The 230,686-nt window shown below is 53.7% G+C and carries 163 protein-coding genes, 2 tRNA genes and 2 CRISPR repeat arrays (2 of these 167 running past the window's edge); of the genes, 79 read left to right on the top strand and 86 right to left on the bottom strand.

The features are described 5' to 3' along the window. The 3 genes from PLF13_05015 to PLF13_05005 form a co-directional block, all read left to right on the top strand. Positions 1-2,034 carry the 3' portion of a glycyl radical protein gene (locus tag PLF13_05015; protein HOP06636.1) on the top strand. It extends 327 nt beyond the left edge of the window, so the window shows 2,034 of its 2,361 coding nt (coding positions 328-2,361); its start codon lies beyond the left edge, outside the window; the stop codon is at positions 2,032-2,034. A gap of 72 nt (positions 2,035-2,106) precedes the next feature. Continuing rightward, complete coding sequence (locus tag PLF13_05010; protein HOP06635.1) at positions 2,107-2,616, top strand: peptidylprolyl isomerase; 510 nt, start codon at positions 2,107-2,109, stop codon at positions 2,614-2,616. Positions 2,617-2,864: 248 nt separating this feature from the next. Then, positions 2,865-5,552 (top strand): PAS domain S-box protein, encoded by a 2,688-nt coding sequence (locus tag PLF13_05005; protein HOP06634.1) that lies wholly within the window; start codon positions 2,865-2,867, stop codon positions 5,550-5,552. 140 nt (positions 5,553-5,692) lie between these two features. Here the strand turns inward: PLF13_05005 and PLF13_05000 are convergent, their stop codons facing one another. Continuing rightward, positions 5,693-8,107, bottom strand: a complete 2,415-nt coding sequence (locus PLF13_05000; GenBank protein ID HOP06633.1) for a hypothetical protein — start codon at positions 8,105-8,107, stop codon at positions 5,693-5,695. Positions 8,108-8,548: 441 nt separating this feature from the next. Between PLF13_05000 and PLF13_04995 the strand changes: the two genes are divergently transcribed. From PLF13_04995 to PLF13_04975, 5 genes are all read left to right on the top strand, one after another. Next, on the top strand, positions 8,549-11,275 hold the full coding sequence (locus PLF13_04995) for a PocR ligand-binding domain-containing protein (GenBank protein ID HOP06632.1): 2,727 nt from the start codon (positions 8,549-8,551) through the stop codon (positions 11,273-11,275). A gap of 635 nt (positions 11,276-11,910) precedes the next feature. Continuing rightward, a complete protein-coding gene (locus PLF13_04990) occupies positions 11,911-15,009 on the top strand; it encodes a PAS domain S-box protein (protein HOP06631.1) in 3,099 nt (1,032 codons plus the stop codon). Then, complete coding sequence (locus PLF13_04985) at positions 14,969-15,412, top strand: response regulator (protein HOP06630.1); 444 nt, start codon at positions 14,969-14,971, stop codon at positions 15,410-15,412. The genes PLF13_04990 and PLF13_04985 overlap by 41 nt, the downstream gene beginning before the upstream one ends. Positions 15,413-15,418: 6 nt before the next feature. Beyond that, entirely contained in the window at positions 15,419-17,392 is a 1,974-nt protein-coding gene (locus PLF13_04980) for a response regulator (protein HOP06629.1), read from the top strand. A gap of 322 nt (positions 17,393-17,714) precedes the next feature. After that, complete coding sequence (locus tag PLF13_04975; GenBank protein HOP06628.1) at positions 17,715-19,805, top strand: cohesin domain-containing protein; 2,091 nt, start codon at positions 17,715-17,717, stop codon at positions 19,803-19,805. Positions 19,806-19,894: 89 nt separating this feature from the next. Here the strand turns inward: PLF13_04975 and PLF13_04970 are convergent, their stop codons facing one another. Further along, entirely contained in the window at positions 19,895-21,466 is a 1,572-nt protein-coding gene (locus tag PLF13_04970; protein HOP06627.1) for an OmpA family protein, read from the bottom strand. Between the two features lie 184 nt (positions 21,467-21,650). On the opposite strand from PLF13_04970, the gene PLF13_04965 reads away from it, so the two are divergent. The 5 genes from PLF13_04965 (at position 21,651) to PLF13_04945 (ending at position 33,440) form a co-directional block, all read left to right on the top strand. Further along, a complete protein-coding gene (locus PLF13_04965; protein ID HOP06626.1) occupies positions 21,651-23,264 on the top strand; it encodes a phosphoenolpyruvate carboxykinase in 1,614 nt (537 codons plus the stop codon). A 229-nt stretch (positions 23,265-23,493) separates the two neighbouring features. Further along, positions 23,494-25,854 carry a response regulator gene (locus PLF13_04960; protein HOP06625.1) on the top strand — a complete coding sequence of 787 codons (2,361 nt, stop codon included), beginning with the start codon at positions 23,494-23,496 and terminating at the stop codon, positions 25,852-25,854. A 101-nt stretch (positions 25,855-25,955) separates the two neighbouring features. Further along, complete coding sequence (locus tag PLF13_04955; GenBank protein ID HOP06624.1) at positions 25,956-30,554, top strand: PAS domain S-box protein; 4,599 nt, start codon at positions 25,956-25,958, stop codon at positions 30,552-30,554. Next, positions 30,551-31,924 (top strand): sigma-54 dependent transcriptional regulator, encoded by a 1,374-nt coding sequence (locus PLF13_04950; protein HOP06623.1) that lies wholly within the window; start codon positions 30,551-30,553, stop codon positions 31,922-31,924. The genes PLF13_04955 and PLF13_04950 overlap by 4 nt, the downstream gene beginning before the upstream one ends. A gap of 499 nt (positions 31,925-32,423) precedes the next feature. Continuing rightward, the gene (locus PLF13_04945; protein HOP06622.1) at positions 32,424-33,440 is read left to right on the top strand and encodes a hypothetical protein; all 1,017 of its coding nucleotides are present in this window, start codon (positions 32,424-32,426) and stop codon (positions 33,438-33,440) included. Here the strand turns inward: PLF13_04945 and PLF13_04940 are convergent. The 7 genes from PLF13_04940 to PLF13_04910 all read right to left on the bottom strand — a co-directional run bounded on the left by PLF13_04940 (position 33,406) and on the right by PLF13_04910 (position 42,459). Next, entirely contained in the window at positions 33,406-35,409 is a 2,004-nt protein-coding gene (locus PLF13_04940) for a hypothetical protein (protein ID HOP06621.1), read from the bottom strand. The two genes, PLF13_04945 and PLF13_04940, sit on opposite strands and share 35 nt — an antisense overlap. Next, positions 35,406-37,250 (bottom strand): transglutaminase-like domain-containing protein, encoded by a 1,845-nt coding sequence (locus tag PLF13_04935; protein ID HOP06620.1) that lies wholly within the window; start codon positions 37,248-37,250, stop codon positions 35,406-35,408. Before PLF13_04935 ends, PLF13_04940 begins: the two co-directional genes overlap by 4 nt. A gap of 260 nt (positions 37,251-37,510) precedes the next feature. Next, positions 37,511-39,181 (bottom strand): FAD-binding protein, encoded by a 1,671-nt coding sequence (locus PLF13_04930; GenBank protein ID HOP06619.1) that lies wholly within the window; start codon positions 39,179-39,181, stop codon positions 37,511-37,513. 33 nt (positions 39,182-39,214) lie between these two features. Further along, positions 39,215-39,967 (bottom strand): 4Fe-4S dicluster domain-containing protein, encoded by a 753-nt coding sequence (locus tag PLF13_04925; protein HOP06618.1) that lies wholly within the window; start codon positions 39,965-39,967, stop codon positions 39,215-39,217. A 49-nt stretch (positions 39,968-40,016) separates the two neighbouring features. Further along, positions 40,017-40,898, bottom strand: a complete 882-nt coding sequence (locus tag PLF13_04920) for a CoB--CoM heterodisulfide reductase iron-sulfur subunit B family protein (GenBank protein ID HOP06617.1) — start codon at positions 40,896-40,898, stop codon at positions 40,017-40,019. Positions 40,899-40,905: 7 nt separating this feature from the next. Then, complete coding sequence (locus PLF13_04915) at positions 40,906-41,313, bottom strand: 4Fe-4S dicluster domain-containing protein (protein HOP06616.1); 408 nt, start codon at positions 41,311-41,313, stop codon at positions 40,906-40,908. A gap of 675 nt (positions 41,314-41,988) precedes the next feature. After that, positions 41,989-42,459 (bottom strand): transposase, encoded by a 471-nt coding sequence (locus tag PLF13_04910; protein ID HOP06615.1) that lies wholly within the window; start codon positions 42,457-42,459, stop codon positions 41,989-41,991. A 726-nt stretch (positions 42,460-43,185) separates the two neighbouring features. On the opposite strand from PLF13_04910, the gene gmd reads away from it, so the two are divergent. From gmd to PLF13_04895, 3 genes are read left to right on the top strand one after another with little or no spacing between them, the layout of a single operon-like run. Continuing rightward, a complete protein-coding gene (gene gmd / locus PLF13_04905; protein ID HOP06614.1) occupies positions 43,186-44,181 on the top strand; it encodes a GDP-mannose 4,6-dehydratase in 996 nt (331 codons plus the stop codon). After that, positions 44,151-45,134: a GDP-mannose 4,6-dehydratase gene (locus PLF13_04900; protein HOP06613.1), complete on the top strand. Its 984-nt coding sequence runs from the start codon at positions 44,151-44,153 to the stop codon at positions 45,132-45,134. The genes gmd and PLF13_04900 overlap by 31 nt, the downstream gene beginning before the upstream one ends. Before the next feature lie 18 nt (positions 45,135-45,152). Continuing rightward, complete coding sequence (locus PLF13_04895; GenBank protein ID HOP06612.1) at positions 45,153-46,499, top strand: nucleotide sugar dehydrogenase; 1,347 nt, start codon at positions 45,153-45,155, stop codon at positions 46,497-46,499. A 734-nt stretch (positions 46,500-47,233) separates the two neighbouring features. Here PLF13_04895 and PLF13_04890 read toward each other — a convergent pair. Then, positions 47,234-48,004, bottom strand: a complete 771-nt coding sequence (locus PLF13_04890) for a hypothetical protein (protein HOP06611.1) — start codon at positions 48,002-48,004, stop codon at positions 47,234-47,236. Between the two features lie 175 nt (positions 48,005-48,179). Continuing rightward, a complete protein-coding gene (locus PLF13_04885) occupies positions 48,180-48,716 on the bottom strand; it encodes a transposase (protein HOP06610.1) in 537 nt (178 codons plus the stop codon). Between the two features lie 242 nt (positions 48,717-48,958). Here PLF13_04885 and PLF13_04880 point away from each other — a divergent pair, with 242 nt between their 5' ends. Both PLF13_04880 and PLF13_04875 read left to right on the top strand, forming a co-directional pair. Further along, the gene (locus tag PLF13_04880) at positions 48,959-50,917 is read left to right on the top strand and encodes a HEAT repeat domain-containing protein (GenBank protein HOP06609.1); all 1,959 of its coding nucleotides are present in this window, start codon (positions 48,959-48,961) and stop codon (positions 50,915-50,917) included. Beyond that, the gene (locus tag PLF13_04875) at positions 50,914-52,353 is read left to right on the top strand and encodes an HD domain-containing protein (GenBank protein ID HOP06608.1); all 1,440 of its coding nucleotides are present in this window, start codon (positions 50,914-50,916) and stop codon (positions 52,351-52,353) included. Before PLF13_04880 ends, PLF13_04875 begins: the two co-directional genes overlap by 4 nt. Here the strand turns inward: PLF13_04875 and PLF13_04870 are convergent. Together PLF13_04870 and PLF13_04865 are read right to left on the bottom strand one after the other, a co-directional pair. Further along, on the bottom strand, positions 52,350-53,000 hold the full coding sequence (locus PLF13_04870) for a DUF5683 domain-containing protein (protein HOP06607.1): 651 nt from the start codon (positions 52,998-53,000) through the stop codon (positions 52,350-52,352). The two genes, PLF13_04875 and PLF13_04870, sit on opposite strands and share 4 nt — an antisense overlap. 3 nt (positions 53,001-53,003) lie before the next feature. After that, positions 53,004-53,915, bottom strand: a complete 912-nt coding sequence (locus PLF13_04865) for a diacylglycerol kinase family protein (GenBank protein HOP06606.1) — start codon at positions 53,913-53,915, stop codon at positions 53,004-53,006. 145 nt (positions 53,916-54,060) lie between these two features. Here PLF13_04865 and PLF13_04860 point away from each other — a divergent pair, with 145 nt between their 5' ends. Genes PLF13_04860 through PLF13_04845 form a run of 4 tightly spaced genes read left to right on the top strand, consistent with a single transcriptional unit; the run spans position 54,061 to position 57,374 of the window. Beyond that, complete coding sequence (locus PLF13_04860; protein ID HOP06605.1) at positions 54,061-54,912, top strand: exosortase/archaeosortase family protein; 852 nt, start codon at positions 54,061-54,063, stop codon at positions 54,910-54,912. Continuing rightward, a complete protein-coding gene (locus tag PLF13_04855) occupies positions 54,909-55,550 on the top strand; it encodes an EpsI family protein (protein HOP06604.1) in 642 nt (213 codons plus the stop codon). Before PLF13_04860 ends, PLF13_04855 begins: the two co-directional genes overlap by 4 nt. 37 nt (positions 55,551-55,587) lie before the next feature. Beyond that, on the top strand, positions 55,588-56,460 hold the full coding sequence (locus PLF13_04850) for a decaprenyl-phosphate phosphoribosyltransferase (protein ID HOP06603.1): 873 nt from the start codon (positions 55,588-55,590) through the stop codon (positions 56,458-56,460). A gap of 8 nt (positions 56,461-56,468) precedes the next feature. Further along, the gene (locus tag PLF13_04845; protein HOP06602.1) at positions 56,469-57,374 is read left to right on the top strand and encodes a hypothetical protein; all 906 of its coding nucleotides are present in this window, start codon (positions 56,469-56,471) and stop codon (positions 57,372-57,374) included. Between the two features lie 94 nt (positions 57,375-57,468). Here PLF13_04845 and PLF13_04840 read toward each other — a convergent pair whose 3' ends face one another. The 5 genes from PLF13_04840 to pgsA form a co-directional block, all read right to left on the bottom strand. After that, positions 57,469-58,824, bottom strand: coding sequence for a multiheme c-type cytochrome (locus PLF13_04840; GenBank protein HOP06601.1), 1,356 nt, complete (start codon positions 58,822-58,824; stop codon positions 57,469-57,471). Positions 58,825-59,557: 733 nt separating this feature from the next. After that, entirely contained in the window at positions 59,558-60,133 is a 576-nt protein-coding gene (gene thpR / locus PLF13_04835) for an RNA 2',3'-cyclic phosphodiesterase (protein ID HOP06600.1), read from the bottom strand. Next, positions 60,130-61,371 carry a competence/damage-inducible protein A gene (locus PLF13_04830; protein ID HOP06599.1) on the bottom strand — a complete coding sequence of 414 codons (1,242 nt, stop codon included), beginning with the start codon at positions 61,369-61,371 and terminating at the stop codon, positions 60,130-60,132. The genes thpR and PLF13_04830 overlap by 4 nt, the downstream gene beginning before the upstream one ends. 17 nt (positions 61,372-61,388) lie before the next feature. Continuing rightward, entirely contained in the window at positions 61,389-61,853 is a 465-nt protein-coding gene (locus PLF13_04825; protein ID HOP06598.1) for a phosphatidylglycerophosphatase A, read from the bottom strand. Continuing rightward, on the bottom strand, positions 61,854-62,441 hold the full coding sequence (gene pgsA / locus PLF13_04820; GenBank protein ID HOP06597.1) for a CDP-diacylglycerol--glycerol-3-phosphate 3-phosphatidyltransferase: 588 nt from the start codon (positions 62,439-62,441) through the stop codon (positions 61,854-61,856). Between the two features lie 213 nt (positions 62,442-62,654). Between pgsA and PLF13_04815 the strand changes: the two genes are divergently transcribed. Together PLF13_04815 and PLF13_04810 are read left to right on the top strand one after the other, a co-directional pair. After that, the gene (locus PLF13_04815) at positions 62,655-63,473 is read left to right on the top strand and encodes a hypothetical protein (protein HOP06596.1); all 819 of its coding nucleotides are present in this window, start codon (positions 62,655-62,657) and stop codon (positions 63,471-63,473) included. Between the two features lie 178 nt (positions 63,474-63,651). Then, a complete protein-coding gene (locus PLF13_04810; GenBank protein ID HOP06595.1) occupies positions 63,652-64,599 on the top strand; it encodes a hypothetical protein in 948 nt (315 codons plus the stop codon). Between the two features lie 301 nt (positions 64,600-64,900). Here the strand turns inward: PLF13_04810 and hprK are convergent, their stop codons facing one another. The 4 genes from hprK to PLF13_04790 all read right to left on the bottom strand — a co-directional run bounded on the left by hprK (position 64,901) and on the right by PLF13_04790 (position 69,938). After that, positions 64,901-65,872, bottom strand: coding sequence for an HPr(Ser) kinase/phosphatase (gene hprK / locus PLF13_04805; protein ID HOP06594.1), 972 nt, complete (start codon positions 65,870-65,872; stop codon positions 64,901-64,903). Positions 65,873-65,977: 105 nt separating this feature from the next. Continuing rightward, positions 65,978-67,108, bottom strand: a complete 1,131-nt coding sequence (locus tag PLF13_04800; GenBank protein ID HOP06593.1) for a hypothetical protein — start codon at positions 67,106-67,108, stop codon at positions 65,978-65,980. Positions 67,109-67,168: 60 nt separating this feature from the next. Then, on the bottom strand, positions 67,169-68,146 hold the full coding sequence (locus PLF13_04795) for a hypothetical protein (protein HOP06592.1): 978 nt from the start codon (positions 68,144-68,146) through the stop codon (positions 67,169-67,171). 736 nt (positions 68,147-68,882) lie between these two features. Continuing rightward, positions 68,883-69,938 (bottom strand): PDZ domain-containing protein, encoded by a 1,056-nt coding sequence (locus PLF13_04790; GenBank protein HOP06591.1) that lies wholly within the window; start codon positions 69,936-69,938, stop codon positions 68,883-68,885. A 346-nt stretch (positions 69,939-70,284) separates the two neighbouring features. Here PLF13_04790 and PLF13_04785 point away from each other — a divergent pair. From PLF13_04785 to cas1, 10 genes are all read left to right on the top strand, one after another. After that, positions 70,285-70,357: transfer RNA gene (locus tag PLF13_04785), tRNA-Asn, on the top strand. Positions 70,358-71,100: 743 nt separating this feature from the next. After that, complete coding sequence (gene cmr1, locus PLF13_04780; GenBank protein ID HOP06590.1) at positions 71,101-72,507, top strand: type III-B CRISPR module RAMP protein Cmr1; 1,407 nt, start codon at positions 71,101-71,103, stop codon at positions 72,505-72,507. 370 nt (positions 72,508-72,877) lie between these two features. Continuing rightward, positions 72,878-74,389 (top strand): type III-B CRISPR-associated protein Cas10/Cmr2, encoded by a 1,512-nt coding sequence (gene cas10, locus PLF13_04775; protein HOP06589.1) that lies wholly within the window; start codon positions 72,878-72,880, stop codon positions 74,387-74,389. Further along, on the top strand, positions 74,386-75,579 hold the full coding sequence (gene cmr3, locus PLF13_04770; GenBank protein ID HOP06588.1) for a type III-B CRISPR module-associated protein Cmr3: 1,194 nt from the start codon (positions 74,386-74,388) through the stop codon (positions 75,577-75,579). Before cas10 ends, cmr3 begins: the two co-directional genes overlap by 4 nt. After that, entirely contained in the window at positions 75,576-76,496 is a 921-nt protein-coding gene (gene cmr4 / locus PLF13_04765) for a type III-B CRISPR module RAMP protein Cmr4 (protein HOP06587.1), read from the top strand. Before cmr3 ends, cmr4 begins: the two co-directional genes overlap by 4 nt. Beyond that, a complete protein-coding gene (cmr5, locus tag PLF13_04760; GenBank protein ID HOP06586.1) occupies positions 76,489-76,878 on the top strand; it encodes a type III-B CRISPR module-associated protein Cmr5 in 390 nt (129 codons plus the stop codon). Before cmr4 ends, cmr5 begins: the two co-directional genes overlap by 8 nt. Continuing rightward, positions 76,868-77,989, top strand: coding sequence for a type III-B CRISPR module RAMP protein Cmr6 (gene cmr6, locus PLF13_04755; GenBank protein HOP06585.1), 1,122 nt, complete (start codon positions 76,868-76,870; stop codon positions 77,987-77,989). Before cmr5 ends, cmr6 begins: the two co-directional genes overlap by 11 nt. Beyond that, complete coding sequence (locus tag PLF13_04750) at positions 77,986-78,936, top strand: hypothetical protein (GenBank protein ID HOP06584.1); 951 nt, start codon at positions 77,986-77,988, stop codon at positions 78,934-78,936. The genes cmr6 and PLF13_04750 overlap by 4 nt, the downstream gene beginning before the upstream one ends. Before the next feature lie 9 nt (positions 78,937-78,945). Continuing rightward, positions 78,946-79,197 carry a CRISPR-associated protein Csx3 gene (locus PLF13_04745; GenBank protein HOP06583.1) on the top strand — a complete coding sequence of 84 codons (252 nt, stop codon included), beginning with the start codon at positions 78,946-78,948 and terminating at the stop codon, positions 79,195-79,197. Between the two features lie 250 nt (positions 79,198-79,447). Continuing rightward, positions 79,448-80,230: a CRISPR direct-repeat array (repeat unit 20 nt; unit sequence ACCAAACATGGTATTGAAAC). A 57-nt stretch (positions 80,231-80,287) separates the two neighbouring features. After that, entirely contained in the window at positions 80,288-83,218 is a 2,931-nt protein-coding gene (cas1, locus tag PLF13_04740; GenBank protein ID HOP06582.1) for a CRISPR-associated endonuclease Cas1, read from the top strand. A 500-nt stretch (positions 83,219-83,718) separates the two neighbouring features. Beyond that, positions 83,719-84,223: a CRISPR direct-repeat array (repeat unit 35 nt; unit sequence GTGTACTGGCCAAATCAACCAACTGGTATTGAAAC). Positions 84,224-85,083: 860 nt separating this feature from the next. On the opposite strand, the gene PLF13_04735 is transcribed toward cas1, so the two are convergent. After that, positions 85,084-86,895 carry an FG-GAP-like repeat-containing protein gene (locus tag PLF13_04735; protein ID HOP06581.1) on the bottom strand — a complete coding sequence of 604 codons (1,812 nt, stop codon included), beginning with the start codon at positions 86,893-86,895 and terminating at the stop codon, positions 85,084-85,086. Between the two features lie 220 nt (positions 86,896-87,115). Between PLF13_04735 and PLF13_04730 the strand changes: the two genes are divergently transcribed. Together PLF13_04730 and PLF13_04725 are read left to right on the top strand one after the other, a co-directional pair. After that, complete coding sequence (locus PLF13_04730; GenBank protein ID HOP06580.1) at positions 87,116-87,802, top strand: DinB family protein; 687 nt, start codon at positions 87,116-87,118, stop codon at positions 87,800-87,802. After that, complete coding sequence (locus tag PLF13_04725; protein ID HOP06579.1) at positions 87,799-88,434, top strand: hypothetical protein; 636 nt, start codon at positions 87,799-87,801, stop codon at positions 88,432-88,434. Before PLF13_04730 ends, PLF13_04725 begins: the two co-directional genes overlap by 4 nt. 210 nt (positions 88,435-88,644) lie before the next feature. Here PLF13_04725 and PLF13_04720 read toward each other — a convergent pair whose 3' ends face one another. After that, a complete protein-coding gene (locus PLF13_04720; protein ID HOP06578.1) occupies positions 88,645-89,955 on the bottom strand; it encodes a sigma 54-interacting transcriptional regulator in 1,311 nt (436 codons plus the stop codon). A gap of 299 nt (positions 89,956-90,254) precedes the next feature. Continuing rightward, a complete protein-coding gene (locus PLF13_04715) occupies positions 90,255-91,283 on the bottom strand; it encodes a DUF1847 domain-containing protein (protein HOP06577.1) in 1,029 nt (342 codons plus the stop codon). Between the two features lie 524 nt (positions 91,284-91,807). Between PLF13_04715 and PLF13_04710 the strand changes: the two genes are divergently transcribed. The 12 genes from PLF13_04710 to PLF13_04655 all read left to right on the top strand — a co-directional run bounded on the left by PLF13_04710 (position 91,808) and on the right by PLF13_04655 (position 102,019). Further along, on the top strand, positions 91,808-93,250 hold the full coding sequence (locus PLF13_04710; GenBank protein ID HOP06576.1) for a (Fe-S)-binding protein: 1,443 nt from the start codon (positions 91,808-91,810) through the stop codon (positions 93,248-93,250). Between the two features lie 14 nt (positions 93,251-93,264). Beyond that, positions 93,265-93,963 carry a hypothetical protein gene (locus PLF13_04705; GenBank protein ID HOP06575.1) on the top strand — a complete coding sequence of 233 codons (699 nt, stop codon included), beginning with the start codon at positions 93,265-93,267 and terminating at the stop codon, positions 93,961-93,963. Continuing rightward, a complete protein-coding gene (locus PLF13_04700) occupies positions 93,963-94,739 on the top strand; it encodes a 4Fe-4S dicluster domain-containing protein (protein HOP06574.1) in 777 nt (258 codons plus the stop codon). Before PLF13_04705 ends, PLF13_04700 begins: the two co-directional genes overlap by 1 nt. Then, positions 94,732-96,687: a polysulfide reductase NrfD gene (nrfD, locus tag PLF13_04695; GenBank protein HOP06573.1), complete on the top strand. Its 1,956-nt coding sequence runs from the start codon at positions 94,732-94,734 to the stop codon at positions 96,685-96,687. Before PLF13_04700 ends, nrfD begins: the two co-directional genes overlap by 8 nt. Before the next feature lie 90 nt (positions 96,688-96,777). Further along, the gene (locus PLF13_04690) at positions 96,778-98,112 is read left to right on the top strand and encodes a sigma 54-interacting transcriptional regulator (GenBank protein HOP06572.1); all 1,335 of its coding nucleotides are present in this window, start codon (positions 96,778-96,780) and stop codon (positions 98,110-98,112) included. 189 nt (positions 98,113-98,301) lie between these two features. Further along, positions 98,302-98,712 (top strand): NifB/NifX family molybdenum-iron cluster-binding protein, encoded by a 411-nt coding sequence (locus PLF13_04685; GenBank protein ID HOP06571.1) that lies wholly within the window; start codon positions 98,302-98,304, stop codon positions 98,710-98,712. Further along, positions 98,712-99,074 (top strand): NifB/NifX family molybdenum-iron cluster-binding protein, encoded by a 363-nt coding sequence (locus tag PLF13_04680; protein ID HOP06570.1) that lies wholly within the window; start codon positions 98,712-98,714, stop codon positions 99,072-99,074. Before PLF13_04685 ends, PLF13_04680 begins: the two co-directional genes overlap by 1 nt. A gap of 83 nt (positions 99,075-99,157) precedes the next feature. Continuing rightward, complete coding sequence (locus PLF13_04675) at positions 99,158-99,517, top strand: DUF5320 domain-containing protein (GenBank protein ID HOP06569.1); 360 nt, start codon at positions 99,158-99,160, stop codon at positions 99,515-99,517. Between the two features lies 1 nt (position 99,518). Further along, complete coding sequence (locus tag PLF13_04670) at positions 99,519-99,812, top strand: hypothetical protein (GenBank protein HOP06568.1); 294 nt, start codon at positions 99,519-99,521, stop codon at positions 99,810-99,812. A 4-nt stretch (positions 99,813-99,816) separates the two neighbouring features. Continuing rightward, a complete protein-coding gene (locus tag PLF13_04665) occupies positions 99,817-100,704 on the top strand; it encodes an ATP-binding protein (protein HOP06567.1) in 888 nt (295 codons plus the stop codon). Next, positions 100,676-101,602 (top strand): ATP-binding protein, encoded by a 927-nt coding sequence (locus PLF13_04660; GenBank protein ID HOP06566.1) that lies wholly within the window; start codon positions 100,676-100,678, stop codon positions 101,600-101,602. The genes PLF13_04665 and PLF13_04660 overlap by 29 nt, the downstream gene beginning before the upstream one ends. Positions 101,603-101,632: 30 nt before the next feature. Beyond that, the gene (locus PLF13_04655; GenBank protein HOP06565.1) at positions 101,633-102,019 is read left to right on the top strand and encodes a NifB/NifX family molybdenum-iron cluster-binding protein; all 387 of its coding nucleotides are present in this window, start codon (positions 101,633-101,635) and stop codon (positions 102,017-102,019) included. A 758-nt stretch (positions 102,020-102,777) separates the two neighbouring features. Here the strand turns inward: PLF13_04655 and PLF13_04650 are convergent. Next, complete coding sequence (locus PLF13_04650) at positions 102,778-106,209, bottom strand: T9SS type A sorting domain-containing protein (GenBank protein ID HOP06564.1); 3,432 nt, start codon at positions 106,207-106,209, stop codon at positions 102,778-102,780. A gap of 756 nt (positions 106,210-106,965) precedes the next feature. Between PLF13_04650 and PLF13_04645 the strand changes: the two genes are divergently transcribed. The 3 genes from PLF13_04645 (at position 106,966) to PLF13_04635 (ending at position 113,294) form a co-directional block, all read left to right on the top strand. After that, positions 106,966-108,252: a Glu/Leu/Phe/Val dehydrogenase gene (locus tag PLF13_04645; GenBank protein HOP06563.1), complete on the top strand. Its 1,287-nt coding sequence runs from the start codon at positions 106,966-106,968 to the stop codon at positions 108,250-108,252. Positions 108,253-108,351: 99 nt separating this feature from the next. Then, a complete protein-coding gene (locus PLF13_04640; GenBank protein HOP06562.1) occupies positions 108,352-110,103 on the top strand; it encodes a PEP/pyruvate-binding domain-containing protein in 1,752 nt (583 codons plus the stop codon). Between the two features lie 2 nt (positions 110,104-110,105). Next, positions 110,106-113,294, top strand: a complete 3,189-nt coding sequence (locus PLF13_04635; protein ID HOP06561.1) for a PEP/pyruvate-binding domain-containing protein — start codon at positions 110,106-110,108, stop codon at positions 113,292-113,294. A gap of 211 nt (positions 113,295-113,505) precedes the next feature. Here the strand turns inward: PLF13_04635 and PLF13_04630 are convergent, their stop codons facing one another. From PLF13_04630 to PLF13_04590, 9 genes are all read right to left on the bottom strand, one after another. Further along, a complete protein-coding gene (locus PLF13_04630; GenBank protein HOP06560.1) occupies positions 113,506-114,000 on the bottom strand; it encodes a hypothetical protein in 495 nt (164 codons plus the stop codon). A 151-nt stretch (positions 114,001-114,151) separates the two neighbouring features. Continuing rightward, positions 114,152-114,430 carry a hypothetical protein gene (locus PLF13_04625; GenBank protein ID HOP06559.1) on the bottom strand — a complete coding sequence of 93 codons (279 nt, stop codon included), beginning with the start codon at positions 114,428-114,430 and terminating at the stop codon, positions 114,152-114,154. Positions 114,431-114,709: 279 nt separating this feature from the next. Beyond that, a complete protein-coding gene (locus PLF13_04620) occupies positions 114,710-118,834 on the bottom strand; it encodes a sigma 54-interacting transcriptional regulator (GenBank protein HOP06558.1) in 4,125 nt (1,374 codons plus the stop codon). A 438-nt stretch (positions 118,835-119,272) separates the two neighbouring features. Continuing rightward, entirely contained in the window at positions 119,273-121,513 is a 2,241-nt protein-coding gene (locus PLF13_04615) for a SulP family inorganic anion transporter (protein HOP06557.1), read from the bottom strand. 91 nt (positions 121,514-121,604) lie between these two features. Next, complete coding sequence (locus PLF13_04610) at positions 121,605-122,036, bottom strand: response regulator (GenBank protein ID HOP06556.1); 432 nt, start codon at positions 122,034-122,036, stop codon at positions 121,605-121,607. A gap of 45 nt (positions 122,037-122,081) precedes the next feature. Then, positions 122,082-122,762, bottom strand: a complete 681-nt coding sequence (locus PLF13_04605) for a hypothetical protein (protein HOP06555.1) — start codon at positions 122,760-122,762, stop codon at positions 122,082-122,084. Beyond that, positions 122,746-123,126 carry a response regulator gene (locus PLF13_04600; GenBank protein ID HOP06554.1) on the bottom strand — a complete coding sequence of 127 codons (381 nt, stop codon included), beginning with the start codon at positions 123,124-123,126 and terminating at the stop codon, positions 122,746-122,748. Before PLF13_04600 ends, PLF13_04605 begins: the two co-directional genes overlap by 17 nt. Before the next feature lie 15 nt (positions 123,127-123,141). Further along, positions 123,142-124,857: an ATP-binding protein gene (locus PLF13_04595; GenBank protein ID HOP06553.1), complete on the bottom strand. Its 1,716-nt coding sequence runs from the start codon at positions 124,855-124,857 to the stop codon at positions 123,142-123,144. 20 nt (positions 124,858-124,877) lie between these two features. Further along, a complete protein-coding gene (locus PLF13_04590) occupies positions 124,878-126,098 on the bottom strand; it encodes a response regulator (protein HOP06552.1) in 1,221 nt (406 codons plus the stop codon). Between the two features lie 177 nt (positions 126,099-126,275). Between PLF13_04590 and PLF13_04585 the strand changes: the two genes are divergently transcribed. Then, on the top strand, positions 126,276-127,277 hold the full coding sequence (locus tag PLF13_04585; protein HOP06551.1) for a DUF3187 family protein: 1,002 nt from the start codon (positions 126,276-126,278) through the stop codon (positions 127,275-127,277). A 76-nt stretch (positions 127,278-127,353) separates the two neighbouring features. Here the strand turns inward: PLF13_04585 and PLF13_04580 are convergent, their stop codons facing one another. The 3 genes from PLF13_04580 to PLF13_04570 all read right to left on the bottom strand — a co-directional run bounded on the left by PLF13_04580 (position 127,354) and on the right by PLF13_04570 (position 134,926). Further along, positions 127,354-128,421 carry a site-specific DNA-methyltransferase gene (locus PLF13_04580; GenBank protein ID HOP06550.1) on the bottom strand — a complete coding sequence of 356 codons (1,068 nt, stop codon included), beginning with the start codon at positions 128,419-128,421 and terminating at the stop codon, positions 127,354-127,356. Positions 128,422-128,857: 436 nt separating this feature from the next. Beyond that, on the bottom strand, positions 128,858-132,904 hold the full coding sequence (locus tag PLF13_04575) for a carboxypeptidase-like regulatory domain-containing protein (protein ID HOP06549.1): 4,047 nt from the start codon (positions 132,902-132,904) through the stop codon (positions 128,858-128,860). A gap of 24 nt (positions 132,905-132,928) precedes the next feature. Continuing rightward, a complete protein-coding gene (locus PLF13_04570) occupies positions 132,929-134,926 on the bottom strand; it encodes a hypothetical protein (protein HOP06548.1) in 1,998 nt (665 codons plus the stop codon). A gap of 322 nt (positions 134,927-135,248) precedes the next feature. Between PLF13_04570 and PLF13_04565 the strand changes: the two genes are divergently transcribed. Further along, positions 135,249-135,797 (top strand): GNAT family protein, encoded by a 549-nt coding sequence (locus PLF13_04565; GenBank protein HOP06547.1) that lies wholly within the window; start codon positions 135,249-135,251, stop codon positions 135,795-135,797. Positions 135,798-135,881: 84 nt separating this feature from the next. Here PLF13_04565 and PLF13_04560 read toward each other — a convergent pair whose 3' ends face one another. The 16 genes from PLF13_04560 to PLF13_04485 all read right to left on the bottom strand — a co-directional run bounded on the left by PLF13_04560 (position 135,882) and on the right by PLF13_04485 (position 160,026). Next, a complete protein-coding gene (locus PLF13_04560; protein ID HOP06546.1) occupies positions 135,882-139,319 on the bottom strand; it encodes a M56 family metallopeptidase in 3,438 nt (1,145 codons plus the stop codon). Between the two features lie 6 nt (positions 139,320-139,325). Continuing rightward, a complete protein-coding gene (locus tag PLF13_04555) occupies positions 139,326-139,703 on the bottom strand; it encodes a BlaI/MecI/CopY family transcriptional regulator (GenBank protein ID HOP06545.1) in 378 nt (125 codons plus the stop codon). Positions 139,704-140,831: 1,128 nt separating this feature from the next. Continuing rightward, a complete protein-coding gene (pyrF, locus tag PLF13_04550) occupies positions 140,832-142,079 on the bottom strand; it encodes an orotidine-5'-phosphate decarboxylase (GenBank protein HOP06544.1) in 1,248 nt (415 codons plus the stop codon). Further along, positions 142,079-142,996: a dihydroorotate dehydrogenase gene (locus PLF13_04545; protein ID HOP06543.1), complete on the bottom strand. Its 918-nt coding sequence runs from the start codon at positions 142,994-142,996 to the stop codon at positions 142,079-142,081. Before PLF13_04545 ends, pyrF begins: the two co-directional genes overlap by 1 nt. Then, positions 142,993-143,787, bottom strand: coding sequence for a dihydroorotate dehydrogenase electron transfer subunit (locus tag PLF13_04540; protein ID HOP06542.1), 795 nt, complete (start codon positions 143,785-143,787; stop codon positions 142,993-142,995). Before PLF13_04540 ends, PLF13_04545 begins: the two co-directional genes overlap by 4 nt. Continuing rightward, on the bottom strand, positions 143,784-145,937 hold the full coding sequence (locus PLF13_04535) for a hypothetical protein (GenBank protein HOP06541.1): 2,154 nt from the start codon (positions 145,935-145,937) through the stop codon (positions 143,784-143,786). The genes PLF13_04540 and PLF13_04535 overlap by 4 nt, the downstream gene beginning before the upstream one ends. 57 nt (positions 145,938-145,994) lie before the next feature. Next, the gene (locus tag PLF13_04530; GenBank protein ID HOP06540.1) at positions 145,995-146,735 is read right to left on the bottom strand and encodes an NAD-dependent deacylase; all 741 of its coding nucleotides are present in this window, start codon (positions 146,733-146,735) and stop codon (positions 145,995-145,997) included. 75 nt (positions 146,736-146,810) lie between these two features. Then, on the bottom strand, positions 146,811-149,000 hold the full coding sequence (locus tag PLF13_04525) for a DUF1926 domain-containing protein (protein ID HOP06539.1): 2,190 nt from the start codon (positions 148,998-149,000) through the stop codon (positions 146,811-146,813). Between the two features lie 4 nt (positions 149,001-149,004). Further along, entirely contained in the window at positions 149,005-149,907 is a 903-nt protein-coding gene (locus PLF13_04520; protein ID HOP06538.1) for an MlaD family protein, read from the bottom strand. Between the two features lie 58 nt (positions 149,908-149,965). Next, positions 149,966-150,874, bottom strand: coding sequence for a ribosome small subunit-dependent GTPase A (rsgA, locus tag PLF13_04515; protein ID HOP06537.1), 909 nt, complete (start codon positions 150,872-150,874; stop codon positions 149,966-149,968). Positions 150,875-150,931: 57 nt separating this feature from the next. Beyond that, positions 150,932-153,778 (bottom strand): M28 family peptidase, encoded by a 2,847-nt coding sequence (locus PLF13_04510; protein HOP06536.1) that lies wholly within the window; start codon positions 153,776-153,778, stop codon positions 150,932-150,934. 439 nt (positions 153,779-154,217) lie between these two features. Then, a complete protein-coding gene (locus PLF13_04505) occupies positions 154,218-154,427 on the bottom strand; it encodes a zinc-ribbon domain containing protein (GenBank protein ID HOP06535.1) in 210 nt (69 codons plus the stop codon). Positions 154,428-154,603: 176 nt separating this feature from the next. Further along, positions 154,604-156,037: a S8 family serine peptidase gene (locus PLF13_04500; protein ID HOP06534.1), complete on the bottom strand. Its 1,434-nt coding sequence runs from the start codon at positions 156,035-156,037 to the stop codon at positions 154,604-154,606. Positions 156,038-156,058: 21 nt separating this feature from the next. Continuing rightward, a complete protein-coding gene (locus PLF13_04495; GenBank protein ID HOP06533.1) occupies positions 156,059-158,818 on the bottom strand; it encodes a CHAT domain-containing protein in 2,760 nt (919 codons plus the stop codon). Beyond that, positions 158,815-159,405: a hypothetical protein gene (locus tag PLF13_04490; GenBank protein ID HOP06532.1), complete on the bottom strand. Its 591-nt coding sequence runs from the start codon at positions 159,403-159,405 to the stop codon at positions 158,815-158,817. The genes PLF13_04495 and PLF13_04490 overlap by 4 nt, the downstream gene beginning before the upstream one ends. A 48-nt stretch (positions 159,406-159,453) precedes the next feature. Further along, positions 159,454-160,026, bottom strand: a complete 573-nt coding sequence (locus PLF13_04485; protein HOP06531.1) for a sigma-70 family RNA polymerase sigma factor — start codon at positions 160,024-160,026, stop codon at positions 159,454-159,456. Between the two features lie 429 nt (positions 160,027-160,455). Here PLF13_04485 and PLF13_04480 point away from each other — a divergent pair, with 429 nt between their 5' ends. The 6 genes from PLF13_04480 (at position 160,456) to PLF13_04455 (ending at position 170,040) form a co-directional block, all read left to right on the top strand. Continuing rightward, a complete protein-coding gene (locus PLF13_04480; protein HOP06530.1) occupies positions 160,456-162,936 on the top strand; it encodes a methyl-accepting chemotaxis protein in 2,481 nt (826 codons plus the stop codon). Between the two features lie 96 nt (positions 162,937-163,032). After that, positions 163,033-164,394 carry a sigma-54 dependent transcriptional regulator gene (locus PLF13_04475; GenBank protein HOP06529.1) on the top strand — a complete coding sequence of 454 codons (1,362 nt, stop codon included), beginning with the start codon at positions 163,033-163,035 and terminating at the stop codon, positions 164,392-164,394. A gap of 289 nt (positions 164,395-164,683) precedes the next feature. Beyond that, positions 164,684-165,247: a hypothetical protein gene (locus PLF13_04470; GenBank protein ID HOP06528.1), complete on the top strand. Its 564-nt coding sequence runs from the start codon at positions 164,684-164,686 to the stop codon at positions 165,245-165,247. Between the two features lie 53 nt (positions 165,248-165,300). Beyond that, positions 165,301-166,374, top strand: coding sequence for a tetratricopeptide repeat protein (locus tag PLF13_04465; protein HOP06527.1), 1,074 nt, complete (start codon positions 165,301-165,303; stop codon positions 166,372-166,374). Further along, the gene (locus tag PLF13_04460) at positions 166,364-168,268 is read left to right on the top strand and encodes a tetratricopeptide repeat protein (GenBank protein HOP06526.1); all 1,905 of its coding nucleotides are present in this window, start codon (positions 166,364-166,366) and stop codon (positions 168,266-168,268) included. Before PLF13_04465 ends, PLF13_04460 begins: the two co-directional genes overlap by 11 nt. Before the next feature lie 527 nt (positions 168,269-168,795). Then, entirely contained in the window at positions 168,796-170,040 is a 1,245-nt protein-coding gene (locus tag PLF13_04455) for a leucine-rich repeat domain-containing protein (GenBank protein ID HOP06525.1), read from the top strand. 332 nt (positions 170,041-170,372) lie between these two features. Here PLF13_04455 and PLF13_04450 read toward each other — a convergent pair whose 3' ends face one another. The 4 genes from PLF13_04450 to PLF13_04435 all read right to left on the bottom strand — a co-directional run bounded on the left by PLF13_04450 (position 170,373) and on the right by PLF13_04435 (position 173,251). Next, positions 170,373-170,885 carry a GNAT family N-acetyltransferase gene (locus tag PLF13_04450; GenBank protein ID HOP06524.1) on the bottom strand — a complete coding sequence of 171 codons (513 nt, stop codon included), beginning with the start codon at positions 170,883-170,885 and terminating at the stop codon, positions 170,373-170,375. 4 nt (positions 170,886-170,889) lie between these two features. Further along, a complete protein-coding gene (locus PLF13_04445; protein HOP06523.1) occupies positions 170,890-171,531 on the bottom strand; it encodes a LysE family transporter in 642 nt (213 codons plus the stop codon). A gap of 391 nt (positions 171,532-171,922) precedes the next feature. After that, positions 171,923-172,705 carry an enoyl-CoA hydratase-related protein gene (locus tag PLF13_04440; GenBank protein HOP06522.1) on the bottom strand — a complete coding sequence of 261 codons (783 nt, stop codon included), beginning with the start codon at positions 172,703-172,705 and terminating at the stop codon, positions 171,923-171,925. A gap of 69 nt (positions 172,706-172,774) precedes the next feature. Further along, the gene (locus tag PLF13_04435; GenBank protein ID HOP06521.1) at positions 172,775-173,251 is read right to left on the bottom strand and encodes a GNAT family N-acetyltransferase; all 477 of its coding nucleotides are present in this window, start codon (positions 173,249-173,251) and stop codon (positions 172,775-172,777) included. A gap of 208 nt (positions 173,252-173,459) precedes the next feature. On the opposite strand from PLF13_04435, the gene PLF13_04430 reads away from it, so the two are divergent. Continuing rightward, complete coding sequence (locus PLF13_04430) at positions 173,460-174,662, top strand: acyl-CoA dehydrogenase family protein (protein HOP06520.1); 1,203 nt, start codon at positions 173,460-173,462, stop codon at positions 174,660-174,662. A gap of 366 nt (positions 174,663-175,028) precedes the next feature. Next, complete coding sequence (locus PLF13_04425; protein HOP06519.1) at positions 175,029-176,618, top strand: thrombospondin type 3 repeat-containing protein; 1,590 nt, start codon at positions 175,029-175,031, stop codon at positions 176,616-176,618. 99 nt (positions 176,619-176,717) lie between these two features. Here PLF13_04425 and PLF13_04420 read toward each other — a convergent pair whose 3' ends face one another. From PLF13_04420 to PLF13_04400, 5 genes are all read right to left on the bottom strand, one after another. After that, a complete protein-coding gene (locus PLF13_04420) occupies positions 176,718-177,467 on the bottom strand; it encodes a class I SAM-dependent methyltransferase (protein HOP06518.1) in 750 nt (249 codons plus the stop codon). Between the two features lie 80 nt (positions 177,468-177,547). Next, positions 177,548-178,627 (bottom strand): mechanosensitive ion channel, encoded by a 1,080-nt coding sequence (locus PLF13_04415; protein HOP06517.1) that lies wholly within the window; start codon positions 178,625-178,627, stop codon positions 177,548-177,550. 755 nt (positions 178,628-179,382) lie between these two features. Continuing rightward, positions 179,383-181,209 (bottom strand): glutamine--fructose-6-phosphate transaminase (isomerizing), encoded by a 1,827-nt coding sequence (glmS, locus tag PLF13_04410; GenBank protein HOP06516.1) that lies wholly within the window; start codon positions 181,207-181,209, stop codon positions 179,383-179,385. Positions 181,210-181,221: 12 nt separating this feature from the next. Further along, entirely contained in the window at positions 181,222-182,580 is a 1,359-nt protein-coding gene (gene glmM, locus PLF13_04405; protein ID HOP06515.1) for a phosphoglucosamine mutase, read from the bottom strand. A 117-nt stretch (positions 182,581-182,697) separates the two neighbouring features. Next, the gene (locus tag PLF13_04400) at positions 182,698-185,619 is read right to left on the bottom strand and encodes a fibronectin type III domain-containing protein (protein HOP06514.1); all 2,922 of its coding nucleotides are present in this window, start codon (positions 185,617-185,619) and stop codon (positions 182,698-182,700) included. 214 nt (positions 185,620-185,833) lie between these two features. Here PLF13_04400 and PLF13_04395 point away from each other — a divergent pair, with 214 nt between their 5' ends. After that, positions 185,834-186,178, top strand: coding sequence for a GIY-YIG nuclease family protein (locus PLF13_04395; GenBank protein HOP06513.1), 345 nt, complete (start codon positions 185,834-185,836; stop codon positions 186,176-186,178). A gap of 22 nt (positions 186,179-186,200) precedes the next feature. Here the strand turns inward: PLF13_04395 and PLF13_04390 are convergent, their stop codons facing one another. From PLF13_04390 to PLF13_04365, 6 genes are all read right to left on the bottom strand, one after another. After that, positions 186,201-187,043, bottom strand: coding sequence for an inositol monophosphatase family protein (locus PLF13_04390; GenBank protein HOP06512.1), 843 nt, complete (start codon positions 187,041-187,043; stop codon positions 186,201-186,203). Between the two features lie 146 nt (positions 187,044-187,189). After that, on the bottom strand, positions 187,190-188,986 hold the full coding sequence (locus tag PLF13_04385) for an ABC transporter ATP-binding protein (protein ID HOP06511.1): 1,797 nt from the start codon (positions 188,984-188,986) through the stop codon (positions 187,190-187,192). Further along, complete coding sequence (locus tag PLF13_04380; protein HOP06510.1) at positions 188,983-190,752, bottom strand: ABC transporter ATP-binding protein; 1,770 nt, start codon at positions 190,750-190,752, stop codon at positions 188,983-188,985. Before PLF13_04380 ends, PLF13_04385 begins: the two co-directional genes overlap by 4 nt. Positions 190,753-190,814: 62 nt before the next feature. Continuing rightward, the gene (locus PLF13_04375) at positions 190,815-193,052 is read right to left on the bottom strand and encodes a hypothetical protein (protein ID HOP06509.1); all 2,238 of its coding nucleotides are present in this window, start codon (positions 193,050-193,052) and stop codon (positions 190,815-190,817) included. A gap of 1,022 nt (positions 193,053-194,074) precedes the next feature. Then, positions 194,075-194,860, bottom strand: a complete 786-nt coding sequence (locus tag PLF13_04370; protein HOP06508.1) for an electron transfer flavoprotein subunit beta/FixA family protein — start codon at positions 194,858-194,860, stop codon at positions 194,075-194,077. A 149-nt stretch (positions 194,861-195,009) separates the two neighbouring features. Then, positions 195,010-195,405, bottom strand: coding sequence for a hypothetical protein (locus PLF13_04365; GenBank protein ID HOP06507.1), 396 nt, complete (start codon positions 195,403-195,405; stop codon positions 195,010-195,012). A 345-nt stretch (positions 195,406-195,750) separates the two neighbouring features. On the opposite strand from PLF13_04365, the gene PLF13_04360 reads away from it, so the two are divergent. From PLF13_04360 to PLF13_04315, 10 genes are all read left to right on the top strand, one after another. Further along, the gene (locus PLF13_04360; protein HOP06506.1) at positions 195,751-196,284 is read left to right on the top strand and encodes a DUF177 domain-containing protein; all 534 of its coding nucleotides are present in this window, start codon (positions 195,751-195,753) and stop codon (positions 196,282-196,284) included. A gap of 3 nt (positions 196,285-196,287) precedes the next feature. After that, positions 196,288-196,473 carry a 50S ribosomal protein L32 gene (rpmF, locus tag PLF13_04355; GenBank protein HOP06505.1) on the top strand — a complete coding sequence of 62 codons (186 nt, stop codon included), beginning with the start codon at positions 196,288-196,290 and terminating at the stop codon, positions 196,471-196,473. Between the two features lie 44 nt (positions 196,474-196,517). Continuing rightward, a complete protein-coding gene (gene plsX / locus PLF13_04350; protein ID HOP06504.1) occupies positions 196,518-197,612 on the top strand; it encodes a phosphate acyltransferase PlsX in 1,095 nt (364 codons plus the stop codon). After that, the gene (locus PLF13_04345) at positions 197,545-198,534 is read left to right on the top strand and encodes a beta-ketoacyl-ACP synthase III (protein HOP06503.1); all 990 of its coding nucleotides are present in this window, start codon (positions 197,545-197,547) and stop codon (positions 198,532-198,534) included. Before plsX ends, PLF13_04345 begins: the two co-directional genes overlap by 68 nt. A 6-nt stretch (positions 198,535-198,540) precedes the next feature. Beyond that, a complete protein-coding gene (gene fabD, locus PLF13_04340) occupies positions 198,541-199,473 on the top strand; it encodes an ACP S-malonyltransferase (protein ID HOP06502.1) in 933 nt (310 codons plus the stop codon). A 10-nt stretch (positions 199,474-199,483) separates the two neighbouring features. After that, entirely contained in the window at positions 199,484-200,218 is a 735-nt protein-coding gene (gene fabG / locus PLF13_04335) for a 3-oxoacyl-[acyl-carrier-protein] reductase (GenBank protein ID HOP06501.1), read from the top strand. Between the two features lie 38 nt (positions 200,219-200,256). Continuing rightward, complete coding sequence (gene acpP, locus PLF13_04330; GenBank protein ID HOP06500.1) at positions 200,257-200,493, top strand: acyl carrier protein; 237 nt, start codon at positions 200,257-200,259, stop codon at positions 200,491-200,493. Positions 200,494-200,539: 46 nt separating this feature from the next. Then, on the top strand, positions 200,540-201,787 hold the full coding sequence (gene fabF, locus PLF13_04325; protein HOP06499.1) for a beta-ketoacyl-ACP synthase II: 1,248 nt from the start codon (positions 200,540-200,542) through the stop codon (positions 201,785-201,787). Beyond that, positions 201,788-202,540 carry a ribonuclease III gene (gene rnc, locus PLF13_04320; GenBank protein HOP06498.1) on the top strand — a complete coding sequence of 251 codons (753 nt, stop codon included), beginning with the start codon at positions 201,788-201,790 and terminating at the stop codon, positions 202,538-202,540. It begins immediately after the preceding gene. A gap of 133 nt (positions 202,541-202,673) precedes the next feature. Then, on the top strand, positions 202,674-203,108 hold the full coding sequence (locus PLF13_04315) for a hypothetical protein (protein HOP06497.1): 435 nt from the start codon (positions 202,674-202,676) through the stop codon (positions 203,106-203,108). A gap of 210 nt (positions 203,109-203,318) precedes the next feature. On the opposite strand, the gene atpC is transcribed toward PLF13_04315, so the two are convergent. The 10 genes from atpC to PLF13_04265 all read right to left on the bottom strand — a co-directional run bounded on the left by atpC (position 203,319) and on the right by PLF13_04265 (position 210,785). After that, a complete protein-coding gene (atpC, locus tag PLF13_04310) occupies positions 203,319-203,738 on the bottom strand; it encodes an ATP synthase F1 subunit epsilon (GenBank protein HOP06496.1) in 420 nt (139 codons plus the stop codon). Between the two features lie 6 nt (positions 203,739-203,744). Next, complete coding sequence (gene atpD, locus PLF13_04305; GenBank protein HOP06495.1) at positions 203,745-205,151, bottom strand: F0F1 ATP synthase subunit beta; 1,407 nt, start codon at positions 205,149-205,151, stop codon at positions 203,745-203,747. A 44-nt stretch (positions 205,152-205,195) separates the two neighbouring features. Further along, positions 205,196-206,074 (bottom strand): ATP synthase F1 subunit gamma, encoded by an 879-nt coding sequence (atpG, locus tag PLF13_04300; GenBank protein HOP06494.1) that lies wholly within the window; start codon positions 206,072-206,074, stop codon positions 205,196-205,198. 58 nt (positions 206,075-206,132) lie between these two features. Further along, positions 206,133-207,647, bottom strand: a complete 1,515-nt coding sequence (gene atpA / locus PLF13_04295; GenBank protein ID HOP06493.1) for a F0F1 ATP synthase subunit alpha — start codon at positions 207,645-207,647, stop codon at positions 206,133-206,135. Positions 207,648-207,848: 201 nt separating this feature from the next. Then, positions 207,849-208,397, bottom strand: coding sequence for an ATP synthase F1 subunit delta (gene atpH / locus PLF13_04290; GenBank protein HOP06492.1), 549 nt, complete (start codon positions 208,395-208,397; stop codon positions 207,849-207,851). Between the two features lie 6 nt (positions 208,398-208,403). After that, positions 208,404-208,898, bottom strand: a complete 495-nt coding sequence (gene atpF / locus PLF13_04285) for a F0F1 ATP synthase subunit B (protein HOP06491.1) — start codon at positions 208,896-208,898, stop codon at positions 208,404-208,406. Positions 208,899-208,959: 61 nt separating this feature from the next. Continuing rightward, a complete protein-coding gene (atpE, locus tag PLF13_04280; protein HOP06490.1) occupies positions 208,960-209,196 on the bottom strand; it encodes an ATP synthase F0 subunit C in 237 nt (78 codons plus the stop codon). Positions 209,197-209,258: 62 nt separating this feature from the next. Then, positions 209,259-210,110 (bottom strand): F0F1 ATP synthase subunit A, encoded by an 852-nt coding sequence (atpB, locus tag PLF13_04275; protein HOP06489.1) that lies wholly within the window; start codon positions 210,108-210,110, stop codon positions 209,259-209,261. Continuing rightward, a complete protein-coding gene (locus PLF13_04270; protein HOP06488.1) occupies positions 210,110-210,532 on the bottom strand; it encodes a hypothetical protein in 423 nt (140 codons plus the stop codon). The genes atpB and PLF13_04270 overlap by 1 nt, the downstream gene beginning before the upstream one ends. Then, positions 210,522-210,785, bottom strand: a complete 264-nt coding sequence (locus tag PLF13_04265; protein ID HOP06487.1) for an AtpZ/AtpI family protein — start codon at positions 210,783-210,785, stop codon at positions 210,522-210,524. The genes PLF13_04270 and PLF13_04265 overlap by 11 nt, the downstream gene beginning before the upstream one ends. A gap of 469 nt (positions 210,786-211,254) precedes the next feature. On the opposite strand from PLF13_04265, the gene PLF13_04260 reads away from it, so the two are divergent. Both PLF13_04260 and PLF13_04255 read left to right on the top strand, forming a co-directional pair. Further along, on the top strand, positions 211,255-211,638 hold the full coding sequence (locus PLF13_04260) for a response regulator (protein HOP06486.1): 384 nt from the start codon (positions 211,255-211,257) through the stop codon (positions 211,636-211,638). A 98-nt stretch (positions 211,639-211,736) separates the two neighbouring features. Next, positions 211,737-214,121, top strand: a complete 2,385-nt coding sequence (locus PLF13_04255) for an ABC transporter substrate binding protein (GenBank protein ID HOP06485.1) — start codon at positions 211,737-211,739, stop codon at positions 214,119-214,121. A 98-nt stretch (positions 214,122-214,219) separates the two neighbouring features. On the opposite strand, the gene PLF13_04250 is transcribed toward PLF13_04255, so the two are convergent. Further along, the gene (locus PLF13_04250; GenBank protein HOP06484.1) at positions 214,220-216,733 is read right to left on the bottom strand and encodes an OmpA family protein; all 2,514 of its coding nucleotides are present in this window, start codon (positions 216,731-216,733) and stop codon (positions 214,220-214,222) included. 319 nt (positions 216,734-217,052) lie between these two features. Here PLF13_04250 and tadA point away from each other — a divergent pair, with 319 nt between their 5' ends. The 4 genes from tadA to PLF13_04230 all read left to right on the top strand — a co-directional run bounded on the left by tadA (position 217,053) and on the right by PLF13_04230 (position 219,722). After that, a complete protein-coding gene (tadA, locus tag PLF13_04245; protein ID HOP06483.1) occupies positions 217,053-217,556 on the top strand; it encodes a tRNA adenosine(34) deaminase TadA in 504 nt (167 codons plus the stop codon). Next, on the top strand, positions 217,553-218,014 hold the full coding sequence (locus tag PLF13_04240) for a hypothetical protein (GenBank protein HOP06482.1): 462 nt from the start codon (positions 217,553-217,555) through the stop codon (positions 218,012-218,014). The genes tadA and PLF13_04240 overlap by 4 nt, the downstream gene beginning before the upstream one ends. Next, the gene (locus PLF13_04235; GenBank protein HOP06481.1) at positions 218,011-218,526 is read left to right on the top strand and encodes a hypothetical protein; all 516 of its coding nucleotides are present in this window, start codon (positions 218,011-218,013) and stop codon (positions 218,524-218,526) included. Before PLF13_04240 ends, PLF13_04235 begins: the two co-directional genes overlap by 4 nt. A gap of 1,111 nt (positions 218,527-219,637) precedes the next feature. Continuing rightward, positions 219,638-219,722, top strand: a tRNA-Ser gene (locus tag PLF13_04230). A 200-nt stretch (positions 219,723-219,922) separates the two neighbouring features. On the opposite strand, the gene PLF13_04225 is transcribed toward PLF13_04230, so the two are convergent. From PLF13_04225 to PLF13_04215, 3 genes are all read right to left on the bottom strand, one after another. Beyond that, positions 219,923-220,402, bottom strand: a complete 480-nt coding sequence (locus PLF13_04225; GenBank protein ID HOP06480.1) for a hypothetical protein — start codon at positions 220,400-220,402, stop codon at positions 219,923-219,925. A gap of 120 nt (positions 220,403-220,522) precedes the next feature. Further along, positions 220,523-222,175 (bottom strand): tail fiber domain-containing protein, encoded by a 1,653-nt coding sequence (locus tag PLF13_04220; GenBank protein ID HOP06479.1) that lies wholly within the window; start codon positions 222,173-222,175, stop codon positions 220,523-220,525. 1,261 nt (positions 222,176-223,436) lie between these two features. Further along, entirely contained in the window at positions 223,437-224,984 is a 1,548-nt protein-coding gene (locus tag PLF13_04215) for a T9SS type A sorting domain-containing protein (GenBank protein HOP06478.1), read from the bottom strand. 779 nt (positions 224,985-225,763) lie between these two features. Between PLF13_04215 and PLF13_04210 the strand changes: the two genes are divergently transcribed. Further along, complete coding sequence (locus PLF13_04210) at positions 225,764-226,447, top strand: methyltransferase domain-containing protein (protein HOP06477.1); 684 nt, start codon at positions 225,764-225,766, stop codon at positions 226,445-226,447. Between the two features lie 146 nt (positions 226,448-226,593). Here the strand turns inward: PLF13_04210 and PLF13_04205 are convergent, their stop codons facing one another. The 3 genes from PLF13_04205 to PLF13_04195 all read right to left on the bottom strand — a co-directional run. Then, positions 226,594-227,313, bottom strand: coding sequence for a hypothetical protein (locus PLF13_04205; GenBank protein ID HOP06476.1), 720 nt, complete (start codon positions 227,311-227,313; stop codon positions 226,594-226,596). Positions 227,314-227,317: 4 nt separating this feature from the next. Then, positions 227,318-228,121 (bottom strand): hypothetical protein, encoded by an 804-nt coding sequence (locus PLF13_04200; GenBank protein HOP06475.1) that lies wholly within the window; start codon positions 228,119-228,121, stop codon positions 227,318-227,320. Between the two features lie 71 nt (positions 228,122-228,192). Next, a protein-coding gene (locus tag PLF13_04195) for a right-handed parallel beta-helix repeat-containing protein (GenBank protein ID HOP06474.1) crosses the window boundary here: on the bottom strand, positions 228,193-230,686 show its 3' end. 5,453 nt of this gene lie beyond the right edge of the window; the window shows 2,494 of its 7,947 coding nt (coding positions 5,454-7,947); the start codon falls outside the window, past its right edge; the stop codon is at positions 228,193-228,195.

Here is a 230,686-nt window from a genome sequence, read left to right as displayed (position 1 = left end):
CGTATTCAGAAAGAGCAAATAATTCCGTTCTGGTCGGGACGCTCGATTCGCAACCGTATTTTCGAGCAGGTTGACAATGACTGGAAGGATTGCTATGAAGCCGGCGTATTCACCGAATTTCAGGAGCAACGCGCTCCCGGCCATACGGTCCTTGACGACAAGATTTATCGCAAGGGTATGCTCGATTTCAGAGCCGATATCGCCGCCTCGCTCGATAAAATAAACTCAAACGATATCGATGCCGAGTCCCGTCGAGCCGAACTGCGAGCGATGGATATAACCGCACAGGCTCTCATACGCTTTGCCGAACGATATGTCGATGCCTTAACACAACTCGCCGAGCAGGAATCCGATCCCGACCGTCGGACTGAACTTGAAACGATGGCGGCAATCTGTCGCCGGGTGCCGGCCCACGCCCCGGAAACATTCTGGGAGGCCTTGCAGTATTATTGGTTCGTGCATCTCGGGGTAATAACCGAGTTGAACACCTGGGATTCGTTCAATCCGGGTCGGCTCGATCAACATCTTCTGCCGTTCTACCGTCGCGATCTTGAGGCCGGTCGACTGACCGAAGAACGCGCGCGGGAATTGTTGCAGGCTTTCTGGATTAAGTTTAACAACCAGCCGGCTCCCCCAAAGGTAGGCGTTACGGCTCGTGAAAGCGCGACATACACCGATTTTTGTCTGATCAACGTCGGGGGGGTAACTCCAACCGGCGAGGATGGCGTCAACGAAATGACGTTTATGATCCTCGACGTGATCGAGGAAATGCGGCTGTTACAGCCCTCGTCCATGGTCCAGATCAGCAAAAAGAATCCCGACCGGCTGATCAAACGGGCGCTGAAAATAATCAAGACCGGCTACGGACAGCCCTCGCTGTTCAACACCGATGCTATCATCGCGGAGTTGCTGCGGCAGGGGAAATCAATCACCGATGCCCGCCAGGGGGGATCGAGCGGCTGTGTCGAAACCGGAGCGTTCGGTAAGGAAAGTTATATTTTGACCGGTTACTTCAACCTGGTCAAGGTGCTGGAGATAACGCTGCACGACGGAATCGATCCCCGCACCGGTAAACGACTGGGACCGGCAACCGGTTCGACCGAGCAGCTTGAATCGTTCGAGACGTTGATGGCGGCGTATCGGACACAACTGAACCATTTCGTAGAGATCAAACTCAAGGGGAATCGACAGATCGAACGACTCTGGGCGGAGATTCTCCCGGCGCCGTTTTTATCGCTGTTGATCGATGACTGCATCGTGCGCGGGCGCGACTACAACGACGGCGGCGCACGCTACAACAGCTCTTACGTACAGGGTGTCGGGGTCGGCTCATTGACCGACTGCCTCTCAGCCGTCAAGTATCATGTTTACGATCATAAGTCGTTGAGCCTGACGGAACTGATCACGATAACCGACAGCAATTTCGCCGGTGCGGACAGCCGGCGCGAGCGGTTGTCGTACGAAACGCCGCGTTACGGCAACGACGACGATTATGCCGATGATATTCTCCGGCAGATTTTTGAGATGTACTTCGAGGCAATCGACGGTCGCCCTAACACCAAGGGCGGGCATTTCCGGATCAACCTCCTCCCCACCACCAGCCACGTTTATTTCGGCAGTGTGGTCGGGGCGATGCCGGATGGTCGCCTGGCCGGGGAGCCTTTGTCGGAAGGTATCTCACCGGTGCAGGGGGCGGATCGGCTGGGACCGACGGCGGTGCTCAAGTCAGCGGCCAAAATCGACCATCTTCGAACCGGCGGGACATTACTGAATCAGAAATTCACTCCGCACCTTTTAGCCGATGACAACGGTCTGACAAAAATGATGCATCTGGTGCGGACATATTTCAAGCTGGACGGGCACCATATCCAGTTCAACGTCGTTACCGCCGAGACCCTGCGCAAAGCCCAGGCCGAACCGGAGAAATATCGAGACTTGATCGTGCGGGTAGCGGGCTACAGCGATTATTTTATCGACTTGAGCCCGGAGCTGCAGAATGAGATTATTAAACGAACCGAACAGGGAAGTTATTGACGCAGCTCCCGGATAAAATGATTCGCCCGGATATATGGCAAGAAACGAGCATTAGTTCATAGACAAGGAGGTATGAAAAAAGTGCAGGCTACTATCAAAACCAACAAGGGAAACATCAGGCTCATCCTGCATGACGATAAAACCCCGTTGACAGTGGCGAATTTCGTTAATTTGGCCCAGCGCGGTTTTTACGATGGGCTGAAATTTCATCGGGTAATCGAAGAATTTATGATCCAGGGTGGTTGCCCGCTCGGTACCGGCACCGGCGGTCCGGGATATCGGTTCGAGGATGAATTCGTACCCGAGTTACGTCACGACCGGCCGGGAATTCTCTCGATGGCCAACGCCGGCCCCAACACCAACGGCAGCCAGTTTTTCATAACCCATGTAGCGACTCCCTGGCTCGATGACCGCCATTCGGTTTTCGGCCATGTCGTGGATGAAACCGATCAGGACGTGGTCAACGACATCCGCGCCGGGGATCAGATCGAGAAAATCGTAATCGAGGGAGATACAACCGAGCTGTTTGAGTCGATGGCCGACCGGCTGGAGCAGTTCAATAACACTCTCGACAAGCGATAGAAGACTATTCCTACCGATATTATCCACAGGAGCGTTCTTCCGAACGCTCCTTTTTATTTCCACCTTCATGCCGTCTTCTCTTTAGACTAGTCTAAACCAGAAAACTTTACGGCCGATATTAGAACCAAGAGAATTCTGACCTTCAATAAAAGCGGGGATAGTTTACGAAGCCGCAGCATTGGTCAATTAACACAACAAGTTTTGGCATACTTAGCGACCATTCAACGTTGAGCGGGGCACAACCGTAAATGAGAATTATCAGCAGGCTATCGATCAAGCAGAAACTGGTTTGGATCGTTTCGACCGCCATCTGTGCTGCCCTGGCTCTATCCGGATTGCTGTTTATTCTGGACGACCGTCAGGCTACCAGGGATGCCATGATCTCCGAGGCCCGCGTCCTGGCCGACGCTATCAGTGCTAATTGCGCTTCCCAGTTACCCAATCGGTCACGTCTCGAAGTAGAGCATGCCCTGGAAGCTTTTCGCAATCAATCTACCGTAATGCTGGCCGTCATCAGAGATAATAACGGAAATTTAGTGGCGTCTTATTTCCGGGACAGTGTCAAAGAATCACACGGAGCCATTACCACCCAACCCGCCGTAACGCGGCCGGTGATGATCAATGGACAAAAACTCGGTCAACTGGAAATCGTCATGGACTTGTCTGATCTCAACGCTCGTCTTCGTAAGCGAGCCATGACAATTTTCGGAACAACCGCTCTTTCCCTGCTGCTCGGCTTCCTTGTGGTCACCCGTTTGCAGCGTTACATCGTTATCCCTTTACAGCACCTGGTTAAAACGGCGGAAAAGGTTTCCTTAACGAAGGATTTCTCTATCAGGGCGCGCCGGTTCAGTGATGATGAGATCGGGGTTCTGACCGACACCTTCAACAACATGCTGGCACAAATTCAGGAAGGTGATATCCGCCTCAAGGATGCTCAGGAGAATTTGGAAAAACGAGTTCGTGACCGTACGGCCGAGTTGGAACGACAAATAGAGGAAAACAAGCGAGCTGTTCGAGCCCTGGGCGAATCGGAACAAAAGCTCTCGCTTTTCCTGCAACAGACACCACTGGGAGCGATAGAACTCGACCTTGAAGGCCGGGTAGTGTTTTGGAATCCGGCCGCTCAGGACATTTTCGAATACCGTCCGATGGAGGCGACCGGGCATATTCTATCCCAACTTATCGCCTCGGAGTGCCCGTCTGTCCGCGGAACGCTATTCTGGGACGATCTGCTCAACGGCGATGAAAGCATACACGGCATCAGCAGCCATTGTACGAAATACGGACAGCCCTTGATCTGTGAATGGCACAGTGCGCCGTTGTTTGACCTGGACCACCATAAATTCGGTATGGTCGTCCTGGTTCAGAACGTTACGGAGCGAATTCACAGCGAAGAACAAATAGCTCGCATGGCGGCGATTGTCGAGTCCTCATCCGATGCCATCATCGGCACCGATTCCACCGGGCGCATTATTAGCTGGAACCCGGGCGCCGAGCGCATGTTCGGATACACCTCCGCAGAGATGATCGGTGATCTGGTCGATCGTCTCATCCCCGATGAACGCCTCCATGAATGGTATCAGTTGTCCGCCTCGACTCGGGCTTCACTTCACGTTCGCGGCGGCCGAGAAACGATCTGGGGTGATCGCAACGGCAATGCCGTATTGTTGTCGTTGACGGTATCCCCCATTGAGAGCGGCTCCGATGAAAACACCGGCCTGGCTATCATAGCTCGCGATGTCAGCGAAAACCGGCGTCTGCAGGAGTTCGCCGATCGCGCCCAACGTCTCGAAACAGCCGGGCGTATCGCCGGTCAGGTGGCTCATGACTTCAACAACCTTCTCGGCCCGCTGGTGGCATATCCGCAGTTCATACGCGAAGAACTCCCATCGGACCATCCCGCCCAGGAGTTACTGGGAATCATGGAAAAAGCCGCCGAGCAAATCGCCGATATCAACCAACAGCTTCTTACTTTGGGACGGCGCGGACATTATACTCAGGAACCACTCTGTATCAACGATGTGGTAAAACAAGCACTTAAACAGATGGGACCGTTGTCAAACGGCGTCAGAACTGTCCTCAACCTGGAACCGAACCTGATGAACGTACGTGGTGGTGCTTCCCAATTGATGAGAATAATCCTCAATCTGGTCCACAATTCCAGTGATGCCATGCCCAAGGGCGGTACAATCACGATCCGCAGTGAAAATTTCTATGTCGACAGCCCCTTCGGACAGATAATCGATATCCCACACGGTGAATATATCAAGCTGACTATCGCCGATACCGGCAGCGGAATTGCCCCCGAGATTCTTCCCCGGATTTTCGATCCGTTTTTCACCACCAAACAAACCGACCGCCGTCGCGGCTCAGGACTCGGACTCAGCGTCGTCCACGCCGTGGTGAAAGATCACGAGGGCTATATTGACTGTGATTCGAAAGTAGGGATAGGAACCACCACTTATATTTACCTGCCAATTACTCGTGAAGCTACGACAACCGAACAGGTATCAAACTGTGTCGGCGGCAATGAAACCATTCTGGTAGTTGATGATGATCACACCCAACTCGATGTAACGGCGCGTTTGCTCAACAGCCTGGGCTATAAAGTCGAGACCGTTCAAAGCGGAGAGGATGGCCTGCAAAGAGTAAAAGAAACTGAATTCGACCTCGTTCTGCTTGATATGATCATGCCGGACGGCATCAACGGAGCCGAGACATTGGACCGCATGCAAGCGATTCAACCCAATATAAAAGCTATAATCGTAAGTGGTTATGCTGAATCTGAGAGCGTTCAGCGGGCTTTGAAATTAGGCGCTTTGTCCTTCCTGCGTAAACCCCTTACGATGAACCGACTGGCCAACGAAGTACGTCTTCGCCTTGACACCCCCTCGAAGAAATCTGAAAAAGAAACAAACGTCGGCGTTTGTTAAATACAACGGCCATACCGGCGATAGAAAACTACCTGTTTCGTTACTCGAAGTCGTGCTATAAAGACAAGCAGTCTTTATTTTGCCTCAAGATTAAAGTCCCACCCTACGGAGTAAGAGCACTTTAATGCTACCCTGTCTCATTACCAGGCAGAGCGGGCGCGGTACAAACCGAAGGCGATCAGATAGCATCCCCCGGCCAGAAGCAGAGCTATATTGAATCCATATAGAATCGCCACCAGCACCACCAGCGTTGAGCCCAGCATCGAGGCTGCGCCGTTAATTGCAAATCCCCAATCGATCAGTTCACCCACTCGTCGGGTTGCTTTCGGGAACGGCATCCCCATAAAAAAGCCCAAAGGCGCCACGATGAGTGCCGAAACCGACACTCTTGCGATCACAGGTAATACCGCGAGTCCGGCAGCGATATTTTCGAACAACAACACATCCAGCACCAACCAGATGAGAATACCGGGAAACACGATCTTCGATGAGATTCTCCAGGAGAATCGGCTGCCTATCCCCGATGCAAGCAGAAGTGTCAGTAATACGGTCGCAATCGAATAAACCGAAGCCCCAATAAAGAGTGCATATTGCTGGATCAGGACCACCTCGATCATCATGAATCCGGCCCCAATGGCAAAGAAATAAAGCCAGGGAGCCGCACGCATTTTCTCGCGACTAAAAATAAAAGGTACAAGATTAAGGGGCACCAGCAGCACCAGAACCACAGCCACGATGATCACGATCGTCAGCGTTGAGAGCGGAAAACCGGTGAACTCGGCATATAAATTGATTTTATCTAATTTGTCCGACGTAAGATTTTTCCACATACCCATCTGGGCCACGAACGGGCGATTGTCATCCGCCGGTGAAAGATCGACCGCAATCGTGTCCTGGATCGAACGCCAGCCGTCACGTACGATCAGATCATAGACATTCTCCTCGGCTGTATCGGGCCGGGGATAAAGCAGGTGTATGTCCTGATATCGTTCCGGAGTAAGCGGACCATAAGCATAGTATCGAAGCGAATCGGTCAACGGCTGCCTGGAAAGTAAAAGTAATTTACGCCGCATATTGGGAAGAGCATAGATCGCAAAATGGTCCCTGGGTTCAGCTACCCCCTGATTCTCAAGAGCCGTAATTACCTCACTGACCAGGCGAGGCATGTAGACCTGATGTTCCATCGAAAGAAAGCCGCTGTCGGAAAGAGCTCGCCAGTAATCCTCGAACGCCTCGGTGGTAAAAATGTAATTTTCTGCCAGAGCAAACGATCCCGAACCGAGTGCTGCCCAGGTATTGGAGCTGACCGAATAGATAATATCGAATTTACTCCGAAAGCGCCGCACGTAGGTTCGGGCATCCTCGGTCACCACGCGCACTCGTGGATCGAGATAAAGCCCTCCCGAATACTCAGCGAGAGTAATAATTTTACCGGTGGGATCACGCAACTGCGGTGGTGGCGGAGGTGGTGGCGTGGCCGGTATCGCAGCGCTGTCGGCCGACAGGGCGCTGTCAGAGATATGATCACTCGAATCCGGTACGTTTATTTCGGGTTCCTCCCGGACAACAGAAAAGGTATCAATATACCCCGGGCTGTCTCCGTGGAGCATCATGTCATTAATATGACCGTTGACCTCAACCGCGTGGATCTCGGTTGCACCCTGTTCGATAGCCTGAAAGACATCCATACCGCCGCCCGCGCCCAGCGAGAGGAAAACACAGGAATCAAAACGGTCGACCAGATAGCCGACATCAATATCCCAGGATTCATCGGTGGTATCGTAGACAGACCAGTCCCCGTCAAACGGAATGACAGGTGAATTGGCGACATTATCTATATTCAATCCGCGATAATAACCGCCGAAATCGTACATCTTGATTTTGGATATGGCGTCCCAATGCTTGTATATCACCGGCGCTCGTTCCTGAACTTCCCGCTCCAGCAGGTCCGGAGCGTATGGAGTTAGCAAGATGACAACCAGCGCCAGTATCGCCGGAAAGACTTTGAGGGCTTTACGGCAGGTAATAATCGCGGCAATCAGCGTCGGTAGTACAATCACGAAAGCCGCATAGGGAGTCTGAATGATGTTCATCAGCAGAACGGCTGCCACAACACCTGCTGCGGCGCCGATAAGGTCGGCCATGTACAAGCGCGGCATCTGTTCATGGCGATAGCGAAACAAAAAAGACAGAGCGATTCCCCCAAAAAAGAACGTTCCGGACAGCAATAATACCGCTATCAGGAACAAACCGACCATACTCACGCTGGAAAACAGCACCGAGAAATCCAGTCCAAGAGCAAACACCAGCGGTGGTCCCGCAACGGCCAGACCGCTGCAAATAATCAGCGACAGACTCAACCAGTACCCGCGACTGAGACCGGGAATAAGCCGGAGCGCCAAAGCTCCCATACCCAATCCCATGACAGCCAGAGATAGTGTCAGAAAAGCAAAAGTATAAAAGAACTCCGCTGAGAAGATTCTAGTCCAAATCATTTCCAGGCCGACAAGAGTGATTGATAGAAGAGCAATCACGAGATATTCTGAGCGCTTCATTAAAATCCTTTCGAACGCGTTCCCAAAATCCGTTGAAAAGCTTCATTGGCCCGGATTACGAACGTAATACAGAGATATATGGCCGTTTTTTACGCGAAGTCAGAGCTGCTTAGCTTCATAACAACAGGGGATGTTTCCGTCGTTTGTTTCAACAAGTCACGAGACGGGTATGCCGGTTCAATCGAGTCAACGGTTCTATCTTATTATTCTCATTGCTTTTATGCTTCCTCTGAAGGACGGTTGCCGGGGCAATATGTTTCAAGGAATGTTAAACCTTCTCCCGACATAATCCCTGTTCAATTTCTGCACAGCTTCAATAAGAGTGGCTCAGATCAAGTTTAACGAGGTATTGTCGATTATAAGACAAGAGCTTAGAGAATGGACACCGTTTAGCCCCATATCGTGCAGCGAGACACATTGTCTTGGCAGAGGATCGAAATAGTGGCGTATGATGTGGATCAACATATAGAACTAGATTCCGAATTTTTATCGTTAACCGACCTGGTCGAAATCGAGAGTCTTCAGCTCATCCAGGACTCATTCGCGGAAGCCACCAATGTGGCTTCACTCATTACCGACGTTAACGGCGAACCGATAACCAAACCGAGTAATTTCTGTCGCGTCTGTCAGATCATGCGAGCGACGGATCGAGGCAGTCGGCAATGTGTTCATTCCGACCGCATGCTCGGCGAACGCTCTTTCCGCCAACTCGAACCGGTTATCGATACATGTTCTAATTGCGGGCTGGTCGATGCCGCAGCGCCGATCGTTATTGAAGAACGTCACCTGGGGACCTGGTTGATTGGCCAGGTTAACGTGGGTGATATCGATAAGGATCGCATTCTTTCCTGCGCGCAAGAAATCGGAGCCGACCCGAATGAGATATTGACGGCATATAAGGATATGGAATGCCGATCGCTTGAGTCATTTCAGCAGGTATTGGGATTGCTGAAGGTGTTGACCCGGCAGATATCCGATATCGGTTTTACCAACTTGAGGCTGGGACGGGAGATGTCCGATCGGAAACGAGCCGAGGATCGCAAATTCGCTCGATTCCACCGTATTCAAAAACAACACCGGGCGATGATCCAGATGATGAGTCATCAGGTTCTAATCCGCGGAGAGTTACAATCCGCGGCCCGTATGATCGATGAACTGGTAGCCGACACCCTCGATGTCGACCGGGTGAGTATCTGGCTTTTAGATGATGACGGCACTAAGCTGCGTTGTATCGACCTGTACGAACGCGGCCAGAAAAAGCATTCACGCGGCATGACGCTTGATACTAATTTCTTCCCGGCTTATCTCGATGCTTTACAAAACGATCGTGTCGTCGCCGCCAACGACGCCACCACCGATCCACGTACCAGAGAATTTTCCGAGGGGTACCTGAAACCGCTGGGCATCATGTCGATGCTGGAAGGAGGAATCAGGTTCGCGGGGCAGTTGATCGGTGTAATATGCAACGAGCATATCGGCGATGTGCGGATGTGGACTCAGGATGAGGTAGCGTTCATAGGTGATGTCTCCAATCAGGTAGCACAGACGCTGCAGAATCGCGAGCGGGAAAAAGCTGAAAGACTGGCGCGGGAATCGGACGAGCGGTTCCGGGTAGTCAGTTCTCAAACCGGACAGGTGATTTATGACCTCGATGTCAGCACCGATAAAATCGAATGGGTCGGCGCCATCCAGGAGGTCACCGGATATACGCCCGAAGAATTTCAGGAAATCGACCTCACCGGCTGGGAAAACCTGGTGCATCCCGAAGACCAGGGGATGGCTACCCGTATGCGAAATCGAGCTTCGGAACCCGAAGGTCGGTACCGAACCGAATACCGCATGCAGCGCAGGGACGGCAGCTACGTCGAGGTCGAGGAACAAGGCGCCTTGATTTTCGACGACTCCCGAAGACTGGTGCGTGTTCTCGGAACGATAAAAGACGTTTCGGAGCGCAAACAAGCCGAACGCAAACAACAGCGATTACAGGAAAGTCTCGAAAAAGCCAAACGTATGGAATCGTTGGGGCTGTTGGCCGGAGGAGTGGCTCATGATCTCAATAATATGCTCGGGCCGTTGGTTGGATATCCCGACCTGCTGTTAATGAAGCTCCCCGAGGACAGTCCGATGCGCAAACAAATCGAGCGGATCGGCATTTCGGCCAAACATGCCGCCGATGTCATACAAGACCTGCTGACTCTGGCCCGTCGCGGTCGCTATGACATGGAACCAACCTCGCTCAACCAGGTGATTGAAAGCTACCTCGATTCGGTTACCTTCACCAAGCTCAAGGAAGATCACCCCGAGGTGGAAGTCCAACTGGACCTCGATCCGAAACTGCCGACCATCGCCGGGTCCACACCCCACCTGACCAAGATCATCATGAATCTGACCGTCAACGCCTTCGATGCCATGCACAACGGCGGCAAACTCAGAATCGTGACTCAACATCAGCATCTGGACCGATTGCCCAGCGGATATGCCGGCGTGGTCGCAGGAGAATATGTTACACTAAGAGTTGTTGACTCCGGGATTGGTATTGCTTCTGAGAATATCGAGAAACTGTTCGAACCATATTACTCCAATAAAAAGATGGGGCGAAGCGGGACCGGACTGGGCCTGGCGGTCGTGTATGGCATTCTTAAGGATCACAAAGGGTATTACGATGTGTTCTCGCGCGAGGGACAAGGGACCGAATTCGTGTTGTTTTTCCCGGCTCAGAAGGAGGAGATAAGACAGCGCGAAACCAACCAGGAAGATTATAGCGGTACTGAAACAATCCTCGTTGTCGACGATGAAGCCAGCCAGAGAGAAATAGCCGGTGACCTGCTTGGCAGTTTCGGCTACAACGTTCAGACAGTCTCAAGCGGGCGGGAAGCAATAACGTTTCTGAAAGAGAATAAAGTAGACATAGTGATTCTCGATATGATCATGGAGGCCGACTTCGACGGTCTCGATACTTATCGCGCCATTGTCAAAATTCATTCGGGGCAAAAGGCAATAATCGCCAGCGGTTTCTCAGCTACGGATCGGGTTGAAGAATTACAAAAACTGGGAACCGGAGCTTACATCAAGAAACCGTATACACGTATGACAATCGCCGCTGCCGTACGCAAAGAACTGGATCGCGACGTCACGGAAGAAATCCCCGAGAAGGACAAACAATCTTGATCCCCGGTTAACCGCACGGATTAACAAATATCAGAAAAAGGCCCTCATGTAAGAGGTCCTTTTTTTTACCATATTTACGGTTCGAAGTCTTCGGTATTATGTCTACCATCGGAGCGGTCCTCAGCCGGTTCGGACGGCCCGAATCAACACACCTCTCCTCCGGGGAAAATCCTCCCGTATCACGACCAACAGAACAAGCGGAGAGCAGGAAATTCTCCGTCCCACCATAACGGATTGGCCCGCACCTCGTTATAAGTAGTCATCGCTATTATGTGGATTATTATTATGCCCAAAGACATATTTGGGACAATCCCACTTGTAAGCAGGCATACGTTTCAAACCGGGATTTGAGCCCCCCCCCTTACCAAGAAGCCGACACAGCACCTTTATGGAATAAGCTTGCCTCTTTGTATCAAACCACCTATTATTACTCTTGTTATTTGCCCCGATATCGAATATAGGCTTGAAGTCTGAAGAAACGGTTGAAAATTACCGATACTTCATTCGACAACTGCGGGCGGCCGGGAGTTACAGATGCAGACCAATTTAGCGGGTATTGAACTACCATATTAGGTAGCAAGACAACAACGCTAGTGTTCGGTATTTGATATTGTGCTCATCCTGGAGGAATACTTTTGGGATTCCTGTCAACAACCTCAGTAAAAACAAAGCTGGTATTACTGGTACTGAGTGTAACCTCACTTACCCTTGGTGTTGGGGCTACTCTAAGCCTGGTTAATGAACAACATGATCAGGAGCGGGAACTTCTCAAGGATGTCGGTGTTGAAGTTCGTCTGTTGGCAACGGAGTGCGCCATCGCCATGGCTCACGGCGATCGCCAACAGATTTCAGAACTTTTTGAAAACGCCGTTTTCTCCAGCGACATCGAACATGCCGTAGTTTTTTCAGTCAGCGGTGAGCACCTGGCGGAATTCGGGAGTTCAATGCCCGATGAGCATTATCGCAATCTCGAACCTGAATTTGCCGGTACACGCCGAGTCGGCGACCATGTGGTGGCAGTTTATCCGGTGACATTGAACGGGGAACTTTTTGGTTATGTGCATCTGCACACCTCAGTAGATCGTTTGGAACGGCGGATATCTAAACAAGCCAGGTTAGTTTTACTGGCGCTGGCAGCCCTCATTTTAATAGCGCTGGTTGTGGCGACTTACATGCAGAAAGTGATATCACAACCTCTGATCAATCTCTCCAGAGTTGCACAACGAGTAGCCCGGGAAGGCGATTTATCGGTCGTTATTAGCCCACCGACCTCAGGTGATGAAATCGGTCAATTGCATGAATCGTTCCGAGAGATGATTGCCATACTCCACGAACGTGAAGAATCTCAAAAACACATCGAGGCGAAACTGCATCAAAGTGAAGAGAAATTCCGCCAGTTATTTACGGAGTTGAATTCAGGCTTTGCATTACATGAGATGATTTATGACGATCAGGGACACGCCTGTGATTTCCGTTTCCTGGATGTCAATCCGGCTTTTGAGCGACAAGTTCATTTAAAACACCATGAAATCGTAGGCAAAACGGCTCGCGAGTTAATTCCCGAAGCCGAGGCAGCATGGATTGATCGATTTGCCCGGGTTGCCGCGACCGGCAATCCCGACAAGTTCACTTATACTATGGCTCCATTGGAACGAAGCTATCACATCACCGCATTTTCACCGAGAGCGAACCAGTTCGCTGTTATTTTCGACGATGTCACTGACCGCGTTAACGCCGAACGTGAAACGCGTCTATTCAAGACCATGTCCGACAATGCCGGCTATGGAGCACTATACACCGACATGGAAGGCAATCTACTCTACATAAACAATGCCTACCTCCGTATGCTCGGTTATACGAAAGATGAGGTCCTGGGTAAAAGCGCCCTGAATTTTCACCCTTCGGATATACAGCCTGCACCCGAATACTTGCTGTCCATTCTTTTAGAAAAAGATTCAATAACCGCTCTTCGCAGAACCCATTTACGGAAGGATGGCTCGGAAGTCCCGACTCTGATGAACCTGGTGTTGTTGCGCGATGAATCAGGTCAGCCCGAATATATCGCGTCTACGGTTATCGACATCACCGAATTAGCCGAAGCCGAGCAACAGATTCGCGCAGAACGCGATCTGGCCCAGAAGTACCTCGATGTCGCCGCTACGCCCATGGTGATAATCGGAACCGATCAGTGTATTTCCATAATCAACCGCGCCGGTTACAATTTGCTCGGTTATGAGGAACAGGAGTTGATCGGGAAAAACTGGTTCGACACCTGCCTGCCTCAAAACGCCAGATCATTTCCTCAAGAGGTATTCGAGAAATTCATGTCCGGCGAACTCAAAACGGCAGGCTACTTCGAGTATCCAGTTCTCACTAAATCAGGCAATATCCGGCAATTGGGTTGGTATCGCACGATTCTTCACGACGACCGCGGAAATATCACGGGAACATTGAGCTCGGGGATCGATCTGACCGACCGCAAGTGGGCCGAAGAGGTCATGAAAACGATCGTTGAAGGAACTTCCGGTTCGGTTGGCGAGGATTATTCTCGCCATCTGGTCAGTCGTCTGGCATCGTCATTCGGGTGTCGGTATGCTATGGTGGGAAAACTGTGCGGTAATAATAATTCACGAATTCGCAGCCTGGCCCGGTGGGTGAACGATGACTTCGGACCAACCATCGAGTACGATTTGGAGGGAACACCCTGTCGTGAGGCAATCGAATATGGACTGTGTTACTACGATAAAGACATTCGAAAAAGGTTTCCACAATCCCAACTCCTGAGAGAATTCGATGCCAATTGGTATATGGGCATACGACTGGAGGATTCCAGCGGATCACCCATTGGTGTCATAATCCTTCTCGGGGATCAACCCTTGAGCGATCCCGATATGGTCAAATCGGTACTGCGGGTGTTCGCCCTTCGGGTGACCACCGAAATCGAACGCCAGCGGGCAGAAGCTCAGCGCGAGGCTTTGGTCGCGGATCTCGAAACGAAAAACGCTGAACTGGAGCGGTTCACCTATACGGTATCGCACGATCTTAAAAGCCCGATTATCACCATTCAAGGTTTCCTCGGTTTGCTCCAGGAAGATTTATCAGCCGGAAACGGTGATCGCATTCAGCAGGATATCGGTCGTATTTCCAATGCCGCGACCAAAATGCAGCGACTGTTGGAAGAGTTACTTAGACTGTCCCGTATCGGTCGCCAGGTTAATCCGACCGAAAACGTATCGCTCTATGAAGTAGCACGTGAGGCTGAAGAGTTGTTGTCGTCTCAAATCACGACTGCCGGTGCACACATAGAGATCAGTCCGGATCTGCCGACGGTACCAGGGGATCGTCCCAGATTGCATGAGGTTCTGCAAAACCTCCTCGACAACGCTCTCAAGTATCGAGGTGACACCAAAGACCTGGTTGTCCGTATCGGTGTAGACAACCGCAAAGGGCAACCAGTGTTATTCGTCGAAGACAACGGGATGGGAATTCCACCCGAATATCAACATACGGTATTCGGATTATTCGACAAGCTGGACATTCACAGTGAGGGCTCCGGAGTCGGATTGGCGTTAGTTAAACGTATTGTCGAGCTTCACGGCGGCCACATCTGGATCGAATCCGAAGGACTCGGAAAAGGCAGCCGTTTCTGTTTGACATTGAACATGGGAAATCAACAAAACGGGAGAACAGAATATGATGGGCGAACCGTTACAGATTCTATTGGTCGAGGATAACCAGGACCATGCGGAACTGATTCTGCGAGGTCTTGTCAACCACCGCGTGGCGAACAAGGTACACCATGTCGTTGACGGAGAAGCGGCTCTCGATTATTTGAACCGGCGCGGCCAATACGGAGATGAAACCATGTATCCCATGCCCCATCTCATTCTTCTCGATCTTCGCTTGCCGAAAATCGACGGCCTTCAGGTTCTACGGGAGCTCAAGGAACAGGAGAATCTTCGGCGCGTGCCGGTTGTCGTGCTAAGTACGTCCAAGGCCGAACAGGATGTCGCCAAAGCGTACGATTATCATGCCAACAGCTATCTGGTTAAGCCGGTAAATTTCATAGATTTCACCAAACTCATGGATGATCTCGGTTTCTACTGGCTGGCCTGGAATATAAAACCGAACCTGTAGGATGCCATGTCGCAAGGCCAGAGCACATCCGAGACCGAGATGCCGATCAAGCGCATTCTCCTTGTGGAGGATAACGAATCTCACGCTCTATTGATTCAGCGTTCATTCGAATCCTTTACGAATGTGTTTGAAGTGCGCCTGGCCGGATCACTCGCCGAAGCGCGATCATTGATCCAGTCATACGCGCCTCATCTCGTCATCGCCGATATGTTTCTTCCCGACGGCAAGGCGATCCAGTTAATTCCCGACCTGGCTGATAAAATTCCGGCAGTGGTTATCACCTCGCAGGGAAACGAACAGATGGCCGTGGAAGTCATGAAGGCCGGTGCGCTGGATTACGTGGCCAAGAGCGAAGAATGTTTTAAAGCTCTCCCGCACGACGCGGAACGGGCATTGCGCGAATGGAACCATATCGTTGAGGCACGTGAGGCTCTCAGCGACCTCAGTCGCAGCCGCGAGATGTACCGCGCCCTCGCCGAGCATTCATCCGATGCCATCTTCCGCTATGACCATCGTCTTCAGATTTCGTACGCCAACGCCACTTTCGAAGATATCACCGGCGTTGCGCCGGAGGATGCCATCGGTCAATCGATGACTGAACTGGGTATGCCGGAATCGTTGGTGCAAAGGCTCAGCGATGCCGCTCTGCGTGTTTTCAGATCGGGGAAGCCATTCGATATCGAGTTGAAAGTAGCTTCACCGACAGGCGAAAAATATCTGACTTGTCGCTGTGTGCCGGAGCATTCATCGGCCGGATTGGTCGAGTCGGTGCTGGCCACGGCTCGCGATATCACCGATACTAAAAAGCTGCAGGAATTCGTCGGTCGAGCGGCACGACTCGAAACGGCGGGTCGAATCGCCGGCCAGGTGGCTCACGACTTCAACAATCTCCTCGGACCGCTGGTGGCCTATCCTGATTTCATCCGTGATGAACTCCCGGACGATCATCCCGCCCTGACATTCCTTGACGGCATCGAGCAGGCGGCTCAGCAAATGGCCGATATCAACCAGCAACTTCTCACTCTAGGCCGGCGCGGCCATTACAACCTGGATACGATCGACCTCAACACCATCGTGCGGCAGGTGGTGGCATCACTCAGCGGCATTCCTTCCACCCTCATTATTAAAACTGAACTGGCCGAAAATCTCATGTCGATCAGGGGCGGGACGGCTCAAATCAGCCGGGCGCTGCTGAACATGATTAACAATGCCCGCGACGCCATGCAGAATATCGGCTGGCTGACTATCCGCACCGAAAATTACTACGCCGATGATTTCATCGGGGCGTTCGGCCAGATCCCTCAGGGGGAATACGTCCGCCTGACAGTCGAGGATACCGGCTGCGGTATAGACGACAACGTACTTCCGGAAATTTTCGAACCGTTCTTTACGACCAAATCCGCCGACCAGAAGCGTGGTTCCGGTCTGGGTCTCAGTGTCGTGCATGCGGTCATAAAAGATCACAGCGGCTATATTGACGTAGTTACAACCGTCGGTGAGGGCTCGCGCTTCATGGTCTACATCCCCATAACCCGGGATAAATACGAAGCGGCCGATAATATCTCTCAGTACGGTTACGGCGAGACGATCTTAATAGTCGATGATGACGAAGTCCAGCGTCAGGTTACGTTACACATGCTGAAGAAACTCAATTACAAGGCGTTTGTCGCTGATTCCGGTGAGGCGGCTCTGGAGATGGTGCAACGGACATCGTTTGACCTGGTCATTCTCGATATGGTCATGCCGGCCGGAATGGACGGCACCGAAACTTATCGTAAGATCCTTGCCATCAATCCGGATCAACGGGCGCTAATCGTCTCGGGCTATGCCGAAACCCAGCGGGTAGAACTGGCCATGAGTCTGGGAGCAGCAGCATTTCTACGTAAGCCCTTGACATTCCGGTCACTCGCTTCGACTATCCGAAAAGCTCTTTCCGATCAGAAAATTCCCCAGGAACATCCCGCACGTGACGATGTCTGAGGCTGCCGAGCTCCTTGCCTGGGGGAGTGTTGAAAAAGTCCTACGCTCGGACATTCGCACAAATCATGGCGGAAGTGCTGGCGACGCAAGGCCGCCGGCTACGCGAGGTAATGGCTCTTTATCGCGTAGCCGGGGGGCTTGTCTCCCCGGTTATGAGCGGAACTCAATAGACCTTGACACAAAACGGCCGGCCGGTTATAATTCTTTTAGTAGTACGTCAATTGATACTCATCAAAAGGTTCCGACTTATTTTAGATATCATCGCTAACGTTTAGACATAGTTACCAGGCATCCGCTAACCCAAGCAGGAGGTTTTGTGTCAATGCGTAGCGTCCTTTTCTCTTCACCAAACTTGGTGCGATTATTTTCGGCTCTCGCGGTTTTATGCGGTCTGTTGTTGCTGCTTCCTCATACGGCGGGAGCGACTTCGATCACACTCGATAATGTGACCGAAGTCCCCCTGGGCAGTACCGTTATTTTGTCGTTGTCGGTCGGCGATGTAGACCAGGGGCATATCTTAAGCGGTTTCGATTTGTTGATTGCCTTCGACAACACTTTCTCGCAACTCGACGATGTTCAGCCGGGGGAGCTTCTAACGAATTGCGGCTGGGAGTATTTTTCGTACCGCTCCGATATCTCCGGCCAGGTTCGCATTGTCGCCCTGGCTGAAACCAACAACGGCGACGTGCATCCATCCTGTTTGATCGATGGAACCGGCGTGTTGGCCGAGTTGAACTTCGCCGTCAGCACTAATCCGGATTACAGGTGTTATCTGCTGCCGGTACGATTCTACTGGAACGACTGCGGCGACAATGTCTTCTCTTCGGAATCAGGCGACAGTCTTTACATCTCGGATCGGATTTATGATTTCGGCAACGATATTACCGGCAACGAGGCTTTCCCTACTTACGCCGGAGCCAACAATGATTGCCTGATCCCGGACAACATTTTCCGTGGTATCGACTTCTACAACGGCAGCATCGAACTCTCGTGCGACAGTACGACAACCGGTAATCCCCGCATCAGTCTTGATCAACGAGCCGGTACAACCATGGGTGAGATAATGCCGATCAGCATCCGACTCAGTGATCTGGATGAAATCGAGGCCGGCGGCTTCGATTTCCTGATTGGCTATGATCCGGAAATCATAACCGCCGTAGATGCAACTCCCGGTGAATTGTTGTCGGCATGCGACTGGGAGTATTTCAATTACACGGTATCCGATCTGCCGGAATGCGACGGTACGGAATGTCCCGAGGCGGCGATTCGCATCGTAGCCGTAGCCGATATCAACGACGGTCCCAACCATCCATCCTGTTATGCCGCCGACAGCGGTCAATTGGCCAGTATCAACTTCGCAACCATCGTGAACCAGGAACATATCGGCATCTGGTATCCCTTGAGCTTCGTCTGGCTTGACTGCTCCGACAACGTGCTGTCGTCGGTTTCAGGCGATAGTTTGTTCTTGTCGCGCAACGTCTACGACGTTGGCGGTCTACCGATTCTTGCCGATGATGTCTTCCCCACCATCTCGGGCGCTCCGGATGAATGTCTCAGTGAGGGTATGGCTTTACGCCGGGCGGTTGATTTTTACGGCGGCCGTTACAACCTCATTCCCCCGGAAATTGACGACAGGGGTGACCTGAACCTCAACGGCATCGCTAATGAACTGGCCGACTATCAGATCTATGTCCTGTATTTTATTTATGGTCTGTCTGCGTTTCAGATCGATGTCGAACACCAGGTCGCAGCATCCGATATCAACGCCGATGGTATCACCCTTTCTCTCAGCGACTTGTTCTATCTCTATCGGATCATCGTCGGTGATACTCAGGTGAATCCTGTCAAAGATATCAGGGCGGTCGACACGGTGATACTTATCCAGGACACTGTTGCCAATACCGTATCGCTTCAAAGTTCGGGCAATATCTCGGCGCTTTATTTCATGTTCGACAGCGACGTTATGACCGTCACGACCGAACTCGAGGCTTACCAGGTCACCTATGGACCGGACAGCTCGGACACTCGTGCGCTGTTCATGCCTACGTTCGAAAACTTCACCGGCTTACAACCGTTACCGGCAGGTGAACTCATGAGTTATACCGCTCCGGGTAATATCACTTACGCCACGGGCACCTGGGACGGCACAGCCTCCGTTCAGGTGTTGATCGAGAAAATCGGAGAAGGCGGATGTTGTCTCGTGCGCGGGAATATCGACCATTCCACGGATGGTTCGATAAACATCAGCGATCTGATTTATCTGGTACAATGGGCTTTTGGGGGCGGTCCGGAACCACCCTGCATGGATGAAGCCGACGTGGACGCCGCCGGCGACGGCACCACGATATCCGATGTGGTTTATCTCGTGAATTACATGTTCATGAACGGTCCGGAGCCGGCCGGATGTGAATAAGAATCTCGAATCCTGAAACCGTAGTACATTCAACGGCGGGACGTCTTAGGATGTCCCGCCGTTCCCTTTTTCATCGACGAGCATTGGGCTCACTCGGTCGCATTCACTTCGATAATGCGGAACTCAACGCGCCGATTCTTTTGGCGACCTTCCTCGGTGCCGTTGTCCGCGACCGGCTCTCCCTCGCCGTATCCGCGCGGAGTCAAACGGGGCTTCCCAATACCGTGAGAAACCAGGTAATCGACCACCGCTCCGGCTCGTTTGCCTGAAAGCTCCAGGTTGTAAGTTTCGCTGGCGATGCTGTCGGTATGGCCGGCGATTTCCACGGTCATACCCGGATATTCGTTCATCAACTCGATCACGCGGTTCAATTCGTATTGGGATTCATCGAGCAGCCGGTACTTGTTGAATTCGAAATAGATATTGTTGAGCGTGATTTGCACTCCGGCGGCGATTCGTTCGAGGAAGATATCCTCCTCCACCGCTTGGTAAGCCAGGAGCCCGGTGAGATCGAAATGAGTCGAATAGAAGGTGTAACCTTCGGCCGTAACGGAGATATCATAAGTCTGCCCGGCGTTGAGAATAACCATATACTTGCCGTCGCCGTCATTACTGTACACGACCGTGGTATCGACACCGCTGCGAGTGTCGATGGCGGTAATCCTGGCCATGATCGGATTCAGGCTGTCGGCATCGAGCACCTGCCCGGTTACGGTCACTACCGGCATCGGACGAATGCCCGGCGGGATCGGCACCCAGTATAAATCCCCGTGTTCCGGCTCACCGGAGGTGAAATACATGATATCCCCCGAGGCCGGAATCGAGACAGTCTGATCGTGTCGTTTGGTGTTGATAAAACTACCCAGGTTAACCGGCTCACTCCAAGTACCGTCCTGCTGCCGTTCGGATTTATAGAGATCGAAGCCGCCGAAGCCGCCGGGCCGGTTCGACGAAAAAATCAGGGTGCGACCATCGGCAAGTATGACCGGGTCGGTTTCACAGTATTCGGTGTTGATCGGCTCAGGCAGCGGTTTCGGTTCGCTCCAGCGGCCGTCCTTTTTCTCGGAATACATGAGGGTGTTGTTGAGGTAATCCATATCGCAGCCGGACTCACGACCGGCATAACGCTGGAAATAAAGCGTTTTACCGTCGGCCGTCATCGAAGCAAAACCATCGTAAGCAGCGCTGTTGATCGGGGCTCCAAGGTTAACCGGCGTTTCCCAGGTCATGCCTCGGCGGCGGGAAATCCAGATGTCGGTCTGCCCCAATCCACCGGGTCGGCGCGAGGAAATAAGCAGGTGGTTTTGATCGTACGTCAGAAACGGGGTGCCGTCGAACGATCCGGAATTGATATTTTCCAACGGCTTCGGCTCAGTCCAGCCGCTGGGTGTCAGGTAGGTGATAAACAGCAGCCAGGAACGCTTATCGAGCCGATTGGATTGAAATACCAGCGTTTTTCCATCAGCCGAGACCGACGGAGAATACTCACCGGCGGTGCTGTAGATCGGCTTGCCGAGAAGGGTGGCTTCGGTTAAACCGAACTGCTCAAAGCGGGCTTCCTGCTGCTGTCGAGCCTGCGCCAGACGGTTACAGGCCTCTAAACCGGTTATTAGTCCTGCCGCTAAAAGCAGCAGAAGAAGAAAACTGTATCTGCGAAACACTTTATATCTCCGTGCGAATTGGTCCTGAACTTGTATAAGAATACTACACGGGGCTTTCTATAGAATCAACTTTGATCTTAGACCGGCTCAGTCGGTTTAGAAACCCTCCGATACTGTCGATAACATGAAGGAGTCAGTTTTTCATCCATCTTGAAAACACCATCCATAAAGGGAGTTAGGAAATATGGCAGTCAAACGAATTAAAAGCTCTTATGGTATTGAGAACCACGGCCTGGTCAATGTCGGCCGAGTTCATTGGAACCATAACACGCCTCTTCTCTACGAAGAGATCATCAAGCGGGACGAGGGAGTCATGGCTCATCTCGGGCCGATCGCTGTCCGTACCGGTCATCATACCGGTCGCGCCGCCAAGGATAAATTCATCGTTGATGAAGCCGGGTCGCACGATCTGGTCTGGTGGGGTAAGATCAATAAGCCGTTCGAGGTCCAGCGCTTCGACCTGATGTTTCGGCGTCTTCAGGCCTATTTGCAGGGACGGCCTTTGTTCGTGCAGGATTGCTTCGCCGGATATGATCCCAAATATCGCCTGCCGATTCGTATCATAACGGAAACTGCCTGGCACAACCTGTTTGCGCGCAATATGTTTATCCAGGCGACACCTGAGGAACTGGCCGATCACAAACCGGAGTTCACGGTCCTGCATGTGCCGAATTTCCATGCCATTCCCGAAGTGGACGGTACCAACTCTGAGGCTTTCATTCTGCTTAACCTCAGTCGCAAAATGGTTCTGATCGGCGGTACGGCTTACGGCGGGGAGATTAAAAAGTCGATCTTCACCGTACTTAATTATTTGCTGCCCCAGAAGAAGGTGCTCTCGATGCATTGCAGCGCCAATGTCGGTCAGGAAGGGGATGTTGCCCTGTTCTTCGGTCTTTCCGGGACCGGTAAAACCACGCTTTCGGCTGACCCACAGCGTAAACTGATCGGCGACGACGAACACGGCTGGAGCGCCGACGGTGTCTTCAATTTCGAGGGTGGCTGCTATGCCAAGGTGATTCGTCTCTCCAAAACATCAGAACCGGAGATTTATGCCACGACTCGTCGTTTCGGAACGATCCTCGAAAACGTCGGGATCGATCCCATTACCCGTCGTCTCGATCTGGATGACGACAGCCTGACCGAAAACACTCGCGCCGCTTACCCCCTGTCACATATTCCGAATGCTCTCCGCGAAAGTAAAGCGGGCCATCCGAAAAACGTGATCATGTTGACCGCCGATGCTTTCGGTGTCATGCCGCCGATTTCACGGTTGACTCCGCAGCAGGCGATGTACCATTTCATCTCCGGCTATACCGCTAAGGTAGCCGGGACCGAAGCCGGAATTACCGAACCCCAGGCTACCTTCTCCGCCTGTTTCGGAGCTCCGTTCATGGTTCTGCATCCGTTCCGGTATGCCGAGTTGCTGGCCGAAAAGATCAAAAAACACCAGGCTACCTGCTGGCTGGTCAACACCGGCTGGTCGGGTGGACCTTATGGCGTCGGCAAGCGGATGAAAATCGAATACACGCGGGCCTTATTGAACGCCGCTCTTCACGGCAACCTGAACGATGTTCCGTTTGAAACCGATCCGGTATTTGGAGTTGAAGTCCCAACCGAATGCCCCGGCGTACCGAGCAACATCCTGAAACCACGTCAGACCTGGACCGATCCTGAGGCTTACGACCGCCAGGCCGCTAAACTGGTGGGCCTGTTCCAGGATAATTTTGAGCAGTTTGCTAGCGATGTTTCACCCGAGGTAGCTGCCGCCGGACCATCCGGCGCCGTCAAAGTGCAATAATCCATCTCAGGATATAAAACGAATCGGCGTCTGGGTTTTGCCCGACGCCGATTCCTTTTTCAGGCAAGTTACAGTATCACAACAAGCTGCCGATAATACCTCTAAGACATTTAAGGGGACAAACATGGGGGCGCCGGTAACGATTATTCATAACAAGCGGACAGATAGATACCGGCGTCAATAGTTAAGGCCGGAATCAAAGACAATAAACCGATTGCTGCGAATTTGCATGAGCAGACTCTCACTCAAATCACAGATTCAACTCTTGATCCTGGCTGCGGTGATTATCGTTACCACCGTGCTGGTGACTCAGACGATCATCCAATTTCGAGCTCAATTTGAACGTTCCAGCCTGCGGATGGCCTCATTCTACGCCGGAGCATTGGCCGAAACCGCTTCACCGCTAGTCGTATCAGGCGATCAGAAGCAACTCAACAGCCTGGCTCAGCGGGCCTTAATGGATCGCAACATCGTCGGTATCTGCCTTCGAGATCAAAACGGAAAGATCCTGACCAGTGTATCCGACCAGAAACTCCCATCATCTCTAAGCGGCTTTTGTATGACCGATAACGGCCATCATTCGATTACTGTCGACGATGGGATTATCATCAGTCGCTCGATCTGGTCCGATCAGACGGAAGTGGCACAATTGTCCCTTGCCGTTGCAACGGACTTCAACGGCTTACTGATACAGAAGCGGATCGAGACGATTCTCATAACGGCCGTGTTTATATTGTTGATAATGACTGTTCTTGGAACCTGGGTCGCCGGACGGATCGTTCAGCCGATAGAAACCTTACGTGAAGCGGCCGGTTGCCTGAGTGAAGGGAATTTCGATATCGATCTGCGGCAGCTCGGTATAACCGGAGATTTCGCGCCGCTGGCGGCAGCCTTCATCGATATGCGCAATCGACTCAAGACTGCCTTCTCGGAATTGGCTCGAACCCGCGACCGCCTTGAGGATGAGGTAATGCAGCGGACGATGGAATTGAACGAGGAGCTGACCGAACGCTGTCAGGCCGAAGTTGCCCTGAAAGAATCGGAGAAGCTCTATCGTACCCTGTTTGAATGCGCCAACGACGCCATTTTCATCATGCAAGCCGACCGGTTCATCGACTGCAATGCCCGTACCCTGATCATGTTCGGGTGCACACCGGAGCAGATTATCGGACAACCTCCCTATCGCTTCTCTCCGCCGACTCAGCCCGACGGCAGCGACTCACGAGAAAAGGCGATGGGAAAAATTAACGGCGCCCTCAGGGGTGAGTACCAGTTTTTCGAATGGCGCCATTGCCGCTACGACAACACACCGTTCGAGGCGGAAGTAAGCCTCACCGGTCTCGATGCCATGGGTGAGAATTACATTATTGCTATTGTCCGCGATATCACCGCTCGCAAACAGGCGGAACAACATCGCATGGCCCTGCAGGAGAAACTTGAACGGGCGCAGCGGATGGAATCACTCGGAGTCCTGGCCGGCGGAGTCGCTCACGACCTGAACAACATGCTCGGACCGCTTGTCGGCTACCCCGACTTGATGTTGACCAAACTCCCCGAAGACAGCCCCTTACGTCGCCCCATTCGCCGGATCGGTGAATCGGCACAACAGGCGGCTAACGTGATTCAGGACCTGCTTACCCTTGCACGCCGCGGTCGTTGTGATATGATCCCGGTCAACCTGAACGAGGTAATCTCGGAATATATGGACTCAACCAGCTTTCTCCATCTGGCCGAACAGCGACCCGAGATCATCTTAAAAACCGACCTTTGCACCCAATTGCCGTCGATCAACGGCTCTGCGCCGCATCTGAACAAAGTGATCATGAACCTCGTGGTTAACGCCTACGACGCCATGCTGGACGGCGGCACGATTGAGATCTGCACCGAATGTCGACGAATGAATGAACTGATCAGCGGTCAGCGTAAGGTGGCCGACGATGATTATATTTTATTGCGAGTAAAAGACAGCGGCATCGGTATCCCGAAGGATGCCTTGCCCAAAATTTTCGAGCCGTATTTTTCGCGCAAGGAGATGGGACGCAGCGGCAGCGGGCTGGGGCTCTCGGTCGTGTATGGCACCGTCAAGGATCATCGCGGCTTTTATGACGTCTTCTCGGAAGAAGGTCGCGGCACTGAGTTCGTGTTGTATTTCCCCGCAACGCATGAGTCGGTTGATTCACAAACCGACGAATCCGAGCCGATTACCGGTAGTGAATCGATCCTGATAGTGGATGATGTCGCCGAACAACGAGATATCGCCTGCGAACTGCTCCAGTCGCTCGGCTTTAAAACCAAAGCGGTCGAAAACGGCCATGCCGCGGTCGAGTATCTCAGGGAAACACGGTGCGACCTGATTCTTCTCGACATGATCATGGAGCCGGGGTTCGACGGCCTGGACACCTACCGTGAGATTCTGACCATTCACCCGACTCAAAAGGCACTTATTGTAAGCGGTTTTTCGGCCACCGACCGTGTCCAGGAAGTTCTCAATTTAGGGGCCGCCGGTTATGTCAAAAAACCATATACGATGGATGTACTCGGTCGCGCCGTACGTCAGGCGCTGGACCTTGTTCCGGCCGAGGTAGTTTGACAAAAAGCAGCACTCGCTGATTCGCTTGTTAATTGAGCCGCCGCGGACTATCTTCATATCAGCTTATGTCACCCTTTGCAGCGGAAAAATACATAATCAGGGTGACCGCTCTCGTTATCATAGCGGCAACCCTGACGATGATCGTCGCCTCCTGTCATAGAGCCGTCGTCGAAGACGGGTATGTACAGATCGAACCAGTTGACGATCCCGGGAATCTCCCTTACAAGTTCAAGGGCATTCTGCGCGTTCCCATTGTCGACAGCAACGACAAACCTGTCCACGGCCAGATAGTGTTGTACGATTCCACCTGGCCCGGTCCGACAGCAATGTGTATCGTGGCCGATTCCTGGAATCGAGACGATAGTCTCTCGGCGCTGGTTTTTTACGGCGACCTGGAACGGCGTAACACGGTCTCACATATCAATATCCGAGCCGACGCCATAGATCATGCAAAGCTGGTTGACTATAACGAGGATCATTATCCTGATCTGGCCGTAGTCTACAGCTCCCATGATTCGCTCTTCCTGCAATTTCTGAACGAGAAGCAATCCCTTCTCCACCGGAGCCTTCTGCTGACAGGAGAAGACCGCAACGGAAGCGGTCGGTGGGACGGCCGGGCTAGAATCATGGGAGCATACGATCTGAACCGGGATGGACGCGCCCGCGAACTGCTCATTGCCGTGGATGTCGGTTACGATCTTTACCCGCGATGTTTGATTTGCTTCGATATGGACGCCGACACGACCGTTTGGTCTTTCCCCTACGCCGGTACCATTTCGTATGATCACTTCTATGTGCGGTCAATGACTCCCGATGCTCCCCCCAGCATTATCTTCGGCCTTGCCTCCAAGGGAAACGCCGCCACCACCGACCTCATGGACGACAAACATGCCTATGTGGTTTCGCTCAACGCCCACGGCCAACTTAACTGGATCCGGCCGGCCGGTTCTATATTTCATGCGGCATTGCCGCTGGTTTTTGACTATGGAGACGACGGTTCATGGGACATCCTGTCGCCGCATCGGATAAACGATGATTCCGATTCAGTGCACAGCCGCACGGTCCTGGAGATTATAGATAACTCCGGGAATCTTATAGACAGTCTCAGGATGAACGGCTCGAGCTATGTCAATTATGCACTTACCGCCGACCTCTTCGGAGATCGTCATGACGAGATCGTTTTATCAATGTCCGACGGTCGTCTGCTCGTTCTCAACCAGAGCCTTCAGCAAATCCGTAAAAGCAAGTTCTACTCGCCGGCCTATCTGTGCGGCATTAACGATTTCCTCGAAGCCGACGGTTTGGAACTCGCGGTTATAACCAACGACCAGCGATTATGGATTGTCAACGCCGATCTCCGACCAATGGCGACAATAGGAGATTTGGGTAAGTTCAATTTCCAGGGTAGTTTTCTGTCAAAATCAAAGGAAAGCGGCGAGCCGGTTTTATTCGTCGCGGTAGACGGTCATCATTGGTATTACACCTACAGCCTGGTCAAGACTGCCTGGACGAGCATATTCACCCGCCATCCTTCATTGGCGTTTTTGCTGGCCTTCGTCCCCATGGCGCTGGTCATTATCACCATCGTCGTTCTTTGGCGGCGGACGCGTCATCAGTTCAGCACGATCGTGCGACAGAAGGAACACCTGGATAAAACCCTCAGGGATCTTCGCGAGGCCCGCAAAGAGTTGGTCGAGGCGGACAAATACAGACAAACTCGGGAAGCATTGCTGGCCTCGGAACAACGTTTTCGCGAGTTGTCTGACCTGCTTCCACAAACGGTTTTTGAATACGATCACGAGGGGCGCCTTACATATCTGAATCGTCAGGGGCTCCTGGCAACCGGGTACAGCCTGGCCGAAATGGCCGATGGCTTGTACATTCATGATCTTATTGAACCTGTCGACGGTCGTACAGTCGATGATATCGTAAAACAGCGTCTGAGCGGTACCGCTCCCGAATCATCCGAGTTTTTTCTCGTCCGCAAGGACGGTCATAAATTCCCGGCCATGTCCTATGCCACGACGATTGTTCAGGATGGAGTGCCGGTCGGCATTCGCGGCATATCGATCGATATGACCGATCAAAAAGAAGCCGAGCGCGCCCTGACGGAGAGCGAAGAACGCTATCGCAACCTGGTAGAGTCGGCCGGCGATCCGATCTTTACCGTTGATCGGGATGGCTGCTTTTTATTTATGAACAGCGTTGCGGCGACTCAGATAGGAGGCCGGGTGAAAGAGCTGGTCGGGAAAAACATGCACGACATCTTCCCACCGGAAGTAGCGGCGGCTCAAATGGTATCGATCCGCCAGGTATACGATTCCGGCAGCGGTAATACATTCGAATCGACTACCACCATCCAGGGCAAGGACGTTCATTATCGGACCAGTCTGGAACCGGTACGCGACGCCAACGGAGAAGTTGTCGCCGTGCTGGGAATAGCCAGAGACATTTCAGCCATCATCAACATGACACAAGCTTTGCGAGCCGAACGCGATTTCAGCCGAAGTCTGCTCGCAACGGCCAACAGTGCCATTGTCTGTTTCGATGAGAATCAACGCATCACCGAACTTAATTACGAATGTGAACGGTTGCTCGGAGTGAGTCGAGTTGATGCAATCGGACAACGCTGGACAGACCTCCCGTACACGAATGAGTCGGAAAAAGATCGCGAGGCGTTTACCGACTGGATAACCGACAGTTCCAGCCGGCGCTACGAAGGAATCCTCCACACGGCCGATAACGACAGTGTTACCCTGCTCTGGGCTAAGTCGGTGCTCGCCGTAGCCGGATCGGAAGACCATACGATAACCATTGCCGTGGGCCAGGACATTACCGACCTGAAACAGGTCGAGGCCGCGTTGGCTTCGAGCGAAGAGAGATACCGACGCATCTGGGAAACTTCCGGACAGGCAATAAGCCTCACCGATGAAAACGGCATTCTTCGTTTTGTCAATCCCGCTTATTGTCGCTTATTCAAATACACCGAGGAGGAATTACTCGGTCATTACTACGGCGATGTGGTACTGCTGGACGGGTCCCTCGAATTAATAAAAGAACAATACCAGGATGTGTTCCATTCGGATGAGCGTTTCTCCGCGGTCGATTTTAATATGCGTGACAAGCACGGCAACAGACTGTGGGTAGAAATGAGCGTCAGTCACATTGTCCTGAACGATGACCGTTACCTCGTTACGATGATGACCGACGTCACGTCACGCCACGAAGCCAGGCAGGCTTTGCGGGAAAGTGAGGAACGATTCCGGACTATCGCCGAAGTTTCGGCCGTTGCGATTATTATCGCTCAACCGGAAGACGGCATGGTTTACTACGCCAATCGTGCATCCTGTGAATTGTTTGGTTATTCCATCGAAGAACTCCACGAGCTCAACACCATGGCTCTATATGATAATCCGGACGATCGCACCCGGGCAATCGAGCGATTACGGTCAGGAATCGATGTGAACAACGTCGAAGTTATAGCTCGACGCAAGAACGGAGAACGTTTTTGGGGATTACTGACGATACGACCGTTGACCGTGGACGGCCGCCCCGGACTTATGGGCAGTCTGGTGGATATCACCGAACGGAAGAAGATGGAAGAGGCTCTTCGAGAAAGCGAAGAGCGTTTCCGCACCATTGCCGAAGCGACACCGATCCCGGTGGCTATCACCCGGTTCCCGGACGGTGAAATAATCTACGCCAATCCATCCTTGGGACCGACCTTCGGATATGAATCCGAAGAAATGGTCGGTCTTAAGGCTCATAAGCTCTATGACGACCTCAAGGATCGCGAGCGGCTGTCTGAGATGCTTACTCGTGACGGGCGGGTGAATAACTATGAGTTGGTAGGAATAAAAAAGAACGGCTCCCGCTTCTGGGCGCTTTTGAGCCTTCAAATCATCCGATTCCGCGGCGAAATGGCCATATTCGGCGGTTTTATCGATGTAACCGAGCGAAAAGAAACTCGTTTACGCCTGGAGCAGGCGGCCCAGGAACAATACGATCAGATCAAGCGGGTAGCGGGAAGTCTCGCTCATGAAATTTATAACGCTCTCTTCCCGGCCACCAGTTCGTTGGACAAACTGCGTGATCGCCTTGAACTACAAGAACAAAATGAGCTGGAACGTAATCGCCGATTGCTGGACCTGGCGGAACAAGCGGTGCATCGAGCAATCGATATGACCGGCCTCGTTAAGCAATACAGCAGACTGGAAACAGAAAAGAAACTCGAATCGGTGTCGCTCTCTGATGTGATGAACGAAGTAATTCAGGCTAACGCCGAAGCTCTCGCAGAAGCCGATATTACCGTTAAAAACGAGTTGCCCGATGATCTGCGCGTGAACATGTTCCGCTTGCACGCTTACAGCCTGCTGAACAATCTGACTACGAATGCTGTTTCAGCTTTGTATGGCCAGCCGGTCAGGATTATTACCATTTCCGTTCTTTCACGAACGGAGAAAGAAGTCAAGATCGTTTACCGTGACACCGGTCCCGGTATCCCGGCGACGGCGCGAGATTCGGTATTCAAAGCGTTCTACTCAACAAAACCCAGTAGTGGAACCGGACTCGGTCTGGCTATGGTACGACGAATAGTTGAATTGTATGGTGGTTCGATCACCTTGGCAGACCACATTGACAACGGCGCCGAATTCGTTATATTATTGCCGTTCAACGAAGATAACCGAAGCGGAGATTGAGCACGACTGTGGATAAAAAAGGTCGCATACTTATTGTCGATGACGATCCCCTCAACCTGGCGGCACTCGTTGAGGTGTTTGTCGATGATTACGAAGTGGTGACGGCAACTTCAGGTATGGAAGCGATCGACAAGGTCAAGACCGTGACCGATATCGATACGATCATCCTCGATATCCGCATGGCCGAGTTGGACGGTCTTAAAACGGCCCGCCTGATTCGTGAAATCGACTCCGACATTCCCTTGATTTTCCATACCGCCTATCCCGGCGATTACTCCGAAGAAGAGGTTGAACAGGATCATAAACCCTATGACTATGTCGGTAAAAACGAACGCCCTTCCCGACTGATCCGTTCGGTTCGCAACGCCGTACAATTTAACCAACTTCGCACCAAAAACGACGTCATTGTCGATCTGGCCCGGCAGGAATACGGCATGATCGGCCGCTCCAAGGTTATGTGCGATGTCTATCGACTCATCGAACAGATAGGACCCAAGGACGGCAAGGTGATGATCCTGGGACCGACCGGCTCCGGCAAAGAACTGGTGGCGAAAGCACTTCATCGCCGCAGTCGCCGTTCGGATAAAGTTTTCAACACCTTCAACTGCAACCATCGAACCCCGGACCTGGTTGAGAGTGAGTTGTTCGGCCACAAACGCGGCGCGTTTACCGGTGCGATGGCTGACCGTGAGGGTTTGTTACAGGCAACCGACGGCGGTACTTTATTTCTCGATGAAATTGGCAACCTCGATCATACCACTCAGGGGAAACTTCTGCGAGTGCTGGAATACGGTACTTTCTCACCGGTCGGTGAAAACCGGGTGATCAAAGTCAATGTCCGCCTGTTCTGTGCCACGAACGCCGATCTCGAAGAAATGGTAGCCCGAGGAACGTTTCGTGAGGATCTCTATTTCCGCCTTAAAGGAGTGTCTATCCGTCTCTCTCCCTTAAAAGAACGACGTGAAGATATCCCCGAATTGGTTCGATATTTCGCCGATATTCACTGTAAGACTGAGTCTTTGGAACCGCGAGTTTTTAGCCCTGAAGCGTATGACCTGTTGATCGAGTTCGACTGGCCCGGCAACGTCCGCCAACTTAAGGATACGGTCGAATCTCTTATCGACTTGTCTCCATCGACCCTGATCACTCATAATGAAGTCAGAGACTTCCTCAAGTTCGAAGGGATCAACCTGCCCCCAACCAACACCCTGTCGGATAAAGTACGCGAGTTCAAACGTATTGAGGTCATCAAAGCGATATATCATCACAAATCGAATAAAGGCGACATTGCCGATGCTCTCGGAATTCACCGCGCTAATCTGAAACGCCTTCTCGACGATTTAAATATCGATATTAATCAATTTGATTAAAGCCAGCACAATCATTTCTAATCAATAATATACCAGCAACAGGCCATCAGCAATCGCTGATAATTATTAAGTTGCTGTAATTCAACGGAATCCTTCGTCAATTTTAATCTGTTCAACTTTTGGGCACACAAATTGTTTATTACATAAGTGCAACCGGCGGTTTGCCTGCCACTTTCAAAAAAGCGTGACCTTAAACGCATGGCGTAAAAAAAGAAATCTTGTGGCAGGACCCGCAATGAGGGGGATTTTTCGCTGGTCTAGGAGGGCCCATCTCACAAACCCTGTTCCGACAGGGATGAAGCCCAAAGGGGCAGCAAGCATGGACTCGGTGGTGATCGTGCTCACATCGCCGGGTCCACTTCTTTTATATCACTCCCGTTATCGCTTGTCTTCAGTCACCGATTTAATGTTGCCCGTTGTAATCATATCGCTTTAGCTTGCCCATCAGGTGAACCACTTACGGTCGCTTATTATCTGTATTTGTGGAGAGAAAAAGATCGTGCGCTTAAAAGTCACACCGATTATCGTTTTATTCGTTACCGCAATCACTCTGACCGGCCCCGCTTGCATCCGCGAGAAAACCTCCGACCGTATCGACAGTCCCGGTCCTTATCTGGCTCAGCCGCTTCCCGGAGAATTGCCGGAGCTTTTCGCCAGGGATAAAGTCAGTACACAGTTTGATGAGCGCGATGCCTGTTTCAGCGCTGACGGACTCGAATTCTACTACACCCTGATGGGACCGGAGCGACCGGCAATCCTATGTATAACTCTTGACGATGAGCGCTGGACGCGTCCACGGGTAGCGGCTTTCTCGGGACGGTATCCCGATCTCGAACCGGCTTTTTCGCCCGATGGATCGAGGCTCTATTTCGCCTCAAAACGGCCGATGACCGGACAACAGCCCCCAAACTGGGATATCTGGTACACCACTCGCTCCGATTCCGGCTGGAATCAACCGATCAACATTGATGCCCCGATCAACAGCGGGGGTGATGAATTTTATCCCTCACTCGCCGCCAACGGTAATCTTTATTTCACGGCTGAACGTCCCGAAGGACTCGGCAAGGAAGATATCTATCGCGCTCGGATGATCGACGGGCTCTGGTCCGCTCCGGAGAACCTGGGAGCGAGCATCAACAGTGAAGGCTGGGAGTTCAACGCCTTCGTGGCTCCCGATGAAAGCTATCTGATTTACACGGCAGTAGGACGCGATGACGATCTGGGAAACGGCGACCTCTATATAAGTTTCGCCGACAGCAGCGGCACCTTCGGTCCGGCCGTCAACATGGGACCGACCGTGAATTCCACCAGTCTCGACTACTGCCCTTACGTGACACCGGACGGTCGCTTCCTGTTTTTCACGAGTCGACGTTTATCTCCGATGGCTGACGATTCCACTCGCCTCAGCTACGATGATATTTTACAGTCACTGCGAACGGCCGAGAACGGCCGCGGCAATATCTACTGGATGAGTACCGCGATCATTGATTCGCTTCGTCCGCGCCAGGTCCGCTAAGTCGCGAAAACACAATCGTCGGGACATTCAACTCGGAGCCCTCTCCGATCAGTTTCACCAACTCCGGATAGCTTTCCTTAGGCTGTTGAGTGGGAGTGAGTACGAGGCGCTGGTCAATTGTCAACAGCCCGGTGTCGGCGACATAAGTCGCTTGTGAATTACCGAAAGCGTTGGAGTAGTCGAAATTTTCGAAAGTCGTGCTAAGCGTCCAGTCCGAGGGAAAATGCAGCCGGACTTTTTTGACATGATCCTGCTCATAGCGAACCAGCACCGGATTTTTTCGATCGCCCTCTTCGACTCGGTATGCAGAAAGAGAGATCGGTGACAATAATCCGCTGGTTTGGAAAATAACTTCTTCCGGAGTCACCATGCAGACGTTGTCCAATCGATAGCCGGTTACGAATATCAACGGAAGCGTATCATTGTCAACGTTGGTCAGTTCAAATTCAAGATCGTTTACTTCCCCGCCGGTATAAGTAAGAATATCGCGAATCATATCCTCGTACTCGGCTTCCTGGAGATCATTGATACCCTCACGAAAGGCATAGGCAAAAGTGCCGCGCATTGTTTTGGTTTCTTTGACCTCAACTGAGCCGCCGGCCTCAATTGTCACATCGTACTCTTCCTCGAACAGGTCCTCAGAGACATCTCTGATTGGCATAACGGTGAAATGTACTATGTCTTCCGACATTACAATGGCCGTTTGTCCGCGATATTCACCCGGGATGAATTCAATCGGCATATCCTCAATCCACGGGAACGTCACGTAGACTTTATCCTCGATCTGAACGTACATTGCCGGAGTGTAGAACTGGCTGTAATTGACATAAGAACGATCGCAATAACCATCGTCGCTCGAATGAATTACTACCCATTGCGGATCCAAACCGAGGTGGCGAGCCAGAAAGAAAGCCAGGCCGGTCAGATCGAATGAGTTACCGGAATGCTCGGCAATTACTTTCTTATAAACGCCCTCGTGATAAGCCCAGGAACCGGCAAAGCCTTCCTGCACATACTGAACGACAGCTCGCAACCTGTCTACCGGTGATTCATATATCGCGGCGAGAGAATCTCCTATCACTCCTATCGCCTGGAGGTCGGATGAACTCGGTTTCAGATACTCTTTACGAGCAGCTTCAAAACATTCCGCCCAGGTCATACGCAGATTGAGCTGGGTTAGCTCCATGCTCAGATCAACCACCATCATTTGGAGATAGGTTGCCAGCTCACGGTAAGATGGAGAATAAGCTTCTTCGGTCACAGCCTCGATATCGGTAGCCCGATAGTTGATCACCTGCATGTGATGTTCAGAATCTCTGATGATTTCTACGGGAGGAAGTTCGTTATCGTTTATCTTCTTCAACTGCAACTCCCACCAATCGGGGCAACTGAAATTAACGACAAGCTCATTGCAGGGGATCGGGAACTCAAGCGGGATATCCCATTGCAGCGGGGGAGCGGTCTTGGAAACACGGGAACTGTACTCAAAAACAGCGTCTACAATGGTACCCGGCTGCACATCCGGAAAAACCAAACGATAGACTTCACCATCCGGGGTTTTCTCTTTTTTAAAATCCTTTAAGCCGTAGAGCCGGGAGATACCTTCCGGTGAAGTGACTCGAGCATAGTAAGCGCTTGGCTTGTTGTAGAATTCGCTATAGGTGTAATAAGTTACCTCCGGGTCGATAATCATATATCGTTCATGAATAAGCTCAACATACTGCCAGGAACTGCCCTGGGCACCAAACAGGGCGCCTCCGAAAGAGAGGGACTTGGATCCGGAATGTTCGATTGACTGCTCATAGCTCAACATCACCGCGGCATATTCACGGTATTCCTCAAGCATCGATTGCACCGCTTGTAAACCAAGATTCACCTCCGGCGGCACGGTGATATAGGTATTACGAGGGGCGCTGATACAACCTACAACGGTGAGCATTAAAGCTAAAAGCAGAATAACTTTCTTCATTCCTGAAGTCCTTCCCTTTTCAAGGTAATCATATCCGATCGGGAGGTTGCCTGGCGAGCATTAACCTCGAGCACCATCCGGCGGTCGTCTCCTTCCAGAACCTTTCGGGCCACAATCACCGAATATGAACATTTAACGACACCCTTTTCCGGGCTGAAAACACGGAGAGAAGAATAGGCGGATTTGGGATTGCCGGTCTCTTCGAACAGACTATCCGTGATTAAACTGTCGCCGTGTAAGGTCAGCTCGAAATCAAGCGACAGGCGTTCTGCCAAACATATCGGCCAGGAATCATTTTCACGTTCACTCATTTCACTGGTGTTCCAATTCATTACCGATTTCGGCAAATATGAATACCGCATCCCGTTCACTATAAACCTGCTCATATCGAGATGAGCGGTGTAGTCGAGCGAACAGGAGTCCTCACCAACCGGTTGAAAATCACTGAATATCATTTGCTGAAAATAACCGGATACCGAAGACGACAGCAACTGCTCCATATCGGTTGCGTTCAAATGCCCTCGCTCATACTGCATTTCATTAGCGACGGCATTATTCAATCGGACTTGGGCGCCGGCATTGTCGAGCGAATCGATATTCACCTCGGTCGTAACAACAATCCCCGGAAGCGCCTCAGGTTGCTCCAGCCGGACCAGTTCGGGTTCGAATGGATCGAAGATCAAAGCGTAATGGTCAATAATCTCCTCGGGAATAAAACCGAACGTTACATGTTCGGCGGTCGGGTCACAGAAAAGCCAATGCTCGCCTTGTCGATAGGCACAGATAACATGGTTGAAATCATTGCCGGTGGGAACATCGAACAGTTGGTAAGGTTCGGCCGTTACCACCGCGGCATAAAGGTCGATACCCTGTCGGCGAGCAAAAGCCGACATCAGAAATGCCCGATCTTTGCAATCACCATAACGTCGTTCGTACACAACCTCCGGCTTATGGGGAACAATACCGCCTTTGGGGTCGTCCACCTCATAGATATAGCGGATATTATCCGCAATCCATCGATTGATTGCCGCCAGCTTCGGCACCGGGTCGGTCAAACCGGCGAGTTCGTCAACCGGTAAATCTTTGTATGAATCCGGGAATACCGGTTGAAGCGGCGTAAGTTCTCCGTACCATTTCACGAACTCGGCCACGGATGCCGGTGTGACGTGTTCCTCCCCGCGTGTAATGTTAACCTTGATACTCCCGTGAGAATCATCGATACAGAGGTATGGTTCCGGTTTGTGGTAATCCACATCCCGCAGTATCAACCTCGTTTCCTTTTCAGAATCATGACTGATAATCACCGGGATCGAATCATGCGTGAAATAGAAATCGAAACCGATCGCGACATCCCTGGGATGCTGGAACACCAATTCCAGTTCCTTGAGACGGTTAATATTGCTGATAGAAATTTCCGGGAAATCGGCGATATCGGCATACTCCGTCTTATATTCGATCTTTGCCTCGGCTCCCTGTTCGATATAGCGATCAAAATCGATTTCAATAATCCGGGAGAACGAATTAAAAGTGCTGTATCCCGAGGCCTGGCTTATCACGAATTCATTCTTGTCAATTACCTTGTCTCCGACCCAGGCTTTGACATCTTTCACCCGGGATAGAGCATTGTCATGGATATAAAACTGAGTCGATGATACCGATCGGGCCGAGAGGTATTTTTTAGTTCTCAACGTATTCGAGGTGAGCTTGTAACTCTTCCCCTTGGGCTTAATCGTAAAAACGATTTTTTCAGAATAGTCTACGTCAGGCTCAAGTTCGACCGACCATACGGAACCGATTGACAGAAACGCTGCCACACAGGTGAGAAATCTAAGAATATTCAACAAAAGCCCTTCCCATCATACCTCTTGATCCTGAAAATGCGACGCACACGACTCGAAGTCAAGACAAAGCCGACTGATAAACAGCATTATCCGTCATAGCATTAGCTATATCAAAAAGACTTTGACGAACCGACTGTGTTTAAACTATACCTCCCTATTCCCTTGCAAAAGAAAACCGCCGAGCCCAAGAACTCGGCGGTCGAAATGTAGATACAAGGGCAGGTCTCGGCGAGACCTGCCGCTTAACCGACAGTAGAATACTACCGGAGCGTACCGACGTAGTGCGTCGTCAACTGACGGTTGCGTACGCGCGGATCGGTGTAATCTGGAAGGATCATCGGAGCCACGCGGTCTTCGGCCGTACCGGCCGCGTCGACTTCCTGATTGTACTTGACCACATGGTCGAGCGAGAGCTTGCCGTCTTTGGCATCGGTCTTGACATATTTGCCCGCCGCCTCACCGGCAATGCGGCCGTAGACCATGATGTCAAGCAGCGAGTTGCCCATCAGGCGGTTCTCACCGTGCGTACCGCCGCCGACCTCACCGCCCAGGAACAGACCGGGCACACAAGTCGAGCCGTCCGGCTTGAACTCGAGGCCGCCGTTCTGGTAGTGCAGCGTCGGATAGATAAGCATCGGTTCCCTGGCGATATCGATCCCGAAGCGCTTATAAAGAATGAACTTGCCCGGGAACTCGCGTTCGACCGTACCCTCACCGGAGAGCATATCGATCATCGGCGAATCGAGCCAGATGCCGAGCTTGCCGGTCGGAGTAGGAATACCCATACCGCGTGATACACACTCACGAATGATCGAGGATGCCTCCACATCGCGCGGCTCGCGCTCGTTGACGAACTGGTTCCCCTCGATATTGACCAGATTGGCGCCGCTGCCACGGAACTTCTCGGTAATCAGGATGCCCTCGGCTTGTTCCGGGAACACGATCCCGGTCGGGTGGTACTGCACGGTGTGCAGGAAACAGACCGGAACACCGGCCCGATAACCCATGACGATACCGTCGGCGGTCGCACCGTAATGGTTGGTCGTCATGAATCCCTGAATGTGAAGCCGTCCGCAGCCGCCGGTGGCCATTACCACCGCCTTGGCTTTGACAACCATGTACTCTTCGGTCTCGAGATTATACAGCACCGCTCCGGCCGCCTGGCCGTGCTCGTTGAGGATCAACTCAACGGCGGGTGAAAATTCGACCACCTGAATATCTTTAACGCGGTTGCGGCATTCATCGCGAATCGTACGCATCATTTCGGCGCCGGTGATATCGGCCGCGAAATGCATGCGCTTGCGGGAAGTACCGCCGCCGTGGATGGTCTTGAGCGTGCCGTCGGGATATTTCGAGAAATTACAACCGAGCCCCTCCAGCCATTGGATCACACTCGGAGCTTTATTGCAAAGCGTCTCGACCAGATCCGGGACATTCTTGAAATGCCCGCCGCCCATGACGTCGAGGTAATGATAGTACGGGGAATCCTTGTAACCTTTGGTCGCGGCCTGAATTCCACCCTCGGCCATCATGGTGTTGGCGTCGCCGTGACGCAGTTTGGTAGCGATAATAACCTTCGCTCCCTGCTCCTGAGCCAGCAGCGCTGCGGCAGTGCCGGCACCGCCGCCGCCGATCACGAGGATATCGGTCTCGTAATCGATTTTGGACAGGTCGACCAGGGACGGATCGACACGGCTCTTCGCTTCGAGCAGGTTGCACATTTCATGGGCGATGCGGTAGCCCTTGTTGGGACCGACCGATAATTCGCGGCGGCCTTCTTCTTTGACATCGGGATGGAACTGCAGGATATCCGTGCGCTCATCGAGCGACATAAACGGAACTTCCTGATTGTTCTTTTTGCGCTCCACCCGTTCCGCGCGTGTGCTTTCAACAACTTTGATCAGTTGTTTTAGTTCTTCCGGGTATGGCATCGATAACCTCTATCTTCAGCAATAATAATCGGTTTATAGGCCTTTGTTGCTCTGCGGCGTCCAGTCGTCGCCGGCCGTGGCCGGTTCCAGTTCGCGCTCGGTGTAGGTCTTTTTGAGCGTTTCCACGTCCATCGCCTTGAGCTCCTGAAGTACCTTGACATAACGACCGGCCTCGATATTGGCCACCATCGTCTGCAAATGCTCCGCCTTCGGCGTGAGGTAAGCGCCGTTGATTCGACGAACCAACTGCGCGATATGATACTGCGGCAGCTCGCCCATACAGCGGCTGGCGCAGAGGCCGCACTGGATGCAGTCGAATGAGATTTCAGCCGCCGCTTTGAGATCACCACGCTTGATCGCTGCGATATAGTCCATCACCTCGACATCCATAGGGCAAACTTTGGTGCAGGCGTTGCAGGCCACACAGCGGAACACCTCGGGATACAGAGCGTGGACTTCTTCGGCCTCACCGTGCAATTCGGAGAAATCGTAAGTAGCCCGGATGGCGGGATAAAACGGCAGTTGGGTCAGATACATGTTCGGCTCGACTACCGTCTGGCAGGCCAGGCCGGTGTATATCTTGTAGTCACCCGGTTTGCGGTAGACCGTGGCGCAGGCGCCGCAGATGCCGCCGCGACAGCCGCAGCCGCGAATGTACTTGTACCCGGCGTACTCGATCGCCTTCATGATCGTCAACTCCGCGGGCACTTCGTATTTCTTCCCCATAATGTAGACGGGGATCATTTTGATCTCGACCGCGGGTTTTTCATCGGTTACGGTACTCATTGTCACCTCTATCGAATCTATTCACATAAACATTCTTGCTAACTTACGCTCAGGCTGAAATCAGGTTGTTGGCCTGAAGCAACTTGAGCGAACTCTCGCGGTTCAGATCGAAATCGCATTCTTCGGCGCCGATTCCGAGGGCTATCGCCAGAAGCTGGGAGACGTAATAAATCGGCATCTCGGGCATGTTCTCGAATTTCGATTTCATCTGATCCTGCCGCTTACCGAGGTTGTAGTCGCACAGCGGACAGGCCAGAGCCATGGCGTTGGCGCCGTGATCGACGGCGTCGGTGATAATGCCGTGCGATACATCGAGCGCCGCTTCCGGATTACCGAGCACCTGGTAAGTGCCGCAGCAGGTGGTGGCGGACGGGAACTCGATCACTTCGGCCCCGAGCGTTTCCATGAGTTTCTGAAACAACTCCGGCTGGTCGGGCTTATCCAGCGCCACTTCACGCGGACGGAGCAACGTGCAGCCGTAATACGGAGCCACTTTGATACCCTTGAGCGGCTTGACGACCTTTTCCGCGAGTTTTTCGAAACCGTAGTCATCGCGGATATAGTCCAGCAGGTGGACCACTTTAACCTCACCGAAATAGTCCGGCTCTTCGTCCATGAAGCGGTTGATCGTGTCCCTCTTTTCCTCGTCGTTTTTCATCAGGTCGTTGGCTCGGGCGAGGGTGTTATAGCACATCGCACAAAGCGTCAGGACCGTTTCGGCTCCCTGCTGTTGAGCGCGTACGAGGTCGCGAACCGGGGCGACGATATGAATCAGGTCGTCGTCGGCCAGCGAGTAAACCGCTCCGCAGCAGTTCCAGCGAGGCAGTTCCTCTACCTCGATACCGAGAACTTTGAAACTGGCCAGGGCGGCTTTTTCGAGATTACGAGCTTTCGTTTTGAGCGTACATCCGGGGTAATATGCAATCTTCATGGTCACCTCACGACGTCAGTTTGCGGAATCCGGAGACCATGGCGATCTGCGGCAGGTCGATAATCTCTTCCGGCTGCAGATTGGAGGGCTCGATCTCGTTGACGTTTTGGCGCAGCTTGAGCAGGCGGATCGCTTCCATTACCTTGGGGATATCGATCCCGCGCGGGCAGCGAACCATGCAGGCATGGCAGGAGGCACAGACCCAGGGGGTGTTGGCCTCAGCCAGCCCCTCGATATGCCCGAGTTGTGCGAGGGCCATGAGCTTGCGCGGGAAACAATTGATGTGGGCAATCATCGGGCAGGAGCCGGAGCAAGTGCCGCACTGATAACACTTGCCGATATCCTGGCCGGAAATTTCCACAATCTTTTTTCGAAGCGCTTCGCTGGTGGTGCGTTGTGAAATGTTTAACGGCATCAGTACCTCGTATATCTGAAACAATTCGTTATGAGCTTGTCGGGCAGCGGCTTAGCGAGTGAGGGCCGGTTATGGTCATTGGCCATTATGGGTCCACGTTCGACACTGCGCAACCGCCTCTCAGAATCATGCATAGTGAACTTTTTCACAATACTTAACCGGTGAATATAAGATAAAACAGCCTGATTCGCAACCGCCTCAAACTGATTTGGGGGTATTTTTTTAGGGTTTTTTGAAAACGGGCCGGGACGCCTTCGCATCACAGGCCGGGGTCACCGAGGTCTTGGCCATCGAAGAGCAACTCTGACCGGGCGGGATCACAGGGATCCCACCCTACGGAGATTAACGGAAACATCGTAGGCCGGGAGCCCTGTGGTCCCGGCCTTGAGGCGATACATTTGCATTGCATTATTACTCGTCAGACGCATGCTACTTCTGCCAGAACTCATAACGAAGAGCAACTCTGACCGGGCGGGATCACGGGGATCCCACCCTACGGAGATTAACAGAAACATCGTAGGCCGGGAGCCCTGTGGTCCCGGCCTTGGGGAAGCGAATTCACTTCTCATAATCTCACACCCAGGAATGCTCCTGTTTTGTCATAGCGTTCCCAAAAAGAAGATTGTCCAAACCGGGCGGGATCACGCCCTACGGACGGTTCGGGATTTAGCCATATTATTGCGCTCCCCAATCTTCCTGATAATGCCCGGATTCGAGAAACGCCTTTGCTGATGAATGCTCCCAATCGAACGGACTCTTACACAAGCCATGCTTAACCGGATTGCGGTTGATATAATTTATCCGTTGTTCAAGATCATGCTGATCTCGTACCATGTGATCCCAATACCGGTCTTGCCAGATCTTCCCCTTCCGTAGATCGTGTTTTCTTCGGTAACGTTGTCCGAACGAAAGTTTGATGCAGTGAACGATGTCAGGGATGTTGGCATGATCTGAGGATATAATTGCATGCAGATGATTGGGAAGAATTGCCCATGCGATTACAGTGAATTCAAGACGCGTTCGTGCTACGGCAATAGCCTCATGGAGCAATTCGACATTATCAACGAGTACAGGTAAGCGTTCATGAGTAACGAGGGTTATAAAACACGGATAGCCGTCTACGAAATGTCGTTTTAGCCTTGTCATAATTCTATTTCCAGCATGGGAAAGTAGAAAATTTCGTAGGCCGGGAGCCCTGTGGTCCCGGCCTTGAGGAAGCGAATTCACTTCTCATAATCTCACACCCAGGAATGCTCCAGTTTTATCATAGCGTTCCCAACAAGAAGATTGTACAAACCGGGCGGGATCGCAGGGATCCCACCCTACGGAGATTAACAGAAACATCGTAGGCCGGGAGCCCTGTGGTCCCGGCCTTGGGGAAGCGAATTCACTCCTCATAATCTCACACCCAGGAATGCTCCAGTTTTATCATAGCGTTCCCAACAAGAAGATTGTACAAACCGGGCGGGATCGCAGGGATCCCACCCTACGAGACTCCATCAATCTCAAGTCACCCATCAATGATATCAGTTGGATGATAGAACTCCCCTCCCCCACCTGCCCTCCCGCATCGTGATTGACCGGAACGGTCCAATGGGATAGGTGTAATTATCCAAGAATATAGAATCTCCCGGGCGGACTGTCAATTAGGCGGAAATCACATTCTATACTGCCGCAGGATGGTTCCATAAACCGGTCTCATCGAAATGACAAGACAACCACCACAACTGTCCAAACCGGGATCGCGGGGGATCCCCTTTTGTTTATGTTTGACCCGCTATGTGGGCGGGTCTATATTGCCGCCGTTGAGGGGCGGTGCGTAATGAACCACCGCACCCGGGATCGACCGAACCTCACGGAAGAGAGGATGTCATGCGTGCATTAATCACCGGCATTACCGGTCAGGATGGATCGTACCTGGCCGAGTTCCTGCTCGATAAAGGCTATGAGGTTGTCGGCATGGTCCGTCGCGCCTCGAACGAGTCGTTCGACCGCATCAATCACATCCGCAGTCGCATCGAGTTAGCCCAGGCCGATCTGCTCGATCAACTTTCGTTGATTACCATCCTCGAAGAATACAAACCGGACGAGGTCTACAATCTCGCGGCGCAGTCATTCGTCCCCACTTCCTGGCAACAACCGGTACTGACCGCCGAGTTCAACTCGATCGGCGCCACCAGACTGCTCGAGGCGATCCGCCTGGTTAACCGCAAAACCCGTTTCTACCAGGCCTCCTCATCCGAAATGTTCGGTCGTGTGCGAGAAACACCGCAGAACGAAAACACACCGTTTTATCCCCGCTCGCCGTACGGCGTCTCCAAAGTCTACGGCCATTTTATCACGGTCAACTATCGCGAAAGCTACGGCATCCCGGCCAGTAGCGGCATCCTGTTCAACCATGAATCACCCCGCCGCGGACTGGAGTTCGTGACGCGCAAGATCACCGACGGTGTCGCCCGAATCAAACTCGGCCTGACCGAGAACCTCGCCCTCGGTAACCTCGACGCCCAACGCGACTGGGGCTACGCCGGTGATTATGTCAAGGCGATGTGGCTGATGCTTCAGCACAACCCGGCCGAGGATTTCGTTATCTCCACCGGCCGGACGCATTCGGTCAAACAGTTCGTCGAAGCCGCTTTTGGCCGGGTCGATCTGGACTATCACGACTACGTTGTTACCGATCCGAGATTCGTGCGCCCGGCCGAAGTCGACCTGCTGCTGGGTGATGCCTCCAAGGCCCGCACCGTCCTCGGCTGGGAGCCGGAAGTGTCATTCAAAGAGCTGGTAGAAATGATGGTCGATGCCGACCTGGAACGTCTTGCGAAAACTCCGTCCTTATGTCACGATCTCGTCCAATCGGATTCATAACCGGCATTGCCGGTTTTGCCGGATCACACCTGGCCGAACTCCTCCTGAGTAAGGGCTTCCGCGTTTACGGCGGACTCCACCCCCGCGAACGGCTGGACAATATCGCCCATCTCAAGTCCGACCTGGAACTGCTGCGGTTTGATATCCAAAACACCGAACGTTGCGAGCGGGCAATCGACCGAATCAGGCCGGATTATATCTGGCATCTGGCCGCGATGGCTTCGGTCTGGCGTTCGTTCGAGACCGAACAACAGGTCTACCGGGTAAATTTCGAGGGAACTCTCAACCTGCTCCAGGCGGCCAAACGTGACCGGCGCCTGAAAACGTTCGTGTTCGTCTCCTCGGCCGACTGTTACGGAATTTTCAAACCGAAAAGCCTGACTCTGACCGAAGAGCAACCGCTCAATCCGATTTCTCCTTATGCCCTGTCGAAAGCGCTGGCGGAACAGGCTTGTCGTTTTTACCATACCCGCTATGATTTGCCGGTGGTGATTGCTCGCTCTTTTGCCCATTGCGGGCCGCGCCAGTCGGCTGATTTCGTAGTGGCGGCGTTTGCGCGGCAGGTGGCGTTGATCGAGGCAGATCGGCAGCAACCGGTCATCCGGGTGGGCAACCTGTCACCGAGACGTGATATGTCCGATGTCCGCGATATTGTGGACGGTTATCGCCGTTTGGCGCTCAAGGGCCGACCGGGACGAGTTTATCAGCTCTGTTCCGGTAAGGCCGTTAAAATAGAATCGATTTTGAAACAGCTCTTGAATCTCTCTCAACGTTCTATTAAAGTCAGGATTGATCGGGAACGATTCCGCCCGGTAGACGTACCAGTTCAACGAGGAAACAACGAACGAGCGGTTCAAGAAGTTGGTTTTGTTAGTCGATATACCCTTAAGACAACGCTCAAAGACACGCTGGACTACTGGCGTGACCAGGTCCGCGGAAAGCATACCGGGTAACCGGCAGGAGAGGCAATCATGGCCAGGAAACCAAAGACAGAAAAAACACCCACTAAATACAACGAACTGATCAAGCGGATCAGGGACCGCAACGCCCGAGTCGGCGTAGTCGGCCTCGGTTATGTTGGTCTGCCTTTGTCGGTAGAGTTGGCCAAGGTCGGGTTCAAAGTCACCGGCTACGACATTTCCGCCGCCAAGGTCAAGCTGCTCATGAGCGGCAAGTCCGATATCGACGATATCTCCGACGGGGTCGTCAAGGAGATAGTCGACTCCGGCCGGTTCGTCGCTACCAGTGATCCCAAGCAGTTCGCCGACATGGACACGATCTCGATTTGCGTCCCGACGCCTCTTTCCAAAACCAAGGATCCGGACGTAAGTTACATTCTGGCGGCCGTGGAGTCGATCAAGCAGTATATCAAGAAGGGCACTCTGGTAGTGCTCGAATCGACCACTTACCCCGGCACGACCGAGGACTTGATTCTGCCGTTGCTGGCCGAGGGCGGCATGAAGGTCGGTGAGGATTTCTTCCTGGCTTTCTCGCCGGAGCGTGTCGATCCCGGCAACGTCAAATACACGACCAAGAACACCCCGCGAGTCGTCGGCGGAATTACTCCCTCCTGTACTAAAGTGGCTAAAGTTTTTTACGAGCAGACAATCCCGAACATCTACGCCGTCTCATCGACTCAGGCGGCAGAAATGGTCAAACTACTGGAAAATACGTTTCGATCTGTCAATATCGGCCTGGTGAACGAAGTCGCCCTGATGTGTGACCGGCTTGGGCTGGATGTCTGGGAGATTATCAACGCCGCGGCCACCAAGCCGTTCGGCTTTATGCCCTTCTACCCCGGTCCCGGTCTGGGGGGGCATTGTATTCCGATCGATCCGCATTACCTTTCCTGGAAGCTCAAGTCGTTGAATTATTATGCCCGCTTTATCGAGCTGGCCGGCGATATTAACAGTCACATGCCGGAATGGGTGGTGGAACGGGTCAGCCGCATGCTCAACGAGCGCTTTGCCCGCTCTATTAACAAGTCGACCATCGTGGTGCTGGGTGTCGCCTACAAACCGGACATCAAGGACACCCGTGAATCTCCGGCGCTCGATGTGATCAAACTGCTGGCTGACAAGGGAGCCAGGATCCAATATAACGATCCCTACGTCCATACCATCGACTGGAATCATACCAAACACACCTCCAGGCCGTTGACCGAAGCAATGATGAAGAAGGCTGATCTGACGGTTATCCTGACCAATCACAGCAGCTATGATTATCAATGGGTGGTGGATCATTCCAAGGCGGTGTTCGATGCCCGCAACGCCACGCGAAAAGTCAAGCGTGGCCGTCAGAAGATAGAACTTCTGTAGGGATCAAACAGACTGCAACAAAGCCCGCCGGCAACCCACCGGCGGGCTTTTTCGCTTTGGCGGTATAGACTTGTTTAACCTCATCCTTCGGCGCAGGTAAAAGGGTGGCCCGGGGCTACGGAGGTTCTTGTGGGCGGCAGACGTCTGCCCCGGCTTCTGCTTCGTTGCGCCAACATGTGTGGTCGGGTGTCTCTGCCTTTGATTAGTCTGGTGCGGTTACTTCCCTGGTCCGGTGGCCCACTCGTCCACAGGTGGAAGTATGTGGCTATGGGAAACGGTTCCGCCAATATCCGGTGGTCCATCCGTTCAGAAGTAAGGGACTCCGAAGAATCGCAGGCCGGGATCCCCGCGATCCCGGCCGATTCCTGAAAGGTTGAATTCGACGGGTGGCATGGCTCAATCGTCGGAAAGCGGAGCCTTACGGGTTTATTGAAAAACCACAATCGCGGCGGAGACAAGCCCCGCCGCTACGCGCTAAAGAATCCTAACCTCGCGTATCGGGCGGCCTTGTGGCGCCCGCATTATGGATATAGTTTGCAGAATATCTGCGCATATGTATTTTCCAACTATCCCAGCGCCTCGGGCCACCCATACCCGGACCAAACGGCGATCCCGTGTCTCATTTCACCTCCCCGATTCAACCTGACCCTTTGAATACAGACGCAAGACAACGCCCGATCGTCATAGATCAAGTTTACAGCAACCGAAAAGCAGAACAACGCCCCCTATGTAACCTACTCGTCAGAACTGTCTTTGGTCACGATGGTGCTGTCCTGCCCACCATAGAAGAACCCGAGTAGCCCTCGGCCCGTCGTCGCATCAACCACGATTCTTTTGTCTGTCCGAAACGGTGGCGAGATGCGGCCTATCGGCGGCATTCCCAGCATACAAATTACCCAGGCCGGTCGAGCATCCAACGTATCGAGGGAATACACAACGTACCAAGCCTCAACCTTGCGGGCCTCAAGCGGATAGAACCTATCCTGGCCTAAGGCTTGTATCAGAGACAGAGCCGGTGCTTGGTCCGGGACACCGAGAAATGCTTCCTTGAACATTGTCATCTGCGCCCTAACACTAGACGAATCTACACTCATAGCAGAGGCGTTCTTACAATCGGAGCGGACCAACTCTGCTTTAAGAAACGCCCCTGTCGCCGAATCAATATAGACCGTTGCGTTCTTTGGGAACTCAGGATTCGGAGAGTTCAGATTGAAGAGTAATCCCTCCATCTCGACTCTCCAGACAGCTCCGCCGCCCGAGATCACGGTGGTGCCGATCAACGAAGAGTCGCTGTACAAAACGCTCGAAACTCGTTCTTCAGACACCGCGAGCCCGGGCGACTGCTTCAGGTTAATCCCGGTAACAGACTTGGCTCTTTCAATTGCTTGTTGTCTGGAATCGATGCTTTCCTTTGAAGCATCTGATACGAGGCTGTCCGCCGCTATGGAACATGCGAACAACAGTAGTATCGTCAGGACATGTCGGATATTTCTGAGTTTTCTCATCTCCCATTTCCCCTTTGATCAGAAATCGCACTATTATCAAGATATGCACCTTTGTTGGACTGTTCAAGCGGATACTCATCCCAAATCAGCAGATCCGCACCACCAGCGTCGAACCAAATTCCCCACTCGTCCGGTCGGGTGGCCCGGGGCTTGCCCCGGGTTTCCAGTGGGATTTTCAACATAGGCCGAAGTCATCAATCTCCAACTCCACTCCGTCCAATCCATGATACCAGCGGTAACTCGACCAGGGCCACGCTCCCGGTTCTGTTGCTAAGCCGCGTTTCACGGGGTTGTTGTGACAATAACGAATCTTCTCTCGAACCGTCTCGGGCGATCGGCAATTGTGATCGTAACATCGCGCCTGCCAGAAGCGATAAGAAGTCCCCGATTTGCCCTCTATCTTGAGGGCCTCGGGGATACCCCGTCCCCGAGACCTCCATCTTTCCAGGATGCGTCGGGCGGAATGCGACTTCAACTCCCCCACAAAACGACCGATCTCGACCGTGTCTTCCGGCACCAGCACCAAGTGCACGTGCTCGGGCATTATGTCATACCCGACCAACTGAATCAATCGTTCTCGACACCGCGAGCCGATGATATCAAGCAACAGTCGAATGTCTTCCGGGCGGGTTAACAAACGATAGCGGTGGTAGCAGCAGAAGGTCACGAACCTCGCTGTACCGAGATGATCATAGTGTCGCAGTCGCGGCATCTTTCACCTGTCTGCGTTCTGGAAACCCGAGGCAAGCCTCGGGCCACACATACCCGGACCAAACGGCGATCCCGTGTCTCATTTCACGTCCCCAATGCAACCTGACCCTTTGAATACAGACGTAAGATACCACCCGATCGTCGTAGATCAAGTGTTTCAATTGCCCCCCCTCTCCCCAAAAACCCTTAAGCAGGCCTGTTTTTCTGCCGATCTATAGATGAAGAGGAGTTTTGAGTGCAGATATGAGCGAAGACGCCCAGAAAAAAGCTCGACTCAAAGAGATCGGGTTCATCCTCAAAGACCTGCTGAAGGTGATTAAGGTCGTCTCGACCTATCCCGAGGACAATCCCCTGCCGCAGTCGTTGAAACAATCGTTCTCCGAGCGGCTGGTAGCGGTGGTGGAAACATTCGGCGATCTCGAATTCGATATCGACCGCGATGTCGTCCGCTATCAGGGGGAGATCATGTTCGAGGATCGCGGCAAGGAAGAACGCCTCGCCGGGATGTTTTTCGAGGCCGGCCTGACCACGATTGTCTTCCGCGACGGTCTGGATGTTGACGAAGTCTACAAGCTCCTCGCGGCCGTTAAAACCTACATGAACAGTCCGGGGCGGGAGCTGGACCTGCCGACCATGCTCTGGGAGGCGGAGCTCTCGCGTTTCGGTTTTCAGACGGTCGAGGATGTCGCCCTGGCCGACTACGACGACGGCTTCCAGATTCAGGAGTATCTCAAGGAGAAAAAACAGCGTCGTCAGGCCGAAGCCGTATTCGGTTTCGAACAGGCGGACAGCTACGACGCCATTTTCAGCCACGACGGCTCAGCCGAATACGACAGCGGTCTCGAACATGGCGAAATAACTTTCGATGACTCCTCCCCCACGCCCAACGTCGCCGGACAGATGTCCGGTCGAGGCGTACCGGCAGGATCGGCCGTGGCGACCTTCGCCGCTCCAATTAGCGATTACGAAGTAGTCGATGACTCCTCGGCGGCGGCCCGGTTCCTCAACGACCTGGCCGAGACGATGGGCGCCGAGGAAAAACCCGCGGCCAAAACAACTGCCGGTTCCGAACCGGATACGCGACTGATCCTGAACAAGGAATACCGTGCCAGCGAAGAGGACGAGGCCACAATCCGCGAGTTGCTCAACGAGGACGCCGAGTTCGACGAGTATGAATCGACCCTCGAAATCGTCAAGGAAATGCTCCTCCAGGAAGCGGAGATGAACGATTTCTACGAGTCGGTCACGATCGCCGAAAAAGTCCTCACCGAGTTTATCGGTCGGGCTCGTCTGATAGAAGCCGGCCAACTGCTGATCTACATGCAGGACCTCGAAAACCAGCTCCGCAACGATCGCGGACTGTGGGCCGAACGCCTCAAGGATGCCGTCACCACCGCCGGAAGTCGTGATCGCCTGATGATTCTGGCCAATTCTCTCAACAATCACCAACAGGTCGGCGTAGCCGAGATCAAGAGATATCTCGATTGCTTCGGCTGGGAATCACTGGGCAATATCACCGATCTGCTCGGTGAGTTCGAGCACAGCGTACATCGTGAAGCGCTTAAGGATTACTTGACCGCACGCGGCAGCAACAATCTCGAAATAATATCCAGGGGAATTTTCGACAAGCGCCACAATGTGGTTTGCAACGCCGTCTCGATCCTGGGACGCATTCAGGATCGCAAAGCGCTCAAGTATCTCGAACGGGTGCTTCACCATGATGCTCTGGAAGTACGCCGGGAACTGGTCAACGCCCTGATTACCTCACCGCACGAGGAGGCTTTAGAACTCCTGCGACAGTTGGTCGATGACCCCGATGCGCAAATTCGCCGTGAGGCAGTCCAGGCCATCGTCAAACGTCGCGGAACGGCGGCGTTCGAGGTAATCAGTGAAATCATCAACGACGACCAGTTCCCTGCCCTGAATCCGGACGAACAACAAATGCTGCTTAACGCTTTCTCGGTTCTCGGTTCCGATGCCGCGGTGGGATATCTGATGCAGTTGATCAAGAAATATAATCTCTTCCGCGACTCCGGACTGGCTTTCTATCGCGAAGCGGCTTTCGAGGCTCTCTGCCACAACCCCGGTGACCGGGCGCAAAAAACATTGATCAAACTGGGCGGCAGTTGGCGTCCCGACATCCGTCGCCGGGCCGCGGCTGCGATTCAGCACCGGCGTGAAATCGTATTCGGGAGTGAATGATGGACAGCGCCACTCAACAACTGGAACGGATCGTCGGCGGCAAGTTGGAAACCGACCTGCTTAACAGCTTTTTCGTTCTCTATAAAAATGCCCGTATCCTGGAACCGAACAATCCTACTTTCAAACGCCAGGCGGAGACTTTCCATAAACACCTGGGTGTGCTGTTGAAGCAATCCGGTGAAGTGAGTCTCAAGGTCATCAACGGCCGCTATTTCGTCGACGAGAAAATGGTGCGGTTCGATGACCAGGGCCTCTCCGGCGCAGCCGCCGTCATAGCGGAATGGGACAAAGTCGGACTTGGCGGGATCGAGTTCCTTGAAGAGATCGGGATCGACAAAATCGAGCTGTTGTTCAAGTTCCTTTCGATGATTCGTCCCGATCGCGACAATGTCGAAGAACTATCCGAGCGTCTCAAACAGACCGACATCCCCGGCATCAATTTACTAACGGCCAGGATGCTGGCCGGAAATGATTCGATGCAGGAAGTCCGCATGCAGTTCCGGTCGGCGGCTCGTAAGACGTTTTTCCACGCCATCGATGTCGTCCAGGAAGCGGTTTCACGCACCAACGAAGACCGCGAGGTGAACGTCTCCAAAACCAAGCGGGTGGTGCATTCCCTGATCGACCATATCGTCAAAGACGAAGCCTCGATGCTGGAGCTGACTGCAATCAAAAATTTCGACGACTACACTTACGCCCATTCGACCAATGTTTGCGTCTATTCACTGACGCTCGGGATACGGCTCGGGATGGATCGCCCACGACTCTCTCAGCTCGGTTTCTCGGCCTTGTTTCACGATATCGGCAAGGTCAAACTGCCGCAGGACCTGGTCAAGAAACCGGAGTCGTTCAATGAAGACGACTGGATACAAATGCAGCGCCATCCGCTGCTCGGGACTAAAACCATCCTGCGCAACATGAAACTGGATACCCACACCGCCCGTGCAGCGCGCGGCGCCTTCGAGCATCATATTACCAACGAGTTTCAGGGTTATCCGGTGCTTCGTTATCGGAAACGCCGCCTGAATCTGTTTTCACGCATCATTGCCATCGCCGACACCTTTGATGCCCTCTCCTCGGGACGAGTTTATCTCAAGGGAGACGGCTCCCCGGACGAAGCGCTGCGTAAAATGCATTTCCAGATGAAAAACAAATTCGATCCGTTCCTGCTCAAGATTTTCACCAACGTCGTCGGTGTTTACCCGGCCGGTTCGCTGGTCCTGCTCAGCAGTGACGAGATCGCTCTGGTTTTGACCACCAATGAGGCGGACCGCTCACGACCTTACGTCAAAATTGTCGGCGACCGCGACGGCCTGCGCGATGCGGCAGTCTGGGCGGACTTATCACAACCGCAATACCGCGATCGTAAAATCCTCCGTTATATCGATCCTGAGAATTACGGGCTGGATATCAAGCAGTTCGTGTTGCGCGACTAAAACTGCCAGGTCAGGCGGGCGCTGATCCCACCCTCCATATCGGGCTCAACCTCGAACGAGAGCGCCTTTTCATCGGCCTCTGTCGGAAAACCCGCGAGGTGCGCATCGACATAAGCGTCGAATGTGGCCAGGAAAGTAACGATCACGGCAAACCAGGTGGCTTTGTTGCGTCGCGTACGGCGGTTGTCGTAATCGGCGTAATAAACATTGCGCTCATCGATCGAGTCGGCCGCTTGGTAAAGATCGTAAAAATCTCTGGCTTCTTTACGATAGTTAACCGCTCGCACGATAAACAAGGCATCAAGGCCGGCATAAAGCGCCGCTTTGAAATAGCGCTTATTGCCAAGCTGACCCCAACCGGGAACCACCATCGATTTAAGCAGGGCGGTCATTGGTTTCTGCGGCAGATGTTGTTCCAGATCAACCGAATCGGTTACATCCAAATAACCCAGCAGCGCCGTTCCCGGCAGATACATCGTGGTATCCTTGAGAATTTCCGGGACAACGACACTGTCCTCCGGTTCCGGAACAACCTGGACCGTATCCTCCGGTATAGGAACGGAGTCAAGTGGTTCCTCATCGGCCGCGATAACCGCCGTAACACCGAATAAAAGAAATACACAGATCAGCCGGAAAATTGTGCGCACGACTTATAAAAACACTTTCAACTTCTGCTGATGTACCTGGATGTCGAGCAGGTTCGAGGGAACCTCGATCAACTCGCCGTCCAGGTACATCAACCGGTCCCGAGTTGGTTGCAACATGACATTCTGGCCGCGATAGAGCCGGATGCCGGTGCCATATACGTACTTATTTCTACTCAGTCCTGAGATAAGAGTTGCCTGTTCTTTGTCGGTCGCGTTGACATCGAAAATCACCTCAGCGAGGCCATCGTCGGGAATCGAGGCCTGCGACCAGGGCAGTCCCAGCGCATACGGCAATAAATGAATGTTGAGAATTGCGGGAGTAAGCTCGACTCGGAAGGCATCGATAGTTATCACTGTTTTCCGCCGCTTGACAGCCTTGGCGGCTGTGGACGCCAGTCGTGACCAGCCGATACTCGTCCAGGGCTGTTTGCGGTTTTCCAGTTCCAGCAGCAACTCCTTCGTGAATCCAAATCCGAGCGCTCCGAAAAACGGCTGTCCCGCCACCATGCCGACATCGATCATACGATAAGTCCGTTCCATGATCTTATCAAAGCATAGACTATGATCACAGACCTTATAGAGGGATCGAGCGATATTATTGAAACGCCCCATCGGGATAACTCCGACCGGCAGTTCGGTACGAAGTGCCGCGCGAGCTATGAGGTTGAAAGTACCGTCGCCGCCACAGGCGACCAGTCCGGTCACCGGTCCCCGCTTGGCAAATTGAGCCGGGAGGAGACGGCCGGGGCGTCGCAGACCACAGGCTGCTCGGGCGGCGTCGGCCAATTCCTGAGCCGAACCCGGCCGAAGAACCGAATAATTGCCCTCGGCAGCCTTGATCATGGTTACCAATTGATCGACCAGTCTGGCATCATAATTATGTGCCTTCTCGTTGACCAGCAGAACCAGATGCACGCGCTTTGTTTTCTGACGTCGTTTTCGGATCACGCGCCAAGTATATGCAAATTCGCCTGGTGTACAAACAATAAATCAAGCAATTCATAGTTGACCGGTTTCAGCCGATTGCTTAGGCTTCCGATACCCTCTTAAAGAGAGTATCATGAATATCGAGAACAACACGAAATCAGAACCGGCGTTACGACTGCCGGGGCTGTTCTGGCTGCCGTTCGGCCTGCTGGCGGCGGTTTATCTGCCCGCCCTGATCGATCTGGTAAGCGACTGGTGGCAGGACCCGAATTACTCTCACGGTTTCCTGGTGCCGGTGGTGTCGGCCTGGCTGCTCTGGTCCAAACGGGATACGCTTCCCCGCACCCTTTCACCCGGAGCTCCGATCGGACTGGCGATGATCATCGGCGGGGCGCTGCTGTTCGTGCTGGCCAACGGGGCCGCGGAGTATTTCACTATCAGGTTCTCATTGATATTGACCCTGTTTGGATTGCTCTGGTATCTTTGGGGATATGAGTTCATTCGCCGGGCATGGTTCGAGCTCACGTTTCTCCTGTTTATGATCCCGATCCCGTATGTTATTTATTACGCGATCACTTTCCCGATGCAGCTTCTTTCCTCCAAAATAACCGTGGCAGTGCTTAACTTCATGGGAGCCGGGGCTATCCGCCAGGGGAATATCATCCATCTGGCCGACACCTCCCTCGAAGTCGCCGAAGCCTGCTCCGGGATGCGCTCCCTTATCTCATTGCTGGCGCTGGGTGCCTTGTACGCCTGGCTTTCGAATCAGCGCACCCCCGGTAAATGGATCCTGTTCGTTTCGACTATACCGATTGCTATTTTCTCGAACGTGGTCCGCGTGCTGGTAACTTCGGTTTTGGCGTATACGGGTGGATTCGATGTAGTATCGGAGCCGGCCCATTCGATTCTCGGCCTGATTGTCTTCCTGGTGGCGCTCATGGTGCTGTTCTTCGAATCAGCCATACTGAGGAGGCTGCTGCGATGAAACGAGCTATACTGATCAGCGCTCTGATTATCCTCTGTGGGGGAGCCTTTGGCAATTATTTACGCTATGCCGAGCACCAACCGGACCGACCGCCCGATTTTACTCGGATTCCGTTCGAGAAGGACGGTTATAGCGGTGAAGAATACTGGTTTGGAGATCGCAGCTATGATGTCCTCCAGGCCGACACGACCACGCTCAGACTCTATCACGGCAACGGCGCCGGAAGAATCTGGCTTTTCGTATCTTATTTCGGATCACAGAAGTACGGCAGCCAGATACATTCGCCGAAACATTGCCTCCCCGGCGGCGGTTGGAGAATTGAGAAACAAGAAACCTTCGATCTGCCGTTGCCGACCGGCGAGATTAAAAGAATCAACCGCTTGAGAATAATCGAGGGCGACCGCGAAGAGCTAATGTTTTACTGGTTTCAGACAAGAGGCGGAACGATCACCAACGAATTCGAGGTCAAATGGGACCTGGTTAAAACTTCCTTGCGTATGCAACCGACCGACGCCGCTTTCATACGACTCAACCTGTCGGTACCGGACGGCGATATCGACGCCGCTTCCGAACAGGCGGTCCGTTTCTTCAACGCCTTTTATGAGGATATTAGCAAAGCGTTGCCGTTCGAGAATTAGAGCTTGAACCTGTCCCAACGGAGACTTATCGTTAAGTATGTTCCTGGAACTGATCAAACTGGCCCGTCCCCGGCATTGGATTAAAAACGGTGTCGTTCTGGCCGCCGTTATTTTTGCCGGTCAGGCGACCGTGCCGGGACAGTTGGAACTGTCGTTTCTGGCAGTGGCTATTTTCTGTATGCTCTCCTCGGCCGTTTATACCCTGAACGATATCGTTGACCGCAACAAAGACCGCCTCCACCCACGCAAGAAAACCCGTCCGATAGCATCCGGTACCGTACCGGTATCAGTCGCAGCGGTAATGCTGATCCTGCTGGTAGTCATCGGATTGACGGCCGCCTGGTTTATCAACCTGGGATTCTTCCTGATTTCCTGCGCCTATTTCGTTCTTAACGTGTTGTACAGTTTCTGGCTCAAGAATGTCGTTATTGCCGACGTCATGGCCATCGCTATCGGATTCGTGCTGCGAGCCTATGCCGGAGCTTTTGCGATCGATGTTGTCGCCTCCAAATGGCTTTTAATCAACACTCTTCTGCTGGCTTTATTTCTCGGTTTCGGAAAACGTCGGCACGAGCTGGGATTGCTCGAGGGAGAAGCCAAATCACATCGCCGGATTCTGGATCATTACTCGCAATACCTGCTTGATCAGTTGATCGGTGTCGTGACACCTTCGGTGCTGGTGGTCTACATGCTCTACACTTTCTCGGCCGAAGTCTCAAGCAAACTTGGCACCGAAAATCTGTTCATTACTATCCCGTTCGTAATTTACGGCATTTTCCGTTACTTATACTTGATTCACAAGAAAGATGAAGGCGGTTCGCCGACACGGGTGCTGACTTCGGACAAACCGATGCTGATCGATGTCGTGCTATGGCTGGTGACTGTCTTTATCGTCCTCTATATCAGATGAGAAAACCAATGAAACGTCTTTCTTCGGCGACACTTCTGATCGTCTTCGTCGCGATCTTAGTCCAATGCAGCAGCGATCAACCGCAACCGGTCCCTCAAAAACCATTCACGGCCGCCGCTTACTTCATTGAAAGCGTTCCCTCCTTTGATATCCATCGGGTGGACAGCGTCCGAACGGTACCGCAAGAACAACTGGCCGAGTTCTTTGGCACCGGTTACGATGATATCGAAAAATTCAGACCATTGGGACTGGCGGCGACACGCTATCGGGCAGGGAACACGGATATCTCGGTGGAACTGACCCAGTATCCGTCGATCGAGGATGCTTTCGGAGCCTATTCGGTGTATCGCCCGGATGGAATCGAAACCCAGCCGATTGGAATCGAGGCGTATGCCGTGGGGGTGACCCAGAGCGTGGTCAACGGCGAGTTCGTGCTAACGCTTTCGGCTCTGGAGTCGGACTCGGCCGCTCTTGCCGAGCGCACCCTGCTGGCCCAGGAACTGGTATCACGTATGCCCGAAGGAGACTTCCCCGGTTTCTTTTTACTCTTCCCGATGCGCTGGCAAATCAAACCTTCCTACCAGTATTACCCGAAGAATTTTATGGGAGTCGAGGGACTGGATCAGGTTTATACCATCAACTATGAAGTCGACAGCGTCAATGCGACTTTCTTCCTGTCGGAGGACCTGAGCGGCGAGAAATATATCAAACTGAGCGAATATGCCGCCACTCTCGGCTCGGTCACCCCCGCTCCGGACACGATCATGTTTTACGATCATTACGGCATACAGTACGATGATCCCAACTACGGTCATATCATAACCGGGATCGTTCGCAGCAAAGTAGTGGGCGTGCTGTATTATCAACCGGTTCATCTTCACCTGACCTATCTGTGGGTCAAGGGCCTGCAATAGTCGCCGGTGAACTCATAAAATAACGCAAACAAAAGCGCGCCGAGTTTCAGAACCCGGCGCGCTTTATGGTTTTATGTCGAGAGCTATATATAACTTACGGTTTTATTGCCACGGTGGCCGTCTCGTCGTTCACCACCACGATCGCGGCTTCGTCATCCGGCACATTCAGAAAATCCGCAACCGGCTTGACTAGTTTCTGATAGTTCAGCACGGCCGTAACGGTTAACGTTCCCGGAGCGGCATCCTCGGGGACTTTGAAGGTGAAATGCTCCAGTTTCGTTTCTCGCGGTGCGAAACGATAATCAGGACCGAATGAGGCAGTATTCCATTGCTGGATAGTCATTCGTCCTTCCGGATCGAGATAGGCCATACGGAAAATCCGGTCGCCGACTGGGATGCCGTCACGGGCAACGCCCTCGAAATCGGGCTTGTCCAGCGGAACCGCCATATCCTGGTAGGCTTTAACATCGGCCGCAATGGTGTACCCCTCACCCTCGAATCCCTTGGGATCGACCGGCAGATGATATACTTTACCGGCTGCATCACGGGCTTCGACATGCAACCAGAGAATGCGGTCTTCGACCGAACCGGTCGGGAATTTGTGCCCCGGTTTCTGGTTGAACAACGTCACCGTAAACGTCACGGTACCGCCCGCCTTGACTTCGTTCTCATCCGGATAAACACCTAACTCGACCGCCCCGCGAAGTTTATCAGCATTATGAGCACCGTGGAAGGTATGCTGACGAACATCGGCGTACTCAGTTCCCCCCTCGGCTGAAGTGCCCGGCGCATAAGTCATGTGGCAGTCCTGACAGATTACCCCCTCGGCCGCGTAGGGACCTTCTTTCCATTCGAGATGAGTGGCCTTGACCCAGGCGCCAAAGGGACTCTGTTCGTTATGGCAGGTGCCGCAGAACTCGGCCGAACCGTGGAAATCGGATTTGGTCATGCTGTGTGCCGGGGAAAGGTCTCCCTTGCGGGGACCGTACTTGATTTCTCCGGGGGAAGATATGAAATTGAAGTTATACGGCGTGTCTCCCTCGAAGCCGATCGCCGTATGGCAAATTTCGCACGACACCCCCTCATTGGCGCGTGTTCCTTCTGCCGGTCGTTTCGGTGGAATATCGCCCGCAAAAAAAGCCAGCGGGGCATGACAACCGTTACAGCCGGTTTTCACCCCCGAGACCTTCTCGACTTTCTCAGCGTGCGGCAGTGCTAAAACGAAATACTCGATTTCGTCCCAATGATGGGTGTACGACTGCGACATCATGGCGCGTCGCCATTGCTGATAAATGTTGTTGTGACACATCGGTCCGCAATTGTCGGGCGAGTCGTAGTCGTCATAGGAATGCGTTCCGAGCGCAGCGTCACCGGACGGTCCCTGTTCCTGAGCCAAAACGGCAGCTACCGGCAGCATCAACACCGCCAGTACCGTCATCCATGTTCTCATACCTTCTCCTAGCCTTTTCTATTCAGTTGTCTGGTTTGCATCAAAAAAATAGGTCTAACCATCGACGATGTCAATCGCTTCTAACTAGAGATGAACACAACGGCGATTAAAATACGACAGAAACACAGGATATTGATGATGGTGGACTGCGGACATCTCATCCTGACTTTTACAACCGCGGCATCTCCCATATATGACTCCGGTAAATGACCTCGCGAAGAATTCAACCGCGTTGGCTGGTGGCCCACCCGTCCACGGGTGGGAGATAATTGTACAAACCGTGTAGATGGGTAACAGATTAAACCGGGTACATGAGTAACACAGTCCCCGAAGGCCGGGGATCCCTGCGATCCCGGCCGGTTTGCTTCTCGTGCTGTATTGACGTGAACCCATCCAAAAGGTAACCAACTCGTCTCACATTCCCTACAAGCTCACAATAATCTTCGTAGGTCGGGACCCGTGGTCCCGACGCTGTAGGGCACGTCTCCCCGAGACGTGCCAACACAAGAGAAGATGGATTCCTGTTTTCGCGGGAAAGACGTTTTGCGGGGTGTGCTGCTGCAGGGGCAGACGAGACGTCTGCCGCCCACGAATATCGGCTGCGACGTTGTTCCGCCGCAGAGCGACGGAACAAGAAGACGAAGTCGGTCTGACGACACGGAAACAAAAAACGCAAAACGAATCCATTTCGCCGTACTTGAAAGGCCGGATTGAGATTGGGGAAATAGAAAAACTATCCCTCGAAACGTTCCGTTTCGAGAGCGGTCTCGTGCAGGCGGCGATAGATCGGCCCCTGCGGCGTCAAAGTAGATTGAAAAAGAACAATGCGGTTCAAACGAAAACGGCGCGGCTCCAGGCGATAGGACTCGACTGTCTGACTGAGGCGACGGACATCACCGTCACGACGTACCCGACCGATGGTCAGATGCGGCTTGAAACGCTTACTCTCCGGTTCGAAGCCGAGTTCTCGAACCCCCTGTTCGATCCGATCAGCCATATCGGCCAGAGATTCAACACCGCCTCCGAGGCCGACCCAGAACACGCTCGGACGGCGCAGGTTGGGAAAAGCACCGATGCCGCTCACCGAGGTATCAACCGCGTTTTGCCCGGCGGCGGTTTTATCGATCAGAGTTTTGAGTGAGGGCACCAGCCGTTCCTCGGTATCCCCGAGAAAACGCAGGGTGACATGGATGTTCGAGGCTTTGACCCATTTTACGTCGCGTCCCTCCGGCCGCAGGTCGGAGATGATTTCTCCGAGGTAGTTTTCAATCTCGTTCGGCAGCGGCGCGGCGATGAACAAACGCATCATAACAGATCCAAAATCGCTCGGCGCAACAACTCCAGCGCACAGTAAACGGAGCGGGTGCGGTTGATCTCTCGCGTGGAGCCGAGATTGAACCGCCGTGCCAAATTGTGATGAGCGGAACTGAGCCCGACATACACGGTGCCGACCGGCTTGTCCTCGGTGCCGCCTTCGGGACCGGCAATACCTGTAATCGAGAGCGCATAATCGCTCCCGAAAAGATTCCGGCAACCGGAGGCCATGGCCAGAGCACATTCTTCGCTCACGGCGCCGTGTTCCTCGATGATGCCCGCGTCGACTCCGAGCCGTTCGGTCTTGACCTCGTTGGCATAGGCGATGATGCCGCCCAGGAAATAGTCGGATGCGCCGGCGACGGCCGTTACACGACTGCCGAGCATCCCGGCGGTGCATGATTCGGCCACGGCGAGAGTTTTATCGTTGTCGCGCAGGAGTTGACCGACTACGGCTTCGAGGTTATCGTCGCCGCGCGTGTAGATGTATCGACCGGCCTTCGACTCGACATAACGCGCTAAATCGTTGGCCTTGTTTTGAGCCTCTTCCGATGAATCCGCCGAGGCGATAATGCGAAGATCGACACCGCCGTACCCCGGCAAATAGGCCAGCCGGACACCCGGCTCCAGTTTAAGACCATCCTTGAGTTTCTCAGCCAGTCGGCTTTCCACGATACCGGTAGTGCGCAACCGAACAACCTCTATCGCGTGTCCTTGTCTGAGACTCTTGAGATACGGCACGACCTCATCGACCATGATCTGCTCGGCCTCGGCCGGGACACCGGGCAGAGCGATGAAAATCCGCCCCTCTTCGGCGATACAGATCCCCACCGCCGAACCGATCTTGTTGGGGAACAACAACGCTCCCTGCGGCAGCAGCGCCTGATTCTGATTGATCGCGGGCATTTCAATGCCGCGTGCCGCCCAGCGCTTGCGAAGCAATTCGAGCAGTTCCTCGTTGAAGATGAGGTTGCGCTTGAAAACTTTGACGATCGCTTTTTTGGTGATGTCGTCGTCGGTCGGCCCGAGACCGCCGGTGCAGATAGTCACCCGCGCGCGTCGCCAGGCGAGACGAAACGCCTCGTCCATCGCCTCGACCGAATCCCCGACCGAGGTCCGGTAGCGCACCGGAAGACCGATATCGGTCAACTGACGAGCGATAAAAGCCGCGTTGGTGTCTACGATATGGCCGGTGATTATTTCATCGCCGATAGTTATGATCTCAACATCCATAGCGCTCCGTCTCCGCGTTAGAGATAGCCCCACTGGGTCAGGAAATATATCGCGATATGAGTCCCGAGGCAGGCCTGAATACCGGCGACCACATCGTCCATGGTGATCCCCCAACCGCCGGGGAGTTTTTCGGATTGTCTCGCCGGCGGGATTTTTATCACATCGAAACCCCGGAACGCCACGAAAGCGATCAGGTAGTTCGGCAGCGAGTAAGGCACCAGGATCAACGTTATGAACATCCCGGTCCATTCGTCGATCACGATCTTGCGGGCATCATGCCCGTACACTTTTTCCGCTTCACCGGCCGACCAGACCGACACCACAAACGTCACGGCCGCTACGATCCCGAGAATCATCTGGTCGCCGCGAATCAGGAAATAGGCTATCAGCCAGGCCGGTATCGTGCCCCAGGTGCCCGGGTAGGGCCTTCCGAAGCCGCTGTAAAGACCGGTGGCGATTAACTTGGCAAAGGTAGTTTTCATTTACTTGAGTACCGATTTTATCATGTAAAAATACTTCCAGACATAATCAATTCCCGTCCAGACGGTAACCACCGCCGCCGCCCAGAGCAGGATGTTAAAATACAAATAATAATCGAATTGCAACAGCTCCAGCGCCGGACTTTGATAATGCTCCAATGTCGTCACCAGACTGATATACGATATAACCACGCCTACGACCGTTAGCTGTAAGAATGTCTTGCACTTAGCCCACCAGGTCGGCGGGATGACCACCCCGCGATAGGCCGCCAGAAGGCGCAGGCCGGTGATCGAAAACTCGCGGCCGATGATCATAATCACCGGCAACGGTGATACATATTTGAGAGCGATAAACGACACCAGGGCACAGGAAACGAGAATTTTATCCGCCAGGGGGTCCATGAACTTGCCGAACCCGGTAATGATCCCGTAGCGCCGAGCGATATAGCCGTCGGCTAAGTCGGTTAGGGCGGCTATTACGAACAGCCCCAGCGCCGTCAGCCTCATGTAGAACGAATCCAGCAGGAAAAAATACATGAAGATCGGGGCAATAATGATCCGCAACAGGGTCAATTTGTTCGGAGTGTTCATAGAGGGCAAATGTACGGCTGCACTCGACGATAGTCAAACTCGATTTGGCGCAGGTTAAAACGCATCGTTGTGTATCGAGTCAGCCGAAGTGATTGACTATTCTACAACTTCCCTTATAATGAGATTGGAACCGGGCGGATATTCTATCGCTGCTCGGGTCAACCGATCGACCGGGTCACATCAATGCGATCGCATCGAGAGAATGGAGATATTATGAAATTCACCGCTATGCTAATCTTTGCCGTTGGACTATGCCTGTCCATACCCCTGGCTGCTTCCGCCCAAAATAACTGCTGTGTCGGTATTCGAGGCAACGTTGACAACGATGCCGCCCAGGAGATTTCAATCAGCGACCTGGTCTACCTGGTCTCTTACATGTTTCAGGAGGGTCCTGCCCCTGAATGTGAAGACGAGGCAAACATTGACGGCTCCGGTGGAATCGATATCAACGATCTGGTCATGCTGGTTTCGTATATGTTCCAGAGCGGGCCTCCCCCGGCCGACTGCGGCCCGATTCCGGACTCGGTGATTCTCCCGCTGGTTATCGGCAATCAACTGGTCAGTCAGTACACCGAATACAACAGCAGCGGGCAGGTAACAGCCACCGGGACTTCAACCACCGGTTGCGTCGGCGATTCCCTGATCAACGACACTCTCTGGTTCAAGGTCGAGGACAGTTACGACGGCTACGACACCACCCTCTGGGTCAACCGCGATGACGGCGCCTGGTCGATTGCCGACACCCTTTCGCCGCCGCAGTACCTGGCCCTCAAGTACCCGGCCGAGGTGGGCGATAGCTGGTCAATTGATCTGATTACAATGCATGTCTCGGCGGTCGATGTCTCGGTGACTGTCCCGGCCGGGACGTTTGTTTGCTACTACTACACAGCGACAGTTCCGCTTTATGGTACGATGGGGCGCATCTGGGCCGCACCGAACATCGGCATAGTAAAAGCTGAGCAATACGCTATCAACTTCCTGTCGACTTATCTCGAAGTAAGTTATGAGCTGGAATCGTATACGATACAATGAGGGCTCGAATTTTGTGGGCGGCAGACCTCCTGGTCTGCCCCTGCGTCTACCTTTAATTGAGGCGCATATCAAACTCATTAATCGTTGACAAGCTTATACACATTCCTATCTTACAGTATCGATACATCACGACCAAAGGTTCTGAGGTTCTGAGAACAAACAACCTCGGGAGGTTTTTATGCAGCTTAAGAGAATGATTGTGACAACGGTGATGTTGTTACTGGCGGCTATGGTACTGTCTCCGGCGGTCTTTTGCCAAGAGGCCAGCATTACTCTTGAGGACGTGGACGGTCTGTGGTATGACAACGGCTTCACATACTGCTTATGTGACGGCCGTTCTGCCTTCCATCTCCGCCTCACCAACAACACCGGCGGATATGTCAAGGGTATGTGCAACGGCTTTCGACTTTACTCTCCAGACGGCGCTACCTGGCAGTGGACGGCAGCGCGGTTTGCCCCTGCCATCGATCAGGGTTATTTCGATATGGTGTTTAACGTCGGTGAGATTGACGTTGACGGCGAGGGCGAGGACCGGGTCAGCTTCTCCTCCAGCGTGATGATTGGAACCGGGCTTCCGGACGGATTCGACGACATTGCGTACGAGATCGCGATTGGTCCGCTTCCTAACGGCGGGACCATCTGTCTGGATTCATGTTACTACCCCCCGTCTGGGCTTTGGTTGTGGGGTTCGAACTCAGGCTCCTATATCCCGGAGTGGGACGGGCCGCACTGTTTCACCAGCCTACCGCCACCCTGCATTGTGGAAGACAATGACGGCGACTTCATCGACCAGTGCGACAACTGTGTTGGGATTTACAACCCCGACCAGTTCGACTCGGACTGGGACGGTATCGGCGACGCCTGTGACTACGACTACTGCTGTGGGAAACGCGGTGATGTTAACAACGACGGCTCCGGTCCGGATATCGCGGATCTGGTCACCATGGTTCAGCACATGTTTCCGCCTGATGATAAGAACGGGGTTGAGGTCTCCTGCGAGGGGGTCATCGACATGAATTCCGACGGCAGCAACGATATAGCCGATCTGGTTTACCTGGTCAGCTACATGTTCCAGAACGGTCCGGATCTGCTCCCTTGCCCCGGCGAGATTCCAAGCTGCCTGTAGATGCTTCAATGCCGGGCAGCACGAAGTGTCAGCCGAGATATCTGACGACATATTCGTGGGCGGCAGACGTCGGTGGCCCACCCGTCCACGGGGATTGTTGACCAACCTCAATCGCGGCGGAGACAAGCCCTGCCGCTACGCGTTAAAGAGCCCTAACCTCGCGTAGCTGGCGGCCTTGTGTCGCCCGCATTACAGATGTGTTTTTACTGAAGATCCGAACGTATGACTTTTTCAACACTCCCCACGGGTGGGGGATATTCGATTCCCCGGCAGGTCTCGGAGAGACCTTTCCTACTGAATTCTATTCGTGATCCGATTCGAGATAGTCGCGTGTGGTCGACTGGCGGGAGATTTTTTCGGAGAGCTTCTTGGTGAACTCGACCGCCGAGTTTTCGCCGTAAACCTTCAGCATGTGGTTCATGGCAATCACCTCGGAAATCACCGTGATATTCTTGCCGGGGGAAATCGGCACCCTTACGATTGGAATCGACACGCCCAGCACGGTCGTGCGGCGGTCCTCGACCCCCAGGCGGTCATAGTCGTCCGACTCCTCCCAGAGAGTCAGGTTGACCTCGACCTCTACCCGCTTCTGGAGTCGGATCGAGCGAATTCCGAACAGCGCCTCGATATCGATAATCCCGACACCCCGGATTTCCATGTGATGCCCGAGCAGTTCCGAGCCGGTGCCGATAATCACATCCGGCGCCGTGCGGGTGATCTTGCAGACATCATCGGCCACCAGCCGATGGCCCCGCTCGACCAGGTCGAGCGCCACCTCCGATTTGCCGACTCCGGATTTGCCGGTGTACAACAGCCCGACGCCGTAGACATCCACCAGCGTTCCGTGGATCGTTATCGAGGGCGCGAACAGGGTGTCCAGATAAACCGAAAGACGGCTGGTCAGGTCGGCGGTGGTAAGGCGGCTGGAAAACACACCGGTGTGGTGTTCATCGGCCACCTTGATAAATGTCTCGGGCGGGATGATCCCCTTGGAGATGATCACCAGCGGGATGTCGTATTGGAACAGCTCTTCGGAGATCTCCACCATGCGTTCCTCGGAGAGCTGGTTGAGATAGGCCAACTCGGTCTCACCGAGAATCTGGGTCCGCTCGGAGGCAAAGCGCTCGAAGAATCCGGTGAGAGCGAGCCCGGGGCGATGAATCTCCGGATTGCGGATCACCTTCTTCATGCCGGCCTCGCCGGAGTTGAGCAGGGTCAACTCGAAATCCTGGCCGCGCGAGTTGAACAGTTTTTCGACGGTTATCTGAGGCATACAGCCGGAATATAACGGCCGCCTTCAACCGCTGGCAACAAAGAAATGGGGGGAGAAAATAAGAAGACCTTCCTACCGATCACACCACACTGACGCGTAAGTCCGTCACTTCTTCCCTTCGAACACCCAATTGATGCTGCGAACCCGGAAATCCTTCGCCATCAGCTCGTCGTCGACGATATCGTTCTCCGTCAGACGACCCCGGTACAACTCGTCGTCCTGTCGATACCAAACCGTGTCTGCCCCGATCCACAACACCTCCCAGTCTCCCTGCCGCGAGGCCCGGCGGGTCTGCATCGTCATCGGGTTGATCATAATGATCTCGTCGCGGAGAATAGACGGATAGCCTCTATGGGCGGCCCGGTCGCTCTTTGGGTTATCGTCGGCGACGCGTCCCGCCAGCCATCCGTTCACTCTGATCGGTTTCGTGGCCTCGCCCGGCACCAAGAGAGAATGCCACGTCTCGGAGTCGCGATTGAATATCACCAACTCGCGAGCACTGTCCGCCTTGGACGAGGGAACGGATAGAAACGCTCGATAGCTCGCCTCGTTCGCGATCAGGTTCCACCGCGAGCAACCCTTGTATCGCACAACGCTGTCCGGAACGTTCGGATCCTCCAACTCGAAGTCCGGAATCAGAGCACGCAGATCACCCCCAAGCCGCCCTCGCAACGGAACTATACCCCGATCGCCGGGTCCCCCCAGTCCGGGAAGCCTTCTCTCCGTCGCACGAACGGACGTTGTCCTTGGAGCGATGTCGTTCAGCGGTATCTCTATATCGGCCGTCTGCCGAATGTTTGTAACATCGGACAAGCTCCAACTGGTATCTATCCGCAGAAATCCCGGACCACTCGGCTCGTCGAAGTACCTTACCCGTCGGACGTCACCTTTGTCTCGAAGATCTATTTTCGTCCAGCCCGGCGGATCTTCAAACGGAATCACAAAAACATCCCTGATCCACGTGTTAGAGAGATCTGCGATGATCACTAATCCCGGCTCGGGGAAAACCTGTACCTCTATTTGTCCCCAATTGGTGAAGAGATGACACAGACTGTCAAGGCCGCCTCCGTCCTGGTCAACGGTGAAGATAACGAGCTCCGAGGGTAGATTCGGCGATCCGTAGCCGTACTCTCCATCTCGGATGAAATACATCTCTGCGTTAACTCCTTCTGCCGCCATGACCCACAGCACCGTAGCCGTAGCCAGTAGACGTCCACAAATCAAAATCGTCTTCACAGTCAGACACCTCCGGTTGATACGTGCATTAGCACTATTCCACATATTGCATTTGGCGTATCACTGGTAAAACGAACACACATCATATACATACCGATTTGAATCAATCTTGGTCTTCGCGCTATCGGTGTAATAGCGAGCCCACTCATACCACTTGTACCATCCTTCATCCAAGACGAATTCACAGAACTCGTGCCGTCCGAGATCTCTGCTACCTAATCCGTTGTATTTCTTCAACGCTACGCCGTGTTGCATATCTTTAGCGCCTCCGTAGAAAAACGTGACATTGTCGGAACTGCCGGTCGTATAGGGATACACATACGCAAGGTGACCATTCGGATAGAAGTAAAGCCACCCTATATCCAATTGCCCCTCCCAATAAGTGTTGGCCCCGCCTTGCAATAGGTTCAAATACGCCACACCTGACTTGACGTTCTCCTGCCAATTCCATAACTCCTCGGCGTTTGGAGGACGGGTCTCATATCCATCGTTGAACTTCGTCAACTGGTATATCCCAAAACCGCCGTCGTTGTTGTTCGAGGCGTTCGGCGTGTATCGCACCGCCGTCTCCTCGCAGCTCTCCTCGCCGACCTCGTTGAACTGCAAGTAATTGCCGTTGTCAACGCCGCCCTCTTGCATCGCCACCAGCTCGTGATACCATAACACGCCGGAGCGACTGTCTATGTAATCGCTTACGAGCTGCTCGCTAGGGTTATACGCTCTAATCGCGAAGTCAAGCAGACCCGTCATGCCCGCCTCCGTTGAAACACATCGCAGTCGGCCCTGGCCGCCCCGGACCTTACCGGCGAGATCGATGTACCATGTGTTGTGCGGCGAGAGCGATGCTTTAACGGTATCGAAGTCCCGGCGACCGCCTCGAGTATAGGAGATTATCAACTCCCAGTCCACGTTTTCTGTAAGTGTGTTGGTCGGTAGCGAGGCCTGGAGCGCGGGCACAGCGGGCCAATTGTCACCCTCAATGAAGATACATTCGCCATCGGCAACGTAGAGACCAGCCGCGGTCAAGTTGATTCCCATAAAGCATTCATCCGGAAAACCACAGAAAGTACCGAGGTTTACGCAACATCGCGAGTCCGACTCTGATTCGAACCCCGAGCCGGACGCAGCCTAAATGCATAGCTGGAGATAGTCTCCTTGCGTCACTCCCCCACTCGCGAGTAGATCGACGGTAGTCGTATGATCGTCGAAAGGCGGCGTAAGAGAAACGGAGGTACCCCAGGGCTACGGTTTGAGATCCCCCGAACGCGAACGGCACTCCAATGCTCGCACGATAGTTGAAGCTTCGGTCAATGTCGTTCTCGAACGAGTCGCTGAATTTCACCCAATAACGGTTTGTACACGCATTCACCGCTTGTATCGAATCGACCGAGACACTATGCACCTTCGGATCGTCCTCTGAATCAAGGTTGTCCGCACATCCTAACATATTGATAAGGACAGTCGTCAAGACCACCGACAAGGACAGGACTCTCCGCCATTGAGACGACCGGTCCCCGCCCCAAAAAGCCGCGCATCTTTGGTTGGCGAAACATTGATACGCCTGAGCCCCTCCTCCTAGAAGAGATGATATTGCCTCCTCCCGGACTATCTGTTCGAGGACATAATAATATAGTACCCCGCGCTTTCGGTCTTGTTAACTGTTTCTTCGTCGACCAGCGACCGCTCCCCCCTAAAGCGAAGAGGCTCCGACAAGCGGAGCCTCTGATCGCCGGCCGCCCGGAAGCGACCAAACCATACTGGAGAAGTGGTTGGTTTATAACATCCTGTTGGACCCGACCGAACGACTGATTTCATCCTTGAGATGAACTTTCATGTCGCGCATCTCCTCGTTCAGGTCCTGCATCTCTTCCCTGAGATCTTGCAGATCATCTTCGTCCAGATCGAACCAGCAACCATCGTCCGAGAGATACCTGATGCGGCTGTTGAAAAACGACGAGTTGAAACTCGGCACATCCGGAATATCCGGGATGTCCGGAATATCCGGAATGTTCAGGATGACCGGACCATAGTCGTTCCAGCCGTAAACGCCCGAGGTATTTTCATCCCCCTCGGCCAGTTCCGCCTCGACCTTGATATCGTTTTTCTGACGCTTGACGGTGATGTTGATCTTGTCGCCGATCTCGCGATCGCCGACCGCCTCGATCACATCCTCGGCGTCGCGCATCTGGTCGCCGTCGATCTCGATAATAACGTCGCCCGCCTTAAGACCGGCCTCGGCTGCCGGAGAATCCTCCTCGACCTCGGTCACGAGAGCGCCGCGACCGCGCTCAACGCCGAAATACTCGCCGAGCTGACGGTTCAAATCCTGAAGGCTTACGCCCAGGAACGGCCGCTCCCAACTGCTGCGACTCCAGCTGTTGCGATTGAAAATGTAACCGTCGTCATCGTCGTCGTCGTTCCAGGTGAAACTTCGGTTGTAGGAACGTCGCGGAGCCTCCTCGAGTTTGGCCTTGACTTGTTCTTCCTTGCCGTCGCGATTGATCGTCAGGGTCACTTCGTCGCCGATTTTATGGTCGAGAATGACATCCGACAACTCATCGGAATCGGTCACTTCCTTGCCGTCGATGGCCAGGACCACATCTCCTCGCTTGAGCCCTGCCTCGCGGGCCGGGGAGTCGCGATAGACGCGCTCGACCAGGACGCCCGACTTCACCGGGAGGTCCATCTTCTTGGCGAGGCGATAGGTCACCGTTTCGGGGGAAATGCCGAGCCAGGCATCGTCGGAGGAGCCCTTGCGGGCCAGCACCGTACCGACCACCAGAATCGCGACCACGGCGATTGCGATTCCGATTTTGAGTATTTTGCTCATGTTGCTTCCTCTCTTTCGAACGATTTTGTCAAACCTGTCTGCTTATACGAATCCGGTCGGGCGATGTTTCACCGGCGCTTTGTGGCGTTTTGGGACGCGGGCAATCAGCTTCTTTTGGTCGACCCTGGTTGTTCGTAGCGTGAGCCAACCTTTATAGCGCGGGATCCCTGAGATCCCGCGCTGTTAAATAACCTGTTGGGATCAATTCCCGTGGGCGGCAGACGTCCCGTCTGCCCCTGCACCTGAGAGAACTCTTTTGATTGGGCGGAGGACTAAAAAGGCGTTGACAATTTGCCGAAAACAAATATAATACTGCCCTGCCTTTAGAGGGCAGACAAGTCGACACTCCTCGGTAGCTCAGTTGGTAGAGCAGCTGACTGTTAATCAGCGGGTCGCAGGTTCGAGTCCTGCCCGAGGAGCTTAATTTGAGTTTCACGCCCTTCAGCGATAAAGTTGAAGGGCTTTTTGTATGTCGGGTAAAGGCTTACGCCATCGGACAAGCAGTTCGAGAGTAACGAGCGCAGCAACTGTCGCTTCTCCTTCTCGGAACGCGAAATGTATAGAGAATACGCCATTTTCGACAGTTCTAGAATCTCTGACGCCTCATCGACATAGTCGCGGTTGCCTTTCGGGTTGTCCAAGAGCGTTGCCTCCTCAACCGCTTACGGCGCTTTTGTGCGGACATCTTTGATGATCGGGCGGACGGTATTAAGGTCGGTCGTCACCCTTCCCCCGGGTTGCGGCGACTGCCGGACCAACTGCTAAATTCTCTTGCCCACCATGATAACACCTCGCCGATACTGGTGTCAATGCAGAGTTAGAGGGGCGATTTCGCTAGCGGCGACACTACGCATACGTGGCCGCATTGAGCAACGGCCTGAGAAGCCTAAGGTTATCTTGGTGATTCAAGCCGTGAGCGGTGTGTTCTCAACGATGAATTCAGAGTCTCTGAAAATCACCGGTAAAACTTATCCACTTGACCGTACGTTCCTAATCTCGTATTCTTCAGCCACAACAACACTTATTGTGCGGTGGGCATTGAGGTTTTCGATAAATCTTTCGGGAGCGGACCTGTTTGTGAAGGCATACCCGATCTCAACCTCTCTGTTTTTGGAGGAACAAAGTGGCACGAGAAGTAAGCTTGAAATTCCCCGACAAGTTGGTGGAGCAACGCGTAGATTCTGGCCCGGACGGTTCCAGTAATTCCGTTCGAATCACGAATCTGTCACCCGTGTTCGGAGGCGGCGCTGAACCGGGCATAAGCAGCGAATTCCCCGAGGTCCGCGCCTCCTCAGTTAGGGGCCATCTCCGTTTCTGGTGGCGCGCTACACGCGGGACCAAGTTCGACTTGCCCGAAATGCGTCAACGGGAGAGCGAAATATGGGGTAGCACAGCTCTACCCAGCCCCGTATCACTGGACATTGTTGTCCACTCCTGTTCAAGGCCTGAACCCTGCGTCAAGTGGGACGACGCGATGAGCTGGCAAGCACCCTTCGACCGGTATCGAGGATCGCTTCCATACGTGCTGTTTCCATTCCAGGGGACATCCCCCGACAAGAAAGACGCTGTCGCTCCGGCGAAGTTCATCAATCATATGGATTTCACAGTCTCAGTAGGATTGCCCAGTCAGCAACGCAGGCTGTCTTTGAAGGATCATTACAACAAGCTGCGGGAGGAAAAGAAGCTAAGCCCGCTTAAAGAGGAAATCGATTTCCGCGCTGATGTGGAGTGCGCCTTTTGGGCCTGGATTAATTTCGGTGGCATCGGAGCTCGCACCCGTCGCGGCTGCGGGGCCTTGCGTTGTACCGGTTGGGACTTCCCCTCTAAAACACCACTCCCCGGGAGCATGAACGAGTACCCCGAATGGTACAGAGAGATGGCTTCCTATTTCGGAGTTGACATTCCTGCCTCTAATTCGCCCCGTCCATGGCCAACCGCTTTTCGCGACGCGGCCCTCGGCCCCAAGGAGTACAACGATGGAATCGATGCCTGGAGCGATGTGATCAGCATATACAAGAAATTCAGGCAGGGTGTTACGACTGATGCCAACAAACATAGATACAGGTCGCCACGCTGGCCCGAGGCGGAGTCTGTAAAGGGCCTTGTTCGAGAAGACCGTGGAGCGACAGCAACCGCCGGTCTTGTCCAAGCCAATCGATGCAATCTCTCGGCGCCTGCGTTTCCGCGCGTCTCCTTTGGACTACCAATTATCATGGAGCTTCGCAACGAGCGAATTGCGGGCGAGGATAAGGACGTCAAACCCACGCTGCAAATCAGCGAGAGCGTGGACAGAATGGCCAGTCCCCTCATCCTTAAGCCTCTGGCTTTGTCATCGGGCAAGGTCTTGCCAGCGATATTTGTTCTATTAACGCCTCCGATGAAAGCTGCATACGTCGCTCCGGGGGCTCACGATCTGAGTGTGGGCGTTCCGCTCTTGGCTGACAACATTTGGAGGGACGACATGTTTGACTACCCAAACTCGCCTATGGAGCTCGTGCCGGTAGAGGAACGAGAACACGTAACATCGGCTGTCGACGCTTTCTTCGAATATGCCATCAGCAAGAAATAAGGGAGGCAAGAATATGAGCAGGATGTTGATGGTTATAGGCATTGGGCCTGTTCAGGGATTTATCAGCGCCGCACGCAGAACACGCGATCTTTGGTTTGGGTCTGAGATCCTCTGCGATGTGAGCCGGACGGTGGCCAAGACGTTGCAGAGCTCCGGAGGCGATCTGATCTTTCCCGCGGATCCTGACGCCGCCGGGATTTCGAATTTCGTGCTCGCACAATTTGAGACCCCTCCGAAGCCGCCTGCAGACCTGGTAGTCGAAGCGAAGTCTGCCGGGAATGCGAAGTGGCTGAAGTACGCCGCAGAGGCAGAGACCTTCGGCGGAAAGTTGCTAAACTCCGCTCGGTGGGAATCACAGCGGGCGGACGTCTTGGAATTCTATTCGGCCTGGGCATCGTATGATACCGAAAACGACTACCCACAGGTTAGAGAACGACTCATGCGCGTTCTGTCGGGTAGGAAGTCCTGTCGAGATTTTGGCGCTGGCACAAGTGCGGCACTTCTGCCTAAATCATCGCTGAGCGGATTGCGGGACACCATCTTGATTGTCGGAAGCTCCCGACAGGAAACACGGAGCCTTCGCGAGCGAGTCCTCAGCGAAGCTCCGGAACTCGCCCAGAGGCTGCGGCTGTCTGAGGGGGAGGAATTGGACGTTGCCGACTTTGTCAAACGCTCAACGAGAGGATCATTTCCTTCAGTAACTCGCGTTGCCGTAGACCCCTGGCTTCGTGGTATAGAGCATGACGGCGGAGAGGCCCGCGCCGCGATTGGGGAAATCGCTGAACTCTGCCAGGGCAACAAACCGTTCGCCACCGGCACAGGTGACTATTTCAGGTCCTTCTTCCCGTTCGATGGGTCTGTACTTCTTGAAGGCCGAGCCAGACTCATGGTGAGGCAGGCCAAAAGACGTGACGACTCAAGCGCCATGGGGCTCGAGTTCACGTCTAAGGACGTTACTGACCTGCAAACCATTGCGGCGCTCGTTCAGAAAGTAAAGACCGAACAAGAATACGGCGAGCCTCAACCCTATCTGGCGATTCTCCTGGCCGATGGTGACGGAATTGGCAAGCTGCTGTCGTCGATAAGAGATTCGGAAGCGCACCGACAGTTCTCGTCAAACCTCTCGTTGTTCTCGGAAACTGCGAAAGAACTTGTAGACAGACAGCATTGCGGCTGTCTGGTCTATTCCGGGGGAGATGATGTGCTCGCTATGATTCCGGTTGACCAGGCGTTGTCATGCGCGAGAAGACTTCACGAGGAATTCAGGAAGACGTGGAAACAAGGGGAATCTGCCCCTACCCTTTCTGTGGGCATCGCTATCGGGCATTGCGCCGAACCGCTTGAGGATCTCCTGCAATACGCTCGCATTGCGGAGAGATCTGCCAAGAAGCCGCTCGGGAACGGCCTCGCAATCCACCTGCACCCCAGAAGCGGCTCCCCTATATTCGTCCGCGGTCCGTGGGGGGACAAGACTCAAGAGTCATTGGATCTTCGAATGTCCAACTGGTGCCAACTCTTTGCCGACAAACTGATCTCCGGTCGCTCTCCCTACGACATCAGGAACCTGGCCTTCACCTATGCCGACTGGCCCGACGACGATAACACCGCCACGGCAATCCGGGCTGATATTCGCCTGGTACTCTCTAAGAAGCGCCCCGGCGGCAAGAAGATGGACGACAGTTTCTACGCCACTCACGTCGAGCACTTGTTGTCGGTCGAGCGAGATTTCGGCGAGGCAGACTCACAGCATCACGCCAGACATCATGTCGGACTCATGGGTCTGGCCAACGAGTGGCTGATTGCCAGACACATTGCCGCCTCGATCAGACAGGCCGGCGACCGACAAGCAGAGCGCAAGGCACTACAGGAGGAAAGCGCATGACAACCTATCTTAGCGTTTCACCGATAGATCCGATCATCGCGCGCGACGGCCGTCCCTTTGGCTTCGGACAGGGCAACCGTATGCGCTCGCTTCGCTGGCCCCACCCTTCGACGGCGACAGGCAGCCTTCGCACACTGTTGGCAAAGCGAGACGAATGTGATTTCACCCCGAAGCTATGTGATTCTCTCCGATCAATAACCGTTGCGGGGCCGCTCCCAGTCGTTGATGAACGCATATACTTCCCTGCGCCGCTCGACGCTCTGGTGGTGCGCAAATCCACTAACGATGACGAGCAGGCAGTGTATCCGCTTCGCCCGATGCGACTCCCGGAGGATGGCACCATCGGTTGCGATCTCCCCGATGGCCTCCAACCAGTCGTGGCTGCAACCGACCTAAAGGCCGTAGAAGGACCTTCCTTCTGGTCCACGGACCGCATGACAAGCTGGCTGTTGGGCAAGCACTTCGACACTATCCCGAAGTCGCCTACGCAGCACGACGGGTTCCTGGGCAGAATCCCCGAGGATCAGCGAACCCAAGTGTCTATCGACGCACAAACGGGCTCCGCAGAAGAAGGACATCTCTTCTCAACGGTTGCCCTCGATATGACCGATGAACTGAGCGGCGCCGACATCGAGCTCGCTCTCAGGATTGAGGAGAACGGCGCCTTTATCAGGGATGCCTCGGCCTTCGACGAAACTCACCCGTTTGGCGGCGAGAGACGCCTGGCCACGTGGTCTCAGGGGCATGAATCTAATTGGGCTGTACCCGCCAAGCTGTACAGCAACCTTCACCAGTCCAACAGCAACAGGTTGCGCATGATCCTCGCCTCTCCCGCGATCTTTGCCCAAGGCTGGAAACCGGGCTGGCTCGATCATGATCTGACGGGCCAACCACCCGGCAGTCCCGACAATACTAAGGTTCGACTAGTCGCGGCCTGCGTCGGCCGGTGGCAGGCCATATCGGGATGGAGTCTGGAGAAGGGAACCGCCGGGCCCAAGGCTGTTCGAAGAGCCGTTCCGGCGGGCAGCGTGTACTGCTTTGAAATCCTCGAAGGCGATATTGCGGCCATTGCGGAGAAGCTCTGGCTTCATCCTGTTAGTGACAATGAACAGGATCGTCGCGATGGCTTTGGTTTGGCTCTCTGGGGGAAGTGGGATTGGGCAAGCAATGAAAATGGAGGAATAATATGAGCAGCAAGCCTGCACCGTATTGGCTACACGCCATCACACCCATGCACGTCGGAGTCGGACGAGGAATCGGGTTTGTCGACCTGCCAATCGTTCGGGAGAAAGTCACGAATTGGCCGTTGATTCCAGGCTCTTCCGTTAAGGGTGTCATCGCGGACCTTAACGGTGCGACCGACGACGCCCGCCAGAATGAATCTGCCGACGGCCGATTGCTGAAGGCGGCCTTCGGCTCCTCAGGCGATGATCTCGCCAACGCCGGCTCCCTGGTGTTCACCGACGCGCGAATTGCCTGCTTTCCGGTACGGAGCCTCTATGGCACGTTTGCCTGGGTCTCCTCCCCCATGGTCTTGCGGAGAATCAACCGCGACTTGAGAGCAGATTCAGCCTGGGCCAAACTACCGATACCAGAACCGACCAACGCCAACACCATTTTGATACCGGATGTCTCAAAGTCGGCCATCTCGGAGGAAGGGAACAAGGTTTACTTCGAGGACCTGGACTTTACCGCCGAAGAGAATCAGGACGTTGGCAGAATCGCAACGTACTTCGCCGAAAAGGTCTTCGGAAAAGAGAACCCCTGGTTCGAGCCGTTCAGACAGCGCTTCGCGGTTGTACCGGACGGCACCTTCGACTATCTCTGCGAAACGGCCACCGAAGTGAGTGCTCGGATTCGCATAGATCCGAAGACAAAGACCGTGGCATCCGGAGCGCTTTGGTACGAAGAATCCGTTCCGGCCGAGGCCATATTCGCGGGATTGCTGTGGTGCGACCGCGTGTACGGCGCCGCCGGGGTCACGGCCCGGAACCTGATTGAGAAATTCGCTTCCGGCGAGCGGCTGCTCCAACTGGGCGGCCATGCCACCACCGGTCGGGGCCAGGCGCGATGCATCTTCCCGGCCGCGGGAGGCAACAATGACTAACAAGTCAGCATCAACCAGGGGACAACAACGAGCCCAGAAGGCATTCAGCCTTGTCAACGCCGCCGCCAACAACGAGTGGAAGGACGACTACGGCCGCCAGTGTATGCACCTTCCCATGTTAATCCAGCAGAGCGGACTGGCCCAGGCCATTGCCTTCCTCGAATCCAAGGCCTCCGATGAGAAGAAGTCGGCGTACTTCGGATGCCTTCTGGACGACTTCACCGCCCTGGTCGGGAAGAGCGCCAACCGGACTGAGTTCGCACAGCTCGTTCGCTCAGCGCCGGTCTCGGAGTACCAGTGGCTCGTGCGCGAGGCCCTGGCCTGCGCTACCTGGATGAAACGCTACGCCGAAGCAGTGTTGAAGGCCAGCTATGAAGAATGAACAAGAGACCAGGCCGATTCAAGCTTGCCGCGATGCCTTGCAGTCGCTTTGGACAGACCCATACGCACTGTCCGAAGCGGCCCAAGCCAGCCTTCTTCTGGACTCGTATCTGAGCACAACCGGCGACAAGAATGAGGGTAAGAAGCGTCTGCTCCAAGTCGCCATTAAGTCTGTCTGCGGCCAGCACGATATATACACCCTCGCGTTTGATCGATGGAAGAAGCTCCGCGGCAGTTCTCTCTCGACAGAGATGAGCGTGCGGGGTCGATTGATCGTCGGGTTGGGGGCTCACACACCTCTTGAGACAGGGCTGACCCTGCACCACACTTACGGCACCCCGGTAATTCCGGGATCGGCCCTAAAGGGATTGGCGGCGCACTATTGCGACGAGGTATGGGGACCTGTGGATGACGCATTTGCGTTCAACGGCGATGCCCACGAGGCACTATTCGGCACACAGGAGTCCGCCGGTCATATCCTCTTTCACGACGCCTGGATTCTGCCGGAATCGTTGCTGACCGGACGCTCTTTAATGGCGGATGTTATGACCCCGCACCACTCCGACTACTACGGCGCCAAGGCCGGCGATACGGAAAACGCGCCGACCGATTCCGATATGCCTATCCCGGTCTCATTTTTGTCGGTTACAGGAAACTTCCTAATCTGTGTTGAATGTGACGATACGAGCGAAAACGGAGAGAAGTGGAAGAAGTTCGCCCTTCGGCTGCTGTCCGACGCGTTGACACATCGGGGAGTGGGAGCCAAAACCAACTCCGGCTACGGCCGCCTAATCGAGGGAACCGAACAGCATCCTGCGCAGGCCGGCCAAAGACAGAAACCGATACAGATACAGACTAAGGCAACTCGCCAGGCCGGGGACCTGATCGAGGTGACACGGATTGAGACACCGCAAGGTAGGGAGGGCGCCTGGTTCGAAGCTGTAGACGGCAACAAGGGACGACTCCCCAAAGGCGTCAATTCGGACATCCCTCTGGGACAGAAGTCCAAACTGTGGATACAGAGCCAGACCGGCAACTTCTACAATCTCACCTCCAAACCGCCAAAGCCGAGAAACCCGGCCAATAAGCAAAAAGGGAGAGGAAGACGGTGACCAAGAAACACACTAAATTCCGTTATTCATTCGAGAAAGCGACTCCGTGGTTCCTGGCCGTGCTGGCCATTGTCTTCGCTCATTGGGCGGCAACTACGACGGAGAGTTACATCCTTGGGCATGTTACCGAACATGTTGCCCAAAGTGCCTGGCCTATGATCGGCGCCTGGGCCCTGCTCGTCGCCGTTGTGGCGCTCATCTACCACAGCCGCGACAAGATCTTCCACCCGCATACCCGCTTCGTGCGCGGTGATGAGCCGGAAAAGCGCCGACACTTGATTCTCTTTCTCTCGAACTTCGAGGATCATGAGAAAGCCGGCGAATGGACTACCCCCGGCATTCCCGACACTTTTTCGCCGACCGGAGACTTGATGAAGGACCTCGAACGCCTCAGCGCCGAAAAGGACAAGATAGAAAAGGCAGGCGGTAGGTCGAAATTGTGGAAATGGGAGATGCCGCTCAGGGGGATTGCCTACCATGTCGGCATCCTCGAGTCGGTCACGGTCATCTGCTCGCCGGAGTCGTTGAATCAGATAGACTGGTTCAAGAACCTGATTGGCAAATACCAGGGACCGGGCGGAACATTGAGCCAGATCTCCTTCGAAGTCCTGGCCAGACAGGGGAAGAAGTGGGCGAGAATAGGCTTAAGCGACAACCGGCCAGCCAACGCCGAGGGAATCAACTTCGAGGAGTTTGAAGATCTCTCGCTCGGGATTATCTGGCTGCTGGAGAAAATCACCAGTCGCAAGGGAAAGCTGCGCGAGAACGACATCATGGTCGACTTCACCGGCGGGCAGAAAGTCACCAGCGTCGTGGCGGCGGCCATCACGTTCAACCGCGAGATCGACACCCAATATGTCTCCACCCGGAATCCGTGGAACGTGCGCAGCTACGACATTTTCCTTGGATCGGCCAAAATCCACGGACCCGAAGAATTCCCCGAATAGAGGATAAAAATGGCAGCAGAGCACGTTACAATCAACGTCGAGGAGTTGTATGTCGGCCTGGCCAAACTCGATCAGCTTGAGGACTATATCCGGCGCGTCCTCGACCAGGCCGGCGAAGGGAACGAAGTCACCATCACCGGCAAGGGACCTATCTGGCTGTATTTGAGACTGGCCCATGCCCTGCACGGCAAAGCCCTGCGGTTGATTTACCAGGCGCCGAACGCGGAGAATGTGTTGATATTCGACCACAACCCATATTGAGGACGTTACGAAGGAACATGGCTCGGGCGAACCTCAATCGGAATGACTTGACTTTGTCGTCATACTGAGCTAATTTTGTGTATTAACGTGACTTATGGGACCGGGGAGCCGGCTTAGGTTCGCCATCGTTGTGAGACAATGGCTTACATCGCATTGTGAAGTCGTTCGGACAGGCGTCGGACCTGTTCTCCTGAGGTTCGCCATTAGCGGGTTCTAATGACAACCAGCACAGAGGTTTATGGCGCCTGCGGTGCTATTTGTCGCTACCAAACACGGTATTGAAACTTCTGAGATGAAAACCCGCGCCTAAATACAGTGCTATTTGTCGCTACCAAACACGGTATTGAAACTCTTTTGATCCCGGCATGTGATCGTGAGGGTGATGTGCTATTTGTCGCTACCAAACACGGTATTGAAACTGAGTTCAATGTATGTGGGATTGATTTCAAGGTGCTATTTGTCGCTACCAAACACGGTATTGAAACGAAGCGAATCTATGGCCATATTCAGAGCCTGAAGGTGTTATTTGTCGCCACCAAACATGGTATTGAAACCCTTTCATAGTGAGTCATGTGCCCTCCTGTTGTCGGTGTTATTTGTCGCCACCAAACATGGTATTGAAACTGGAGAAGACGGCCAACATGGCCATCAGAAATGTGTTATTTGTCGCCACCAAACATGGTATTGAAACCGTTATACGCCGATGACAGGTTGACCTTGTCCGTGTTATTTGTCGCTACCAAACATGGTATTGAAACCACGGTCCTTTTGTGTGTGTCATCGCTGGGCCTCCGTGCTATTCATCGCTACCAAACATGGTATTGAAACCAATCGGAGTCTGTGCCATAGCTTCAATCATTGAAGTGCTATTTGTCGCCACCAAACATGGTATTGAAACTGTTGTGCCAGAGTGTCTTCGGGAACACGTAGGTGCTATTCATCGCTACCAAACATGGTATTGAAACTGCTTCAGGTACTTGGTTTGATCATCCGTTTCAGTGCTATTTGTCGCCACCAAACACGGTATGTTGCAATTTCTACGCTTATCGGCCAAGGCAAACTGCACCAGATGAGTCAGTAGGTCTTCGTTATGAGTAAGCCTGCAACACAACAGCAAACATCGCTGACCTTCATCACGCTCGAGTTCACCCTCATCCCGCACCATCGTGTCCAGCTCCCCCCGCACCCCGGCTCCACCCTGCGCGGCCTGCTCACCGAAGCCCTGAAAGCCGACTGGCATCGGTTTAGCCGGGATATCCCGCCCGAAGAGAACACGTTCTGGAGAGCGGCCTTCGGGCTCGAGTCGAGCGGTCAACATACCCGCCCCTACTCCCTCCGCACGCCCGACTTCGACCGTCTCGTCGAAGCAGGCAAAGACGGGTTCACGTTTTCGCTGGTCCTGTTCGGCACAGCCGCTTGGTTCTGGCAACCGCTGATCGAACTGATCGCCTGGTGGGGCCAACAGACCGAACACCGCCGCGTCGGCGGGCGCTTCAACGGCAATTATGATCTGAGCCTCTGCCGTTGCCCGCACTCCGGAGCGATCCTTTACGAGTCGGGCCGTTTTTCGGGCGGCGAGCCCCGCTCGCTGGGCTGGCCGTTCGCCCGGGCACGATGGTCGGAACTCGGCAATCCCTCCCGCATTGATCTCGACCTAAAGTCACCGCTCTGGCTGCGCCGCCTCGCGAACGACCGCCGGCGGGAATATCGTTACTTCGATCTGGCGGCCTTCATGTCCAACCTTACTCTTCGTCTCAATCGGCTGAGCGAGTGCTACGGCGACAACGGCTGTTTCGCGGCCGAGGTTGACACCGATACTATCCGGGTTACCGACCACACCCACGATTTATCCTGGGGCATTAACTCAAACCGCGATCGCACCGGCGGCAAAGTCCGTGAGCCGACTCGCGGCCTGGTCGGAACGGTGACTCTCGAGGGGGACCTGTCGACTATCGGTCCCTGGCTCGTGCTCGGATCGCTCATCGGCGTCTGCAAAGGGACCCCGCAGGGGCTCGGACAATACGACCTGCATGTCCCGGAGTCGGACAATGCATCAGACTCCGCGGTCTCCCTCTTCGACCAGGTGATCGAGGCCGAGAACCTTCAGGCGGCACAGGAGAAAGTTCTGGCCGACGATCGTCACGAGGACGATCCCCTTGTCCCGGACCTGATCGAACTCTCCGACAGCTTGCACGAGGGAACCTATCGTCCGGCCGCGCTGCACGGAGTTGTTCTGCCCAAAGCTGCGGGTGGCTTTCGTTTTCTGGCCGTTCCCGGCCTTGAAGACCGGATCGTTCAGCGGGCCGTCCTGCACGTGCTTCGCCCGATCGTGGCGCGGACGCTGGAACAGTCATCGTACGCCTTCCGCCTCGGCCGGTCGCGCTACGACGCCGCGCGGATGATCGACCGGCTCCGTTCGGAAGGCTACGAATATGTGGTCGATGCGGATATCTCCCACTTCTTCGACTCGGTCGACCACGATCTGCTCATGTACAAACTCCGCAGGATCGTCGATGACCCGCGCCTGATAGAGCTGATCGACGGCTGGGTTAAGGCTCCCGTAAGATTCGCCAGACTCACCCTGGAGCGCGATCGGGGACTTCCTCAGGGGATGGTTCTCTCCCCCATCCTCTCCAATATTTACCTCGACGAATTCGATGAACGTATGGAACGCGCCGGTTACCGCATTGTCCGCTATGCCGATGACTTCATAATTCTCTGTCGCACCGGTCGGGAGAGATCCGAGGCGCTGGCCGAAGCCCGCGTCATTCTCATGGACATCGGACTGCTGGTGTCCGACAAGAAAACTCGGCTGACCAGCTTTCGGGAAGGATTTGACTATCTAGGGTTCCTGTTCCTGAACTCGATCATGATGGAACAGCCACAGAAACAGGAGCCGGACAACCTGTCCGTCGACGACGCCGAAGTTATCCGGGAGTTGGAGAAGCTGGGATATCATCTCAAGACCGGCCCGCCGATGAAAATCGAGCACTTCCCGGAGTTGCTTGTCAAAAAAGGTGCACCTCTCTATCGTACCCTGTGGCTCGACACGCCGGGCGCACGAGCCTGGTGTCGGGCTGGAGTTGTGACCGTATCCTGTCGTGGGGCTGAACTCTTGAACGTGCCATTGGCGCAGATCGGACAAATTATGGTGACCAGCTCGGCGGGGTTGTCGCCGGGCCTCGTCAACCACTGTCTTAGCCGGGGCGTCCCGGTGATATACATGTCGTATTCGGGCGACTATCTTGGCCGACTAGCCTCGGAGCAGGTTGATCCGACCGACGTATGGGAGAAACAACTGTCGCGTTCTTTGGAGCCGGAGTTTTGCGTCGAGGTCGCCCGCGAGTTGATCGCCGCCAAGATCGGCAACTTGCGCGAGGTCCTGCGCCGGCACAAAAGCAAGAATCCCGCGTTGCAGGGCGCCTGGGAAGACCTGGGGCGGATCGCCGAACTTGCGGCTGGCGTCCGCAGCATTGATACGCTACGCGGGCTGGAGGGGCGGGCATCCGCCGTCTATTTCGGAGTGTTTGCCAACATGATCGACTCGACCTTTGACTTCCCTGGCCGCAATCGTCGTCCCCCGCGCGACCCCGTGAACGTTCTCCTGAGTCTCGGCTATACGGTCCTGCGCGGAAACGTCCATTCTCTCGTCGAGAAAGCAGGCCTCTCCCCTTACATCGGCTTCCTTCACATGCGTCGCAAAGGGCACCCGGCGCTGGTTTCGGACATGATGGAGCCCTTTCGATTCCTCGTCGATCAGACGGTTATCCGTCTGATCAACCGGCGGCAGGTGAGGCCGAATCAATTCAAACGATCACTCAAGTCATCATTGCCCTGCCTGATGGAACCGGCCGCACGAAGGAACTACCTCTCCGAACTAGAGACTAAGTTAGGCGAGCGTGTTGATACGGGCGCCAACTTGCTTGATTGGAGACGAGTGATGGACGGGTATTGCGAGAGCCTGAAAGAGCACATCAACGGCGGTAACTCCGCGTTCCAAGCTTTTAGGTTGCGACTATGACGGTGATTGTGATCTACCGGGTCCGGTCTGCCGCGTTGCGACGCAGGCTGCGGAGCCTGTTAAATGCCTATTGCTTACCGCCCGCCCCCGGGTTCTATGAGCTTGATATCACATTGGCCCAGCTTCGGACAATACTGAACGCGCTAGCACGATTCGATTTTCGCGAGGGAGACAGGCTATACCTGTATCGCATGTGTCGGCGCTGCCGCCCCCAGTCGAGGTATTTCGGTGACGCACGTCCCGGGAATCTCCCAGACTTCTGGATTGCCTGATGGCGAACCTCGAGTAAAAACCGGGGTTAGCGGCCATATTGTGGTGCAAGTTGGTTGTGCGGTTGGGGTTTACGCCGGACGTCGCTCCTGCCTGGGTTCGCCATTGTTGTGAATTAACAACTTACAAGGCTTGACTGGCGCTTTTTGATGGAGTATGTTTTGACTGTGGAGGGGTTCGCCATTTCGGCATTCTAATTAATGGAGCTCCAGCAGCTTACGAAGGCCGCGGTGTACTGGCCAAATCAACCAACTGGTATTGAAACTCAATGGGAATCGGACCGTAGTGGTTGGTTGGGAGTGTACTGGCCAAATCAACCAACTGGTATTGAAACATTATATCGCCGTGATATACCCCGCCAATAAAGTGTACTGGCCAAATCAACCAACTGGTATTGAAACAATGCGTCATACATTCCTTTCTGCACGAAAGGGTGTACTGGCCAAATCAACCAACTGGTATTGAAACCTTTATGGCTGTCGTCGATGCCGAGGAATTGTGTGTACTGGCCAAATCAACCAACTGGTATTGAAACCCAGAACGATCACGGCTAATGGTGCGGTTAGTTGTGTACTGGCCAAATCAACCAACTGGTATTGAAACCCATTTTTGATGAAGTGGAAGTCAGTCAAGGGTGTACTGGCCAAATCAACCAACTGGTATTGAAACTTGAATAGTAGCCACGGCATTGGCGTACACGGTGTACTGGCCAAATCAACCAACTGGTATTGAAACCGCGTTGATGAACACTTCGGCAGGTTGGGTGCCGGTGTACCGGGCCTGGCATCGCCCTACACGGTGGGAGATGTAGAGTCTATGTTACTCTCAGGCCTGACAGACAGTGCCGAGTATTTCATCACACTTACGGCATTTGATATTGCCGGTAACGAGAGCGATTTTGGTAATGTGGTAAGCGCCATGCCAGTACCGGGATGCTGCCTAACCCCTGCGGATGCAAACAACGATCAGAGCGTAGATATTGCTGATGTTGTATTCATAGTTAACTACATGTTCTGTGAAGGCCACCCCCACCTTGTAAGGCACAGTTTGATCTGGACGGCAACTGCTCGATAGATATATCTGACTTGGTCTATTGCGTGATATACATGTTCCAGAGTGGTCCGGCACCTGTAGACTGCCACCATTGCCCGGAATAAGTCGGCTTGTCCTTTGGCCGATAGCTCATCCAGCACGTTTCGCTTAAACGGCTCGTCTGAAGTGGCTGAGCAGTGTATCAAATGTTCTACTCACGTCCTGCCCGGGGAGCTTTTTTATGCGAGTAATCACGGCGCTGCAACTACGGGGATTCATCTTAGAAAAAAGCTCAGTTGGCAGAGTCCCGCCGGGAAGTCAGACTCTCCCAGATGTTACCAACCGAGAACGGATTGAAAGTCAGGGCTTCTCTGATTTCAAATCATTACCCCTCACTATGATTTTACTCAATTATCGTGCAAATCCGAAGTCATACTTCGGATTTTCACGATATTTCTTGATTGATCCCGTGATTTTAGGACTTTCAAGCCGCTGGCTACGCTAAGGTTATGGATCATTAAAGCGTAGCGGTGGGGCTTGCCTCCACCGCAGAAGATCCCCCTCTACTCGCACGGAACCGGGGCGGCGGTGCCTCGGAAAAGGTAGTTGATCAGATAAGTCAGGTCGGAAATATCGGCCTTTCCCCCGGAACCGTTCACATCAGCGTTCTGCATGCAGCCAGGCGTCGCATGATCCTGAAACATCCAGGCGATCAAAAACACCAGGTCGGAAATATCGGGTTTGTCCCCGCCGTCCTGATTGATATCTCCGCGCATCGAGCAGCAACAGGAATCACCGACCCCGTCGCCGTCCAGATCCTCCTGGTCCGGATTATAGACATACGGGCAATTATCCGGCGGACAGTCGTCCGATCCCGACCCCGGGTCGCCCACACCGTCACCGTCCGAGTCGGGACAGACCAGCCAGGACAGCAGCGAGATATCGTCGCTTCCCCAGTCGGCCGCGGCCAACTCCAACCGTCCGTCGCCGTCAACATCTACGGCAATCAGATCGTTCGGATTGGTCCCGATCGTGTCAACGTCGAGCAGTTGAAAATCACCGCTGCCGTCATTAATAAAAACGGTAACGGTCCGGTCGGCGGACCCCGCCGAGGCCATGTCAATATACCCGTCCCCGTTGAAATCGCCGAGCGCGACGGAATACGGCGTATCACCCGTCGGATAGCTGACCGGCGGTGTGAAGGTGTTGTCTCCCTGATTCAGGCGTACGGTCAGGTCGTTGCTGAGCGAATTGGCCGAAACCAGGTCCATCCAGCCGTCCGCGTCAAAATCCGCCACGGCCACTTCGCCGGGAAAATCCCCCATATCGTACCCGACGTATGATGTGATCACAGGCCATTCATAGCTATATATGATAGCTGCCTGATTGGTGTAAACGTTGCCGGTAACGAGCGAAAGACCCCCGTCGTTGTTGAAATCGGCCAGGGCGATCGAATACGGCGCGGTCGTCGTCCCGAAGAAACACTCATCTCCCTGCTCGGGCAGGCCGTCCTCCGTGCCTATGAATACAGAAATACTGTGCGAGCCGGAATTGGCCACGAAGAAGTCCGGATACCCGTCGAGGTTCCTGTCGCCGGCAGCCACTGCGGTGGGATTGTCTCCCGTCGCAAGAGCATGCACGTTGCTGAAAAAGCCGTATCCGGCGTTCAGCATAACGAGAACCGAGTCAACATCCTTCAGCACTACCAGAAGGTCCATCGCGCCGTCGCAGTTCAGGTCGGCCGATGCGATATCATAAGGACGCCCCGGCACGGCGTACTCGGAATGATCCCAGAATCCGCCCGACTCCTTCTGAACGATGATCGAGACGGTCTCTCCGTACTGATTGGCAGTCGCCAGATCGACCAGGCCGTCGCCGTTGAAATCGGCTGCACAGATCGACTTCGGCTTCGAGCCCACCGTCAGCGAGGCAGGATTGCCCGGGAATCCATGTTCGGAGTTGGTCGCAACGGTGAATTCCCAGGTGTAATGCACCGAATAGTAATCCCCGTACGGGTGAGCGACAAGATGGGTCAATACAACTCGGACCTGCTCGCCGTACGCGAAAGGAACAGCACTCTTAAAGGAAGCTGTTCTATCCGTCAGGTCATAACTCACTTCTCCCTCATAGCGACCGAATAACGATCCCGAAACGAGGAAATCGGCCGTGCTAACGACACTATCATCGATATCCGCGCCGAAAGTCACCGTTATTGCCGCCGCCGGAGGGGCAGACATGGCGTTCATCGAAGGGTACACCGTCACATCCGAAAAGCCGGATGCTTCTGTTATCGCATCCGTGTCGGCAAAAGCCGTTGATGCCATCACAAATGTAACTGCGAAAACCAGAATCGACCGGTAGATATGTACTCCCATGGCTGCTAACCTCACATGTATGTTCCTCTTTGCTCTCACGATGCGGCCGGCCTCTCCCACCGTCAACCAAAACAGCGTCCAAGATTCTCTTTATCTGCGATTGCATCCAGCGTACTTGATCTATATGTTAAATAGGAATCTTTATTTCAGTGGGATTGGTATCCGTTTGTGAAAGAAACAACCCGTCCATAACTCTCACCAAGCTACGATGAGATATTCTATGACCTACCGCATCGGTGTTGAAGATATCGAGCCTCGTCATTGGGTCGCGTGGGTGTTCGATCTCCCCGGCTGCTATTCCAAGGCCGTTAATCGCGAAGACGCAATCGCCGGCGTTCCCTCCCGCATCGCCGACTATTTCGACTGGTTGGCGTCACACCAAAACCAACCCGGCAAACCGCCTGGGGACATTGAGGTGGAAATCGCGGAATCATTCCAATCGTTCGTCAGTGAGGGAGATTACATCGTCAACGCCTTTTTCGAGGATGACCGCCGTCCCATGAATCCGGACTACGTAGAGCACATCCGGTCACTGCTCGGCTTCACTCGCAACGATCTGACCCGCCTGGTTGACGGCATTTCCGCAGAGCAGCGTCAAACGCCCGTACCGGGAGAAGTACAGGGTACGATCGACGGAATCCTCAAACACGTCGCCTGGGCCGAATGGTGGTATTTCGATAGTCTTAACCTGGCGTTCCCGCAGGAAGAAATGCCCCAGGACGTTCTTCGGATGCTTGACCGGGTGAGGGAGCACACTCTCCGGCAACTGCCGCTCTTGACGAACAACGACACCCTCACCGAGCGTATGGGCGAGCGCTGGTCGGCTCGCAAGATCGTACGCCGGACCCTCTGGCACGAACGAGCCCACACCGAACAAATCATCCGCTACCTGAAACGAATGCCATGAACGGTTCAGTGAAAACAACCTGGAACGGCCGTATTGTCTCGGTCCAGCCAAGGATTCGGTTGATGCGCTCCTACGATGAGCGCAGTCACAGCTACCTCGGCTTCGTACTCGGCGTTGACGGTGTCTGCGGTGAAGAAACGGGCGAGTTTATGATTGCGGTCGGTCCGGTTGCCCACGAAAAGTTCCAATTCCGCTTCGGCATGGAGTTGAGCGGTGTGTCCGTCCCGGAAAGCGACCCGAGGCTGGAAACAGCCGGATTTTACAAAACGAGTCGGATCAAGATCATTGCGTTGTCAGACGGTGCGCTGCCCGACGGTCCACCCTTCCTCGGCATACCGCCGGAGCTACCCGAGTACCGCATGCGCGGCCATCGCCGCCTGGACCCGCGCATTTATTCGACCAGGTGCACGACCTGCATCTGGGGCTGCCGGATGCCGGTGGAGTTGATCACCGACAATTGGAAGCCGTGGATCAAGAAGTATCGCTTCGAGACATTTTGCTACGGACCTAAGAGCTGTCCGTTTTATCGAGCGGGAGCGACGCGCAAAGTCCCGGCTCGCGGGGGGATCTTCTACGAGGAGGAGAACTGGATCGACGAGGAATCCACCGCCCACCGCCAACCGGACGAGTGAGGTGGGGATGATTGTATGCTGCAAGCAAGCCGTATCACTATAGACTAAAAATCTTTGGGAATTTGATCTTCATTGACACCAGTATGGGGACGGGAAAAGACCTATTAATTCTCAAAAGGTATATATGACCAGGATTTGGGATACGTTCGGCACCGCCAAGATACGTCTACATTACACGTCGGCTTCAAATGGACGAGCAGAGCCTTCCCCCTACTCCGCTATCCCCAGCATCTTCATCTTGCGCCACAGGGTCGAGCGGTGCATCCCCAACTCCGCCGCTGCCCGCGAGCGATTGCCGTGATAACGATTGAGTGTCTGAAGAATTATCTCCCGCTCCGAGGTAACATTGTCCTCCGGTGTCTGTGAACTGACACGGGCGCTGATATGCGGCGGCAGATGCTCGATCCCGATCTCCGTCCCGTGGCACATCACGAAAGCGTGCTCGATCGCGTTCTCCAACTCGCGCACGTTGCCCGGCAGAGCGGCGTGACGCAGAACGGCCATCGCCTCCGGCGTCACCTTTTCGATTGCTTTCCCGCTCTTCTTGCGGAAAGCGGCCATGAAATGGTCGACCAGCAGCGGGATATCCTCGGGTCGCTCGCACAGCGGCGGGATGCTGATATTCACGACATTGATGCGGTAATAAAGATCGCGGCGGAATGTCCCCGCAGCTATGGCCGTTTCGAGATCGGCGTTGGTCGCGGCGATAATCCGCGCATCGGTATGCAGCGTCCGGGTCGATCCCAGGGGAATGTACTCGCCGTTGTTAAGCACCCGCAGCAGCTTCACCTGGAGCGCGATATCCATCTCGGAGATTTCATCCAGCAGCAGCGTGCCGCCGGCGGCCAGAGCGAACTGTCCCGGCTTGGCTCGTTTGGCATCGGTAAACGCTCCCTTCTCATAGCCGAACAACTCCGATTCGAGCAACGTGGCCGGCAGCGCCGCACAGTTGATGCGGATATAAGGCCCGTAGCGCCGGGGACTGAGATTGTGAATCACCTGAGCGAACAGCTCTTTGCCGCAACCGCTGGGCCCCTGGATCAGAACATTACACTCGGCGGCGGCAACATCGGGCAACAAGGCGATCAACTCGTGCATGCGGGTGTTGACACTGACGATATCTTCCAGCACCCGCTTCTGCTCAAAACTCTTGCGAATATGCTCAACCTCGGAGATATCACGGAAAAACTCGACCGCACCGATCGAATCGCCGCTGTCGTCTACGAGCATGGTAGTGGTGATTTGAATCGGCACCTCGCGGCCGTCGCGGGTTACTATCGTCACGCGGGCATCGCTAACCGGGTCGTGCGTCTTCAGGGTATCCTTCAGCGCACACTGGCGATGACATATCTCCGTTCGGAAAATATCGAAACAATGTTTGCCGACAGCATCCTCGCGGGTAAATCCGGTGATTCGTTCGGCCGCTTTGTTGAAAGAAGTAATTACACAATTGTTGTCAACCGTGAACACCCCTTCGTTGATACTGTTGAGTATGAGCCGACTCAGTTTTTCTTCAACCATAGATATCCGCCGATACGGTTCCAGCCTGTTAAGTCAATATGGGGAGTATTAACCATTTCGCAATGTCTAATCGTTCCTGAAATGATTCTCCAACGGCGTCTTCAGGACAACTAAATCACCCGGAACCACCGGACAAACGAACATTTCGAAATGGAACACGTTCAATCGGATGTTGTGCTTCCCCGAAAGACTCCGGGCATATCAAAAGCCCAATCCCCGCGTTTGGAACAATGAGCACAAAATACCATCGCATTTAAGGTCGGGACAGCCATGGATATGGCATTGCAATCGCATCACGCTCATCGGTCTTCATCTTCCGGAATTCGGCCCCGGGTGGCGCTAATCGCTTCCTTGAGATAGTAATCCGAGTAAACCGCACCGATCGGATTGTTGGCCAGCGACTTGTCCTTAACGAATAAAGTCGTCGTGGGGACATCGCTCAACTGGGAAAACAGACAATCCGACCCGATACAAAGCCCGACCACCACGTTAAAATCAGTCTTCAGACGATTCAACACCGCCGCCTGCCCGGCCGGATTACAAGCCACCAGTCTTCCCGAGGATGACCTCGCCGACACCGTTTCGGTCGTACCGTCGGTCATGAGCGAGCCGTTCACCTTACAACACACCGGATAAACCTTGAAAAACCGCCTCAGCACCCGAGCCAGAATATCGGCCGGCTCCTCGAGATCGACACAATAAGCCAGGCCGATCTTTTCATAGCGCATCTCGATACAGAAATAGATCAATTCCGATAAGCGGCAAAGCGTTCGTTCACTCTCGAATGAAATGTCCAGGGCCGCTTCCCTGATGCGCTGGTGCTCACGCTCGTCGGGGATTTTGGGCGTGTCGGTTCCGGCGGCCGCACAGCTCTTCCCCAGCAGGCAAATTTTCTCGCGACAGGACAGGCAGTCGATAAAATCCATTACCTGATTATTCCCGCCCTCTTCCCGATCGCTGTCCTTTTTCGATTTGCTGTTTTCTTCGGGCAGAGGTTTCTGAGAACGATCCAATCCAAAGCCGGATCGAAGTTTCCCCGCCTGGATCGCATCGATCAACTCCTCGACCGACGCCGCCACATTGTCGATTACTTCAAGATTCTGTGCCGCCAGATACTCACGCTCCCGACGACTGACGCCACCGCAAACGAAGACATCGACTCGATTGTCGACCAGCAGCTTAGCCAGGTCCAGCAGCGTCGGCGTAGTCAGCTTAGTGGTCGACTGTCTCATGGTCTGGTTGCGTCGTTCTTCAACAACCAACAAAGCCTCGGCGCAGCTTGATCTTGGTGCTACTCTCTCGCCCAGTAATGGTATTCCATATCGCATCCGATCAACTCCTGCCCTGGTCCTTTCGCAAGTAGCGTGCCGAACCGTCTTCCTGATTATACCACCTTGATGCAACACCGTGAGACATACGTGTCGAAAGCTGAGAGACATCAATGGGAATTATATAAGTAGCTATCCTAATACAACATAACAAATCAAAACAATACCTCGCTATAAGGACTGCAAGCAGCCCACAGATAATAGTAGCAACGATATAAAGGGTGTTGCATTAGCGTTGCATTACGTTGCACCAAACGACAATACGTTGCAACACTTGCAACATAAACAGTGGGCTCATTATAGCATTCGCAACACTGCCAAAGGCCTATAATGAGCACGGCATGAAGCCCTGTACGAAACCCTCACTTTGCTATGTAAGGCTTTGATAATAAAGCGGAAAGCCGAAATCAGTACCTGTCGCCATGCGATCACATCGCAGCTCTTTCGATATCACCCCGATCAGTTTGGTACGGCCTTTGCATGCTGGCTCGCCAAAAAAGCGGAAACGACAGAAAGACATAATTATGGATGGTTCAAAAGACCCTGCCACACCGAAAACACCGGCGCCGGCTCCTGATGTGAAGAAATATCCGTACTACATCGAGAATCCGGTAACCGAGAATCGTGTGGCGCGGTTCCTCGAGGCATTCGCCGCAATCCTGGAATACAGCGATTATCGACCGCTACTCGATTCGTATTGCAGATCGAGCGCCAAGTGCAACCGCTGTGCGGTGTCTTGCCCCCTCTTTTTGACAACCGGCGAGCAGCGCGACATTCCTTGTTATCGCACGAACCTGTTACTCGAAACCTATCGACGGTATTTTACCATCGACGGCTGGATGAAAGCTCGCGTATCGGGCGGTTTCGAGTTGACCGAAGGAATTATCGACGAAATGCTCGATGGCTTCTATCGCTGCACCGCTTGTCGGCGGTGCACTCGTGAATGTCCGATGGGAATCGACCACGCCCTCGTTACTCACCTGGGCCGGTACATTCTCAGTATGATCGGGATCGTCCCCAAAGCGCTCCAGGTCAGTGTCAGGGAACAACTCGAGGGAGAAACCCGCAACACTTCGAAAGTTCCCAAAACCGCCCTGCTCAACACCCTCGAATTCCTTTCCGAGGAGTTGGAAGAACAAATCGGCGTCAAGATGGAATTTCCGGTCGATCAACCCAACCGCGACCTGGTCTTTTTCTGTGCGGTCAGCGATTATCTCATGGAGCCGGAAACGCTGATGGGCAACGCTGCCGTCCTTTACGCGGCCGGCGATTGGGATCGCTGGACGATCGGCACCGGCAATTACGACGGCATCAACTACGGCCTGTTCTACAGCGACTGGCATCTGGAACGGATCATCAAACAACTGGTCGGTGAAGTGACCCGTCTTAACGGCAAACGGGTGTTGATCGGTGAATGCGGTCACGCTTCCCGTTCAGCCCATGATTTCGTGCCGGTGTTCGGAGGTCGCGAGGCGTATCCCGTAATCAATTTCATGGAATACACTCTCGAATGTATCCGTAAGGGTAAAATCAAACTCGATCCCGATATCGTCGAAGAACGAGTGACCTATCACGATCCGTGCAATATCGCTCGTTCCGGCTGGATTGTCGAACAACCGCGTGAGATACTCAAGACGTTCGTGAAAGATTTCGTCGATATGAAACCGGACGGCCGCGACAATTTCTGCTGTGGCGGCGGTGGTGGACTGGTTTCGGTCGATGAGATACACGAGTTCCGTATGAGTATCGGCGGACGAGTTAAAGCGGAGCAAATCAAACAAACCGGCGCCAGTATCTGTATCGCTCCCTGCGCCAACTGCAAAAAGCAGCTCAAAGAGCTGGTTGAATACTACGACATACCGTGCAAGGTCATGGGCCTTCATGACTTGATCCTGAAGGCAATCTATGTCCCCGGCGGTAAGACGCCCGCTGAACGCAAAGAAGAAGCGGCAATGTTCGAAATGTAAAGCCTGAGGATATCATGGAACAATGGATTGAATTCGCAAAAGGGCCTCTGTTCGCATTCTCCTTCCTGGTGATGATTCTCGGGTTGGCCCGACTCGTACTGATCCAGGTCTATTCACTGGTGGCCGGAAAAGGACGCCGCCTGCGCAAAGCCCCCTGGGGTAAGATGATTGCCGAAGCAGGTAGTTGGGTGATCCCGGTCAAGCACCTCATTCCGGGGACGAAGATTTTTTCGACTGTCTCCTACCTTTTTCACTTCGGCGTCCTGATCGTACCGCTGTTCCTGGCGGACCACATCGTCCTCTGGGAAGGCCTGCTGGGCGTCAATTTGCCGCAGATCGGATATGGTCTCGCGGATCCGCTGACCCTGTTTACGATCGCCTGTGTGCTGGTCTTGCTGGGTTTCAGAGTGATGTCGCCTCGAACCCGCTCCATGAGCACCAAGACCGATTATTTGCTGTTGCTGGCCGTTCTGGTGCCGTTTGTCACCGGTTACCTGGCGTTGCATCCGCAGTACAACCCGTTCCCCTGGGATGTCACGATGCTGCTTCACCTGCTCAGCGCCGAGCTGTTGTTAGTAATTATCCCGTTCACCAAGCTGGCGCACATCGTTCTGTTTTTCTTCGATCGTGTCTCCGGTCTTCATTGGCAACTGCGACCGGGATCGGGTGATCAAGTGGCCGAAGCTCTTTACGGTAAGGAGGCTAAAGTCTGATGTACGGAATACTGGTAGACGTAACTCGCTGTGTCGCCTGTGAAAAATGCGTGGCGGCCTGCGTTGCCCGCAACAAGGGAAACAGCCAACTGGCCGACCGCGATCGGGCAACGACGAAAGACGGCCTCTCTTCGCATCGTCGCTCGGCCATTATCTCGGTCGATGAAGGCCGCTTTGCCCGCAAGAGCTGCATGCATTGCCTCGAACCGGCCTGTGTTTCCGCCTGTCTCGTCGGTAGTCTGAAAAAAACCGCCGACGGACCGGTTATATACGACAAAGACAAATGCATCGGCTGCCGCTATTGCATGCTGGCCTGTCCGTTCCATGTCCCGCGTTACGAGTGGGATCAAACCAAACCGTTCGTAACCAAATGTGACCTCTGCTACGACCGTATCGAGCAGGGGCAACTTCCCGCTTGTGTCGAAGCCTGCCCCGAGGGCGTACTCAAGTTCGGAGATCGCGATCAACTCATGGCCGAGGCCAAAAGCCGCATCAAGGCCGAACCGAATCGCTATCGCGATCATGTCTGGGGCGAGAAGGAATTCGGCGGTACTTCCGTGATCTATATCTCGGATGTCGACCTGGCCGAACTCAACTGGCCCGATACCGGCGCCGACTCGATTCCGGAACTGACCGAACCGCTGGTACACAAAACACCGTTCATCGGGCTCGGTGTCGCGGTCGGATTGATTAGTCTGAACTGGATCGTCAAACGCCGCAATAAACTGGCGGGCGATGATGACTCTGCCAAGCATTCGGAGGAAAACCATGAGTAGCCGCACCCGTACTATTAAGGATATCCTCTGGGTATTAGCATTGTCCGGCCTGATAGCGGCTGTGTTCCGCTTATGGTTCGGCCTCGGCGCTACGACCAATCTGTCCGATGCCTACCCCTGGGGATTGTGGAAAATCCTCAACATGATTGGCGGCGTCGCTCTTTCGACTTCAGGCTTTACCGTCGGTTTCCTGGTTTATGTCTTACGCATCAAGCGGTTCCAGCCGCTCATGAAACCGGCTATTCTCATCGCCTTCCTCGGCTATGGCTGCTCCTGCGCAGCCCTGCTGCTGGATATCGGCCTTCCCCAGCGTTTCTGGCATCCGATATTCATGTGGAACATAAATTCATTCCTGTTCGAGGTCTTCTGGTGCGTGATGCTGTACTTCACCGTGACGGCTATCGAACTGGCGCCTATGATCTTCGAACGACTGCGGGCCGAAAAGATCGCTCATTTCCTGCACCATATTGCCATCGTAGTGGTCATCATCGGTATCTCGCTCTCCAGCCTGCACCATTCATCGCTTGGCTCACTTTTCCTCGTGACGCCGCAACGCTTGTATCCGCTCTGGTACACTCCCTGGTTGCCCTGGTTGTTTATCATCTCGGCTATGGGCGCCGGCCTGATGGTGGTGGTTCTCATAAGAATGCTCTGGGCTTATTGGTATGATCACGATACGGTGTTCGGTCCCAGGGCGAACCATACCACCCCGCTCATTCGCATTTCCAACGACTCCACGACAGCGGTTCCGGCTCGCGGCCCCGAAGGCCCCGAGATGCCCGCACTGCGTTCCCTGGCAACCATTGCCGCCTGGCTCCTTGGTCTCTACCTGGTATTCAAAGTGGTTGATCTCTTCCTGCACGGCGGCTGGAGTACCCTCATGGTCGGGAACTGGGAAAGCTGGCTGTACCTGATCGAACTTACTCTCACGGCCATTCTGCCGGTGATCTTGATGATTCTCCCCTGGTCCCGCCGCACTCCGGCCGGGGTAGCGGTGGCCGCAACCTCGGCGGCCGTTGGCCTGGCGTTGAACCGCGTCGATGTCGGTATTCTCGGCTATGTGCACGATGCGGGAGTACTCTACTTCCCGACTTTGGTCGAATGGATGGTGGGACTTGGAGTAGTCGCCGCAGCCGGACTGGTTCTCTTCTTCCTCGCCGAGAACATGCCGGTGTTCGGTCCCGGATCGACCGAAACGAGCAGCCCGGTCGGCAAGTTCAAGCTGCCTAACGGCAGTCTCAGCCGGCTTTGGAGCACGACCCTGGCCGACAGTCTGCATCGCGTTACCCTGATCGCGGTGTTCATCATTCCGTTGGCGTACGTACTGATGTATCCGCCCTACGGCGAAACCTGGGCGCAACCGATACGTCCCGCCGACGGTCTCGATGCCGAACGCGCCACGCTTTGCATCGACGGCAACAAGGACGGAGTCGAGACGATTTTCGCCCATGCCGAACACCAGCACCGTTTCGGAGATTCCGCTTCCTGTGTGAAATGCCATCACCTGTCAATGCCGGGAGATCACTCGACTCCTTGTTCGCGCTGCCATTGCAGTATGAACGATCCGACCAACATCTTCAGCCATGACGTGCATACCGCCGCCCTGGTGAAAGTGAAACACCTTGGCGGTTTACACCCTGAGAATTTCACCTGTCAGGATTGCCATGCCCCCGGATCTCCGCGAACCGCAGCCACGGCCAAAAACTGTATGGAATGCCACCGCGAGAACATGGTGCCTCCGGGAGCAGTGGAACAGTCGAATAATCTCCTGATGGCCTGTTCGTATCGCGAAGCGATGCACGGCACATGTATCAAATGTCACCAACATGAAGCGATTCAACTGGACCAACCGCATCTGAGTGACTGTCAGACCTGTCACCAGACGTTACGCCCCCGAGAAACCACGGTTCAAACACTTGCTTCTCAGGCGGACCGGACGGCTAACTGACATAAAAATTCATTACCGTGATTTGATAGCCCGGTCGGATTCATCCGATCGGGCTATTGTACATAGTCATCAATCTGTTATATTGCCGCCATGAATGATAAGCCACAATACCCGGCGGCGACCGAGGCCATCCTCGACAGTATCGCCGACGGAGTTTTCACGGTCGACCGGGACTGGCGCATTCAGTCGTTCAACCGGGCCGCTTCGAAAATTACCGGCATCCCGCGCGAGGAAGCCATCGGTCAACAATGCTGCGATGTCTTCAGGGCATCCATCTGCGAGACTTCCTGTGCTCTTCGGGCTACTATCGAAAGCGGCGAACCGATCGTCAATCAAGCGATCTATATCATCAACAGCGAGGGTGAAAAAATCCCGGTCAGCATTTCGACCGCGATTCTCAAAGATGCCGACGGCAACGTCATCGGCGGCGTAGAAACATTTCGGGACTTGAGAACGATCGAACATCTGCGCCGCGAACTGGAGAAACGCTACACTTTCCACGATCTCATCAGCAAAAACGCCCGAATGCTGGAGATATTTGACATCCTTCCTTCAATCGCCGAAAGCGACAGCACCGTACTGATCGAGGGCGAAAGCGGCACGGGAAAGGAATTGATCGCCCGGGCGATTCATGATCTGTCGAAACATCGCGAAGGCCCGGTGGTTACGATCAACTGCGGCGCTCTTCCCGATACCCTCCTGGAAGCAGAACTGTTCGGTTACAAAGCCGGGGCGTTTACCGATGCCCGCCAGGACAAACCGGGCCGCTTCGCTCTGGCTGAAAACGGTACGATTTTCCTCGATGAAATCGGCGACATCTCCCCCGCCCTGCAGGTCCGTTTGCTCCGCGTACTTCAGGAGCGGACCTATGAACCGCTCGGCGGCACTGAGACAATCACCACCAACGCCAGGATTATTACCGCCACCAATCAGAACCTCGAAAAACTGGTTGCTGCCGGTAAATTCCGTAAAGATCTGTTTTATCGCATCAACGTAATCAAACTGGTTCCCCCTCCTCTGCGCGAACGGAAAGAGGACATCCCGCTTCTCATCAATCATTTTCTCGACCATTTCAGCTCTCTGAAAGGTAAACTGATTACCGAGATATCTCCGGCTGCATTGTCGATTCTCATGGATCATGACTATCCCGGAAATATCCGGGAGCTTCAGAACATCATCGAACACGGCTTCGTCGTTTGTCGCGGCTCGATGATAACGACCGACCATCTTCCCGAATATCTCAGACCATCAAAAACGGAAACGGCACATGAGTCACCCAGTCTCGACGACTTGGAGGCTCAACTAATCATAAATACCCTGCGTCGACATGACTGGAACCGAAGTCTGGCCGCCGCTGAATTGGGAATACATAAAACTACCCTGTGGCGTAAAATGAAACGTTTTGGCATTCAACCGCCTGAATGATACACATCACACTAATTGCATTATTGCAATTTATAACACATATATAATTGCATATATGCAACTGTTAATGACATTATCGCTTCTCTAAACAATCCAATTAGAATTATTATTTCGTTGCAATACAAGACGTTAATCTGTATTTGCATTGACAATCGGGCAATCGGCATAAAACATGCTTAATAATCAGGCATGTCAGAGAAGATTGCAATACCGATATGTCGCGGCCGTGTCTCACCGGTCCTTGATTCCGCCGAACAGATTTGGATCTGCGAGGTCGACTCAGCTGATGCCGGTTCTCCGCGTCTGGTCGAGGCCGGTCCCAACGACATCCAACGGCGTACCGAGTTTTTCTGTCGTCTGGGTGTAAACACCCTCCTGTGCGGAGCTCTGTCGCGGCCGTTTCATTATCTTTTGGAGCGCGCCGGTATTGTTGTCATACCCTGGCTGACCGGAACCGTCGAAGAGATCCTCACCGCTTATTTTGAGGGACGCCTTGACGCTGATTGTTACCGCATGCCGGGTTGTCGGCGTCGACGCGGCGGGTGCCGGGGAAGAATCCGAGGCAGACAAAATCGAAATAATAACAATAGGAAGTTCTAATGAAAATCGCAGTTTCAGCTCAGGGAACGGACATGAACAGTCCGGTAGATCCGCGCTTCGGTCGCGCCGCCCATTTCGTCATCTATGACACCGAAACGAAGAATTTCGAGGTGCTCAGTAACGGCGACAACGCCGCCGCCGCTCAAGGCGCCGGGATTCAGGCAGCTCAGATGGTCGCTGATCAGGCCGTCGATATGGTCGTGTCCGGCAATATGGGCCCCAAGGCGTTTCAGGTGCTGCGGGCCGCCGGTATCAAGATGGTATCCTGGTCCGACGGCACGGTTCAGGAGGCGATAGATATGATCGAGAGCGGTCAATATGACCTGATCGATCAGGCCAATGTCGGAGGACATTGGAAATAGTCGGAAAACCGTCAGTTCCGGCAGTTGCGATAAAAAACGAAAAAAAGTCGGTATATATAAACCTAAGCCAAAGGAGGCTTGTTATGCCAGGTGGAGATAAAACCGGACCTCTTGGAGAAGGCCCGATGACAGGACGCGGAGCTGGATATTGCAGCGGCAATGACCAGCCCGGATATATGAGTAATTGGGGCGCTGGACGCGGCGGTGGATTCGGTCGCGGTGGTCGTCGCGGCGGCGGCGGCCGGGGATTCAGACATCAGTATTACGCCACCGGTCAACCGGGATGGGCCCGCGGTCGCGGCAATGTTCCGTTTTACCGGGAGCCGGTTGACGTTGCGCCCGAAACAAATGAGCCGGATCTGAGCAAACAACTATCGGCTCTTAGAAACGAGATTAAGGATCTTCGGCGTCAGTTGGATGATCTGAAATCAGGAGAGAAATAAAATGATAAGACAGTATTCTCCCGGTAGCGGTCGCGGCGGTGGTGGTGGCCGTGGCGGCGGCGGCGGTCAGGGCCAGGGAGGCGGTCGCGGACAAGGCCAGGGCGGCGGCGGTGGTCGCGGACAAGGCCAGGGCCAAGGCGGCGGCATGGGTCGCGGCGGCGGTCAGGGCCGTGGCGCCGGTGTCGGCGGCGAGTGCGTCTGCAGCAAATGCGGCGCCACTGTACCGCATCAGCAGGGCGTCCCCTGCGTTGAAATGAAATGCCCCAAATGCGGGGCGCCGATGGTCCGTAAGTAAAACTATGGAAGATCATCGGATTCATATCGCAATAGCCAGTGGCAAGGGTGGTACGGGCAAGACCACTCTTGCCACAAATCTTTCTGTGGCTCTGGCCCGAAAAGGGATGACGGTCACCTATGCCGACTGCGATGTCGAAGAACCGAACGGACATCTCTTCCTCCCTCCCGATCCGGAGAAACAGGACGAAATTTCCGTGATGATCCCGGTTGTCGATGAAACAGCCTGTAATAGCTGTGGAATATGTGCCGCGATTTGTGAGTTCAACGCTCTGGCGGTCATGGCCGGGAAGTTCCTCGTTTTCCCGAGCTTATGTCATGGTTGCGGCGCTTGTGTGGCGCTCTGCCCGGAGCGAGCACTCTCGGATGGATTAAGACCGATTGGGTTGATCCACTCCGGACCGGTGCGCGGTCTTTCATTTATAGGCGGCAATTTGAATGTGGGTGAAGCCCAGGCTCCTCCCTTGATCAAGGCGATCAAGAAGCGGATAGCCGACACGAAACTGGCTATACTAGATGCCCCGCCCGGAACTTCATGTCCCGTAATCGAGGCTGTTCGCGGCGCCGACTATGTCGTTCTCGTTACCGAACCAACCCCGTTTGGCCTGAACGATCTTCGCCTCGCCGTCAGTATGCTGCGTGAAATTCAAATCCCGTTCGGGGTGGTTATTAATCGCTGCGATATCGGCAACAGCCTGGTCAAAGATTATTGCGAAACCGAGGCCCTGACCATACTGGCCGAACTGCCGTTCAGCCGGGATGTCGCGCGGGCATATGCCTCCGGTCATCTCGCAATCGACCTTGACAAAGATTTCGAGAACCTTTTGTTGAACTTGTTTGAAAAGATACATCGAGAGACAGCCAATGTTCGAACTGGTAGTAGCGAGCGGTAAAGGAGGCACCGGCAAGACCTCCATGGTTGGTAGTCTGGCCGACCTGATCGGTCCGGCCGTCCTGATCGACTGCGATGTCGATGCCGCCAATCTTCATCTTATAGTCCCTCACCGAATGACTGCCGAGCATGATTTTTCCAGCAGCAGTAAGGCGTTTCTCGATCCCGAGATCTGCACTGCCTGCGGCGTATGCGTCGATTCCTGCCGGTTTGAGGCCATCAGTATGATCGCCGATTCGAAAAGCCAATGGGGCGTTCGGATCGAAATTGATCCACTCGCCTGCGAGGGCTGTGGTTTATGCACACACCTCTGTGCTTTTGGAGCGTTGTCGTTCAACAAAGTCTCCAGCGGTCGCTGGTTCGAGTCGGAATACGAAAACGGGCCGTTCCTGCACGCCAAATTAGGTATCGCCCAGTCCAATTCGGGACGACTGGTATCGTTGCTGCGAGAAACGGCTCGCAAAACCGCCGCTGCTCGCGGATTGGATATGATCCTGGTCGATGGCCCGCCCGGTATCGGCTGCCCGGTCATCGCCAGTCTGACCAATGCTTCCTATCTGCTGATCGTAACGGAGCCTTCCCTGTCAGCCATCCATGACATGACTCGGCTCGTGGAACTGGCCGAGCATTTCAAAATAAAAACCGGCATTTGCATCAACAGGTACGATATCGACGTCGAAATCAGCGAGCGGATCGACCGTTTCGCCGCCGAAAAACAAATTCCCGTTCATGGCCGGATTCCTTTCGATCCTGCTTTTACACAAGCGCAATTGCAAGGGAAGTCTTATATTCAGGTCAGTTCGCCCGAGGGAGTCGAACGTATTAAACATATCCTGCGCGGTATTGCAGATCACGCCGGGTTGAACGATGAAAACGACAAAAAGAAATTTGCAGTATAAACGAATAGAAACGGTTTTTCAGGAGCATTCATGAAAATAGCAATTCCTACCGCCAACGGCGTTCTTTGTCCGCACTTCGGACATTGTCAGCAATTCGCGATAATTGACGCTACGGTCGAAACCAAAACCATCGACAATATCGAAATGCACACTCCGCCGCCGCATGAACCGGGCTCATTCCCGAAATGGCTGGGCGAGATGGGTTGCGATGTGATCATCGCCGGCGGCATGGGAGGTCGCGCTGTAGAGTTGTTCGAACAAGCCGGCATTGAAGTTGTCATGGGGGCCGCATCGGATAAACCGGAAGAGATCGTCCTCGCCTTCCTGGCCGATCAACTTGCGACCGGGGCTAATCCCTGTGATGATCCGAACTTCCACGATGAAGCCCACGGATCCGACCAGTGCCACGAAAACTAAGTCGCAGCTAGCCTATAAGTGACTGACCGAAGCCTCCGTCAATACGGGGGCTTTATTCTTGTACCCTCGCTCCCACAGTCGAGTTGGGCAGGTCTCCCCGAGTGCACGGTGTCAAGACATAGGTTACACATTGTGTCAGGACATTGGTTACACATTTGGTATAAGTTAGACTCACGCGGCGGAGACAAGCCCCGCCGCTACGCGTTTAAGAGCCATAACCTCGCGTAGCGGGCGGCCTTGTGTCGCCCGCATTATAGATGTGTTTTAACTGAATATCCGAACGTATGACCTTTTCAACACTCCCGGCTGGTGGCCCACCCGTCCACGGGTGGGATTACAGATCATAGCAACAACACAATGGCATGTCTCGGAGAGACATTTCGTGGGCGGCAGACCTCCCGGTGTGTACCGTGACATGGTAAACAGGTGTTCCGGGACATAGGTAACAGTATTATGGCATTCGTGGGCGGCAGACCTCCCGGTCTGCCCCTGTGTCTGTACCTTTTTTATTTGTCGCTGGTGGCCCACCCGTCCACGGGTGGGATTACAGATCATAGCAACAACACAATGGCATGTCTCGGAGAGACATGCCCTACCCTGTCAGGGTTGCAAGCAACCTGACCTACGAAGACTTGCCGGTACCATCCCGTAGATCGTGGGCGGCAGACCTCCCGGTCTGCCCCTGTGTCTGTACCTTTTATTGGTCGCTGGTGGCCCACCCGTCCACGGGTGGGCAATACTCTCGATGGAGAAGATATCTATTTGAGCAAAACCATTTTCTTCGTTTCGACACCATCGGATGTTTTCAACCGATAGAAATATATCCCGCTCGCCACCGGTTGACCTGACTGATCGACACCGCTCCAATCCACCTCATGATAACCGGCCTCCTGATGTCCTTTGGCCAGTACCGCTACTCGTTGCCCGGCAATGTTGAACACTTCCAGCGTGACTTCTCCCCCGCCGGCAAGATTATAACCGATCCTGGTCGCGGCATTGAACGGATTGGGATAACAATCTTTCAGCGAACCGGTGGCCGGTAACAAACCGGGGTCGGTGCTAAGGCGACCGATCTCGACCGCATTTCCCGCCCCCCTCCACTCCAGATTCGGATAAACTTGCTTACCGTCTATGTACAGCATTAACGCGGAAGCCGCCGTCGCCTTATCTTCTCCATCCAGGGAGTAGACCGGCGTTAACTTGAGACGATGATCGTAATAGATTCCGGCGCCGCGCTCTCTTCCCTGTTCGTCATAAATCGCAACGTTTGAGTTTTCACTCAATTCGACGCCATCGACCGTGATATGCGATCCGTAAATACTCATCCACAACGGCGCTGTGGTCAGTTCGGCGGCAAGGTCACACGCGACCGTCGCTTGCTTGTTCAGCCCCGGAGCATATTCAAAACCAGGATACGTCAGCACCGCTTCGGATGAAGAACGAATCCAATACCCGAATCCCGGGCTCATTTGTTCAAGCGTGTTGTAAAGTGGTGCGTCCGGTCGATATTCGTAATAGCCGTTATCGAAACCATAAGCCAACTGCAAGGACGATGAGAGCGAAGTCAGAGCATCGGCTACGGCAATTTCAGATTCCGGCCAGTAACTTACTACATTCCAGCCCTTCTCCAGGTCGATTGACCGTGTTCCCTCAATTTGTCCCCCGCAGATTTCAAAACTAACCGGGCAGTGCAATCGAATCCAATAACCGTGTTCCGGATCGACTTCAGTAAGGGTTGAATACGCCGCCAAGCTCGGCACGAAAGTAAGGCCGACTCCCTCGAACGACTGAATGACATCGACACATCCGTTCAACGCTTCCGCGAACTCGGACGCGTCGGCGCTGTAATCGACATTCCAGGAGATAAGATGCCACCCGGCATCCAGCGCATACTCGCGACATACCCGCGACGAAAGTTCGCATAATTCACGGCGGTCGCCGTTGCCGGTCCAGATCAACGGCGCAGTCGGATACAACTGAACATCATCAATAAAAACTCTTAACTCATCACCGATCTCGGCGCCCTCATCGGTTTCGGAATAAGGATCGTCACCGTACACTTGCATGAACCCAAATGAACCATCGGTAGAAACGGTATCGAATCCACATAAGACCCCATCCGGATCATAAACGGCAACAGTCGTACCCCCACCGACCGGTTCACCCCGGACAACCAGACTGTCGCAATACAAACTGATCCAGCGGTCGGTAGCGGTAACGGTCGGCCATGCCGTTACCCTTGCGGATACCCAATCGTTTTTCAAGTCCGATTCCTGAGGCGCGAGGTTCATGAGAGGAAAACCGGCATCGAATGCGGTCGTTTTTACCCAATAGATTTGGTCCGGAAGAAGATGATCGAGAAGGCATTCATATTGGAAATACTTGAGACGTCCGTCCGAAGTCAATTCATCGGGCTGAGCCAGGGCCGGATTGAGCGAAGTCGGATACGGTTGATCGGGATACCGCTTGCGAATGCTGGTCGATACTCCGAATTCATTGTTGTTGGGACCGAACTTCTCGAAATAGAAAAGCGAATCAGGAAAACCCAGTACCTGCAACGGATTACTCCTGTAGTAATCCAACGGATCGAAACTCATGTTATTACAATCGTACCCGTAAATACAACGAAGCGTGTCGATCGTGAACGGCAGTTCTTCGTTAAACCAGGCATAATACATCCAGATGTCTTCGTCGCCCGTCCAGACATATTTGGTGTAAGTCTCGAGGTCATAGTCGGCCATGAGCACCTGATGTCCCGGCTGAGTTTGCGGATTGTAATTTGAAAGATAAACGTTATATCCCTCGAAATCCTTTCTGTGAGAGAATTTGTCGAGAGTGGTTTCGGATGCCTGACCGTCGAAACGCACCAATAGTCCGTTGATCCGCTTTATCACCTCAGTCTGTGGTCCAACCGGTCGGCAGTCCGCATCCCAATCGGGAACGCCGTCACCGTTCAACCAGAGGGTATCGTTCCCTCTCATTTGATAATCACCGAAATATCCGTCGCCGTCGGTATCCTTGCCGGGCGTGTCGTACACCCAGGCGGCCCATTGTGTGTTCAGATCGAGATCGGCAAAACTGATATTATCCATGTATGCCTGCGGATTATCAGGAAGATTATTGATATTCGTAATCGAGGAATGAAAACCTTCACCCGCCACCACAGCAAAAGTCAGCGGCGCTGACTCCCCCGGTCCGATCGAAAGCGGTCCGAAAGACATCAGGTAATGAGCATCCCAACCGTCAGCAATATCTCCGACATAATTCTGATCAGGATACATCCACAGCGTATCGTCCGGAGTAATGGCCCCGGTCCACACCTGATCGTAATCGATCTCCCGATTGCGCAAAAGGTAGTATTTGTTCACATCACCTTCCGGCGTACCCAGTCCACCGGTAAGAAAGTCGCGGAACTCTTCGGGCCACAACCCCGCTCCGGCGCGTTCCCGGGGACCGAAATCGAGAGACGGTGTGCCGTTGGACACCCACCAGTTGAAACTTAGATCCGTTTCCTGGAAAGGTGCATTGAGGAAAACAGTGCCGAGAACACTCGTAACCTGAGCCGCAGTGTTGTATGTATAATCACCGTTATTGTCGGCCGACCAGGCCACGGGTCGCAATGCCACGGGATTACTTTGCTGCGGCAAAATCATCTCACCCCGGTGAAAACCACTGATGTCATCGAAACCATAACTGGAGTTCAAAATCTCATTGCCGATGTCGCCGTCGACCATCAATCCCAGATATACTTCATTGAGCGATGATGATCCGATGTTCTTAATCTTCATATCGAACAACACGAAATCATTGGTATGCGGATAAGACCAGGCGTATGAGGCCTCCGATATTTCAACTCGCAGAGGTCTGTGGGGACGACCGAAATAGTCGGCTGACGCCGACAAATTCGTATCAGTGTAGACCGACAAGTAGTCTTCGTGGGAAACGGCTCCTTCGGTTATCGAAAGATAGTCTCCCTCGGTCGACCGATATCGCATATCACCAAATGGAGCATCGTCCGGAAACATTTCGTAGGCACTCTTCCAACCGTCGGCCCCAACCGATACCAGGGTGTCCTGACCGACCACGGCGCCAATCCAAAGAGCCCCTCCATAGAGATATATCTTGTTCGTGTTCTTAGGAAACTCCGCAGATTTAACCGTTTCTCCGGTGAAGCAATCAACTCGCGCCACTCTTGAATAACCGGTCCCGAAAGTTCCGTTATTGTTAACACCGAGATACAGCCGTCCGACCCGGTGTCCCGCAACGCAATAACACGGGGAAGAAGATAATAATTGAGGCTGGTCTTTATCTGTCGTTGATATTCTGGACATTACCGGTGAAATCAGCAGCAGACAGACCAGTAACGCGCTTATTAATGGTAAAAATGGAGTCTTCAAGGGACCCTCCCTGATGTTAACCCTTTTCAGGGCAATAGGTTCTATGAGCACAGATAATACTCTATCCTCGTCAAATATATCTTTATTGCAGTCACCTGTCAAAATTTAAATGCTCATGACTGATGTTAATAGGACTGTGGCAAGTCACTTCCAACCATTTTGGGGATCTATTGATGTCATTTTTGCTACATTATGACTAATCTACCCCTTCTCAATCACTATCCGGAGCAAAGCAGCGCCTTTTGCATGGTGAAGCGGTGTCAGGTGTAATAATAACCGGATAGAAAATGTTATCTTACTGTTTAACTCCGGATTAGCCCTATAATCTGATGTTGAAAAACATAAGAAAAGAAGCAAATTCCTTATAGTTTTCGCCTATTTCCCTTGACACTTGCCGGCATAAATGTACATTGATTTGTGAAAAAAATAACATAGCCGTTTTAGGCATGAAGTCAACGAACAAGCCCAAACGGCCTTGAACGATAAGTACAGAAACATATTGTGTGAAGTCAGTAACCGGTGTGCCGGACCTGACGGAGGAATTAGACAATGTCCAAAGGTTTCAATCCATTCGCTATGGCGCAGTCACAGTTCGACCGCGTGGCCGACATTCTCGACCTCAACGCCGATACTCGTGAACTCCTGCGCAATCCGCTGCGGGAATACTCGTTTAGCATTCCGGTGCGGATGGATGATGGCTCCACGAAGGTCTTCAGGGGTTTTCGTGTCCAGCATAATGACTCGCGCGGTCCCTGTAAGGGTGGCATTCGCTTTCACCCTGCCGAAACGATCGACACCGTACGGGCGCTGTCTATGTGGATGACCTGGAAATGCGCCGTGGTCGATATCCCGCTTGGCGGCGGTAAAGGCGGTGTTATATGTGACCCGCACAATCTGAGTGCGCGCGAACAGGAAGGTATTTGCCGCGGTTGGGTGCGTCAACTGGCGCGCAATGTTGGTCCTTTGTCCGATGTCCCTGCTCCCGATGTGATGACTTCAGCCCAGCACATGCTGTGGATGCTCGATGAATTCGAAGCCATTCACGGCGGGCACTATCCCGGCTTCATTACCGGCAAACCGGTCGGCATGGGCGGTTCGCTGGGCCGCACTGAAGCCACCGGCTACGGCGTTGTTTTCACCATTCGCGAAGCGCTGAAAGATCTTGGCCTTCGCCCCGATGCTACCACAGCCTCGGTTCAGGGTTTTGGCAATGTCGCTCAGTATGCGATCGAATTGTATCAGCAAATCGGCGGCAAGGTTGTCTGCGTCTCCTGTTGGGATCAATCAGCTCAGAAGTCTTTCGCGTATCTTAAAAAAGACGGCGTAGTTCTCGATGAGCTCCGTAAAATCACCGACCGTTTCGGCGGAATCGATCAGAACAAAGCACGTGATCTCGGTTACGAGGTTCTCGACGGCGACGTCTGGATTCAGCAGGACGTCGACATCCTGATCCCGTGCGCTCTGGAGAACCAGGTAACCGGCGACACTGCCGCAAAGATCTCGGGACAGGTGAAATTACTTGCCGAGGGCGCCAACGGCCCGACCACACCCGAGGCAGATGCGATCATCAAGAGCCGCGGCATTTTCGTCGTTCCGGATTTCCTGGCCAACGCCGGTGGTGTCACTTGTTCCTATTTCGAGCAGGTGCAGAGCAACCAGAATTACTTCTGGGAAAAGGACGATGTCTTGAGCCGTCTTGATCTCAAGATGACGTCAGCCTTTATTGGTGTAAGCAGCCTGGCTCGCAAGCGCAACCTCTATATGAGAGATGCGGCTTATGTGATTGCAATCGATCGCGTGGCTCAAGCCTGTCGTGATCGCGGTTGGATATCCTGATTAACTCAGCCCGGGCGGCGCAGCCTGACGTTGCCGCCGCCCGGCTAACTTGACTCCCTCTGATTATGGAGTCTATAGAATCTTCTGAAGGCGGTGAACATGAATCCCAGAGGTCATATTCCGGCGGTTCACGATGTCCCTCCCTTTGATCGTCGATTCTTCGAAAGCGACAACATCGTATCTCGCATCGGCGGAGGCGCTATCGGGGGAAAAGCCTCCGGACTGGTTTTCGCCCATTCCGTTCTGAGTCGGCATCTGCGTGACAATCATTTCCAGGATATTTTGGTCACCGTGCCTCGGTCCGTCGTGATCGGCACCGATGTGTTCGACGCCTTCATGAAACGGAACGATCTTTATGCGGTCGCCTTGGGCGATATGCCCGACGACCATCTGGCCAATCTTTTTCAGCGGGCAGAATTTCCCAGCGAATTCGCCGGTGATTTGCGTGCCATTATTACCTCGGTTAAAACTCCTTTGGCTGTCAGATCATCCAGTATGCTCGAAGACTCCATGTATGAGCCTTTTGCCGGCGTTTACGAAACCAAGATGACGCCGAACAACCAGACCGATCCGAGCGTACGTTATCAGAAGCTGGTCGAAGCGGTTAAATTCGTTTATGCCTCCACTTTCTTCAGCGAAGCCCGGGCATACGCTGCCATGACCGGGCACGACCCACGCGACGAAAAAATGGCCCTCATCGTGCAGGAAGTAGTAGGCAACCGCCACAACGACCGCTTCTACCCTTCCTTGTCGGGTGTGGGGCGTTCGTTTAACTTCTATGCTTTTGGACATGCCCGTCCCGAGGACGGCGTGGTCGATCTGGCTCTGGGACTAGGCAAGACCATTGTTGACGGTGGATTGGTCTGGACTTATTGCCCGGCTTATCCGCGAGCTAATCCTCCTTTCACCACCTCCGATTTGCTCAAAAACACTCAAACCCGTTTCTGGGCTGTGAACATGGGAAAGCCCCCGGCTTTCGATCCAATCCATGAAACCGAATATCTCGTGGAATCTTCTATCGACATTGCCGAAGGCGACAACTCACTGACAATGGTAGCCTCGACCTATCAACCGGAAAACGATCGCATCGTCATGGGAACAGGCGCCGACGGCCCGCGTTTACTAAACTTCGCTCCGATCCTGCGACTCGATGAAGTCCCTCTTAACGACCTTGTTCAAACCCTGCTGAATACTTTCAGCGAAGAGCTGGGGGCTGCCATTGAGATGGAATTCGCCCTCGTACTCGATTCCGATCAGAGCAGACCTCCGCGCTTTGGCTGTCTGCAGGTAAGACCGATGGTCGTATCCGATGAGGAAGTAGAAATAAGCGCCGAGGAGTTGGAGGCCGAATACACCCTGCTCGCTTCCGACCGAGTTCTGGGTAATGGAACTGAAAACAGCTTGACCGATGTGGTTTTTGTCAAACCGGAAGAATTCAGCAAAGAACAAACACGGACCATTGCCGAACAGATTGGAGCTATCAATCGCCGGCTGGTACAGGATCATCGACATTACCTGTTGATCGGTTTCGGACGCTGGGGCAGTTCTGATCCCTGGCTGGGGATTCCGGTCGACTGGAGTCATGTATCCGGCGCCCGAGTTCTGGTAGAAGCAACCTTACCGGAAATGCACGTTGAACTGAGCCAGGGATCCCATTTCTTTCACAACCTGACGAGCCTTCAATTATTCTATTTCAGTGTGTCTCACTTAAGTTCGTTTCGTATCGACTGGGACTGGCTTATGCAACAGCCGGTGGTCGCCGAAACTGAATATGTATGCCATACCCGGCTGTCACAACCTCTGCATATCAAAGTTGACGGCCGCAGTGGTCGCGGTGTTATATCGAGGTAACCATGAGTAACCACAGGAACGGTCGAAGAAAATCCGTAGACAAAATTCTGCACCAACTGCAGGAAAGAGCCAAAGAGCTAAATTGCCTCTATCGCGTTGAGGAAGCGCTGAGAGATTTCGGCCAGGGGACCGAACAACTGTGTGTAGCTATTCTTAAAGCTATTCCGCCAGGATGGCAATACCCCGAAGTCTGCGTGGCTCGCATTGTCCTTAACGGTGAAGTATACACTACTCCGACCTTTACCGAGACACCCTGGGGTCAACATGCCGACATTACCGTCGGTGGATCGAAAGTAGGGCGGGTGTCGGTGTTTTATCTGAGAGAGATGCCGCTTTGGGATGATGGCCCGTTTCTGAAAGAAGAAACGCGACTGATCAACACGATAGCCGACCGCCTCGGGAATCGCCTCATGCATCGGAAAATGCGCGGGATCATCGAAAAATGGGAACAGCGCCCCAAGGATGACCATAACACCGATACAACCGAATGGCAGATTGTCCTCCAGATGCTCAAGCACACCGACCGACCCCTCTACACTCGGGTATGTCGAAGAATGCTCAATCAGATGTGCTGGAGCGGGATCGATGAAGCGGACCGTATCCTGCATTCCCTGGCCCCCGATACGCAGGAACTCGAACAGACGATGCTCGAAGATCCCAATCAGCCGTTCGAAAAAAGACAAGTGGGATATTCCCTGGATATCTGCGATAATATCTTCAAGGTCGCATCCGAGCATATCCCGCACGAAGAGATATTTTATCTTATCCAGAAATGGATGCAGGAAGACAAGCTCTCCTTCCTGGTTCATGTGGTGAATCGTAATTTGTCGCTGGCCGAGGTGGCCGATGCCATCCGACGTTATCATTATCTGTCTGAACAGGACCCGGACATTCAATCGCCGAACAAGCGCGGTGTCGAAGTCTCTCTGATCCGGCGTTTTCTCTCGGATCAGCTTCCCTATATCAGCGTGGCCAAGAACTTCATCGAAATATCCGATTTCTATCACCTGCTGAATCGAGTCATGTTCTCTCAGGATAGCCACGGTAAACTCGGAGGTAAAAGCGCCGGTTTGTTCCTGGCCTCTCAGATTCTCAAGAAGGAAGCGACCAACAACAAGCTCCTGGAGGGAGTACGTATACCGAAAACGTATCACATCACCTCCGATGTGCTTCTCCATTTCATGCATCACAACAACTTCGATGAGGTGGTGGAACAGAAGTACAAACCGATCGACCAGGTTCGCTTCGAATATCCCCATGTCGTACAAACTTTCAAAAACGCGACCTTTCCGGCAGAAATCGTCAACGGTTTGTCAGCCGCTCTCGACGATCTTGGTGACGGACCGGTAATCGTACGCAGCTCCAGCCTGCTCGAGGATCGCATCGGGGCGGCTTTTTCGGGAAAATACAAAAGCCTCTTCGTGGCCAACCAGGGATCCAAACAACAACGCCTCGAAGCTCTCCAGGATGCGATAGCCGAGGTATATGCCTCGACTTTTGGACCGGATCCAATCGAGTATCGAGCCGAGCGAGGCCTCATCGACTTCGGTGAAGAGATGGGCATCATGATCGAGGAGGTGGTCGGAACCCGGGTAGGTAAATACTACCTTCCCTCCTACGCCGGCGTAGCTTTCAGTCGCAATGAATTCCGCTGGTCACCTCGCATCGAGCGTGAGGACGGACTGATCCGGCTAGTCCCCGGCATGGGTACGCGGGCAGTGGACCGGTTGAGCGATGATTACCCGGTGCTGATCGCCCCCGGACAACCCGGCCTGCGCGCCAACACCAGCCCCGACGAAATTGCCCGATACTCACCCCACGAGATCGATGTTATAGACCTCGATAACAACTGCTTCGAAACCATCTCGTTCAAAGAGTTCCTTGACGAGGGCGGACGTGAACTGCCGGGGATCAAGAACATGGTGTCGATCTATGACGACAACCATTTGAGAATGCCGTCAGGGTTGGGCTTGTCGGGCGATGAAAAGGACCTCGTCGTAACCTTTGACGGTCTCATTCGCCATACCGACTTCGTGCCCAAATGCAAGGCTATTCTCGAAACCCTCGAAGCGAAACTGGGGATGCCTGTTGATATCGAATTCGCCTCGGACGGTGAAAATCTTTACCTGCTGCAATGCCGGTCACAAAGCTATTCAGCCATGAGTGCGCCGGCTCCGATTCCACAGAATATCCCGATTGATCATATCGTATTCTCGGCCAATAAATTCATATCCAACGGAAGAACTCCCGATATCACCCATATAGTGTATGTTGACCCTCAGAAATACTCTGAGCTGAGTGACCGGTCGACTTTGCTGGAAATCGGTCGCGCTGTCGGCAGACTGAACAAGCTCCTTCCCAAGAGACAGTTCGCTCTTATGGGGCCGGGGCGATGGGGCAGCCGGGGCGATATTAAGTTAGGTGTATCGGTAACATATTCCGACATAAACAACACCGCGGCTTTGATCGAAATAGCTCGGCGGCGGGGGAACTACGTTCCGGATCTCTCCTTCGGGACACACTTTTTCCAGGATCTCGTCGAGGCCGATATCAGATACCTGCCGCTATACCCTGATGAAAAAAACATTATCTTCAACGAAAGACTGCTGCTGGGAGCCGACAATGTCCTCCCCGAATTGCTCCCTGAGTTTTCACACCTGAAGGATGTTCTGCATGTAATCGATATCCCCGCTTCGTGCCAGGGCGATGTTATGCGCATTCTGTTAAACGCCGATCTGAACGAGGGTTTGGCTATTCTGACCAGGGCTTCTCAGGAAATCGATGCCTGCCCCAGCCCTTCCGCGGAGGCAGCGCCGACAACCTCAGAGCACTTCTGGCGTTGGCGGTTGTTGATGGCGGAACGAATTGCCGCTTCAATGGACCGAGCGAAATTCGGTGTCGAGAATCTGTACGTTCTTGGCAGTACCAAAAACGCCAGCGCCGGGCCGGCCAGTGATATCGATTTACTGGTTCATTTCAAGGGAACGCCGAGCCAACTGCTGGCTCTACAGAACTGGCTCGAGGGCTGGAGCTTGTGTCTGGGAGAATCGAATTATCTGACCACCGGCTATGAAACAGGCGGCCTTCTGGACGTTCACATTATTACTGATGAGGATATTGAGAAACACACCAGTTGGGCGGTCAAGATCGGGGCGCCTACCGATGCCGCGAAGTTGTTGCCCCTTAAGTAGCTCAGGGAAATACCCGAGTCGGACCGCTCCAAAGGATGATCGTTAATACCGGGAACATCGCGATTGAAAAATGCGTTTTAGTGTTGACATATTAAGTAAACGTTTTTAACGTTTATGAAAGATAACGGAGTGCAGTTCCCCTCCCCCTGCACTCCTTCCAAGCCCTCCCGGCACTTTGCCCGGAGGGCTTTTTTATTGGAAGGAATCACCGTCAGGATCCGGTATCGACGCGTACTGATACCAGATCTTTCATAGCATAACACCTGTCACTATGAGCCTCACAGAGCCACCACTGTGAGCTTGAAAAGCGAGCTCGTGGCTTATCCACTCGAATTGTCGTCACTTCAGAATCACTGGTTTTTGCTTCCACGACGACTGCTTTACCCATCTCAATTGCGATGTTCAACTGGGCCATCATGAGAGCCGGAGTTAAATCCGGCAAACCCATCAAACTATTTATCCGATTGCGAAAGGAATCAAAGGAGCCGGGCGAGGTATACGGCTGTTGATCGAGTATCTTCTCCCTGATCTCTGCAATCATCTTGGAAATGCTTCCCTCGACATGCAGACTCAACAAGTCCAGCGCAAAGACTACGAAACCGATTTCGTTTAGTTCAAGGTTCCAGGGTGAAGACTCCCGAGTTCTATCGAGCCGATAACGTTTCGCTACCCGATCATATTCGATCAGGATTCCGGCCTCCTGCATAGCCTTTAAGTATCTGAAAACAGACCTCTGACTGACCCCGCTTTCTCTTTCCAAAGTTGCCATATCCACGGACTTACGACTGCGTAACAATTCCAGCAGACGAAGAACTCGCGTTAATTGGGCAGGTGTCATCCGACATCAACTCCGACGGTTAGATGGTTACAGTGTAGACGGCCAGGAAAATATCCCAGAGCGATAAGCTCTCAGGTTGTGCCTTCCCTATTATGCCGTCCGGACCGTCGTCTGGCAAGGAAGAACCGGTCCCGGATGAATCGCCGCCGCCTTCTTCCGGCGGAACCGGTCCCGTCCCGCCTCCTCCTCCATCAGCAAGACTGATCGCCGGCATTAAAAGGCCCGCAAACATTGCGAACAGAGCGGTCATAACAACCGCGAGTGTGACGACCTGGGGCCGACGTGAAGAATGACTCATAAAAGCCTCCGATGCGTTAGGTTTCCAGCTTCGCGCTGTTGCATCGAAGACTTATCAATACTTATGCCTCACCTGAAGACGTGAGCCATACCCTCATAAGGCGTTGTATGAATATCAGTTATAACGGACCGATCATTCTGCTTACCCCCCTGAAACGTCCGTCCGTTTTTAACTCAGTGGACACCCCTTCCTGAAACATCTTGTGGTTCATATAAGAAAAAGTCCGGTTGGATTATTCCCAACCGGACATCCGGACAGTTTACCGGGGAAAGAACTAGCTTATTGGATACCGTATTTCTTCATTTTTCTCAGGAGAGTCGTACGCGGCACATTCAGAAGGCGGGCTGCTTTTGTCCGGTTGCCCCCGGTTTTGGCAAGAGCATCCCGGATCTCCTGAGCCTCAATCGCTTCATCCATTGCTTTCTTTGGCATCCTACCACCGTGGAGCAACTTCTCGGTAAGGAGATCAGCCGTCAGTTTCCGCCCGGGATAACGAATAACCAGACCGTCAATCACGTTTTTCAACTCGCGCACATTGCCGGGCCAGTCGTACCTCATCAATGCGTTCAGAAACTTCGGATCAACAACCGTTTCCGTCGAACCATTCCTGGAGTATCGGAGAAAATGATCGACCAACAAAGGAATGTCCGAGATCCTATTCCTCAACGGAGGAATTTCGAACATGATTGTGCTGATACGGTAGTAAAGGTCGTTTCGGAATAATCCTTTTTTCACGCGATCGAGTAAATCGGCATTAGTGGCAAAAATATAACGAACGTCTGCAACCAGCTCGCGGTTGGATCCGAGACGGCTGAACCTGTTGTTTTCGACCACATGCAGGATTTTCGCCTGAATACCGAGCGGCATATCGCCGATTTCATCCAGGAAAAGAGTACTCCTGTCGGCATAGGTGATCTTGCCGTCGCGTTTTTTTAAGTCGGTCGCGGCTCCCGCAACCGTACCGAACAGCTCCGATTCCGCAAGATTTTCGGGAATAGCACTGCTGTTGACTGTTACCAGCGGCATCTTCGCACGAGGGCTGAGATTGTGTATCATATTCGCAATAATCTGCTTGCCGGTGCCGCTTTCTCCCAGGATCAGAACGGGAGCATTCGAGACAGCTATTGCCGGCAGCCCCTCCAATAACTCTTTGATAACGGGAGCTTCGCCGATGAAATTACCCATCTCACCGTCCCTGCGCCTCTGCTGCTCTCGTAATTCTCGATTCATGGTCGTTACCGCGCGGAATCGATTAATCTGAGTCAAAGTGTGCGAAACGAAGTTGGCCATTGCTCTGATGTAAGCCAGGTCAGCTTCGTCGAAAAGTGCGGGGATAGTATGATGATCGAGGTAGAGAACACCTGCCGGACCGGTCTTGGACGGTAACGGGACACAGACCACCGACTGTATATTATGCCGGACAATGCTCTTGTATTCCTTGGTGCGCGGATCGACCAGAGCTTCATCGATCAACACCGGATCATCCGACTTGAACACGTCCATCGACACCGAAGAACTGATGTTCACGACATCCTTTAAGGAAGGTTCATCGCAGTCATAGCTGGCAATAACACTGAGCTTATTATCTACACCGCTTCGCACCATCAGCACCGCTCGTTCGGCGCCGGTTACCTCGGCGGCGAAACGAATGAGCCGGTCCAGCGCCTGTGAGGCATCGCCGATATTCCTGACAATGCCTGAAATGGCTTCAAACGAATTAACCAGTCGCGACCGGTCCTCGTCGGGACGATCAACCTCCCTGATCTGCTCCTCCAACCTCATGCGCCAGGATTCATTATCGAGCGGACGTATGATTGACAAAGCCTGGCGGAAGAACTTCCGACTCAGAGGGTAATTGCCCGCATTCCGATATCGTGCGGCCAGCAACTCACAGATACGGCCGGTCAGATCAAACTGACTCGCCTTGTCCAGAATCGCGTAGACCTGCTTCAAACAGCGATCGCTCACACCCAGTTCATTCGGATCGGTGTCAAGGCTGTTAAGCAATACTGAAGCCGCTTTCATCACGGGAGCGGCTGAGCCGGATAGTACTTTTCTTGCCGGCTTAACCGTTCGACGCACCGCTTCCATCTCCTGACCGTCGAAATATAAAACCGTATAACACAGGAGGCGACTCACGTGGAAATAAAGCCGAGCCTCACACAGACGACGAAGGCAATCCTTCCATTCTTCAATACCATGCGCAATACTTTTGGGAAGGTGAGCGATAAGCCGGAGTACTCGGACTCTCAGCCGGTAACTGTCTGCCTGGGCTTGTTTGTAATGAATATCGGCTTCGCTAAGGTATCTGTCAGCAACTTCAATCTCTCCTCGAAGGGCTGAAATTTCTCCTAAATTCTGCGAGACAAGTCCTCTCAACACACTATCCGTCGGACCGTTTCCCGTCTCGATCAGAGGTAAGAGGAGTGATTCGGCTTGCCTGAGTCGGCCTCGGGCCATTTCCATATCAGCCCGATTCAATTGGCTTAGATAGAAATTATTGCGGCTGTTATGGAGCACTGATGAGATTCGTGCTTGTTCACACCAATGAGCAGATTTGCCATATTCCCCCAGTCGAGCATAATTGTTTACAAGAGTATTATAAGGATGAATCCCTCGCGAACGCCGGTTGTTGGCGCCGATCCCCTTGATCGCTACTTTACAGTATTTCACCGATCGATTGTACAGGGCTTGTTCCATCGTAACTAATGCCAACACCGTGTAAATTGGTACATCGTGACTGGTCGAACCAATCATCGCCGCACGCTTCTCCAGGCGCAGCATCAATCGTTCCTTTTCGGCAAAACCATCGTTGCTTGCCATCCATTGATACAACACTAAACCGGCGGCTATTTCTTCGTCAGCATATCCGAGTCGGCGTGCTTCTTCCTCCGCCTCCTTCACCATCTCAAATCCGACCTTAGGTCGGTCACCCCACATGTAACATAAGCCATGGTATATCTTGAACTTGATAAGCCATTTCGTATCCTGCAGTCTTTTAGCCGATTCTAATCCCAACTGGATAAAACGTTCAGCTTCGTCATATCTCTGTACAACCAGAAGTTCCTTCGCCGCTTTATAGATGTACTCGATTTCATCGACTTCGAAATCTTCACGGCCATCTACATATTGCTCCATGAACCTCACCATGTCCCCGGATCGTCCGAGATCTCCTGCAAGCTTCACGAAGAAACCGGCATCAGGGTCACTTTTCTCCGGGCAGACAACCGTACTCAAAAGCAAGAAAGCTGATTCCCCTCGATCACTGTTGTTGTTTTTCCTCGCCTTGAGTCGCACTTTGTTCTCATCGAAGCTCCCCGTCTTCATCAGACTGCATAATACCGCGATCTCGTCGTCCAGTCTGGCGTAGGCTTCCAGCATTACGGCATCATTTACGGTTAAGGTCCAGAATTGACCATCGTAATTCAAAGCCGATGAATCCACGAGATTGCGTAAAGCCTTAATCGCTCGATGGGGCCGGTCACGCGATACTTCATCCAGATGACTCAGAAATTCACCGGAGACACCAAGGATACTGTTGTCCTGAAACACCCCGGAATAACTGAGTTGGCCGCGCTCAAGGCGCGAACGGCCAAGTCGCGCCGAGTCGATCATTTGCAGCGACAAGAGTTTACGCCATAAAACGCCGCATTTCGATTCGTCGATCACTCCGCAACGATGCAGAGCATTGATTAAACAGGTTGGCCTCTCACGATAGTCATCACTGGTAAGCTGTGAAACGAACTCAACGAGAGCTTCTCTGGCCTGTTTTTCTAAACCGACGGAACTATCCAACAGGTGATTGACAGCCACCCCTAAGGAGTAATTATCCGATCGGATATCGACACGATCATTACGCTTGATTTCCGGTGCTATATGACCAGGGGCGCCCATCAGACGCGCTTGCAAATCCTGGCCGTCCTGAGCGAGAAATTCCAAATCTGTCAGTATTAATAATGGATCGATCCCTGTCCGCTTAACCATGAAATTGGACAGTTTGATATCACAATGAACCAGGTGACGACTATGAAGAAAATCCAGAATCAGGGCCATTTGTGACACCAGCGATATCACTTCATTTGGCGGCCAATCAGGCGAAATCGGCCTCCAGGTGTCCGCATTTAAGTACGGATACAGGATTTGAACCCCGGTGTCCACTTTCCGGATGTACTGAGCGGTTAAAAATTTCCCACATCTGAGTTTTCGCTGTCTTTGGTATGAATCACTTAAAACAGCAACCTGTTGCTCGGTCGGAATCTCGCTGCCGGGGGTGTTGGTCTTGATGAAGAATCTCTTCCGATAGCGGTCAGAATATGCTATCCACGAGGAGGATAAGGGATTACAAGATATTTTGGAGACTTCACTGAAGCCTTCGAGGTAACCTTCGTTAGGCGCTAATGCCATACATATTTCCTCTTAGAATAGAATGGGTATACGACCTGCCCGGTGACCTCCGGATTATTAAAGTTAAGACGAAAACTCCCAAAAAGCAACACCGGAATGAAATCCTATGACGGAAGTTGTCAGTGACAAGGCAGTATAATGTAAACAGCAAGTAACCCGCGGAGCGGGTCTTTTGGGGAAACGGGGAACGCGCCACAAGAGACCCGCTCCGCGAAAAACGGAACCCTAAAAGGTATTCGTCTTTCTGCTATCAACTATCTTGGGGAATGTGTTGATCTGATTCAAACCTGTTTTGCACACGGTAGTTTGGCTCATGGGTCAACTACCACGGGTTTTGAGTCAGTCAAAACTTCTCAGGCGCATAAAGCCCTGCGCTTATATTAAGCGCAGGGCTGTTCTTTAACATTATGTTTGACAGATAGTGTTGCTTATTTATCGCTACTGATCCTTGCGTTTTTTCCATGGGGGAATCAAATCACGATGATGTTGCTTATCGGCTTCCATCATTGCCCGCCTGGACTCATCGGAAATACCGAGCGGATGGAACGGCGGCACCCGCAACGGACAGTTGGCCTCATCGACATTCACATGAGCTTTCTCCCAGACACCGTCAATCGCCCTCGCCACGCTACGATAGATGTTGTTCTCACCTATCTTGGCTGCGAGACCGGTTCGTTTGAGAACGTCGAGCACACTATCGTTACAACCGCTGATGGATAATTGTAAACCCTGCCCATGCAACCGATCGACCAGAACCGACAAAGCATCCACCCCGGAGGCATCTATTTCATTGATCCCGTTCCCCACGATAATCAAATGGCGCAGCTTGGGCATGTTTCGGACCGTATCGAGTACCTGGTTTTCGAGATAATCGACATTCGAGAAAATCAGCGAGCCGCCGTAACGCAGCACTGCCACGTAAGGACACTGCTCCAGACTGAAGCGTTCCCGGTTACGGTAAGAGCCATCGATATTAAGAGAAAGCATCGCCATGGCCGGTTTCATGTTCCTGATCAGGTAAAGCAGCAACGAAAGCGCCACTCCGATTATGATCCCCCGATCCAGATGCGGAGCGAAAGTCAGGGTGAAGATAAACGTTACGATACCGATCATGCCGTCATACCATTGTGCTCGCCAGGCATGGATAAACGACTTGACGTTAAGAAGCCCCACTACCGCCATCATGATAATTGCCGCCAGCACCGACTGTGGCAAATGATACAACAACGGGGTAAGAAACAGCAATACGACCAGCACTACCAGACTGCTGGTGACATTGGACATGCCGGTAATAGCCCCCGACTGGAGATTGACCGCCGAACGTGAAAATGATCCCGAAACCGCATAGCTTCGTGAAAATGATCCGATGATATTCGCCAGTCCCTGCCCGATTAACTCCTGATTGGCATCGAGCCGTTGTCCGGTCTTGGCGGCCATTGCCTTGGCGATCGAGATCGCCTCCATAAATCCCAGCAGCGAGATAATCATGGCCATCGGCAGTAATCCCAGTGCTACGGAAAAGTCGAACGATGGAATTTTGAAACTCGGGAGACCCTCCGGTATTTTACCGACCACCGCTCCACCGCAGGAAAAGGTCAACTCATCCGGATTTAACGGCACATTGCCCACCTTGATACGCCAGCAATGGTTGTCGGAGACATCTCCCTTGGGTGCGGAATCTTTCGGGAAATATCTTACTTCACCATCCTGCCCGGTCACTCCGGTCAAATGATACCGCCGCAACCAGGTTCGTTCCTGATGAATCTCTTTCTTCAATCGGTCGATATCAACTCCGACATATTCCAACTTCTGATTGAGATCGAGCAAGGTATACTGCTCTACGCCATCCTGTGCGGCGAGGCTGTCATATCGACCCCGAAGAGTTACCCGCTGGGTGGCTTTTTCCTCCAAATACGAAATAGCACTGTTGAATTTGGCCAAATGCTGGGTGAATTCGGTCGATTCGACGCGTTCAATCGGAATGCGAATCTTATCCTCAAAACCCATGAAATAGGAAACCAGGGTAGTGATCAACACCGCCAACAACACATTGGGTAATCGCGGCGCGACGCGACGGACGCCGATCATGATTGCGAAAGCCAGCGCCGCCAGCGCGAGAGTTGGCCAGTGGGTGTAGTAGATTGCCTCCTCGATCACCCGGTAGATCGTTTCGTAATGGTGCTCCGCCTGGTCGACGGTCACACCGAAAAGTTTGGACAACTGAGAAGTGGCTATGATTAACGCCCCCGCGTTAGTAAATCCGCTGACGACCGGATGAGACAGAAAATTGACCACCAGCCCCAGCCGCAATACTCCCAACAGGAGCTGGAATATGCCGATCAACAGGGCCAGTAGAATGGCATAAGCGATGAACGACTCACTCCCGGCCGTAGCAATCGGCTCCAGAGCCGTGGCGGTCATGAGCGAGACAATCGCCACCGGTCCGGTTGCTAATTGTCGGCTCGATCCGAACAGAGCCGCTATGATCGGTGGAATGAAAGCGGCATAAAGACCGTAATAGGGCGGCAGTCCGGCCAACTGAGCGTAAGCCATGGACTGCGGGATTAACACCAGGGCTACCGTCACACCCGCGATCAGATCATGCCGCAGACGATTGGAATCATAGCCGCGGAACCCATTAACAAACGGCGCTACTCTATTAAGGATACTCGATGTCAATTCTCTTCCTCGGTTTTACAAGCCCCCGGCGGTTAACTAGAAGGCGATGTCGTCAATCGTGATCGAGCAATGCCTTCGGCTGCGATAAGATCTACCAGCCCCGACGTTTGATCAGTTCGTCGATCATGTCGTTCATTTTATTTTCGGTCAGCTCAATCGTACGGGTTCTGGCCTGGTCGATTTTTCCCACCAGGTCATCGAGCTTGATCGGCTTCTCGAGAAACTCGAACGCCCCCTCTTTGACCGCTTCGACACTCTTGGCGACAGTCGCCTGCCCGGTCAGAATGATTACCTGCAGGTCGGCGTTGATCTGGAGCATCGCCCGTAACGTAGCCATACCGTCCATGCCGGGCATCGCCAGGTCCAGAACGACCGAATCGTAGACTTTCTCTTTGACCGCTTTGAGAGCGTCGTCGCCGCTAAACACACAGTCGGCCTCGAGTCCGCGCGTACGCATCCGTTCAGCCAGAGCAGAGGCAAAATCCTCCTCGTCGTCGACTATCAATACTCTTGTCTTCACCATGTATCGTTACTCCTTATCGTACGCTTATTGAGCCGAGCCATTCGTTCATTCACCGGCGCTGTTCGGAACAGTCAACTCCAGAATAAACCGTCCGTTCTCCGTTCGATGCGCCAGGCTTCCCCCGAAGGCTTCAAGCGGGAGATTCTCAGGCGCCTGCATCATGTCGTCCGCGACATCGGTTCCAACCCGGGCGCTTACCGTCACCAGGGCTCCTCGGGAGACTCCGACCAGTTCTATCCTGAGCGGCTCGGAGCCATCCGCCGTCGACAGTACTCTCTTGACCATACCGAAAACCGACTGTGCCACCATTAGCGGATTACAGATTAACGGAAGGCTGTCGGCCAGTCCGGAGGTTACCAGGTTCACCTTCTTCAGATTTACCAGTCTTTCCGACAAGGCCGCCACATTCTCCAGCACCTGGGCCAGATCGCATTCGACCTTCTCGTTGTCCGCCAGGTGAGCGAACCGGTTCAGGCGGCGTATCAAGGTCGTTCCGCGCTCGGTTTGTCGGGCAACTCTCTCGACTACATCCATCAGTCGCTCGGCAATCCCGGCGTCCTGAATCTCGGGAGTATAAGTGAGGTCCTCGATCAATCCGCTGACCTGCTCGATCGTTCCCACGACATTACTCAGTTCGTGAGTCACGGAGGCGGTAATTTCACCGACGAAAGTCAGGCTGGCAAACGAACCCGCTACGTCCTTCTTGTCTTTATTGTCCGGGCTCATACGCTTTTATCGCTTCCGTCATTTTGGCTACTAATTCATCGATATTGATCGGTTTCACCAGAAATGCGAATGCCCCGTCCGGCGGCTGAAAACCATCGTTTCCCCCCGCGCCGTGACCGGTTACCATCAGAACCGGAAGATGAGGATAAGCCGTTCTGATCGTCTGCAACAGGTCGACACCCGACATGCCGGGGAGTTTCAGGTCCACGACGACCACATTGTAACTTTCCTCCCGCAACATCTTAAGCGCATCCTGTCCGTTGGTGCAATAACTCGCGGAAAATCCTCGATATTCCAGCCTTTCTACCAGCGTAGAAACCAGCTCCTCTTCATCGTCAACCAGCAACACTCGGTATTCACTCATAATCGATCCGTTCCCTTAATCTACTTTTTCGATCGGCAGGTTGACGGTGAAGGTCGTTCCCTTGCCGACTTCGCTGGTGACTTCGATAATGCCTCCCAGCTTTTCCACTATATCGCGTGTTATGGACAGTCCCAGACCGGTGCCGGCCTGCCCTTTGGTTGAGAAAAACGGTTCGAAGACGTGATTCAAATCACTAGCGGGAATACCGTGGCCGTTGTCCGTTACCGATACGGCCACCTCACTAGGTGAGAGCTGCTTGATTGAAATCCTGATCCAGCCACCGTCCGCTACGGCGCCGTAAGAGTTGCCTACCAGGTTAAGAAATACCTGCTGCAACTGTCCCCGATCGGACTGGATCTGCGGTACAGTCTCCTCACACTCGACATCTATCTTAATGCTGCGATGGGCAGCTTCGGTTTTCTGGAACTCGAGCACATCGTTGATCAATCCGCGCAGGTCGATACGTTCTCTGACCGCATCCATACGACGTCCGAATCCGAGCAAACGGCGGGTCACCCGACTACAGCGATCGACACTGTTGGTAATGGCGTCGACTATTTTCAGGATTTTCTCCCGTTGCGGGAATTGCTCGGCATGTTGTGCCATATCCTGCAATAAACCCGCCTTCTCGTTGATAATCGCCAGCGGATTGTTGATTTCATGCGCAACACCGGCCGCCAGGCGCCCCAGAGTCGCCATCTTGTTGGTATATTCGACATTGTGGAAAATCTTGGCGCGCTGGGCATCGGCCTCACGCAACCGCGCGATGATATTTCGCGAACGATACCAAACCACCGCCAGAATACCAACCGCACTCAGCAGAAGAAACCAAATCACGTCGGAACGCTGATAAAACCAATGCTGAAAAAACGGTTCGAGTCGGGTTGCAGCCACCAGGATAAACGGCGTCCCCTCGACATAGGCGAAACCCATTGCCACACTTCCCCCGGTCGGTTGCGGCTGTTCATCGATAATCTCGCGCTCGCGAACATGAGGTGGAATCGTGAAATCAACGGTATCCAGCACTTCACCGTAGAAAGCCGACGCGGTCTGGAGAATCCCCCGAGAGTTGACCACGAATGCGTCCGTCTCGGCGCCCAGATCGAGTGAATAGATTTGCCGCATCAACAACTCCGTGTCGATCGTCGCACGCAGGATATAGAAATCGTCTTCACCGGAGTTGATCGCTACGGCTACGACGAAGTGCGGCAGGTGACGATATCCCATGAAAACGTCGCTGACGTAGGTACCTCTCAGAGCAACTTCGTGAAACCAGGGCTGGTCACTGTAGTTGACCCCCTTCAACTGGTACGGACCGGAGTAATACGCCTGATTGCCATCAGAGGCAATGAGGCCCAGGTCCACGAAATCACCGAAAGATTCTCTTAAATCGCGCAGGATCGACATCAGGCGCGTCTCACTGCTCAACTCCGAGCGCGAGTTCGTTCGCGCCACCAGCGACAACACCGCCCGCCGTTCTTCGATAGCGAATTGCAAACTTCGTTTAGTGTTGGAAAGAATGCGTGAAATGACAAAGTGACTTTCGGCCCGATACGCATTGGCATCCTGACGGTAGTTGATCGCGGCCATAATCGCCAGGGGAATCAACGCCGCCAGCAGGGGGATCCAGATCAGATTCCGATGCAGTCGGGTATAACGCGGCAGTTGGCTTCCGGGCGCATCCGACATCGATATCGTGGTCGAAATAGCTTTGTTGTTCTCTTCGCTCATTTCACGCCGTTCCTTTGGCTTTATCCGTTATCCTGATTTCTCCGCTGCCGCCGTGAATAGGCTTCACGCATCAATTGTGCCAGTTCATTGACGTTCACCGGCTTCCTCAGATATGCAAACGCTCCCAGGTCTTCGGCCTCCTCCTGTTCACGGTCGGAACCGTGACCGGTCAGGATTATCACCTCGACATCCGGGTGCGATTGCTTGACCCGCCGCAAAGTTTCAATACCGTCGATCCCGGGCATCAGTAAGTCGAGCACGATCACATCCGGGACATCCTCCTTGAGCATGTCAAGCGCCTGCTCGCCGTCATAGGCTATCGAGGATTCCAGGTTACGTGTTTTGAGGCGTTGTGACAGCGTCTGAACGAATTCTTTTTCATCGTCCACCAGCAACACCTTGGGTCCGGCGTCGATATCTTCCCAGGGATTGATCGATGGAGCCGTGTAACGCGTGCCCAACTTGGTTTCGACATCGGTTACACCCTCGATCTCACGGGCCATCCGCTTCAGCTTTTCCTGCAATCGCGACATCATGAAAGCTCGTTCGTTAATCCCGATCGTCACCCGGCCGTTCTCGGAAAATACCTCAACATTGTGACCTGCATCGGTAAGGACTTGTTTCACCCGGGCGGAAAGCAGAAAGTCCTGAGCGTGAATACGTGACCAGTCGGTCGGACGCACGGCATCGGAACTCGCCTGCTCGCAGATAAGTTTAACCGTCGCGGCGACATCGGAGCGATCGACCGGCAACATCATATCGTAGAGGTTTTCATCATAAACAGAACGAGACACCAGACTCATGACATTGTCGACAAGCTGCTGATCGTAATCTTTGATCCTTTCATGCGCCTGATCTTCGCTCAATCCCTCACTGGACACCGCCTGCGCCACTCGATACGGCAGATCGGCCACCAGGCAGACCCTGAGGATATGAGCGATATTACCCGGGATAAGATACCCCCCCATGCCCGTGATCACACCATCGTCTCTCTGGATGACTTCCGCCAGCGCCACTTCCAGGCAGGCCAGTAGTTTGTCGCGATCCTTCGATTGCCGGTATTTGAACGGTCCCGAGCCGTTCAAGGCATGCCGGAGCTTATCGCGATCCAGATTGAACTTCTCGGCCGCCGTGCTCAGGACCAGGTCGTCAAGCCTTTCATAACCAAGTTGTTCAATGACCTGCGACACGATCTCATCACCGTGGCAGTAGGACGCACTTACTATAGTGATTATCGCCATGGTTCTCCTGGCTTGGTTGTAAGTCTTGTTTGTTAGCGCAAGAATAGCATGGAACGGAAATAAAAACAACCTCTTAGTGGAGGTAACCATACATGACCGGGATCACCCCATCAGCCTTCAAACCGTCTGCGGTTCTACATTGCGCAACGATCCACAATATCCTAGATTTCGAACGAGATGAACTACCCGGGTAAAACTTTAATAACCGTATTGCTGACAATCATAGCCGTATATCCGGCTGTCGGCGCGACTTACGAGCCCCAGGGGCACATTGAATTAAACAGTCAATCGCCGATCCAGTTAATACGTTGCGGCCTTCAGCATCACATCACCCGGGTGCTTGACCATGGCGACTATACGATCGGCCTCCGCCATAACTGGAACAATTACTGGCTTTACGAGGAAAATGTCTTTCGTATCGACGGTGAACTGCACGAATTATCGATCTACAGCCGTTTCGGTGTCGGACAAAACCTCGAACTGTCGGCCTATCTCCCCTTCCGATACGTCGATGGCGGTGTGATGGACGGATTCATCGAGGGATTTCATCGCACCCTGGGCATCGGTCAGGCCGGACGAGACCTGTTCGACCGCGACCAGTTTGCTTTCGATGTATACACCGGCAAAGGCTCCGACGGCTGGTCGCGCTTGCACCGTGATCAGACCGGCCTTAAAATCGGCAATGCCATTGTCTCCTGCAGCAAGCGACTCCGGGGAGCCGACGGTACCGCCACGGTGCTCACGGTCGGAGCCAAACTTCCGGTCGGCAATCGCACCGAGTATTTCGGCGGACAGTCGGTCGATGTCGGCGCTTCCCTGGCAACCGGCTTCCAATACAGATCATGGTTCGCATATCTCTCCGGCGGCCTGGTTTATTTCGGCGATGTTGAAATGCTCGATATCGAACTGCGTCAATGGCACTACAGCGCTTTGGTTGCTCTCGAATGGCACCGCCCGCACTGGAGACAGTCCTATATCGCCCAATTACTTATCGAGCGCGGCGTGGCGGTTGATTTTCACCAGTTCTCCGACCGCACCTACGAGCTGTTGCTCGGATTCAAACACCGCCTCCCGAAAAACCTGAGTCTTGAGTTCGGACTATTGGAAAACCTTTTCAAATTCGTCAACAGCCCCGACGTTGGCCTGCACTTCGCAATCTACTACCACGGCCATCGGTAATCCCGCATATCCATCGAAACAGCCATGCGTTCCAATCGGGAGACCCTTCGAAAGAATATGAACACCGCCATGATATTTACTTTGATGATCCATCCGCTGTGACCAACGGTCGGTAAGATACCAGGAGCGTACCGGCGGCCGTTCTCTCTATCGTATCGACTAATTCAAAAAGAAGACCACATTCCTGTCGGCTGACACACGGCAACCCAAGACTCGTCACGAGAAATTTCAGATGTTTCCCGGCGGCCTGGCGTTCCTCAACGAAAAGTCGATGTCGTTCCACGCGTTCTCTTACAACCACATTGGCCGTCTCCGGCAAACGATTCATACGCTCCTCGATTACTTTATCCAGACTCGCATCCAGTTCGAAACCGACACTGTTCCGGCCCGAAGCCGCTGCTGCGGCCATGGTCGTTCCGGTGCCCAGATACGGGTCTAGTACGGTGTCCCCCCTGACTGAAAACATATTGATCAGTCGATAAGCCAGCTCCAGCGGGAACGCCGCGCTTCGCTCTCGCAGAGTACGATCTTTCAGATCCTGGGTTGCTCCCTTCAAACCGAACCAGATATCGGAAAACCATTGGTTGCGTTCTTCCCAGAAAAAAGCGCTTTCACGCCTTTTATTCTTTTCTGTCTCGGTCTTGAAGAGGCGTTTGTTACCTTTGCGGAAGATCAGGATGAATTCATGCTCAAGGGTCACATAAGCGCCGGGCGGGAGCATCCCCGAACCCATGAATTTATTCGGTGCGTTGGTCGCCTTACGCCAGATGATATTGGGCAGATTATCGAAACCCAGTGCGAGCATCCGTTGGACAATGCGAGTGTGGTTGGAAAATAGCTGAAAGCATCCGTTGAGCGTCCTGACGGCGTCGCCGATGTTTATACAGACAATTCCACCCTCACGCATTACTCGCGGCAAATGCTCCCAGACCCGATCGAGGTCGGCGTGCATCAGATTGAATGCTCGCTCCCCCTCGGCCCCATCGAGCGCCCTGCCGATTGCTTCGTTGCGTGTCGTGAACAGCTCGTCCCACATTTGAATCATGGGATACGGCGGCGACGTTACCACCAGATCAATGGAGTCATCGGCGAGAACCGCCATGTTCTCAGCCGAGGTAAAATGAATGATATGCTCGGTATTCATAAAAAAAGAAATTATGTAAAACTCTACCTCGTGTCTAGCAAAAAAGTTAAAGAATCCTAACCTCGCGTAGCGGGCTGCCTTGTGTCGCCCGCATTACAGATTTTGTTGTCGAAACTTCGCTTCGCGATCCGCCTTCGGCGGACAGGAGTTTCGACCTACAGCTTGCTGATCCTGTAACAATCCATCCCGGAGAACGTCGCTCCTGCGGAAGCGAACCTATCTTCTCTCTTCTACGGTTGCTCCGGTAAATGACCTCGCGAAGAATTCAACCGTGTTGGTGGGCGGCAGACGTCCTCGTCTGCCCCATATCACGATCCCCCGGCAAGTCTCGGAGAGACCTGCCTTACAACTTAACAAAAAAAGAGCCGCCGAATAAAACCGGCGACTCTTCTTGTTCAACGCAGTTGCCTTCTGCAACCGCTCCTATTTACTCACGTCAATTACTTTCCAAACCACGCGCACGATGGATTGATCCATCGTACAAACGATTCATTGAAGCCGCTGCCGGCCCCTCCGGCACGGTGAAGCTAATCGTGGCCGTGCCGCCATACGGAATTTGTGGTGCACCGCCGCCAATAGCAACATCGGTCCCGTAAACAATTACATTAATACAAGCCGTTCCGATATCGCTGCCTAGAGGATTACCGCCATCGTCGAGACAAGTGATACTGACAGTGTATGTCCCCGGTTCCAACTCGCGATCCCAGGTGTTTGCCGTTCCCTTAGGTGTATATCCGAGTAATTCACCGTTCAAGCTAACCTCGAAAATATCATCGGCGGCATTACCGCAGTCATCGACAATGATCTGAACGTTCTTGTTGCAACAACCGGCATCGCATTCGTCAATCTCACCGTCTCCGTCGTTATCGATACCGTCGCCGCATGCCTCCGGCTCAACCACATCCAGATCATCCGGATCGGCCTCGTCATCGGCTTTGTCGCCCTGGTCGACATCGGATTCTTCCTCGTCGCATTCGTATGAAGCATACGCGGCTTGCATCTGGGCATAGCGAGCTTGCAAAGCCGCTTCCTGATCGTTAGCTCGGACGAAATCGTTGTCGACTAAAACCAGGCTCTTGTCAGGTTGTACCGCCTGCGCTGAGATCAGTTCACCGTAAATGCCGTAGAGAGTAGTTAAGACGAAACCATAATCCTCGAGCGAATTCTTGGCGCTGCTCAGCGCAAAGCCGGTCTCGCTGTCGTCGCAGGCAGCGTTGAGCAGTTCTCGCAGGCGCTGGTCAAAGAAATCCGCTCGGTTTCTGAAATCTGTAGCGATTTGATCGAGCTCCGCCACGATTAGATTGAAATCCGCCACGAGAGCATCGAAGTCAGCGCCGGTATCGCTATCATTCGTTAGATCATCGATAGCGTCCTCAAGGTCCTCGTCTACCTCTCCTTCATCCTCGTCGACATCGACATTGAGACTGATCACCACCCCACCGGTGTTTTCCGAGGATGGCGTTACCGTGGCATCACCGCTCGCAACTGAGCCATCCGTTCTGGTATAACTCGCCGACACCGTGACGCTGTTCCCATCGTCGTAGCCGAGCGGACCGATCGAGAACATGCCGGAGCCATCGGTTGCACCTGAGGCTCCACCGGCAGTGACAGTTGCGCCGCTTACCCCCGTGCCGTTCGTGCTTTGTACTACGCCGGTGATCGTAGTCTGCAAAGACGGGCTCTTCATCGTAATCACCACCCCGCCGATATCAACATTCTGTCCGTCGAACACCACCGCCACCGGGCCGCCAGAGAGCGATGTGGCTCCTTCGGTTTTGCTGGCCGAGAGCGAGGCCGACTCGTTCGCCGTCAGACCTATCGGGCCTACGGTAAATACACCTGCGGCATCCGACACTACGGAATGCGTGCCGTCGGTCACCACTGCCCCGGAAACTCCTGTTCCCTTATCATCCACGACCATTCCGCTTATGGTAACATCGTAAACATCCTTCTGCTGCACCTGAATGACTATGGTCGGCGCTGTGGCATTGTTCTGCATCGGCGTACAATTCGTCTGACCCGAATAGCTGTTCCCCTGCGGGTCCTGCACCGTGGCGGTGATCACCGCCGGCTTTCCTAACTCATGGGTAAACGGCGGCAGGGTGTACGATCCGGCGGCATCGGACGTGGTCGAAACACCACCGCCGGTAACAGCCGCACCCTGGATCGGTTTGCCGTCCATATCGCGCACCTGTCCGGTGATCGTAACTTCGGTCTCCATCGTCATATCAACCGTCAGCACCACTCCGCTGATTGAATTTCCGATACCGTTATAAGTAACCGTTACCGGAGTACCGCCGAAACTGTTGCCGCCGTCGGTGTATACCACGCTTAAGGATATCGATGAGTCTTTCACCAGCGAATAGGGTCCCATACTGAACGAACCGCCGGTTGCTGATGTGGTCGAAAGTCCTGCGCCGGAGACAGCCGCACCGCTGACACCGACACCGTTGGCATCTATCACCTGGCCGTTGATGGTAACCGCATTCGGGATTATCACCGGAATGGTTAACGACACTTCGGTCGGCGTTGTACCCTCGTATGTCACCGACACTGCGCCGCCGCCCACTTTGATTCCCCCCTGAGCCGTAACCGAAGGTGTCAGGGTAACCGTGAACGGTGTTTCTTCCCAACCGCTCGGGACATCGATCGGACCGATCACCGCGCGGCCGTCAGCCCCGGTCACAGCAGCCGCGCCTCCGCCGGTCGGAGTCACGGTGGCATTTGCCAGCGGTTTGCCGTTGTCGTCTAGTACTGTCGCGTTGATCGTCCATTGACCGGCCGCTTCTTGCGGTTTGCTCGAAGTCACTGTGATATCCACTCCGGAATGGGCTGCTGCGGTCACCGTTACGGAGGCAGAACCACTATTCTCCCCATCCGTGGCGGTACAGGTTACTCCCGTGTTTTTTGCCACTGTCACCGCTAGGGCATAGGAACCGTCGCCGCTGCTGACCGTGCTGCCCAACTCACCCGACGTCGCAACACCGACAGCCGTAACGGTTGCACCCGCCAGAGGTTCGGCGGTAGTCTGAGCATCTTTTTTAATGAAAACCTTACCGGAGATAATAGCCTGTTGCGTTTCTTCTTTCTTTCGGAGGGTATAATCGAGACCGCTCACTACCCGGTCCGGAATGCGACCGTTGCTGGTGTACGTGTTGAATCCTTCCTTGGAAACTCGCTCTTCGATCGCATCCATCGGTTTGGCCTCAACCAAAATCTCGTACTGGCCGTCGTCGCCGGTCGTCTGGCTGAACGTGCGCCCGTTGATCGTGAATTGAACCGTCGCGCCCGAACTGCGGCTGACCTGATCTTCAACTTCCTCGTCCACCGTACCGCGTACGATGCAATACTTCTCGTATTGCTCGATCACGGCGTCGATTGCCGAACGATGGGTTTCGCTCAGCACGTAATTGGCCACGAACGTTTCTTCGTCGAGCCTTCCGTAGAAATAAGCATCCTCGGTCAACTTGAGTTCGTCGATTATCAACCAGGATTCTTCGCTTTTATCCTTCCAGCCATGGAAAAGCCGATAGTATTCGCGTGCCCGGCTCTCGGCATCCGGCTTGAGACTGTTAGATCGGCTGGACAGCCAATCGGGATCGAGCGCTCGACGTTCCAGCAACAGTTCATGCCATCGGTACACTTTCTCCGTGTTGCCGGCATGTGAAAAATAACCGCGTTTGGTAGCCGGATCATACAGGAAGTAATCCTCTTCACCTCGATACGCTTCACCGCGCAGACGCGGGAATTCACCTATGGCAAAATACTCGGCGCAGTTTTTATCGGCGCCGGCAGCCTTGAACGCCGCCTGTTGATCCTGGCGATAGCCGGACTGGGCGCAAAGGTTATTGCCTCGGAAATTGTCGATCTTCTTGGCCAGACGATCCAGCGCATTGGCAAAATCACCCGCGACTTCGCCGTATGCCTTGAGCCAGGGTCCGAGGATCTCTCCCACCAGCGGAATCTTCTCCATCTTCCCCGCGCCGTCCTTGAGCAGATCGCCGATCAGGCGAAGACCGTAAGTGGGATTGTCTTTGGCGTTTTCGGGATTGAACTTCTTCGCGAACTCCCAGGCATTCGATACTTCACCGGCGTAATCGTCGGCTTTTTTCAACATACTCGAGGCCTGCTTCAGCTTGTCGGTCAGGCCGTTGTCGTCCATCTTATTGAACATTTCGCGCAACTGGCGAAGTTTCTCCTCGGCCGCGGCGGTTTCGTTGTCGTTCAGCTTGAACAACATCTTGGCGAGCGCGATTCCCTGCTCCGGGGCATCGCTGTGCACAGCATCGCGGTACTTCTCGTATTCTTCCGCGAAGCTCTTGAACTTCTCATTTCCCTGTTGAAGGGTTTCCCGGAAGGCGTTCCATTCGTCCTCGGTCTGTTGCAACGCTTCCTGGTATTCGTCGCTCTCATCGGCGCTTACCAACGCGGCGACGGCCAGAAGGGCGGCCAGAATCAAAATAACATTTATGATCTTCTTCATGATTCGAGTCTCTCCTGCCTGCGATTATCTTACCACGTCGAACAGATACCGGACACGAACGCCGATGTCTGATTTATCTAGATCAATCGCGGAGGCCTCATCCATCCGCGTTTGATGGAACTTCAGATATCCTTCGACCAGCCATTGGACATTGATTTGATAAGTTACTTGTCCGTTTAGCTGAAACACACCGGTTGTCGTCTTGGGATCGGCGTTGTAGAGCGCGGTCAACACATAACTGCCGTCGGCTCGCCAGGTTATCCCGGTTGTTGTCGCTCCCGCCAGCACGGCCTCAATACCTGCCTTGGCCACGTTGGCCGGATTTTGCAGAATAAAATCCTCATCCGTTTCTTTATTGGATCGATCTTCGCCGTTCTGGTCGAAATAGAACCTGGCTCCGAGGACCGGTCCGATCGAGAGCTGTCGGAGAAAACCTCGGGCTGTTTTCGACCAACCGAAATTCCAATACAGATCGAGTGTATGGGCCGGACAGTATTCTTCCATCACTGTCCTGCCGCCGGACGACGGGTCGTAGACGCTGTCTGATTTATAGGATGTTTCTACGTAGAATCGGGCTGCTGTTTTGAACTTGGAGAAATATCCCGAACCCAGCGGGCGGCTGTCTTTGCGATAAGTCAACTGGGCAAAATCGAATCGGGTCGAATCCGAGAACATGCGATAGTTGATCTCCCAACGGCTCAGCCCCGCTCTATTAGTCCGGGTTGTTACCTGCTTCATTAAAGTAAAATCATAAAAACCGTCGTACTCATCATCCTCTGCATTCGGCAGTTTGTGCCAGTAGAACTCAGGACCGAACTTCACCGTCCTCCCCTGAGTCTTCGTTACCGAATAGTAATGGGCCTTCAGACGTGTGTTGTCCAGCGGTGAGTCGTCGACCTCCGGATGTGAAAAGGCCTGATACGACACGCCCAACTCCGAGCCGCCCGGCGTTAACTGGTAAACCATACTGGGACTGAACTCCGAATAAGTCATATAATCGAGAATATCTTCGTGCGATTTCTTCTGATAAACCAACTGCAGGTTCATCAATCCAGTCCCGACCGGTAGTTGTGCCTTACCGAACAGACGCGTGATGGAATAATCGAGATTCTCATTGTCGCCGTATCCTCGCGAGGTGTTGCTTATCTCGGCATCGACCTTGCGCTGCCCGTCGGAAAGCTGATACTTGGCGAACAACTTGACATCACTGAAATCCGCTGCATCGGTCTCCTTGTCGTTGAACGATGACAGCTCCAGCCCGGCCGATCCGGTCATCTTGTCGTTCAGTGAATGGACGATACTGGCGCCGAAGTCGGTCGTGGAAATCTCCCGTCGCTCGACCGTAGACTGATGGTTAAACGATCCGACCAGGTTGGTCCGGGACGATAGGAGATACCTGCCGTTGACGCCCAGGTTGAGGTCACTGCCGGAGACATCCTGAATCGGGCTGGCGTTCGGACGCTTATACTTGGCTGCCCCGAATCCACCCGAAGCCTCGCCGCTGAACACCAGCCGACCGCCGGTCTCACGCTCTCCCGATACAAGAACCATCGTGGTCATCGGCTCACCGAAATCATCGACCGTCTTCCGATAGAACCGGTCGACATACTTCTGGTATTTCTGAATATCCTCTTTTAATCCGCCTGCTTCGGTCTTGAGCGAGGCGGCATTGGAACTTTCATCGGCTTTGGCAAGTTCTTTATCGAACTCCTCCAGCTCGGACAGCGTACCGCCCGCGATCTGCTCGAACGATTCCTTGATAGGCTGGATTTTGCCTAATTCGGTGCGTACCGCCGGAGCCTCGCCGATTTTCGGCTGACCGTCCGAAGTCCGATATTCAATGTCGATAGTCTTGATGCGTTTCAGGATCGCCAGCGCCAGTCCGCGTGCCTGATTGGTTTGCGCCTGCAATTGGTCAAACCGTTCCTGGAGTTGGTTGTCGTCAACCGCTCCCGCACGTACTGTAACCAGCACGATTAAGAATGCGACTACCATCCAGGCCATGGGGGTGGATCGTCTCATTGGCTCTTCAACCTCGATTGATATGCAAAGTGTATTCTCGTCTGTCTCAATGCTAACAGGAAGTCCAAAAACCGCGTCAATAGCGGCTTATCCGGACTGCACCAACTATTATGATGACAAAAACAGCCTAGCACAACAACAAAAGAGTGATCGACTACGACCCTAAATACATCTATTCACTCCGACACTTGCACTGTCGGCTTCTGTTATGTAAATTAGCCCCAGCCCACGAACGATGAACAGAACTTAATTATATCTCAGGATTTGGAATGTATCGTATGCGGCATGATAAATTCATGCCGGGAGTTACCGGGAGTTTGCCGTGAAATTAATCCCAATCAAGGGCAACCGCATTATCTTAAGGCGACTCAAACGCACTGATACGACATCCCTGCAACACAACGCCAACAACGCCAATGTCTCCCGCTTCTTACCCCTGTTGCCTCATCCATACGGAATGAGCGATGCGATCACGTGGATCAACATCGCTCACCGCCAGGCGCGTCGGGATCGTGGCTATCATTTCGGTGTTACCGTCGACGGCATCGATGAGATCGTCGGTGTTATCGGTCTCAACAATATCAACCGAAACGACAACAACGCCGAGGTAGGTTACTGGCTCGCCGAACATCTCTGGGGCCGGGGACTCGGTCGGGAAATGCTGGGACTCATGCTTGGTTTCTCCTTCGAACAACTGGGCTTACATCGTGTTTATGCCATCGTCCAGAGTATGAATCTCGGCTCGATCAAAGTTCTCGAGGCCTGCGGCATGAAACGTGAGGGCTGTTATCGTGAGGCCTCCCGCATGGACAATGGCTGGCACGATGTGTTCATCTACGGCATCCTCGAACACGAGTACCGTCGCCGATGATGCCCCAATGAATCAGGGCCGATCTGGTTTACCAAACCGGCCCCGAACGCAGGGATAATGGGGATTTTTCTCTTCAGCCTGATTTTACAAATCGTCGTCGTCCAATTCCTTCGCACTGCGACCGTACAGACGACGATAGAGTCGATTCATCTCATAGTCGGAGTCCATAGTCTCGACCACCTGCATGAATTCCTCTTCAAGCATGCCGTTACCGCGACAATAATCGGCCAGATCGCTGAGCACCTGAGCCTTATCGTGGTTGGAGTCGATATCTTCCACCACCGCCAGAATTGAAATCATCAGATCATCCGACATCGGGACTTCGTCAATGAACTCCGAAAGCACGCGCTGCCGGTCATAGTCGCTGTCGACACTCCCGACCGCATCCAGGAACAGCTCCCGTAATTCCGAATCCTCCGCCATACAATGAACGACCTCGAGCAGCGCCTCGGCCTTTTCATAACCCGATTCCAGATCCTCGATCATGCTCAGAAGTTGTTCCCCCATGGATCGTTGTCGGTCACAGTCGTCAGGGAGGAAATCCTTGAGCACCCGATGTTTGTCATAATCGCTGTCAATCGACTCGGCGCCTTCCATCAACTGCTGCAGTAGTTCTTCGTCGTTGCGGCAGTGTTTCGACAGCTCCATGAACAACTCCGCCTTCTCATAATCGGAGTCCATCATCGAAGCCAGTTCGAGCAGGTATTCCAGATCATCATGCGAATAGGTGTCCGTCTGATCCGACAGGGCTGAGATGATCCGGCGCAGCTCGTAATCCGAGGTTACACCGTCAATCGCTTCTATATAAGTATGCCGCAGGTCCTGATCGTCACCGAGCAACTCCGACATATCGATCAACAATTCGGCCTTTTCATAGTCCGAGTCGATCCGGTGTGCGATCTGCAGGATTTCCTGCAACACTTTTTTATCGGTGTTACGGTCGAGACTTAATCCGCTAAGAACCCGCCGCGTCTCATAGTCGGAGTCCATATCGATTGCCGCATTGATATAGGACTGTAAACCTCGGTCGTAGACCGGATCGGATCGATCGAGGGCGTTGAGATGCGGCACCATGTCGATCAGCAACTCCGCCTTTTCATAATCGGACTCAATATCTTCGGCAATCGTGAGTATCTTCTCCAGCAGTTCTACGGAGATATCGTCGCTGAGCATCAATCCGTTTATTGTCCGGCGTTTATCATAGTCGGAATCGATCGTGGCCACCCCGTCGACATAGAACTCCATCAGCCGCTCGTCGTCTTTGACCCGATCCGCCATCGACAGTAATAACTCGGCTTTATCATAATCGGAGTCGAGCTCGGTCCTCACCAGGTTCAGGATCGTAGCGTAATTATCATCGTTCAAACCGGGCTGTTGTAAAAGAATCTTGAGATAGAGGCGTTGGATGTAGTCGCTTTCGATCCGTTCTACCTCATTGATAACACCGTCGAACCCGTCCTTCTTCATGATGCGCTCGACCCGGCCCTCGGCTCCGATTCCGGTCCTGCGGATCAGCTCGATCAGCACGTCGCCCAACCATTCGCGGCCTTCGTCGTCGAACTCCTGTTCCTGATCATCAACCCGGTATTTGTACGAAAGAGTACCGTCTCGTTCCGGCTCTATCTCGATAGCATGACGACTGCGACCGGACCGTTCGCTGATTTCTATATAAGCATCGCGCGACATCGAGGCGATCCCCCGGTCGTCGTCGGTGAACTCAATTTCACCATCGATATCCGCCTTCACATAGTTCCGGCCGTCCGACCAGCGAACCTTGAGGAGACCGTCGTCATTCCGACTGACGCTGGTACCCTTGAAATTACCGCCCTCGACATCGCCTTCATCGTCAACCGTACCGCTGAAGAAGCTGAATGATTTGTCCTTATCTTTCTTGTCTTTCTTGCTCGAACGACTCTCCTTCTCGGCGGCGGTAACCTTGTCGTCTTTGTCGTTATCGTCGTCCGCAAACCAGGCCGCTTCACTTACCGCCGGTGCCGTCGGGACAGGCGGCGCCTCGACAGTCAACTCGACCTCGGAGATAACGCTAGCTGCTTCAGTCTCAGGCCAGTAGAAATCCGGATCGACCGGCTGCATGAGATTGTGCCCAACCGCCACCGTTTCATCGTCGTACCCTGCGACTATCAACTCCGGCAATTCTTCGTCAATAAGAAGCAGATCCTCCGGCATCGGCGGTTCTATATCATTGAGCACCGGCCGGACCGGTGACACCCTCGGGACTTCGGCGCGGATAGCTTCGTTTTGCACCGGCATAATCAGATTCTGAGCGGTCCGAGCCAGTTCTTTGTAAGAGGGTGCATTCCCCGGCGCCGTTACCGAAGGCGCTATCTGAATGGCCGCCACTGTCGATACTGCCACCAGCAGTATGATCATGACCAGGCGTAATCCCTTCAAAACCGGTTGTTCACTCCGGCGACCGGATAAAAGCCGGGCGAAGCGTTTGAAAATCTGCCGACGCGTCGTGAGCGCTCCCGGCATAAGGGTGGTCCCGGTCCCGGTGGTCAACTGCACCAGCCGCGTCAGACAATGAGCATAGGCGGAACGATTTCCGGTCAACTCCACCACTCGTTCATCACAGGCTACCTCACGCTCGAAATCCAGATGCCGCCCTACCCAGTGCACCGCCGGGTGGAAAAACACCAGCGCCTGAACCACTTTCTGACCCAGTTTGGACCAGTCGTCCCAGCGCCGCAGATGAGTCAACTCGTGAAGGATCGTGGCGCGAAGGTCTTCCTCTGAGAGTTCATCGAGCAGTCGCGAAGGAAGCAGGATTACCGGTTGTCCCAAACCGGCCGCCATCGGATGCGGTATTTTATCGGTCAACCTTACTTCTATCCGGCGCAGCCCGCAAAGAGCCCGGAACTCCGACTCGAATCGACGCAGATACCCCCAGTCGAACGGCTGCGAAGTCCGCTTCAAGTAGTTCATATAATTATGAGCCCGGATTATTCGATAAAGCAGCCAGCCTGATACAACCAGCCAAAAAACTAAAAGCACCTGCGGCAGCATACCTACGAGAAGTTCCCGGAAGTTGGCCTTGTCAACCGCGGTCTTCTGATGTGGTGATATAACCGCCGACACATCAATTCTATGCTGCTTATGACTTCGTGGAGTGTAACCGGGGCTCACAGCAGCACGATCATCACTTCGATTCTGCTCCAATTGCGGCGGAAGTACCTGAGCCACCTGCGGGTGATGCAGAAGGACGCTGACTTCTTCGGATTGACTCACACCTTCAGGCTCGATCGATACTGATACGGGCACATTGTTGTCCGTGTACGATGTAATAACCGTCGGCAGAATCCAAATCAGAAACGGCAAAGCCAGCACTACCATTAGTTGTGTCCACCAGACCGCATATCCGGCCGAACCGCTGAAGGATTTACTGAACCGCATCGTTGCCCAGACCAAAGCGGTCACGACGAGACCTATCCAGAGCCAGTTGATCAGGACACCAAAACCGCCATAGGCGAAATCGGAAACGTAGTCATAAATCGCTTCCATAGGTGGTTACTCCTTCTCGACGATCATCTTTTTAAGATGCTGCAACTCTTCCGGTGTCAGTTCTTCGTTTTCGATTATGTTCAGAAGCAGCAGTTCGGGAGAATCATTGAAAAAACTTTGCACCATGTGCCGCACGACATTGCGACGAGCCTGGCTGTTGGAGATCAACGGCTGATAAACGTGCGCCCGGCCAGACTTCACCCGCCGCAAATATCCTTTTTGCTCCAGTATTCGCATCGTCGTTAAAACCGTATTGTAAGCCAGCGGTTGATCGGCGGGTAACGCCTCGGTCACTTCCGCCACCGTGGCTTCTCCGAGTCGCCAGATGATGGTCATCAGGCGAAGCTCTCCCTCGGTTAATGTTGGAGTTTTTCTTCTCGCCATATTCGCCTTCTCAATGTTCGCAACTATAAAATTAAGACAATCTGTACTTGAGTATACGAACCTACCGCAAAAAGTTCAACTAATTAATTAGTTTATTTTGGTTTTTATTGAATTTTTCTCAGGAATACTTCCATGCAGCTACTCAATAATAATTATTAAATACTTATATATCTGTCTGTTATGACGCATTTCTGCAGGCCGGGTGACCCATCCGTCAGGTGGTTTCCCGCCGGGTGGCCCATCCGTCCACGGGTGGGGTCCTTGCCCTCTGCTTGAATAACAAGCATTTCTCAGGTGGCCCATCCGTCCACGGGTGGAGTACATCTAAAAGCTTCGGACAAAGGTGCCCCGCCTTTCGGGGATTGTTGAATATGTCCGTTGCTCGGGTCCGTCTTCGAACCCGCGCGGACAGTTGGTGAGCAGCAAATATACTCGTTGGTCTCTGGATCTATAGAGATTGACGATATCCGAAAAAAGTCACCCCGGCGGAGGCCGGGGTCCAGCGGTGTTGCCGGTCTCGGAGAGACCGGCAATTACAATTGTCGAAACCTTCAGGTTTCGACCTTATCTCTGGATGTCGGCCTTCGCCGGCATGACGGCCGTGAGACTAACAGTGTCAAATTCCAATGATCGGCTCCCCGGTCGGGTGGCCCATCCTTCAGGAGACTGTTGAAAAATCATACGTCCTAACATTTAGTAAGACATATCTGTAATGCGGGCGACACAAGGCCGCCCGCTACGCGAGGTTAGAGCTCTTTAACGCGTAGCGGCGGGGCTTGTCTCCGCCGCGATGAAGGTTTGTCAACAATCCCGTCAGGTGACTTCCCGTCTTCTGCGACACACCGCCTTGCGCTCCGGAAACCCGGACAGACCCTGGACCATTCAACCAGATTTGCCTCTCTGCATTGCTAAGATCCTCCTCCCTCATTTTCCCTACAAACTTTCCCCACAATCCAATTCGAACGGCATCCGTAGAGATGCGATGCAATGAAACGATCGGTTGCTCGCCGAGAGGTGCAATGGCATAAAAAACAAAAAATACACAACGAACCCATTTCGCCGTAGGCGAATGGGAATCAATCAATTCGGAGGAAATCCCGTCTCAGCGATGTGGATAACTTCAGCCCGCTACTCGTTACGGGGCGGTTCGTCCTGACCGGGCTGATTTTGCGGCTGAGTCGGTGGTGCGGGTGCTTGTGACTGAGGTTGGATTGGTTGCTCGGAGCTATGAGATTGTTGTCCCTGATGCTCTTGATGCTCTTTATGTTCTTGATTTTGTTGATCCTGACCGCTCCGATCACCCTGTCCGCCTCGGTCGTACCGATCGTTCCCGCGCCTTTGATTATAGCTATTGCCGCCGCGACGGTCACGCCCTCGGTCCCGGTCGCGATAACGATTGTTCTGATAACGATCGCGTTGTTGATTCTGACCGTAAGGCTGCTGCGAGCGATTGCGTTCCTGCTGTTGATCGGATTCGGATGAACCCTGTCCCTGATCGGACTGCTCACGATCGGGACTATCGACCACCGCTTCCTGCGGAGGTGGTGGGGCCGGACTTTGTCGCTTGTCGCCGCGCAGAACGTTGACCGCCTCGTTGAGCTTCTGCAGTTCCGCTCGCGCTTTGTCGGCGAAATCGTTGTCGCGCGAGGCATACAGCACCGAACGGGAGACATTGATCATCGCCAGCTTATGGAAATTAGCGGTCCCGTCAACCGCCGCCTTTTCGAGCGATCCCCCCTGCGCCCCGACCCCCGGAATCAACAGCGGCATTTCACCGGCCAGGTTGCGGATCAATTTCAACTGCTCGGGAGCGGTGGCGCCGACTACCAGGCCGAAATTCTGGTCCTTGTTCCAATAATTGACTTTCTCGGCCACCAGCTCGAACAAAGGCCGCCCGTCAACCTTGAGCATCTGGAAATCTTTATGACCGGGATTGGAGGTCAGGCAAAGAACGAACACTCCTTTTTCATCGTATTCGAGGAACGGCCGGATCGAATCGTAACCCATGTACGGATTGACCGTCACCCAGTCGGCGTTGAGCCGTCCGAACAAGGCCTGGGCATAATGAGCCGCGGTGTTGCCGATGTCGCCTCGCTTGGCGTCCAGAATGATCGGGATGTCTTCGGGAATACGCCTGACAATCGAGTCCAGCAATGATATGCCCTCATGCCCGAGACTTTCGTAGAAGGCTAGGTTCGGTTTGTAAGCACAAACACAGTCGGAGGTAGCATCGATCATCCGCAGGGTAAAATCGAACATCCCCTTGACCGTCTTGCCGTATTCAGCCGGCATCCGCTTGGGATCGAGATCGAGCCCGAGACAGATCATCGACTGGTTCTTCTCCTGTATCGAACGAAGTTTGCGAATAACGCTCATTAGTATTTCCTCACCTTCCCGACCAGATCGCCGACCGCTGTCAGCTTTCTGGATTTGAGATAATCGGCCAGCCCTTTGACAATCTTCACCGGAGCATCCGGCTCGATAAACAGGGCTGTCCCTACTTGCACGGCACTGGCGCCGACCAGGAGAAATTCCACCAGGTCCGACCAGGTTTGCACGCCGCCGATTCCGATAATCGGCAGACGGCAATTCTCGTGTACGGCATCGACCATAGCCAGCGCTACCGGTTTGACGGCCGGGCCGGTCAGGCCACCCTTGTTATTGGTCAAACGCGGTCGCCAGGTATTGATATCTATCGTGGTCCCGACGAGCGAGTTAATCAGCGACAGCACATCGGCTCCCCCCTGCTCGGCGGCCTTGGCGATTTCGACAATCGAAGTAACATTCGGCGAGAGTTTGGCAACGATCGGCCGCTTGAACACTTTCCGGACCGCCCCCACCACCTGTTCGGTCAACCGGGCGCTGGCGCCGAACTGCATCCCGCCCTCGTTGACGTTGGGACAGGAGATGTTCAACTCGATCATGTCCAGCTCTTCGACCTCGTTGAGCCGAGCGGCGATATTGACATACTCCTCCAGACACGAACCGGCGATATTGACGATCTTGCGTGTCTCGTGTTTGGCCAGGAAGGGAATCTTCTCGGCGATGAACCGCTCCACTCCGACATTCGCCAGCCCAATCGCATTGAGCATGCCCCCGGCGGTTTCAGCCGTTCGCGGCGGCGGATGCCCCAATCGGGGAGCTTCGGTTATCGACTTGGTGACGATTGCACCTAACTTGGAGAGAGGAAAAATCCGGGCCAGCTCTTCACCGTACCCGCAGCAGCCCGAAGCCGTCATCACCGGATTGGCGAACTTTATTCCGGCTATAGTGACGCTTAAATCGATCTTCACAACGCCACCTCCCCGATCTCGAACACCGGTCCGTCACAGCAAACCCGGGCATGGCCGCCCGCCGTCAGCGGCACGACACAACCCAGACAAACTCCGATGCCGCACGGCATCGGTGCTTCAAGGGAAATTTGCCCCGGCGTCTTCAGTTCCAGACCGAGCGCGTTGACCGCTTTGAGCATGCCTTCCGGACCGCAACCGTAAAGACGGAAACGTGCCCCTCGGTTCGCTTCCAGCAAGCGTCGAACCGGTGCCGTCACCAAGCCCTTTTCACCGAGCGAGCCATCCTCCGTAACCGGGTGAAATTCAATCCCGAGTTTGCGAATGCGTGTCCGTTCGATAATGTCTCCGGCGCTTCGCCCGCCGTAGCAGAAAACGATACGGGATGGGTCGAAACCGTTCGCAACCATGGTCGCAGCCAGGTTGAGCAGAGGCGGGAAACCAACGCCTCCCGCTACCATCACCGCCGTCTCGCTCTTACGCGGCAGTTTGAAAGCATTACCGAGCGGACCGAGGATGTCGATCGGATCACCCGGATGCATCCGGCTCATAAGTTTCGTGCCGCGGCCGCAGACTTTAAATATCACCTCTATTTCACGCCGGTCCGGTTCGATCGAAGCAACCGAAAAGGCTCGCCGAAACAGGACGTCACTGCCCGGCAACTTCAGGTGCAGGAACTGGCCGGGACGGCATTGGGCAGCACGGCTGAAAGGACCGAGGTGAAATGAATAATAGTCGTTTTTTAGATTACGTTTACTTCTGATCTGTGCGCATTCGCACGAAGGTTTTGTCATCTTAAGTGGTCCGGCAAATACACCCTGAATTTGTACACTAGCCATTGTCCCTGCAGTTCCGACGGGATACGGGTAACATCAAAAGTCATCGTCCGCATAGTCTCCTCGGCCCGCCGGTTGATTTCGTCGTTCGGGGACTTAATGACCATCAAATAATCAGATACTTCACCGGAAAAATCAAGCTCGATTTGGAAGTAGATATCCCCTTCCCATCTATCACGATATGCCTCGGTCGGATATTCGAATTCCTCGACGATTCGAATCGGATCGAGATTCAGGAGTTGCAGTTTTGTGCCGTCGGGACCAATGTAAGCGGCTTCCAGCGGATCGACATAATCGGACTCCTCTTCATCGCCGCCCCCGCTACTCCGTCGGTCGGAGTATTCATCGTCTCCCTGAGCGTACTCATCCTGTCCTTCTTCGCCCTCTCCCTCATATCCCTCTTCACCTTCTTCGGGGGTATCTCCGGGTTTCGGCTTGGGACGGTAGTTGGTGCGCTTTTGGGCCTGATCGGCCCAGTAGGTGTCCGGGAACGAATCCACGAATTCGTTATAAGCGAATACAATCGATGAATCCCCCGGACTGAAATACTGCTCATCGACCCAGATTGTGGCAAATTTCGCCTGCAGAAAATACTGTGATTCAGGGAAATGGTCCACTACGTACTGGTAATAGTATTTCGCCGAATCCGGCATGTTATCATCTACCAGGAAGTCTTCCGCCTTGTCGAAATAAACCTGCGCATAGCCGGTATCGGCGGCTGTCCCGATCAAATTCAGCACCTCCAGCGCCTCGGGTACATAGTCGCTGTTTGGATAGTGATTGAGCATATCGCGCAGAACCGAATCCGCTGCGGCAGAATCCCCCAAATAAACGCGATACATCTGCGACAGCGCAATCATCGCCTTCGGGGCATCATACGCGGTTGGAAACGAATCCACTACGTATTGCATTTCCAGCATCGCGGTGTCCGGTTTATCCAATTGTGACCAGTAGAGTTCGGCTAAAAGGTATTGAGTGTAACCGGCCTCATCGATCGCCGACTGAGTGGTGGTGGAGTCAATTTTCAACGTTCGTTGATAGGTGTCGATCTTACCGATATCCGAAGACAGCTCCAGAGCCTGTTTGCCGATATCGGACGAACGACTCATACTCGTGGTCGAGTCATATAACTCCTTGGCCTTCGTCAGATTGTCGTAATCATACTGGTACATCAAACCCAAACGCCAATATGCTTGAGCCCTTACGTTGCGATTGATGTCTTCGTCGGTCAATTCGCGATACAGATCCTCAGCGGCATCGAGCTCTTCTTTCAGCTCGTATCCTTCGGCTACCTTCAAACGCAGAACGGCGGTCGAGTCGTAGTAAAGGTCATCATCCATAAGCGTTTTGAGATAATCCTGCCCCACATGGATCCGTTGCAACCGATAGGAACACTCGGCAGCCTGGTACAGAGCCGTGTAGCGATCGTTGGTGTTAGGATCCATCCCGAGAAGCTGTAAATAAGCACTTAGCGCCTCGGCAAACCGATATCTCTCAAACAGGCCGTTGGCCAGATAAAGCTGCGCCATACGAGCGTCGATTTCCGATCCGAGAGAATCACGCAGAGCCAACAGGTAGGGATCGGCATTTTCGTATTCGGCGTTGTCGTAATAAAATGTTCCGAGCGCCAGAGCCGCTTCGGCTTTGAATTCTTTATCATACTTGCCGTTGAAGATGTCCTGAAAAATGACCATGGCATCCTCACGATCGGTCAATTCCAGCTTGGCCTTGGCCATGTAAAGCGTCGCATCGCGAGTGTATTTCGAATTGGGATAGTTGGCCAGCAACTCACGGGCGCGGCGTTCCGATTTAGCATACTCATCGGTCCAGAAATAACTGACCGTCAGCACATAGAGAGCATCATCGTAGTATTTTGAATTGGGGTGCTTCTCGACCACCTTGAGCGATTTCTCGATAGCTCGCCGGTATTCACTGATATTGCCTCGACCCCGTCCTCCGGAGTCTTTGCGGGCGCTCTCCGCCGAATTGAAAGCTTTTCGGGCGTTATGAAATGTGTTGTAGTAAACGCAACTACCCAGCACGACCGGCACCAGGATCAGCGCCAGCAGAGTCGCCAGGGTTCTTATATTGTGCCTGAGTCCGCTCAAAGTACCTTTCGTTCGTCCCGCTTATTATACCGGTCTCCGGCGTCGGCGTTTCCGTCGTCAGGAGTTAGTTCGTTCCCGGTAAGCTTCCAGCAGTTTGGGGAGAAACACTCCCGAGGCTGAAGGCACATAGAAATCGGCATAATCGGTCAGCGGAGTACGATCCGGGTTAATCTCCACCAGAGTCGCCCCACGCTGGACAGCTGCCACGGGAAGACTCGCGGCCGGGTGGACAACGGCCGAAGTGCCTACCGATAAGAATAAATCACAGGTCTCGGCGGCTTCAAAAGCTCCGGCTATGACATCCGGATCGAGCATCTCTCCGAACCAGACTACATCCGGTCGCAGTTGTCCGCCGCAATAGCTGCAGACCGGTATATTATCCGGGTCGATATCGATATCATCAGGCGCATGTCTGCCGCATTTAAGGCATTTGTTGCGCATGATGTTGCCGTGCAATTCCAGGATATTTTTTGATCCGGCCAGACGGTGCAAACCATCGACATTCTGAGTAATCAGGGTGAACCGATCCAGCAGCTTCTCGAATTCAGCCAGAGCGTAATGACCCGGATTCGGCTTCACTTCACCGATCAGGTTTCGCCGCCAATTATACCATTCCCAGACGATTTTCGGATTGGCCATGAAGGCATTCATCGTTGCCAGTTCGTCCGGGCTGAATTTCCCCCAAAGGCCTTCCTTGCCGCGAAAAGTCGGCACTCCGGATTCGGCCGAAATACCGGCCCCGGTAAGTACCGCCACCCCGCGGCTGCGCATCATGATGTCAACGATTTCATTAATCATGCTCGGAAGATAGGTCGACCGGGATCGTTTGCCAATGGAAATATCCCGGTCGTCATGTTCAGCGGTAAATCCGTATCAACTCCGGGCAGCACTGCCGGCCAGACTGCCGGTCGGTTTCTCAGCCAGCGCTCCGGCATAAAGACTCAGGTTCAGCACGGCCGGTTCATGCCCCAATCGAATATGATACAAATTCATCAATGTCGTTCCCTGGTACACTTTCTCGAATCCGCCTTCGGAAAGCGATACCGTGAAAATCGGATGGTGCCAAACCTCTCCCGGTTGATCGGAATACAGGCGCACGGCCAGACCGCGATATTCATCAACCAGAGCGACCGCTCGACAAAGACCATGTCCTCCGATTGAATCGAGGAATGATTCATCGGGACGGTGGTCGTCAATTTCGATATAGCGGTCTTCGGCGTGTCCCGCCTGGAAAGTGAAATTGTTTTCCACGGCAAAACGGACCTCAATATCATAATCCACGAGGCGTTCCAGGCGGTATTGCACCTGGATCACGGGAGAACCGGGGATGAATTGGAACGATTTGTTTACTCGAATAGGAATTACGCCCTCGGGTCGCCAGAGATGTCCTTCACGTACTAGTTCAACGCGTCCGCCATCGTCTTCAACGACACATTCATAGGGCTCAACGATGAAATCACCTTCTTCACCGTATTTGGCATACATGAATTTCTCAAGGTTGACGTCGGCCGTCAAGAAATGGTCGATGAAACAGCGCTTGAGATACCAATCCTCGACCAGGAATTTCTTCAAACCGTCTTCCTTGGCCAACACCAGATCGTGAATGGAGGCGGTGGAATCTCCCGTCTCAGTTTTCGAATCGGAAGCCGACTCGACTACCGCCTGGTCGAGCTTGAGGTGATAACCTTCACGACGACGTGTAAGGGTATCGGTGATTGAGAAATCATGACGGTTGAGCGACAGATCGAGCAGACTACCACCCCGACTCGGCTTAATCACGCCGTTCAATTCGGACGTCTTGACCACCACTTCTTCGTAGCCGTCAAAATCGTAGTCGCGCGTCTCCACATTGATGCCTTCGATCCCTTCAACCTGATTCAAAATCCGATCGGCCCGTATCAAGCTGGAATAGACCGCCTGGCGAATGTGGGGCAAATAAAGACCGCCAAAAACCCCATGCCAGTAAGGGCAGTTGCACTGACCGGCGTAGAGTCGATCACGAGCCGCAACGACATCCGCTTCGTTATGGAACTCCTGCTCTACCTGAGTCAGATGTTCGGATACATCGAGCATCTTTTTATGCATCAGATTGGATTCATCGTACTTGGCCAGGAACCCACGCCAGTGACCTCCGCGCACGAACCGTCCGTATTGAGTCAGCCGGTCTTCCTTCTTGAGCCACCGCTCGAACTGTTCGTATTCGAGGAAAGCTATCGGCGGGAGCGCCCATTGTAACATCTCAGCATAAGAGGCTGTCGGCAAATAGGCTCGACCGACCGGGGGTAACGCTGCGGCCTCGGAAAGAGGGATCAACTCCAGCCAGTCGCTGTTTTCGGCAATCGCCTGGAAAAAGTTATTCAGCCATTGATCCTGATAACAATGCTCATATGTTTTTGGCCAGACACCGAACTTCTCTCCGTCGTCGGCATAAACCGCCAAACCGCCCGGATTCCGCTCCGCCTGATTGCGCAATTCGGCAATAACTTCCTCGACTTTGCCGAACGGGATCAGATAGCGAAGTTTCTTCTGGATAGGTAGAAGTGTTACAGCCGAGCCTTCCGACTCGGTAATGTACGGACCGGTCAACTGACCGTTCTCGAAACCGGCATAGAGGAAATGAGTATCGTCAATCGGCAGATATTTAACTCCCGCATCGGCCAGCAACCGTGGAAGATGCGGCTCCCAGATGCGCTCGGTCAACCAGAGTCCTGTTGGCTTAACCTCGAAATGGTCGGCGATATAGCGATTGAGCATATCTATCTGACCGAGAGCGTCTCGTTCCGGAACGGAGATCAGGATCGGCTCATAAAAACCACCGGTCATCAGTTCGATCCGTCCGGCATCAACCAGATCACCCACCTGCTGGAAATAATCGGGATGGGCACGTTCCTGCCAGCGCCAGAGAATCCCGGACTGATGCAGCGAAAAACGCAGATGTTCATGCTGCCGAACCAGGTCTATGAACGACTGATAGGCTTTCTGGTGCGCTTCTTCGAAAACCGCTTCGAAATTGCCCACCGGCTGATGATTGTGCAGCCCGAAAGCTAACTTGAACTTGGCCATACTATTAAAATAGCTCCAGTTTCAGGTTGATGTACTTGCGCGGATTGGCGCGAATATCGGTCACGAGATCATCGATATTATCCGCCGTGCGGCGGAGGTCATCGTACAACCGGCGGTCATCCATAAGCAGCCGCATGGTGCCGTCGGGATTGTTGAGGCCGTCGGCAAACTCCCGCGCCGACATGGCCAGCGTATCCAATTGATAGACCAGCATCTCGATCCGTTGCGAGGCGCGATCAAAGCGAATCGCGGTGGAATCCACGCGCGAACCATTATCGTTCAGGAGTTGATTGATCTTACGCGAGGCATCACGCAGGTTCACCGCCGTTTCGTTCATTTTAGCTTCGTTGCGATCCATGTACGTCGCCAACGATCGTGACACCTGCTCCAGATTATCTATCGTGGTATGAAATTTATCCAGCGTCGATCCATCGCCGACACTCTTCTTGAAAGTGCCGACCAATTCGCGTAACTCACCGATCATCTCGCCCATCAATCCCATCACTTCCGGCAAACCGGTGTCGTATTGGCCTTCATGGATCTGGTCGAAATCGAACGGCTCCTCCGATCGACCGGGAGTGATCGCCACGAACCGTTCCCCCATCAAACCCAGGTTCTTGATTACGATCACCGCATCCTTACGAAGAATGACATCGCGATGAACCAACAACTCAACCTCGACACCTCCCTGCAGCAGGGTAAGTCCGTTGACCTTGCCTTTATTGACGCCGGAAACAGTCACCTTGTCTCCAACCGACAGGGTGCCGACATCGTCGAACCGAACCATAATACGATGGGCGTTCTGCTCCAGTTTGTACCCCTGAAGCCAATAAAGCGAAACCGCGATCAGGGCGATCCCTATCAGGATAATAACGCCAACTCTGAATTCTATATTTTTAGCTGCCATATTCTGTTCCTATTATCGGTAAATGTCGACAGATTATTAACTTACCGGCTCGATTGAGTTATTCGAGTGACTCTGCTATCGAACAGTAATTGTTATACCGGAACAAACTGATTTCTCCTTTGTCCACGGCTTCTTTGACACCACACCCCGGTTCATGCGTGTGGCTGCACGGCTGAAAACGGCAATCTCCGACAAAAGGCTCGAAATCGGGGTAATAATGCGGCAAATCCTCGCGCGTGATGTCCCAAAGCCCCATGACTTTAAGACCGGGAGAATCGACCACATAACCGCCGAACGGCAGTTCAAACAATTCGATATGAGTCGTAGCGTGACGCCCCCGATTGGAATAGGCTGAGACATTGAGTGTTTTCAGGTTAAGCCCCGGGACCAGGGAGTTGAGCAAAGTCGATTTACCAACTCCGCTATGACCGGCAAACAAGGTTCGTTTATCGGCCAGGCCGCGTCTAAGATCTTCCATGCCAAGACCGGTTTTGCCGGAAACACAGAATACCGGGATATCGATCTTGTTGTAAGCCTCCGCGATCTGCTCGAATTCCTCTTCCCAGCCCAGATCAATTTTGTTGAGAATGACAATCGGTGAGAGATTACCCATGTACGCCGCAACCAGGAACCGGTCAATCAGACCGGTTTTCAACTCGGGCGATTTAATCGATGCAACTGCCGCCAATTGCCCCAGATTGGCCGCAATCACCTGCTTTTTCCCCTCGCCGCCTTTGGCCGGGCGTGAAAATTCGGTATCGCGCGGGAGAACCTGCTCGATAACAGCGCGGCCGTCGCCGGTCAGCATAACGACGATATTGTCGCCTACTGCAACCGGCGTGGTCTGATCCGCTTCCGTCTTGACTTTCTGGCGGACTTCGGACATCACTCGACGTCCGTCATCCAGACGGACCTCAAATAAGCGCCCGCGTGTCGCCACCACTATTCCCTGTGGTCGATCGCTCATACAGAAAATCTACGGCAGCGAGAGAAGCATATCAAGGCATTAATGGATGCGCTATCCTCATTCCGGACAGATCTCCGGACCTTGCTGAAACATGTAGCTGACGAGGTATACCAAATCATTGATATCGGGACCGCTTCCGCTGGAGTCAACATCGACTGCCGCAATCACCGGCGGCTCCGGTCCGGACTGGAACATATACGCCACCAGATAAACCAAATCGGAAATATCCGGACCCGATCCGTCGCCGTTAGCGTCGCCGCAGATATAGTACGGTCCGATCGTCAAAGAGACATTCCGATCGGATATCGCGCCGACTTCATCCTCCGCCCGAATCACCAACTCGAGAGTTGCCGTATCGGTCGGTGTCCCCTCGATACGATTTTCGACGATACCAAGACCATAGAGCACCAGGTCGTCGTTCAGGTCGCTCCATACGATCGCACCGGTGCCGCCCGTCGCCTCCAGTGTGATCGTATAGAACACACTCACCTGGGCCTCGGGCAAAGTTGTCGTCTCGATCGAGATCGGTGCGTTCACGTAGAATTCATACAACCGTTCATCGGTGGCCATGGCCTCGTCCGTCACTTCAGCCGTAAACGTAAGCGTGCCGGCTGCCGTTGGTGTCCCCGTGAGTGAGCCGTTGCCGCTGAGAACAAGTCCGCTGCCGCTCAGATCATCGTACTTGTCGATATAAGTAAGCGTTCCGCTTCCCCCGGCGGCGTCGAGCAATTGGCTGTATTCGACACCGACGGTCCAGTCCGGAAGCATCTCGGTAATAATCAACGGATCGCACGAGTATTGCGTCAGACGAACGGCGTCTATCGCCGCCTCGACATGGGAATCCGCCCCCAGATCCGAAGCATCGAAGCGAAGCCTGAACACCGAACCGGGAGTAACGTATTCGTCAAGCCAGAATTGACGATACACCCAGCCGCCGGAGGCATCTTCCACCGGGCCGACCGTTTCGATAGTATTCCAGAAAGTCCCGTCGTACGCCCGGATGAGCATGCTGTCGTTATTGGGATCCTGACCGAGAACGTTGTTGTACCAGCGAGCGTATTGGATCAGCACGTTTTTATTACTGATCGAGTAAATCGGTGTAGCCAGACTCGTCGTGCCTCCGTCTACATCGTGGGTATAGAAAATGGCCGTCTGATAACAGAAACCGCTTCCGTCGTAATCCTCCTGCGGCACACCGGCCAGGTACAAATCGATCGGTATCCCACGCTCCCAAACACCATCCGTGGCGTTACCGGACACTGACCAGCCGAGATCCTCCGAGAAATCGTCGTTGATTAACTCGATAATTCTGGTCGCGCCTACACATGAATACATTCTGTTGTCGATCGGAGATGTTGTCAACGCGCCGGAGGTATCGTACACGTTGAAGTAGTAATCGACATAAGACTGACAGTCAATAGCCGGCAGCGGTGCGAGGTAATCTTCCCCCGAAACATGTTCAAGCACCACTTCCTGAAACGCACCGCCGTCAACAGCATAGTACATAATCGAGGTTGCGGGCACCGGCGAAGACCCCGCATAAGTCCTGATCGTGACCGGTACCTTATTGACCCGATCGGGGTAAATCGTGGCGGGCAATCCTTCCGGGAATTCATACCAGGTCATCGGGGCCGGCGTGTAAGAATCATCGACGGCGAGCGCGGTTGCCAAAGAGGCTTTGACCATCCGGGTCATGTAATCGTAGTTCATATAGCAGGTGCTGTCCTGATTGGAGTGCAAAAATGGTGACAGATAATACTCCATCGGGAAGATCGCCGCGTAATCCCGATCGCTGAACGAGACATGATCACTAAAGCCAAACTCGCCTTCGTAGCCGGTTATGTCTATGCCGTTCAACGAGTCGGCCAGGTTTATCCAGAGGTCGATGTACGGGCTGTGGTCATATTCATAATAGACATGCGCTTCGTTGGAGTTTTCGTAATTCGCGTTCATGTCCGTATTGATCATCAAAACGATACTGTCGCCGTTGATAAAGGCGTTTTCAGCGTAGAATTCGGATCCTAGCAGGCCCCATTCCTCGGCATCGAACAGGATGAAAGTGAAAGTAAGCTTGGTCTCGAGCTGTGCGATGAGCCGCGCCATTTCCAACACCGTACAGACTCCCGATCCGTTATCGTCGGACCCCGGGGATTCCGGAACCGCATCACGGTGAGCACCGAGAATAATCTGATGCATCGGGTATGTCGTACCGGTCTTGCAGGCGATGATGTTGTGGCATGTTTTCACGTCGCCGTCGATGTCGGCCTCGAACGGCTGGATAACCACAGAGTCGTATCCAAACTGGGCAAATTTGCCGGCCAGCCAGTTGCGGGCGACGTTGTTGATTGTCGTCCCGGCCACTCGTCGCCAAAAACGACTCTCCATATAATGCGACCAGGTTTCGAGTGAATCCTGGTTAACCTGGTCAATTATCGTCTGAAGGTCCACGTCATATCTGAGATCGCCGGCCGATCCTTTATCCTCCCGATCGTACCGGACAGGCAACGACCTGCCCCTCAGCGGAGCCAGCCGGGTCGGAAGTGAGGCGGTTGCAAACAGGTCCGATGGAATCCGGTACAGACGCAATCCGACATCCTCATAGAGCAGTGGGAAATTACCGTCGGCGTTCCTGTCGAAATTGATGCTGATCGCTAACTCGGAACTACCGATATCACTCGCCACCAGCCTCGCGTTGAGACCGGATCGTGACATTCTGGTTTCAGCATTGTTGTCTGCCAGTACCAGATATCCGGATGAAGCCCGAGTGAGTGCAATCGCACCGGACAGGCGTAAACCGGCGGCTTCGGTTTCGGATTGGATTTTAACATAATAAAGATCGGAGGCAAGCAGGCTTCCTCCCGTCAGAAGGACTACAGTTACGAGGAGCACAAGACGTAGCGACATAACACCCTCCTGGCAAGGGTTTCCATAACTTTAATTCGATGATATACTTCTGCGATCCGGATCGATCAAGCGCTTGAATACACTCAAGCCATCAGTATCAGATTGCCGTGGTAACAAGGATGTAATGTTTCTTAGAGAGTCTGTGAACACACGACAATAGTAAAATAGCTATTGTACTTGTCTTGTCAACTCATTAGCCGTACCGAGAAACCCGGTGTGGATATTGCATTTAATAGATAAAAAAACACAAGCCCCGGTAGAACGGGGCTCGTGTCGCAGAGAGGTATACTGCTATACAGAATGGAGAAAAGACCGCTTTGGCAAGCGGTTATCTTTATGTAACGACTAACTTACTGGTTCGTTTGACCTTTTATCAATGATCCCTGATTTTTGTACAGTCAATCTTCGTTCAAGTTCAAACTACCTTTGACCGCATCCACTACAGACCATTCCGGTCTTGTAATACCGCCGGCTTTTCAGTTGCGGTTTCGGCAGCTCTTTGACGCCTTTTATAGTCGGCATGGCAGGCCTTGCACCTTTTGGGATCATAAGCATAGCCGATACTGGCGAAATAGTCCTGTCCGCGACCGGTAAAGACGAACTCTTCACCACACACGGAACAAATCAGTATTTTATAACGCTCGGCCATTTTCTTCTCATATCCCTTATTGATATCCAAGTGCCGGACCTTACCAGCCTTCCTCAGATATAGGAGGTTGACAAAGGCCCCAAAAATACGGCTTTTTTCTGAAAAAGCACTGAAAAAGATAGCCCCGCAACGAAGATACGGGGCTAAAACTGGACTAATTTGTTCAGATTAGAAAATCAGTGATAGCATGGTTGCCATTTTCGCCGATTACCGTTGAAAAACTGGGCCATAGCTTCAGTATCCTGGGCATCGACAACGCCGTCACAGTTTACATCGGCAATCATGTCAATCACCGACTCACAGGCTCCGGGTAGCCGGTTGTTGACATAATCCGCCAGTAATTCAAGATCCACGACATTTCGCTGTCCTGAGAGATCCATATCACCTACAGCCAGACCAACGACAGCGTTCAGGGCATTCAATGCGCCATAACCATACTCCGAATCCGGAGCATTGACCGTTCCCCAGAGTAAGTCGATGCGCGCCGAAGCTCGCAGGTGATTTTGAACCTGTCCCGGCAACATCTCGGGATTGAGCTGCAACACCAACGCTGCCGTTCCGGCAACCAGAGGAGATGAAAATGAAGTCCCGCTCCAGGTGCCCCAGTCGGTTTCACCGGGGAGAGCGCCGTAAACATCCACACCCGGCGCCACTAAATCTACGAACGATCCATAACAAGCGAAATCGGCTCTCATCTCATTTTCGTCAATAGCCGTAACACCGATTACGCCGTCATACGCCGCTGGATAGTAGTATGTGCTGTCGCCGGAATTGCCTGCCGCTGAAACCATCACCACACCGGATGAAAGCGCTGCTTGAATGGCCGATCGAAGAATGGGAGAGTTGACATCGACGCCACAGCTCAGATTAATAACATTGGCTCCATGAGATTTGGCCCAATGAATTGCCTGGATGAGACTGAATACATCACCCACACCGTTGCCGTCGAAAGCCTTGATCGGCATAATTTGACAATCCGGAGCTGTCAACCAGACCAGGCTCGTAACAAACGTGCCGTGCCCCACATAGAGGCCTTCCATTGTCTCCGAGGGATCATTATCGTCATCAAGAAGATCCCGTCCTTCCACCGTCTGCATGTCCTGGAGAATGGGATGATCAAACACCAGACCGTTATCGATCACAGCAACAACGACACCTGATCCGGTCGCAATCTGATGAGCCGAATCGATTCCCGTAGAATATGTACCGGGTTGTGTGAAATAATCGACGGGGCTTTCGGCAAAAGCATAAATAGGGGCGCGCTGATCCGGGAACCCCTGACTGATCTGGAATGTCTCAGGAAAACTGACAAGGAAATTGCCGTGGGCGCTCTCTACCAGAGGACTGCGCGTAATGCCGTCGGCGGCAGAATCAAAATCCTTGCCCGGAGGAATTTGCACCAGAAAAGTGCGGCCGTCCTCGACACTGTCTATCAGTGTTACATCATACCGGCGGACAAGACTGCTGATCTGTCCCTCTGATTTAACCCTGACCACCATTTGCCCCGGAATGCCGATCAACCCAACGTCAGTTTCCTGCGGGAAGATCGTTGCCGCAAGCAGTAGCAGTAATAACAACACCCCGAGACCGGGATACACTTTTTGAGACATGCCAGTTTACCTCTCTAGCAGTTATTCCTCTCCGATCAATATATAGGCTCCCCAGAGAGCCGGATTACAACACCAGCGGTGCATGTCGTTAATCGTCTCCCGATAAGAAGCCACCACCGACCCAGACTTTTTCAAACGTCTGTAAAAATCGGTCATAAACCTTTCAGTTACTTCATCGGCAACAGGCCAGAGCGAGGCGAGTACTTGGCGGCTACCAGCCTGGTGAAATGCTCGCGCCAGACTGAAAGAGTTTCCATAATATAACCCGGGAGCCGCCGTCTGGCAACCGGAAAGTGTTACCAGCCGCGCACTTACGCCTGAATCAAACAAATCAAAGGGGAAGTAAGGTCCGTCCGCCAGTAGTATCCGCGAGAAAAGAGGGTTCTCCGATGACCGCGAAGCGTGTGCGGCCACATGAACAAATCCCTTTGATTCAACAAGTTCTCGCATCAGGTGGACAGAACTGGCCCGTTTAGCCGAGTAAAATTTCGCGTTGTCGAATATCCGGCTGATTTGTTTCCCTTCTTTGCGGACCAACGGAAGTTCTTCCGAATCAACCGCAAAAACCGCCGATTTTAGCCGATTGTAAGCCCCTTTTGACGACACCGGCGGTTGCAACGGATCTACTGCGATTTGAATTCCACGATCGTCTTTGAGGTATCGACCGGATTCATCACAGAGTGCCATGAATGGAACCTGCATCAACACTCCCGACGGCACGAATACAATCTCATCCCGACGACAATGCGATAACAGCGGTGCGACCAGCAACGCATAGATACGACCGAGATAATACTCACACGCCTCGGTCGTACTCACTGCTTCATGTCGGTGCGATACGGTCCTCTCGGCCAAAAAATGTAATTTGCGAACAAGGCCTTCGACTTCGTTCGTGCAGCAGTCCAGCGACACGTAGACAACACCGTCACCGTTTGCGACAAATGCACCCAGGGAGTCATCGTCTCCATGATAAACAACCAGACTGCGTTTCTGCTTTCGGAGTCTTCGAAGCAAAGTCTCGGGAGTGACACCGTTCTGTCCTGAAACCGCCTTGGCCGAGCTATGTGATACCGCCCGGCGATGATAGTAAAATAACTGCTGTTCAACTTCTCGATAATCCGCCTGATCAACCGTGGAACGTTCTCCCGAACGGGGGAATTTATACAGCCGGGTCAGGGTCGTTCGCAGTTGATCCATCTTCTCGATCAACGCCGCCGGCACCTCACCCTGAAGACGCTCAATCGAAACCGTTGGATGGTTAAGCATGTTGAGCGCATTGAGGCTCTGAATGAACGATTCCTGGGTTTTCCCCAGTTTGAGAAGACTCTCTACCAGACGGCGATAGCTGTGGTATTTGTCGACAGCGAAGAAATAGCGAAGATCGTCGCGATGCAGTCCCGTCAGCATCTGCTCAACGACCATTACCGCTTCACGATAGTAACGTGAGGCTTGTTCAAACAAACCACGCCGGAAGTAGAAATCAGCAATGATCGCGTTCAATTGGTATTTCTGGTATCCGGCCAGTTTCGCTCGTCGCAGCCGCCGTAACTGGCTGTCGGCCTTGTCCAATTGATTCGACTCGTATAAAGTCTGCAGTAATACCAGACGGGCATCGATCTCACGGCGACGGTCATGGCTTGCCGAAAATTTCGCAATTGCCGCTTCGGCAGCCTCAGCCGCTTCAGCCGGTTCCCCCTGCTTCTGAGCCAGACGAGCCCGAGCGACTCCCACCAGACCAAGCCAAAGGTCATTTTTTTCCGCTTCGAACATCCGTTCCGCCTGCTTCAAACGGTTGCCCGCAGAACGGTAATCCTCCATGGCCAGTCGTGCCAGAGCAACGAAGTAATGTGCCTTGGCTGCCTCGTAATTCATCTTGAGTTTGAGCAGTTCCGGCAGGCAAGCCTCTCCCAACATCATTGCCATGCCGAACTGGTTCACCTGAACATTCAACTCAACCAGGTCCAGTTGCGTTACCGCGGCTGACTTGCGATCTCCTAACTCCTGGAACTTCTCATAGACATGCTCGAACAGGGTCATCGCCTCAGTGTAGCGGTCCTCCAGGAATAATAAATAGGCAACCGAATAATTGGCCTGGGATTCGGCAATCAACAATCCCTGCTCGCGATAGACATTAGCTGCTTCAGCGTAGAGCTTACGAGCCTGCTGCAAATGATTAAGATTGGCATGAATGTTGGCGCGGTTGTAATCGACTACGGCCAGCGGCACCCCACCCGTCGGTTCGAATATCTTGCGGGCTTTATCATAGTAACGCAACGCCTCATGGTTCATGTCCATGCGATGATAAACGTTACCTATGTTGGTCAGAGTTTGCGCTTCATCGGTGAGCATCTCTTTGCGGCGGAAAAAACGCAACGCTTTCCGGCCGGAGTCAAGCGCTTCATCATAACGTCCCAGGTACATCAACACTTCGATCGTACCTTTATGCAGACGAGCGGCGGCTTCGTACTGACGATACTTCTCGAACAGCTTCAATGCCTGCTGATATAACCGCAACGCCGCCGTGTAGTCCCCCGACCATAACGCCAGTCGGGCCGACAACGACACCAGTCGCCCTTCGTACTTGCGATGAATCGAATTGCTGAGCTTGCGAGCTTGTTCGACGTACTTCGCGGCCTGGCCGAGATCGGTCCTGATCAGCCGGTTGAGGCCGCTGTCCAGATCGGACAGAAACGCTTCCGGATCACCACCGTACTTGAGCTCGATTAATCTGCTCAGGGCGGGTTCTTGATCGAGTCCCGCCAGATCTTCAAGGTAGATCATAAGTCAAACGCAACTGAACCAATTCGATTAGGGCCGGCATGGAGTATCAACTCGCGGCTTCCCCTGGGAACGCGCTCGAACCGGAACAAACCGAAAGGATCAGCCTCAGCTTTTAGAATCCCATGAGCTGTTTTGATTTCGGCTATGACCGGTTGGTCGGCCTCTATTCCCGTTACCTGGCCGATTACTTCAAAGGCGCTGTCGGTAATCGGGTAAACAGCCATCTCCAATTCACCCTTGGGTAACTGCCAACGCAGACGTCGGGTATCAACCGTAGCCGGGCGTACCCCTTCAGGCAGCGGAATGTCACGCGAGTCAAAAACACGAATACCGGTCCGACTTTCAGGATCACGACGGCTGCGCATAAAATCAGCAAAAAGCCTGTCGGACAATCCCCGAACAGCCCGGTTTAAATCGCTTCGGCGCAGGTTATCACCGATTTTGAGCAAACCCTTAAGACCGGCCATGATCTCGGCCAGCTTCGGATCAGCCTTGATCTCAGCTTCCAATTGCGCCTTGCGTCGGCCTTTCAGCTTTCCCTGCAGAAGCTCCACCAGCCGATCAATGTAGCCTTCATATCCTTTCATATCGTTCTTACCCATTTGTAAGAGCCGTAACAAACGGCAAAAATACTCCTAAAACAGGTCCCCCATTCGCTTTAAAATTCTGCTCAACTTGAGGAGGCAGCGAGCCCGGGTAGGGCCTATTGAGGCCACCGGTATTTTCAGTCTTTCGGATATTTCTTCATAAGAAGGCTCCGACGGATCCAAAAACAGGTGGTACATCAGGCGGGCGTCACGTTCCGGCAGCTTCCAGATAGCTTTCATCAGAATCTCCGTCTCTTCCGCCTGCTCGGCCAACTGCTCAGGATTAGCCGTACTATGCCCGATCACATCGATTACGCCCGATTCTCGCGCCGCCTCGAACAACCGTCCGCGACGAACACTGGCCAGCACTTCACGGCGCGTAGTGGTAGCGACATAAGCGATTACCTTGTCCGGAGAGGTCAAACGCTCCAGGTTGGTTAATAGCAGATAACAGGTCTGACCGAAAATGTCGAGGCTGTCCTCACGGGTGAGCCCCATGGAACGACATACGGATAGAATCACCGGCGTGATCACATCGACCAACCGGGACCAGGCCTCGGCATCTCCTTCGAGACACTTACCGACCAATTCGGCAAGAGTTAATTTCTGCTTACTAGCCATACTTGTACATGATCATCGGTAGCCCATCGAAGATAGCATACCGGGGCAAATTGTAAACTTCAAACTACTAATATGATACGAGACTATCAGGACTTCCGCGATATAGTGTCTCGAAAACCACCACCTGCTACTGCTTACCGGGAAAAAACATACATCCCGAATACGCGATTACAGCCCTGATCCCGCCCAGCAAGCGACTTCGCGTCACCCCGATACCGTTGACCTATAAAAAGATATCAGACGAATGGCACTTAACAGGTTCAAGAGCTGCAAACGTGCCTCTCAAGGCAGCTGATAGCCCGCAACCGGTTGGCGGAGTTGATGTAAACCAACGACCAGAGGTTCACAAACAGCGCCATTTTGCCGACAAATATACCACTAGACTATTGTCCGAGTAATCCGCTCACGGGTTGAAACAGGAGATAACGAGTGAAACTGTCAATTAAGTGGAATATCCGGAATCAGATTCTTGGAACCGGTCTCATAAGTCTGCTGGTAATCGTTGCTGTAATCACCTATTTCTATAACTTTTCAAAATCAGCGTTTCAGCAGAACAGCCAGAATTTGATCCAGGTTTCAAACGGCCAATTCGCCGATGAACTTGATCGCATCCTGACTAACCGGTCCGAAGTATTTACCTTCTGGACACGCGATGACATGTTCGGCATCGCCCTGGAGTTCAATTCTACCACCGAAGTCGCTGCGCAGTTCGAGCGCTGGATGGCCGGCACTTCCGGATTCAGTCTGGTAGCTCTGATCGATAAATCCGCCCGAGTGGTTGAAATCGCAGGATCCCCTTTAATCAAAGTCGATGCATCGGCTCTCAAGGGGAAAATACTTACCGATTTCAAGGACATCGCCAACGTTGAAAACCCGGCCGTGAATCTTATTCGTTCTCAAACAATGGAACAACTCGGGTTGAGCAACAGCTACACCTATGCTTACTGCTATCCATCGCACAGCTCCTCGGGAGAAGTCAACGGCGGCTTCGTAGCCTTTTTGGATTTTGACGAAATCGACCAGGCGGTCGCCAAATGCAGCAGTGTCCTTGCCGGTTTCGGTTATGACGACTCCCACAGTATCCTGATCTGTCCCTCCCGTGATTTGGTCTTGTCGGGAAAAGCAAACCCGAATTGGAATCTCGCGGCTGAAGACAAATCCACCTGGACACAACTCAAACAGGCAATCCGTTCAGCCTCTGACGATCAGGTTATAATAAGACCTGTCAACGGAGAAAATACGTATCTCGGGGTCTCGTTTGTACATTCACCGAAAGCTGAGGGGCTTCTCGGCAACACTCAAGAGACACCTATTTTACTTACAATCGTTCCCGAGAAACAGGTGTTGGCGCACCTTAATAGCCAACTGATCGCCGTACTTCTGGTAGGGTTGTTCGGCACGCTGGTCGTAATGGCGTTGTCGTATTTCGTTTCACAGAGAATCTCACGGCGCGTCTCACGAGTAGCTGAAATCGCCACCAAGATGGCCGAAGGAGACGTTGAGCAACACCTCGAAGTTCGAGGAAACGACGAAATAACTACTCTTGCGATCGCTTTCTCCAAACTTTCCGACTATATGAAAAATCTCTCTTTCGTGGCCAAGAGTATCGCTGAAGGTGACCTGACCGCTCGGTTACAACCTCGTTCTTCCAAGGACACCCTGGGCCAGTCGGTCAAGACCATGCTTGACAACCTCACGCACATTATCCGGCAACTGTCCGACTCGTCCCGTGAGTTAACCAGCGCCGCCTCGACTATCTCGGCCACATCGGGTCGTATCGCCGAGGGGGTACAGGATCAGGCCCAGCGCGTGCAGGAAGTCTCCACGGCTATCGAAGAAATGACTGCGACTATTTTCGAGTCTTCTAAAAACGCATCGGTCGCAACCGATGCCTCGCGCAACGCCGCCAACACCGCCACCGACGGCGGTCGAGTGGTTCACAGCGCTATTGCGGGAATGCAAACTATTTCAGACGTAGTGCGAATGTCGGCTCAGTCAATAACGGACCTGGCGCGCTCAGCCGATCAGATCGGAGAAATCACCCGCGTGATCGATGATATTGCCGACCAGACCAACCTGCTGGCTCTTAACGCCGCCATTGAAGCCGCTCGCGCCGGTGAACAGGGCCGTGGTTTTGCCGTTGTCGCCGATGAGGTTCGCAAACTGGCCGAACGAACCGGCAAAGCTACCGCTGAGATAAGCCAGATGATCAAGGGTATACAGCGCCAGACAGAGGAAGCGGTAGAGTCGATGGAATCCGGAGTGCAGGAGGTCGACAAAGGGCGCGAACTGGTTGATCGGGCCGGCAACAGTCTGAACGATATCGTGACCATGTCCCAGCAGGTGATGGACATGATCCAGCAAATTGCCACGGCTGCTGAACAACAATCCTCGGCAGCCGAAGAAGTTACCCGCAGTGTCGAACAGATCTCAACCGTTACGACCGATACCGCCCGCGGATCGGAACAATCGGCGCAGGCGGCCGAGGAACTCAACCGCCAGGCCAACGGCCTCCAGCGGATTGTCGATCAATTCCGCTTTGACACCGACCAGATCACCATGTTCCAGGCGGCTCAGCGCGATCATGTTTTATATATGGACCGTCTGCAACACATTATCGAGCGAACTATCGATCCGCAAGCCTGGACTCCCTGTGATCATACCCAATGCCGTTTCGGCAAATGGTATTACGGATCGGGACAGACCAAATGCCGCCACCTGGAGGAGTTCCGCAAAATCGAAACGCCGCATGCTCAGGTCCACCACCATGCAGACAAAGCCGTGGAATACATGAAAAGCGGACAACAAGACAGAGCCCACGAGGAATTCAGGAAAGCTTTTGAGGCCTCACAGACCTTATCATCTTTGCTGGAACAAGCCAACCGCGTCGCTCAGGAGGATCTGGTCTGACCTGATCCTGTGAGCCCCTGCGGATTAACTCTTCGGGATTTATCCCGTTGATCTGTGCAGCCGGACATGATCGTTTATCCGATGAAGGCTTAAAACATGCCGAATCAAACCGCCGTCTACGGCGATGTGCTGAACCGAAAACAACAACGATTGATTCGCTCCAAGGTTGGTTCAAACGGACGACTGGTCTGGTACGACCGCCCCGAATTGTATTCGGCCGAAGATCGGATCAAAACCATATTCGTCGACCTGGACAGCCCCAATTTTGCCCGTGACGATTTCCTCGTTTCTCTCGCCACCGGCGGTAAAGAAGTCAAGCTGATCGGAAAATCGGACCAACCGACCCAGGAAAAGGCACGACGGGTGGCCAAACTGGGAGTGTCGGAAGTATTGACCTCGGACCAATGCCTGCGACGCCTCGATTGGTTACTCAACGAGCTCGAAGAGGAGGGAGCCGGTTCCGGCGAAAAACCCAGCCGCTACGGCCTGGACGCCATCATCGGCGAATCCCCGGCTATCAGTGAAATTCGATCCGCTATTTCAACTCTTTCCGATGTCGATTTTCCCAGCGCTTTGATACTGGGACCGACCGGCTCGGGTAAGGGTCTGGTTGCCAAGGTCCTCCATCATACCGGCATGCGCCGCAAGCATAACCTGGTTGAGGTAAACTGCTCAGCGATACCGGATGACCTGTTCGAGTCGGAACTGTTTGGACATGTCAAGGGAGCTTTCACCGACGCCAAACACGACAAAATGGGTTTGTTCGAATACGCTGCGGGCGGGACTATTTTCCTCGATGAAGTCGGCAACCTTACCGCCTCGGCTCAGGCTAAGCTGTTGAAAGTGCTCGAAGATAAAAAACTCCGTCGAGTCGGTGATGTTAACCATATCGATATCGATGTCCGCGTTCTTGCCGCCACCAATATCGACCTCGAAGAAGCCATGCACGAGGGCCGTTTCCGTGAAGACCTCTACTTCCGGCTCAGCCTGCTGACTCTTCAACTGCCCCCTCTGGCCGACCGACCTGAGGATATCCGTCGGACAGCGCTCCATTACCTCGATTTCTACTCCACCATATATCGTAAAAACGATCTGCAGCTATCCGACAAGGCAATTTCGGAGATGATGGCCTACTCCTGGCCGGGAAATGTTCGTGAGCTTTGCAACGTAATCGAGCGGGCGGTGCTCCTGACCCAGACCAGAACCATTAGCCTCAAAGACATCAAGGGAAGTCTCAAAAAGGGGCGAGTCAGCCTGGCCGAACGGCAACAGATAGTGATCGATGTTCCCCCACAAGGTTTTAGCCTGGAAGAAGCGGAACAGTCCATAGTGCTGCAGGTTCTGGATATGTTCAAGTGGAACAAGACCTTAACTGCCAAATTCCTCGGTATATCGAGACCTCGTTTGCGTCGTATTATTGAGGCCGGGGGATTCGAACAGGATCGCCGCAAGACCTGATTCTGTAACAATATCGCTATCGGAACATAACGTTCCATCTTTCTTCCTGTCGCTATAAGCCTATAGTTTTCATCGACATACCTTTACAACCCGAATACTTCCCGGATCATATCGTTCCGTCTCAACTCTGTAAGGATCACTTCTCCAAGCTCTGCATACGACACACAACTCATTACCTGCCAGCGACATACAAGATAATAACGGCTGCGGCACAGACCTTGCGATAATCCCCTTCGCAATGAAGAAGTCAATGTCTGGTTCAAAGCATACCGTAGTAAGGAGTTCATCTATGGAACGCGCCAACGTCAAGAGTCTTACTAACAAGATCATGATCGTCGCCCTGGCGGGCCTGCTTGCCATCGCCGGTTGTTCTCGTTCACCGGTTGGTGACACCAACACAAGCGTTGAACCGCAGTTGTTGCAGCGCTCGGCTTCGTCCTCATCGGTTCTGATGACCCCGGCCAACCTGTATTGTGAGCAGGTTATTTCGTCCGAACAGGGTGGTCGTCTGGAATTGATGGATGTCATTTTGGAGATCCCGCCTCACGCGGTACCGAATGATACGACTTTCAGTATCTCTATTCCTGACATCAACGTGTTCTATAATGAGTTTGGCACCGACGGTCTGGTTTTCGATGAGCCGGTCAAGGTGACTATGTCTTACCGCGACGCTGATTTGTCGATGGTCGACGAGTCCACCATCCGTATCGGGTTCTATAACGAAGTTACCGGTCAATTCGACGATGTCATCTGCAGCGTTGATTTTGTCAACAAGACCGTAACGGGTTATCTGAACCATTTCTCGGCCTATGGTCTTATTTCCGACCTCATCGACAGAGGTTCCCTGCGCTAAAGAGTAAGTGAGAAGCAGCGATTAGAGGAAGCCATTAGAGGAAACCGAGGAAAATGTTAGACACCACGACGACATATCGCACCGGCTCCCAACCCTGCGCCGGTATCTCCGACGGCCGGGCGCTGCTTGACCTGGCCCGGGGATGGCTGAAACAGGGTAACCCGATCGTCGCTCTGGACTTGCTCAAGTCGGCTATCGTCTCCAACGAGGCGGAACAAGACCAGGTGCTGCGAGCGGGAGTGCTCAAGGAAACCGGCCGGGCTCGTATGATGCAGTCGGATTGGGAGGGGGCCAACGGCAGCTATCTCGAAGCCCAGCGTCTTTTCCTCGCGGCCGGTGAATATCGCGGCGCTACCGAATGCGCTCGTAACCGCGCCAACGCCGAGTTCCAGCAGGGTAATTATAATCGTTGTGAAGACCTCTGCGAGGAAGCTCTCGAATGGGCCACCCAGACCTCCGACTATGAACTCCGCGCAACCGTCCTGAACACGCTCGGGGCGGTTCGCTCCGCCAGAGGAGAACATGCCGAGGCGATTAAGGTCTTGAAACTTTGTCTGTCCGATTTCGAATCGGCAGGAAACGTTATACGTCAGGGATACGTCTTATTGAATATAGGTTTGACTCACACCGAGATCGGTGAATTCGATCAGGCTGTGGAAAACCTTAACGGAGCCCTGGCGGTAGCCCTGGACGAAAAGGACCTTAATCTGGTGGAGATTTGTTACCAGAACATTGCTCGATGTCATTTGGAGCGGGGCGAGACCATTATCGCCAAGTCGGTAATCGACACCGCTCGCAAGATTCTACCGGGGTTGAATTCAAAAGCCCTCGAAGCGGAACTGAACCTTATCGACGGTCGCATCCTGCGGGTCATGGGCAATATCGACGCCGCGGCGGACATGCTGACCGTCACGCACAACATGGCCGTTACCAACAAAATGCCGGCTATGGAAGCGGAGACCGTTTTTGAGCAGGGATTGCTTGAGAAAGATCGAGGAAATTACGATATTGCCTGTGCCAAGCTCGACGCGGCCGCGGTCATGTTCAAGCAAATTGGCATGGACAGACGTTTTCAGGATTCGGTTCAGGTGCTCAGCAACCTTAAGAGGAAACTGAATGCCCGGTAGGCATGACAACGAAGATCCTTCGAAGAGACTAAACAAAGACCAGCAACTCACGAGGCGCAGCTCAGCCTCATCAGAGACCGACTGGCAGGAAACGATCGCCAATCTCATGACCCTGGCGAACGAAGCCGCCGCCGGTTTCGATTATGACCGAGCGATCGGTTATCTCAAAACCGTCGAGGATATCTGGGCCTCCAAAGAAGTAGGCCTTTTGTCCCCGGAACTCCGCTTCAGTCTCCATCAGGAAAAAGGTCGTATCTTCGCCAAACAGGGCAAGCTCAAGGAAGCCATCGACGAATATCAAAAAGTCCTCGAGTTCTGCCGCGATTCCGACCAACTCAAAATCCGCTCCGAAACATTCATCCAGATCGGTCAACTTCTCGCCAAACAAGGAGAACACGACCGCGCGCTGGGATATATTCAGCGGGCTATCGGCGCCTACCGTCGCCTGGGCGATAAAGAGGGCACCTGTCGGGCGTTGCGCAATCTCGGCGTCGTCTATGTCGACCTCGGCGAGTTCGAGGAAGCTGAAATCAATTACGATGAAGCCATCTCACTTGCCCGCGATCTCGGCGAACAAACCCTTTATGCCGATCTGGTCAACAACCTCGGCACCATCAACAACATGAAAGGGGACCGCGAGCGGGCGTTGGTCCTCTACGCCGAATCGCTCGACATATACCGCACGAACAATGAAATACGCAAAGCAGCTTATACCGAAAACAATATAGGTATTACCTGCATCGAGCAGGAAAGGTACCAAGAAGCAGGCACTCATTTCCGGAGCGCTTACGAGACTGCGCTTCAGATCAAGGATGCCTCCCTCAAACTGATTGTTGACCTCAACCTGGCCGACTTACTCCAGCAGGACGGCGATTTGGAAGAAGCCCGTCAGCATTGTGAAGCTGCCCAGAAACGTCTCACCGAGGACAACGTGATTAACGGTCATCTGGCCGAGACCCATAAAATCTTCGGTAAAATTCGGCGACAGGAACGCGATTATCTCGCCTCGCGCGATTCCTTTAACAAAGCTATCGACATCGCCCGTCAAATCCGCGCCCAATTCCTTGAAGCGGAAATTCTGCTCGAACGCGGCAAGCTGCACAACGAGATGGACCACAAAGACGATGCTCTCAACGATCTCGAATCCTCATACGCCCTGTATCGATCGGTCAAGGCCGAAGGCCGCCGCGAGCAGACCGAGAAAGTTATCGCGTCGATCGAGCAGTTGTATCTCGACATTTTCGACTCGATGGCAAAAGATGTCGATCGCAAAGACAAATACACCAAGGGTCACTCCGATCGAGTCGCTTCCCTGGCGTTGCTGCTGGCCAAAGAACTCGGGATGAAAACTTTCCAGCTTAAAACCATCGTTGCGGGTGCTCTGCTTCACGACCTTGGTAAAGTCAGGATCGAGGATGCCATCCTGAAGAAGGCCGGGAAACTGACCGACTCGGAATTTATGGCGATCCGCAAGCATCCCGAGCTTGGAATCGAGGTGCTCCGAGGCAAAGAATTCCCCTGGGACCTTTTCCCCCTGATCCTGCATCATCATGAACGGCTCGACGGCCGAGGTTATCCTTCGGGACTCAAGGGGGACGACATTCCGCTCGGAGCACGCATCATCTGTATCGCCGACGTATTCGATGCCCTCACGTCCGACCGCGTCTACCGTAAAGCCTACGATACCGAGAAAGCTCTCTCGATCATGCTCTCGGAATCCGGAACGGCTTTCGATCCATATCTGCTGAACACCTTCACAACTATGATTCGCGCCGGACGAGCCGACCTCGTGATCAACTCTAAAACTCGCGACGACGAGATGTTCAGTATCTGGTCGGAGTGCATGTCGACCGACGGTGAGCGTCAGTCCTCGGTTTCTTCACCGAACGACTAGATCGCTCCATACATCATCTTCACGAAACACCTCGTAAAGAATCCAACCATGTTGTCGAGCGGCCGACATCTCCTCTGCCCCTGCTGCAGCCGCTGTCCTTAGAGAACGTCTTTCCCGCGAAAGGGAGTGTTGAAAAAGTCATACGCCCGGATATTCAGTAAAAATACATCTGTAATGCGGGCGACACAAGGCCGCCCGCTACGCGAGGTTAGGGCTCTTTAACGCGTAGCGGCGGGGCTTGTCTCCGCCGCGATAGAGGTTTGTCAACAATCCCGGAAGCGGGAATCCATCTTCGCTGTACGGCACGTCTCCCCGAGACGTGCCAACTGTTCAATGTCGGTGAATTCCGTAGATAATAAGACATCTCCTCCGCCCCCCGGGCCTGCAATCCTTTTTTTCCTTGACGCATCGGGCTATACGGCCTAGTGTCATTATTTGTTGGTCATTGGAGGCTTTTTTAATCGGCAATCTTTGTAATGACACAAGTTACGTTCGTTTATCATTATTCATAATAGGAGTGAGGGAGCATGTATTATCGAAGAATTCTATGTGTTTTTATGGCAACCTTGTTTGCCGTTGTCGTTGGCTGTGGCGATTCATCCACCGATTCCAACAACGAGCCATCGAATCATCCCCCGGAAACACCGATAATCGTAGCGCCGACCAATCATGCCATCGATATTTCCCGGACACCGACGCTTGACTGGGCCTGTTCCGACCCGGATGGCAACACCGTTCACTATTCGGTTTATCTCAGAAACGACTCCAACATCACCGACAATGATGTCGTCCCCGGCGCCGGTGACATCACGGCCTCTAGCCTGCAGATAACATCCAGCCTCGACTTGGGTACCAAATACTTCTGGCAGATTGTCGCCTCCGACAACAACGGCGGTCAAACCGAGGGACCGATCTGGGACTTCACCACCGTCGCCTTCGACAGCACCTTCGTTACCATTCCCGATACGAGCTTCCGTCGTGCGATCGTGTCACATTTGGTGGGAGTGTCGCTGGACGACAGCCTCTACGTGTCGCAGGTGGACACAATCACCGAACTGCTCAACATCGGCAGCAGCACGCAGGCCGGGAGCTACCACATTGAGAGCCTCGAGGGAGCCCAGAATCTAATCGCGCTCGAGAAGTTGATCCTGTCGTCGTTCCCATCGCTGAGCGACCTTTCGCCGCTTCAGGGCCTGACTTCCATGACCAGCTTTGGAGTGAGCTATTGTGGCGTGTCGGACATTTCACCGCTTCAGAACATGACCGAGATGACCTGGATCGACTTGAGCCATAACACCATCTCCTCTCTCTCGGCCCTGAGCGGCATGACCAAGGTGCAATCGCTTTATGTCTCGTACAACAACCTCACCACGCTCGAAGATCTCAGACCGGTTGCCGCACTCGAAGTCCTTGACGCGACATCTAATGATATCACCGATATTGGGGCCGTATCCGCAATGTCGAAGGTGTACCTGCTGCTGCTAAGCGACAACCAGATCTCCGATCTGGACTCGCTCATGGACATGGACAAGATCGTAACGCTTGATCTCAGCACCAACAACATCACCGATATCGGAGCGCTGGAGTACCTGCCGGGGATTCATTACCTCTATCTGTCCAACAACTCTATCACCAACATAGAACCGCTGATTGACAACACCGGCTTGGCAACGAGCGATTTCCTCTATCTGGACTCGAATCCGTTGGACGACACCTCGATCAATACCTACATCCCGCAACTCCAGGCGAGAGGTGTGTCGGTAACATATTAACCGACGAGGCTTGATATAGGATCTTCCACAGGCCGGGATCCCCGTGATCCCGGCCATAAGGCCAGAGTATTAAGGGCGGATTCGAAGTCTTCGTAGATCAGGTTGCTTGCAACCTGACGTTGGTGTGGGAATTGTTACGATGTGCTGTAGGTGCCCCACCCCTCGGGGATTGTTGACAAACCTCCATCGCGGCGGAGACAAGCCCCGCCGCTACGCGTTAAAAAGCCCTAACCTCGCGTAGCGGGCGGCCTTGTGTCGCCCTCATTACTAACGTGTCTTGTCGGACGTACGAGCGTAGGACTTTTTCAACAGCCCCCAATGGGTGGGCCACTCTACAACTTCTGCTCGAATTCCAACTCGTCCCGGATCGGAATGCCGTGCATCCCCACCAGCGGAATACTCGGTTTGAGTGCTCGGGACAAATCGAGGGCGTTACGATGAATCGCGACTAATTCAAAGTCGCGCCGCTGATAGAAGCGAATGGCCGGGATGTTGTCGTTGGTGGTGATCAACCAGAGTCGCTTACAGCCTCTCTTGCGGGCGGTGGTGCGCACTTGTTCGATCAACTGCGTTCCAATTCCGGACCATTGCACGAAGGCATCGAGAGTAACTATCTCACATTGATCGTTGACAATCTCGAACGTTACCAACCCCACCCGTTCGCCGGTCTCGTTGACTGCGTAAAATCCCTCGATTTCAGCCGGGTAAACCTTGCGCCCGCGTGTAACGACAAAATCCGCACCCCAATGACGAATGATCGTAAGCACCCAGTCTTTGTCGGAGGATTCGAGCGGTTTGATTTCAACGTTCATGCCGGTGCCTTTCGTTCGCGTGAGATCAGACAACGGTTCAGTCCAGGTTGCCGAGACCGTCAATAATAAAGCTGCCGCCCAAATAAAGCAAAAATGCGGCGCACATGAGAATCAAAGTTTTGAGCCCGGCGCCAACAAAAATCTTCTTGCCGCGCCAGAGCACCACCGACACGACCGTGTACCAGACGAAATCCGAAAGAATATGCCCGAAGTAGAACACGACCGGTCCCGCGATACCCAACTTGACCGATTTGACCACGAACGCCAGCCCGGTAGTACCCCACCAGACGAACCAGTAGGGATTGCTTATCGAAGCGGTTATTCCTTTGCCGATCAGCACCGAACTGCGCGTGCGCGCCTCGTTGCCGGTGTATTCGTATTTAACCCGGCCGGTTAAGATATCATAAGCCATCATGCCGCCCATGAGCAACAGAGCCAGCCCGCCGGCCACCCCTATCACACCGGTAATGATGCCGTTTTCCGAGATCGCCACCACTCCCGCCGACAGCAGCACGACCACCACTACTTCGGCGATAGCGTGGCCAATCGAGATAATCGGCCCGGTGCGCCAGCCGGAGCGTGGCGTTTCGGCAATACCGACCGTCAGCAGCGGCCCGGGCATCATGGCGCCTGAAAAGCCAACCAGGAATGAATTTGAAAACAGCAGCACCAGTTCCATTAGCTTTTTAATCCTGCCAGCGTCAAATTAGTCCCCATACTTGCGTCGCCCGCATTATGGCTGTGGTTTGCCAAATATCTGCGCGTATGGCTTTTTTAACACTCCGCGTAGCGCGGGACCCCTGCGATCCCGCGATATATATAGAGCCTGACAAAGTTCATTGTCGAAACCTCGCTCCGCGATCCGCCTTCGGCGGACAGGGGATTTCGACCTACAATTCTTCGATTCGACTACTACCCTTGTGTCGTCACAATCCCACCCGTGGACGGATGGGCCGCCGGCAGATCGGTCACCGACCGGCACTTGCTTGTCACGCTCATCCCGACTAAAACGGGTGGAGCCGATCAAGACTCCACCCGCACATACATCCCCTACTCACACGTCGGGTGCTTTATTTTCCTTTGAAGTCCGGTTTGCGTTTTTCGATAAACGCCTGCATGCCCTCATTCTTGTCGGCCGTGCTGCAGACCGTTCCGAAATTGGCCTTCTCCAGATCACATCCGGCCGAAAGACCGATATCCAGTCCACGGTGTACGCATTCCTTGGCATGCATGATTGCCAGCGGTCCCTTGGAGGCGATTGTCTTAGCCATGGTCATAGCCTTTTCCATCAACTCTTCCGGCTCGTAGACTTCATCGACCAGACCGATCCGGTACGCTTCAGCGGCATTGACCATATCGCCCGTCAGAATCAACTGGAGCGCCTTGCCTCGTCCAACCAGACGCGGCAACCGTTGCGTGCCGCCATAACCCGGAATGATGCCAAGGTTCACTTCCGGCTGTCCCAATTTGGCTTTGGAAGAAGCCAGTCTGATGTCACAGGCCATAGCCAGTTCGCAGCCGCCGCCGAGAGCGAATCCGTTGACCGCCGCAATGACCGGTTTCGGGAAATTCTGGAGGCTCTTCATCAACCACTGACCCCGAGCCGCGGTGAGCGTGCCGCCGCGAGCATCGAGCTCGGCCAGTTCCTTGATATCGGCTCCGGCCACGAATGCCTTGCCCGCTCCGGTAACGATCACACAGGCGATCTCGTCGTTGCTCCAGTTGTCCTGCAGTACCTTCTGCAGCTCGTCGATCGTCTCCCGATTCAGGGCATTCATGGCTTTCTCGCGGTTGATCGTGACGGTCATGATGCCGTCGGCAATCTCCACGAGGATGTTCTTGAAATCAGTCATCCTTAATTCCTTCTCTATCTCGAATATGTTTTTCGTTGTCTTTATCCGGCATGATCGGGCAAGGCCGGTTCATTCGACCATTCTTACCATCTTGAGTCCGGTGATGTAGCTGGAGGTGCCGATCAACTCGAACCCGGCCTTGAGATAACAACTCAGCGCTACCTCGTTCTCCGAGTACAGGTTCAACAGCACCTTGGCGACATCCGGTCGCGCTGCGGCGCGATTGTACAACTCCTCAAGCATTTTCGTCCCGTAACCCATCGAGCGTTTGGCCGGCGCCACGATCAGATGAGCGACCTCCACGGCCATTTCGAGAGGGCGATTCCACAACTCCCCGTACGCTACCGGCTGACGCTCGGAAAACAGCAGATATGACACGACGTTCTTACGCTGCCAGCTCTCCACCAGATCCTTTGGCGGCGGCCAGTCCTGACCGCGGCAGACATCTTTGTAGACTTCCTCGGAATCGATCCAGGAAAGAACATCGCGGGCATACTCATGGGCGTAGGGAATCAGGTCGGCTTTTACTTTGATTGGTTCGTCCACGTTTGTCTCCTGACTTGATGGCGGAATATAACATTTTCGATCTCGGGCGGCAAGGTTGATCGGCACATTCGTAACACTCCCGGAAACCTCTCTTGCCCGGTTGGGGTTATTTGTCTATAATCGATCGGTCGATGGGGCAGACGAGAGATCTGCCACCCACCGGTTTCGACCGCTTGGAAAACAGAATACCCGGAGGCAACGTTATAACATGATAGATTTTACCCTGACCGAAAACCAGCTCGCCGTGCGCGATATGGCTCGCGAAGTGGCCGCCAAAGTCGTCGCGCCGAATATCGCCGAGTTCGATCGCGCTCAGAAAATAAATCCCGAGATCATCCCGGCTATGGTCAAGGCCAACCTGCTCGGCTTTTGTATTCCGGAACAATACGGCGGCCTTGGTATGGATTATATCTCCCTCGGCCTGGCTTCGGAAGAAATGGAATACGCCGACACCGCCGCACGGGTAATTCTCTCGGTCCATATCGGTCTTTTCTCACTACCGGTGCTCACCTGGGCCAACGAGGGACAGAAACAAAAATATCTCATCCCGGCTGCTAAAGGCGAGAAACTGGCCACATTCGGTCTGACCGAACCGGCCGCCGGTTCGGATGCGGTCGGTATTCAGACCACCGCCGTAAAGCAGGGGGACAAGTATATCCTCAACGGCGAGAAGATGTGGATCTCGCTGGCGGACATGGCCGACTATTTCCTGATCTTCGCCTGGACCGACCTGGATAAAAAGAAGGCTCGCGATCACAGCGGTATGTCGGCGTTCATCGTGGAGAAAGCATTCGCCGGCGTAACCACCGGAAGTATTCACGGTAAGTTAGGCGTGCGCTCCGGCAACACCGGCTGGATTTCGATGCAGGATGTCGAAGTCCCGGCGGAAAATCTGGTCTACAAGGAAGGCCAGGGATTCAAAATCGCCATGTTCTGCCTCGATCAGGGTCGTTACACCGTGGCGGCCGGATCGTGCGGCCTCATACGCGCCTGCCGCGATGCCTGCATCAATTACTCGAAAGAACGTCAGACGTTCGGCCAGCCGATTGCCGACCATCAACTGGTCAAGCAGATGATTGCCAACATGGAAGCGGGCTATGAGTATTGCACCCCTCTCTGGATGAAAGCCGGTCTGCTCAAGAATCAGGGATTGCGCTCGACCAAAGCAACTTCACTGGCCAAATGGATCGCCTGCCGTGAGGCCGAAGCCTCCGCCGCCAACGCCGTTCAGGTGTTCGGGGCTTATGGTTTCTCGGATGAATACCCGGTGGAGCGATTTTATCGCAACGCCAAAGGAGCCTCGATTTACGAAGGCACCCGCGAAATTCATACCGTGATGCAGGCCGATTACGTCCTTGGCAACCGCTTCGATAAACAACTCGAGCGAGATTTGCCGAAGGTCGAGCAGTAATATCCTCTGCTAATATCAAAACGTGAGAGCCCGGCACACTGGTTGTCAGCAGCCGGGCTTTCGTATGGAACCGCCGTTCCACAACAGGATATTTCTGCCGTTCGCGATGGTAATCCCCGGCAGTGAGGAGTCTTTTAGTCCGGTTCAGATATCCACCTTTCAACCAGTAAGACGGAGTATGCCCCCGGAAGTTTACAGACAGTTAGAGAAATACATCACTAGATTATTGTTGAAAAATAAGCTCCTGAATCCTGTTTATTTATTACAGGATATGAGCATTCAAGTCTCTCCGTTGAGACTTGGACTATCATGGACAGGTTGCACAAAAGAGAAATTGAACGAACCTAACACACAAAAGGAAGAAAAATGAAACACAGGATCACTCTCACGGTACTGACGTTAATCCTGGCGCTGGCTGTTGCCGGGCAGGCCGAGGAGTGGGGGGGAAAAATAGGTATTAGCGGTCGCGGTGTAGGTTTGGCGCCGCTCTTTGAGGGATCGAGTTTCGATCAGTTCGACGAAACCTACGAGCCTTTCAGAATGGGTTGGGATTTTGGCCTGGAAGCCCGCTACGGCCTCACCAACCGCTGGGTGATCGGCCTTGGTTATGCCTGGATCAACACCTATGACGACAGCTCGGCTACGTCCGACCAGTCTTTCAGCTTCCGTGATAAAGACAACGCTGTGGCCCATTTACGGGCTCAGCTTTATTGGCTGACCGCCAGCTATAACTTCAACATCGAAAAGAAACTCCAGCCATTCGTCATGGGTGGTTTCGGTATCGACTACTGGCGCTTGCGTGAGATCAAGGGCGCCGAGACGCATAAAATAACCGATTTGAATATCAAACTCGGCGGCGGCTTGCATTACTGGCTGCTCTCCTGGGTCACGGTCGATGCTCAGCTTCGTTTCACCTACGATATCGCCAATCTCGACAGCAACGTGCCCGAAGGTTTCTACGGCTCAGGCGACTGGACCGAATGGGACACTCGCCCCTTCCATGCCTACCTGGAGCCCTCGATCGGTCTCACTTTGTATCTGGGTGGTGCGCCCGACCAGGATAAGGACGGCGTTAAGGATACCGACGACCAGTGTCCCGACACTCCTCACGGCGCTGAAGTCGACAACCACGGTTGCCCGCTCGATGCCGACCAGGATGGCGTTTATGACGGACTTGACCAATGCCCGAATACACCCAAGGGCGTACGGGTCGATGCTCTCGGTTGTCCGCTCGATACCGACGGCGACGGTGTCTATGATTCTTTTGACCAGTGCCCGAACACCCCGGCCGGTATGCAAGTCGATGATCAGGGTTGTCCGCCCGATGCCGACCGCGATGGCGTAGCCGATGAAAACGATGACTGCCCCGACACACCGCTGGGTGCCACTGTTGATGAAGTTGGTTGTCCTTCAGATAGTGACAAAGACGGTGTTCTCGACGGTATCGATAAATGTCCCGGCACACCCAAGGGCACTACCGTTGGCAATATGGGTTGTCCGCTCGACAGCGACGGCGACGGCGTGATGGACGACAACGATGCCTGCCCCAACACCCCGGCCGATGTCGAGGTCGATCTGCGGGGATGTCCTGTCGCTCAGGAAATCAAAGAAGAGATCGTTCTCTCCGGAAAGGTTAACTACGCCTCCGGATCGTACGAACTGACCGACACGGCCAAAGCTACCCTCGACGGTGTGGTGGCTTCGATGAAAGCCTATCCTGAAACAAAAATAGAGATCAAGGGCTTCACCGATTCCCAGGGATCAGAAACCGCCAACATGACCCTTTCCCAGAACCGCGCCAACGCCGCGCTCGAATACCTGAAATCCAAGGGTATCGCCGAGTCGCGTATGACTGCCACCGGTTTGGGTGAAAATCCGCAGTATTTCATCGGCGACAACGACACGGTTGAAGGCCGCCAGATGAATCGTCGAGTTACGATTAGTAAAGTCGAATAGACTGCTCAACGGGCGGAGTGTGAACTTTGCCCGTTTCTGTTTTCATGCAATAACCGATACGGGTGTGGCTCAGGTCACATCCGTTTTCATATCCATCCGTCAGCGGCGCATGATAAAGAAACGATAGACGTGCACGCCGTGATATCGCGTGAAGATATCTATCTCCCGGCGCGTGCGGTTTATTACCTCTTCGGCCACGCTGTCGCCCCGGTACTTGACAGCTAATTCCTCAAGGCGTTGAATCAGGGGATCGTAGAAGTTATCCTTCCAGTCCGAGGCGGGCAGATTGAACTCCGCGATCATCTCGTAGCCCGCGCCGGTCGCCAGTGCGGACAGAATTGAGGCTTGTTCTATTTCCGGGTACTCTTCGTCCCAGAAAGATTCCAGCTCTTCCGGGATGTCTTCGGTCACATAGCATACTTCGCTAACCACCACATAACCACCCGGCTTCACGAATTGCCGCCAATACTTCAACCCTTTTTCAAAACCGATGTTATAAATCGCGCCCTCGGACCAGATGACATCGAACGATTCTTCCGGAAAGGAGAGTTCCTTCATGGAACCCTCGAGAGCCGTTACATGATCGGCCAAACCGGCCTTGCGGGCAGCGGCTTCGAGCCGTTCAACGAGTGAAGACTTGAGGTCCATTCCGATCACCGTTCCGCCCGTAGCTTTAGCCAGCAGCACCGTGCGCAGACCGGCGCCGCAACCCAGGTCGAGAATGCGCGGTTGTTTGGGGATGTCTTTGAGGTAAGACAAAGCCTTCAGCGTACTTGCCTCGCTCCCCGGACCGTGTTGCGGCAGCGGTTCGAACAAATCGAAAAATACTTCTGTCGGATCAGTGGGCATAATACCACTCCCGGGACTTGTCTCCCCGTCTGTGTATGATTCTATTTGAGCTTCTCAACATTTATCCGTGGAAGAGACTCTCAGTCCAACGGCTTGTCGGGATTTTCTTTGTGATCGAGCAGTTTCTTATACCATTCGCGGTGAGCCTCGAGACGATCCCGCTTGTCGGTCAGACTTTTACGATCCGTTTCGTTGTCCGCTTCTTTGATCTCATCGTTAACGGCATCGATGCTCTTTATCGTTTCTTCGAGCCGCTCGCGGAGTTTCTCCACCGATTCCGCTTCATCCGCTTTGTCGAATACGATTGCCTCGGGAGCGCTGGTCTCCGGCGGCACCGACCTGGTCGCCGTGCGATGCGGAGTCGGGATGAATTTTTTATCCGGCGGCAGCGGTCGTTGATTCATGAAGGTCGGCGACACGATTTCAATCCCGGCTCCGTGCAGATGATCCATGATTTTCTGCCGCAGCGCCGAACGAGAAGAAAGCAATTGTTTGACCTCAACCAGCAGCCCCGAAGCCCGATACGTGACGGAATAGTCGCCCAGATCGGTAATATAAACGAACGGCTCGTGCAGTCCCGCTTCTTCGGCTGCCTTGAGCAAACAGCGCTCGACTTCCTGATGAGCGAGATCGTACCCGAGCGAAACATCGGCCGAAACCACGGTCCCGGACGCCCGTATCACCTTGACCGGATTGGAAACGAGATAAAGATTCGGGAGAGTGGTCAGGTCGCGACTTTCGGTTTGTATTTCGATATGGAAAAGACCCCGCTCGGTGACCCGGCCGAAATGCTCGTTGACCTGAATGAAATCGCCGGGGCGGAAGTTTCTTACTGCGCGGAGCATCAATCCGGCCATGATATTGCCAACGAACGTCGTCGCGGACAAAGCAATCGCCGCCGAAAGCAGGATTCCTATCAGACTGAGCAGTTGCCCTTTCTGATTGTCGTTGAGCGGTGAAACCATGATGATCACCAACAAACCCGCAAACGAGAGCAGGCCGGTGATTACCTGACGGCGCAGCCGACTGCCGGATTTCGAGGCGGCGCTGCGGTCGATGATCAATCGCACGATCCAGAGCGCGACCAGCAGCACCAGCAGCGCGATGCCGGAGGGAATCAGGCTGAGGGCATCTTTTAATATCGTCTGTATATATTCCATCGGGGTCCTTTGGTTGAGATCAAGGTCTCCCATTGCCCGCACCCGGTCAACAAATATGTCCTGGTCCCGGTCGCGGGTCAAAATCCCTCACACCATAACAACGCAAACACATATTCATCTAATTGTGGATACTCGCACAACAAGTCGCTCCAGCGAAAGGGAATATTGAAAAACCTTTTCTGCGGCGGAGACAAATCCCGCCGCGATGGAGGTTTGTCAACACTACCGAAGACCGGCATCCAGAGATGAGGAAGGGCGCGGAGCGCCCGAACATGACGCGTCGACGCAGAGCATCAGCGCGAGGAATGGAAGATAGGCACCTGCATTCGCAGGTGCGACGTTCTCCGGGGCAGGCTGCTGCAGGGGCAGACGAGACGTCTGCCGCCCACCCGGCACAACTGTAATACGGGCGACACAAGGCCGCCCGCTACGCGAGGTTAGGGTCCTTTAACGCGTAGCGGCGGGGCTTGTCTCCGCCGCGATTGAAGTTTGTCAACAATCCGCGAGGGGTGGGGCACCAAAAAAAGAAGATGGATTCCCGCTTTCGCGGGAAAGACGTTCTCCGGGGCAGGCTGCTGCAGGGGCAGACGAGACGTCTGCCGCCCACGTAATCCCACCCGAGGGGTGGAGTGCCTACAGCACATCGTAACAATTCCCACCCATGGACGGATGGGCCACCGGACCGAAAGGTGTCCCACATAAAAAAAGCGGCGTTCGAGAACGCCGCTTACACATCGTACGATCAATCGTTCTGTCTATTCCACCGTCACCGATTTTGCCAAATTACGCGGCTGGTCGACATGACATCCCCGCATAACCGCGATATGATACGCCAGTAACTGCAGCGGAATAATCGCCAGCAACGGTGTCAACAACCGGTTGGTGTAAGGGATATAAATGACATGGTTGACTCGTTCGGCGATCTCCTTGTCCCCTTCGGTGGCAATAGCAATAACCTGCCCCTGCCGCGCGCGGACTTCGGCAATGTTCGACATCACCTTGTCGTACACCGGATCCTTGAGGGCGATCACCACCACCGGCATGTTCTCGTCGATCAGAGCGATCGGGCCGTGTTTCATCTCGGCGGCCGGGTATCCCTCGGCGTGAATGTACGAAATCTCCTTGAGCTTGAGCGCTCCCTCGAGCGCTGTCGGCCAGTTGATACCGCGACCGAGATAGAGGAAGTTGTTGGCCTTGTGGTAGGACTCGGCGATTTCTATGATCTTGTCCTCATGGTGGAAAATCGATTCCACCTGGGCCGGTATTTTCTGAATCGCCTGAATCATCTCCTGTCCCTGCTGGACCGACAGGTGTCGCATACGTCCCAGCAGGGTAGCGATCAACGAAAGCACCATTACCTGCGAGGTGAACGCCTTGGTCGAGGCGACCCCGATCTCAGGACCGGCATGGATATGCACACCGCCGTCGCTTTCACGGGCAATCGTCGAACCCACCGTGTTGACAATACCCAGCACGGTGCAGCCGCGATTGTGCGCCTCGCGCAGAGCAGCCAGAGTGTCGGCCGTCTCGCCCGACTGCGAGATAACGAACATGATCGTATTCTCGTCGATGATCGGTGAGCGATAACGGAACTCCGAGGCGTATTCGACCTCGACCGGTACCCGCGCCAACTCCTCGATCATGTACTTACCGATCAGGGCGGCATGCCAGGAAGTGCCGCAGGCGGTGATAATGATTCGCTTGATCTTACGCAGTTGATCGTATTGAAGATTGAGACCGTGCAAACGAGGAATCCCTTCTTCCTCGTTCAACCGCCCGCGATAAGCGTTTGGCAAAGTGGTGCTTTGCTCGTGAATTTCCTTGAGCATGAAATGGTCGTAGCCCGCTTTTTCGATCTCATCGAGCGTCCAGCTCACCTCTTCAACCACACTGTTGATCTTGACGTTTTGAATGGTCGAGACTTCGAATCCGTTGGCGGAGACCGTGGCGATTTCGCCGTCGTTGAGATAAACTACTTTATTCGTATGCTCGAGCATGGCCGAGACATCGGACGCGACAAAGTTCTCCTTCTCGCCGGTGCCGATCACCAGCGGCGATCCCATGCGGGCCGCTACGATTATGCCGGGATTTCTTGAACTGATGACGGCGATGCCGTAGGTCCCGTCGACCTGAGTCAAAGCCATGCGGACCGCTTCGGTGAGATCACCGTGATAATGAAACTTGATCAGATGTACCAGAATCTCGGTATCGGTATCGGTCCGGATCTCAAATCCCTTTTGAATCAGGAATTCACGGAGCGCCCGGTAGTTTTCGATGATGCCGTTATGAACGAGCGCGAACTGCTCTTCGGCGTCGGTGTGCGGGTGGGCGTTGACCTGGGTCGGTTCCCCGTGGGTGGCCCAACGAGTATGGGCGATGCCCTGCGTGCAGTCGCAATGGACATCGGCGATCAGTTTTTCGAGTTCGACAATCTTTCCGGCCGACTTGGCCACCATCAGGCCGGACCCGGTCTGGAGCGCTATCCCGGCCGAGTCGTAACCGCGATACTCCAACCGTTTCAGTCCGCTGATGAGAATCGGAATCGCCTGCTTGGGTCCTACGTATCCAACAATGCCGCACATAAAAATCGCCTCTTATTTGAAGTAACGAGCCACCTTTCGGGCCAGTCGTTGAGTCAGATCGGAATCGTTTGTCTCGACAATCAATCGGTAAATCGGTTCCGTGTTGGAAGAACGAATCTGAAGCCAGCCCCGGTCAAAATCGAACCGCAAACCGTCCTGACGGTCGATTCTACACGGACCAGGCAACGCCCCGGCTTCTTTTTCGAGCTTCTTCAGCCGTGCCTTGAAATCCTGAGGAAGCGCAGCTTTGGTTTTTATATTGTAATACTTCGGTAAAGTTTCCGCCAGTTGTCCCAGCGAGATTTTCTTTTCAGCCAGACAACTAAGTGTCAAAGCCGCTGCGATGAGCGAATCCCGCCCGGCATGAAAAGCGGGATAAATCACTCCGCCGTTTCCCTCGCCGCCGATTACACCCTTCCGGCGGTGCATCAACTGCACCACGTTCGACTCACCGACTTTGGAGAGATAAACCTTCGAGCCCATCGCCTCGGCCACATCGGAGGTAGTTTTCGAGGTGGAGAGATTTATCACGGTTGCCCCCCTGACCCGCCTGAGCACCTGCATCACTCCGATGGAAAGGGTGAGTTCTTCGCCGATCGGCACCCCCTTCTCATTGACCAGGGCCAGCCGGTCGGCGTCGGGATCACAGGCAAGACCGAGGTCGGCCTTGTGCTTTTTCACCGCTCGGCCGAGTTGAGTCAGATTTTTCGGAATCGGTTCCGGTTCATGGACGAATTTGCCGTCGCCGTTGCAGTTGATCCGGATCACCTGCGCTCCCATGCGCTCCAGCAGCTCCGGCAGGGCAAACGACCCGGCGCCGTTGATCGCATCTACGACCACCTTGAACTTGCGCCGCTTAACCGCCGCCCGGTTGACTCCCTTGACCTTGAGAGTCATCTTGATATGCTCGTCGATCCAGCGATCCTGTCGCTCAACTTTACCGAGCCGCTCCACCGGCTGGAACGGATATTTTTCTTTCTCAAACAACCGATCAAGCTGTTTGTACTGGGCCGGGGTAATAAATTCGCCCTTGTCGTTGAAGAACTTAAGAGCGTTCCAGGGAGCCGGATTATGGGAGGCGGTAACGCAGATCCCCCCCGCTGCCTTGAGCTTCTTGACGGCTATTTCAACCGTCGGAGTCGGGACGATGCCGATTTCGACCACATCGATACCCACCGCGACCAGCCCGGCAATCACCGCCCGGCAGATCATATCGCCTGAGGGGCGACTGTCGCGGCCGACCACGATTGTGCCCTTTTTGACAAAGGCTCCGAAGGCTGCCCCGTAACGTGTTGCCAGCAGCGGATCTAATCCGTTTCCAACGACCCCTCTGACGCCGGATGTCGATTTAACCAGTATTTCTTTAGTCATATATATCCTTATATGATTATCGAACTTGAGACCGACAGACTAAAGCCTGTCGGCTCAATTGGCAAGGTAAAAGGGGAGGTTGCCCGTTTCCGATCGAGAGCCTACCCGGGTTGCATGTCAGCGCTCGACTCGGAAGATGAATATCTGCCTGACGCCGTCTTTCAAGGCCGAGCCTGCCACTACGATGTCATTTGCTTCGTTTATAGCGATACCGCCGGCTTGTACTGAAGAGCCAACGTTGATTGCCAGGTCATAGCCACCACCGTTGGTTGGATAGCTAATCAGTTGCAGGACGGACGTATGGGCGTCGGCTACGACCGCGATCACCTGGCTCGAACCTAGAGCAACAGCACCGGCATATCCCTGCGGCGCAGGCTCCTTCCATACAAGAGACCCGCTTTCATCCCAGCAGAAAAGCTCTCCGTACGGATTATAGATGTAGAAGTAACGGTCATAATAGTGGAAAAGCCACGTCGAGCCGCCCGAGTAAGACACACTCTTGATGAAGACCGGAGCATCAAGGTAGCCGCTGCCCGAGAAGATCGAGGCCGGAATTCCGCCCGGCGGCACGAGCATGAGGTGGGCAGCGGAATAAGACTCACAAACCCACTCGCCGGTACCGGGCGAGGGATGACCCTGATAATAGTCGCTCTGGATTGAATACACCAGGTCACCCAAAGGGTTGAAATCAATGCCATAGATCGATTCACTGCCACGTTGCCCGAGGCACTCTTGTCCCAACGTATGCTCTTTGGTCCATTTGATGGCTCCCGAGTTATCCAATCCTGTCACGAACGCTCCGGGGATCGTACTTGAGACTCCCCCCACTGCGAAGCCACCTGTGGGAGATACGTCACATTGGGTCGCATATTGAGTCAGTTCATCGCCGATGGTCTTCGTCTGTGTTACGTTTCCCGATTCATCGATCCACACCAGCCAGACATCTTTGTCTCCGGCGCCGTAGCTCTCGGTGTTTGCCACGAGCACGTAGCCCGTCGAAAGCCTCAGTATCCCCACACCATCGTCATACCCCGCACCGCCGTATGTTCTCTGCCAGACGAGCCCTCCGTCCGCATCAACCTTGAGAAGGGCGATATCGGCATCGTGAGACTCCAGCCAGGTCGGTCGGAACAGCACCAGAGTTCCTCCATCGTGAGTCATCGCGAAGCTGAGAACCCGATCTACGCCGAGGCTGTCGGGGAGTTCCGGCCAATCCAGAGTTAAACCTTCCGGTTCATAAGAGACGTAGGCTGGCGCGGATACCGCCGACAGGAAGTCGTATTCGTCCACACTGCGGATGGCAAAATAGTAGTTGCAGTAGGCGTCAACCACGGTCACCACCAGCCCTTCCTCGGTGCCGGGAATACCGGGTGTTCCGGTCTCTATGCGAGTGCAGGACGCGAAATTGCTCTCATCGATCGGTTCAGTTGAATATCGGAGATCATAAGCAACGACGGCCCCGCCGTCGGGTAAGTCAGCCGGAGCCGTCCACCTGACTTCAATCTCCCCCCTGCCTGCCTGCGAGGCACGAAGATCATCAATCACTGCCGGTGGAATCGTGTCATCCCACATTACTCTATGCTGAAGTACGTTCGAAATCCCCGAACACAGATCTCCTTCATCGCACAAGCGTACGCCAAAGAAGTACTCCGTCTGGTGAGACAGTCGATCAGTCCGCACCGTATCAGTTTCCCCCGGCATTGAAGGATCGTCGGAGAAGATCAACAAATTGGCCGCGCTCCAATTCGAGTCGGACAACGGCGCGTAGGACCAGCGTACCTCATAACTACTCGCCTGACCTGTCAGGCTATCATCGCCGGTGGCGGTCCAGGCCAAGGTGAGACGGGCATCACTGGAGTCAATGACGCGCAGGTCGGTAACTGGCGCCGGCGGTGTGGCATCATCCCACATAACCCGGTGCTGAAGAACGTTCGAAATCCCCGAACACAGACCTCCTTCATCGCACAAGCGTACGCCAAAGAAGTACTCCATCTGGTGAGACAGTCGATCAGTCCGCACCGTATCAGTTTCCCCCGGCATTGAAGGATCGTCGGAGAAGATCAACAAATTGGCCGCGCTCCAGTTCGAGTCGGACAACGGCGCGTAGGACCAGCGCAATTCATAGCTGTACGCCAGACCCGTAAGACTGTCGTCACCGGTGGCGGTCCAGGCCAGCGTCAATCGAGCGTCGCTCGAATCGATTACGCGCAGATCAGTCACACGCGCCGGGGGGATCGTGTCCGGCCAGTAGACCGTGGTCACCTGCCTCATATTAGAGGGTTGGGAGCTCATACCGTAGCGGTTCAGCGCTACCACCGTGAACCAGTAGTCTTCTTCCGGCAATAAATCCCGCACCCAGTAACTCACCAATTCGCCGCACGCCGCATTTTGTTCCGTCAAACGCAATATCTGAGCCGAGTCCCCTGAGCTCACTGCTGCGCTGTCTTGGCCGTAGTGGACCTCGTACTCGTTGACAAGGCCCCAGATCGAATCGGCTCCCGGCGCCGTCCAGGTTAACTGCACACTGGAAAGGTTGACATCAGTCACGACAAGATCGGTGATCATGGCCGGCAAATGCCAGTACCCACGGGAGCTAGTATAACAAATGACCATGTTGGACACCAGCGAGCAATTCCCGGCTTCATCACAGACCTGCAGCACCAGAAAGTATCCCCGGTTCGGCTGAAGTCGATCTGTAACAACCGTATCCCTCTGGCCCGCTACGGGAGGCTTGGCGGCCAAATCCAGGAAGTTCGCATCTTGCCAGTCCGACTCTTCGATCGGTGAGTTCGAGTAATACAACCGATATGATTTGGCCGTTCCGCTAAGGCTGTCGTCGCCGACTGCCGTGAAGTACAGTTTGATTGCTGCCCCTTCGCCAATCACTTCGACCGAGAGGTCATTGATTCGGGCTGGAGCAATCGAATCAGCCGGACCGGTTATGTCATTATCATCACCGCAAGACAGGATGATAAGCAGACTGGCAATGACTATTGAAAGGGTGGTGAGGACGAGGATAGAACTGGTGTGCTTTCGCATTTGATTTTCCTCCCAATGCGAAATAAATTACCGGACAAAGAGGGGGACTATCTGCCTCTAATATACCGGTTAGAGTGATTCTGTCAATTGCTAACCAACCGGTCGGAGTGCACGGCCTCCCGAATCCAGCTAATTGAAATCGTTGAAACCTCTGTCATAAACAACTGTTCAAGAGACGACAGCATGGAAATAACACGAGACAGGAACATACGATATGGACAGAAAAAAAGAACTCAAGGAACAGTACCGCCAGATGAAACCGCCCATGGGTGTGTTCCAGATCCGCAACCTCGTCAACAACCGCGTCTTCATCGACTCCGGCCCCGATATGAAAGCCCGCTGGAACCGGCATAGATTCCAACTCAATTTCGGCAGCCACCCCAACAAGACCTTACAGGAAGATTGGACCAAACAAGGAGAAAAGGAATTCGTGTTCGAGGTTTTATCCGAGCTTGAGTGGAAAACCGACGGCAGCGAGGACTATCACGAGGAGTTGCAGACGCTCCTGGACATGACCCTAGACGAGTTAAACCTCGATGAAGGTCTCATCTACCGATAAAAAGAAGTCGTCGCAAAAACGATCACTTCACCTGTTTTTCCGTTCGCCCCGTCAAAGCCCGTTGCATCTGGGCATGAATCCGGCTGTTGGAGGCAAGAATGTCTTTCGCGAAGATATCGTACGGGGAGCCGTCGATCCGACTGACCTTCCCCCCCGCTTCACGCACGATCAGAATCGCCGCCGCCGTGTCCCAGGGATGAAGTTTAAGCTCCCAGAAACCGTCAATTCGCCCCGAAGCCAGCCAGCAGAGGTCGATCGCCGCCGAGCCGGGTCGCCGTACCGCCTGGGCGGTTTTAACCATGCGGGCAAAAAGACCGAGGTTGTTCTTGCGGTCGGTGGCTACGCTGTACGAAAAGCCGGTCGCGAGCAAAGAACGACCGAGCTTCGTTTCCTCCGAGACCGATATCTTGCGACCGTTGAGACGCGCCCCGCCGCCGGCCGTTGCCGAAAACAGCTCGTCGCGCTCCGGATCGAAAATCGCCGCCACGACCGTCCCCCCCTCGTACTGCACGGCGATCGACACACAGTAGACGGGAAAACCATGAGCGAAATTGACCGTCCCGTCGAGCGGATCGATTACCCAGCGCCAGGGAGAACGGGCCGCCGTGTCGGAGCCCTCTTCGGCCATCACGGCATGATCGGGGAATTTGGCGGCAATGCGCGAAGTGATAAACTTCTCCGCCTTGACATCGAACTGCGTCACCGGATCGATCCGCCCCTTGTAGCGGACCTTTTTGGACTTGCTGAATCCGGCCTTAAGAATTTGTCCCGCTCCTCGGGCCAGTTCATCTACGAATTTTGCAATATCTCGTTTCTGCGTTTTGTTTATCGACAATGCTATCGCTCCGTCCATAACATTTTTCATAATCTCTATCGTTTCAACATCGCCGGGGAGACAAGCCCCCCGGCAACGCTGGTTAGTGCGCTGACCTCGCGTAGCGGGCGGCCTTGCGTCGCCCGACTCACAACCGTACTCTGATGACCTATGCGCACGAACGCTCGGACAATCGATCATCCGGTTGGCGGGGCCGCCTGTTTTTTATACTGCATCTGGTACAGTCTATAATAAATCCCCCGCTGCTGCAACAACTCATGATGTTTCCCCATTTCACGCAGTTGACCGTGATGCAGCACGATGATTTTATCGGCTTTTTCGATTGTCGACAACCGATGCGCGATCACGATCGAGGTCCGCCCCTTGAGCAACTCATCGAGCGCACTCTGGATCAACAGCTCGGTCTCGGTGTCAACCGATGAGGTCGCTTCGTCCAAAATGAGAATGTCCGGATTATGGGCCAGCGAACGAGCGAACGACAACAACTGTTTCTGTCCGGTCGAAAGTGTCGCCCCCCGTTCCCGGACTCTGGTGTGGATGCCGTCCGGGGCCTCGGTCAGAAAGCGGTCGAACCCGACTCGCGATAAGGCCGTGCGTACCTGGTCGTCGGTGATCGTTTCGTTGCGCAGCCTTACATTGGCGGCATAGTCGCCGCTGAAAAGGTAGACATCCTGAAGAACGAGCGCCAGATGCGAGCGCAAACGGTCGACCGGCCAGTTTTTGATATCCACCCCGTCGATTCTGATCGAGCCTTTTTGATAATCATAGAACCGATACAACAGGGACATCAACGAGGTTTTCCCCGCGCCGGTCGCGCCGACAATCGCTACCTTCTCGCCCGGTTCCACCGTGAACGAGACATCCTTGAGCACCCATTCGTTTTCGTTATAAGCGAACCAGACATTTTCAAACTCGATGCGACCTTTGAACTCACCGGTTGCAACATCTTCCTTAGGTCCGTCAAATGCCGGCGGGGTGTCGAGCAGGCGGAAAATCCGCTCCGATGAGGCCATCGAAGCCTGCAGAATGTTATATTTTTCCGAGAGATCGCGGATCGGACGATAGAACCGCTCCACGAGTTGAATGAACGCCACCAGTTCGCCGAAAGTCAGCAGACCGGCCTCGATCTGGAAGCCGCCATAGTACAGCAGCAGCGCCAGCGAGAGGGCGCCAATCACTTCAACGGTCGGGAAAAACACCGCGTAATAATAAATCGAGCGAAAATGCGCTCCGCGCAGGTCGCGGTTGATCTCATCGAACTGCTCGAACGTCCGTTTCTCCTTAACGAACAACTGGACTACTTTGATGCCGGTGATATGTTCCTGTACGAAAGCGTTCAACCGCGCCAGCTTGAGCCGGACCAGACGATAGACATCACGGACCCTGGCCCGGAACAAAAAGGTCGCCCCGACCAGCAGCGGCACCACGATGAACGTAATCAGGGCGAGTTTCCAGTTGTAGTAGAGCAAAGCACCGATAATCAGCGCCAGCATGAAAATGTCCCCGATCACCGTCACCACCCCGGAGGAGAACATCTCGTTGAGCACGTTGACATCCGAGGTAACCCGCGTTACCAGTCGCCCCACCGGATTTTTGTCGAAATAGCCGAGATGCAGCCGCTGCAAATGCGAGAACACCTGCATGCGAATATCGTGCTGAACTTTCTGCCCGAGCCAGGCGGTGATATAAAGCTGGGCATAACTGGCAAAAAATCCGACCACGATCACCCCGAGATAGATCATTGCCATGGTAAACAGGCCGGAAAGTTTGCCGGGAGTGATATAGTCGTCAATCGCCACCTGCGTCAGAAAAGCGAGCGCTATCTGGAACGACGACGTGATGAGCAGCAGCACCACCGCCAGCGCCACCCATTTGCGGTAGGGTCGGATATAAGTCAGCAACCGCTTCATCAGGCGGGCATCGTAGGCCTTGCCGAGCGCTTCTTCCTCGTGGTAGGCATCGGCTGCACTCATAGCTTGTCCAGCTCCTGAGCCATCAACTGGGCTCGGTACAGTTCGGCGTACCGGCCGTCTTTGGCGATCAACTGATCGTGGTTGCCCATTTCGACAATCCGACCGTTTTCGAGATAGATAATTTTGTCCGCTTCTTTGACCGATGAAACCCGATGCGAAATGACAATCGCCGTCCGGCCGCTGAGAACCGCCTTGATCTTCTCGTTGATCTCGTCCTCGGTCTCGGTGTCGACCGATGAAGTGGCATCGTCGAGAACCAGAATCGCCGGATCGATCAACAGCGCCCGGGCAATCGCTGTGCGCTGTTTCTGGCCGCCCGAAAGGGTAATCCCCCGCTCGCCCAGCATTGTCTCATAGCCGCTTGGGAACATCTCGATATCCTTGACCAGCGCCGCCGTGTCCGCCGCTTGTGAGACTTCGTCCGGATCGGTCAATTCGGCCCCGAACGCCACGTTTTCGGCAATGTTGCGGGAAAATAAAAAGGGCTCCTGGGTGGCAAAACCGATCTGATTGCGCAGCGACTCCAACTCCCAGTCGTTGATATCGACGCCGTCAATAAGCAGTTTGCCGCGCGCCGACGGGTAAAGCCGCGCCAGCAGCGACACCAATGTCGTCTTTCCGGAACCGGTCATGCCGACCAGTCCGATCGTCTCCCCGGCCTCAACGGTCAGATCAATATCGTTCAGCACGAGATTGTCCTCGTAACTGAAGCTCAGATGGCGGAACTCGATTTTACCTTTGATTTTACCGCGATGCGCTTCCTTGCCGTTGTCGCGAATTTCCGGCTCGGTCCGCAGAACGGTGTTGATCCGGTCGAGCGAGGCAGTCCCGCGCTGATAAAGCGAAACCACCCAGCCGAACGCAATGGCCGGCCAGAAAAGCATCGACAGATAGGCAAAAAACGCCACCAGTGTACCGAGCGGAATATCATGGTTTATGACATCCCGGCCGCCGAAATACAACACCACCAGCCCCAAAGTCGCAGCGAGGGCCATGATGAGCGGATTCAACGTCGCTTGAAGTCGCGCCATGTCCATGTTGAGATCAAGATAGCGGCTGGACATATCGCGGAAGTTCTCGGTTTCGGACTCTTCCTGCCGAAACGCCTTAACCACCCGAATTCCGGCGATATTCTCCTGAACTGTCGCGGTTAGTTCCGAGAAGTGATCCTGGATACGCATTGCCCGGATATGCACCAGGTTCCCGATCCGGTACACCGCCAGCGGTACGAAGATCATCGGAACCAGTGAATACAGTGTCAGGGTCGGTGAAAGATTCACCATGAAGATAACAGCTATAATGAAGGTTAAAATCGTGGAGGAGATATGCATGATCCCCGGGCCGATCATCATCCGGACCGCTTCGAGGTCATTGGTCAGGCGCACCATTATATCCCCGGTGCGATGAGTATCATAATATGAGGGGGACAGCTTAAGGAGATGCCCGAAAATCTCACCGCGCAACCGGTATTCGATCTTGCGCGAGGCCCAGATCACCGTACGACGCATAAGAAAACGGAAAATCCCGGCCAGAATCGAAAGACCGAACAGAATCAGAACCCACCTCAGGCGCTCCGAATCCGAACCGTGCCGTTCCAGCAAATCGAAAACGATCTTGGTAATGTACGGAATAGTCATGGAGAGGGCGTTGGTCGCCAGAATACAAAACGCCCCGGCAATCAGATAACCACGATATTCCTTGAGATACTTGGTGACGGTGCTGAACCGGCCCTGTGTTTTCCTGTTCTTTTCCGTACTTTGGCGCATAATAGAACATTGACCTGCCGGATAAGCCTAAGGCAGTCAGGCCAATATAACACTTAATCGGGCTAATAGTTCATCAGGTTGGCGAATAGGTGAATCGCATCCAGATCCAGCTCGCGGATCAACTGAAGCACCGGAAGACCGCAATAGATCAACTGGCCCTCGCCGAGTCGCGACACTGAAAGTAAGGTGGCTCCCTCAACCGTGAAAACATCCTCCGCCGGGGACACAACCGCCGGACTGGCGGTGAGACCATACTGGAACCAGTCAATTATCGACTGGCCGGTAATCTTATACGGCTTACTCAGGATATTGGCGCCGGGGATCGGATTGGCAATTTCCTCCCGTTTGATATCGAGCTGGAACGGAGCCACCGAGAACGGCAGGACGCCGTCGGGCCAGGTTTCTTCCTGACCGAACAACACGATAGAACCGCCGTAACGCAGATACTCCTGCAAGCGGTCTCCCATATTGGCAAAGGAAGGATATTCAGCCAAAGCATTGCTGCCAATCACGATGACATCATAAGCGGTCAGGTCGGCCACCTGGAGAGTGCGGTCGGTCAACGGCTGGAAACTGGCCCCGGTCAGGCGCAGGACATCCTCAAGCAGACCCTCCGGATCGGGCAGAAAACCGATATCGGTGCGGTCATCGATCTCACAACGGGCAATCCTCATTATGCCGGTGTGCGAGGCCACGGTTTGGCCGTCGACAATCAGCGAAATAGTGCTTTGCTGGAGGCCGTTCTCGAACAAGTTGGAGACCGTGAACGGAATCCGCATATTGCCCGTGGTGCTGCCTTTGTCGAGACGAAGCTCCGTCCGATAGGCACCGGCAAAAACACCGCGCGGCGTTTGCAGGTTGAGCTTGACCGTCCCGCCGAAATCGCGCGGCTTGTCGATTACGATATTCCAGGCCATCGATGAAACCACCCGGTCTATATCCAGATTCGCCACTGGGGGAACGAAATAAAACGGCGGATCGAAGTGGATATCCATTCCGGGCAGAGTGCGCGTTCGTAAAATCCGGCGAAGTTCTACCGGGATACCGCTGTACTCGATCGAGGCTGCGAACAAGAGCGACTCCGGCTGTTGTGTTTCGAGCCGTTCCCGGTCGATATCGACCAGAAACTCGCGGACATACGACTGGTGCGGTGCGATGGCCAGCGGACCTTTTTCGAGCGCCACCGCCATAGTGTCCCAATAGGGTTCGAAGCGAATGTCCGAAAGGTTTACTTCGCGGGGACCGTCAACCGACAGCGATACGCGGAATTTAACTTTCGGGCCGTGCGGGGAGTCGCGCAGGATCAGGCGACCGTCGTAATTCACTCCCGCCGCCACCAGCGCCGCTCGCTCGGCGCGATCCATCAACCGTCCGAGATAAGCGCGATAACCGGAAACATCATCGGCTGGATCGAGCAGTCCCGGCCGTTTCAGATACTGCAACTCCTTATATGCGTCGAGCACCGCCTGGACTTTCTGCTGGCCCTCCAGATCGAGCGAGCCGCGCATCTTCGTGACATACTGCGTTGCCTGCCGTTTATGCGTCTCCTGCCTCGGGCCGGGAGTGAAAAGGCTGTCGATCAGACCGATCAGACGCAACGGTTGCATACCGGCCAGGAAATCGGCATCGGCCCCTTCGTATTTCAGACGTGTCGAGGTCAGTTGATATCGTGAAAGGAAAAAGTTGTCGGCCAGGCCAAACTGATACCAGTCGAACAACTGCGGAATTTCCCGTTCCATACGCAGACGATAGCGCGTGGCCAGTTCGTTGCTGTTAAGCAGCACGGCCGCTTCGACCGTGGCGCTGTCGGCGGAAGGATTCACCGCGCGATATACTTTCACGATGTTGAACAAGGAAACCTGATCGGGCTCGAAATCGGTCAGCCGGGCCGCTACCGTTGCGGCGGCTTCGTTGCGACCGAGATCGCCGATTATCACGACATCCGGCCGCCGTTCTTTGAACATTTCGTTCAGGAGGGAGTCGGTGACGGCTACGGTATATTCCGGCTGCCAGAAACGGTGCAGGAAAATACCGGCGTCGCTCAGACCTAGCTCCTCCGCCCTGGGCACGGCACGTCCGGCGAACGAGGCCAGATCGATCCGGCACCCGTACCGGTCGTTGAGATAGTAAAGAGTCGGCCAGTCGATTTTGTCCGGGTCATCGAACAAATAAAGGACGCGGACATCGCACAACGCTCGGCGAGCCAGATGTGAGGCTCCAGCCGGTACGGCGAGGACGGCGAGCAGGATCAATGCAAAAAGCAAACCTGCGGCGGCTAATCGGATTCGAGGGTATTTCATCGCCTGAATTCTAGGCGACTATTATATCGTTGTCAATTTTGAAACACGGGCATGTATTGGGAAGTGATCTCTTCCGGTACATCACCGACAGGATATTCGCAGGTTCCAAGAAGTCTGCGCTACATGACTGTTACCTATGTACCCGGTTTGTACGCACTATAATCCCACCCGTGGACGGGTGGGCCACCGGACCGAAAGGTGCCCCACCCCTCGGGTGGGAAATCAGTGTTGGTGGACGGCAGACGTCTCGTTCTACTCTGTACAACCGCGGCGTATCCCATATCTGACTCAAGTGAACAATCTCGCGAAGAATCCAACCGTGTTGGTGGGCGGCAGACGTCTCGTTTGCCCCTGCAGCAGCCTGCCCAGGAGAACGTCGCACCTGCGAAAGCAGGTGCCTATCTTCCATTCCTCGCGTTATGTTCGGGCGCTCTGCGCCCTCCCTCATCTCTGGATGCCGGCTTTCGCCGGCATGACAACCACTTGAGCTTAGGATATTCGCAGGTTCCAAGAAGTCTGCGCTACATGACTGTTACCTATCTACCCGGTTTGTACCATGAAATATCCCACCCGAGGGGTGGGGCACCGAAACACTACCAGATACCCTGTCGAAACCTCGCTTCGCGATCCCGCCTCGCGGGACGGGGGTTTCGACCTACAGTTCCTTGTCACCTATGTCGCCTATTTAATCTGTTACCTATCTACCCGGTTTGTACACACTATAATCCCACCCGTGGACGGGTGGGCCACCAAACGAGGACTCGAAGATGGACCCCTGCTTTCGCAGGGGAGACGTGAGATGGGACGATTCGTGATGATTATGGGGCAGAGACGAGGACGTTTGCCGCCCACATCATCGATCATCACATCTCGGCAAAGGCGGGATCGCAGGGATCCCGCCCTACGGGACTATAATCCCACCCGTGGACGGGTGGGCCACCGGACGAGGAAAGGAACAAGACCCTCCTCCCCACAAAAAAAGCCGCCCGAGGAGGCGGCTTTTTGAAATCAGCGTGCGAGACTCAGAGAACCTGCTTCTCCTTGAGCTTCGCGAGCAGCTTGTCGGCCTTCTCTTCGGCCGTTTCGCCGTCGATCATCTCGCCCTTGGGACGCGGCGGGGGCGGTGATACCTTAGTTACTTTCGTGCCGGAGTTGGCGCCGACACCGGAGCCGTCGATACCGATATCGGCCGCGGTCCATTTGTTGATCGTCTTTTTCTTGGCGGCCATTTTCCCCTTCAGCGAGGGCAGCCGCGGTTCGTTTATTTCCTTCACGACCGACACCACCGCCGGAAGCGTCAACTCGACCACATCGTGGCCTTCTTCAGTTGTGCGCTGCACCGTCGCCTTACCATCGCCGATCGTTTCGAACTTCTTTACGAACATCGCCTGCGGCAGATCGAGATGCGCCGCCACCGCCGCCGGCACCTGGGCCGCGTCGGAGTCGATCGCCTGCTTACCGGCCAGAATGAGATCATAGGCGCCGAGCTTCTTGATCCCGGCTGCCGCGATCTTCGCCACCGCCTGCGGATCGGAGCCCTCGAACGCCGCGTCGGAAATCAGATAAGCCTCATCGACACCCAGCGCCAGACAGGCTCGCAGGGCCGATTCAGCCCGGTCACTGCCGACCGTCATGACCGATACCGTCCCGCCGTGCGCTTCCTTCATACGAAGCGCTTCCTCGACCGCATATTCATCGAACGGGTTGACCGTCCCCGGACCGGCCGGGAGATCGACCTTGTTTTCGGCTTCGTTAACTTTAACCAGAGCGATTTCAGGAACCTGTTTGATCAGGACAACTATATTCATACCGTCTCCTGCTTCGTAGAAACGTACTTTTTTTCACGATTGTCTTGGCGAATATCGCCAATCCGGCCCGGAAAGTCAAGCAACAGCGCCCCGCGTAAAAAGCACTGTTTCGCATCGTGATAACTGCGGCAATCGCTTATGACACATGATCAGGCTGATTTGCTGTCAGACTCTTCGGCGTTGAGCCAGGCGCGAGCCTCTTCGACACTTTCAGCGGTGATTGCCGATGCCCCTCGTGTCGAGGCAATCGTTTCGAAGTAACGTTCATCGCTGATCTGTCCCTTGCGCAGAACTAAAACCAACCGTAATCCCATGTCCTTGAATTCGGCGGCATCGAGTCCCGCTTTCATGCGATCCCCCTGGTCAACTATCAGTGACAGACCGGACAGATCGATCAGGAGTTTCATCGTATTTTCTTCGTTACAGCGCTGCACGTATCTATCGAAGAAATTCCCGCCTCGGGGCAGATCATTACTGGTCACACGACCGGTCAGAGTAACTTCGACAATTTCGTTGGTTACGACTATTTTCTCTTCAAAGGGCATTACGAAATCCCCTATAATTTTTTCGTCTAAAGCTGGCTTTGGTGTCAGGTCCTACTCTAGGCGGGATCGAACAAAGTACGTTGAAACTACCTTGTGTGTTGGCCATGATCAAGTAAATGTTTTCAAAAGACAACGCATTACATCGGTGCACAAAGGAATCGCCGCGATAAACATACAGTACATATTCTTTACTCCCGTTCTGAACAATAACAACCGTTAAACCTCACCTGAGCTGATCTCCCCGAGACCTTTATTTGCGGCTAAGCCGTTGTCTGTCATCGGTTTTTAACCATATTTTGCACTTGACTTTTCGGGCCCTTTTGCTTACCCTTTGAGGCTGTGATATTGGACCTGAGGGAATTTGCCGAATTCCCCGCCCGAAAGCGGATTGAAGGTAATCCGAGCGAGTTCAAGCTGGATTATGATTCAATCGAGGGTGTTCGACAGATCCTCGCCGACCTGTCGATTCAGCGCTCGGGCGAGGAATATTTTTGTCGGGGTGAAATCTCGGCGACCATGACCCTTGAATGTGCCCGCTGTCTGGGTACGTTCGAAGTGAAAGTTGTCGCTGATGTGGATTTCATCGCCTGCAGCCGGAGCCATTATGATTCGTTCCGGTCGGAGGCCGTCGACAGTGAAGACTATGTCCTGTTCGATGGTATGAACCTCGTGTGCGATATCACGGATCAGGTTCGGCAAGCGTTGTTGTTGTGTGTCGATATGAAACCGCTTTGTTCCGAAGACTGTCGCGGTCTCTGCTCGGTCTGCGGTGCAAACCTTAATAACGGCGACTGCAACTGCGAACGGAAAGAAACAGATCCTCGCTGGTCCGAACTTGCGGATTTGAAAAAAAAGATGTTTTCGAACAATAAGGAGTAATCGATGGCATTACCTAAAAGACGGCACTCCCGCACGCGGGGACGCAAGCGCCGTACCAACTGGAAGCTGTCCATGCCGAACGTGGTGGAGTGTCCCCACTGCCACCAGGCCCGCCTGCCGCACCATATCTGCCCCAGTTGTGGATACTACGACGGCCGTAAGGTTCTCGATACCGGCCAGGGAGCATAAGTAATAGTTGAATCAACGACGCCTTGCGTCATAATCTGGTAGCGATGACGCCTGACAGAACACATACCATTGCCCTGGATGTGATGGGTTCCGACAGCGGTGAAGCCGGCATTATCGCCGGCGGGCTGGAGGCTGCCCGTCGCATGGGCAAAGCGGTTCATGTTATTTTCGTCGGACGCTCCGAGACGATTAACGAGATTCTCCAAAAGGAGACCGATCCTCCGACCAATGTCTCGGTCGTGCATGCCGACGAGGAAGTCCCGATGTACGTAACCGCCAGCGACGGCGTACGCATGAGGGATTCCTCCATCAAAGTCGGCCTTATGCTGGTTCGCCGGAAAAAAGCCGACGCTTTCGTTTCGCCCGGCAACACCGGAGCCGTCATGGGCACCGCATTGCTGACCCTGGGACGGATCCAGGGAGTAGTGCGACCGGCTATCACTTCGGTCTTTCCGACCTGGACCGGTCGGCCGATCGTCGTGCTGGATGTGGGCGCCAACGCCGACAGCAAGCCGGTGCACCTGTCGCAGTTCGCCATTATGGGTTCCGTATACTACGGCATCCGTTTCAACCAGGAAGCTCCCCGAGTTGGATTAATTTCCATCGGTGAAGAACGCTCGAAGGGAAACGAGCTTATTTTCAACGCCCGCCGACTGCTCAAAGACTCCTCCATCAATTTTGTGGGGAACATTGAGGGGCGTGATATACTTTCAGGAACGGTGGATGTAGCCGTGACCGATGGTTTCACCGGCAACATTCTCCTGAAGTTCGCTGAATCGATTCAGCCAATGCTGGTTAAATCGATCCAGCATCAGATACAAACGAACATTTTCTCGAGAATTGGCGCCGTGCTGTTGCTGCCTTTCTTGAAACGCATGCGTAACCGCTTCGACTATGCCGAAGCAGGTGGAGCACCGCTCCTGGGCGTCAACGGCGTCGTGATTATCTGCCACGGAGCCTCGAGTTCACGGGCGATTTATAATGCGATCAGGGTGGCCCATGATATGGTCGACCGGGAAGTGGTCGGAGGCATTCGCGAGGAATTGGAAACCAATCATTTTGGACAGATCAATGGAGCCAAAAATAAGGGCCAGAATAATCGGGACGGGATCGTACACTCCGCCTCGGATTCTGACTAACGCCGAACTTGAGAAAATTGTCGATACCTCCGACGAGTGGATTGTCGCTCGGACCGGTATCAAGGAACGACGGATTGCCGACAAGGATACGGCCACTTCGGACATGGTCGTAGCCGCATCCAAAGCTGCCCTCGAGATGGCCGGGATGAACGGCGAAGAAATCGACCTGGTTCTCGTCGCCACCGTTACGCCCGACTTTAGAGTCCCCTCCACGGCCTGCTGCGTACAGGAGAAAATGAATCTCCCTAACGCCGCGGCTATTGATATCGTTGCCGCCTGTGCCGGCTTCATTACCGGACTGACCATGGCTAAGGCCCATATCGAATGCGGCATCTACAAGAACGTGCTGGTTGTAGGGGTCGAAAAGCTGTCTTGCCTGACCAATTATAACGACCGTAATACCTGTGTCCTTTTCGGCGACGGAGCCGGAGCGGCAGTGGTCACGGCGACCAACAACGGCAACGGCATTCTCTCCTCATATATCAAGTCCGACGGTAAAATGCGTGAATGGCTCTGGGCTCCGTACGGCGGATCGCGCAATCCGATCGAGGAAGGTTTTCCGTTCGACGGCAGCGACAAAATCAGAATGGCAGGATCCGAAGTTTTTAAGGTGGCCGTGCGCGAAATGACCAACGCCGCCCTGCGAGTGATCGAGATGGCCGGTATTACCCCGGCGGACCTCTCACTAATCGTACCGCATCAGGCCAATATCAGGATCGTTGAGGCCATCGCCAAGCGCCTCAAAGTAGGCAAGGATCGCGTAGTCCTGAACATCGACCGCTACGGGAACACCTCGGCGGCCTCCATCCCCATCGCTCTCGATGAAGCCAATCGCGGGGGCCGGATCAAGGAAGACGATTACGTGCTGATGGTTGCGTTCGGCGGCGGTATGATCTGGGGCGCAGCCCTCTTAAGATGGTAGGATTTTATGAGTAAGACTGCTTTATTTTTCCCGGGACAAGCTTCCCAATACGTGGGGATGGGTAAAGACCTTTATGACTCATCAGAAGAGGTCCGGGCGTTGTATGAACTCGCCTCGGAAGAACTGGATGCCGACATCGCCAGGCTGTCGTTCGAAGGCCCCGCTGAGGAACTTAAACGAACCCGTTTCACGCAACCGGCGATTTTACTGCATTCACTCGCCATGCTGACGGTGCTCGGAGAGGACATCCCGGATTTCGACTTCGCCTGCGGGCACTCGCTGGGCGAATACGGCGCACTGGCGGTAACCGGCGTCCTGACTTACGAGGATGCTATCCGCGCCGTTGTCAAACGCGCCACTCTTATGGAAGAGGCCTGTCAGACTAACCCCGGAACCATGGCTGCCGTACTCGGTTTGGACGAGGACACGGTAGAACAAGTTTGCCAAAAAGCCTCGAGCAAAGGTGTCGTTATACCGGCCAATTTTAACTCAGCCATACAAATAGCCGTATCCGGCGCCGTTCCGGCGGTCGAGGAAGCGGCTCATCTCGCCAGGGAAGCGGGCGCCAAACGAGCCATTATTCTTGAGGTAGGCGGCGCGTTTCATTCTCCGCTGATGGCCTCAGCGACCGAGCCGATGAAAAATTATCTCGAAGAGCTGGATTTCAACACCCCGCTCCAGCCGGTGATCGCCAATGTGACGGCCGAACCGGCTGAAACACCGGAGCAAATTCGTAATCTGCTGGTTAAACAAATCACGGCTCCGGTTAAATGGTACCAGACCATGAAATACTTATGCGACAACGACGTCACAACCATCATAGAAGTCGGTCCGGGCAAAGTTCTAAGCGGTCTGGCCAAAAGAGACATGCGCCCGGAGAAATCGATTAACCTGGACACGCTGGCCGATATCGAGACATTGTCCGCATTGGCCGGTTAGGGGAAACGACATGGATTTCAAGGACAAAGTTGCCATTGTTACCGGCTCGGCTCGCGGAATCGGACGCAAGATTGCCGAGAAGCTGGCTTCTCTTGGAGCCCGGGTGGTAATAAGTGATATCGACCAGTCCACGGTCGAAACGGTTGCCAACGAAATCGGCGGCAGTGCTATCGGAATTAAAGCGAATGTGACACAGGTCGATGACGTTACGGCCCTGTTCGAACGCGTCATGGAAAAGTTTTCACGGGTGGATATCGTGGTCAATAACGCCGGTATCACCCGTGACGGTTTGATGATAAGAATGGACCCAAAGGACTGGGAACTGGTACTTGACATCAATTTGAAAGGTTCATTTCTTGTCACGAAAACTGCCGCCAAGATCATGATGAAACAACGCTACGGAAGGATCGTCAACATTTCTTCCATAGTAGGTTTGATCGGGAATGTCGGGCAAACCAACTACTCCGCCTCCAAGGCAGGATTGATCGGTTTGACTCGCTCGGCGGCCAGAGAACTGGCACCGAGAGGGATTACGGTCAATGCCGTAGCCCCCGGATTCATCGAAACCGATATGACCGCAGTCCTGCCGGAAGCGGCTCGGAATGCGATGTTGGATAAGGTGGCTCTGGGTCGGATCGGCAGCGCCGATGACGTAGCTGCGGCCGTGGCTTTTCTCGCTTCGGATGATGCCGCCTATATCACCGGTCAGGTATTGCCGGTCGACGGCGGCATGACCATGAGTTAGTAAACAAGGAATTGGAAACATACTAAGGAGTGTAACAAATGTCAGTTGAAGAGAAAGTTAAGGAGCTCATCGTTGAGCAGTTGGGCGTAGAGCCGGGGCAGGTTACCGATACGGCTAAGTTCGTCGACGATCTCGGCGCCGACTCTCTCGACACGGTCGAGCTGGTCATGGCTCTCGAAGAAGAATTTGGTATTGAAATTCCGGACGAAGACGCCGAAAAGATCGTCTCCGTTGTGGATGCAGTTAACTATATAAACGAACACTCGGAGAAGTAAGTTCGCTTTCGAAATGACGGAGCGAGCAGCACTGCCTACAAGGGACATGCGGAAGCGAATTGTTATAACAGGCATGGGTATCGTCAGCCCGTTGGGTTCGACGGTTGACGATACCTGGCAGGCCCTGCTGGAAGGAAAATCCGGCGTGGGTGAAATAACCCGGTTCGATGCCGACGGATTCGCCACTCGCATCGCGGCCGAGGTCAAGGATTTCGATCCGTCGGAGTTCATCGATAAAAGAGAATTGCGGCGGATGGATCGAACCGAGCAGTTTTCGGTCTTTTCGGCCGAGCAGGCTCTTAAAAACAGCGGACTCGATCTCGACAACATCGACAAAGATCGTTGCGGGGTGGTCATCGGCTCGGGGATCGGCGGCATCGAGACATTCGAGAACCAGCACGGCCGTTTCATGAGCGGCGGTCCGGGAAGAGTGTCGCCGTTCTTCATTCCCATGATGATCGTCGATATGTGCGCTGGTCTGGTCTCCATACGCCACGGTTTCCGGGGACCGAACTACGCCACCGTGTCGGCCTGTGCCTCCTCGGCCCATGCGATATCCGACGCCTTCCACATCATTCAGCGCGACGAGGCGGACATTATGATCGCCGGTGGCGCTGAAGCGGCCATAACGCCGACTTCGATAGCCGGCTTCTGTCAGGCGCGAGCCATGTCAACCCGTAACGACGAGCCCCAACGGGCTTCGCGACCGTTTGACAAGGAACGGGACGGATTCGTCATGGGTGAGGGCGCAGCTACGGTTATTCTCGAATCACTCGAGCATGCCCGGGCACGCGGCGCTCATATCTACGCCGAACTTCTCGGCACCGGTATGACCGCCGACGCTCATCACATTACCGCTCCCCACCCCGAAGGCTACGGATCGAGCCGGGCCATGGAGATGGCTTTGAAAAACGCCGGTCTTAAACCGGAGGACATCGATTACATCAACACCCATGGCACAGCCACCGATCTTGGCGACATCTCCGAGACAATCGCCATCAAGAACGTTCTTGGCGAGCATGCAAAACAGATTCCCTGCAACTCCACCAAGTCAGCCATCGGGCATCTGCTCGGTTCAGCCGGCGCGTTGGAGTTGATTATTACAATCAAGTCCATTACCGACAGCATGGTCCACCCGACGATCAACCTCGATTATCCCGATCCACTGTGTGATCTGGATTACGTCGCCGAAGGAAAAAGGGCGGCGGAAATCAACTACGCGTTAAGCAACTCCTTTGGGTTTGGCGGACACAACGCCTGTTTGGTGGTCGGCAAATTCAATGGCGCTGCTTAAATGAGGTTGGTTAACAAATTCCTGGATCGAATAACCGGCAAGGTCGAACGTGACATCACTTACGTCGACCTTGACGCGGTTCAGGAATTGCTCGGTTACCATTTCCACAACGAACGGCTGTTGCTTTTAAGCCTCACTCATCGTTCCTTCACCCGCTACGATCCCGAGCATTGTCCCTCCAACGAACGCCTCGAATTCCTGGGCGATTCCGTCCTTGGCCTTATCATCTCGGACCAGCTTTTCAGTGATAATCCGGACTTGCGCGAGGGGAAACTGACCAAGACCAAAGCCAAACTGGTTAACGAAGTGGCCCTGGCCGAAGTCGCCAATGCCGTGGGGCTCCCGCAACACCTCAGACTCTCTCCGGAAGAGGATCGTTCCGGCGGTCGCACACGCCCTTCGATTATTTCCGATGCTTTCGAATCGGTAATCGCAGCTATCTATCTCGACGGCGGTCTTGATGCCGCTCGCGATGTCATTCTCAGGTTGCTCTATACTCGCCGCGAGACTATTCTCAACAGCCGTGCTCAGCGCAATTTCAAGGGTGAATTGCTCGAACTGGTGCAGGGACAGGGAATTCCCATGCCGCACTACGAAGTGGTTTCCGAGGCCGGACCGGACCATGAGAAAGAGTTCACCGTAAACGTCCAGGTCCTGGGTGAAATCAAAGGACGCGGTGTGGGTAATACCAAGAAGGAAGCCGAGCAGAAAGCCGCTGCCTCAGCCTTGCGATCGATGAGATCAAGATCCTGACATCCTCCGTTCCTCCCCAATTTTCAGACAATACAATTTTACCCCCTGTTTTTGTTGATCTGAATCCAACCGTATAATACTTAAGAGTCTTTGACGATAGGTAACGGTCGGCTTATGGCTAAGGAGGGCCAGGGTGGAAATGTTAGCGATGCGACGAACGGCAATCAAAGCCAGTATGCGAGTTGTAGCAGGTACGGTCTCGGCGCGTACCTCCAAAACTCAAGTTATCACTTCGCGGGAGTGGACCCGAGATGAGATAAACATGCTCTGTCGTAAATATCGCACCCAGACCGCCGGCGAAATAGCCGCCGTTCTTCAGCGCTCGGTACCTTCGGTTCGTGCTAAAATCCGCGCCCTTGGCCTGACCAAGTCACGCCTGACGCGCACCGCCCCGGCTACGGCTACTCGTTCCGCTCGCCCGAGCACATCACATCGACGTCCTTCGTGGAAAAAAACACCCGGGCAAAAACGTCCCTCGAAGCGCAACCGCGCCCGCAGGAAAGTGGTTCACAAAGCCGCCCATCATCCGCAACCGGTTCTCAGACGCCCGGCCCATAAGCATCGCTGATTTCCCATCGAACCCGAAATAGTCTATCTGAAGCTGGAATAATTACTGACCTTGTCGGTCGTCGGATATGCCGGGTAAAAATTGGATTCAATTTCTATTTCAGCGTGAACAACTACAATAGAGAGACATCAACCTTCCCCCATAGAAAAACCGGCCCTGTATGGCAGTAGGGCCGGTTCGTATATGCCAAAGAAAGGAAGAAAAAGAGCTTCAGTGTTTCTCGTGCGCTTGTTTGTACACCTTGATACGGTTGGCCGCACGTTCCATACTAGCCCGGGCGCGCGGCAGATCGATGTCGTTCTCGCCGTCGCCTCCCTCAATCAAACGCGCCTTCTGACGGTCATACGCCGCCTGTGCCCGATCGATGTCGATTTCGTCGGCCAGTTCGACCGCATCGGCCAGGATGGTTGCCTGGTTGTTGGAAACCTCCAGGAATCCGCCCGACACCGCCATTAAAATCACGTTGTCCTCGGAATCGGCGAACTCTATCCGGCCCGGCTTCAAGGCCGTAATCAACGGCGCATGGTTGGACAGGACGCCCAGGTACCCTTCGGTGCCCGGGACAACCAGCGATTTCACCTCAATCTCGTGAGCAACTTTTTCCGGTGTAACTATCGAAAGCTGAAACATAAACTATCACTTCTTTGATTCTTCGTAGCGCTGAATCACTTCATCGATGCCGCCGGCCATGTAGAAGTGAGCCTCACCGATATGATCGAGTTCACCCGCGATAATCTGGGCGAATCCCTTGACCGTGTCTTCGACCTTGACATAAACACCCGGACGACCGGTAAACGCCTCGGCCACGAAGAACGGCTGCGAGAGGAAGCGCTGAATCTTACGGGCGCGGCCCACGATCAGCTTGTCCTCTTCGGAAAGCTCGTCCATACCGAGAATGGCGATAATATCCTGCAGGTCCTTATAGCGCTGCAGAATCACCTGGATATCACGAGCGACACGATAATGCTCCTCGCCGACCACGTCCGGATCGAGAATGCGCGAAGTCGAGTCGAGCGGATCCACCGCCGGATAAATACCCAACTCGGAGATCGAACGCGAAAGCACTGTAGTGGCGTCAAGGTGCGAGAAGGTCGTTGCCGGGGCCGGGTCGGTAAGGTCGTCGGCCGGTACGTAAATCGCCTGCACCGAGGTAATCGATCCCGCCTTGGTGGAGGTAATACGTTCCTGCAGACCGCCCATTTCCGTACCCAGAGTCGGCTGATAACCCACCGCCGAAGGCATACGTCCCAGCAGCGCCGATACCTCGGAGCCGGCCTGGACGAAACGGAAAATGTTGTCGATGAAGATCAGCACGTCCTGATGCTCTTCATCGCGGAAATACTCGGCCATGGTCAGACCGGACAGGGCAACCCGGAGACGCGCACCTGGCGGCTCGTTCATCTGACCGAATACCATGGCGGTTCTCTCGATAACGCCCGATTCGGTCATTTCCAGGAAGAGGTCGTTGCCCTCACGAGTACGCTCACCGACACCGCAGAACACCGAATAACCACCGTGTTCGGTAGCGATGTTGTGAATCAATTCCTGAATGATAACGGTCTTGCCCACACCGGCGCCGCCGAACATACCGACCTTACCACCTTTGAGGTAAGGTTCGAGCAAGTCGATAACCTTGATGCCGGTTTCGAACATTTCAGCCGTCGTGGCCTGATCCTCGAACGAGGGCGCCTCGCGGTGAATCGGTGAGGTTTTGGTCTTATCGAGCGGCTTATCCTTACCGTCGATCGGGCGGCCGAGAAGATCGAACACACGACCGAGGACCTGCTCGCCGACCGGCACTGCGATCGGCAGTCCGGTATCGACCGCCGGCATACCGCGAACCAGTCCGTCGGTCGAGGCCAGCGATACGCAGCGAACGATATTGTCGCCGATATGCATGGCCACCTCGACAGTCAGGTCGATGCCTTTATCTGCGTCCTTGATGGTGACGGCGTTCAAGATGTTCGGCAGGGAGTCGGCGCGAAACTGACAGTCGACCGTGGCTCCGATAACCTGAACAACTTTGCCTACATTTTCAGCCATTTACTGAACTCCAGCTATATGATCAACACATTATCTTCTTATCGTTAACCCTTTAACGCCTCGGCGCCGCTGACCACCTCGAGCAATTCGGTCGTGATCTGCGCCTGGCGGGCCTTGTTGTAATCCAGGGTCAATTTCTGGATCATTTCGCCGGCATTCTTGGTCGCGTTGTTCATCGCAATCATCCGGCTGCCGTGCTCGGCCGCAAACGAATCGGCCATCGCCGTGACCAGTTTGGTCGTGGCATAGCCCGGCATCAGCGAAGCATAAATGCTCTCGGCACTGGGCTCGAAGATATAGTCGAGCATCCCTTCATGTTTGTCTTCGCCCTCGGCGTTCATTTCCGGCGGAGCGATCGGCAGGTATTCCTGCATCGTCACCGAATGCTTGGCCGCGGACACGAACTGGGTATAGAGCAGCGAGATATCATCCGTCTCTCCGGCAACGAAACTGTCGGTCAGCAACCGCACGATATCCTTGGCGCGGCCGTAATCGAGTGAACCGCCCCAGTCGCCGTAGTATTTCTTGATCGACACCGGACGCCGCTTAAAAAAGTCGTTCGCCTTCTTGCCGAGCAGAACCAGCTCCGTCTCGACATCCTGGTTATTCTTGAGCCAGATCGAGGTCTGTCGAATAACGTTGGAATTGAACGAGCCGCAGAAACCTCGGTCGGAAGCAATCACGACCAGCGTCTTCTTCTTGATTTCCCGCTTCTCAAAATACGGATGAATAATCTCACCGGTCGACCCCGCCGCCAGATGGGACAGCATGTGATCCATCTTCTCGGCATAAGGTCGCGCCTGCTCGATTCGCTGTTGGGCTCGTCGCAGCTTCGCCGCCGCCACTTTTTCCATGGCGTTGGTGATACGCTGCGTCGAGACAACCGACTTGATCCGTTTACGTACGTCGCGAAGATTCGCCATCTATATCTTCAATCCCTGTTTCGTTTCACCTTCGCGGACCTCAAGGGTCCGTGGTTTATTACTCGGTCTTCTTGAAGGTCTTAAGGAACTCCTCACAGGCAGCTTTGAGCTTCTCGTGAGTGGCGTCGGAAACCTTCTTCTCCTGGTCGAGCGTATGGGCGATATCCGGATACTTCTCTTCACAGAATTTCAGGAATTCGCCTTCGAACCGGCCGATATCACCGGTCGGGATGGCATCCAGATAACCGTTGGAACCGGTCCAGATCAGCATCACCTGGTACTCCACCTTCAACGGCAGATGCAGACCCTGCTTGAGCAGTTCCACCATCTTACCGCCGCGATTGAGCTGCTTCAGCGTGGCTTCATCCAGATCGGAACCGAACTGCGTAAACGCCGCCAATTCACGATACTGGGCCAGGTCCAGCTTCAGCTTACCGGCAACCTGTTTCATCATTTTGGTCTGGGCGTTACCACCCACACGAGACACCGAGATACCGACGTTAATACCGGGACGAATACCGGCAAAGAACAACTCCGACTCCAGGAAGATCTGGCCGTCGGTGATCGAAATCACGTTGGTCGGAATGTAGGCCGACACGTCACCGGCCTGGGTTTCGATGATCGGCAGCGCCGTGAGCGATCCGCCGCCGAGATTGTCGTTCAACTTCGCCGCCCGTTCGAGCAGACGGGAGTGACAGTAGAAAATGTCACCCGGATACGCTTCACGTCCCGGAGGACGACGCAGCAACAGTGAAAGCTGACGATAAGCGGCGGCCTGCTTGGACAAGTCGTCGTAAACCACCAGGGCGTGCTTGCCGTTGAACATGAACTCCTCACCCATGGCACAGCCCGCGTAAGGAGCGATATACTGCAGCGGCGCGGGATCGGTGGCACAGGCGTTGACCACCGTGGTGTATTCCATAGCGCCGTATTTCTCGAGCGTCTGGACTACCTGGGCCACAGTGGAAGCTTTCTGACCGATAGCTACATAGATACAGTAGACATCGGTATTCTTCTGGTTGATAATCGTGTCGATCACCAGCGAGGTCTTACCGGTCTGACGATCGCCGATAACCAACTCACGTTGTCCGCGACCGATCGGGATCATGGAGTCGATCGCCTTGAGACCGGTTTGCAGCGGTTCTTTCACCGGCTGGCGTTCGATAACGCCCGGAGCGCGGCCTTCGATAACACGATATTTATCGGTGACGATCGGACCTTTTCCATCGATCGGCTGACCAAGCGGGTTGACCACGCGGCCGAGCAGGGCCTCGCCAACGGGCACCTGAGCCACTTTGCCGGTACGACGGACGGTGTCGCCTTCGTGAATCTCGGTATCCGAGCCAAAGAGCGCGGCGCCGACGTTGTCCTCTTCGAGGTTCAGCACCAGACCGATAATGTCGCCCGGGAACTGGATCAACTCGGACATCTGGGCATCCTCAAGACCCCAGATACGAGCGATACCGTCACCGACCTGGAGCACGGTTCCCACCGACTCCATTTCGAGCTTGGTCTCGTATTTCTCCAGCTCTTTCTTGATTACCGATGATACTTCTTCAGGGTTCAGACCCATCATCGAACTCCTATATTGAACAATACTATCTTTTTTTCACGCGAACTTCGCAGGCGTATCTCACCTGCCGGACTACCCGAGGCAAGCCATCGCTTTCGATTGACCCGCCGTGGCGGCTCCGGCCAACCAGTCCGTCTTATCCGGCCCGAGGCCGGTATGTTAGTTTCACACGCCCGATAATGCCGGGCTAATCATAGCTACTCAGTGGACCCTGACTTTGGCTAACTGCTCTCCGATCAGGTCCAGTCCCCGACGCACCGAGCCATCGATAATCTCATTGTGCAGGATGACTATCATGCCTCCCAAAATCGCGGGATCGACCTTTTCTTCGAGGATAACCTTAAGATCGGTTCTGGCCACCAGCTTCTCGTTCAGCTTCTGCCGTTCGTCGTTATCGATCGCCACCGCTGTTATGACGGTGCAGCGGGCGATACCCTTCTCAGCCTCGACCAGGCGGACGAATTCATCAATGATCTCGTGCAAAAAGCCGGCGCGGTGTTTCTCAACCAGTAATATCATCAACTCCACGAACAGTGGATCGAGCCGACCGGTGAAAACATCGCGCAACAGAGCCAGTTTGTTCTCATCCAGCACATGCGGGGCCACCAAGAAATGCAGGATGGTCGGATCTTTCTCTATAAGTTCCGACAATTGCTGCAATTGTTCGTAGGCCAAATCGACCTTTTTCTTACCCTTGACCGATAGAAACAGGCCGTTGGCGTATTTCTTGGCAACTTCCTGAGCTAGCATCGTGCCTTACGCTTTCTCCACGTTATCAATGAAGCGGCCGATCAACTCACGGTGCTTGGCATCGTCGAGCTTTTCTTTGAGAATCTTCTCAGCCGCTGCAATGGTAATGCTGACCATGTCGTCTTTAAGCTGTACCTTCGCCTTTACCACATCGCGATCAAGTTCGTCTTTGGCTTTGACAGCGGCCTTTTTGGCCTCTTCCTGTGCCGCCAGCTTGATATCATCCGCGATCTTCTTGCCCTCATTGACCGCTTCGAGCAGCTTCTCGCGCCGTTCGGAGTCGATGTCCTTGAGCTTGGCTTCGTATTCGGCGACTAGTTCGGCAGCCTTGGCTTTCTCATCGTCGATGTTCTGGAACTCGGCCGCAATTTTATTGCGCCGCTCCTCCATCAAAGACAAAAGCGGTTGCCAGGCAAATTTCTTCAACACCCAGAAGGTGATCAGAAAACCGACAGCGTGCGTGATTAGCCGTGGCAGATCTGGAATAAGAGTTATTTCCATGGTGCCTTTTTAGCGCTTACGGGGGAAGCTCTCGGGCTCCCCCCAAGGTTCTCTCACTTTATTAGCCCAGCTTACCCATCGCGATGAAGAAGGCGATGAGGGCGTAAATCGTCAAAGCTTCGATAAAGGCGGCGCCGATGATCATGGCCACCTGAATCTTGCCCGCCGCTTCCGGCTGGCGACCCATGGCTTCCATGGCTGAACCGACCGCACGACCGATGCCGTAAGCAGAACCGACAGCCGCCAAACCAAGACCCAACGGAGCGGCCAGACCCAACATTGCACCAAAATGTTCCATTTCGTCCTCCTAAGAGAGTTCCTTTTGTATCAACTATTCGTTCTTCTTATCTTTCAATCTTATTAATGAGCATGCTCCTCATGGGGCAGCATCAGCAATATGTAAATGCACGCCAGCAGGCTGAACACCAACGCCTGTACTGTCGACAGCAATAAACCCAGGAAATAGAACGGCGTCTGAATCGGGATACCGACAATGCTGCCGATAAACGGCGTGATCGCAACACCCAGACTCACGAAAACCGCAATCAACGTATCTTCACCAGTGATGTTACCGAATAGACGTAAGGCCAGTGAAAGCGGCTTGGCCAGTTCACCGATCAAGTGCAGCGGGAACATCAGGATTACCATACTCCAGCCGATAACGTCGTTCGGACTGCCCGCCATGTGATGCAGGTACCCGCCGATGCCCAGACGCTTGATACCGACACACTGGGCATAGATGAAAACTATAATCGCCAGCGATCCGGTAATTTCCAACGAAGTCGAGGGTGCATGGCCGAGAGGCAACATGCCGATCCAGTTCATGGCCAGAATGTAGATGAACAGAGTCCCGAGGAAGGGCGCATATTTGCGTGCATCATCCCCCAGGATCGAATGGAAGAAATTGAAGAGGCCTTCCACGATCATCTCGATCGCATTCTGGAACGGACCGGGGATCATTTCACGTTTGGAATAAGCCCGCATGGCCAGAAACATGAACAGCAGAGCGATAGCAAAAGCGTAGAACACGTTGACCCAGTGCTCAACCCATTCCGCATGGCAATAATGAGCAATGTAATACGCCAGACTGGGCAGGGGATCAGTCAGAGCACCGCCCTCTTCACCATGCTCCGCCGCCGAGGCGACCATCACGTAAAACTGACCGAACCGAACTCCGGTAAGAGCTATAATGTGTGAAAGAACTGCCAGCATTAGCCTGCCTCTTGTATCCTTTCGTTCTTGGATTCACCGTTATCGATCTTGAGTATTGCCCGACTCATCGCCTTGAGCGCCATAACGCCCAGAACGATCGAAAACCCCGCCAACAACCATCCCGGTGTAAATCCCTCGACGGGAATACTGAGAAGGCCGTAACCGGCAAGGTACAAAAGCGGAAATTTTATCAAGCCAAGCCAGAGCGCCCGACCACGATCGGCTCCTTCGGGGCGCAGCACTGAACGAACCAGAGCCGATAGAAAAACAAAATTCACGATCCCCCAGCAAGCACCCGAGAGCACCGCTATGGACCTGTATATGCCGAGATAATAGACGCCGAAAGGCATAAAGACAAGAACAACGATACTGGATGTACGAAGCGTACGATCCAGAAAAGCTAGACCAAGACTATCCTTCATCTTTGTCCTTATTATCGGTCAGCCCGGATTTCTTGATCAAGTTATAGATCTCCATTCCGGCTGATGCCACACCCATTATCGCGCCAATAGCCGCCAAATACGGCTCTGTTCCCAATTTGCCGTCCAGCCACCAGCCTATTCCATAGCCTACTAGTGGAGCGGCCAGAAGAATCATCGGCGCGCCGGTCAGTAAGCTTATCTGGCGAAGGTCTTTACTGTCTTTTTTGTCGCGCCGGGGGTCAAGGATACTCACTGTAACCTACCCTCTAAATTTAAGGCGAAAATAAACCTTCTGCTCATTGAATGTCAACCCATTTCTTGTTGATTTTGCGATAATTTGTGATAAAAATCACATTTAACCTTATTGTCGTTAAATATCTTAGAGTCCTTTGAGGCAGCCTCAGGTCCTCTTGTTATACCAATTAAGTCCCTCAAATCCCGCCACTTAGGACAAGTTATGGATAACCATATCGACAACTTGTGGCTCCCCGCCCGTTTATCCTCAAAATACGACTTATCAAAAAGTAACAATGTATTAAGTGAAAAAAGTCCCAGACTCCATGCGATTATAAAATACTGTCGCGCTCTTAATCGATTATCCAATTGGGTTTGCATACCGCTTGTATAAAGACTAAGAGCCTTACTAATGTATCCATATTCCCTGCCGACATTCAATAATAGGGATATCAGGGTTACGACCCAAACAGTATAGGAGGGATTCTTTGAAGATTTTGGTGATTGATGACGAAGAAATGATCCGCGCCCTTGCACGGAAGATTATCGAACGCTCCGGTTATGAGGTTCTTCTGGCCGAATCCGGTCAGGATGGGATCAAGCTTTTTTCAGAGCACCAGAACGACATCGGTCTGGTGATCCTGGACCTCAAAATGGAGGGTATTTCCGGTGTGGAGACTCTTCGTCTGATTCGTCAAATCGTCCCGAATATGCCTTGCATCATCTCCAGTGGTCAGATCACCGATAAAGACGATCTGCCCGAGGAACTCGCTACCTCAGTGGTTTTTCTTCAGAAACCATACCGAGCCGGAGCACTGGCGCAGTTGGTTGATGAACACGTTATTAACCAGCCGGCAACTACCTCCGAATGACAATCCGGCGATAAAAATCGCTTTAACTCGTTGCACAAAATCTTTATTATCCTGTCTCGAAAGAAACATTCCCGATCTATCGAGAGAGGTCTTTTTTTATGCCCTTTCGGTTCGCTGTCATTTTTGCCCTGATAGGCTCGTTGTTGCTCCCGGCTGCCTCGCCGGAAGCTGTATCATCACCTAAAACCAGGTTCAACATTGGCTTCTTTGAGGCCGGCCTGGCTCACCAGCACGATGCTCTCCGCACGGAATTCGTACGCCAACTCAGAGCGATCGTCCCCGACACCGTGGAAATCGTCACGATAGCCCGTGGTTATCGCGAGGCATCCTGGTACCGCGATTCATGTCGCATCAAAGCCGCCGAACTGGCCGCCGAACCCAACCTCGACCTGATGATAACTCTCGGTCCCTGGGTTGTCGAAGACCTCATCGAAGCCGGTTACGAGGGACCTATTCTCGCTCTATACCGTGTCGATCCGATGATGGAACAACTGCTCGATTCGACCGGAAGACCGCGCTGGGATAATCTCACCGTCCATTATCAACCCACTCGCATTGCCCGCGATCTGGCCGTCATGGCGCAGGTTCTCAAACCAAAACGGGTCGGCTTCCTCTTTTTCCCCAGCGGTGAGGAATACCCTTATCTTTTTGCCCAGTCTCAGGCCGCGGCCCAACAAAACGGCATGGAGCTGGTCAACGCCATCGAATACAACAACTTCGGAACCTATGCCTTTTATAAAACTTACGCCGTCATGCGTAATAAGGTCGATGCGGTTTATCTTGGACCACTCTGGGGACTCCCCAGTCCTCGAACAAAAGATTTCCTGAAGATGCTCAACAACGAGGGGATTCCCACTTTCAGTTATGACGGTTCTGAAGCTGTTATTCGCGGTGCTGTCGTATCCAACACCGGAATCTCTGTTGCTTCGGAAGCTCGTTATCAGGCCGATAAAGCCTGGAAAATTCTCAAGGGAGCCGTTCCGGCCAATTTACCCATTTATTTTGAACCTTCCACCGGGCTTACGATCAACGGCGACGCTGCTCGCCAATGTCACGTGCAGTTCCCCAACTGGGTCAGTTCTCAAGCCGTTTACCTGGCTCCGGCTCAGGAACCGGATGCTGTCTCCTACACCTTGACCGACGCTGTCCGGCGAGCACTCGACCAGCACCCGGAAGCTCTGGCGCGACAGGATGCTGTCACGGCAGCTCAGGCCGCCGCCTCCGAAGCCTGGTCGGGGTATCTTCCCCAGGTCGGTTTCGAATACCGCTACCGCCATAACGACGATCACACCGTAGCCAACACCGAGAATGAAATCGATCAGGACCAGACCCGAGCCACTCTTTCGCTGTCACAACCGATTTTGTCGCTGACCACGATTCGCTCGGCCAAAGCTGCCGAACAAGCCGAATGTCAGGCTGAAATAGATCTGGCGCGAACCGATCTGGACCTTGAACTCGCCGTGGCTCAAGCTTATTTAGGTTATCTCAGCGCCACCCGTCGCGTGGATATCGAAAAGGATTTAGCACGAAGAATCCTTCGCAATCAGGAACTGGCCGATGCCCGTTACGAACTCGATAAACGCATGCAGTTCGATTTCCTGCGCTGGGAACAGGAATACCAGCAGGCAAGCGCTGCCCTTCATCAGGCCGAGGCGGCCCGTAGTGCCGCCCGAGCGGCGTTTAACAGTCTGATGAACATGCCGCCCGACCAACCGATTGACCTTGCCCCCGCTCCGTTTGGACAAGCCAACATTCAAAACGACCTTATGCACCTCGCCGCCGTAGTCGACGATCCGGTCAAATGGCAGCGGTTTCAGGAATACCTTATCGACAAAGCCCGCCGTATCAATCCGGAATTGCGTTCGTACGACAACCAGGTCCTGCTCGGCCAACGACTTCTCGATCTCAATCGCGCCGGATTCTTCCCCACTATCTCCGCCGAGGGTGCGGTTCATTACACCGATGAACTGGCCAATCGTCCCGGAATTTTTGAGGAAAAACATGACACCTGGTATCTCGGAGCGGCTTTGCATCTTCCGTTGTTCTCCGGCGGAGAACGTTTTCGAGAGCGTTCGCGCCTCAAGGCCGAGTTGAGTCGGGATGAATGGACACGCGACGCCCGGATGCTGGACCTTGCCGGACGGATCTCATCGCAGATGTCGCTGATGGCTTCCTCCGGCTTGAACCTGCCCAATCTGATCGACGCCGAAAAGCTGGCCGGGTTGACGGTAGATATGGTCCAGGAGGATTACGAAGCGGGTCGTACTACCTATCTACACCTGCTTGATGCCCTGCGTAATTTGCGTCAGTCACAAACAACGACTCTGGAAATGTGGCAGGACTATTTCACGCGTCTGGCGGAACTGGTGCGCCTGATTGGCTGGTCCTCACATGACGCTAGCACGACTTACAACAACCTGTTCTATAATGAGGCCGGCAAATTCCTGAAAAGTGTCGCACCGGACACGACCGAAACTCCGTAGGAGAGCCGGGATTATTTAGATAATCATTAACGAGATAATACAGAAAAAGCAGGCCCGATTATTGAGCCTGCTTTTTTCATTGGTTATTGAACTGACAGCTACAACGAGAAGCGCAAGATCACACACCGGTCACGCGGCTCATAGAGCCGGTACGGCATCTTCACTCCCGCTCCGACAACATCAATCCGGTCAGCCGGAATACCGGCGGCGGTCAGATAAGTCATAACTGCATTGGCACGGTCTTCGGAGAGCAGATCCTGGTTGTCGCCCTCGTATCTACTGCTGTCTTTCTCCTGGCATTCCCGGGACATGCCTGTGCCGTCGGCATACCCATAGATTGAGACATGTTGCTCAGGATGTTGTCTTAGATACGGTATTACCAGTGTATCCAATATCGCGAAGTCCGGGATATCGAAACCGCATTCCGGGAAGCTGTCAATTACGACATCCTCCGAGAACAGACCTTCGACTCGAACATGGTTCGAGAAATAGAAGTCGTCAGCCCGGTCAAACAACACAACCACCGAATCATCCAGAGCTGCAGGTTTGGGATTGGTCGTAGCCCAGTTAGCTTTTCCAGCCGTTACCCATAGTCCGTCACCATCGATATCGGTCGCTACCAGAACAGCCGAAGCCAGATCGCAACTGAGGCGGCAGGCTTTCATCTTCTTCAACGTCTCCATAGGATATTTCACATATCCTATGCGGTAGTTCTTCTGTACGTACTCGGTCAGTTGCTCAGGCGTTGGCGCTTCAGCGTTCTTCCAGTTGGGACCGAGTCGATCCTCCTCAAAGAACTTCAACAGTCGATCTTCGATGGCAGCACCTTTGATGAACTCCAACAGTGTTTCCCGATCGAGCCATTGCATCGGCCGCACGAACTCACTCCAGTTCCCCAGGAACGGCTGATCGTGAAGGGCATCCGACGAATCACACAACTCCGTGGCGCCGAGCGCCGGATCGTATCCTCGATAATCAGGCTGACGCGAATGGTTGGCGTCCCATCGATAACCGAAATACTGACAAGTGATCAGATCAAAGAAATGGAAGAAAGTGTTCTTTTCGTTAAGTCGATCCACCATTGTATTGTGTTTGTTGAAAAGAACAGCGATAAACACATCCTCGTCGGTTTTCTCTTTATGATCCAGAAGATTAAACTTACGGTTAAACGGATCCATTACCAGTTCAAGATCGAAACCGGTGGTGAAAAACTTCAGATCCGTCAAGTCGCCTTCACGCTTGTTTATAGGGCAAACGCATGTCGTATCCGGTTCTTCTAAAGCGAACAAACGAATCTCACCGTCGTATTCGTCGACGTCTCTTTGTTCGAGATGCTCCAGTTTGTTTTCATCGATTCTGTTGGCGCCCCAACCTCCGTGTCTGACCATCACGCTGCCCTTGAGGTCGCGTGTCTCACGAATTTTGCCAAACGCCACCGTAATACCGACTCGTCCGATCCAGTCCTTAAGGTCTTTATCCTCCTGCGTTGTCTCCTTCCAGAACACTGGACCGAAATTACCATCGATTGCAATGATATCGTTGAGATAAAGACGAGCACCGAAATAAGCCGACGACCCTTCACCGTCACCGGGGAAATCGTGCAGCCAGTTCTGCTGAAAACCGATGTACGGATTCAACGAGCGATCCGGAATATCTCCGAACAACCGCAGTTCCGCTCCGAGACCGTACACTGCCGAATAGTCGTTGGAGCCGGTCTCTATGCCGTAGAGAGCGAACGGGGCCAGCGACAGCCCCTTGCGCAAGCGGAACGGTACCAGCACCTTGCTGCTGATCGTTTCGAGCGAAATATCTCCGAACAATCCCACTTCCACCGGCGCCAGGAGAGGCTTGCCGATCTTGGTCAGGTCCACATCGCGGTGTAAAGTTATTCCCCCGCTCACGAACCAGTCGGGTGGTTGGTTGTCGTCCATGCCACGCCAAAACGCCGTACCGACCCGAGCGTCGAAACTCAGCGCCCGCGCCTTCGTGAAAAAGAACCGGTTCCCCGCGTACAGATAGTTACCCTGTCCGTCGGAGCCGTTTTCCGGATCGACCCAGACATAAGTGAGTCCGAACAGCGGCGTAAAAAGATAAGAATCAGTGCGCACGGCCAATTCACCGTTGATACCGTAGTTGCCGGACACTTCGTTGTCGGCCGAATCCAGTCCGATGATATTACCCATGCCGGCGCCGTAGAACAGCTTGCCGAAAAGTTGCACCTTGCCGAAATCCTGCGAAAAAACTGCAAAGCTGCCGTTCATAGTGTTGAGCGGCATATGATACTCAGCCCCGATGTTCCAGCGGACCATGTTGGTTGAACTGCGGGGACGAACGGTGCGACATGACGCCAAAGGAATTACGCGATACCCTGTCTCCTTCTTGTAGTATTCCCGCACCAACTGCAGGAATTCTTTGTCGAACCATTCATTGAGAGCGGAGACATCTTTGACTCCCTCAATTTCTCCATAGATGCTGTCGGTGCTGTCTTTGCCGTAAGTAGCTGTGATACAATTCAGCGAATCACCGTCAGGCGCCGTTCCAGTCTCTGCTGCCGACAAAGCGGCAGCGCCTAGCATGATAAGACCTACAAGAGCAATTATACGTCTTAACAACTCAATTCCTCCTCTGTTTTCGGCGAAACGGAGATTCCCTCACCCTGCGGGACAGGACATCATCCAACTCGACCGAGCACAATGTCGAATTAACTAGTGAGCACTTTGCTATATGTCCAATCTAAATTATGCTTTCCATCTGAAATTAACCACACACTTAGTCACGGAAAGCACATTGCGAACATAGCCAATTTCGTCGCTTATGTCAATACCCATAAAGGATCGTTCCGGTACCCGATACGTTAACGAACGGTTCGCATTCATCGCGAACCAGATAGCCGGCGAATCCGCTCAGCCCCAAAGTATCTTGTTGCCAGACATGTTCGAACGCCTCTATATTCCTCGCATGATCGAAAACGACTATGAACAATACATGGATCAGGCGATACGCCAGGCGGAATACGCTTTCGAACTGGACGAGGTGCCGGTCGGAGCCCTGGTCGTGCACGAGAACCGCATTATCGGTCGCGGTCACAACCAGACCGAGAGCTTTCACGATGCCACCGCCCATGCCGAGATGATTGCCCTGACCGCCGCCTACGAACACCTCGGCGACTGGCGACTGGAGGGATGTATCCTCATTTCGACTCTCGAACCCTGTCCCATGTGTGCCGGGGCCGCCATGCTGTCTCGTATTGAAAAAATCATTTACGGAGCCAAGGATCCCAAGTTCGGAGCCTGCGGCTCGGTTATCGACATCCCTGGTCAAAACCGCTTCAATCATCACATCGAAGTGATAGGCGGTGTCCGGGCTGAACAAGTCGCCATCATGATGAAATCGTTTTTCCAGCAGGTTCGCACCGGAAAGGAGCGGATAAATTGAGGCCCCTGACCGAGATCGAGGAAAAGAAATTCGCGACTCTCAAGCTGCTCGCCCTGGTCATGCTGATTATCGCGCCCGTACTTTACGCTCTTGTTGGTGTCAGCGTCAAGCTGGGGAATAAATCGATTGAGGGCGCCAATGACATGCTCACCTATATCCTGATCATCGTGAGCTTGCTCATACCGTTGGCGATGAATCTTGTAGTGAAAGTGCAAAAAAACACGTATCGGAACAACAGAAGCAGCCGGATGACTTCGGCCGATATAATCTTCACCATTCAAATTCAGAAATACGCTTTTGCCGAAGCGATTTTCATCTTTGGTTTGATGGCCGTCTTCACCACCGGCGACACCATACGCCTCTGGTGGTTTTATCCCATCGGCGCTGTCATGACTTTTTATGTCTGGCCCCGCCGCCAAAAATTCGAGGAATTGATAGAGGAACTGGAGCGACCATGAGAGGTGATCTTAGTCACGATAAATACGACCTGGCCCGGATAATAGTCCGACCGCTTTATTTCGGCATGTTCGCCAACATCCTGATTCCGGGCGTGCTGGCCTTTCTCTGCTATTGGCTGAATCAGAACAGCCCCCGCCCCAACAATCTGGGGGACTCGGCCAACACGGTTTTTTATCTGATCGGCCTCATTTCCATAGTTCAAGCCCTGGTCGCTATCTGGATGCGACAGCGCCTGCTTGGTCGCCCGCTCGTGCACAGCGAGAAAACTTTTGAGGATGACCTCACCGCCAACTTGAAACGCGGGTTGATTCCGATCATGATTATCATCGCTTTAATCGCCTTTTACGGCGGGGTGTACTATTTCCTGACCGGACGTTTTGAGGCCTCATTGATAATCATGCTCTTCTCGTTCGTGGCCTTTCAGGTCATCCGTCCTCGATTGCGCTCGGCCCGCACGCTGGTAGAGCGCCAGGAGAAAATGCTCGCTCGCGGCCAGACCTTCTCGGATTAGCCGGAAAGCAGGGGTCTATCTTTATTCTTGTGGGCGGCAGACATCTCGTCTGCCCCTGCAGCAGCCCATTCCGGAGAACGTCTTTCCCGCGAAAACGAGAATCCCTCTTCATCTTTCTTGTGGGCGGCAGACGTCTCGTCTGCCCCTGCAGCAGCCCATTCCAGAGAACGTCTTTCCCGCGAAAGCGGGAATCCCTCTTCATCTTTTTGGTGCCCCACCCATCGGGTGGGATATTGTTGTCGAAACTTCGCTTCGCGATCCGCCTTCGGCTGTTCTGTGCCATTATTTCTCAAGGCCGGGATCACGGGGGGCCTGGGAGGGAGTTGCTCGGTACTGGTGGCCCACCCGTCCACGGGTGGGATTAGAAACCATATCGACAACACAATTTTGTGGGCGGCAGACGTCTCGTCTGCCCCTGCAGCAGCCCATTCCGGAGAACGTCTTTCCCGCGAAAACGAGAATTCCTCTTCATCTTTTTGGTGCCCCACCCATCGGGAATGTTGAAAAAGCCGTACGCGCGGATGTTCAGCAAGACACGTCTGTAATGCGGGCGACACAAGGCCGCCCGCTACGCGAGGTTAGGACTCCTTCACGCGTAGCGGCGGGGCTTGTCTCCGCCGCGATTGAGATTTTTCAACAATCCCTTGGGTGGGATATTGTTGTCGAAACTCAATGTGTCGTCAGGTGTCTCTGCCTGACGGTTGCGTTTGATATCAGAACCTCATTGTGTGATCCGCCTTCGGCGAAGAACCATATCTCCGTAGGCCGGCCCGCAATCACGGCCGGTTTGCACGCCTGCTCGTATTGCATTGGCACGTCTCGGGGAGATGTGCCCTACTACAAAGATTACAGCGGACAGGAGTAGGTCGGCGTTCCGGAGTGAGCGCGGGCAACGCCCCGCGAACACAGAAACCCGACGAATTCACCGAACGGGAGACTCATTTCTAATCCCTTGTTTGGGACTTACGACGTGCCGTTGGGCATCACTGCCTGACGGCTCCTTTGTCTCCCGGTCGACAAATTCTCTTTACAAACGGCGCGGTTTTGTTACTTTATGAGCCTTGATCCGGTCCGAGTAAGACAGCGGGCCGGAGTAATTACGTCGATCGACGGAGAGGTGGCTGAGTGGTCGAAAGCGCTGGTCTCGAAAACCAGTGTACCTCCGGGTACCCAGGGTTCGAATCCCTGCCTCTCCGCTTTTTCATGCCCGGGAATATAGCGGGGATTATTAATCGGTGGCCCACCCGTCCACGGGTGGGAATTGCTGCGATGTGCCGTCTGTACCCCACCCGGTTTCCGTGTAGTCCGTAGAACAGGTCCGTCTTCGAACCCGCGCGGAGTTTTTCAATCCGCTGTTAAGAGACGGGTCACCCATAGTCGGGTGACCCAGCTTTATCTATGGGCAAGACACCGGTGCCGGTCCACCACTAAACATGTAGGTAACCACGTAAACCAGATCTGAGATATCAGGACCGGTGGTATCACCGTTAATGTCAGCCTCCATGTAGTAGGGTGTGTTGCAGGGTGGTTCCGGTCCGCCGCTGAACATGTAACTGACCAGGTAGACCAGATCGCTGATGTCCGGTCCGCCACCGTCATGATTAATGTCGCCTCTGATGACACAGCAGTTGCCGGCTTCGCTGATCTCTTCCCAGAAACCGTGCGCAATACCAAAGTTCTCCGAACTACCGGCGCCGACAACCATCTGCCCGGCGGTGCCGTACAAACCGTAGTTGACGGAAACACCGGCTGTACCACCGGATGAAATCACCTGCCAGTCAATTCTCTCGCCTGACTTCTCGTTGGCCTGCAGACCAGCGATCGGTAGAAAAACCATCACGATCAGGCATGCAAGTATTGTTGTCTTATACATCATATATTCACCGCTCGTTTATCGACTACCAATTGATGATCTGATCCACTGCTATCAACGTCTTGTGCCAGAGTCGCCTCTGCCTTCTGGGTTTGATTAGCAAGTGGAACCTACGGTATCAATCTACCGTTTTTCGAGCTGCTCTATCCTCGCCTTGAGGTCCTTATTCTCCTGGCGCAATTCCTTGATCGCTTCGACGAGCAGCGGCGTTAGACGACCGTAGTCAACCGACAGGGTGCCGTCGGCGTGCTCCTGCACTATCTCCGGAACTACCTGCTGAACTTCCTGGGCGATGAATCCGACATGCTCTTCGTTGTCAAAGTGTTTCTCAGGATAGTCCTCGGTTTTCCAGCGGTAATTCACTCCGCGCAGATCGGTCACCTTGTCGAGCGCTCCGGTCAGATCCTCGACAGCTTCCTTATAGCGTCCGTCGGAGCAAGCGCCGATCGTCCCGGTGTAACAGATATTGCCCACGACGTGAAGGGCTTCGGAGGGCGTGAACGTGCCGATCCCCACCTTTGCCTCAGTCTCGCTTGCTTCCATGCTGATGGCCTGACCGGGCGCAAATGTGGATATCCCCTGCAGATAGAAGGTGGCGACGTTCAGGTCGGTCGCAAGCTCAGCATGGGCATGATAGGTACTCGCACTGCTGCCGACTCGGACCAGACCGGGTGTCAATGTGGTTTGGATATCAGTGTCGTTGTCGGTCAGATTCATGGTGACCTTGTCGCCCTTGCTGGAGTAGTCGGTGATAACCTCGAAAGCCACACCCGGCGGTTCCGGCTGCGGATCGAACATACGGATGCCGGCTCCACCCAAGGTATTTGTGGACATCTCTACAACAGGACCGCTATATCCACCATCCCGCTGGTTGAACAACGTGATGCTCCCTTTGAACGGACTGGGCTCGACTCCCATTTTTATGACCGGCATGTTTGACACATTAGAAGACATTAGGGTGAAATCCGACTGCCACTGACCCGTGGAATCATACGCACGCATCTGTAGCAGATCATATGGGGCCGTCATGCTCGGCTTGGACATACGGAAGAAGACATCGTGAAACGGCGACGGTTCCACTCCCATAGTCGCCAGCGATAAACCAGAGAATTCGCTGGTCGGATCAAAAAAGCTCAAAGTGCTTCGCCAGGGTACCGGTTCTATCCCCATACGGATGGTTGGATCGGTGCCGTAGTCACCGGCTGGAAAGAACTCCATTGAACCGCCTTCGATAGCTGACTGCAGCTTGACCAGAGTTTGAGTTTGGTACTCGGCGTTTGGGTTGTACATCGTCAGGTACCGCGTGCCTCCCTTTTCCTCGGTGCCGATAGTAACCGCCGTACTGCCGTCACTATCCTTGAAATCCGTATAGCCTTCACCCGTTTTGATATCACCGTCGACTCGACTGGCCATGGCCGCTTTCGGTACCGAACACAGTCTTGTGCGAGGCTGGATCGGGCTGTCGGTTCCGACCGTGATTTGTAAGAAGAGATCACTCGACTCGAAAATTGAGGCATCCAGCGGAGTGATACTGCCCAGCATTACATGAAAAGTCCCGCCTGAGGTGAAAACGGATGGACGGATCTCGCTCCACAACTGAGTGCCCGCGGTAGAATCATCGTAGATGGCGAAGGTCAGTTGATAGTAGCTGTCAGATACCGGATTACCATCCGATCCGGTCAACAAGCCCTGGTAACTAACAAGTTGATCCTGAGCCATGATGGGGGCGGCCATGAGCACTAGCAAGACCGCAATGAAGGCACACTTCTTGTACATGTAATTCCTCCGAGCAAATCTATGAGTTTATAGCTTATCTTGTTTGCAAAGGTGGTTATTTCTACCGAAAGAAACCGGCGAACCTAAGTCAAATCATCGCCATATATTAAAAATCTTATGGCACGCGATCTGATGACAGGTCACAGCGTGTGACCGGGGCATGAGGCTACTGCCGTCGCGCGGACCATTTTCGTCGAAGTCTCGCTTCCCGAAATGAGCACATCCACACATATCGGTCTATCCAGCCAGGATTGTCCATGTAGTCTAATACTAAATAAGAGCGGACAACTCAAGTTTACGCAATTACCCTCTTTCTGTCAAGACGATCCGTCTGTACCCGGCCCGTCAGGTTATCGTTTTTCGGTTGCTTCGAGATTATTATCTCATAACTTACATTTGTAACAATCACGGGTGAGAAAAACCGAACCACACCATTCGAGATCGCACGCGAGACGGTCGGCTGCAAACAGTTGTCCATCGAGGAGGAATATATGATTTGCCCGGTATGTTCAAAAAGGGCGGTTTCATTTTCCCGCTTCCTCTGGAAGATCTACCCTGAATTTCTGGTCTGTCGTCATTGTGGAAACGAGCTAATCTGGACCGAGAAATGGAAACGAGTATTTCACTGGAATATAGTCCTGTGTATCATCAGCGCGCTCATTCTGGCAACGATCTTTAAGATCGCCGGGATATCGTTTTACATCTACATTGCCATCGGAATTGTATCAGGCGTTATCTTTTCCGGTTTCTTCTGGAACCGATCTGAATACCGTAAGACTCAAAGACCTCCTGCGCCTGAACAACCACAAGCGATTGATTAACCGAACCTGGTAACTCGGCATAGTGGCCCGCCTTCATTACGGTATCCCTGCTACCCGGGTGACTCTCCTTTCAGAGAGTGTTGAAAAAGCCGTACGCGCGGATGTTCAGCAAGACACGTCTGTAATGCGAGCGACACAAGGCCGCCCGCTATGCGAAGCTAGGGCTCTTTACGTGGGCGGCAGACGTCTCGTCTGCCCCTGCAGCAGCCCATTCCGGAGAACGTCTTTCCGTGAAAGCGGGAATCCATCTTCATCTTTTTTGTGCCCCACCCCTCGGGTGGGATTTGCGAAGCGACGCAGCGAGGTTTCGCTGTCATACCGCCTTGCACTACGGCACAATTATCGTATATTCCATTTATTATGAAGCCTTGTAGAACGAGCGGGAGTTTTCTTCTGGAAACCCTGGGCAAGCCCAGGGCCACCCGGCGTGAAATACGGCTCTATTTCAGAAGCAACATCTTAGTGGAATTGGTCACACCATCTATGTCAAGAACAGAGAAATAGACTCCACTGGGAAGCCGACCGTGTTCGCCGCTGTCGGTGTCCCAGGAGTAGACGTGCTCTCCGGCGCTCAGCACCTTGCCTTCTATCAACTGCGCCACGCGCTCGCCGAGGACGTTGTAAACAGTCAACGATACCGTGGCGCGTTCTGACAGTTCAAAGCTGATCTCGGTCTGACCGTTGAACGGGTTCGGAAAGTTGCTGAGTCGGTAGTCCGGACCGGGAAGCGTGGCCGGCGAATGCTCCGAAACATCGGTCGCGATATCGGGTCCACCCTTGACGACAAACACATCGCCCGGCTGGCGGATCGTGAAGTTTCGGCACGAAAACAGGATGTCGTTGAACCCGTCGCCGTTGAAGTCTCCGGCCGAGGAGACACGATAGCCGATGTATTCCAGATCGGCCGGCGGCAGATCCTTCGAGGAGACATAGTCGTCAATGACGGCGTTGAACCCCGGACCACCCGGATAGATATCGACCGTTCCATGCCGCGAAAGCTCACATCCCCCCGTTGCCAGGTCGCTGTAGTTGTCGCCGTTGATGTCGCCGACACCGGCGTAGTCGACCGCCATGTACTGCAGCTCGGCGTCGAAGACCGTATCGGCCTCGGGTCCGCCGAAGTAGATGACACCGTGATAACAATAGTTGACGCCCAGGTCGTCCCAGCCGTCGCCGTTGACGTCGCCGATGTTGCTCATCGCCCAATCCGCGAAGTACTTGTGCGGGCAGGCATCTCCGTACTTCAGCGCCAGCTCGGTGGGATAGCCGAGAATGAAGTCCGGCGACTGCTGGAAGTCCGGTCCCCGGAACACATATACGTAGCCCAGAGTGTCATTGTTCTCTGAGAGGGCGATGGCAATATCCAGATGTGTGTCGCCGTCGAAGTCTATCAGATCGAGAAAACGTATGTCGTGATCGCCGCCGGCCTCCACAAAGCTCCAGTCGGGGATGGTGTCCATGTGCGGCTTGCCTCGGAAGTAATACACGTAGCCGGTGGAGCCTAGCTCCCAACGCCAGGTCACGATGTCGCCCAACGAGTCATCGTCGATGTAACCGGCGGCCAACGGCCAGCCGAAACCGTAGTTCAGGTAACCCGGCAGGAGAGAATCGTAGGGCTCCGATCCGAGCGAATCGCCGTAACCTTTGTAGAATCTGATAATGCCGTGCTGATTGTAGTTGGCCGTGTACAATCCCGAGACAATAACGTCGTCGATGCCGTCGCCGTCCATATCGATGGGCGGGTTGGGCCGGGCCATGCCGTCGAACACCATGTCGGGCTGTATGTCGGGGGTATCACCGCCGTAGAAGATACAGAGGCTCGGAGGAACAGCGACTGCCGCGGCAATATCGTCGTATCCATCGCCGTTGATATCCCCTATCGACGAAACGGAGAAGCCTGCGTACGAGGCTGGGTCGGTCCCCCTGAAATGAAAGATTACATCAGAGCTGTCTACCGCGGAATTCGCGCTCGCAACGAGCAATAACAAACATAGCACCCCGAATACCGTCAAGACCGTGCTCTCGTGGTTGCACAAACACCTATTTAACACACTCCTCCCATCGGTCGGTAACGCACGAACCGAACAGAGTCAGCCATGCGAACACAGCGGATAAGCCAATATCGTGCGATTCATTCCAATCATTCCCGTTGTCGCACCAACCCTCAAATTGTTGAAAAAAAATCTCTAGTATCGAATAATACTATAATTAATATCGACGTCAAGTTATTTATATTGAGTTATAGGTCTATTTTATCTTCTTAAGATACGGCACGGATCGGGTGCCGGACAACACAAACCTTTGTGCTGCAATATATAAGCTCGTCTGCGACAAAAATGTCTTCTTCGGCGTTCCGTACTTCTTTGTAGAATTACGGCAGCATCCACCGGTCGTGGAACGCCGTGGTTCCCTAGTGAACTGAACAACCCTCCCCTCCTCACTTTCCCTACAACCTCTCCAGACAATTCGGCTGCGCCCCCTTCAATGAAGCCACTCGCCAAAGACCTGGACCATATCGAGAGGAGAACGGAACGGCACAAAAACAAAAAAAGCAAAACAAACCCAATTCACTGTAACCTGCAGGAACTAATCAAGTTGGGGCTGATGACTATTCCGGCAATGTGGATAACCCGACAGCTCAAACCCGCACAGCGGTAATCTACCCAACCCGGACTTGAAAGATCGCCGGGAACGTGGTACATTGAATCCGTTATGATCACAGTTGACCCGTTGTACGCATTCCGTTTCATCGCTTAAAGAAGAAAAAATGATCACGATCAAAGACAGCACTCTCGGAATTATCGAGGCTGTTAAACCGAACAGCGTCCTCGACATCGGCTGCGGCTGCGGAACTTTCACCGCCAAAATCGCCCCGCATTGCGGCCGGATAACCGCAATCGATATCTCCCCCGCGTTGATCGAACGCTGCCGCACGGAACAACCCGCCGACAACATCATCTACGAAATCATGGACGGCACCAGCCTGTCGTTCCCCGATAACTCGTTCGACGTTGTTTTCGAACGGGCGGCATTTCATCACATGAAAGACTGGCAAACGACGCTCACTGAGATGATCCGCGTGTCCTCACGATATATCCTTGTCGAGGAACCGATCGATGATCTTCGCAGCGACGCCAAGCGTCTCACTCATGCCGCACAGGCTCTTTACCTTGAAGTGCAGGCCGAGGCCGATTATTCGCATAGCCCTTATCTTGCCGTTAAAACTCTTACCGATTTCTTCGCTAACCATGGCCTTGCGCATGACTCCCTCGTCGTCAAATCCGACCGTGAATACGCCATGGACGGTTATTTCGACCAGTTCGAGCGTTTCGCCGAACGAACTCAGCGCCGCGATTATTGGATGGATCGCCTGGAAAAATTCCTCGCCGAGCACACCGGTGAAATGCTCTGTGAAAACGACCGAATCGTCATCGTTGCGACCAAATCATAGAAACCGGCTCACTAAAGCTCGTTGACGACATTTTCCATCATACGTGCAGGCTTAATCGAATAGAAACCGGTCGGCGCCGAGCGACACCGACCGGAGAAGGAAGGTCGTATACTCAGGATACAACCAAGTTGGGAATGTTAAACAACCTATGGTTCTTCAACACAAGGCGGCTGACATAGCCAGGGCCCTTGTTGGAACATCCAGTTGACCAGAGAAACCAGATCGCTGATATCAATCGGACTGGCGTCACAGTTGAAATTCCCGGACCACACCGATGGAAGTGGTTCCGGGCCGTTCAAGAACATGTATTCAACCAGGTAGACGACATCGCGTATATCAATCGAGTTGTCGGCGTTGACATCACCGACATACTGACAAATACGCACGAATGTCCGATTGATCACATCCACCGGAATCGGCTGGTTGTAACGATCGAACACCAGCAGCTCATCTACCATTATATCCGTTACGCCGAAGGCCTTAGGTACAGCGGTGATTGTCAATAATTCACCCGGACCGTTCAGCACGGCGCTGTCGCGCAGATAAGCGATATCGATGTCGATATGATTCGAATCCGGGCGGAGACGAGTGTAAAAGGTCGTCACACTGTCCTCATCGAGACCATCGAAAAGATCACCCAATTCGACCGTACTGCAGGGTATGGCCGTCACCGTGTGATCAAAGGAAAGCGTAAGATGAAATACTTTCGCCCCGACCAGATTTTCGTCAATCATAATATGTTCATAGAAAAACTCATTGTTCTGGGAATAGATCGTGTCCGGCTCCAGACCAAGCTGAGCTGTCTGCGCCATAACGCCGGATGCCGTGAGACATACAGCCAGAACAAAGAAGAGCATACTTTTCATATAGTCACTCCTGTTGCGGGCAAAGCGTGCACGGCGCCGGTCCGTTGTTGAACATGTAGTTGACGAGATAAACCAGATCGGATATATCGGGACCGGTTCCGTCGCAGTTGACATCCGCCTGCGGGAAGTAGTCATCACCGGCTTTGAAAGCCGGTTCGGGACCTCCCCCGAACATGTAACTGACCAGGTAAACCAGATCGGATATATCGGGACCGGTCCCGCTGCCGTTTATGTCGCCGCCATAGGTGTACTCCGGCGGCAACGGACAAACATACACGACAGCGTTTTCGGTACCGGCTACGATATTGCTGTCCGGATCGACGCAGCCTTTGACAATGGTCGAATCATCGACATAACCGAGTTCAACAACGCCGCCACCGAGAGATTGAAACAGCAGGGTGGCAACACGGTGGTATCCGTTAACAGCGATGTCACAGTCGTTGGATTCCCACAAGATGCTCCAAACACGACAAACCGTGATGGAATCGTCTACTGTCGTCAGGTCGTAGCCAAAGCACGTATCAACCGGACAATTGCCCATGCCGTACCATTCTTCGTCAGGCCAGGCATCGATGAGTTGAACCGTTCCGGTATTTGTCCAGGCAATGTCGGCGGAATAGAAAGTGGCATCGACCACTCCCGAATCCAGGGCCACCTCGATTTCGAAAGTATCGCCGATATGTTGCACGATTTTAGCGTGCGGATTCAAGACCACAGTCGTATCGGCCGATCCGGCGGCAGCGTGCCCGACGATTGTAAAAGCTACGAAACAAGTCGACAGAACCAATCGCGTCAGGAACCACTTCATTAGCTATCCCTTTCCGGAAGCGGTCGGGGTCATCCATGACCCCAACCATCTTCCAGTCGGTCAATGACCGTCTATTTCACAAGCATCATCTTGCGCGTAAGGTTGACATCCTCCGTTCGCAAACGATAGAAGTACACACCGCTCGAAACCGGATTGCCTGACTGATCATCACCGTGCCATACGGCCGTATGATAACCGGGATCAAGCCGCTCGTTTACCAGAATCGCTACTCGTTGCCCGACCAGGTTGTAGACTTCCAGAGTCACGTGAGCCGCTTGCGGCAGTTGGAAATCAATCTGGGTGCTCGGGTTGAACGGATTAGGGTAGTTCTGGGACAGAGCGAAAGTTCGAGGCAGGCCATCGCCGGGCTTGGCGACATTGACGAGATCAACATCGACCTGTTCGTTGTCATTGTTGATAACGATTCCTTCGACCAACTCCAGCGATGGCGCGGCGCCGTCAGTCTTGAGACGGAAACGAACCAGATCACCGGAGCCCTTGATAGCCAGACCGTTACCCAACAGGGCGAAGTCGATTTCGATGCGATCGTTGACTTCGCGCACATCGACGAACACCGGATATTCGGCGGTCTCTTCGATCGCCAGTGAATATCCGTCAAGGTCGATCCCGGTCGGACACTCGATCGCAGTATGGATGATCTTGGCGTCGCCACGGGCGTTGTTCAGCCTGAGTACATACTCAACCTGACTCTCGACCGTTTCAAAACCAAGCGTCAAATCCAGCGGTCCGTTCGTCTCGGTTTCAGCGAACAACGGTACGGCCTTCAAGGTCGGATTAACCGTTCCGTAGTTGATCGCGAAGATCGCCAGATCAAAGACGTTGACCGTGTCGTCCGGAGTCGGTACACCGTGCGGATTGCCGTCCGCAGTCGGACCCCAGTCAGCCTCAGGCTGCCATCCCGCATTGCCGGGTCCTTTCCAGTAGGCGAAGCCTAAATGGTACAGGTCGCCGTGATTGACATAACCGTTGTAGACGCCGAAATTGGTCAGATCATCGGCAACATCACCCAACCAGTAGGACGTAGAACGCGCCTGCGCCGAAGCGTCAAGAACCGAATAGTTCCCGGCCGCGTCATAGGCGAAAATGGCGTAGTAGTAAATGTCGCGAGTGGTGTTGTCGAGCAGATATGTATCGACATAGCTCGTCGCCGATCCGTCGAAGATATTATCTCCGGTGTTATGATCGGCCGGGTAGCTCGGCTCCGGTGTGTCATAGAGCGGATAATCGCCCCAGACAACACGCTGGATGACATAACCCGTAACATCACCGCTCGCGGAAGCGGTCCAGTCAAGATGGACCTTGTTGTGTCCCGGTTCCGCCGTGAAATCGGTCGGCGGCGCCGGCGCCGAAATATCCTTATGGAAACACCAACTATAAGTACAGGAATCGGCGTTGCTTCGGGCATTGTCGTCGATCACCTTGAAATGAACGCAATGTTCGGACTCGCTCAGTCCGGAGAAACCGGGAACGATCCAGGCCGCATCGGACCAGGATGTACCGTTGTAGCCCGGACCGGCAACGGCAATCCAGCCGGTTTCAAGGCAGTCGTCGATCTGGTAATATACCGCATCGATATCACAGTTATCCGAGGCCGCGATATCAACCACCGGCGCAGTATTGTAGTAACTACCTGCAGCCGGTCCGTTGAGTACGAATTCCGGATCGTCACAGTCGGCTACCAACGTGATCGGTGCGGGCATGGTGACGGCGATTTGCTCGTTGTCCGAGTTGAACAGCGTCGCACTAAACGGAGTTATTTCGGTCCCTCCGCAGAAGCTGACAATGCCGTTCATCTCCACCCTGAACAAGGCAGCCGGTCCCGTTACCGATCCGGTTCCGATCAGGAAATCGACATACAGCGTATCGAAGGTCGTGCCGTTCTCAACACGATCACCCGCCAGGGTTACCTCGGGATTGGCGCTGGCGACATCGACTACGGTCAAACCGGCATCGTATACGAAAACGAACGAGCCCGCCTCAAGGTTGGTAATCGCTTCGTTCACGTTGACATCGAACGTGAAATTGCCGTCGCAATGGTAAACGATGTCGTCCGGAGTCAGATCGATACCACAATCGACACTCGGATAATGATCGATCGCACCGGCATCACCGCCGACCAGGTAATAAGTCGGGTAGCCTGCGTTCGCGGCAAAATCCGCCCAGCAGTTACCGACACTGACGCCGTCATCCCACATCCCACCGGCATCATCATCGGCATTGCAGGTGTTGTTGAAAATGTTGCCGTAACAGGTCAGGTTAGTCGACGAACTAGCCGATGTCACGATACCGTACTCGTTGCCAAGGAAACGGTTGTTGTTGGTAACGCTGACCGTCGAGGCGTCATACTCATCGTAACCGATATTCAAACCGGCCGAACAACCGGTGAAGAGGTTGTCCTCCAAAATGGCGTTCGTGCCGGGTCCGTAGTAAGTGGTAACCAGCACCCCGGCCGAGGTGGAACCGTCTGAGGACGCTACCCCCGTGCATTCCGTGAAGGTGTTGCCGACGATATCAACAATGGCCCCGGCATTCATGTCGATGCCG

The sequence above is a fragment of the Candidatus Zixiibacteriota bacterium genome (assembly GCA_035380245.1).
Taxonomy (GTDB): Bacteria; Zixibacteria; MSB-5A5; order GN15; family FEB-12; genus DAOSXA01.
The sequence above is the reverse complement of the archived record's forward strand: the minus strand, read 5'-3'. Positions and strand labels throughout refer to the sequence as shown.

Bases quoted from the DNA above. Each gene is read 5' to 3' on its own strand.
- rpmF (HOP06505.1), top strand. From the start codon at position 196,288: ATGGCATTACCTAAAAGACGGCACTCCCGCACGCGGGGACGCAAGCGC.
- fabD (HOP06502.1), top strand. From the start codon at position 198,541: ATGAGTAAGACTGCTTTATTTTTCCCGGGACAAGCTTCCCAATACGTG.
- PLF13_05005 (HOP06634.1), top strand. From the start codon at position 2,865: ATGAGAATTATCAGCAGGCTATCGATCAAGCAGAAACTGGTTTGGATC.
- atpG (HOP06494.1), bottom strand. From the start codon at position 206,074: ATGGCGAATCTTCGCGACGTACGTAAACGGATCAAGTCGGTTGTCTCG.
- PLF13_04635 (HOP06561.1), top strand. From the start codon at position 110,106: ATGAGTAACCACAGGAACGGTCGAAGAAAATCCGTAGACAAAATTCTG.
- PLF13_04915 (HOP06616.1), bottom strand. From the start codon at position 41,313: ATGCCGTTAAACATTTCACAACGCACCACCAGCGAAGCGCTTCGAAAA.
- cmr6 (HOP06585.1), top strand. From the start codon at position 76,868: ATGAAGAATGAACAAGAGACCAGGCCGATTCAAGCTTGCCGCGATGCC.
- PLF13_04810 (HOP06595.1), top strand. From the start codon at position 63,652: ATGCAGCTTAAGAGAATGATTGTGACAACGGTGATGTTGTTACTGGCG.
- pyrF (HOP06544.1), bottom strand. From the start codon at position 142,079: ATGAGCGTTATTCGCAAACTTCGTTCGATACAGGAGAAGAACCAGTCG.
- pgsA (HOP06597.1), bottom strand. From the start codon at position 62,441: ATGAACACTCCGAACAAATTGACCCTGTTGCGGATCATTATTGCCCCG.
- PLF13_04580 (HOP06550.1), bottom strand. From the start codon at position 128,421: ATGAATACCGAGCATATCATTCATTTTACCTCGGCTGAGAACATGGCG.
- atpA (HOP06493.1), bottom strand. From the start codon at position 207,647: ATGGGTCTGAACCCTGAAGAAGTATCATCGGTAATCAAGAAAGAGCTG.
- PLF13_04700 (HOP06574.1), top strand. From the start codon at position 93,963: ATGTACGGAATACTGGTAGACGTAACTCGCTGTGTCGCCTGTGAAAAA.
- PLF13_05000 (HOP06633.1), bottom strand. From the start codon at position 8,107: ATGAAGCGCTCAGAATATCTCGTGATTGCTCTTCTATCAATCACTCTT.
- PLF13_04255 (HOP06485.1), top strand. From the start codon at position 211,737: ATGCCCTTTCGGTTCGCTGTCATTTTTGCCCTGATAGGCTCGTTGTTG.
- atpH (HOP06492.1), bottom strand. From the start codon at position 208,397: ATGCTAGCTCAGGAAGTTGCCAAGAAATACGCCAACGGCCTGTTTCTA.
- PLF13_04665 (HOP06567.1), top strand. From the start codon at position 99,817: ATGGAAGATCATCGGATTCATATCGCAATAGCCAGTGGCAAGGGTGGT.
- PLF13_04380 (HOP06510.1), bottom strand. From the start codon at position 190,752: ATGCGCCAAAGTACGGAAAAGAACAGGAAAACACAGGGCCGGTTCAGC.
- PLF13_04555 (HOP06545.1), bottom strand. From the start codon at position 139,703: ATGGCGAGAAGAAAAACTCCAACATTAACCGAGGGAGAGCTTCGCCTG.
- PLF13_04925 (HOP06618.1), bottom strand. From the start codon at position 39,967: ATGAGTACCGTAACCGATGAAAAACCCGCGGTCGAGATCAAAATGATC.
- PLF13_04540 (HOP06542.1), bottom strand. From the start codon at position 143,787: ATGACAAAACCTTCGTGCGAATGCGCACAGATCAGAAGTAAACGTAAT.
- cas1 (HOP06582.1), top strand. From the start codon at position 80,288: ATGAGTAAGCCTGCAACACAACAGCAAACATCGCTGACCTTCATCACG.
- PLF13_04470 (HOP06528.1), top strand. From the start codon at position 164,684: ATGGAACGCGCCAACGTCAAGAGTCTTACTAACAAGATCATGATCGTC.
- thpR (HOP06600.1), bottom strand. From the start codon at position 60,133: ATGATGCGTTTGTTCATCGCCGCGCCGCTGCCGAACGAGATTGAAAAC.
- PLF13_04975 (HOP06628.1), top strand. From the start codon at position 17,715: ATGCGTAGCGTCCTTTTCTCTTCACCAAACTTGGTGCGATTATTTTCG.
- PLF13_04460 (HOP06526.1), top strand. From the start codon at position 166,364: ATGCCCGGTAGGCATGACAACGAAGATCCTTCGAAGAGACTAAACAAA.
- PLF13_04610 (HOP06556.1), bottom strand. From the start codon at position 122,036: ATGGTGAAGACAAGAGTATTGATAGTCGACGACGAGGAGGATTTTGCC.
- hprK (HOP06594.1), bottom strand. From the start codon at position 65,872: ATGCCTCAGATAACCGTCGAAAAACTGTTCAACTCGCGCGGCCAGGAT.
- PLF13_04495 (HOP06533.1), bottom strand. From the start codon at position 158,818: ATGATCTACCTTGAAGATCTGGCGGGACTCGATCAAGAACCCGCCCTG.
- PLF13_04500 (HOP06534.1), bottom strand. From the start codon at position 156,037: ATGTCTCAAAAAGTGTATCCCGGTCTCGGGGTGTTGTTATTACTGCTA.
- atpB (HOP06489.1), bottom strand. From the start codon at position 210,110: ATGCTGGCAGTTCTTTCACACATTATAGCTCTTACCGGAGTTCGGTTC.
- PLF13_04845 (HOP06602.1), top strand. From the start codon at position 56,469: ATGAAACGTCTTTCTTCGGCGACACTTCTGATCGTCTTCGTCGCGATC.
- PLF13_04720 (HOP06578.1), bottom strand. From the start codon at position 89,955: ATGGTTGAAGAAAAACTGAGTCGGCTCATACTCAACAGTATCAACGAA.
- fabF (HOP06499.1), top strand. From the start codon at position 200,540: ATGCGGAAGCGAATTGTTATAACAGGCATGGGTATCGTCAGCCCGTTG.
- PLF13_04745 (HOP06583.1), top strand. From the start codon at position 78,946: ATGGCAGCAGAGCACGTTACAATCAACGTCGAGGAGTTGTATGTCGGC.
- PLF13_04525 (HOP06539.1), bottom strand. From the start codon at position 149,000: ATGGCCAAGTTCAAGTTAGCTTTCGGGCTGCACAATCATCAGCCGGTG.
- PLF13_04660 (HOP06566.1), top strand. From the start codon at position 100,676: ATGTTCGAACTGGTAGTAGCGAGCGGTAAAGGAGGCACCGGCAAGACC.
- glmM (HOP06515.1), bottom strand. From the start codon at position 182,580: ATGACTAAAGAAATACTGGTTAAATCGACATCCGGCGTCAGAGGGGTC.
- PLF13_04430 (HOP06520.1), top strand. From the start codon at position 173,460: ATGATAGATTTTACCCTGACCGAAAACCAGCTCGCCGTGCGCGATATG.
- PLF13_04575 (HOP06549.1), bottom strand. From the start codon at position 132,904: ATGAAGAAGATCATAAATGTTATTTTGATTCTGGCCGCCCTTCTGGCC.
- PLF13_04600 (HOP06554.1), bottom strand. From the start codon at position 123,126: ATGAGTGAATACCGAGTGTTGCTGGTTGACGATGAAGAGGAGCTGGTT.
- PLF13_04895 (HOP06612.1), top strand. From the start codon at position 45,153: ATGGCCAGGAAACCAAAGACAGAAAAAACACCCACTAAATACAACGAA.
- PLF13_04375 (HOP06509.1), bottom strand. From the start codon at position 193,052: ATGAAATACCCTCGAATCCGATTAGCCGCCGCAGGTTTGCTTTTTGCA.
- PLF13_04960 (HOP06625.1), top strand. From the start codon at position 23,494: ATGAGCAGACTCTCACTCAAATCACAGATTCAACTCTTGATCCTGGCT.
- PLF13_04705 (HOP06575.1), top strand. From the start codon at position 93,265: ATGGAACAATGGATTGAATTCGCAAAAGGGCCTCTGTTCGCATTCTCC.
- PLF13_04985 (HOP06630.1), top strand. From the start codon at position 14,969: ATGATGGGCGAACCGTTACAGATTCTATTGGTCGAGGATAACCAGGAC.
- PLF13_04980 (HOP06629.1), top strand. From the start codon at position 15,419: ATGTCGCAAGGCCAGAGCACATCCGAGACCGAGATGCCGATCAAGCGC.
- PLF13_04790 (HOP06591.1), bottom strand. From the start codon at position 69,938: ATGAGCAAAATACTCAAAATCGGAATCGCAATCGCCGTGGTCGCGATT.
- rsgA (HOP06537.1), bottom strand. From the start codon at position 150,874: ATGAGCGATCGACCACAGGGAATAGTGGTGGCGACACGCGGGCGCTTA.
- PLF13_04730 (HOP06580.1), top strand. From the start codon at position 87,116: ATGACCTACCGCATCGGTGTTGAAGATATCGAGCCTCGTCATTGGGTC.
- PLF13_04830 (HOP06599.1), bottom strand. From the start codon at position 61,371: ATGGATGTTGAGATCATAACTATCGGCGATGAAATAATCACCGGCCAT.
- PLF13_04640 (HOP06562.1), top strand. From the start codon at position 108,352: ATGAATCCCAGAGGTCATATTCCGGCGGTTCACGATGTCCCTCCCTTT.
- PLF13_04920 (HOP06617.1), bottom strand. From the start codon at position 40,898: ATGAAGATTGCATATTACCCCGGATGTACGCTCAAAACGAAAGCTCGT.
- PLF13_04675 (HOP06569.1), top strand. From the start codon at position 99,158: ATGCCAGGTGGAGATAAAACCGGACCTCTTGGAGAAGGCCCGATGACA.
- rnc (HOP06498.1), top strand. From the start codon at position 201,788: ATGAGGTTGGTTAACAAATTCCTGGATCGAATAACCGGCAAGGTCGAA.
- PLF13_04795 (HOP06592.1), bottom strand. From the start codon at position 68,146: ATGGGAATCAACTTGACCGCGGCTGGTCTCTACGTTGCCGATGGCGAA.
- PLF13_04520 (HOP06538.1), bottom strand. From the start codon at position 149,907: ATGGCAGCTAAAAATATAGAATTCAGAGTTGGCGTTATTATCCTGATA.
- PLF13_04940 (HOP06621.1), bottom strand. From the start codon at position 35,409: ATGAAGAAAGTTATTCTGCTTTTAGCTTTAATGCTCACCGTTGTAGGT.
- PLF13_04875 (HOP06608.1), top strand. From the start codon at position 50,914: ATGATGGACAGCGCCACTCAACAACTGGAACGGATCGTCGGCGGCAAG.
- PLF13_04590 (HOP06552.1), bottom strand. From the start codon at position 126,098: ATGGCGATAATCACTATAGTAAGTGCGTCCTACTGCCACGGTGATGAG.
- PLF13_04715 (HOP06577.1), bottom strand. From the start codon at position 91,283: ATGCGATATGGAATACCATTACTGGGCGAGAGAGTAGCACCAAGATCA.
- PLF13_04220 (HOP06479.1), bottom strand. From the start codon at position 222,175: ATGTACAAGAAGTGTGCCTTCATTGCGGTCTTGCTAGTGCTCATGGCC.
- PLF13_04880 (HOP06609.1), top strand. From the start codon at position 48,959: ATGAGCGAAGACGCCCAGAAAAAAGCTCGACTCAAAGAGATCGGGTTC.
- atpC (HOP06496.1), bottom strand. From the start codon at position 203,738: ATGTTTCAGCTTTCGATAGTTACACCGGAAAAAGTTGCTCACGAGATT.
- PLF13_04475 (HOP06529.1), top strand. From the start codon at position 163,033: ATGCCGAATCAAACCGCCGTCTACGGCGATGTGCTGAACCGAAAACAA.
- PLF13_04595 (HOP06553.1), bottom strand. From the start codon at position 124,857: ATGAGCGAAGAGAACAACAAAGCTATTTCGACCACGATATCGATGTCG.
- PLF13_04685 (HOP06571.1), top strand. From the start codon at position 98,302: ATGTCAGAGAAGATTGCAATACCGATATGTCGCGGCCGTGTCTCACCG.
- PLF13_04860 (HOP06605.1), top strand. From the start codon at position 54,061: ATGAATATCGAGAACAACACGAAATCAGAACCGGCGTTACGACTGCCG.
- atpF (HOP06491.1), bottom strand. From the start codon at position 208,898: ATGGAAATAACTCTTATTCCAGATCTGCCACGGCTAATCACGCACGCT.
- PLF13_04490 (HOP06532.1), bottom strand. From the start codon at position 159,405: ATGAAAGGATATGAAGGCTACATTGATCGGCTGGTGGAGCTTCTGCAG.
- PLF13_04690 (HOP06572.1), top strand. From the start codon at position 96,778: ATGAATGATAAGCCACAATACCCGGCGGCGACCGAGGCCATCCTCGAC.
- cmr4 (HOP06587.1), top strand. From the start codon at position 75,576: ATGAGCAGCAAGCCTGCACCGTATTGGCTACACGCCATCACACCCATG.
- PLF13_04420 (HOP06518.1), bottom strand. From the start codon at position 177,467: ATGCCCACTGATCCGACAGAAGTATTTTTCGATTTGTTCGAACCGCTG.
- PLF13_04370 (HOP06508.1), bottom strand. From the start codon at position 194,860: ATGAATATAGTTGTCCTGATCAAACAGGTTCCTGAAATCGCTCTGGTT.
- PLF13_04270 (HOP06488.1), bottom strand. From the start codon at position 210,532: ATGAAGGATAGTCTTGGTCTAGCTTTTCTGGATCGTACGCTTCGTACA.
- PLF13_04630 (HOP06560.1), bottom strand. From the start codon at position 114,000: ATGCAGGAGGCCGGAATCCTGATCGAATATGATCGGGTAGCGAAACGT.
- PLF13_04225 (HOP06480.1), bottom strand. From the start codon at position 220,402: ATGATGTATAAGACAACAATACTTGCATGCCTGATCGTGATGGTTTTT.
- tadA (HOP06483.1), top strand. From the start codon at position 217,053: ATGTTCGAACGCCTCTATATTCCTCGCATGATCGAAAACGACTATGAA.
- PLF13_04605 (HOP06555.1), bottom strand. From the start codon at position 122,762: ATGAGCCCGGACAATAAAGACAAGAAGGACGTAGCGGGTTCGTTTGCC.
- PLF13_04400 (HOP06514.1), bottom strand. From the start codon at position 185,619: ATGCGAAAGCACACCAGTTCTATCCTCGTCCTCACCACCCTTTCAATA.
- PLF13_04530 (HOP06540.1), bottom strand. From the start codon at position 146,735: ATGATTAATGAAATCGTTGACATCATGATGCGCAGCCGCGGGGTGGCG.
- cmr5 (HOP06586.1), top strand. From the start codon at position 76,489: ATGACTAACAAGTCAGCATCAACCAGGGGACAACAACGAGCCCAGAAG.
- PLF13_04440 (HOP06522.1), bottom strand. From the start codon at position 172,705: ATGACTGATTTCAAGAACATCCTCGTGGAGATTGCCGACGGCATCATG.
- PLF13_04885 (HOP06610.1), bottom strand. From the start codon at position 48,716: ATGCCGCGACTGCGACACTATGATCATCTCGGTACAGCGAGGTTCGTG.
- PLF13_04855 (HOP06604.1), top strand. From the start codon at position 54,909: ATGAAACGAGCTATACTGATCAGCGCTCTGATTATCCTCTGTGGGGGA.
- PLF13_04415 (HOP06517.1), bottom strand. From the start codon at position 178,627: ATGGAATATATACAGACGATATTAAAAGATGCCCTCAGCCTGATTCCC.
- PLF13_04395 (HOP06513.1), top strand. From the start codon at position 185,834: ATGGACAGAAAAAAAGAACTCAAGGAACAGTACCGCCAGATGAAACCG.
- PLF13_04365 (HOP06507.1), bottom strand. From the start codon at position 195,405: ATGCCCTTTGAAGAGAAAATAGTCGTAACCAACGAAATTGTCGAAGTT.
- PLF13_04625 (HOP06559.1), bottom strand. From the start codon at position 114,430: ATGAGTCATTCTTCACGTCGGCCCCAGGTCGTCACACTCGCGGTTGTT.
- PLF13_04560 (HOP06546.1), bottom strand. From the start codon at position 139,319: ATGGAAGCGATTTATGACTACGTTTCCGATTTCGCCTATGGCGGTTTT.
- plsX (HOP06504.1), top strand. From the start codon at position 196,518: ATGACGCCTGACAGAACACATACCATTGCCCTGGATGTGATGGGTTCC.
- PLF13_04900 (HOP06613.1), top strand. From the start codon at position 44,151: ATGTCACGATCTCGTCCAATCGGATTCATAACCGGCATTGCCGGTTTT.
- atpE (HOP06490.1), bottom strand. From the start codon at position 209,196: ATGGAACATTTTGGTGCAATGTTGGGTCTGGCCGCTCCGTTGGGTCTT.
- PLF13_04825 (HOP06598.1), bottom strand. From the start codon at position 61,853: ATGAAAACTACCTTTGCCAAGTTAATCGCCACCGGTCTTTACAGCGGC.
- PLF13_04815 (HOP06596.1), top strand. From the start codon at position 62,655: ATGAAATTCACCGCTATGCTAATCTTTGCCGTTGGACTATGCCTGTCC.
- PLF13_05010 (HOP06635.1), top strand. From the start codon at position 2,107: ATGAAAAAAGTGCAGGCTACTATCAAAACCAACAAGGGAAACATCAGG.
- glmS (HOP06516.1), bottom strand. From the start codon at position 181,209: ATGTGCGGCATTGTTGGATACGTAGGACCCAAGCAGGCGATTCCGATT.
- PLF13_04965 (HOP06626.1), top strand. From the start codon at position 21,651: ATGGCAGTCAAACGAATTAAAAGCTCTTATGGTATTGAGAACCACGGC.
- PLF13_04735 (HOP06581.1), bottom strand. From the start codon at position 86,895: ATGGGAGTACATATCTACCGGTCGATTCTGGTTTTCGCAGTTACATTT.
- PLF13_04890 (HOP06611.1), bottom strand. From the start codon at position 48,004: ATGAGAAAACTCAGAAATATCCGACATGTCCTGACGATACTACTGTTG.
- acpP (HOP06500.1), top strand. From the start codon at position 200,257: ATGTCAGTTGAAGAGAAAGTTAAGGAGCTCATCGTTGAGCAGTTGGGC.
- PLF13_04570 (HOP06548.1), bottom strand. From the start codon at position 134,926: ATGAGACGATCCACCCCCATGGCCTGGATGGTAGTCGCATTCTTAATC.
- atpD (HOP06495.1), bottom strand. From the start codon at position 205,151: ATGGCTGAAAATGTAGGCAAAGTTGTTCAGGTTATCGGAGCCACGGTC.
- nrfD (HOP06573.1), top strand. From the start codon at position 94,732: ATGAGTAGCCGCACCCGTACTATTAAGGATATCCTCTGGGTATTAGCA.
- PLF13_04645 (HOP06563.1), top strand. From the start codon at position 106,966: ATGTCCAAAGGTTTCAATCCATTCGCTATGGCGCAGTCACAGTTCGAC.
- PLF13_04510 (HOP06536.1), bottom strand. From the start codon at position 153,778: ATGTCGCTACGTCTTGTGCTCCTCGTAACTGTAGTCCTTCTGACGGGA.
- PLF13_04655 (HOP06565.1), top strand. From the start codon at position 101,633: ATGAAAATAGCAATTCCTACCGCCAACGGCGTTCTTTGTCCGCACTTC.
- PLF13_04680 (HOP06570.1), top strand. From the start codon at position 98,712: ATGAAAATCGCAGTTTCAGCTCAGGGAACGGACATGAACAGTCCGGTA.
- PLF13_04505 (HOP06535.1), bottom strand. From the start codon at position 154,427: ATGGCCGAGCGTTATAAAATACTGATTTGTTCCGTGTGTGGTGAAGAG.
- PLF13_04200 (HOP06475.1), bottom strand. From the start codon at position 228,121: ATGAAGTGGTTCCTGACGCGATTGGTTCTGTCGACTTGTTTCGTAGCT.
- PLF13_04930 (HOP06619.1), bottom strand. From the start codon at position 39,181: ATGCCATACCCGGAAGAACTAAAACAACTGATCAAAGTTGTTGAAAGC.
- PLF13_04910 (HOP06615.1), bottom strand. From the start codon at position 42,459: ATGACAAGGCTAAAACGACATTTCGTAGACGGCTATCCGTGTTTTATA.
- cmr3 (HOP06588.1), top strand. From the start codon at position 74,386: ATGACAACCTATCTTAGCGTTTCACCGATAGATCCGATCATCGCGCGC.
- PLF13_04725 (HOP06579.1), top strand. From the start codon at position 87,799: ATGAACGGTTCAGTGAAAACAACCTGGAACGGCCGTATTGTCTCGGTC.
- PLF13_04670 (HOP06568.1), top strand. From the start codon at position 99,519: ATGATAAGACAGTATTCTCCCGGTAGCGGTCGCGGCGGTGGTGGTGGC.
- PLF13_04465 (HOP06527.1), top strand. From the start codon at position 165,301: ATGTTAGACACCACGACGACATATCGCACCGGCTCCCAACCCTGCGCC.
- PLF13_04585 (HOP06551.1), top strand. From the start codon at position 126,276: ATGAACTACCCGGGTAAAACTTTAATAACCGTATTGCTGACAATCATA.
- PLF13_04425 (HOP06519.1), top strand. From the start codon at position 175,029: ATGAAACACAGGATCACTCTCACGGTACTGACGTTAATCCTGGCGCTG.
- PLF13_04710 (HOP06576.1), top strand. From the start codon at position 91,808: ATGGATGGTTCAAAAGACCCTGCCACACCGAAAACACCGGCGCCGGCT.
- PLF13_04235 (HOP06481.1), top strand. From the start codon at position 218,011: ATGAGAGGTGATCTTAGTCACGATAAATACGACCTGGCCCGGATAATA.
- PLF13_04385 (HOP06511.1), bottom strand. From the start codon at position 188,986: ATGAGTGCAGCCGATGCCTACCACGAGGAAGAAGCGCTCGGCAAGGCC.
- PLF13_04840 (HOP06601.1), bottom strand. From the start codon at position 58,824: ATGAGAACATGGATGACGGTACTGGCGGTGTTGATGCTGCCGGTAGCT.
- gmd (HOP06614.1), top strand. From the start codon at position 43,186: ATGCGTGCATTAATCACCGGCATTACCGGTCAGGATGGATCGTACCTG.
- fabG (HOP06501.1), top strand. From the start codon at position 199,484: ATGGATTTCAAGGACAAAGTTGCCATTGTTACCGGCTCGGCTCGCGGA.
- PLF13_04345 (HOP06503.1), top strand. From the start codon at position 197,545: ATGGAGCCAAAAATAAGGGCCAGAATAATCGGGACGGGATCGTACACT.
- PLF13_04485 (HOP06531.1), bottom strand. From the start codon at position 160,026: ATGGCTAGTAAGCAGAAATTAACTCTTGCCGAATTGGTCGGTAAGTGT.
- PLF13_04620 (HOP06558.1), bottom strand. From the start codon at position 118,834: ATGGCATTAGCGCCTAACGAAGGTTACCTCGAAGGCTTCAGTGAAGTC.
- PLF13_04455 (HOP06525.1), top strand. From the start codon at position 168,796: ATGTATTATCGAAGAATTCTATGTGTTTTTATGGCAACCTTGTTTGCC.
- PLF13_04850 (HOP06603.1), top strand. From the start codon at position 55,588: ATGTTCCTGGAACTGATCAAACTGGCCCGTCCCCGGCATTGGATTAAA.
- PLF13_04205 (HOP06476.1), bottom strand. From the start codon at position 227,313: ATGAAAAGTATGCTCTTCTTTGTTCTGGCTGTATGTCTCACGGCATCC.
- PLF13_04210 (HOP06477.1), top strand. From the start codon at position 225,764: ATGATCACGATCAAAGACAGCACTCTCGGAATTATCGAGGCTGTTAAA.
- PLF13_04445 (HOP06523.1), bottom strand. From the start codon at position 171,531: ATGGAACTGGTGCTGCTGTTTTCAAATTCATTCCTGGTTGGCTTTTCA.
- PLF13_04390 (HOP06512.1), bottom strand. From the start codon at position 187,043: ATGAAAAATGTTATGGACGGAGCGATAGCATTGTCGATAAACAAAACG.